This window comes from Streptomyces sp. B1I3 (genome assembly GCF_030816615.1).
In the GTDB taxonomy this organism is placed as follows: Bacteria; Actinomycetota; Actinomycetes; order Streptomycetales; family Streptomycetaceae; genus Streptomyces.
In genome coordinates, this window is the sequence record NZ_JAUSYD010000001.1 from 7,171,568 (window position 1) to 7,399,711 (window position 228,144).

A 228,144-nucleotide genomic window follows, 5' to 3' on the forward strand; every position below is an offset into this window, starting at 1 on the left:
CAACAGGGCTTCACGGGCTACCGCATCGGCTACGCCTCGGCCGTCTCCTACATCTTCTTCGCCCTGATCCTGACCGTCTCCCTGGTGCAGCCGCTGCTGTCCCGGCGCCGAGCTGAGGAGGCCGCGAAGTGAGCGGATCCGTCACCGTCACCCCCGCGCCCCGCCCCGAGCGCTCCGCCGGCACCGAGGGACGGCGCCGGCGCTGGACCCCCGGCAGGATCGTCCTGCTCGTCATCGCCCTGGTCCTCACGGCGGCCTGGCTCGTCCCCCTGCTCTGGGCCGTCGCCACCTCCCTGAAACCGGAGGGGGAGACGACGAAGACCCCCCTCGCATGGATCGGCTCCCGCCTCACGTTCGACGCGTACGCCAAGGTCTGGGAGTCCGGCGACCTGCTGCGCTGGCTCATGAACTCGGCGTACATCTCCCTCATGACGACCGTGCTGACCGTCGTGACGTGCGCCATGGCGGCGTACGGGTTCACCCGCACCGACTTCCGCGGCCGGCGGCTGCTGTACGGGCTGGTGCTCGCCGGCATCATGGTGCCCCCGCAGGTGCTCATCGCGCCGCTGTTCCACGAGATGGTCCAGCTGGGCCTCGTCGACACCTACTGGGGCGTGATCCTTCCGCAGGTGGCCGTGCCGGCCATGGTGTTCATCCTGGTGAAGTTCTTCGAGGGCGTGCCGAGGGAGCTGGAGGAGGCGGCCTTCGTGGACGGCGCAGGGCGCTGGCGGGTGTTCTGGACGATCGTGATCCCCCTCTCCAGGCCCGTCCTGGCGGCCGTGGCGATCTTCACCTTCATCTCCACCTGGAACAACTTCCTGTGGCCGTTCCTGGTGACCACCGACCCCAACGGCATGACCCTGCCCGTCGGACTCGTCAGCGTCCAGTCGTCCTTCGGTGTGCGCTACGCACAGATCATGGCCTCGCTGGTGATCGCGGGGCTGCCCCTCCTGGTCGTCTTCGCGCTCTTCCAGCGCCAGATCGTCCGCGGCATCGCGCACACCGGACTCGCAGGCCAGTAGCAGCCCGGGGCGCCTGGGTCACGGCCCGCTCCGGGCGGCCGTGACCCACGCCGCCCCGGGGGCCCGCTCCGAGATCCTGGGAGGCGGCGGTCGCCGCCCTGCGCCCCAGGAGATCACGCCGCCCCACCCGGAGCCGCGTCCCCTGATGACCCGGTCCTGGCCGGACCTGGCGTTCCTGCCCCGGCCGGTCGATCCCCGCGCCGTGGCGCCGCTTCTGCCCGCGGGGACGGTGCCGGACACCCTGGACGGCGTCACCCACGTCGGGCTCGTCGTTTCCGTATGCACCGGGTCGGCTGGTTCCGGCTCCCCGGCGTGCCCTATCTCGGCACCTTCCCCGAGACCGACGTCCGCCTGTACTCGCGTGACTCCCACGCCGCGGCGCGCCTGAGGCCCCCCGCGGCGGCCCGTACGGCCGGGACTCGACCCCGGAACATGGGCCGTACCGGCTCGCCCGCCCCTGAAGGAGGGTGTAGAAAGGGGGACATGGCCGGACGCTACGGCCGCCCGCGCTCGTTTCTCCGGATGAGAACCGTCGCTGGTCAGGTCTTTCTCCTGCAGGTGGCGATCGTGGTGCTGCTCGTCGCTGCCGCCATGGCCGCGCTCGTGTTCCAGTCCAGGACCGACAGCGAGCGGGAAGCCCGCAACCGCTCCGTGGCCGTGGCCGAGACCTTCGCCAACGCTCCGGGCATGGAAGCGGCACTGGGGAGCCCCGACCCCAGCGCGGTGCTCCAGCCGAAGGCCGAGGCCGCCCGCAAGGGCTCCGGCGTCGACTTCGTCGTCGTACTGAACCTGGACTCCATCCGCTACACGCACCCGCTGCCCGACCGGATCGGCAAGAAGTTCGTCGGCGACGTGACGCCCGCGCTGGAGGGCCGCGTCGTCACCGAGAAGATCACCGGGACGATCGGCCCCCTCGTCCAGGCGGTGGTGCCCGTCTTCGCCACGAACGGCAAGGTCATCGGCATGGTGTCCGCCGGGATCACCATCGAGAGCGTGAGCGGGGTCGTCGAGGACCAGTTCCCCCTCCTGTTCGGGTCCGCCGCCGGAATCCTGGTCGTCACCACGGCCGGGACGGCGCTCGTCAGCAGACGGCTGCGGCGCCAGACGCACGGCCTGGGGCCGGCCGAGATGACCCGGATGTACGAGCACCACGACGCCGTCCTGCACTCCGTACGCGAGGGCGTGCTCATCGTGGGCGGCGACCGGCGGCTGCTGCTCGTCAACGACGAGGCGCGACGCCTCCTGAACCTGCCTCCCGAGGTCGAGGGACGGGCCGTCACCGAGCTGGGCCTCGATCCCGTCACCACCGCGCTGCTGTCCTCGGGGCGCATCGCCACCGACGAGGTGCTCTCCGTGGGTGACCGGCTGCTGTCCGTCAGCCAGCGCTCCACCGACCGCGACGGCGGACCGCCGGGCACCGTGACGACACTGCGCGACACCACGGAACTGCAGGCCCTCACCGGCAAGGCCGATGTGGCGCGGGGCAGGCTGAAACTGCTCTACGACGCGGGCACCGAGATCGGCACCGTCCTCGACGTCGTACGGACGTGCGAGGAACTCGCCGGCTTCGCCACGGCCAGATTCGCCGACTACGCCACCGTGGACCTGGTCGAGACGGTGCTGCGCGGCGAGGAGCCGACAGCGTCCCGCTCGATCGCCGACATGCGGCGCACGGCCTTCAGCGGCGCCCGGACCGACACCGGGCTGTACCCGCTGGGCTCGGTGATCCGCTTCCTGCCGACCACCGCCATGGGCGACGGCCTGATCAGGGGCCGGGCCGTGCTCGATCCCGCGCTGGACCAGTTCTCCGGGTGGCAGCTGCAGCACCCGGAACGTGCCCGGCGGCTCGTCGAGTGCGGGTTCCACTCGATGATCGCCGTGCCGCTGCGCGCCCGCGGCGTCATCCTGGGCGTGGCCATGTTCTGGCGTGCGCAGACACGCGAACGCTTCGAGGACGAGGACCTCTCCGTGGCCGAGGAGCTCGTCGCCCGCGCCGCGGTGAGTATCGACAACGCCCGCCGCTACTCCCGCGAGCACACCGTGGCCGTCACACTGCAGCGAAGCCTCCTGCCGCGCGGCCTGCCCGAACAGAGCGCCATCGACGCCGCCTACCGCTACCTGCCCGCGCAGGCGGGAAGCGGCGGCCTGGGAGGTGTCGGCGGCGACTGGTTCGACATCATTCCGCTGCCCGGCGCCAGGGTCGCCCTGGTGGTCGGCGACGTCGTGGGGCACGGCCTCCACGCCGCCGCCACCATGGGGCGCCTGCGCACCGCGGTCCACAACTTCTCCACCCTGGACCTGCCGCCCGACGAACTGCTGTGGCACCTGGACGAACTGGTCGCCCGCATCGACCAGGACGAATCGGCCGAGGGCTCGGAAAGCGGCGTCACGGGGGCGACCTGCCTCTACGCGATCTACGACCCCGTGTCCGGGCGCTGCACCATGGCGCGGGCCGGCCACCTCCAGCCGGTGATCATCGGCCCCGGTGGCACCGCCGACTTCGCGGACGTGCCCGGCGGCCCTCCTCTGGGGCTCGGCGGCCTCCCCTTCGAGACCCTGGACGTGCAGCTGCCCGAGGACAGCCGGCTGGTGCTCTACACGGACGGGCTCGTCGAGGACCGGAACCGGGACATCGACGAGGGCCTGGAACTGCTGCGCGGCACCCTCGCCCAATACGCGGACGGGACACCGGAGGAGATCTGCGAGGCCGTTCTGCGCGTCCTCGTCCCGGCGCGCGCACGCGACGACATCGCGCTGCTCGTCGGCCGCACGCGCCTGCTCGCCGCCGAGGACGTGGCCGACTGGGACGTGCCGTCCGACCCCGCCGCGGTCTCCCGGGTGCGGGCCGATGTGTCCCGCAAGCTGGCCGAGTGGGACCTGTTCGAGGAGGCGTTCACGACCGAGTTGATCCTCAGCGAACTGGTCACCAACTCCATCCGCCACGCCACCGGTCCCATCCGCGTACGGCTGATCCGGGAGCGCACCCTGATCTGCGAGGTGTCCGACCGCAGCAGCACCTCGCCCCACCTGCGTCAGGCGGCCACCACCGACGAGGGCGGGCGGGGCCTCTTCCTCGTCGCCCAACTGGCGGAACGCTGGGGCACCCGCTACACCGACGACGGCGGCAAGGTCATCTGGACCGAGCAGCTGCTGCAGACGGGCACGGACCCGGAGCCGCCGGCGCCGCAGCTGTGAGAGCGCGCGCCGCAGAGCCGCAGGCCTGACGTGCCCCTGTGCGGGCCCGGCCGGGGGACGCCCCACGCCGATGGGTATCGGCCGGGCCGCGAGCCTGTTCCGGTGAGCGGCACATGCCTGTGACGGGCACTGGTGGCCACGTCGGCGGAGGCGTCAGGTGCCGGGCGGAACCGCAGGGCGAAGCCGACGGTCCCAGGCGCCCACGGTGCGTGGCGTGCGCCTGCCCGTACGCCACATCTCGATGAGCGGGTCGCGCCACAGCGCCGACGCGCCGAACAGCAGTGTCCCGTCCTCGCCGACGATGATCTGGCCACCGCCGAAGCCGAACTGCCACACATAGACGGCGCGCTCCTGCGCGAGCGCCTCCACCCCGAACTCCATGCCCTGCGTCAGCATGCCGAGGCACTGCCGGCCCTGCTCCGCCAGCTGTTCCTGGAGCGGGGTCAGCTCTCCGGGGCCGCTCATACGCCCGCCTCCCGGTCCTTGCGGCAGTGCAGGAACACATGCGGTTCCGGCACCGCCCCCGGGGCGGCCGGGGTGAACACGGTGTCCTCCCTCGACAGGAGGGAGAGCCCGGCACCGGCCGCGAGCGCCACGAAGGCATCGGGTGCGAAGCTGGTCACCCGGACCTCCTGCCCCATGAAGACGGCGCTCACGTCCTCCACGTCCAGCGGCACCGTCGCCAGGACCATGTGCCCCCCGTGTTTCAGCGCTCCCGCGAGCCGCCCGACGAGAGCGGCCTGCTCCGCCCGGGACATCTGCAGCAGGGAGAAGTAGACGCAGACCGCGTCGAAACCCTCGGTCTCGAGCGGAAGGTCCCGGATGTCGGCGCAGCGGAAGGAGGCCTCCGGAACCTGACGGGACGCCAGCTCCACCATGACGGGCGAGACGTCCACCCCCAGCACCTCGTGCCCCGCGTCGGCCAGCGTGCGGGCCGTCGGCCTGCCCGTACCGCTGCCGACGTCCAGGACCCGGCTGTGCGGCGCGAGCTGCTCCAGCAGCCGGGTCAGCGAAGCCCGGTGGGCCGCCGAGCCGGCGAAGGCCCGCTCGTACTCGGCGCCGATGGCGTCGAACGCCCCGGCTGCCGCGTGGTCGTGGTTCCCGGTCATCGTGGCGTCCCTTCCCTCGGCATCGGCACAGGCGTCACGCGGTCCGGGCCACCCCGACGTACAGGCCGCTCTCCTCCGGCCGGGGAGCGGCCGTCGCGCGGAACCACTCGGGCGCCGTGACGAGGCCCGGCTCGACGACCTCCATGCCCTCGAAGAACCGGGAGAACTCGGCACGGGAGCGCAGCGCCAGCCGGATGCCGCCCTTGCGGTATTCGTCCGCGCCCTGTTCGCCCCGCTCGGGGTTGACGTCCGACGCCCCCTGCGACAGCACCACATAGCTGCCCGGGTGCAGCGCCGCAGCCAGCGTACGCACGATGCCGTACGGGTCCTCGTCGTCCGGCAGGAAGTGCAGGAGGCCCAGGAGCGAGAGCGCGACGGGCCGGTCGAAGTCCAGCACCTTGCGGGCGGCCTCGATGATCGTGCCGGGCTCGCGCACGTCCGCGGGCACGTAGTCCGTCGCCCCTTCCGGCCGGCTGACCAGCAGGGCCTCCGCGTGCCGCAGGACGATCGGGTCGTTGTCGCAGTACACGACGCGCGACGCCGGGTTGATCTCCTGGGCGATCTGATGCAGGTTCGGCGCCGTCGGAATACCCGTGCCGATGTCCAGGAACTGGTCGACACCCTCACCGGCCAGCCACGCCGTCGCGCGGTTCATGAACGCGCGGTTCTGGACGGCCCCGGTCCTGGCCTCGGACGGCAACTGCTCGGCCACCGCCTGGTCCACGGGGTAATTGTCCTTGCCGCCCAGGAGCGCGTCGTAGACGCGGGCCGACTGGGGCCGGCTGGTGTCGATCGGGGGCTGAGGTATACCGGTCGTCATGACGAGCTCCGTTGCAAGGGGGTGCGATACGCGCAGGGGAGGGATGAGCGGCTCCGCCTGCGAAGTCTGCCACAGCAACTCGCTCGTGATCAGCATGTGTTGACACCACCCGACGGCCGGAGCGGACCCCCGGGGCGTCCCGGGAGCCCGCTCGGGCGGGAGGGGTCAGCCGGCGTCGACGAGACCGTGCGCGGGCACGGTCACCGTACGGGCGCCGGGCTTGCCGCCGAGGACGACCTTGCGCAGTGCGCTGTTGTTGCCGAGGTCGGTCTCCTTGAGCCGCTTCTCCGGGTTGGCCAGCACCTGGATGTAGTAGGTGCCGTTCGCCAGTCCGGTGATGTCGAAGGACTGGCCCGGGAGGTCCTGCGTGTAGGTGTCACCCGATCCGACGTCGAGCACCTCGCGTACGGAGATGGAGTTCTCCTGGCCGCAGGCGGTGGACAGATCGGTGTTGTCCGGGTGCCAGTTGGCGTTCTTCACGGTGTAGTCGACCGCGTCGGTGTTGGCGAGGCAGAAGGCCTCCTTGCCACTGCGCACGGTCTCCTTCTTGTCCGCCTTCAGCAGCCGGTAGCTCGCGAAATCGGTGAAGTGCCAGTGCTCGTGACCCGGCCGGGGGTCCCACTCCATCGTGCCGGTCGGGGTGTAGCCGACCTGCTTCCCGGAGGCGTCGTAGAAGTACTGGTAGGCGTCCATCAGTGCCTTGCCGGGGGAACGGAATCCGTCGACCACCAGCTGCGCGGGGCCGGCGTTCCACACGTTGGCGCTGAAGGCCAGGTAGTCCCTGCCCGGGGCCTTCGCGTCGCCGTCACCGATCGTGATCCCGTAGGCGGGCAGTGACCGCAGGTCGGGCTTGGGCACGTCCGGCACGACCGCCTTGCCGCTGGGACGCCTACCGGCGGGCTGGGCCGCGGGCGCCTGCCGGGAGCCGTCCGTCCGTCCGGGACCGTCACCGCCGGTGGCGGCGCGAAGGCCCTGACGCCTGACGGCCCACGGCACAGCGGCCGGTGCGGGGGTGAGGGGGCCGTGGCCCACGTTGTACGAGGGGCCGGCGCCACTGGTCGCGGACGCCGGTGCGGGGGTGCGCGCCGCGGCGTGACCCGCGTGGCCCGCGTGACCCGCGTGACCCGCGTGGCCCGCGTGCGCCGAGGTTGCGGAGGCGTGCCCGGCGGCGGTGTGCTCCGCGTGCCCGGCGGCCGAACGGGTGGCGGGCGACTCCTCCTCCCAGCTCCGTTCGCGCACGGTGACCTTGACCGTCTGCGGCTTGTCGGCGATCTTGAACAGGTCGCGGTAGCGCTTGGTCACCGAAACCTTGGCGGTGTACTTCCCGGCGGGGACGGCCACCGGCGCGGAGTAGTAACCCGCGTAGGTGTTGGACGCCCAGCCGTTCTCCACGCCCCACACCGACCCGAGGGTGAACGGGTTGACGGGGCAGCTCTCGGGATACTTGGACGTCGCGGGGGCGTCCGGGCGGATGCGGCCCGACGCGTTGTTCGGGCAGAACGACTCCGTACGGCTGAGCACCTTCTTGCCCGCCGCGTCCGTGAGCGTGACGGTGACGAAACCGGGCAGCCCCGTGAAGTCCTTCACCAGGCCCTTGGGCAGGGTCCTGGTCCGCGTCCTGCCCCCCTCACGGATGATCTGTGTGGCGACGACCGGATCCGTGTAGGACTTGCGGGTCACCTTCAGTTCGAGCGGGGACCTGTCCGCGGTGAGGTAGGTCCCCAGGTCCAGATAGACGCCCGGCTCCTCCTTCCACGAGTCGAGCGTGACCGAGGTGGAGGCCGCGATCAGGCTGAGCTGCGGCGTGGTCGATGCCGTGCTGCCCTCGGGAGTGGCGGCGGCGACGCCGGCGGTGACGGTGATCGCCGCGGCGGCGGCGACCGCCGGACGCCACAGCCGGGAGCGGGGGGTTCTGATGGCCATCGTTCCTCGATTTCCGAGTGCCCGGTGGGGCGGTGGAGTCGCTTTGCCTCTGAGAGATGAGGACGGCACCGGAGGTTGTCCGGGAGCCTTCGAGTCACGAATCGTTGGCCGAAAACGGTCTTTCGAGGGCGGAATGAGACGTTGTCATGTTGTTTCTCCCCGCGAACCGATGACGTTGTGCTATCGGCGCGTGCCGGGCAGCTGTGTGGTGACCGCCGACGGGCGCGATACGGGCGGCACAATGGGCGAAGCGGGCACCGTTCCTCGCGCTGCGACCCCGGGGGTGCGGGGTCACCAGTGCCGGTGTCTTGCCGAAACGGGCATGAACGGGCGGAGCGCGTTGCGTGAAGAAGCTGGTCGAACGGCCGCTTCTGCTTGTACAAACAGTGCGTGGGCCCGAACGGACGCCGGGCCCACGCACATATCCGCACCAAGGACAGGGATGGTGGCGTGGGCACCGAGGAACGCCGACGGGGAATACTCGAGACGGCCCGGCGGGACGGGGCGGTCGACGTCAACCGGCTGGCCGAACAGTTCCAGGTCGCCAAGGAGACCATCAGGCGCGATCTGCACACCCTGGAGGAACACGGGCTCGTCCGGCGGACGCACGGTGGTGCGTACCCGGTGGAGAGCGCCGGCTTCGAGACCACGCTCGCCATGCGGACCACCCACCACGTGCCGCAGAAGTCGCGGATCGCGGCAGCCGCCGCCGACCTGCTCGGTGACGCCGAGACGGTCTTCGTGGACGAGGGCTTCACCCCCCAGCTCATCGCCGAAGCCCTGCCCCGGGACCGGCCGCTGACCGTGGTCACCGCCTCCCTGGCCGTCGCGACGGTCCTCGCCGACTCGGAGAAGACCGCCGTGCTGCTGCTCGGGGGCCGTATGCGCGGCAGCACCATGGCGACCGTCGACCACTGGGCCACCAGAATGCTCGCCGACTTCGTCATCGACCTCGCCTACATCGGTGCGAACGGCATCTCCCGCCAGTACGGGCTGACCACGCCGGACCCGGCGGTGTGCGAGGTCAAGGCCCAAGCCATGCGCAGCGCCCGCCGCCGCGTCTTCACCGGCGTCCACACGAAGTTCGGGGCGGTGAGCTTCTGCCGCTTCGCCGGAGTCGGCGATTTCGAGGCAGTCGTCACCGACACCGGGCTGCCGTCCGCGGAAGCCCAGCGTTACTCCCTCCTCGGCCCGCACGTCATCCGCGTCTGACCTGCCCGCACCCCTGCCGCAGGGCCCCGCCCCCGCCCTCCCGGAGGCCGCAGGGCGGACCCGTCACGCCCGGAACCGGGGACCGTCCGGTTCCGGCACCCGAGCCGCTACGACCGATCAGGAGAACTCATGCCCCACCAGCAACGACGCCGTGGGATCCGCGCGCGTGCGGTCGCGGGCGCGGCGGCGACGGCGCTCCTCGCCGCCGGGTGCGCCGGAGCCGGCGGCACCTCCTTCGGAGGGGGTGACGCGCTGAACGTACTCATGGTGAACAACCCGCAGATGCTGGAGCTGCAGAAGCTCACGGCGGACCACTTCACCGAGGAGACCGGTATCAAGGTCAACTTCACCGTGCTGCCGGAGAACGACGTCCGCGACAAGATCAGCCAGGACTTCTCCAACCAGGCCGGCCAGTACGACGTCGGCACCATCAGCAACTTCGAGGTGCCGTTCTTCGCGGAGAACGACTGGCTGCACGCGCTCGACAGCTACGCCGCCCAGGACACGGCCTTCGACCAGGACGACATCCTGGAACCCCTGCGGGAATCCCTCACCGTCGACGGCAAGCTCTACGCCGAACCCTTCTACGGCGAATCGTCCTTCCTCATGTACCGCAAGGACGTCTTCGAGGCCGAAGGGCTGACGATGCCCGAGAACCCCACCTGGCAGCAGGTGGCCGGCCTCGCCGCGAAGGCGGACGGTGCCGGCGGCGGGATGAAGGGCATCTGTCTGCGCGGCCTGCCCGGCTGGGGTGAGCTCGTCGCCCCGCTGACCACGGTCGTCAACACCATGGGCGGCACATGGTTCACCGAGGACTGGGAAGCACGGCTCACGTCCCCCGAGTTCAGGAAGGCGACCCGCTTCTACGTCGATCTCGTACGCGAACACGGAGAGCGGGGCGCCTCCCAGGCCGGGTACGCCGAGTGCCTCAACAACATGACGCAGGGAAAGACCGCCATGTGGTACGACGCGACCGCGGGGGCCGGGTCACTGGAAGCGGCCGGCTCCCCGGTCAAGGGGAGGATCGGTTACGTACCCGCCCCCGTCGACCGGACCAGGAGCTCGGGGTGGCTCTACACCTGGGCCTGGGGCGTACAGAAGGCCTCCAAGAAGGCCGACGACGCCTGGAAGTTCGTCTCCTGGGCGTCGAGCAAGGAGTACGAGGAGCTCGTCGGCGAGACCAGCGGCTGGGCCGACGTGCCCGCCGGCAAGCGCGCCTCCACCTACGACAACCCCGACTACCGCGAAGCCGCAGGCGCCTTCGCGGACGTCACGGAGCGGGCCATAGCCGGCGCCGACCCCCTGAACCCGGGCACCCAGCCACGCCCCACGGCCGGCATCCAGTTCGTCGGCATCCCGGAGTTCACCGACCTGGGCACCCGGGTCGCGCAGGAGATCAGCGCCGCCATCGCCGGCCGCCAGTCCGTGGACGAGGCGCTGGACTCCTCCCAGAAGCTGGCCGAGCAGGTCGCCAAGGAGTACCGATGACCACGACAGTCTCCGCCTCACCCCTCTCCCCACCGGAACCACCCGCCACCGCCCGCCCGAGAACCGGCCCGCGGGCCTGGGCCACCAGGGCGCCCCTCCTGCCCGCGCTGATCTTCCTGATCGCCGTGACCCAACTGCCGTTCGTGGCGACGCTCGTCATCTCCCTGTTCGACTGGAACTCCCTCAGCCCCGACAAGCGCAGTTTCAACGGCCTCGACAACTACGCCTCCGTCTTCACCGACGCCGCGCTGCGCGAATCGGTCCTCACCACCGTGCTGCTCACCGCGAGCGTCGTCCTCGCCACGGTTGTCCTGGGACTGGCCCTCGCGCTGCTCCTCGACCGGACGTTCTTCGGCCGTGGCCTGGTCCGCACGCTGCTCATCACACCGTTCCTCATCGTGCCCGTCTCCGCCGCCCTGCTGTGGAAGCACGCCCTCTACAACCCGGAGTACGGGCTGTTCAACGGCGTGCTGGGCTGGATCGGCGACCTCTTCGGCGACACGTCACCGAGCCGGCCGGACTGGATCGCGGACATGCCGCTGCTCGCGGTCGTCGCCGCACTCGTGTGGCAGTGGACACCGTTCATGATGCTGATCCTGCTCGCCGGCCTCCAGAGCCGTCCCCCCGACGTGGTCGAGGCCGCGCGCCTCGACGGGGCGAGCGCCTGGCAGACCTTCCGCTACCTGACGCTGCCGCACCTGCGCCGGTACCTCGAACTCGGTGTGCTGCTCGGCGCCGTCTACATCGTGCAGAACTTCGACGCGGTGTTCACCATCACCGCCGGCGGACTCGGCACGGCCAACCTTCCGTACACGATCTACCAGACCTTCTACCAAGCCCACGAATACGGACTGGCGTCCGCCGCGGGAGTCGTCGTCGTGATCGGCACGATCATCATCGCCACCTTCGCGCTCCGGGTCGTCTCGTCACTCTTCGACGAGGAGGCGAACCGCGCATGACCACCACCACCGCCGTACCCGTACCCGCCCCGTCCGTGCCACCCCCGCCCGTGCCACGCGCGGTGCGCAGGGCCAGGCGCCGCTCGACCGCGCTGGGTCTGCTGGCCTGGATGGCGGGCCTCCTGTTCTGCCTTCCGGCGCTGTGGATGCTCCTCACCTCGCTGCACGCCGAGTCCGACGCCGCGACGAACCCGCCCTCCCTCCTTGCGCCGCTGACCCTCGACGGTTACCGCGCCTTCTTCGGCGCCGACACCGGAGTGACCCCCTGGCCGCCCCTGCTCAACTCCCTGGGGGCCTCGTTCTTCTCCACGCTCCTCGTGCTCCTGCTGGCACTGCCGGCGGCGTACGCGCTCTCCATCCGGCGCGTACGCAAGTGGACGGACGTCATGTTCTTCTTCCTCTCGACGAAGATGCTGCCCGTCGTCGCCGGCCTCCTGCCCGTCTACCTGTTCGCCAAGAACACCGGGATGCTCGACAACATCTGGCTCCTCGTCCTGCTCTACACCTCGATGAACCTGCCGATCGCCGTCTGGATGATGCAGTCCTTCCTCGCGGACGTGCCCGTGTCCGTCATCGAGGCGGCCCAGGTCGACGGCGCCCGGCTGCCGACCGTCCTGGCCCGTGTCGTCGCGCCGATGGCAGCCCCCGGGATCGCGGCCACCGCGCTGATCTGCTTCATCTTCAGCTGGAACGAACTGCTCTTCGCGAGGGTGCTCACCGGCGTCGTCGCGCAGACCGCGCCCGTCTTCCTCACCGGATTCGTCACCAGCCAGGGGTTGTTCCTTGCCCAGCTGTGTGCCGCCTCCGTCGTCGTGTCCCTGCCGGTGCTCGCCGCCGGCTACGCCGCCCAGGACAAACTCGTCCAGGGCCTCTCCCTTGGAGCAGTGAAATAATGCGGGCAGCGATCGTCGAAGCCCCCGGCAAGGTCTCCGTCGCCACCGTCCCCGATCCCACCCCCGGCCCGCGCGACGTCGTCGTGTCCGTGGCCTCGTGCGGTCTGTGCGGGACCGACCTGCACATCCTGCAGGGCGAGTTCGCGCCCACCCTGCCCCTCGTCCCGGGCCACGAGTTCGCGGGGGAGATCGTGGGCGTCGGACGTGACGTCACGGAGCTGGCGGTCGGCGACCGTGTCGCAGTCGACCCCTCCCTGCACTGCCACGAGTGCCGCTACTGCCGCAGCGGACGCGGCAACCTCTGCGAGCGGTGGGCCGCGATCGGAGTCACGGTCTCCGGCGGCGCCGCCGAGTACGCGGTGGCACCCGTCGCCAACTGTGTCAGGCTGCCCGAGCACATCGACGTGAAGGACGCGGCACTGATCGAGCCGCTGTCCTGCGCGGTCCGGGGCTACGACGTGCTGAGCAGCACGCTCGGCGCCGAGGTGCTGATCTACGGCTCGGGAACGATGGGCCTGATGATGCTCGAGCTCGCCAAGCGCACCGGCGCCGCGGGAGTGGACATCCTCGACGTCAACCCCGACCGCCTCGCCACGGCCGGGCTCCTCGGCTGCTCACGGTCCGCGGCCGGGGCCGACGAGCTGGACCGGCCCGGCGGCTGGGACATCGTCATCGACGCGACCGGCAACGCCGGTGCCATCCAGGACGGCCTGGGGCGCGTGGCCAAGGGCGGGACCTTCCTCCAGTTCGGGGTGGCCGACTACGCCACGACGGCGGTCATCGAGCCGTACCGCATCTACAACCAGGAGATCACCATCACCGGGTCGATGGCGGTCCTGCACAGCTACGAACGCGCCGCCGCACTTTTTGCCACCGGGGTGCTCGACCCGTCCGTCTTCATCAGCGACCGGTTGCCGCTCGAGCAGTACCCGCAGGCCATCGACCGCTTCAGGGCAGGACTGGGCCGCAAGATCGTCGTGGAGCCCTGAGGAACCGGCTCGGCCCCGCCGCCGGGTGGGCGCACCGTGTCCGTCATACGGACGGTGACGGGTGCGGGCTCCCCGGGCGACGCGCCCGTGAGGCATCCTCTGCTGGTTGAGTAGGACGGACCCGTGGCGGGGCGTGCGTGTCCGCCACGGTCCGTGACGGCGAAGGATGCGGAACCAGATGGCAGACAACACGGACCTGTTGGCTTTTGTGCGGGCGCGCCTGGCGGAGGAGGAGAGCATCGCGCAGGGAGCGGGCGGGGACGGATGGCGGTGCCCCGCCGAGGCGCCCGGCGAGGTGCACGACCGCACGAGCGGCATCGCGTTCGTCGTGCGCTCCCGCGGTTACGACCGGCACATCGCCTTCCAGGACCCGGCGCGCACCCTGCGCCGCATCGAGACCAACCGGGTGCTGCTGGACGAGTACGAGGAGATCGCCGCCCTGGACACGGACCGTCCGGCGCAGGACTTCGCCTCGGGCCGGGCCGTCGGGCTCGGATTCGTCGTCCGCCAGATGGCCGCCGAGCACGCCGGTCACGCCGACTACCGGGTGAAGTGGCTGCCGCGGTTCTCCCACTGGGGCCCGTCCAGCGCGCCCCGGGACCAGCTGTGACGAGCCGGGCGACCGGTCAGGCCACGCCTGTGAGGGTGCGCGGAGAGCGCCTTTCCCGGCGGGCCTCCGTCCTCGCGCCCGGACGAATGAGTACCGGGAAGCGGCGGGCCTGAGTACGCCGCCCGATTACGGGACTCCGTGCCGCTGGTCGAATGGAGCCATGCTCCCCGACGCGCAGCGGCGCCCCCGCATCCAGCACCTGACCACCGCCGGCACGGCGTTGGCCGTGACCCTGCTTCCGCTGGCCGTCGGTGTCCTGCTGGCCAGAACGATGGCTCTGGATCCGATGGCGCCCATGAACGCCTTCGTCGCAGGTGGAGGGCAGCGTGCCCGGATCGCACCTTCGCGATGGATGGTGACGGCTCGAACGCGCGAACTGCTTTCCCGGCGGTAATGGAACTGCAGTCCAGGAAAGCGCTTTCGCTTCTGTTACACGGCCGGTGCTCTCCGGACGGAGGTGCCGGGGGAGCAGGGGCAGGGCGTGCGGGGGGCGCCGTGACCAGGGGAACGGCCGCCCGAACGGGTCGGTGCAACGGTCAACGGTTGACAGGTATACGACCGTGGATATCGGTGCCAGGTGCAGTCGTGTGTGACAGGAATGTCCGTACTTTGTCACACGAACCAGGGCATCTTCCAGCCACGGTGAAAGCGGGACAAAGTTTGCGTTCCCGGCACGTCGCCGGGGCCGAACAACGCCCGGTACACCGTTCCGGGCCCGTTTGATGAGGGGTTTCCATGTCCCGTTCCGCACGACGGATCACCGCCACCGTTCTCGCCTCCGGTGCCCTGCTCGCCGCAGCCGCACTGCCGGCAACAGCCGATGGCTGGGGGGACCACCACCAGGGTCACAACCGCCCGGCCCAGCGCTCGGCGGTCGTCCTGGGCGAGATCCAGCACGAGGGCCCCGGCCGCGACAACGGCTCCAACCGCAGCCTCAACGCCGAGTGGGTCACCGTCACCAACACCGGCCGGCACGCCGTCGACCTCCGCGACTGGACGCTCACCGACGAGAGCCGCCGTACCTACACCTTCGACCTGCGTCTGGCGGGCCGGTCGTCGGTCCGCGTCCACACCGGCGTGGGCCGGGACACCCGGCACGACGTCTACCAGGACCGCCGCCACTACGTATGGGACGCCAGGGACACCGCGACGCTGCGCGACGACCGCGGGCACAAGGTCGACTCCGAGTCCTGGGGCCGGCACCGCGGCGGCCGGCGCTGACCCGGGGCCGGTGACCGCCGGACGGCACGGCTGAACGAGCCGCCCGGCGTGACCGGCGCAGCGAGCGGCCGATCGAGCGGTCGTACGAACGACCGGCCGATCGAGCGAGCTGAACGACCGGCCGATCGAGCGAGCTGAACGACCGGCCGATCGAGCGGCCTGAGCGACCGGCCGATCGAGTGGCTGAGCGGCCGGCCGCATGACCGGATTGCGGCAATCGCCTGCGCGACGCGGCGCACCGTGGCCTCACCGCCGTGGTGCGCCGCACTCGTGCGGCGGGGCGGGGAGGGCGGTGGGAGCCGCGCCGGGCGGGGGCTGTGCACGCACGGTCGGCCGGTGATGTCAGGATGGCCTCATGACCATCAAGGCGTATTTCGACATCACCATCGACGAGCAGCCCGCAGGGCGGATCGTGTTCAACCTCTTCGACGACGTGACCCCCAAGACCGCGGAGAACTTCCGCGCCCTGGCCACCGGCGAGCACGGCTACGGCTACGCCGGATCGCCGTTCCACCGGGTCATCCCGGACTTCATGCTGCAGGGCGGCGACTTCACCCGCGGCAACGGCACCGGCGGCAAGAGCATCTACGGCGAGAAGTTCGCCGACGAGAACTTCACCCTGAAGCACAACAAGCCGGGTCTGCTCTCGATGGCCAACGCGGGCCCGAACAGCAACGGTTCGCAGTTCTTCATCACCACCGTCGTCACCCCGTGGCTGGACGGCAAGCACGTCGTGTTCGGCGAGGTCGCCGACGAGTCCAGCATGGAGCTCGTCCGCAAGATCGAGTCGTACGGCTCCTCGACCGGCAAGACCAAGGCGGCCATCGCCGTCTCCGCGTCCGGCGTTCTCTGAGGCCCGCGGCGGGGCCCCGGCCGGCCTCTTCGGCCGGCCGGGGCCCCGCACGCGTCCCGCGCGGACCTCGCCGCCGTCGTGCCGGAGCCGCCACCTCCCGTGGAAGCGGAGTGCGACCTGCCAGGATGGAGGCGCTCGGTAAGCGGACGTGTGGCGGAAGGACCGTAGGGTGCGCATCGATCTCGCCGGCAGGACAGCGGTCGTCACCGGCTCCTCGCAGGGCATCGGACTCGCCATCGCCACCGGGCTGGCCGGGGCGGGAGCGGGCGTCGTCCTGACCGGACGGGGCAGGGAACGGCTCGAGACGGCGGCTGACGGCCTCCGCGCCACCGTGCCGGACGCGGCCGTCCGCACGCTCGCCTGCGACCTGGCCACGGAGGAGGGCGCGGCTGAGCTGCAGGAAGCCGTTCCCGCAGCGGACATCCTCGTGAACAACCTGGGCATCTTCGGCTCCCGGCCACCGCTGGAGATCACCGACGACGAGTGGCGCACCTACTTCGACACGAACGTCCTCAGCGCGGTCCGGCTGATCCGCCGCTACCTGCCCGGGATGACCGAGCGGGGGTGGGGCAGGGTGCAGAACATCGCGAGCGACTCCGCGATCGCGATCCCCGCGGAGATGATCCATTACGGCATGTCGAAGACGGCGCTGCTGGCCGTCTCCCGGGGCTTCGCCAAGGAGGCGGCGGGCACCGGAGTCACCGTGAACTCGGTGATCGCCGGACCCACGCACACCGGAGGCGTCGAGGATTTCGTCTACGAGCTCGTGGACCGTGATCTGCCGTGGGACGAGGCCCAGCGCGCTTTCATGCGCCTGCACCGGCCGCAGTCCCTGCTGCAGCGGCTGATCGAGCCGGAGGAGATCGCGAACCTCGTCGTCTATCTCAGCTCCCCCCAGGCCTCGGCCACCACGGGTGCCGCAGTGCGGGTGGACGGGGGTTACGTCGACTCGATCGTGCCCTGATCCCGGGTGCTGGCATGATCGGGGGCATGGACGAGCGCATCATCGCCGCGTGTGACGGGGCATCGAAGGGGAATCCGGGACCTGCTGCCTGGGCGTGGGTCATGGCCGATGCCCAGGGGCGCCCGCAGCGCTGGGAGGCCGGCCCGCTGGGGACCGCCACCAACAACGTCGCCGAGCTCACCGCCCTGCGGGAGCTGCTGGCGACCACGGACCCGGGTGTGCCGGTCGAGGTGCGCATGGATTCGCAGTACGCGATGAACGCGGTGACCAAGTGGCTGCCGGGCTGGAAGCGCAACGGCTGGAAGACGTCGGCGGGGAAGCCGGTCGCCAACCGGGAGCTGGTGGTCGCCATCGACGAGCTGCTGGCCGGGCGGGACGTGAGCTTCCGCTACGTACCGGCGCACCAGGTGAACGGTGATCCGCTCAACGCGCTCGCCGACCAGGCCGCGAGTGAGGCCGCCGTGGCGCAGCGGGCGGCGGGGACCAGACACGGCTCCGCGGAGCTGCCGGTCCCGGCTCCAGCCCGCTCGACCAAGAGCCGGGCTGCCGGCGGGGCGCCCACCGATCCCGGAACGGGCGCGGGCACGGGGAAGACGTCGCGGTCCGGCGGGACGATCCGCGCGAGATTCGCGGGCCGGTGCCACTGCGGCAAGCCCTATGCGGCGAAGGACATGATCGCGAAGAATCCGCAGGGCTGGGGTCATCCGGAGTGCCGGACGGCGCCCGCCGGAGTCTGAGCCGGGCCCGGGCCTTCAGATATCGGCCCAGACGAGCCGGCCGGAGAGGCTCGTGCGGGTGCCCCAGCGCACCGCGAGCGCGTCCACGAGTACGAGGCCACGGCCGTCCTCGGCGAGTGTCGCCAGGCCGAGGTCGTCGAAACCTTCGCCGTCGCCGATCTCTTCGCCGTCGCCCGGGCCTACGCGGTGATCAAGGCCGTCGAGGCCTGGCCGGCCGTCCGGGCCGTCCGCGGTGTCCGGGCCACCCAGGGGATCCGGCCCATCCGCGCCGAGGGCGCGGGGCGGCTCCATGGCGCCCGTGGCGTCGGCGCCGCCGGTTCGGTGCCCGCCGTGGGGGGCGGCGCCCTGTCCGGGGAGATGCGAGGGCTCCGGGCGGCGCGGCTGCGGGGCCCGCGGCCCGCGCGGACCCACGGCGGCGTCGGCCGGGCGTGGCGGGACGGGCACGCGCCCCCGGCCGCGGTTCCACACGCAGATGCGCACCCGGCCCGGGGTCCGCATGACACGGCACCGGATCCGTCGGCCCGCGGTGTGCTGCACCGCGTTCGTGACCAGTTCGGTGATCACCAGAGCCGCGGCCTCGACGCGGTCCGCGGGCTCTCCCCAGTCCCGCAGCGCTTGCTGCACCCGGTGCCGGGCTTCGGGGACGCCCTTGGGGAGACGGGGAATCCACCAGCTCTGTGCACTGCGCCCGCCGGAGTCCTCCTGGCTGGGTCGAGTGCAGGTGTCTATTTCCGACATGTATGTACTCTCGGTGCAAAGTGCATACTTTGCAAGCGACAGAATGTCCGGGCCGCTCTGCATCGGAGCACACGAGGAAGGTACGCGCATGAGGCCCCGATCCGGCCCCACGGTCGAGCACCGTGTCCTGGCGGCACGCCTGCGGATGCTGCGGGAACGCGCGGGCGTCAGTCTGCAGGCCGCAGCGGTGGCCCTGGGCGCGCACCCGGCCACCGTACGGCGCATCGAACGCGCGGAGACCGGCCTCGACGCCCGCCAGGTCCGCGTCCTGCTGGACCGCTACCAGGTGCCGGCCGCGGAGGCGGAGCCGATCATGGCCGGGCTCGGCGCCGCGAACCTGCCCGGATGGTGGCACCGCTGGCGGGACGTCATGGAGCCGTGGCAGCAGGAGGTCATCGGCATCGAGTCCTCGTCCGCGCTCGTGCGGACCTGGCACCCCGCACTGGTCCCCGAACTGCTGAGGACACCGGCCTACGAGGCGGCGCTTCGCCGGACCCTGCACCACGACGACGCACCGGGGCGCCTGGAGCGGCGCGTCGAGCTGCTGGTGGAGCGGCAGCGGCGGCTGAGCGAGCGCGGCACGACGCTCTGGGCCCTCTTCCCGGCCGCCGCCCTGCACACGCGGGTCGGCGGGCCCGAGGTGATGGCAGAGCAGCGGGCGGTGCTGTCCGAGACCGCGCACCGGCCGTTGATCACCGTGCAGGTCGTGCCCCTCGACTTCCCGCCGCACCCCCTGACCGGCGTACCGCCGCTGCACCTGCTGCGGGTTCCGGCTCGGGAGATCGGTGACCGGGCCGTCCTGGAGGTGCCGGGGGCCCGGGTGGACATCGTCGACGAGCCGGATGCGGTGATGAACCACCGCATCCGGCTGGACAGCGCCTGTGCGGCCGCCCCCCACCCGGGCACCCCCTTGCCGGATGTCCCGTAGGCGCCCGGAGCGCACCCGTACCGGAGGCCGGGGAGAAGGCCCTGTTCTCGTACAGCTGCCGCCAGGTGGCGTGGAGCGCTGAGTAACTACCTGGTTGAGCGGTCGCGCTGCTGGAGGGCGGCGAAGTCGGCGTGCGCCGTCTCGATGACCTCCGGGTACGCCTGGCTCTCATCGTGCTCGGCCGGCGCCCGGTAGATGCTGGAGAGGCTGGGGCTGTGTCCCTTGCGGCGGCCGGTGGGGATGGGTCGGCGGCGGAGGTTGGGAGGGCTTGAGCGGCGTGTTGAGTTCCGTTCTCACCGCGCCGGGACGGTCTCTGGTGTTGTGGTGCGGGCTGCGTGGGCGTAGCGGGCGGCGAGGTCCCCGAATGCGGTGGCCAGTTGGGGCGGGCCGATGACCTCGATATCGGTGTCGAAGCGACCGATGGCGGCGGCGAGGCCGGTCCATGACCAGGAGCCGAGGATGAGCCGGCAGTGGTGGGGGCTGAGTTCCACAACGATTCCGTCCTGGGCGAAGGGCGCGACATCGGCGGCCGGGAGGTGGAGGATGACTTCGCCTCGGCAGGGCCAGTCGGTGGTGGTGCCGTCGTTGCCGCGGAATCGGCTGGTGATGAAGGTGGAGACGTTGCCGCCGGGGAGGTCGCGCGGGGCGAAGCGAGGGCCGGTGGGTGTGCGGGGGCGGATGCGGTCGGCGCGGAAGGTACGCCAGTCCTCGCGATGGAGGTCCCAGGCCACCAGGTACCAGCGATGACACCAGCTGACCAGGTGGTGGGGTTGTACGCGGCGGGTGTCATCGGCCGAGGTGCTTGGGCCCGGGGCGTAGTCGAAGCGCAGTTCCTCGCGGGCGTGGATGGCGCGGCTCAGGTCCATCAGGACCTGAGCGTCGACCTGGGGGGTGCCGCCGGCCGCCGCGGGCGGTTGGACGGCGGTGATGTGCAACAGGTCGATGCGGTGGCGCAGGCGGGGCGGCATGACCTGGCGGAGGGTGGCCAGCGCGCGGGAAGCGTCTTCGGCGACGGTGGTGCCGACGGCCGCGGTCCGCAGCGCGACGGCCAGGGCGACGGCCTGCTCGTCGTCGAACAGCATGGGCGGCAGGTGAGTGCCCGCCTCCAGGCGGTAGCCGCCGGCCGGTCCTTTGACGGTTGTGATCGGGTAGTCGAGTTCGCGCAGGCGGTCGATGTCACGGCGCACGGTGCGCGAGGTGATGCCAAGACGCCTGGCGAGATCATCGCCGGACCAGTCCCGGGTCGTTTGAAGGAGCGAGAGCAGCGCGAGCAGCCGGGCGGACGTTTTATGCATGACACCCATCGTTCCTGGAGTAGCGGACACACCCTGTCCTCTACCTCCGCCATCGTGGCATACGAGCCGTTCGGGAGGCATGCCCCCTGGTCACGGCCGCCGCTCGGCATCGGCGGCCGACGGCTCATATGTGTCATATCGATGTCATATCGAGGCAAGGAGCAGGTCATGTCTGTCACGACCACCACTCACCTGAACTTCCGGGGCACCGCGCGTGAGGCGCTGGACTTCTACCAGTCCGTCTTCGGCGGACGTACTGTCGCGGTCACCTACAAGGACGCGGGCGCCGTGCGGAACGAGAGCGAGGCGGACTGGGTGATGTGGGGCGAGGTGGTCGGCGGCAACGGATTCCACGTCATGGCCTACGACGTGCCCTCGCAGCTGCCCTGGAACCAGGGCGACAACTCGTTCTTCGTCTCCGTGCGCGGAGACGACGCCGAGGAGATCAGCGCCCTGTGGGGCAAGCTCGCCGAGGGCTCGACCATCGTGAATCCGCTGGAGCCCGCGCAGTGGGCGCCGCTGTACGGCATGCTCACCGACCGCTTCGGCGTCACCTGGGTCCTGGACGTCACCGCTCCGTACAACGGCTGAACTGAGCGACCGACCTGACACGCCTGCGCCGTCCGGGCCGCCCCAGCCGCCCGGGCGGCCCGGACGGCGCGGGCACCGAACAAGTACAGCAGCGGAAGGGAAACGGGCCACCGTGAGAATGCGGAAGCTGGGGCGGACCGGCATCGAAGTCAGCGCCTACTGCCTGGGCACCATGGTGTTCGGCAAAGTGGGCAATCCGGATCACGACGACTGTGTGCGCATGATCCACCGGGCACTGGAAGAGGGCGTCAATTTCGTCGACACCGCCGACGTCTACGGCTACAGCGAGACCGAGGAGATCGTCGGAAAGGCCCTCAAGGGACGCCGCGACGAGGTCGTGCTGGCGACCAAGTTCAACGGACCGATGGGCGAGGGCCCCAATCGCGGCGGCAGCTCCCGGCGCTGGGTCGTCCAAGCGGTCGAGGGCTCGCTGAAGCGGCTGCGGACCGACTACATCGACGATCCCCATGTTCGTGCCCGGCTCGAACAGGACCAGCAGCAGCCGGCGCCGCAGCACGTCCTTCGACAGCATCTCCCTGGTGGCCACCGAGGTGAACTCCTCAATGAAGCCGGTGTCGAACTCGGCATACTTCAGGATGTCCAGCAGGTCGATGGTGCCCCAGCGCCGCTCGATCTCCCCCTTGATCGTCACCAGGGACGCCGGCTCTTCCTGCTTGCCGCGCGGGAGACACGGATCCACGGCTCGCCGTGCTTCTTGACGATCGCGACCCCGCCCGTCGTGCCCTCCGTCATGGTGCGTTCGAAGCGGTCCAGCGAGGTACGGAGCTTGCCTTGCAGGGAGGTGATGAACTCCCCGGCGTCCTGCGGGTGGCCCAGCGCGGCGTAGTGCACGTCCCGGTTGTCCTCGAAGTCCGCCGGCAGGTCGTCCTCAGGGTTGCGCCACCGGTTCGCCCCCACCACCCAGATCTCCCGGCGCCGCACCGCGTCCCGCAGAGCGACCAGCACACACAGCTCATACGGCATGCGCTCGACCCGGCCCTTGTCGTCCACCACCGCCGCCCGCCACTGCTCGGGCACCACCCCCGCCGGCGGCACGTTCTCCGCGGGTCGAAGAACACCCCCTCCTTCAGCGGCTGGTCCAAATAGCGCTGGAGCAGGTCGATCGCGTCCATCACCGGCCGGTACGAGGTGTTGTTGCACTTCAGCTCCAGCGCACCCAGCAGCGGCGAGAGCATCCGCCGCCAGTGCGCCGAGTACGACGACCGCAACACCGTACGCACTCGGGCCTTGTAGCGGGCCTCGTTCGCCGCGGCCTCCGCGGCGAGGGCCTTGAGCGTCTTCTCCCCGCCGACCACCGGGTAGATCACCCGCCGCACGGTGCCGGACGGCTCGGACAAGGCGTCCTCCGCGACCCGCAGGAGCATGCCCTCCTTGCCTCGAATCTTCTTCAGCTCGGCGTTGAGCTCCTTGTCGACCTTCCGCTCCGCACGGGGTGTGAAAACTGGAGCAACAACGCGAAACCCAACAGGGTCGCCCCAGACTTGTTCCGCACCCTTTTCATGTCGTCTTCAAGCAGCGTCCAGACCTCGATCAGGCCTTATGGCTCCCAGTCCTGCCGCATCCACCCCACCCTTCACCGTCACTCGTTCAGCTCAACGAGGCGGCCGGCCCAGGGGAAACGAGGACTATGGCGGTTACTCGGCGCTACACACCACCTGGCGGTAGCTGTACGAGAACAGGGCCGAGAAGCCCGGGCGCACCCGTACCGCGGGCCGGCAGATGGCTGTGTGCCGTTGCGAGCAGGCCCGTTGGGGTTTCGGACGCTCGATGCCGGTCACCCGCATGAGGACGGACCCAGCCGAACACCGGTATACGAAGGAGTGACAGACATGGACAACTGGCGCACGCACGCGGCCTGCCGCGACGCGGACCCCGACCTTTTCTTCCCCATCGGGAGCACCGGCCCGGCACTCGTGCAGGCCGGGGAGGCCAAGGCGGTCTGCGGGCAGTGCCCCGTGCGGGAGAAGTGCCTGGACTGGGCCTTGGAGAACGGGCAGGACTCCGGCGTCTGGGGAGGCCTGGACGAGAACGAACGGCGTGCCCTCAAGCGGCGCCGCGCCCGGACACAGGCCAGGAGCCACGGATGACACCTGCCGGCTCCGGCGCCCCGCCCGGGAGACGATGAGCCATGGACATCTCGGTCTGGCTGATCATCGGCGCGGTCGTCGCCCTGCTCGCGGCGGGCACCGCGGCCGTCCTCCTGGTGCGGGTGATCCGGGCGAGACGGCTCCTCGCCGACGCGGGGATCCCCTTGCACAACAAGGCGCTGGTATGGGCCGCGGTGATTTACACCGTGTCCCCCGTGGACCTGTTGCCGGATCCCGTCTACCTCGACGACATCGGGGTCCTGCTGCTCGCCCTGCGTTCCCTGCACTCCGCGGCGCACGCGGCGGGGGTTCGCAGGGCGGGAGGCCGGGAAGTCGCGGGAGCAGCCCCCGGGGCCGGGGCGCGGGAAACGGCGGGAAAGGCGGGAGACGGCGGCAACCTTTCGGTGCCCGGGAGCAACTGACGGGGTGTAATCCACCTCCGCCCCCACCCAGAAGGTGCCTCTCGTGGAACCTCTGCACCCCCACCCCCGCCCCGGGCCCCACCGCCGTCGCCGCTCCGGTCGCCGCGCACTGATCGGCTCGTTGACGGCCGGACTGCTCGCCGCCACCGGGCTCATGACCCTCGGACCGGCCTCGCAGGCCGCCACGGCCCGGCAGGCCGAGGCGCTCGACCGCGGCGTCGTCAGCGTGCACACCGACAGCGGGAACCTCGTCAGCTGGCGCTGGCTGGGAACCGACCCCGACGGCGTGTCGTTCAACGTCTACCGGGCCGGCACCAAGGTCAACGCCTCGCCCGTCACCGCCTCGACGAACTACTTCCACTCCGGGGCGCCCGCCACCGCCGACTACACGGTGCGCGCGGTGGTCAACGGTGTGGAGCAGAGCGACTCCGTGCACGCGATCCAGTTCCGTTCCGGGTACAAGGACGTGCCCATCAGCCCGCCCGCCGGTGGCACGACGCCCGACGGCGTCGCCTACACCTACGAGGCGAACGACGCCTCCGTCGGTGACCTGGACGGTGACGGAGCCCTCGACTTCGTACTCAAGTGGCAGCCCACGAACGCCAAGGACAACTCCCAGTCCGGCTACACGGGCAACACCGTCGTCGACGGCATCCGGCTCGACGGCACCCGGCTGTGGCGGATCGACCTCGGCCGCAACATCCGATCCGGTGCGCACTACACGCAGTTCCAGGTGTACGACTACGACGGCGACGGTCAGGCCGAGGTGGCCATGAAGACCGCCGACGGCACCGTCGACGGCACCGGCAGGGCCATCGGCAGCTCGTCCGCCGACCACCGCAACTCCTCCGGCTACATCCTGTCCGGCCCCGAGTACCTGACGATGTTCAACGGCCGTACGGGTACCGCGATGGGCACCGTCGACTACGTCCCTGCGCGCGGCACGGTCTCGTCCTGGGGCGACTCGTACGGCAACCGCGTCGACCGCTTCCTCGCCGGGACGGCCTACCTGGACGGAGCCAGACCCTCACTGATCATGGCACGCGGCTACTACACCCGCAGTGTCATCGCCGCATGGGACTGGCGGGGAGGTGCCTTCACCCGGCGGTGGACGTTCGACACCAGCAGCTCGAGCAACTCCGGCAAGGGGTACGACGGCCAGGGGAACCACCAGCTCTCCGTCGCCGACGTCGACTCCGACGGCAAGGACGAGATCGTGTACGGCGCCATGGCCGTGAACGACGACGGTGCGGGACTGTGGACGACGAAGAACGGGCACGGCGACGCCATGCACGTAGGGGACCTGGATCCCTCCCGGGCGGGCCTCGAGGAGTTCAAGGTCGACGAGGACGGTTCGAAACCCTCCTCGTGGATGGCGGACGCGAGGACCGGCGCGGTCCTGTGGTCCACCCCGGCGAGCGGCGACAACGGCCGCGGAGTGTCCGCGGACATCTGGCCGGGCAGCCCCGGCGCCGAGTCCTGGTCCTCCGCCGTCTCCGGAGTGCGAGGCCCGCAGGGTTCCGTCGTCACCAGCCGCAAGCCCTCCAGTTCCAACTTCCTGGCCTGGTGGGACGGCGACACGACCCGCGAACTCCTCGACGGCACCCACATCGACAAATACGGCACCTCCGGCGACACACGTCAGCTGACCGGCGCCTCGGTCCACTCCAACAACGGCACCAAGGCCACCCCCTCGCTCTCCGGTGACCTCTTCGGCGACTGGCGCGAGGAGGTCGTCTGGCCGACCACGAACAACACCGCGCTGCGGATCTACTCCACGCCGTACGAGACCGGCACGAAGATCACCACGCTGCTCCACGACACCATGTACCGGACGGCGCTGGCATGGCAGAACACCGCCTACAACCAGCCTCCGCATCCCGGGTTCGCCATCGGCAGCGGGATGGCCACCGCGCCCCGGCCGGTCATCACGACGCCGTAGCTGCGAGAACGCAGTCCCCCACACATGCAGATGGCGGCTGCAAGCACTCCATTGCAGCCGCCATCTCCATGACCGGAGGCGCCTGGGGAGAACTACTCGAAGTCGGGGATCTGCACGTCCGCACCGGTTTCGGCCGCCGCGCTCCCGGTGGTCGGCTCGCCGGCTCGCAGGATGCTCAGTCGATACAGAACTCGTTGCCCTCGATGTCCTGCATCGGGATGCACGAGTCGTTGCCGTCGTACAGCGTCTGAACGTGTACCGCCCCGAGCGGGACCAGCCGTGCGCACTCGGCCTCCAGCGCGGCGAGGCGTTCTTTCCCTACGAGTCCGGTGCCGACCCGCACGTCGAGATGCACCCGGTTCTTGGCGGCTTTCCCTTCGGGGACGCGCTGGAAGTACAGCCGAGGGCCGACGCCCGAGGGGTCGACGCAGGCGAACCACGCGTCCTGCTCCTCAGGAGGCTGCGCACCCTTGAACTCGTCCCAAGTGGCGAACCCCTTCGGCGGGGGCGGAACGACATAGCCCAGCACCTCGCACCAGAAGAGGGCCAGCCGCTCGGGTTCCGCGCAGTCGAAGGTGACTTGGAAGCGCTTGATCGATGACATCGGCGCACCCTACCAAGGGGTTCTGCTGCCCACCCCCCGACCTCACAGTCCGGGGCCGCTGTCGTGCGCGGCGTCCCTGAACGTCATCAGTTCGAATGCATCAGACGCACCTGCACCGGTCTCCATCCACGATCCCGATCCCCACGCATCCCTGGGACCAAGACCACCGAAGTGCCGCCGCGACCCGGCGTATCCCCGGCCGGCGCGCCGCCGCTCTTCGCGACCCCACCAGCCGCGCCGAAGGAGCGCATCACGCCGCTCCTCACCGGACTGCTCGGACTCACCGTCGGAGCCGGACTCGTCGGTGGCGCCCGGGCCGTCGCCGCCCGCGAACCGGCCGCACCCGACACCTTCACCCCCACCGGGACGTTCCCCCTCACCGGCGGGGCCCCCGCGCAGACGACAGCTGTCGGTGCACAGAGAGCCCCGGCCGTTCCCGGCCGGGGCTCCGTCACCTTGCTGTGCCCGTTCGTGCCCTTGCGACGCACCCGCACCACTTCGCCGATATCATCCCGATCCACGCACATCCTTGGGGGGACCATGAGCAACTAGTACCCGCAGCAGCCCTACGGCCAGCCGCAACCCGGGCAGTTCGGGGGCCCCGGCTACCAGCCGCCCCCGAAGAAGAAGATGGGCGCCGGGGCCGTCGTCGGCATAGTCCTCGGCAGCATTTTCGGCGTCTTCGCGCTACTGATCGTCCTCGGCCTGGCTGTCGGTGACGACACGAATCAGGCTGACGACGAGGCGTCGATCCTTGAAGTCACCGCGCCCGCAGCCACGGAGTCCGCGAAGCCGGCACCCGCCAAGCCGGCCGCCGAGAAGCCGGCACCTGCCAAGCCCGAGCCCAAGCCGAAGAGGGTCACCGAATACCCGTCAGGCGACTACCTCGTCGGCGAGGACATCCCCGCCGGAACCTACACATCCGCCGGGGCCGAGAAGGGTGTCTTCGAGTTCTGCTCCGTCACCACGGAGCCGACCGGCGACCTGACCATGCCAAAGATCAAGTCCGCCAACGCGGACGAGCGGATCATCATCACGCTCGCCAAGGAAGACGGCGTCGTCACCGTGAGCGGCTGCGAGCCCCTCAAGCCCCGCCGGTAGTCACCGCACGATGTGGCGGCCCTCGACCTCACGGTCGGGGGCCTTGTCGTGGGTACGGCCCGTGCGATCCACCGCGGCCCCGCCAACTGCGCCGGCTGCTGGACGGCAACCCGCCCACTACAGCACACAGCTCGGCAGGCCCCTGCTCACACTCCTGCCGTGTTTCACCTAGCACCGCAGCACCGCATGACACATCCTCACGCCAACAGTCGGACGCGGGGACCACCGAAAACTTCGCGGGCTTGTTCGCGGGTGACGGTGCGGCGCCGATTACCGAAAATCTGCTGCCGGAGCCGGTCGAGGGACACGACGAGCCACGTCTCCAGGGGTGCGGAGGCGGGGCAGGTCCAGCGAAGATCACCGCTGGTGGGACGGCGCCGGCATGGCAGAACACCGCCTGCAACCAGCCTCCGCATCCCGGCTTCGCCATCGGCAGCGGGATGGCCACCGAGCCTCGCCCGGCCATCACGACGCCTTGGCGGGCGGCGGCGGTGCCCCGGCCGTCGCGCCGGGGCACCACCCACCCGGCTACTCGCCCGTGACCGGGTCGCGTCCGGTCAGGCAGTAGAGGCCGCCGGCCGGATCCCGCATCACCGTCCATCCGTCGCCGCGGCGGACGAACGTGGCGCCGCACCGTTCGTGCCAGGCCTGTCCGGCATCGAGGTCGGAACACGCCACATCCGGATGCGCGGACGGCCGGGCGAGGCTCGTCCAGCCGCTGGATGAGCAGGTGGACAGGCAGGTCCTGGAGCGGACGCAGGACGTGGAACTCCGCGTGATCGGCCGGTCGTGAGTCCCAGCCGGTCAAAGCCGTCCAGAACGCGACCTCCGCCTCGAACGCGGCCGGGGCCACATCGACGCAGAGTTGGTCCAGCCGGCTGGTGACGCCCGCAGGACCGGTGAGGACCGGCGGCCGGGTCTGCCGGCCGCGCCAGGGCACGAGGCAGAACGGCTGGCCGCCGGGGGAGCGCAGCACGGTGAGTTCCGGTTTCCGGGTCTCGAGCACGGCGCCCAGCCCGCCCGCCCGCGCGGTGAAGGCCGCCATGTCCTCCACGGCCAGGTCCGGGTGGGCGCCGCCCGGCCCGCCCACGGCCTGGGTCGCCAGGCAGGCGTCGGCCCCGTCCGCGAGCAGCGTGGTGAACTCGCCGCGCTCGCCCCACGGGGCGGAGGCGTGTGTGCCCGTGACCTCCGCCCAGAAGGCTGTCGCGCGGGCGGCGACGGCGGCGGGCCGGTCGATGAAGGCGTACGTCCAGCGGATCACGTGTCTCCTCTTCGGATTGCCGGATTGCCGGATTGCCGGATGGCCGGGTCGCCGGGTTGCCGGATGGCGGGGTAGCAGTCTCCATGGTGTCAGCAGCGCCTCCCGGGGCGTCCGTTCACCACTCGTTCACCGTCGGCCTCCGTCCGCGGCATTCCCTCGCACGCTGCGGGGATCTACGCTCGGGCCCGCATCGATCGAAGCCCTTCGGCGCGGTCCGGAGGGATTGACAACGTTGTCCGACCTGTCGGAGGTACCCGAGACATGCCGTCCAAACCGTCCCGCGCGGCCCGGCGCCTCGCCGCGCGAGCCGCCGCGCTCGCGCTCACCGGCGCGCTCGCCGGCGCCGTCGTGTCGCCGGCCGCCCAGGCCGACGCGCCCGTCGCGCACCCCACCGCCTACGTCGATCCGCTGATCGGCACGGCGAGCGGTGGCAACACCTTCCCCGGTGCGACCCTCCCGTACGGCATGATCGCCTGGTCGCCGACCAGCACCACGGGCGACCAGACCAGCACCGGAGCGGCCAACGGCTACGAGTACGGGGTGACCCGGATGCGGGGACTGAGCCTCACCCACGTCAATGGCGCCGGGTGCAATCCGGGTGCCGCCGGTGATGTGCCGATCATGCCGTTCGTCGGCGACGTGACCTCCTCGCCGTCCGCCGACACCAAGGACGCCGTCTACGCGTCCGGCTTCTCGCACGCCGACGAACGCGCCGTACCGGGCCGTTACACCGTCGGGCTGGAATCCGGAGCCACCGCCGACCTGGCGGTCAGCGAGCGAGCCGGTGTGGCCGACTTCGGCTTCCCGGCCGGCAAGCCCGCCAATCTCCTCTTCCGGGTGTCCAACTCCCTCAACGGCAGCGAGGACGCCGACATCGAGATCGACGCCGCGCACCGCAAGGTGACGGGGTCGGTGCTCACCGGGGCGTTCTGCGGCCGGCGGGCCAACGGCGGCACCAACAACCGCAAGAGCTACTACCGGCTGCACTTCAGCGCGACCTTCGACCGTGACTTCGCCTCGACCGGCACCTGGCGCGACGGCGCCCTCGCCCCGGGTGCGACCTCGGGAAGCGGTGGCGAGGGATACGCCACCGGAGCCGACCGCGCCGGGAAGGGGTCCGGCGGGTGGGTCGGCTTCGACACCACCACGGACGCCGACGTCCACATGCGCATCGGGATCTCGTACGTGAGCCGGGCGGGGGCCGAGGCCAACCTCCGCGAGGAGATCGCACCCCGGGCGGGCGTGGACGACGTGGCCCGGGCCGGGTCCCGCGCCTGGGACCGGGAGCTCGGCTCCGTACGGATCGGCGGGGGCAGCGAGGACCGGCGGACCACCTTCTACACCGCGCTGTACCACTCACTGATGCAGCCGAACCTCATCAGCGACACCGACGGCCGTTACCCGGGCATGGACGGCGTGCCGCACCGCGTGACGCGCGACCAGGGGGCGCAGTACAGCAACTTCTCCGGCTGGGACCAGTACCGCGCCCAGATCCAGCTCCTCGCCCTGCTCAAGCCGAGGATCGCGGGGGACTTCGCCCAGTCGCTGTACAACTTCGCCCGGCAGAACGGCGGCGTGTGGGACCGGTGGGTGCACGTCAACGGCGCCACCCACGTGATGACGGGCGATCCCTCGGCGGCCACCCTCGCCACGTTCTACGCGATGGGCGTACGCAACTTCGACCACGAGGGCGCCTTCGGCTCCCTGGCCCGCCAGGCCACGGTGCCCCACCCGGACGGCCTCTCCGACGCGGGATGCCCCGGCCAGTGCGCCGGCCAGCGGCCCAACCTCGCCCAGTACCTCGAATCCCACTACGCGGCCCAGGACGTCTGCCACTGCTGGGGCGGCGCCGCCGAGACCCTGGAGGACGCGGTCGCCGACGACGCGCTCGGCCGCTGGGCCCGCCTGCTCGGGCGGGACGAGGAGGCCAAGGCCTTCGAGGAACGCGGCCGTTGGTGGCGCAACGTCTTCAACCCGGCGGCGGGCGACGGTGCGGGAACGACCGGCTACGCCCAGGCGCGCAACGTCGACGGCTCCTGGCTGACACCGTTCGCCCCCGGCAGCGACCGGGGTTTCGCCCAGGGCAGCAGTGCGACCTACACCTGGATGGTTCCGCAGGACGTACAGGGGCTCGCCGGGGCCATGGGCGGCCGTGACGTCGCGGCGAAGCGGCTCGACGCCTTCTTCCACAAGGCGGACGGCTCCTGGTCGGTCAAGGGCGGCGACGCGCTGCGCTACGACCCGACCAACGAACCGGGCATCCACGCCCCGTGGCTCTACAACGCGCTGGGACAGCCGTGGAAGACCCAGGAGACGGTACGTGAGATCGTCGACACGGTGTACGGAACCGGCCCGCGCGGCCTGCCGGGCAATGACGACCTCGGCACGATGTCGGCCTGGTACGTCTTCTCGGCCCTGGGGATCTACCCCCGGACGCCGGGCAGCGCCACCCTGCTGCTCGGGGCGCCGCTCTTCCCGTCCGCCGTGCTGGACCGGCCGCAGGGTACGGACATCACGATCAGCGCTCCGCAGGCTGATGCGACACATCCGTACATCGACGCGGTGAAGATCGACGGACGGACGAGCGACAGCTCCTGGACGCCTGCCCGGCTGGTCACCCGGGGAGGGTCGCTGACCTACCGCCTCGCGGACCGTCCGAACACGTCCTGGGCCACGGGGCCTGCGGCTATGCCGCAGTAGCCCATCGCCGGACCCCGGCCCGGCTCCCGGTGGGCGGCGCGACGCCGCTCGCCGGGCCAGGCGTGCCCGGCGTGGGGGACAGGGACGGTCTCAATTTTCTATCGTTGAAAATTCTGCGTGCACGACCGTTGTCAGGTGTTTGAGGCTGTGGCTCAATGTTCGACTATGTGCAGTGCTCCGCGGTCCGGGGCACTCCGGCTTCTTCGACGAGGACGACGCCTTGATACGACAACTTGCCCGCCCCCGCACGCTCTTCAGATCACTCGCCTGTACGGCGGCGCTGCTGCTCCCCCTGGGGGCCACTTTGGTCCCGGCCGCCGCCGCAGCCCCCGCCGCGGGCGCCGCCTCCGCATCGGCGTTCACGGCGGAGGACCCCTCCACCGAGCCGCACGGACTCAAGGGCGAGTACTTCGCCATGTCCGCCCCGGGCGCCCGTGACTTCGCGAAGCTCGGCGCCGTCGCACTCGACCCGGAGATCAACTTCCCCGGCCTGACCGGTGCCTTCGAGTCGGCCACCGGGAAGACCGAGCACACGACCGCCCGCTGGACGGGGCAGATCCAGGCCCCGGAGACCGGCGACTACACCTTCGCCGCGATCGGTGACAACGGCTTCCGGCTCTTCATCGACGACAAGGCCGTCATCGACCACTGGCAGCCGGACTGGGACAAGGAGCAGACCAGTGCGCCGGTCGCCCTGAAGGCCGGTGAACCGCACTCGTTCCGGTTGGAGATGTTCCAGGACACCGGCGGGGCGAACATGTTCCTGCGCTGGTCGAGCGCGAAGCTGGCCAAGCAGATCGTGCCCGAGTCGGCCTTCACCCCGCCGTCCGACTTCGAGGTCTACCCGGTCGGGCTGAGCGTCGCCGGGAACGGCCTCGAGGTGCAGGCGACCTTCGAGAACGAGCTCAGCGGCGTCGAGGACGTGAAGAACCACCTCGCCATCGAGGCGGACACCACGCCGATGCCCGTGAAGTCGGTGGTCAGGGCGTCCGGCAACCCCAAGGCGCTCGTCGTCACCCTGGGCGCAGCCGTCCAGAAGGGCCAGCAGGTCAGGTTCGCGTACGACGGTGAGGGCGGTCTGAAGAACGGCGACGAGACCGTCCCGGAGATCAGCCGCAGGGCGAAGAACCTCTCCACGCACCGGCTGACCACGCCGTGGGGCGACAAGGTCGACCGCAACAACCCGCTGCCGGAGTACCCCCGCCCGCAGCAGGTGCGCGACGACTGGAAGAACCTCAACGGACCCTGGGAGTTCGCGGGAGCCACCGCCGGTGAGCAGCCGGTCTTCGGCAAGGCGCTCGACGAGCGCATCACCGTGCCCTACCCCGTCGAGTCCCAGCTCTCCGGACTCGAGCGCCACGAAGACCACATGTTCTACCGCAAGCTCGTCACGGTGCCCAAGAGCTGGTCGGTCGGCAAGCGGGGCGGCGACGACCGCCTGAAGCTCAACTTCGGCGCCGTCGACTACCAGGCGCGGGTCTGGGTGAACGGCAAGCAGGTCGCCGAGCACACCGGCGGCTACACCGCCTTCAGCGCCGACGTCACCGACGCGCTCAAGGGCAGCGGCCCCCAGGAGATCGTGGTCGCGGTCACCGACACCACCGGAGCCGACCAGCCCACCGGCAAGCAGTCCGCGAACCCCAGCGGCATCTTCTACACCGCGTCCTCCGGTATCTGGCAGACCGTCTGGATGGAGCCCGTCGCCCCCGCGGCCGTCGACTCCCTGAAGACCACGCCCGACATCGGCAAGGGCCGGCTCGCCCTCACGGTCAACTCCGGGGACGCCTCGGAGTCGGCCCGGATCACCGCCGTCGCCCGTGACAGGAAGGGCAAGGTCGTAGGCAGGGTCACCGGCCCCGCCAACAGCGAACTGAGCCTTCCGGTCGCCAGGCAGCACCTGTGGACGCCGGACGACCCGTACCTGTACGACCTGGAGGTCACCCTCAAGGACGGCCGCTCCAAGGACACCGTCGACAGCTACTTCGGTATGCGCTCCTTCGGCGTCGCCGAGGTCGGCGGCTACCAGAAGCTGGTGCTCAACGGGAAGCCGTTCTTCTCGCTCGCCCAACTCGACCAGGGCTTCTACCCCGACGGCCTGAACACGGCGCCCAGTGACACGGCCCTGGTCTTCGACCTGAAGGCGCAGAAGGACCTCGGCTTCAACTCCGTCCGCAAGCACATCAAGGTCGAGCCGGCCCGTTGGTACTACCACGCCGACCAGCTGGGTCTCCTGGTGTGGCAGGACTTCGTCTCCGGCAACATCACCGGCGAGAAGGGCCAGAAGGCCTTCCTCGACCAGGGGGCCGAGATGATGGAGCAGCTGCACAACTACCCCTCGATCGGCGCCTGGATCGTCTTCAACGAGGGCTGGGGCGAGTGGGACCGCACCGAGACCGGCAAGATCACCGAAAGGGTCCAGGCCGCTGACCCCTCCCGGGTCGTCAACGCCCACAGCGGTGTCAACTGCTGCAACTCCAAGGGCGATTCCGGCAAGGGCGACATCATCGACCACCACGACTACAACAACACCGACCCGGCATTCCCCGACGACAGCCGCGCCGCCATGGACGGGGAGCACGGTGGCTTCACCCTGCGGATGCCCGGACACATGTGGCCCGGTGCACCCACCGCGATCTACAGCGGTGTCGCGGACAAGGACGCCCTGACCGCCAAGTACGTCGACAACACCCGCACGTACTACCTGGAGGCGGCGGGCGCCGAACTCTCCGGCTCCATCTACACCCAGGTGACCGACCTGGAGAACGAGCTCAACGGTCTCTGGACGTACGACCGCCGCGAGATCAAGGTCGACGCGGCCAAGGTGCGGAAGATCAACCAGGAAGTCATCGCCGCCGGTGCGGCCGCGGGCGAGCGGGACGCGATCAAGGGCGGTGGTGCCTGGGCCCTCGACGAGGACAAGGGAACCAAGGCCGCCGACAGCGGCCCGAACCACAAGGACCTCACCCTCTCCGAGGGAACGTCCTGGGCACCGGGCGTGCAGGGTTCGGCACTGAAGTTCGACGGTGCGGGCCAGTACGCCGAGACGGACGGCCCGGTCGTCGACACCACCGGTGACTACACCGTGTCGGCCTGGGCATCGCTCGACGCGCTCCCGGGCAACTACGCCACCGTCGTCAGCCAGGACGGCCGGCGCCAGGAGAACCCGTTCTACCTCCAGTACGGCCAGGGCGGGTTCGCCTTCTCCACCCCGGGCGCCCACCGGGCCCGACTGGAGCTGAACCCCGAGCTCGGCCAGTGGTACCACCTGGTCGGCGTGCGCAGCGGTGACGAGATCAAGCTGTACGTCGACGGCGAGCTCGCGGCCACCGCCGCGGCCGGGCCCGCCGACGTCAGCACCGGCGCGCTCTCGGTGGGACGCGCCAAGTGGTCGGGCGGCAACACCGACTTCTGGAACGGTTCCGTCGACCAGGTGAAGGTGTACGACAAGGCGCTCACCGACCAGGAGGTGACCGCGCTCCACGACGGCGAACAGCCGTAGGGGCACCCCCGCAGGACCGCTCCCGGCAGTGCGCGCACGCGCGCCGCACTGCCGGGAGCGCCGGCCTGTCCACGGCCTCGACCGCAAGGCGTGGACGACCGTCGGCCGCGCAGGAACCGGGACGCACCCACCTGACGCCGGCCCTGCCCAGGAGCCGGCTGGAGGACTGCCTCCACGCACTCCCTCGCCGGCACTGCGGCCCCGTCGCCGCCATGGCGGAGACGGACCGGTCCGAAGGCCGCTCGGAGGTCAGCCCCGACGCCACCGACGGTCCACTCCGGCTCCCCGGCCCGGCGTGGCCCCGGCCCGGCCGTCACACCGGGGAGACCGCGGTCCCGGTGCTCTCCCGGGCCACCACGCGGTGCGGGACCACGATCCGGCGGGCGGGCAGCGCCTGGAGCCGGCCGAAGACACGCTCGGTCAGACACTGCACCGCGCGTTCGGCGATCTGCTCCCGGTCCGGGGCGATCGTGGTGAGGGAGGGTGCGGCGAACCGGCCGTCCTCGATGTCGTCGAACCCCATCAGCGCCAGGTCCTCAGGCACCCGCACGGCCTGTTCGGCGGCCACGCGCAGGGCACCGAGGGCGAGTTCGTCACTGAAGCAGAAGACGGCGTCGACGGAACCGGGCATCCTCAGCAGTGCCCGCAGGGCCCGCGCCCCCTCCGCCCGGTGCAGATCGGCCACCTCCACCTCGGCCACCGGTGCCAAGCCGGCCTCCCGCAGCCCTTGGCGGAACCCCTCGGCCCGCAGTTCGGCCGTGCCGTGGCCCAGTCCGGACTGCAGGCCGATCGCCGCGATGCGCCGACGGCCCAGCGAGACCAGATGGCGGGCCGCGTCACGCGCGGCCTCCAGGTTGTCCACGGCCACGTGGTCGATGGACCCGTCCGGCTCCAGCTCACCGAGGACGACGAGTGGCAGGCCCCCCGCGAGCGAGGCCAGTTCGGACGGAGACGTCGACCACGGGCTGATGATCATCCCGTCGACCTGGTGGCCCTCGGAGCCGTCCAGAAGGCGCCGCTCCAGGTCCGCCCGCCCGCCGGTCCGCTCCAGGAGCACCGTCCATCCGCGCTCCTGCGCCGCGTCGATGAGGAGACCGGCCAGTGCGCCGAAATAGGGAGAGTGGATCTCGGGCACGGCCACCCCGATGAGTCCGGTGCGCCCCTGCCGGAGGTTGCGGGCGGCGAGGTTGGGGCGGTAGCCCAGTTCCTCGACCGCGGCCATGACCCGGGCGCGCGTTCCCGGTGCGACGGCCGCGGCGTTGCTCACGACGTTGGAGACGGTCCGGACGGACACTCCCGCGAGCGCGGCCACGTCCTTGAGTCTCGCTGCCACGATCGGTGAGCTCCTGTTCCTCCGTGCGGGGCGGCCTGTGGCCGCGCTCTCTGCGCTGAGCACCGTAACAGCCCATGCCCGCCACGATGCGCGCTCCCTATTGCTTCGTTGATTGCAACGTTGCAAAATGGGCGGGCCGGCAGGACGCGACGAGAGAACGCGACCTCGTCGCCTGCGTGCTGTCCCTGCTGCCCCCACCGATGAGAGGACCACTGTCATGACCGAGGCCGCGACCACCGCCGCTCACTCCTTGCACCTCGATGCGGCCGTCCAGGACCTGTACACGGCCGGCATCACCGCCCACCGGGGCGCGTTCGCTCCGGAGTGGGCCGACGTGATGCGGGAGGACATCGAGGAGGCCTTCGCCGAGGCACGCGGCCGGGAAGGCGGGGCGGTCGGCCGGGGGCCCCACCGGTACTACGTGGAAATCCACCCGGAGCAGCTCCGGGGCTTCGTGGACCTGGTCGACCATCCCTGGGTGCGTGCGCTGTCGGAGGCCGTCCTGGGACCCGACTACCGCATCGTCGAGCTGGGTTTCGACGTCCCGCTGGCCGGAGCGGTGAACCAGCCCTGGCACCGGGACTTCCCCATGCCGGACGCCACCCGGCACGGTCGCCGGCTGACGTCCCTCGCCTTCAACCTCACCGCTGTGGACACGCGCGACGACATGGGCCCGTTCGAGATCGCGCCGGGCACCCAGTGGGACGACGACCCGGGCTTCGGCCACGGGATGTTCCCGCCCCGCGACGCCTACCCGCGCTACGCCGCCCTCGCGGAGCGCAAGTACCCGCGGCGCGGGGACATCTCGGCCCGTTCCGCGCTGACGATCCACCGGGGGACGGCGAACCACTCGCCCGACGCCCGGCCGGTTCTGGTGCTGGGCGTCGACGCTCCCGGCGCGGGCAACGACGCCCAGCACGACATGGCGGTGACCCGCTCCTACTGGGCTTCCCTGCCCGGGCGGGTGAGGGCGCATCTGCACTGCCCCGTGGTGGAGGAACTGGCCCCCATCGTCCAGAAGCACACCATCGAAGGCCTGGTCATGGGCGACGCGTGAGGACACCGGGCCCGGCGGCCGGACGGGGCCGGCCGCCGGGCCCGGTGGCTCACCTCAGGGCGCCCAGGGCGCGTCCACCGCCCACGTCGTGTCCTCGGTGAAGGTGGCCGCGTTGTCCCACGCGTGACCGCCGCCCGGAGAGGCCAGCCACACCTCCGAGTCGATGTGGCGCAGATAGCTGCCGGGAAGATTGGCGCTCGACAGCCGTACCCCGCCCTGACCCGCGATCGCGCACCACGTGGCGTCGGCCTTGAAGAGGGCTGAGCCGTCGTCCGCGTCGCGGCGGACCCGGAAGTCCCTGTGGCGCAGGTACTCACCGGGGTAGTTGCGGGACTCCAGCGAATAGCAGTTGCCGTTCGCCAGGCCGGTGACGATCTTCCAGGTGGCGTCGTTCTTCAGCAGCGTGCTGCTGCCGCCGTCGACGACGGCCGTGTAGGCGAGCTCCTGGGAGTGGCGCAGGTACTTGTTCGTATGGCCGGGCGTGGTGACCCGGAGCGACTTGTACTGGCCGGTGGGCAGGGTGACCGGGGGTGCGGGGGTCCTGGAGGCCTGGATGAGGGCCTGGTTGGCGGCCTTCACCCGGGCGGTGTCCACCTTGACCACCTGCCGGTCGTAGGTGAGCAGGCCGTTCACCTCGTTCTCGACGTCGGTGATCTCCGTGTAGACCGAAGCCGAGAGCCCGGCGGGCAGCTGGCCGACGCGGATGCTGTCGAGGAGCCCGACGAAACGGTTGTTCAGCGCGGAGACGCTCGCCTGGTCCTCGTAGCTGAAGCCGCCGCCCGGATACCACTCGTGGCCCGGCACCTTGTAGCCCAGGCCGCCGAACTCACCGAGGACCGCGGCCCGGGTCGCGGTGGGTGCGGTGTTGCCGGGGCCGACGTAGACGTGGTTGTCGATCACGTCGCCGTTGCCGCCGTCCACGGAACCGCAGCAGTTGACCCCGCTCATGTTGTTCACCAGCCGCGAGGGGTCGTACGCCTTCACCTCGTTCGCGATCCTCGCCTGGTCGTACTGGCCCCAGCCCTCGTTCTGGTCGACCCACATGACCAGCGAGGGGGAGCTGCGGTGCTGGTCGATGACCGCGTGGTACTCGGCCTCCCACTGGGTGCGGGCGGCGCCGTCGGGGGATTTGCCGGTGTCCATCGCGGGCATGTCCTGCCAGACCAGGAGGCCCAGCTTGTCCGCCCAGTAGAACCAGCGCTGCGGTTCCACCTTGATGTGCTTGCGGACCATGTTGAAGCCCAGGTCCTTGTGCGCCTGCAGGTCCGACCTGAGGGCGGCGTCGGTCGGCGCCGTGTAGATGCCGTCCGGCCAGTAACCCTGGTCGAGCGTGCCGGTCTGGAAGACGAACTTCCCGTTGAGGACGGGACGCAGCACGTTGTCGACCTTGGCGACGGCGATCGACCGCATGCCCGCGTAACTGCCCACGGTGTCCACCACGGCGGCCTGGTCGAGCAGTTCGGCGCGTACGTCGTACAGGAACGGGTCGTCCGGGTTCCACAGCCGGGGGTTCGGCACCGGTACGGAGATCTCCGTACCGGGGGTTCCGGTCGCCGTGCCCACCACGGTGCCGCCGCTGGAGACGGTGACCCGGGCGGTCCGGCCCGCCGCGCCGGCCGTCTGCGCCTTCACCCGGAGGGTGCTGTCGCCGAGGTTCGGCGTCATGTCCAGCCGGGTGATGTGCGCGGCGGCCACGGGCTCCAGCCAGACGGTCTGCCAGATGCCGGAGGCCGCGGTGTAGAAGATGCCGCCGCCCGAGTGCGGGTTCACGTCGTTGATCCGCTGCTTGCCGACGGCCTGGCCGCCCGTCTGCGTAGGGTCGTAGACGGAGACCACGACGGTGTTCGTGCCGCCGTTCAGCTGGGGCGTGATGTCGTAGGAGAACGCGTCGAAGCCGCCCTTGTGGGCGCCGACCTGGGTGCCGTTGACCCAGACGGTGCTCTGCCAGTCGGAGGCACCGAAGTTGAGCACGACCCGCCGGCCGTTCCAGTCCGCCGGCACGGTGAAGGTGCGCTTGTACCAGAGCTTGTCGCTCTCGGTGATCTTGCGCTTGATGCCCGAGAGCGCGGATTCCGCGACGAAGGGGACCCGGATCTGCTCGGAGAAGGCGGCGGGCTGACCGGCGTCACGGCCGGTCACGGCGAAGTCCCAGATGCCGTTGAGGTTGGCCCAGTCCGGCCGGGTGAGCTGGGGCCGCGGGTACTCCGGAAGCGGCTTGTCGACCGGGACCTGGCTGGTCCACGGCGTGGTCATCGGGGAGGGCTTCGGCGCCCAGGCGGCGGCCGCGGCCTGGGAGGAGTGCGCGCCGACGCCCACCAGTGCGGTCGCGACGAGGGCCAGCAGCCCCGTGCCGGCGGTTAAGCGTCTCCACCAGGGACCGCGGCCTGGCTCGCGTACGGGATTCATCGTTCTCCTTCTCGTGGGGTGCGTCTCATCGGGAGGAGCGGGATCAGAGGAGCTGCCAGAGGTGGTCGGCGGTGCCGTTGTCGTCGTACTGGACGACGTGCGCGCTGTCGGCGGTGGACATGCCGTCCACACCGAGCACCTTGTCCGAATTGCGGTTACGGATGCGGTACCAGCCGCCGCCGTCCGGCACGAGCTGCCAGAGGTGGTCCGGGGTGTCGTTGTCGTCGTACTGGACGACGTGGGCGCTGTTCGCGGTGGACATGAGGTCGACGCCCAGCACCTTGCCCGAGTGCTGGTTGCGGATGCGGTACCAGCCGTCGCCCTCGGCCACGAGCCGCCACAGGTGATCGGCCGTCCCGGTGTCACCGAACTGGACGACGTGGGCGCTGTTCGCGGTCGACATGAGATCGACGCCCAGCACCTTGCCCGAGTGCCGGTTCCCGATCCGGTACCAGCGGTCCGCGAGCCACGGGGCCCCGTCAGGGGCGGCCGTCGGGAAGGACGTGATCCGCAGCCGCGCGGCACCCATCGGCACGAGCGTGACCTCCTCCACCGGCTCGGTGCTGCGCGCCGGGCTGTCCTGCAGCGGCGCCACCACGTGCTCGTCGTCCGCGCCCCACTCGGGGATGCGGCGGGCGCGGGCGGTCATGGTGAGCGGGGTGCCGCCGAGCGTGAACGGGTCGGCGCCCGGGGCCCGTCGCCGGGCGTGGTGGCGCAGGGAGGAGGCCGGCGCGCTCCCGTCCAGGACGAGCCCGTAGTTCCAGGCGCCGGTGGCGTGCACCTCGTACTCGGGGAACCGGTCGGTGCCGCCGATCCGCCGGTACTCCTCTCCGATGCGCAGCGAGTAGGTGAGCGGTCCGTGGTCGACGCTCACCGAACCGTGGTTGTCCGTCCACGTCCGCACGGTCGTGCGCTGGGGGAAGCTCAGGGTGACCCGGTCGCCGTCGGCCCAGGTCCGGTCGACACGCGTGAAGGCGGGGCCCGCGGGGGCGGCGACCGGGCGCCCGTTGACCTCGATCCGCGGTTCGCCGCACCAGGCGGGGATCCGCAGCACCAGGGGGAAGCGCAGGGGCTTCGGCGACTTCAGCGAGAGCGTGACCGTGTCCGTGAACGGGTAGTCGGTCTCCTCGGTGAAGGTGACCTCCGTGCCGTCGGCGACCTTGGCGGTGACCTCGCAGGCGGCGTACATCGCGGCGGCCAGACCGCCGTCCGGGGTGGCGAGCCAGAGTTCCTCGAGGAAGTACGGCCAGCCCATGCCGTAGTTGTGCGGGCAGCACCGGTACTGGTCGACACCGGGCAGGTACGCCTGCATCGCGAAGCCGTTCTGGAACTGCCGGTCCCGCTTGGGGGCGTTGTCCAGGTCGACGCTGTTCGCGCTGGTGATGTAGTGGATCGCCTTGCCCGACGGGTCCAGCGCGGCGGGCAGCGAGTTGAAGGCCAGCTCCTCGCAGCGGTCCGCCCACAGCGGGTCGCCGGTGATCCGGGTGAGGAGCTGGTGGCTCGCCATGAACTCGACGATGCCGCAGGTCTCGAAGCCCTGGCGGGGGTCACCGTGCCCGGGGCGGGCGTTCTCGTCCCCGGCGAAGCCGCCGCCGGGGAACTGCCCGTACGCGTCCATGGCTCTGCGGTAGGTCCCGTACGTGTCGCGGGTGTCCTGCGCCGAGCCACTGCGCAGGGCGTACTGGGCGGGTTCGCGGAAGCCCTGCGCGATGTTGACGTTGTGCGGGTTGACCAGGTTGTCGCCCCAGTCGGCGCCGTAGCGGTGGATCTTGTCGGCGAGGTCCAGCAGGAACGTGTCGCCGGTGCGGTTGAACAGCCAGAAGACGCTGTCGAGGCCGTCGCCCCAGCGCAGCGCGATCCAGCTGGTGTCGAACGCACCGGGGCCCTGGGCGTTCATGTAACGGAAGAACCGGCTGAGGAAGGGGATGATCCGGGCGTCGCCGGTGTACTCCTGCCAGGAACGCATCGCCTGGAGCAGAGGCAGGAACGGCCAGAAGTCGGGGCCGCCGCCGAGTGACGTCCGCAGGGACCTGGGACCGAAGAAGCCGTCGGTCTGCTGGGTCGCGAGGATCGCGTCGAGCCAGCGGCGGGTGGCCGCCAGCGCTGTCGCGTCACCGGTGACGATCGCCAGGTCGGTGTACCCGCGGAGCCAGTAGGGGACCTCCTCCCAGCCGCCCCGGTCGGGGTGCACCCAGCCGGACGCTTCGAACTCCAGGAAGTGGGAGCGCTCCGCGTACCGGCCGCACAGGCCGTCCAGCTGGAGCCGGAGCCGGCCGGCGAGCCAGCCGCGCGCCGTGATCCGCCCGGGCGGCAGTTTCAGGAACGCCGTCGGGTGCAGGGGAGCGGCGTTGGGGGAGTAGTGGCCGCCCCGTACGGCAGTCACCTTGTTCTGCGCCGCGGTCGCGGTGGAGGCCCAGCGGCCGGACATGGACGCCGCGGCGGCCGTGGCCATGGCGCCGGTCATGAGTTGCCTGCGGTTCAGGGACATCGCGAGGTGCTCCGCTTCTGTTCTGCCGGTGGGGGACACGACCGGGCCGGGCGGGTCCGGCGCATGGCGAAGGTGCGGCTGTCGCACACGGGTCCGGGGGCGACAACGTCTCTGCAACGTTGGAAAATTGACGTCGGCGGTATGACAGCACGCCGTCAAGCGGGTGTCCATAGGTGGCGCACGGGCTGGTTCCGAACCGGCCGCCGGTGGGTGCGCCGCGCGGCGCGTGCCGGGGTGACACGTTTTGGAAACGCAACGGCAACTCTCTTGCCGCACGCGCCGCCCCGCCTATATAACGTTGTAAACCGAGCCGCCGAGAGGCCGCACAGGCTCTCACGACCACAGTTTTCGCAGCTCGAAGCGGGTCGTGAGGGTGCAGTGCCATCTGCCGCCGAGCGGCCGATGCATCGTCCAGCCATGCCCGACCGCGCGCCGAACGGCGTGCCGTCATCCCGCCAAGGAGCGTCCCGCGCATGATGACCCAGCGTCGATCCCGTACCCTCGCCGCGGCCTGCCTGCTGGCCGCAACCGCCACGCTGGCCGCCTCCGGCTGCTCGAAGTCGGAGACCACGGACAACGCGGGTGGTGACAGCAGCCAGGGAGCGCAGGCGGCGAAGACCCCCGAGGCCACCTCCGGTGCCGGCTGCTCGCTGCAGACCTACGGAGCACCGAAGCTCGACCTGAAGAACGCGGTGGTCGGCTTCTCCCAGTCGGAGAAGGAGGCCAACCCGTTCCGTATCGCCGAGACCCAGTCCATCAAGGACGAGGCGAAGAAGACCGGCGTCAAGAAGCTGCTCACCACCAACGCGCAGTCGCAGCTGTCCAAGCAGATCAGCGACATCCAGGACATGCTCTCCCAGGGTGCGCAGTTCCTCATCGTCGCCCCGCTCAACTCCGACGGCCTGGAGCCCGCGCTCAAGGCCGCCGCCGCGAAGAAGGTGCCCGTCCTCACCATCGACCGCAAGGTCAACTCCACGGCGTGCCAGGACTACCTGGCCTTCCTCGGCTCCGACTTCGTCGAGCAGGGCAAGCGCGCCGCCGACGCGATGATCAAGGCCACCGACGGCAAGGGCAAGGTCGCCATCCTCCTCGGCGCCTCGGGCAACAACGTGACCACCGACCGCACCAAGGGCTTCGTCGACCGGATCAAGGCCGAGGCACCCGGGATCGAGATCGTCGCCCAGCAGACCGGCGAGTTCGCCCGTGACAAGGGCCAGCAGGTCATGGAGCAGCTCATCCAGTCCAAGCCGGACATCACCGCTGTCTACGCGGAGAACGACGAGATGGGCCTCGGCGCGGTGACCGCGCTGAAGGCCGCCGGCAAGAAGCCCGGCAAGGACGTCAAGATCGTCTCGGTCGACGGTACCCGCAACGCAGTCCAGGCCCTGGTCAACGGCGAGTACAACGCCGTGATCGAGTCCAACCCCCGCTTCGGTCCGCTGGCCTTCGCGACGGCCCAGAAGTTCTACGGCGGCGAGGAGATCCCCGAGAACGTCATCATCACCGACCGCGCGTACGACGAGACCAACGCCAAGGAATCGCTCGGCGGGGCGTACTGATCCGCTCAGGTCACCAACGGCCCCGGCCGCCGTGTCACAGACGACGCCACGGCGGCCTCCCGGCCCACACCCTTGGAACAGCGGAAGGCCAAGACCAGCCATGGCACCACCCGAAGCAGTACCTCAGGCACCGGGGACGGCCGCGCACGCCGCCACCGCCGTGCTCGAAGCCCGCTCGGTGAGCAAACGGTTCCCCGGCGTCGTCGCCCTCGACGACGTCTCCTTCTCCCTGCGCGCCGGGGAGACCCACGCGCTGGTGGGGGAGAACGGCGCGGGCAAGTCCACCCTCATCAAGGTGCTGACCGGTGTGTACCGGCCCGACGGCGGTGAACTGCGACTCGCGGGCGAGCCGGTCAGATTCGCCCGGCCGTTCGAGGCCCAGCAGTCCGGTATCTCCACGATCTACCAGGAAGTCAACCTCGTCCCGCTGATGAGCGTGGCGCGCAACATCTTCCTCGGCCGAGAACCCCGTAACCGCTTCGGCCTCATCGACTTCTCGCGCATGCACCGCGAGACGACGGAACTGCTCGACGGCTTCGGCGTACGCGTCGACCCCCGCCGGCCGTTGCACACCCTGGGGATCGGCACCCAGCAGATGGTCGCCCTGGCACGGGCGGTCTCGGTCAACGCCCAGGTCGTCATCATGGACGAACCCACCTCCTCACTCGAACCGCGTGAGGTGGAAACCCTCTTCCGCGTCATCGAGGACCTGCGCGGCCAGGGCATCGCCGTGCTCTACGTCAGCCACCGCATGGACGAGCTCTACCGGATCTGCGACCGAGTCACCGTGTTGCGCGACGGCCGCCACATCCACACCGGTGACCTCGCCGACCTCGACCGGATGCAACTCGTGTCGATGATGCTCGGCCGCGACCTGGCCGAGGTCCGCCGCGCCGGTGTCACCAACTTCGCCGCCGAAGGCCACGAGGCCGCCCGTACTCCCGTACTGACCGCCACGGGCCTCAACAGCCGCCTCCAGCTCCACGACATATCCCTGTCGCTCTACGGCGGCGAGGTGCTCGGCCTCGGCGGTCTCCTCGGCTCGGGCCGCAGCGAGACGGCGAAGGCACTGTCCGGCGCCCTGCCGCTGGACTCGGGTGAACTGACCGTCGACGGAACCGCGTTGAAGCGGCTCACCCCGGCCGCCGCCATCAGGGCGGGTATCAGCCTGCTGCCCGAGGACCGCAAGGCGGAGGGCATCGTCCCCGGCCTCTCGGTCCGCGAGAACATCGTGCTGGCGGCCATGCCGCGGCTGTCCCGGGCCGGTGTCGTCTCCCGCGCCAAGCAGGACCGGATCGTCGACATCTTCATGAAGCGCCTGCGGATCAAGGCGTCGAGCCCCGAGCAGAAGGTCGGTGAACTCTCCGGCGGCAACCAGCAGAAGGTCCTGCTGGCCCGCTGGCTCTGCCTGGAACCCAAGGTCCTGCTGCTCGACGAGCCCACCCGGGGCATCGACGTCGGAGCCAAGGCCGAGGTCCAGAGCCTCATCGACGACCTCGCCCGCGAGGGCCTCGCCGTCCTGCTCATCTCCTCCGACATCGAGGAACTCATCGAGGGCGCCGACCGGATCGTCGTCCTGCGCGGCGGGGCCGTCGCCGGCGAACTGGCGGGTGACGACGTGGCTGAGAGCAGGCTTCTCGAAGTGCTCGCCGACCACGCACCGGCACCGGGAGACGACACCCCGGCCGCTCAGGAGGACCCCCGATGACCCAGACCGCCGTCTCGCCACCCAGCAAGCCCGCACGGCCCGGCCGGGCCGTGTCCCCCCTGGCCCGGCTGCGTGACCCCGCCTGGTACCAGGAGTACGGCGTGTACGTCGCCGTGGCGGTGGTGCTGCTCTTCAACGCACTGTTCACCGACCACTTCATGACCGCCGACAACTTCCGTACCCAGCTCGTCCAGGTCGCCCCCATCGTCATCGTCGCCCTGGGCATGGCCCTGGTCATCGGCACCGAGGGTGTCGACCTGTCCGTCGGCTCGACCATGGCGCTCGCCGCCGCCTTCCTGCCGCTCTACCTCGGATACGGGCTGGTGCCCGCGCTCGTCGTCTCCCTCCTTGCGGGCGCGGTCGTCGGAGCCGTCAACGGCAGCCTGGTCTCCCTCATCGGGCTGCAGCCCATCGTGGCCACGCTCGCCCTCTTCGTCGGAGGCCGCGGACTCGCCCTGGTCATGGCCGACGGCCAGCTCAAGCAGATCGTCAACCCCGACCTGCTGTCGCTGGGAACCGGTTCCTTCCTCGGAATCCCGCTGGTCGTCCTGATCGCCGGGGTCCTCGCCGTCGCCGTGGCCTTCCTGGTCCAGCGCACCACCTTCGGCCGGCAGATCGTCGCCGTCGGCGGCAACCGTTCCGCCGCCGCCCTCGCGGGTCTTCCCGTCAAGCGGGTCCTCATCGGCGTGTACGTGCTCTGCGGTGTCCTCGCCGCCCTCGCCGGAATCCTCGCCACGGCCCGGCTCACCGCCAGCGACCCGTCCTCGCTCGGCACCCTCATGGAGCTCTCCGCCATCACGGCCGTCGTCGTCGGCGGCACGCCCCTGAACGGCGGGTCCGTCCGCGTGCTCGGCACCGTGGCGGGCGCCCTGCTGATGCAGCTCCTGCGCGCCACGCTCGTCAAGCACGACCTGCCCGACTCCACCGCACAGATCGCCCAGGCGGCCATCATCATCGCCGCCGTCTACGTCGCCCGGGAGCGTCGGTCCCGATGAACGAAACCACACCCGCACCCACCGTCCCGGCGCCCGCGCCGGCGCCGCGGAAGTCGGCCGCGCCCCGCCCCGTCGCGGGTTCCGGGCCGACGGGCCGGCAGCGAGCCGCCGAACTCCTCCAGAGGCAGGGCGTCCTCGCGGTCCTGCTGACCGTCGTGATCGCCGCCTCCTTCATCTATCCGACCTTCGCCTCCCTGGACAACGCCCGCGGGGTGACCATCCAGGCGTCGTTCCTCGCCGTGGTCGCCCTCGGCATGACGATGGTCATCATCACCGGCGGCATCGACCTGTCCGTCGGATCGGTCTTCGCCCTGGGCGGAGTCCTCGCCGCATGGGCCTCGCAGTACGGATTCCTCGCCGCGCTGCTCGTACCCCTCGCCGTCTGCGGCGTGATAGGCCTGCTCAACGGCTTGCTGATCGCCCGGGGGAACATGGCCCCCTTCATCGTCACGCTCGCCACCCTGCTGGCCGCCCGTGGCCTGCTGCTCGCCATCACGGACGAAGGCGCCACCACCTACCTGGTGCCCAAGGACTCCGCCTTCGGCGACCTGGGCCAGGGCGCCGTCTGGGGATTCGGCTACCCGATCCTGATCGCCCTCGTCCTCTTCGGCGCCGGCGGACTCGTCCTGCAGCGCACCTCGTTCGGGCAGACGCTCTTCGCCGTCGGCGGCAGCAGCGACGCAGCCACCCTGATGGGCCTCCCCGTCGCCCGTACCAAGATCCTCGTCTACACGCTGAGCGGTCTGCTGGCCGGACTGGCCGGCGCGCTCAACGCGGCGAGGCTGTCGTCCGGCGTCACCATCGTCGGTGTCGGCATGGAGCTCGACGCCATCTCCGCCGTCGTCATCGGCGGCACCCTGCTCATCGGTGGCGCGGGCTCGATCAGCGGCACGCTCTGGGGCGTCCTGCTGCTCGCCGTCATCCAGAACCTGATCAATCAGATCGGCTCGCTCAACTCCTCGTACCAGTCGGTGGTCAGCGGAGGTTTCCTTATCGTTGTCGTGGTGGCCCAGCGCTATCTGGCGCGCAGTCGCAGAAGCACCTGACCGCGAACCAGCTGTGCCGAGCAGAGCCACCGAGCCGAAGAGCCGAGTCGAGCCAAGGAGTGCCGTGGGCGTCAGCCTCAAGGACGTTGCGCAACGGGCGGGCGTGTCCATCAAGACCGTGTCGAACGTGGTGAACAACTATCAGCACGTCACACCCGCCATGCGCGCCAAGGTGCAACAGGCCATCGACGAGCTCGGGTACCGGCCGAACCTCACCGCACGCCACCTGCGCAAGGGCCGCACAGGCATCATCGCCCTAGCGGTCCCCGAATTCGGCAACCCCTACTTCGCGGAGCTCGCCGGGGCGGTCGTCGACGCGGCCGCCCGGCACGACTACACGGTGCTGGTCGACCACACCGCGGGCCTGCGGGAGAAGGAGCTCCTGGTCAGCCAGGGCTTCCGGTCGCACGTGATCGACGGGCTCATCCTCAGCCCCATCCACCTGGAGACCGAGGACCTCATGGCGCGCACCGAGACGGCGCCGCTGGTCCTGCTCGGCGAGCGCGAGTACGAGGCTCCGTACGACCACATCGCCATCGACAACGTGGCGGCGGCCCGCGATGCCGTGCGCCACCTCGTCGACCACGGGCACCGCAGGATCGCCTTCCTCGGTTCGCGCACCGGCCGCGAACGCCAGCCCGCGCACCTGCGGCTGCGAGGCTGGCGTGAGGAGCTCGCCGCCTCCGGGATCGTGCCGGACGAGAGTCTGGTCGTGGTCACCGACGGCTACGGCCGCGAGGACGGTGCCGCCGGCATGGCGGCCCTCCTGGACCGGGGGGAGCGGCCCGACGCCGTGTTCGCGTACAACGACCTGATCGCCATCGGCGCGATGCGGACCATCACGGCACGCGGCCTGCGCATCCCGGACGACATCGCCGTCGTCGGCTTCGACGACATCGAGGAGAGCAGTTACGGCACCACCACGCTGACCACCATCGCCCCGGACAAGGAGGCCATCGCCCGCCTGGCCGTCGACAGCCTCGTCGAACGGCTCTCCGGCAAGCCGGTGGCAGAACCACGCAGGCCACGCCCCGGCTACCGCCTCATCGTCCGGGAGTCCACCGCACCCGGGCCTGCCACCGCTCTTCCCAAGGACCTCTGATGCCGCGCCCCACCGTGCACAGCACCCCGTTCGGCTCCGCCCACGGCACCCCGACCCACCTGTGGACCCTCGACAGCGGTGCGGGAGTCCGGGCGGAGATACTGACCTACGGCGCCTCCGTGCACCGCCTCATCGTGCCCGACACCACGGGCGCCACCGCCTCGGTCGTCCGTTCACTGGCGACCGTCGACGACTACACGGCCAAGCACCCGTACTTCGGCGCCGTGGTCGGCCGGTACGCCAACCGCATCGCGCACGGGCGCTTCACCCTGGACGGTGTCACGCACCACATCCCCGCCAACGACCGCGGCCACGCCCTGCACGGTGGCCCCGAGGGCTTCCACACCAAGGTGTGGGACGCCACCGCGGACACCACCGGCGACACCGCGTGCCTACGGCTCACCCTGCACAGCCCCGACGGCGACATGGGCTTCCCCGGGGCGCTCGACTGCACCGTCACGTACACCCTCGACACGGCCGGCACCCTGGCCGTCGACTACGCGTCGGTCACCGATCGCCCCACGGTCGTCAACCTCACCAACCACGCCTACTTCGACCTGGCCGGCCACGGCGACATCCTCGGCCACCGCCTCGAGGTCGACGCCGACACCTATCTGCCGGTGGACGGCGACGGCATCCCCCAGGGCGCTCCGGCCGAGGTCCGGGGCACCCCCTTCGACCTGACCGTGCCCCGCGTCCTCGGGGAACGGCTCGGGCACGACCACGAACAGCTGCGTGACGCCGGCGGCTTCGACCACAGCTGGGTACTGCGCGGCAACGGCGCAGGCGTGCGCCGCGCGGCGCGGCTCACCGCACCGGACGCCCGCCGTGTCCTGGAGGTATGGACCACCGAGCCCGGCATCCAGGTCTACACCGCCAACCAGCTCGACGGGGCGTTCACCGACACCACCGGCCGCCGCCACGAACGCCACGGCGCGGTCTGCCTCGAGACCCAGCGCCTGCCCGACTCGCCCAACCGGCCGGACTTCCCCACTGCCGTCCTGCTTCCCGGCGACATCGCGCGCAGCCGCACCGAACTGCGCTTCCCGCACCTGACGCCGGGCCGAGCGGGGTGACCGGCGAGCCGGTGGGGCGGGCGCCCGTGGTGGGCGCCCGCCCCACCCGTGTCACTTGAGGTAGGCGCCCGCAGACCCGATCCTCCCCGGGGCCGCGTTCCTGCCGCCGAGGTCGAGGACGTACACCCGCAGGTTGCCCTTCCCCGGGGCCGGGACGGCGAGCGTGCCGCCCGTGACGACCTGGGCGGCCCCGGTGACGGCGTCCTTGTACGTGCCGTTGGGGATGCCCGTGTACGTGGCGCCGCCCGAGACGGTCACCAGGGCGAAACTGTCCGTACCGCTCGCCGCGTCGGTGTAGCGGCGCTTGTAGGCCATCGAGCCGGTGATGCCTTGTGTCGAGTACTGGCCCATCTGCAGGGCCGGCACCGCGCGGCGGATCTGGTTGAGCCGCTGGACGTGCTTGACGAGCGGCTTCGCCAGGGTGTCGGCGACCGCGCCGGAGGCGGAGGCGACCGTGCCGAAGTCCGACGCCTTGACGTCGCCGGCGAGGTGGGCACCGTAGTACGCCCGCCCGGTCGTGGCCAGCGGGCAGGTGGGCCCGCAGTCGATCTTCTTGCCGGCCTGGAACTCGATCTCGGAGCCGTAGTAGAGCGTGGGGATGCCCCGGAAGGTCCACATCAGCGACATGTTCTCGGCCCAGGCGTCAGTGCCGCCGGCGTACCGTTCGCTGCTCTTGTTGGGCCCGTAGTCGTGACTGTCGACGTAGACGACGTTGTAGGTGGCGTCGTTGTAACTGTCGTCGGAGTCCCTGCCGTTGTTGTAGGCGTTGCCGGCGTCACCGAAGTTCATGTGCATGCGCATGTCAATGACGTTCATCCCGGAGAACCTGCTGTGGTCCGGGCTGTGGTAGGCGTTGCCGTCCAGGAAGGCGTTGGTGGACGTCGGCTGCGAGCCGGTGCCCTGCTGCTGCTCGTAGTCGTACATCTCCAGGGCGGCCTTCTCGTCGTCCGCGCTGTACTCCTTGCGCTCCTTCCAGGTGTAGAACTGCGCCGAGTGGTTGACGGAGCCTCGGTTCCACTTGTCGTTGACGAAGGCGGCGACCTCACCGAAGACGAAGAAGTTCTTCGCCGCCTCGGCGCCGAACCGCTGGGTGACGCGCTCCTGGATGGCCGGCAGGAAGCGCCGGTTCCACGTGGTGCGGGGGACGTGCACGGCGGTGTCGACGCGGAAGCCGTCGACGCCCATGTCGATGTACTTGTCGTAGGCGCCGATCAGGTAGTTCTGCACGGGCGTGCTCTCGGTGTCGAAGTCGGCGAGATCCTCGTGCAGCCAGCAGCTGCGGGAGTCCTCACCCTCCCAGTTGCCGATCCAGCAGTTGTGGTAGTACGCCTTCGGGAACATTCCCGAGGTGGGGCTCGGCCACTGGCAGTTGTAGATCCGGTAGCCCTCCGGCGAGGTGGACCGCGTGGGGGTGCCCCAGTTGACGCAGGTGTTGCCCGAGGGCTCGGCCGTGGACCACAGATCGCCGTTGTAGTACGACTTCCCGGACTTGGGCTCGACGGTCAGGCCGTCGTACTCGAAGCCCTCGTTCTTCTCGTCGTAGTACCAGCTCCACTGCGCGTCGCGGACTCCGTACACCTTGTGGGTGAACAGGCCCTTGGCGCCCCAGCGGGAGGAGTGGTTGTAGACGACGTCCTGATAGATCTTCATGCCCTTGGCGTGGGCCGCGTCGATGAGGTCCTGGTACGAGGCGCCGGCGGACTCGAGCCGGGAGTCGACCTCATAGAAGTCGTAGCCGTGGTAGCCGTGGTAGTCGTAGTCGGACCGGTTGAGGACCACCGGGGTGATCCAGACAGCCGACATGCCGAGGCCCTTGATGTAGTCGAGCTTCTCGACCAGGCCCTTGAAGTCCCCCCGGAACATGGGGTCGTCGTCGGCCGCGTTGCCCGACTTCGTGTGCTGGCTGCCGCCCCGGTTGTTCGCACTGTCACCGTCGTTGAAGCGGGCGGTGAGCACGAAGTAGATCGGATCCTTGCGGGGGTCGGTGCCCAGTGGCTTGCCGGGGGCCGGAGCCGTGGGCTTCTCCCCGGTGGTGGCGCTCGCGGCGGCCGAGGCGGACGACACGTTCCCGGCGGCGTCCACGGCCCTGACGGTGTAGCTGTACGCCGTCCTCGCCTCCAGCCCCGTGTCCGAGTACACCGTGGAGCCGACATCGCTCACGGCGGTGCCCTTGGTGCCTCCCGTCCGTGTCACCTGGTACTTCGTCACTCCGCGGTCGTCGGTGGAGGGGTCCCACGTCAGGACGACGGACACGCCGTCGGCGCTCGCCGACACCTTGGACGGGGCGGTGGGCGCCTGGGTGTCCGGGGTCTCGGCCGCGCAGGGGTCCGTGGCCGCGGCGGTGACCTTGTTGTCCTTCACCGTGGTCAGACCGGCCGGCACCGTGTAGTCGGCGCCGTTGTTGTTGTCCCACACACCGTTGCCGTTGTTGAACGTGGCCAGCATCGTGGTGGCGGCGCCCAGGTCGACCGACTTCCTCACCCAGCCGGTGCAGGCGGCCTCCATGCCCACGCCGGGGACGGTGGTCCACGAGCCGCCCGCCGGCCGGTAGTGCAGGTTGGTGGTGCTCCAGCCGACCATGGCGGTCGAGTAGTAGACCGACGCCGTGTGCGGGTCGTCGGGCTGCGGGCTCGGCTCCGGGTCCGAGCCGCTGCCGTCGCACGGGTCGCTGTGGGCGACCACGCCGTCCTTGACGGTGATGTCACCGGTGCCCAGTGCGTAGTTCTTCCCGGCGTTGTTGTCCCACACGCCCGCGGTGTCGTTGAACGTCGCGGTCAGTCCCGACGCGCTGCCCAGGCTGACGGTCCGCTTCACCCAGTCCGTGCACGCGGCTTGCATCGCCACGCCGGGCACGGTGGTCCACGGGCCGCCGTCGGGGGCGTAATGCAGTGCGTAGGAGGACCAGTTCCTGGTCTTCGTGTAATAAAAGACGGTGGCGGTGGACTCCGAGGCGGCCGCGGGCACGGCCGGATCCGGCTCGGTCGTCCGGGGGGCGGAGGTGAGGAGCCCCAGCACCACGGTGGCCGCGCAGGTCGCCGCGAGTGGGCGTCCCAGCAGCCGGAAGAGGGTGCGTCTCATGAGTGTGTCTCGTCTCCAGGGGAGGGCCGCGGTCGGGTGGACCGCGGCTGCCGACAGCACATCCGCTCCGCGAGCGGTTGCGTAGTCCCGCCGGAGAACCCGGACGCGCCTCGGGGTTCGGGCGAGTGATGCGCTCCGACAGCAAACGCTGTCAGAACCTTGCTGCAACACCTTGCGGCAACAGGAAGTTACCCGTGCATGACAGACGAGTAAAGAGGCCGCACGCCGGTCCGGTCCTGGCCTGCCTTGTGACCTGCCTCCTGACCTGCGCCGAGGAATGGCGAGCCATCCCTCGCTGTTCGGACGTGCATGACCTATTCCGTCGACGTCACGGTGCGCGGCTACGAGCTCGACACCCAGGGCCATCTCAACCAGGCCGTCTATCTCCAGTACGCCGAACACGCCCGATGGGAGCTGTTGCGGGACGCCGGCGTCCCGCAGGAGAAGCTGCTGGCCGAGGGAGTGGGCCCGGTGCAGCTGGAAGTGACGGTGAAGTACCTGCGTGAACTGCGGGGCGGGGACCGGGTGCGGGTGAGCTGTGCGTTCGTCTACGGCCCGGGCAAGACCTTCGAGGTCCGGCAGCGGATCACCAAGGAGGACGGGACGGTCGCGGCGGAGATCGACGCTGTGGGAGGCGTGCTCGACCTGTCCGCCCGCCGGCTGATCGCGGACCCGGCCGGACGCCTGGCGTCACTGGCGGAGAAGCCCGAACTCCTGGGCATCGGGACGGACTGAACCCCGGAGGGCCTGAACTCCGGGCGGCGCGCACCCCGGAGGGGATGAACTCCGGGCGGCCCGGACCGCGGGACCAGCGGTCACCGGCACCGTCCGGCCGCCGGGGGCGGCTCAGGAGGGGCTCTCGCCGGACTCCAGCTTCGCCACGACCCGGGCGAGCCGCGCGGCCCGGAGTTCGGGTGTCCTGGCGCGTACGAGCTGGAGGATGACGAGGTATCGGTCCGTCCTGCCCAGCTGCTCGAAGCGCTGCGCCGCCCGGGAGCCGGCGGCCAGTGCGGCGGCGAGGTCACCGGGCACGGTGGCCTCCTTCTGCGAGGGGTACGCCGCCGCCCACCGCCCGTCCGCCTGCGCGGCCCGCACCTCGGCGAGGCCGGGCTCCCGCATCCGTCCGGCCGCCGTCAGTGCCTCCACCTTGCGTACGTTGACCTGGGACCACTGGCTCCCCCGGCGGCGGGGCGAGATCCTCTGCAGGTAGTACGCCTCGTCGAGGGACTTGCGCTGCCCGTCGATCCACCCGTGGCACAGGGCGATGTCGATGACCTCGGCGGCCGTGACCGACTCGATGCCCGAACCCTTCTTCGCGAGCTTCAGCCAGAGATCCGACCGCACCCCGTGATGGATGCCGAGCCAGGACTCGAGTTCCTCGGCACGCGCGAAGGCGCGAGGCTCCGCGCCGGTTTCGCCCGCGGGGCCGGATGCCGGTGTGCCGACCATGGTGGTACCGCCTTCTCGGAGTTCGAGTACGTACCTCACACGCTAGGCGCCTTGTAGGACAGGAACTGTCCTGGACGGCCCGCTGCCTGCGACGGAGGCGGCGGAGCGGCGAGTGTCCGAACCCGCGGCGCGGCGGCCTGCGGCGACGGTCCGACCGAATGGGCCTGCCCCCGGACGGATCGTTGCGCCGTCCGGCTGACACGGCTCAGGCCCGCCCCGCAGGTGGACGAAAGGTCAGGTGTTCGCACCTCGCGGACTCCCGGTCCGCGAGCCGCTCATCCACCTCGAGGGAGAACGCATGCGCCTGCGCGCCCGCTGGGCCCCAGCGGTCCTACTGCTGATCGCCCCTGTGATCGGCACCGGCCCGGCCATGGCCGACACCGGCGAGACACTCGTGCCCGTCCAGAAGTCCGACCGGGCCGTACCCGGGCAGTACATCGTCACCCTCTCGGCCGAGCAGACGCCGGATGCCATGGCTGAGCAGCTCGGTGTCAGCCCCCTGTTCACCTACAGCAAGGTCCTGCGTGGCTTCGCGGCCTCGCTCACCCCGGCCCAGCTGGAGCAGGTGCGCGGCGCGGCGGGCGTCCAGGCCGTCGAGGAGAACAGCGAGGCCTCCGTCTCGCCACCCGCGGCGAGGACGGTGACGAGGACGGCGAGGACGGTGACGGCGAGGACGCTGACGAGGACGGCGACGGCGAGGGCGGCGACGGCGAGGACGGCGACGCGGAACCGGGTGGCGGCCGGGAGCTGGGGCCAGGACCGCATCGACCAGCGGAACCTGCCGCTGGACGGTGCGTACGAGGTGGACGGCACGGGCCAGGGCGTGACCGCCTACATCCTCGACACCGGCATCGAATCCGCGCACAGCGAGTTCGGTGGCCGGGTGGAAGCCGGGTACGACGTGGTCGGCGACGGCCGCGACGGTGAGGACTGCAACGGCCACGGCACGCACGTGGCGGGGACCGTGGCCGGTGAGACGTACGGCGTCGCCTCCTCGGCCTCCCTCGTGCCGGTACGGGTCCTCAACTGCGAGGGCTCGGGTACGTGGGCCGGGATCATCGCCGGCCTCGACTGGATCGCGCGGAACGCCGAACAGCCGGCCGTGGTCAACGCCTCGCTCGGCGGGCCCGCCTCCTCGGCCGTCGACGACGCGTTCGACGCGCTCGCGGAGCAGGGCACCCTGCCCGTCGTCGCCGCGGGCAACGAGAACCAGGACGCCTGTGACGTCTCCCCGGCCCGGGCCGACCGCGTGGTCGCCGTGGGTGCCAGCGACTCGCAGGACCGGCAGACGGTGTTCAGCAACTGGGGCACGTGCGTGTGGACGTACGCCCCCGGCCTGGACATCGTCTCCGCCAAGCTCGGCGGCGGTTCCACGAAGCTGAGCGGCACGTCCATGGCCAGCCCGCACGTCGCGGGTGTCGCCGCTCTCTACAAGGAGCGGAACCCGGACGCCACGTCCCAGCAGGTCGCCGACTGGCTCGCCGCGCAGGCGACCCCGGACGTCCTGACGGGCCTGGGCACCGGCTCGCCCGACCGGCTCCTGTACACCGGCGGCCTCTGAGCCTCCGCAGTCGGCTTCACGAGAGCGGGGCCCGCGCTGCGGGCCCCGCTCCTTGCCGTGCCCGTCCACCGGTGGGCCGGCTTCGCCGCGTCGCTCCATTCCGCGCCGCACCGCGCCGCCTTCCCGGTGCACGCCCTCCGTGCCGTCCGGCCGACGCCGTGTACAGGCGCTTCCCACCGTCTTGCGGCACGCTGCAAAATACCAACGTCTTTTGCGGGGCCTTTTCATGGAGGTGCTTTCCTAGCTGCGCCCGTAAACACCTTTCGCCGCCCGCACCTCACGCGCGCGCCATGATGCGCAGTCATGTTCCTGTTTCTGCCGTAACCGTGGACGCTCTCGCAGTTCTCTGCAACTCTCTGACCCCGAAGCGCAAAACACAACTCTTCTCACGCAGAAACGTGTGACTCGGAGTTGTGCCACATGAGCCGCGCTCTCGGCGCATTCCGCGTCGAGGCCGAAGATCGGGGACTTATGAGAGCCCAACGCTGGAGATGGCGGACCCTGTCCGCCGTGGTCACCACCAGTCTTCTGATGATCGGATGGCCGTCGTTCACCGCCACGGCGGCCGACGGCCCCAACATCGCCGCAGGCCGGACCGCGACGGCGAGCAGTGCCGGGGCCGAGTACGTCGCCCGGAACGTGACGGACGGCAGCCAGTCGACGTACTGGGAGGGCTCCGGGGGCACGTTGCCGCAGTGGGTGCAGACCGACCTCGGTTCCGCCGCGAAGGTCGACGAGGTGACCCTCAGGCTTCCCGCGGGCTGGGAGAGCAGGCAGCAGACGCTCTCGCTCCAGGGCAGTGCCGACGGCACCAGCTTCTCCACCCTCAAGACCTCGGCCGCGTACACCTTCGGCCCCGCCACCTCCAACGCGGTGAAGATATCCTTCCCGGCCACGCAGACCCGCTTCGTACGGGTGAACGTCACGGCCAACACGGGGTGGCAGAACGCGCAGCTCTCCGAGCTGGAGGTCCGGGCGGCGGGGGAGTCGTCCGCGAACCTCGCCGCGGGCAGGACACTCAGGGCGAGCAGTCACACCGAGACGTATGTGGTTGCCAACGGCAACGACGGCAACAGGGCCAGCTACTGGGAGAGCGGGAACAACGACCTCCCGCAGTGGATCCAGGCGGACCTCGGCTCCTCGGTCCGGGTCGACCGGGTCGTGCTCCGGCTGCCCGACGGCTGGGAGCAGCGGACGCAGACTCTGCAGATCCAGGGCAGCGCCGACGGGTCCGAGTTCGGCGACCTGACGGCGTCCAAGGCGTACGCCTTCAGCCCCGCGGGCGGGCAGTCGGCGACGATCTCCTTCGACGCGACGACCACCCGCTACGTGCGGGTGCTCGTCACCGCCAACTCCGTCCAGCCGGCCGCCCAGCTCTCGGAGCTGGAGATCTACGGCCCAGGGACCGGTGACACGCAGGCACCCACCGCGCCCTCCGGCCTGGCCCTCACCGAGCCGTCCACCGGCCGGATCACGCTGACCTGGAAGCCGTCCTCGGACGACACCGGGGTCACCGGGTACGGCGTCTACGCCAACAACACCCTGCTGACCGGCGTGGCCGGTGACGTCACCACCTTCACCGACACCCGGCCCGCCGGCGAGAGCGTCTCCTACTACGTGCGCGCCAGGGACGCGGCGGGCAACGAGTCCGGCAACAGCAACACCGTCACCCGCACCGGCGACTCCGGTGACACACAGGCGCCCACCGCGCCCTCCGGCCTGGCCCTCACCGAGCCGACCACCGGCCAGGTCAGGCTGACCTGGCAGGCATCCTCGGACAACAAGGGCGTCGTCGGCTACGACGTCTACGCCAACAACGTGCTGCGCAGGACTGTGGCAGGCGACGTCACCACCTACACCGACACCCAGCCCGCCGCCGCCACCGTCAGCTACACCGTGCGGGCCAAGGACGCGGCGGGCAACATGTCCGGCGCGAGCAACACGGTGACGCGCAACGGGTCCACGGGCGCCGCGTCCAACCTCGCCGTCTCCAAGCCGATCACCGCCTCCTCCGTGGTCCACACGTTCGTGGCGGCCAACGCCAACGACAACTCGCTCACCACCTACTGGGAGGGCGCGGGCGGCAGCTACCCGAACACCCTCACCGTGAAGCTGGGGGCCGACGCCGACACCGAGAGCGTCGTCGTCAAGCTCAGTCCCGACAGCAGCTGGGGTGCGAGGACCCAGAACATCCAGGTGCTGGGACGGGGGCAGAACGCCACCTCCTTCACGAGCCTGGTCGCCGCCAGGGACTACGCGTTCAGCCCTGCGGCCGGCAACACGGTGACGATCCCGGTCACGGCGAGGGTCGCCGACGTCCAGCTGAAGTTCACCTCCAACACCGGATCCGGCGCCGGTCAGGTCGCCGAGTTCCAGGTGATGGGCGCACCGGCCCCCAACCCGGACCTGCAGGTCTCGGCGGTCGGCGCGTCCCCGGCCGCGCCGGTGGAGTCCGATGCCATCACCCTGTCGGCGACCGTGCGCAACGCGGGAGCCGTGGCCGCTCCCGCCGGCAAGCTCGACTTCGAACTGGGCGGCTCCAAGGTCGCCACCGCATCCGTGGGCGCCCTCGCCGCGGGCGCGTCCACACAGGTGAGCGCCGGCATCGGCGCGCGTGAGGCGGGCAGTTACCCGCTGGGCGCTGTCGTCGACCCGGCGAACGAGATCATCGAGCAGAACGAGACGGACAACCGCTACGCCAGCAGCACACCGCTGGTCGTGAAGCCCGTCTCCAGCTCCGACCTCGTCGCGAGCGCGGTCACCACCTCCCCGTCCGCACCCGCGAACGGCGACACCGTGGCCTTCTCCGTCGCCGTCAGGAACCAGGGCACCGTCGCCTCGGCGAGCGGCAGTCACGGCATCACCCTGCAGCTGATCGACGCCCGGGGCGTCACCGTGAAGACCCTCACCGGCGCGCACAGCGGCGCCGTAGCGGCGGGCTCGACGACGCCACCCGTCCCGCTGGGCACCTGGACGGCCGCCAACGGCTCGTACACGGTGAAGGTGGTGCTCGCCGACGACGCCAACGAACTGCCGGTCAAGCGCGAGAACAACACCCGCACCGAATCGCTCTTCGTCGGGCGCGGCGCCGACATGCCGTACGACATGTACGAGGCCGAGGACGGCGTGGCAGGTGGCGGTGCGAAGGTCGTCGGCCCCAACAGGACCGTCGGCGACATCGCGGGCGAGGCGTCCGGCCGTAAGGCGGTCACCCTCGACAACACCGGCAACTACGTGGAGTTCACCACCAGAGCGACCACCAACACCCTGGTCACCCGGTTCTCCGTCCCGGACTCCGCGGGGGGCGGCGGCATCGACACGAAGCTGAGCCTGTACGTCGACGGCACCTTCCTCAAGGCCATCGACCTCACCTCGAAATATGCCTGGCTGTACGGGAACGAGACCGCCCCCGGCAACTCTCCGGGCTCGGGCGCACCCCGGCACATCTACGACGAGGCCAACGTCATGCTGGGCAGGAGCGTCCCGGCGGGCAGCAGGATCCGGCTGCAGAAGGACGCGGCCGACACCAGCGCCTACGCGATCGACTTCGTCAGCCTGGAGCAGGTCTCGCAGGTGGCCAACCCGGACCCGGCCCGGTACACGGTGCCCGCCGGTTTCACCCACCAGGACGTCCAGAACGCCCTGGACAAGGTCAGGATGGATACCACGGGCACTCTCGTGGGCGTCTACCTGCCGCCCGGTGACTACTCCACCTCCAGCAAGTTCCAGGTCTACGGCAAGGCCGTGAAGGTCGCCGGCGCGGGACCCTGGTTCACCCGGTTCCGTGCGCCCTCCACCCAGGACAACACCGACATCGGGTTCCGGGCGGACGCCGGTGCGAAGGGCTCGTCGTTCTCGAACTTCGCGTACTTCGGGAACTACACGTCCCGGATCGACGGACCGGGCAAGGTGTTCGACTTCTCGAACGTCACGGACATCGTGATCGACAACATCTGGAACGAACACATGGTGTGCCTCTACTGGGGGGCCAACACCGACGGCGTCACCATCAAGAACTCCCGGATCCGCAACATGTTCGCCGACGGCATCAACATGACCAACGGATCCACCGACAACCACGTCACCAACAACGAGGCCCGGGCCACCGGTGACGACAGTTTCGCGCTCTTCTCGGCCATCGACGCCGGTGGCGCGGACATGAAGAACAACGTGTACGAGAACCTGACGTCGATCCTCACCTGGCGGGCAGCGGGCGTGGCCGTGTACGGCGGGTACGACAACACCTTCCGCAACATCCACATCGCCGACACCCTGGTCTACGCAGGGATCACGGTCAGTTCGCTGGACTTCGGCTACGCGATGAACGGTTTCGGTACCGGGCCCACCACGGTCGAGAACGTCTCGGTCGTACGGGCCGGGGGACATTTCTGGGGCACCCAGACGTTTCCGGGGATCTGGCTGTTCTCGGCGTCCAAGGTGTTCCAGGGCATCCGGATCTCGCACGTGGACATCGTCGACCCGACGTACAGCGGGATCATGTTCCAGACCAACTACGTCGGAGGGCAGCCCCAGTTCCCGATCAAGGACACCGTGCTCACCGACATCTCGATCTCCGGAGCGCGCAGGAGCGGCGACGCGTTCGACGCGAAGTCGGGTTTCGGACTCTGGGCCAACGAGATGCCAGAGGCGAATCAAGGTCCCCCGGTCGGTGAGGTCACGATCAACGGCCTCGAGCTGAGCGGCAACGCCCAGGACGTGAAGAACACCACCTCCACGTTCAAGATCAACATCAATCCGTAGCGGGCAGGCCGGCCGATGCGGCGCGAGGTGTCTCCCGGCAGCCGGGAGGCACCTCGTCCGTGTCCTCCGTCTTCGCCCGCTGCACCCGCCCGCCGTGCCCGGCGTGCCCTGCGTGCTCTTTGCGGGCAGAAGTCCGCCCCTTGCGGCGGATGTGCCACCGGGGGCGCTCCGTGCGCCTGAAGCCCACTGTGCGGCCCCGGTGGCTGCCGAGAGGGCGTGACCCCGCGGGGCTGGCCACTCAAGGCTCAACAGCGCTTCCATGCGACCACTCGTCACATGCGGAGCACTGTCAAGCATTTACGAAATCTGCGCGGGATATTGCGTTCAAGTGTCGTCGGTGATTGAGTGTGCCGCGCCCCGGCAGAGAGCAGGCCGAGGCCTTCCACGCTCTTGCCCGAAGGGGACCACCGATGAGAAGTGCTGGGTTCCGCCGTACTCGCCGCACCGGCCGCGCCACCGCGACCGCCGTTGCCGCCGCGCTCGCCCTGACCGTCCTTGCCGCCTGCGGCACGAGCAGCAGCGGCGACGGCGGCGACGACTCCGGCAGCGGCTCGTCCGATCCGTCGGCACCGCTGGATCCGAAAACCAGGGTGACGCTGACGATCGACTGCATGCCGCCGGCCGCGAAGGCCGCGGAGCTGCGCGAATGGAACGAGGACATCAAGGCGTTCAAGAAGAAGTACCCGAACGTCACCATCAACGGGAAGTCCACGCCCGGTCAGTGCCTGGAACCGCCGCGCTTCACCGCGATGCTCAAGGGCAAGTCCCAACCGGACGTCTTCTACGCCTACTTCACCGACCTGCAGCAGGTGCTGGACAACGACGGGGCCGAGGACATCTCCGCGTACGTCACCGGCACCTCCGTCCCGGCGCTGAAGGACATCCAGCCGCAGGTGCTCGACGTGGCGCGCAAGGACGGCAAGCTCTACGCCCTGCCGACCAGCAACTACACCATGGGCCTGATGATCAACCGGAAGCTGTTCACGCAGGCCGGTCTGGACCCCGACACCCCGCCGGCGACCTGGGACGGGGTCCGCGCGGCGAGCAAGAAGATCGCCGCCCTCGGCAAGGGCATCGCGGGCTTCGGCGAGTACAGCGCCGGCAACAACGGCGGCTGGCACTTCACCGCCACGCAGTACGGCCTCGGCGGCGACGTGGTGGACGCCAGTGGCAAGAAGGCCGCCTTCAACGACGACAAGGGCAAGCAGGTCCTCCAGCAACTGCACGACATGCGCTGGGAGGACGACAGCATGGGGCAGACCCAGCTGCTGAAGTGGGGCGACCTGCAGAAGCAGATCTCCACCGACAAGCTCGGTATGTTCCTCGCCGCCCCCGACGACATCGCGTACATGGTCCAGCAGCTCGGCGCGAAGTACGAGAACTTCGGACTCGGCCCGATCCCCGGGGCGCAGGGCACCCTCTTCGGCGGCAACAACTACATGATCAAGAAGGGCAGTTCGCCGGACAAGATCAAGGCAGCCGTCGCCTGGCTCAACTTCAAGAACCTCACCCCCGGCAAGGGCCAGTTCGACTGGGCGCGCACCAAGGCCGACCTGCTGCCCGTCGGCCTGCCGCAGCCGAACTTCTTCACGGGCGAGAGCAAGACGAAGGACGACGCCGCCCGCGCCGCCAACGCGACGATGCCGGTCGAGAACTTCAAGGCCTTCATGGACAACCCCGTCCAGGGCAAGCCCGAGCCGCCGAAGGCCCAGGAGATCTACAAGGTCCTCGACAACGCGATGTCCGCTGTCCTGACCAACGAGGACGCCGACATCGGCAAGCTGCTCGACACGGCCGAGCAGCAGGTCAACCAGGTCCTGGCGAACCAGTAGACGGATGCGCGGGCCGGGCCCGGAGGCCCGGCCCCGCCTCCGACCGACCGTCCGCCCGAGAGCGACCGCACCGGCACCGAGGAGACACCATGTCGGCCCCCACCCTGTCCACCGGGAAGGCGAGCGCACCGCCGCCCGGCCACCACCACAGCCCCGCCGGACCGGCTCGGGCCCGCGAGGAGTTCGTGCGCGCCGTGCGCCGCAACCTCTCGGCGCACGGCTTCCTGATCGGAGCGGTGCTCTGCTTCTCGTTCTTCTCCTGGTATCCCATGGTCAGGGAGTTCTTCCTGGCCTTCCAGAAGACCGAGGACGGGCGCACCACGTGGGCCGGGTGGTCCAACCTCACCTACGTGTTCAACGACCCGGCCTTCTGGCAGGCATGGCGCAACACCCTGCTCTTCACCGTCCTGGCGCTCCTGCTGGGCTTCGCGGTCCCCTTCGTCGTCGCCGTCGTACTCAACGAGTTCCGGCACGCCCAGGGCTATCTGCGGCTGCTGGTCTATCTGCCCGTCATGCTGCCGCCGGTCGCCTCCGTCCTGCTCTTCAAGTACTTCTACGATCCCGGCTACGGCCTGTTCAACCGCATCCTGGAATTCCTCCATCTGCCCGCCCAGCAGTGGCTCCAGGACCCCGGCACCTCCATGCTCTCCGTCGTCATCGCGTCCACCTGGATGAACATGGGCGGAGCCACCCTCATCTACCTCGCCGCCCTCCAGGGCATACCCGGAGAGCTGTACGAGGCGGCCGAACTCGACGGGGCCGGACTGCTGCGCAAGATCTGGCACGTCACCATTCCGCAGACCCGGCTCATCCTGTCGCTGCTGCTGCTCATGCAGATCATCGCGACGATGCAGGTCTTCACCGAGCCCTTCCTGCTCACCAACGGCGCCGGCCCCGAGGGTTCCACCACGACCGTCGTCTACCTCATCTACCAATACGCCTTCAACTTCAACAACTACGGCAGCGCGGCCGCCCTCGGGCTCGTCCTGCTCGTCGTGCTCGCGGGCTTCTCCGCGGTCTACGTACGGCTCAGCCGCAGCAGCGAAGACTAGACGGGAGTACGACGATGACCTCGAACACGCTTGTCTCCCGGCGCAGGACCGGCGGGCGCGCGGCCCGCCGCCGGGACACCGACCCGGGCCGCCAGCGGACCCTGATCTCGCCGGCCCAGCTCGGCCGCCCCCGGGGGCGTGCCGTCTACTGGATCGTCTTCGCCCTGGTGACGGCGGTCTTCACCCTCGCCTTCCTGGGCCCCCTGTACTGGATGGTCACCGGCGGCCTCAAGACCACCCAGGAAGTCGTACAGAGCCCGCCCACGGCCTTTCCCACCTCGATCCACACGGAGAACTACTCCCAGGCGTGGAAGGTGATGGACCTGGCGCGACTGCTGCTCAACACGCTGTACTACGCGTTCGGCGCGCTGGCCTTCCAACTGGTCCTCGACGTCGCCGCAGCCTATTCACTGTCCAAGCTGCGGCCCGTCCTGGGCAAGGTCATCCTCGGCATGATGCTCGCCACCCTCATGATCCCGGCGACCGTCCTCGTCGTCCCGCAGTACCTCACCGTGCTCGACGTGCCGATCTTCGAGCGCAATCTGCTCAACTCGCCCTGGGCGATCTGGCTGCCGTCCGTCACCAACGCCTTCAACATCTTCCTGCTCAAGCGCTTCTTCGACTCGATACCGCGCGAACTGCTCGACGCCGCCGCGATCGACGGTGCCTCACCCCTGCGCACCCTGCGCTCGGTCGTGCTGCCGATCTCCCGGCCGATCCTCGGCGTCGTCTCCATCTTCGCCGTCGTAGGGGTGTGGAAGGACTTCCTCTGGCCGATGCTCACCCTCCCGGACCCGAGCAAGCAGACCCTCAACGTCGGCATCTACTCCCTGGCGAGCGGCGTACCGGAGAACGTCCTCATCGCCGCCCTCACCATCGCGTCGATCCCGACACTGCTGATCTTCCTGATCTTCCAGCGCAACATCATGAGCGGGCTGACCGCCGGGGGCCTCAAGGGGTAGGGCCTCTCGTCCGGATCACGCCGGACCCGCCGCCCTGGCACCCCACCTCGCAGCGTCGTCGTCAGTTGCCAGGGCCGGGTCCGTGCGTCTCGCTCCGTCTGCACGACACGGCACGGGACCCCGCTCCCGCCCCCGGCCCGGTCCGGACGACAACCCCGGTCCTGCCGCCGAACAGCCCTCTCCCACCAGCACTCCGCCGGCCGGCCCCTCCCACCGCCCCGCCTCCGGGGCCGGCCGGCGGAGCTCCGCCTGCCCGAAAGGAACGTCACGTGGCAGCCATCCGTCCGACCGAGGCCACCGCACCCTGGTGGCGCGACGCCGCCATCTACCAGATCTACGTACGCAGCTTCGCCGACGGCGACGGAGACGGCACCGGCGATCTCGCGGGAGTACGGGCCAGGCTGCCCTACCTCGTCGACCTGGGCGTGGACGCCCTGTGGTTCACCCCCTGGTACCTCTCACCGCTCGCCGACGGCGGCTACGACGTGGCCGACTACCGGGCGATCGACCCCGCCTTCGGCCACCTCGCCGATGCGGAGAAGCTCATCGCCGAGGCCCGGGAGCTGGGCCTTCGCACCATCATCGATATCGTCCCCAACCACGTCTCCGACCGGCACAGCTGGTTCCGGGCCGCGCTGGCCGCCGCCCCCGGCAGCCCCGAGCGCGACCTCTTCCACTTCCGCGACGGCCGGGGCGAACACGGGGAGATCCCGCCCAACGACTGGGTGTCCGAATTCGGCGGCACCCCCTGGACCAGGCTCGACGACGGCCAGTGGTACCTCCACCTGTTCGCGCCCGAACAACCCGACCTCAACTGGGCGCACCCCGCGGTCCGCCGGGAGCACGAGGACGTCCTGCGCTTCTGGTTCGAGCGCGGCGTGGCGGGTGTGCGGATCGACTCGGCGGCCCTCCTCGCCAAGGACCCGGCCCTGCCGGACTTCACCGCGGGCGTCGACCCGCACCCCTACGTCGACCGCGACGAGCTCCACGAGATCTACCGCTCCTGGCGTGCCATCGCCGACGAGTACGACGCCGTCTTCGTCGGCGAGGTGTGGCTGCCGGACTCCGAGCGCTTCGCCCGCTACCTGCGCCCCGATGAACTGCACACCGCTTTCAACTTCACGTTCCTGGCCTGCCCCTGGGACGCCGGACGACTGCGCTCGGCCATCGACGACACGCTCACCGAGCACGCACCGGTCGGTGCCCCCGCCACCTGGGTGCTGTGCAACCACGACGTGACCCGCACGGTCACCCGCTACGGGCGTGAGGACACCGGTTTCGACTTCGCCGCCAAGGTCTTCGGCACGCCCACCGACCTGGAACTCGGCACCCGCCGGGCCCGTGCCGCCGCCCTGCTCTCGCTGGCGCTGCCGGGAGCCGTCTACCTCTACCAGGGGGAGGAACTGGGCCTGCCGGAGGCCGACATCCCCCGCGACCGGATCCAGGACCCGATGCACCCGCGCTCGGGCGGCATCGACCCCGGGCGCGACGGTTGCCGGGTGCCGCTGCCCTGGTCCGGGCAGGAGCCGTACGCGGGCTTCGGATCCACCGTCGAACCCTGGCTGCCGCAGCCCGGATCCTGGGCCTCGTACGCCGCCGACACACAGAGCGCCGACCCCGGGTCGATGCTCAGCCTGTACCGCGAGGCGCTGGGACTGCGCCGCGCCGAACCCGGATTCGGCGCGGACCCGGGGGAGACGGCGCAGGGACGGCTCGACTGGCTGCCCTCGGACCCCGGAGTCCTGGCCTTCGCCAGGAACCACGGACTGATCTGCGTGGTCAACCTGTCCGGCACCCCGACCCCGCTCCCCGCCCACACCGACGTCCTGCTCACCAGCGCCCCGCTCGACGGCGCGGGCCTCCTGCCGGCCGATACCGCCGCCTGGCTGCGCGCCTGACACCGCCCCGGGGACCGGCCGGCCGGTCCCCGGGGGACGCGCCCCGGCGCCGGTCCGGCGGCGGTGGGCCCGCCGGAGTGGTAGCGGGGGAGCGGGGGCTGCGGCACAGTGGTCGTATGAATGATCTCAACGCTCTCGCCGACGAGCACCTGGCCGCAGCCCGCGCCGACGCCCACGGTCGCAGCGCCCACCTGCTGCTGCGCCAGGAGCCGCTGCGGCAGACGGTGATCGCGCTCGCCGGGGGCTCGGCCCTCGACGAACACAACGCGCCGCCCGCCGCCTCGCTGCAGGTGCTGCGTGGTGCTGTCCGGATCACCGCCGCCTCCGGGAACGTGGAAATGACCGCGGGCGAACTCCGGCCCGTCCCCCAGGAGCGGCACGGGCTGCTGGCCCTCGAGGACGCCGTCGTGCTGCTGACCGCCGTGAACGACTGAGCCCACCGGGAGTACACCCGCCGGAACGAGGCATGAGAGGGAGGAAAGCCCGGACGCCGGACCATCCGGCGCCAGGACCGGGCCGCCGATCCTTCCTACGGCCTCCGGAGAGACAGTGCCCAGCAGGACCGATCCCGCGACGGAACGAACTCCGCACGCCATGGAACGAACACCGGACGCGACGGAACGAGAGCCGAACGCGGCGGCCCGCACCACGGGTGCGGCGCGCTGGCGCACGGCTCTTCGCCGTACCCCCGTCTCGCTCTGGAACGACGACCTCTCCGACTGGGCGGCAGCCCTCACGTACTACGCCATCCTCGCGCTGCTCCCCGCGCTCCTGGTGACCGTCTCCGTCATCGGCCTGACGAACCCTGACGCCACCATGGCCCTGATCGCTGACATCACGGCGTTCGCGCCCGCCGAGTCCGGAGCCGCACTGCGCCGGCCCCTGGAGGAGGCCACGCAGGAGCGGACCGCTGTCTGGCTGCTCGCCGCCACCGGTGGCGTGAGCGCCGTCTGGTCCGCCTGCAGCTATCTGGCCGTCTTCCGCCGGGCCCTGCACGCGATGCACCACGTGAAGGACACCCGCCCCGCCCTCCGCAAGGCGCACCTCATCGTGGCGTCCGCCGTCGGCCTGCTCGTCCTGCTCATGGCCAGCGCGTTCGCCCTCGTCCTCAGCGGGCCCCTGGCGCGCTGGTTCGGGCGCCGGGTGGGGCTGGCGCACGCCGGGGAGGCCATGTGGACGGGTGTCAAGTGGCCCGTGCTGCTCTGCCTGGCCTCCTGTCTGATCCTGGTCCTCTTCCGCACCGGCCCGAGCTCCGCGCGGGGTGTGCGGCGCGGGCTGCCTGGCGGAGTGCTCGCTGCGTTCCTCTGGCTGGTCGCCTCGGCCGGTTTCGCGCTGTACGCCACCCATGTCGGCAGCTACGGCCGCCTGTACGGCTCGCTGGCCGGCCTGGTGGTCTTCCTGATCTGGATCTGGTTCACCAACCTGGCACTCCTGACGGGCGCCCAGTTCAACGTCGAACTCGCGCGTACGGCCGAGGTGGACGAGCGGCACGAAGGGGACGGCCAGGTCTGAGGGGCGAAGGCCCGCGCGGCCCTTGTGGGAGCGCTCCCACAGGGGCAGAATGGGGCGATGACCACGGTTCCGCACGTACGCCCGTACCGATCGGCCGACCGGGAGGCACTTGCGGACATCTGCGTCCGCACGGCCGACAACGGTGGTGACTCCCGGCACCTGTACCCCGACCCGGGACTGATGCCCGCCCTGTTCGCCGAGCCCTACGCCCACCTCGAACCCGAGCTCACGTTCGTCCTCGACGACGGGTCCGGGCACGCGGTCGGCTACATCCTGGGCACCGCGGACACCCATGGGTTCGTGAAGTCCTTCCGTGAGACCTGGCTCCCCCTGGTGACGGATCGTTTCCCGGAGCCGGCCGGTACGCCGGGCACCCTCACCGAGGAGATGACCGCCCTCCTGTACCGCCCCGAGCGCATGATCCTTCCGCAGCTGGACGGGTACCCCGCCCACCTGCACATCGACCTGCTTCCGCCATGGCAGCGCCGGGGCTTCGGCAGCGAGCTGATGCGCACCTTCCTGAATGCGCTGCGGGAGAAGGGGGTCCCCGCCGTCCACCTCTCGATGCTGACGGCGAACACCCCGGCCAGGGCCTTCTACGACCGGCTCGGCTTCGGTGAACTCGCCGTACCCGATCCCGGGCCGCTCACCTATCTGGGGCGTTCCACCGAGGGATGCGGCGGCGACCGGATGGGCAGGTAGTCAGGCGCGGGGGACGGACGAGGGCCCGGACGCCGGGCGCGGAGGGGTGAGTGGCATGACGGAGCAGGGCGCGTGGACGTTCACGGACGACCGGGGGCAGCTGCTGGCGGCGGACCGGCGTCCGTCGAGGGTGCTCGCGTACGTCCAGGCGGGCGCCACGCTGTGGGACTTCGGGATACGTCCGGAAGGGATATTCGGCTCCGGTCATGACGGGGCCGCGCCCGACCGGGCGAAGACCGGTGCCCTTCCGCTCGACTCCGTGGACTACCGGGGTGCCGGCGGCGACCTGGACGTGGAGACGCTGTTACGCGGTGAGCCGGACCTGGTCGTGGCCGTCAGCTACGGCCACGGGCAGATCTACGGGCTGGATCCGGACACCGCCAAGCACCTGGAGGAGCGGGTCCCGGTCGTCGTGATCGACGTGGGTCAGGTGCGCACCCTCGACCGCACGGTCGCGCGCTTCGCCGAGCTGGCGCGCTCTCTCGGCGCCGCGCCCGCCCAGGCCGCGGCGCGGGAGCTGGACGCCGCCCGGGAGCGGCTCCGCGCCGTGGCGGGCGCCGTCCCGGAAGGGGTTCGCGTGATGGCCCTCTCGCCGGCAGGTGCGGAGCAGGCACACGTCGCCCGCCCCCGCATGTGGCCCGAGCTGCGGGTGCTGGCCCAGCTCGGGGTCGCGCTCGTGAGCCCGGAGGAAGGGCCCGGGGTCAACTGGTCCACGGTCGGCTGGGCGGCGGCCGCGGCGTTTCGTCCCCAGGTGGTCCTGACGGATGTCCGCTCGAACGCGGCTCCGCTCGGGGAGGCCGGGAGCCCCGAGTGGCAGGAGTCGGTGCGACGGGCGCGGATCGTGCCGTGGAACCCGGAGCCCTTGTGCAGCCCGCGGGCGCACGCCCGTTTCCTCCACCTCGTCGCGGACGCGCTGGAGGAGACGCGAGGCGAATGAGGGGCGCGGCCCGCGGCGAAGGGCGCCCGGCGGCTCTGCAAAAACTATTCTGCAAAAATACTTTGGTGAAGTTGGGATCCGCTCTACGCTGCTCGCATGGACAGCGACGAGTCACCCCGTGTACTCGATCCCGGCCGGGATCCGGCGGCCCTGAAGGCGCTCACCCACCCGCTGCGCCTGAGACTCCTCGGTCTGCTGCGGCAGTACGGTCCGGCCACCGCGAGCGAACTGGCGGTCAGGACGGGGGAGTCGTCGGCCTCCACCAGCTATCACCTGCGTGTGCTGGCCAAGTACGCGTTCGTGGCGGAGGCGGAACACCGTGACGGGCGCGAGCGCCGCTGGAAGTCCGTGCACTCCATCACCTCGTGGAGCAACACGGCGATGCTCGCCACGCCGGGGGGCCGTGCCGCCCTGGAGCTGAGCAGGCGCCGACAGGTCGAGCACCTGCAGCACACGGTGACCCGGCACGAGGCGGACATGGCGGAGGGCCGCCTCGGTGAGGAGTGGCAGGAACACGCGGGCATCGACGACATGATGCCGAGGCTGACCGCCGAGTCCCTGCGCGAGCTCTGGGAGACGTTCCGGGCCAAGGCCGCGGAGCTGACCGCGCGGGACGCCGACGACCCCCGTGCCGAGCAGGTCGTGCTGCTGCTGGCCGGCCGGTGTGCACCGGCGCGACCAATGAGGCCGGTATCCCAACCGTGTGGCGGTGCGGGCTTGGCGGTGGGCCGGACGGCGTTGGGGCTACGGCCTTCGTGCTGAGCACTGTGTGTTCCTTGGCAGGAACACATGCCCAACCGAAGGCCGGCCGCGCGTACGGCAGCTACCAGTCCGAGTGATCACGAACGAGAGATCGTTCGGACCCTGAGTCTGATCAATGCTCCGCTATTGGAGGCTCCATCGGTGTGGGTGCCCGGGCTCGGCGGGGCAGGCGAAGATGTTCAGCAGTCCATCTCGGCCGATCTCGAGTTTTGTGGGGCAACGGTCCCGCAGATGCCCTGGGACATCCCACTCCTCGATGGGCATCCAGCCGCCGTCGGCGCCGTCCCACTCGCGGCTGTCGACGGTCAGCAGCAGGGCCATCGGTGCGGCACAGGCTTCACAGCTCATCGGGTGGGGGTCGGTCGTGTGCCAGGAGGGGAACCCGCCCACGCGGCAACCCTGTGGAATCGACAGGTCGTGCTGGTAAGTGACCAGCTCGTCGTCCAGACCATGCTTCTCAGCCTTCCGTTCCTGGGCCGTCTCCCAGGCGTCGATCCTTTTCTCCAGCCTGGCCGGGAGCGATCCGGAGTATGGGTAGGTGACGACCTGCTCGGGATGCAGCACGCACGGCTCGGCGACCGAGCCCTCGAAGCCGACCAGGGACGGCTCCGGCGGAGCAGGCAGAGGCACTACCACCTGGTCGGAACGGCGCCAGCGTACGTGCAGCGCCAGGCCGTAACCGGTAGGGCCATGTGCCTCGAACGGGCACCAGAGCACCTGGAGCAGATCGCAGCCGTCCGGGCCCGGCGGTAGGCCGGGCACGTCCCGCCGGTACACCTGGACCAGACCGATCAGCGGGATCGGATCGGTGTAGGCCACGTCCTGGTCGCGATGCTTACGGCCGAGCTCCGTGAGCAGGTCCCGTTCGCGGTCGTTGGGACGGTCACGGGCCCAAGCGTCCGCGAGAATCTGTCGCCGGCGATGGATGTCCGCGATGCGGTAACCACGGCTCCGTTTGTGCGGCTCGGTACACAACGGCCACGGTTCCTCGGCCGGCCATAGCAGAGGACCGCCGATCGAGCTGACCGACACGTCCGGACTCCCAGGCCGCGGGTGCAGCCGGGTCGTCACACCCCGGAACGCGCCCAGCTTCGGAAAGAGCCCTTCGACCTGCACCGGGCGCGGCGGGGTAGTTCTGATCATGGTGCAGACCCTAAGCCACCACGCCAGCCCACCTCGGACGTGCCGGTGCTGTCCGAACTCCACATTGAGCCAGAGTTGCTACTGCTCGACAACTCAATCGCGGCGACGGGGAAGATCGGCGGCTCGTTGTCAGCGACACCAGGAGCAACCGACGCAGCGGCGGGCGCCGGGTGCCGGACGAGGGCGCTGGATTCCGCGCTGACCGCCTCAATCGCGATCGCATCATGAGACCGCAGCAGTTAAGGCGGGGCCGGTCGGTGTTCACCGCGTTCCCAACAGTCAGTTCTCGCCCCACGCCAATGCGGGCGCTCATAGCACCGTTGCAGCGGAAGAACGGCTGGACACTGGCCGAAGAAGCTGGCCACGCAGGCCCGGACCGCATCCACCGGCTGCCGAACCGGATCGAGTGGGATGCCGATGAGGTCCTGGACGAGGTGCGTGCCTACGCGGTCGAGCACCTCGGCGACCCTGGTGCGGTCCTGATCGTGGACGACACCGGCTTCCTGAAGAAGGGCACCGGTTCGGCCGGGGCGCAACGGCAGTACTCCGGCACTGCGGGACGCACGGAGAATTGCCAGGTCGGAGTCTTCCTGGCCTATGCGGCCGCGCTCGTACGCACGCTGATCGACCGCCGTCTGTATCTGCCCGCCTCCTGGACTGACGACCGTGAGCGGTGCCCGAACACCGCGGACACACCCCACCAGAAGTTAACCACCCGCCACGGCAAACACCCTTGCAGTGCTAGGACTTGTCGCGCGGGGTGATCCCTCCGGCGTACACGTTGCCCGGTGTGACGACGGACGTGACGGCGCGGGCGACGAGGGTCGACGGCTCCTGGCCGTCGACGAGGGAGTCGGTGTTCAGGATGAGGACCAGGGTGGCCTTCTGCGAGGGCAGGTACACGGTCACGGTCTCGTACCCGGGCAGGGAGCCGTTGTGCCCGATCCAGCCGTTGGTCCGCAGGATGCCGAGGCCGTAGTCGGTGCCGGGAAAGCCGGTCGGCAGCACCTTGAGACGCTGCGCCTGGGTCTCGACGCTGAGCAGCTTGCCGGTGGCGAGGACGGGGGCCCAGCGGCGCAGGTCCTGGAGGTCGGAGATCATGCCGCCTGCCGCCCAGGCCCAGCTGGGGTTCCAGTCGGTGGCGTCCGCGACGGAGCCGGTCAGCGTCTGGTCGGTGTATCCGTGCGCGTGGGGCTCGGGGAACTCGGCGCCCTTGGGGAGGAATGTGTGGCGCAGACCGGCCGGGCGGACCACCCTCTCGTGGATGACGTCGGCGAGCCGCTTTCCGGTGACCTTCTCGACGACCAGGCCGAGCAGCACGAGGTTGGAGTTGGAGTACTGGAACCTCGCGCCCGGCGCGAACGTGTTCGGGTGCCGGTAGCCGTAGGAGAGGACCTCCCACGGGTTGAACGGGCGTTTCGGCGCGCTCAGCAGGTCGTGCTCGAAGTCGGGGTCGGCGGTGTACGGGAACAGGCCGCTGCGCATCTCGGCGAGGTGGCGCAGCGTGATCTTCTCGCCGTTCGGGACCCCTCGGATGTAGTCGTCGATCGGGTCGTCGAGCCTGACCTTGCCCTCGTCGACGAGCTGGAGGAGCGCGGTGACGGTGAAGGTCTTGGTCTCGCTGCCGATGCGGACGTAGGTGTCGGCGAACATCGGCCGGCCGGTGTTCTTGTCTGCGACGCCGGTCGCGCGGACGTAGCATCCCTTGCCCGGCATCCACAGGCCGACGACGAGTCCGGGGACACGGGCCTGCTTGCGGACGTCCTCGACGGTCTTGTCGAGCCGGGCGGTCAGCGCGGGGCCGAAGCCGTCGGCGGGGCAGTCGTCGCCGCCGTGCGGACCGGTGGCCGCGGCGGGGGCGTGTGGGGCCGGGACGGCCGTGGCGGGAACGGTGGCCAGCGGGGCCAGGGCCAGCACGGACGTCGCGAGCAGCGTCGCGGCGAGCAGTCGGCGGGGGGAGGTTCGTCTCATGGTCGGGGGCGCCTCTTCCAGGTCATGGACGCGGACGGCGACAGATCAGCACCAGATACGGCGCGAACGGCAGACCGCCCGACCGGGCCGCGGCGAGTCCACTCGTTCGGCGCCCCGCTCCCGAGCCGGCTCCGCGCCGCCGTCCTCTGCCGCTCAGCGTGCCACGGCCGCCGGGTCCTCACCCCGCAGGGCCGGGTCGGCGGTCAGGGCCGCGTGGACGGCTTCCAGGACGGCGAGTTCCGCCGTGGAGGCGGCGGTCGCCAGGGCCATGTCCTCAGCGGCCAAGGCGACGGGAAGTGGACGCCGGTCGCGGTGGCGCGGCCGACGGCGCCCGCGAGGGGGCCCGCGCCGAGGGTGCGCAGGGCCAGATCGCGGGGCAGGCCGAGGGAGTCCGCGAGGTTGAGCGCCTCGCCGATCAGGGCGACGCCTCCGATGACGGCGTTGATGAGGACGAGCTTGAGGGCGGCGCCGCTGCCGGGGCCGCCGCAGGCGGTGGCGGTGCCGAGCCGGTCAAGGACGCCGGCGACGGGGGTGGTGCCGCCGCCCGCGAGGACGAGCAGGTCGCCGGTGGTGGCCCGGTCGACGCTGCCCATGACGGGCGCGTCGACGAGGGTGACGCCCTCGGGGAGCCGACGGGCGAGCTCGCGCACGGTGTCGGGGCCGACGGTCGAGCTGTCGATCCAGTGGGCGCCGGGGCGCAGCGCCGGGATCGTGGTGTCGGCGACGGCGACGGCGAGGGCAGCGGCCGGGTCGGCCGGCATGGTGAAAACGAGGTCGACGTCGGCGTCGGCGACGGCCTCGGCGGGCGTGGAGGCGCGCACATCGCCGGCCGCGACGAGGCCGTCGGCCTTGCCGGGCGTGCGGTTCCGGACAGGCCCGCGTCTTCGCCCAGATCGAGAAAACTCCGCCGCCGACGACGACCGGGGGCCGGTGGGCAACATCTTCCTCGCGCCCGACGTCCCGCCGTCTCTGCTGGGCCGGTGCGTACAACTCCAAGCCTTTGCCCGCGCCGCATACCGGCCTGCTGAGCCGACCGGGTGATTGCCGGGACTCGTCCGCACAAAGCCGCCTCGACGCGGAATCAGGTAGAGACGGACGACGTCGGTTGTGCGCTGTGCAAAGAAGGATGTGCGGTGAACGTTGACACAAGAGCTTCCGGCGATCCGGGACAGGCGCGCCCGAGAGGAACGGGGACACGGTTAAGGCGGTGGGCAGCTCGTCTTTTCCGACGGATCAGCCTCCGTCGGACGGCTGAGGACGGATGGGTCAGCCTCCGTACCTGGCGGATCCGCAAGACGGGGTGGTACGTGCCCGCCCTCACCGTGACGCTTCTCGGCGCGGCCGTCCTGCTCTTCCTGGCCACGCTGGCCGTCGTCACTCTGACGAGCTCCCCCAGCGACGGCTTATGGTCGCTCCTTTCCCGGGCGGAGACGCGTTGCAGCAGACACAGCCTCTCGTGCGGCATCCTCCAGACGATCCTCATGCCGTTGCTCACGCTGTCCCTTGCCACCGTCGCCTACCTCTTCTTCCGGTTCAGCCGCGTTCGCAGGGTGTACCAGAGGAAGGCCAGGCAGGCACCGCACGAACTCGTGGAAACGGCGGGCAGCATCTTCGGCATGGTCGTGGGCCGTGATCAGCTGTGCGCCGTCCTCGTCGAAGAACTCCGGGACTGCCGTACCCGTCGCACTCACGTCGTGGTCGGTGGGGTGGGAACGGGTAAGACGGCTCTGGTCGTGCTGCTGACGGCAGCCCTCGCCGAACAGAAGGCCGTACCCGTGCCGCTGCGTCTGCGTCACGCGGGCAAGGACCTGGACTTCCGGCGACTCGCCTTCGAACGGTTCTCCCAGGAGGTGCAGGGCAGTCTGCGCTCCGACGCCGAAGCGGAGAAGGTATGGCGGCGACTGGTCAAACAGGGACGGATCGTCGTGCTGGCGGACGGCCTCGAGGAGGCTCTGACCGATGAGGATCTGGCGGAGGAACGCGACACCGTCATCGGACTGGCCATTTGACGGGCCAACGAGCAAGGGCTGCCCCTGATCATCACCTCACGACCGCAGGACTCGCTGAGGGGAATGGAGGTCGCCCTCACTGATCTCGAACCGCTGAGCGAGGAGGCCGCGCTCACGTACATCTCGTCCGGCAGCCCCCGGGAGGACCGCCAGAGGCTGGACTGGATCGTGGAGATGGCCGGTATCACCGAGGCGCCTACGTACTTGCAGATCGCCGCAGAACTCCACGGGGCGGCGCTGCTGGAGCGGGCCATGACCGGACACTCCGACGAGGATGCTGTGGAGACACGAGGCGGGGACCGGGCGGCACTGCGCTTCCACCTGCTCGACACCTGGATCAACGCGCTCGTCAGCGGACGTTTCCGTCCCGAGGTGCCGCTGAGCCAGGAGGAGCGGCGGGCGACGGTCGACCACCTCTGCGCCATGGCCTGTGTGGGGCTGGCGACGGATTCCGCCGAAGTGCGGTTCGCCGACCTCGTTGACGAACAGGACCCGTCGCGGCCACGCTACCCGGAACTCGTGCGCGAACTGGCCCGGCGGGTGGAGGGGAGCCGGCTCGACATCCGACTGGCCGCGTACTGGGGAGCACGCCTGGGACTCATCGAGATCTGTGGTGACCGCGTCCGCTTCCAGCACAGCGTGGTCCAGGCTCACCTCGGGGCGCGCTTCATGAATGCCGTGATCCACCCCGACATCCCCGAGGAGCCGACGGACGGTTCCTTCTTCCCGGCAGCTCTGCGCAACCCGGGAAGAGAGCTGCTCATCGCCATGGTGCTCCATTCCCGCACGCCCGGCGGATCATGCCTCCACGAGGACCCAGCCGGTGAGCGAGTCGCCTGGTGCCCGGTCTCCACCGCGCGCGATCTGCTGCTCAATGCCGCCTGCCGGGCGGAGATGGACCGGGAGAGCCGGTCGCGCGTACCCGGTACGCCGGCACACGCCGGCCACCTCCTCCTGGGCCGCAGCCTGCACACCAAGGCCCTGGAGTTGTACGCGGCCGCTCTGGAGATCGACAGCGTGGACGAGGAACCGCAGCAGCACCTGATCGCGATGCAGCTGTGCACGTCCTGGTCGGATCTGCGGGCACGGGACCCGCTGACCATGCGTGCGGCGAAGATGCAACTGGTGTCGCGTTTCGGGGACGCGATGCGCGGTGTGGCCCGCAGGCACACCGTTGAGCCTGCCTACCTCGAGCTTTTCGAGATCGCACGCCTGGAACCGTCGTACGCGGTCCGGGTCGCGATCGCACAAGAGATCGGCGCGGGCGGCGACATCGCTTTCGAAGAGCTGCACCCCCGTCTCCGCGTGCCGAGGGCGGTGCGGGACCGGCTGATGGAGCGCGAACCCAACTGGCGGGAACAGCTGTGGGGCGGTCAACAGCCGGAGGACGTCGGAGAGCACGAGGGCAGGCGCCGTCGGCACGAGAAGGGGCCTGTCGCCCGCCTGCAGAGGGAGCACGAGGAGCGGGAGGAGCGTCGACGGGGGGAGCGCCGCCGGGAGAAGCAAGAGCGGGAGACCGCGGAACAGGAGTGGCGGGACGGTGTTCTCTGCGCGTGGCTGATTCCCCTCCTCGTGGGCTCGGTCACCACCCAGCGCCACCAGGACACCCCGTACGCATACCTGGAAGGGTGGGTACGCCGAGTGGGCCCGCAGGAGCAGACCGATGCACCGCCCCTGGACCTCGCACTGGAAGTGGCACTGGCACAGGGGTTCAAGTACGCGGCCAATCGCAGGCGCCGCCATCCGCACGCCCGCCCGGAAGCCCGTGAGTACCTCAGCGAGCAAGCCTGGTACATGCTTCAGCGCACGCGGTTCTGGTTCTCCCGGCTCACGCTGCTGCACGCGCTGACACTGTGGGCCCTGCCGGACGACGTCCACTCGGCCCACCCCGAGCAAGGGCATGGGTCGGACCCGGCGGAGCAGGTCCGGCAGTGGCTGGTCCTGCCGGGCGGCGGGCAGGAGCACCCCTTCGTGAAGGCGGCCGCGGAGCTGTCGGTGCGGGCTCTGGAGTCGCGGCAGCCCGAACGGTTCCTATGGATCGACGAATCGGGTGTCGCCGCCCACGTCGGTTCGCAAACGGCGCCGCAGGACGAGTCACGCAAGCACAACCTGTGGATTGCGCCCTCGACCGGGTGGAGCGCTCTGCACACGCCCACCAATCAACTCCTCGCGGATGTGCTCCTGCTGCTCAATCTCGCTGAGCGGGGCGATTGGCCCAAGGACCGCCTGCGTCGCCTCCAGCACACCGACCGGCCTGACCTGCCTCCCTGCCTGACGCGGGACCGAAGTCCTCTCGACCCCAGCCGGACCGTCGTACGGACGGCGGCCTCCCAGGCCGGCTCCAACTGCCGGGACGACTGCGCCTTCGAGCTGTGCCCTTACCCGCCGAAGGGCGTGGACGGGCACCGGGTGGAACTGAGCGAGGCCTTCTGCAGAGCGCAGTCCGCACTACTCTCACCGTCGCTGTCCGGGCGCCGCCGGAAAGCCGCCTGGCAGAAACGGACGGCGCACAGCGAACTGCGGCAGTTCTGGGAAGAGATGGGGCGACGGGCACAGGGCGACTCGCGCCGGTGACGAACCGGAGGGGCCCGTGTCGTTGCCGGTTGTCGACCGACAGGCGCGGTGTCCTCCACTCCAGCACTCAACCCTCTGACCGGATGCGACCGTGCCCGAAGACCTCGGGAGTGAATGAAGCTGGACCGGTTGGTAGGGCGTGGGGTGTTCGGGGCAGACGTGTGCGCGTGAGCGATGAACAGAACGTGAGCGATGAACAGCACAGCACCCCGGACGCCGCGCACCTGCGTCCCGAGGGCATGAGCGACAAGACGGTGGAAGCGCTGGGTGCGTTGTCGAAGGCGCTGGAGACGACCGAGCGGGCCCGCGGCGCGTTGTATGAGTTCCACCAGCTGACCGGCACCGCCGACTTCCAGATCGGTGACGCCGTACACCTACTGCGCGAGGCCGGCCATGACGACGAGGCCGACCTGGTCGAGCGGGAGATCCTCGGGCGCAACGTCATCCCCGGCCACTGGACCTTCCAGATCATCGAGGCCTACAACCAGACCTACCACCGCCCTTTCACCGACCTCGAGCAGCGCCTGGTCCACGACCTCGCCCAAGGCCGTGACCACCTCTACGAAGCCGAACTCAAACAAGCCCGCCGTCCCACAGGCGGCACCCCCCAGGACACCCACCACCACGCCGCCTCGTAGTGCTGAGCCCGGCCACCACGCCACTGCACCCACGAGGAGCCGTCGAGCAGCTGCTCCGCGTCGGGCACCGGACGGCGGGTACGTCGTGAGAATAACGACCTTGGGAGCGATATCAACTCCCGGCCTGCCTGGCGGCCTGGGCCCCTGCGCGATCAGCACGCCGCTGGGAGGGGTGACGCCGGTCGAGTGCATCGCGAACGCCCCGGTCCTGATCGGCGCGTCCTGGTCAGGGAGCGGACCTCAGCGGCGGTGCCTGCCACGTCACGGGCGGCTGGAGTAGGGGCGAGGGCTCCGGTCCGGGGTCATCGGTGTTGACGACGCCGGCGGCCGCGTGGTCGAAGTCGGCGGGCCAGCGGGTGTGCTCGCTGGCCAGGGCGCCGGTCAGGCGTGCTTCGACAAGGTCGGCGGTGCTCATGTCGGTGCCGCGCAAGTCGGCCATGCGGAGGTCGGCGCGGTGGAAGACCGCGCCGTGGGCGTCGGCCTTGCGCAGGTTCGCCTCGCGCAGGTCGGTCTCGGTGAAGTCGGCGTCACGCAGGTCGGTTTCGACCAGCTTTGCGGCCCGTAGGTCGCCCAGAATGCAGCGAGCCCGGCGGAGAATCGCGGTCGTGAGGTCGGCGTGCCGCAGGTTGACCGAGACCAGGGACGCCTGGGTCAGATTGGCGTGGTACAGGCTCGCCGCCTCCATGCAAGCGCGGTCGAAGTTGACCTCGGGGAACCACAGTCCGTCGCAGTCGGCCCGGCGCAGGTCGGTGAGGCTGAGATTGACCCAGGACTGCTCCCGGCGCTGGCACAGCACGCCGAGCGCGGTCAGCGCCACCTGGGTGTCGGCGGCGCGGGTCTCCAGGGGCGAGATGTCGTTGATGGGAGCGTCCACCGCCGGTGGTCCCGGCTCGACGGGTGGCCAGGGCAGGTGGGTACGCAGGTACGCGGCCTGGATGGAGATGATGGCTTCCCGGTCGCGGGCGGACTGCTCCGCGATCCGCCACAGCGCGTGCAACCCGCCGATGCGCACATCCAGCTTATCGCTGCCGAGCTGGTCGACGGCCCGGCTGAATCGGTCGGTGACGTAGCCCTCCTGAGTGGCGCGCAAACCGTCCTGACTGACCCGCAGCTGCCGCCAGGTGGCATACGCGCCGAAGAGCACGATCAGGCCGCCGACCACCTGCAGAAGCGTCGTACGGACATCGTTCACCGCCTTCAGCCGATCCTGCGCGGCGACGCTCGCCCCGGCGAGATCGTGGTTGACCACCACGCCCGGCAGTACGACGAACAGCGCGCCCAGAACGACCAGCACTGCTCCGACCAGTAGGCCTGCGGCTACACGACGCCTGACCGCACCGTCGTGCCATGCCCGCCGCCCGCGGTCTGGTTCCCCCATGTCCATGGGCATGGGAGCCTAGACACCACCCACAAGTCGATCAAGAGTGCTGTGCCACTGGCCCGTGACACGAGAACGGCCATACGAGTTGAGCGAGTTGTGACGCAAGCCTGGGCCCGTGCGGCCTGCTCCCATCCTGCCCTGTCCGGCATCTCTCGCGCGCACTTCGGCGAGTTGCTCGAAGAACTCGCGTCCCGGTGGCAGGCGGCGCGGGAGTCGGCTGCACGAGCGGCGTGGCGGAGCCCGTAGACGGGCCGCCGGCGCCGGACCCAAGCAGCGGCTCGCTTTCACCGATCGGCTCCTGATCACCCTCGTCCATCTACGGCTCGGGCTACCGCACGTCGCGCTGGCCGAACTGTACGGGTTGGACCGCTCCACGCTCTCCGGGGCGATCCGTCAGGTGCGGCCGCTGCTGGCGACTCGTGGCTTCGCCGTCCCCGACCACGGTTCGGTCCGGCCCACACACCAGCGAGTCGGACCGCAGCGACTGCGGCGCTTCGCTCGGCTCATCGTGCGGACCGGATAAGGATGCCCGCGATGTGGAGTCCAGCGAGAAAGAAAGATGGCTGCAGTTTTGTCAGTATCATCCGACGATGATCCACCAGTCAAGATCATTTGAAGACACCGCCCAGCTCCGCGATGAGCGCCGCTCCGCCCAGGAGTATCCCTTCGGCGGGAACGGTTGCGGTTCGCACGAGAGCCGTACGCTTTGTCGGCTGGGACTCCGTCCGGTCGGGCCCGAGGCCGGCCCGGGACGAGCGATCCGGGTGATGTAGAAGGCGGTCGACGGCGACGGCATTCTCACAGAGTGCGTAGGCCCCGGTCGGCGAACGCGATCAGCCACTCGAAGCTCTCGTCGATGTCGGCGCTCCACTGGAAACCGTTGGCCGCCTGCAATGTGGCGAAGCCGTGGCAGAGGCTGCGGAGCATGCGCAGGGCGTGGTCCACATCGGACTCTGCGATCTCGTAGCCGCGCAGGACCGTCATGAACGCGCCGAGCAGCTGCTGACCCGCGGTGGCCAGCGGATCCTCCGGGCCGGACGGTTCCACGCCAATTGTCGCGGCGTACTGGCCGGGGTGCTCCAGCACGAAGGCGCGGAAGGCGCGGGCCGCGGCCGCCAGGGCGTCGCGGCCCGCGTACCCCTGGACCGCGCCGCCGACGGCGTCGGCGGCCTCGCGCAACGCCAGGGCCGCGATGCGGCGGTTGAGGTCTTCCTGGCCGGCCACGTGCTTGTACAGGGACGGGGTACGCACGCCCACCCGTTCGGCCAGCAAGCCCATCGTCAGGTTGCCCAGGCCCACCTCGTCGGCGAGGGCGGCACCGGCCGCGACCACGGCCGCCGGGTCCAGGCCGGCCCTAGGCACGAGCGGCGTCCGATCGAAGGAAGGAGAGCATGAGCGAAACCACCTGGTCGGGGAACTGGTCGTGCGGGTAGTGCCCGGCGCCCTCGATCATCTCAAGGCGACCGAGGCCCGACGGCAGGGCGTCAACGATCGCCGAACCTTCGGCGTGCGGGTCGGCCCAGTCGGGGTCGAGCGTGCCCATGATGACCAGGACCGGGCAACGGACGTTGCCGAGCTGCGTGCCGGCGTCGGTCGGGGCGCTGCGCCCCATGCCCTGCATGGCCTTCATCCGGCCCGGCTCGCGCAGCAGGGCCTCGACGCGGCCGAGTCGTGTGGCCCAGTCGGCCGGCTTCACGCCGGGGTAGGCCACGTCGAGATACGAGCGCCACAGCGGCACACTGCCGAAGACGCCCGAGCCGAGCAGCCGCAGTATGCCCTGCCGGAAACGCTTGACCCGCAGGTCGCCGAGGCGGATCGACTGCTTGCGGGTGAACGGCGCCAACTCGACAACCGCAGTGATCAGCGAGGGCTCCTGCGCCGCGGCAATGGTGGCGGCGCCGCCGGAGGCCGAGTGGCCGACGAGCAAGGCGGGGCCGCCCAGGTGGCGGATCGCGGCAAGCAGGTCGCCGGCGATGGCGGTGCGGCTCCAGGCCGGCCAGCCGACGCTGGACTCGCCGCAGCCGCGCAGATCGACCGCGGCGACTCGGTAGCCCGCCGCCACCAGCGGCGGGATCACGGCACGGTACGCGGCGCGGCTGTCGCCCATGCCATGCGCCAGAACGATCAGCGGGCCGGCCCCCGCCACCTCGTAAGCGATCGTGCCGCCGTCGACGGCAAGGTATTCAGTCACGAGATCCTCCAAGGTGGCTAACTTGATTAGCTAGCAGCTAATCTCAATAGCTCACCTTGTCAACACGGTTATCGTTACGGCTCCCGTACCGCCTCCCGGTCAGTGACCATCGGCAATGCTCCGATGATCAAGTCCCTGACCACCTTGGCGGTCGACGTACGGTGCCTCGCGGCGACCATGATCGACCTCACCGGCCCGCGTAACTCGACTACTCACGCCCGGGCCGGCGTCCAATGAACCTTGACTTCCCGGGGCCTGTCGGCGGCGCGGACAAGGCCGGGACGCCGCCCCGCAGTCCCGGCCGACAAGACCACTACCGTGCGCGCCGCGTACCTGGAGGGCCGGTCCTGGAGGGCCAGTCCATAGCCTTGCCGGTAAGAGACCCAGAGGGATAGGGGTCGGGTCCGGGGGTAGCCGCAGTTGGGTACGACGCACGCGCTATCGCGGGAGGTATCCCTATGAGCAAGCTCGGAGACATGGCGAACAAGGCCAAGGAGATGGCGAAGGGCCACCCCGACCAGGCCGACAAGGGTGTAGCGAGCGCCGAGCGGATGGTCGACGAGCGCACGGGCAACAAGTACGACGCCCAGACCGACAAGGTCGCCGATGCGACACGTCGCTCCTACGGAGGCCACGGGGCCACGGAGCGCTGATCACACCCACACGCCAAAGCCCTGGGCCCCTGGCACTCCGCGTGCCAGGGGCCTAGGGCTTCCAGGCGTGCGCCTCCCGGCTGCGCCGCTCGTTCAGTTCGGTGCGTAGCGCGGCTCCATCCAGGTCCTCGAGGAAGTCGCGCTGGTCATTCTTGGCCAGGATGACGGGGGAGCCCGCCTGATCGCGTGCGTGCGTGCGTGCAGTCGTCAGTCGGTGGCGCGCAGGTCGTGTGCCGGGATCAGCCGTTTCCGCTGCGGGTCCGGTACCGCTTTGGGCAGGTCGACGACCTCGTGACGGCGGCAGATTGCCGCACGGCTGACGCTGCGCGCGGTGGCGGACTGCTGTGGGGTCAGCGTCGGACGCGAGTTCATAGCTTCGCCGGCCACAGCAGTCCGGCAGTGGCTATGTGGGGCGGAGGGGGCAACAGGGGCAGCAGGGGTGGGTCAAGGCAGCGGCGCCGCAGACGACGGGGGTTGCTCCGGTTCATCTCCCCGGTCACCTCGGTGCTGTGCACCCTCAGGCTGGAAGGGGTCTCGTGCAGTCTGGTGAGCGTTTGCTGAGCGATGTCCGTGAGCACGCTGGGGGACATGGTGGCAAGGGCGCTGATCGTGACTACTGAACGTGCGAGCGGCTGGCCGCGGAGCGCGGACTGGGGCAGCTGGACGCCGGAATGAACCTGGCCCGCCAGGATTCCTACCGGCGGATGATCGACCGCGGGTTTCCGTACCTGGCTGCAGGGCGTGGCCATGCACAGACCCAACGAGCCCGGCTACAGCCACCCGGACGCCACGTGATCGACGACTGACGTTGAGACCACCGCTTTACTCGGGTCCGGGGAAGACCCCACTCGAGCCAGAACGCCTGAACAGACACCACTTGTCGACGAGTTGCAGCAGCACTTGCTGCTCAGTGGATGGAGAAATGTCGGCGAGAACTGACACCGGTCGGCGGTCGAGGAATCAAGCTGCCTCTATTCGCTGATGCTGGGGTTGCTCGCCAGGATGTCCTCGGTGGTTTGCCAGAGGCGGGGCAGGAAGCGGGTGACATCTTCGGTGCGGCGGAGGATGTCCCCAGTGAAGCTGATGCCGAGGTCGGTGACGGCTGCCCGGAACGCCGGGGTGAAGGTGCGGTGAAGCTCGGGGGCGTCCGCAGCCAGGATGGTGTGACAGCGGGCGAAGGTTGCGATGATCCAGAAGACGGCTTCATGGTGGTCGCCACGGTCGATGAGGTCCTGGCTGCCGTCGATCGCGATCGGCCGTGCGGCCGGAGTGATGTCGCTGCTGAAGAAGAACGGGGTCCTGGCGACCTCGGCGGTGGCGTCGAAAGTCTTGGTGAGTTCGCGCAGATGGTGCTGGATGCGTCGGGCGGACAGGTTCCGGCAGCCGAGGAGATCCAGCAGTTCGGGGTAAAGGCCGGGGTGTCCGTAGTCGGCGAGGACCTCGCGTGCGGCCAGGTAGCGCAGGCGTACGGTCGGATTGCGCAGGGCGGCGACCAGAAGCACGTGGGTGGTCACGCCCGTGGGGAACAGCCAGGACAGCACCTGTTCGTGGAATGGTGCTGAGGGGTCGATGGCCGCAAGCCGGGATTCGATCCGGTGGCGGGCGTCCTGGCATCTGCGGCGGACCCACGGCCGGGCGGCGAAGCTGCCCGAGACCTGTGCCTGCAGTTCGCGCAGGTGGCCGGTGGGGTCATCGATGATCGTGTCGGTGCGGAAGCTGCCGGCCAGGTGATAGGAGGCGAGGACGTCTTCGGTAGACACGAGCTGTGACCAGGGCAGGTAGCTGATCTCCAGCAGGGTGTCGCCGTAGCGGAGTTTGCCCGGTTTGGCAGGCGGGTCGTCCTGGGCGGTGACGACGACGATGTCGACGTCCGAGGAGGTCGGCAGCTCGGCGTTGTCCGGGAGCCCGACCGTTGAGCCGCTGAAGTACGCCCCCCGGAACCCCGCATCTGACCGGGCATGCCGGGCGACCCATGTGGCCGCAGTAGAACGTCCCAGCCCCACGTTCACAACGCATCCTCCCCTGGTGACGAGTGCAAGATCTTCATTGTTCCAGTGTGCTGCGGCAGGCAGTTGCAATGAGGGGCGCGGCGGGCCGCCAGGAGCGGGAGGAAGCCAGTAACTACTTCACCACCGCGCGCATCATCAGCAGGGACCAACGCTGCGGCCGTCCGCCTCCTCGTCCGCGACGAGCGCATCCAGGCCGCCGACCGGGCCGCCGGCCTGCTCCTGCTGCTGTTCGCCCAACCTGTGCCGCTCCTACCGGCGGGCGCTTGGGCTTGACCTTCGAGTCGGGTGGAAGGTTTACCGTCGATGCCAGGAGGACCATGCGGATCTCCCAGCTTGCCGTAATGCTGATGCAGGGAAAAGGCGCAATGTCAGTGCCGTGCTGTTCACTTGGCCGCGTGGACGCCTCTGCTCTGCGCGCTCGTCTGAACGACGCCTGGCGCGCGCCCGAATTGCACTGCCCGCTGCCCATTCATGGGGCAGGACATTTCTGTGTGCCCAGTGACGCGGAGGATCTGGCCGAGCTGGAGCGCGTCGCTGCGGACGTGGTCGACGGGGCGGGTCTGCCGGTACGTGCGTGGGTCGTCGGGGGTAAGGCGGCAGGAGTGCCCGACGGTCCGCCAGTGGGCAGGGAGGGTGGGCTCCCCATCGGTGGGGAGGGCGGGCTGCTCGAGCTGCGCGGGTGGGTGCTGGCCGAGCACTGGTTCGGATACGGCGTGACGGCCACCGCCGATGGCCCGCGCCGCGTCGTGGTCCTCGCCCGGCGCGCGTTCACCCGCCCGCCCGGGGTCGGGTGGGTGGCGTTGCTGCGGGAGGCCACCGGGTGGACGGAGCCCGATCGGTGCGGCGTCGACTGGGCCGCGACGGAGGCAGCGCTGTGCACCGCGCTGCCCGGTGACTACAAGGACATCGTCGACGCCTTCGGCGCGGGCAGCTTCGACGAGTACCTGGACCTGCTGGTGCCAGGTGCGCTGGGCACGGATCTCGTCTCCTGGGGCCGGGACATGGCGCGGTACCCCGACCTGTACAGGCCATACCCGGTCCACCCCGCGCCCGGCCGCGTGCTCATATGGGGGACCTCCGAGCAGGAACTCACCTTCCACTGGCTGACTGGACCGGCCGATCCCGACGACTGGGCGGTCCTGGTGCAGCACCTGGACGGTGAGTGGCAGCGCTTCGACTGCGGCACCGGCGAGTTCGTGCTGCGCATGCTCACCGACCGCACCCCGCCGTTCGCCTTCCCGCCCTCCGCCGGACCGTTCCCCCACTGGTTCGCTTCATGGGAGCTGCCGGAGCGCTGAGCCCATGCTAACCCGGCTGTCAGCGCCGCTGACCGTGCTCGGCGAAGCGTCTGGGCCGCCGGGACCGACTGCGGGTCTGCTGGTCATGACCCTTGCCAGTTCCGATAGGCAGGCCATCGCCGACGGGATACGGCTTACCTTGCCGGCCGGCCGAGCCGGATCTGTCGCCGAACTCGCAGCCACCGAGCAGCAGTGCTGCCCGTTCTTCGACTTCCGCATCCACCTTGATGGCCGCCGGCTGTACTTGGAGGTCCGCGCACCCGCTGAAGGTGCGCCCCTCCTCGACGACTTGTTCGGCACGTCCCCCTGACCGCGCCCCAACCTCGTTCGCCACCCGCTTGTCAGCGAGATCTTGAGAGTGTGGGCGCCCATTCTCATTCGCTTCGATGAAGCCAGGTTCAGAGTCGAAGGTGGTGTCACCTGCCACCTGGTAGCCACGGCACTTCCCTCGCACGGATCGCAGCTACCACGCTCAGTCCTCCGGGCAGCTGAAGCCATCCGTCGACGGCGTGACCCCAGCCAGTTGCGCCTCCACCGCCTGACCTGCACGATGTCACAACTTCCGGTCGCCGAAGCACTGTTGTGCAGCGCCTGCTCGTCTGGGGCGCACTCGCGATCACCGAGAGGAGACAGCGGAGTGGATCCGGTTGTGGCAGGGGCGGTAGCCACCGTTCTTGTCAGCATCGTGAGCGGTGCAGTGAAGATCGCTCGCCATAGGCTCAGTGCAGAGGTGGAACTGGCCCGCATTGCGGACGCCGGTCTCACTGAGCGGGTCCGTCACACGGTCCCGTGGGGCACGCTTCAGGAACACGCGAAAGACAGGCACGTACAGGCGGCTCCCCGTCGCAGGGGAGGGGGCCACGATGGAGGACACCGCCGGCACTGAACTCGCGACAGCGCCACCACGGGACTCCTCCGCCTCGTTACCCGGACGCCAACTGGCCGAAGCGTTGCATCAGGAGCAGTACCCCGCCCTGGTTCGCTTTCTCCTCCTCAACGGTGCCACGTGGACAGCCGCCCAGGACGCGGCCCAGGACGCGTTCACCCAGATGTGCGCTCCCGGTCTTTCCATCGCCTATCCCAAAGCCTGGCTGCGCAAAGTCGCTTGGCGATCGTGGGTAAAGCAGAAGGTCACGCCCGAGGAACTTTGCTCGGACCCTCCCGAACCGCACGAACTGACGATGCGCTGGCAGACCCCCGCACAAGCGGCCGAACTCGATGAAGAGATCAAGACCGTCATTGCCCGTCTGCTCCAGCTCCCCGCCAAGCAACGCGCCGCTATGGCCTGGACCCTTGACGGATTCACCACAGAGGAAAGCGCGCGTGCCATGGGCACCACACCAGCAGCTGTCCGGCAGAACCTCGCTCGGGCCCGGACAGCCCTGAAAGCCGGCCTCGGGCCGAGTGGCGACGGGCGAAGTACGAAGGAGGAAGGACGATGAGCAGCGACCCGGCACGCACAGCACACGGGCAGTGCTCCGACGAGACTCTGGACGCCCTTCTGAAGACCGCGCACAAAAGGCTTGTCATCGCCGTTCACGATCGTCTGTCCGCGCAGGGCGGCGTCCCCGATCTCCATGACCCCGACCTCGCCCTCAGCAGAACTCTTTCCGCAGTACACCGCGCGCTGGGAACCTGCGTCTCCCAACGATTGGCCCACCAGGCGGCACCGGATGGTGAAGAAGTGTTCACCGAACATCTGGAAGGTTCCCTGCAGCCCGGCCATCCCCTTGCGGACAGGCTCGCGCCCGTACGCATCAAGTACCGAGGCCATGCACTGCAAACCGCACAGTCTTACGGACTGAAGGACCTCATGCCCGCTCTGGCAGGCGCCCGCAGAATTGCCGAGAACGTCATCAGTCTGCTGGAGTTCGAGGATGCCCTCACGCAGGTCTGCGTCTCCGTACAGCAGCTGGAGCGGCTGCTCGAACAGGCTGGACACCTCACAGAACGCCGGCCCGCGTCCACCGCTCCTCCCACCCCGGACTACCTGCGTGCAGTGGAGGAGTCCCTGCAGGTCCACGCCCAGCCCCTGCTGCGCGCCGTTCACAACGCCCAGCACCTCCTTCAGGAAGAGCTGGTGCCCATGCTTGCCGACCCTGACAGCGTCATGAACTCGGAGATGGTCACTCAGGACCTCGCAGATGATCTCGAGCAGGCGTGGGTAAAGGCGCACGACCTGTCGCGCGCCGTAGCGGTCGTGCACGCGGTAAGCAACGACTTCGTCGGGGAGGACCTGCGACAGGCCAAGCTGGAGGGAACCCTTCTTGCAGGTGTTCGCTGGAACGCGTCGACCGTCTGGCCCGAGGAATGGGAACCACTCATCCGGCGCGCATCCATGCCGGCGGAGAAGGAACCGGGAATCCTTGTCATCGCGGCAGAACCGTGCGACACCATGGTGTCGGCGGAGACATGATCGCTTCCCTCGTCGCCAACCACGCAGGATCGGAAGTAGTGAAGAGGAGCCCTCACAGCCCCTAGTGCCCGGCTGTTGAGCAATGCTCAGGACCTGTGGATCAACCTCGGGAGCGCGCGAAGGGCGTACCTTCCCAGGTGATTGATCGAGAAGTCACCGAGTAGACGCGCGTTGCAGCGCGGGCGGCAAGGCACGCCCATGCTGACCGTAGTCACCGCCGAGTGGTCCGCGGGGGCTTTTCCGGTCGCCGCGGCGACGGTGGCCGCGGCCCCCTGGCGAGTACGGCCAGGCCGAGTTACATCGATCTGCCGGGCCAAGTCGGGCGGGAGCGAGGCGATCCCGGCCTTGTTCGCGTCGACGCGGTAGACCGCGGTCTGGGTGAGGGCGAGACGGCCGTTACCGAAACTGGTCAGGAACGAGGTGCGGCAGAGCCGCTTCGAGTGCCCTTGTAACGCGCGGGGGTGGTACCCACGTGGCGTGTGAAGTGGCGACTCAGGTGGGCTTGGTCATGTAATCCCACAGTTGTAGCGACGTCGGCGGGTCGGTGGCCGCTGAGGAGAAGGCGACGTGCCTGGTCGATGCGCTTGCCGGTGAGGTAGGCGTGTGGCGGTAGGCCGTGGGTCTGCTTGAAACAGCGGATCAGGTGTGTGGGGTGGGCGTGCAGGATGGCGGCCGCCTCGCGCAGGGATATGCCGGCGTGTATCCGTGAGTCCAGTAGTTCCCGTAGCTCGGCGGCGAGCCGGTTTGCCTCACGGCCCGGTGTGCGGGGCTGGAGCGCGTCGAGTCGGGAATGGAGGCGTTCCCGGATGAACGAGAGGCGGGACTCGGCTTCGAACCCGTCTTCGGCATGGACGAGCGCGGCGTGCAGTTGATGGATCCGATGGCGCAGTAGCCCGTCGTTGATGACCGGAGACTGCACAGCACGGCCGGTCAAACGCTGCGGGAGTACGGAGTCGTCCAGGTAGAGGTTGCGCTTGCGGAGGCCTGACGCCGTGACGGTCCGACCGTCGTGGGGGACGCCGGGCGGCAGCAGGATCCCCGTTCCGGCGGGATCGGCGGGACCGTGCCCAGGACTCGCCCGGGAGTGATCCGGTACCGGGTCGGGAGCGTCAGGTCGGAGGCTGGGGCATGACCACACCGGTCGGTGCATGCACCCGCCATGCGCCCAACCGCGCATTCCATCCATCGGAGGAGCACGTTGATCAGCGATGTTCTTCACCGTGGAGATGTCCTGACGAAATACGAGGACCGGCTTCGGCGGGCCCTCAGCCAGGTCGGACGTAGCTCCCGGTCCAGCTCCGAGTTCACCCCTCCCTTCGAACTTCCGGCCCCCTCGTCCTCTTTGAGTGAGTTCTTCGCCGTCGCCGGTCCCCACTTCGCGGAGCTGGGCACGGTCGGCCGGACCAGGCTCGTCCTGCTCGACCTGATGGGCAACCCGGCCACCCGTACGGTCAAGACCCTCGCCTCGCTGGTGATCGTGGCCCGCGCGGTGCTGCACACCGAACGCACCGGCGAGCCGGTGATGATCGTGACGCCCTCCTCGGCGAACAAGGCGACGGCTCTGCGGGACGCGGTGCTTCGCGCGTACCGGACCGGCCTCAGCGACCCGGACGGACTGCGGATCGTCACCGTCGTCCCGGAGGCCGCCCGGCCGAAGCTCTGGTCCTCCGCCCTGAGCGAGGACCCCGCCCTGGCCGCGCGCAACCCCATGTGCGTGCTCGCGCCGGGTGAGCTCGGGGTCAAGCCCCTCACCAAGCAGCTGGTCGACAACGCCGCACAGGAACTGGCCGCCCGTACCGGGTTCCGGCTCTGGCACACCCTGGACCTGGTCAACTACCAGTGTTCCGACGCCGTTCGCGCCTTCGCCGAGCACGCCGAACTGCCGCAGGCGCCCGGCGTCACCCGGACGCACGCCCACGCGGTGTCGAGCGCCTTCGGCCTGCTGGGCCACCACTTCGGGACGACCCTGCTGCCCGGGTCGCCGGCTGCGCCGCAGTACTTCCTGGTGCAGCACATGGCGACACCCGACATGGTGCTCAGCCTGTACGGCGCGACGCCACCGGAGTACCGCTTCGACCCTGCGACCGGGCTCTACCACCAGCACAAAGACCCGCGCTACCCCGCCACGACCTTCGACCCGGCCGAGAACCTCGAACCGACCTTCTACACCCGCCGGCCCGCGACCTCACCCGCGATGAACCAGCTGATCCGCACGCACGGCGGGGGCGGCGTAGTCGTCTCGCTGTACGAGTGCCTCTCCCGGTACGCCGAGATCCGGGCGCTGCTCGCGGGCACGGCCGTCGATCTGCCGGCCGACCCTCGTGAGCTGCGAGAGTGGTCGCTGGTGATGGCCCTGACCGGCGCCCTCACCGGCATGGAGCGCGGCCTGCTCGACACTGACGAAGTCGTCGTGCACGGGTCCGGCTCGTACGGCGTCCAGGACTTCACGCCCATCCCGGACGGCCGGCTCCGTGGGATCGCCGATGCCGAGCAACTGCGGCAGGTCGTCTTCGCCGCGGCGAACGCGCGGACCCCTTGATGACCGCCGTACCGCTCACGGTCTGGGCGAGGTACCGGTGGACCACCGGCACCGGGGGCTGGGCGCGGGTCCGGGAGCGCTGGGCGGACCTTCCCGGACGCCGCTTCACGCACCAGGTCCTCAGCTCGGCCGAGGGCCGGCTCTCGCTGGCGTACCAGGGCTGTCCTGAGGGGATGACCTACCTCCTGCCCTACCTGCGAAACCAGATGGCGGCCCAGGTGGGCGCGGTCTCCGTCTCGGACCGACAGTCGCCCACGTGGCGGCAGATGCTCCGCGCGGCGCACCGGCCCACGGCCGACCTGCTGGTGATCGGCTGCTCGCGCGAGCGGGTCCGCCGACTGCCGGCCACCCGGTCGGCGGTGCTGCCCTTCCGGATCAACATGGCACTGGACGTCGACGCCGAAGCCGTCCACAGCAGCGTCTCCGGCAACGAACGTCGCCAGTTCGTGGTGCTCGACCAGCAGCAGCATGTGGTGGTCGGCCGAGAGCCGGAAGAGCACCCAGCGGAACAGCGGCAGTCGCCCGACGTCGAAGGGACGTGCCACGATCGTCTGCATCCGGTCGAGCGCCAGGATCTCCCGGATTTCCTCCGGCTCGCCGCTCAGGTCCTCGACCTGGACGCTCACCGGGTAGGCAGGGTGGATGATCTGCTCCGGTATCCCGTCGGCGCCTTCGACGAAGGTGGTCCGCAGCAGTTCGTGCCGGCGGACGATCTCGCCGAGGGACTCCTCCAGCACCGCGACCGACACCGGCCCGCGCAGGTCGAGGTACGCCTGCGTGGCGTACGCGATGCTGTCCGGCACCAGCTTGCCCAGGAACCACACCTGCTCCTGCGGGAGCGAGAGCGGGATCGGCCCGGTCCGGTCGGCCCGGGGCGGGCCCTGCACCTTCGTGGCGGCGTCGGCGTTGACCCGCAGCCATCCCACCAGACCGGCGACGGTCGGGTGTTCGAACACGACCGAGACCGGGACGTCCGTCTGGAACTCTGCCCGCACCCGCGTGATGATCTTCGTCGCGAGCAGGGAGTGCGCGCCGAGCTCGAAGAAGTTGTCGTCGACGCCGATGTCGTCCAGGCCCAGGATCTGCGCCACCGTGGTGGCGACCTTCTGCTCGTCCCGGTCGCCCGGCGCGACGTAGGGCACCGAGAGCTCGGGCCGGGTCGAGGGCGGGGCGGGGAGGGCGCGGTGGTCCACCTTGCCGCTGACCCCGAGCGGCAGTTCGTCCAGGACGACATAGCCGTTGGGCCGCAGGTGTTCGGGCAGGACCTCGCCGACACGCTTCCGGAGGGCGGGGACCAGGAGGGACTGGTCGGCGGACGCGGTGACGTAGGCGATCAACAGGACGTCGTTGCCGCTGCCCCGGGTGACGACCGCCGCGTTCTGCACGGCTGGATCGGTGCAGAGCGCGTCTTCGATCTCCCCGGGCTCCACCCGGAACCCGCGGACGGCCAGCTGCCGGTCGGCCCGGCCGTGGAACTCCAGCGCCCCGTCGGCACGCAGGCGGCCGAGGTCACCGGTGCGGTAGAGGCGCGCGCCGTCCGGCCCGGTGACGAAGCGTTCCGCGGTCAGCTCCGGCCGCCCGTGGTAGCCGGCCGTGACACCGGCGCCGCCGATGTGGATCTCGCCGATCTCCCCCGGCACGACCGGTGCGAGCCGCTCGTCCAGGACGTGCACGGACGTTCCGGCGATCGGGAATCCGATCGGTACGGGCCCGGCCGCGGTGTCCGTCGTGCAGGACCAGACGGTGGTGATGACGGTCGCTTCGGTGGGCCCGTACTGGTTCTGCAGTTCGCACCACGGCGCGAGGGTCAGGAACCGGTGGGCCAGACCGGGCGGCAGGACGTCCGCCCCGGAGATGGCCAGGCGCAGCGACGCGCAGTCGGCGGCGAAGTCCGGCAGGTCGACGACTTGGGCCAGCATGGCCGGGACCATGTCCCAGATCGTCACGCCGTGCCGCTTGACCGCGGCCACGAGTTTCGCCGCGTCCCGCCGCTCGTCGGCGGCCGCGACGACGAGCTTCGCGCCGAAGGCGAGCGGGGCGAAGATCTCCAGCACCGATGCGTCGAAGGTGAAGGAGTGCGTGAAGATGGTGACGTCGCCCTCGGAGAGCTTGTAGCCCTCGCCCACGGCGTTCAGCAGGTTCACGACGTTGGCCTCGGTGACCCGCACGCCCTTGGGACGGCCGGTCGACCCGGACGTGTAGATGACGTAGACGAGGTCGTCCGGGCCCCGGCGTACCGTCTCGAAGGCCGGCGCGGACCCCGCCCCGGCCGAGTTCGGGACACCGATGACGGGCAGCCCCCGGCCGGACAGGCGCGGCGCCAGGTGCTCTTCGGCGAGCACCGCCGACATCCCCGAGTCCTGCACCAGGTAGTCGAGCCGCTGCTCGGGGTACTCGGGGTCGAGGGGCACATAGGCGGCGCCCGCCTTGAGCACGCCCAGGATGGCGGCGATCATCGCCGGTCCGGGCTCGGCGCACACGCCGACCAGCGCCCCGGGCCGCACCTCCCTGTCGGTCAGTTCGCGCGCCTGGCGGCGGGCCAGGGCGTCGAGTTCGTGGTAGCTGAGCGCGCCCGTCGTGGACACGATGGCCGTGGCGTCCGGTGTGGCCGCCACGTGTGCTTCGAAGAAGTCGATGAACGACTCGGTCACTGTTCGGCTCCTCGTTCGGTTTCGTATGGCACTGCCGTTCAGACGGCGAAGACTGTCTCGACCACGCGTCCACTGCCGCGCCGGTCGGCGGCCGAGGGCACCGGGTCGCTCACCAGACACACCCTCTGCAGCCAGCGATCACGGCCGTCGAACCGCGCGGAGAACTCCGAACGGGCGTGGACGGCACGCCGGTTGTTGACGATCAGCAGATCGCCCGGCTCCAGGCGGACCCAGCGCTGCACCTTGTTGACAGCGCTCCGGAGCGCTTCGAGCGCCTGCTGCGCGTGCGGCGTCTCGCCGACCATCAGGTCGAGGTCGAAGGTCATGTACGGGTCGTACGGATTGCCGTACAGCACGGGCAGCGTGGGCCCGTTGCCCTGCACTCCGTTGGCGCTGCCGAAGGAGTAGTCGACGCCTGTCCGGAACTGCGGGAGGAACAGCTCGCAGCGGTCCGCCAGGCTCACGTGGGGCAGCGCCATCCGGACGCTCGCCATGATGGTCTTCGCGATGCCGTCGTGGTCGCTCCGCAGGCAGTGCAGCATGAGGAAGTCCGGCATGTGCGGGTGGAATGCCGTCTCGGTGTGGAAGTCCAGCAGGATCGCGGAACTCTCCGAGGAGAGGTTGGCCGCGTTGTGCGGAGTGGGTGCCACGTTCTGGAAGAGCAGACCGTGCTTCTCCTGGTGGTAGGCGAGGGGAAAACCCAGTGCGGACGCGAATCCGGCCAGCCAGAGTTCGCTCAGCCACGTCGACTTGTCCAACCGCCGCGCCGGATCGGCGGGGGTGCCGGGCAGTTCCGCGTCCACGGGCAGCCCGCGTACCAGCAACCCCTCGTAGTCGTTGGACCGGTGCCGGAAGGTGGTCACCGCCTCACGGATCACCCGCGGCATCTCGTCGAAGCGCAGCTCCGCCTCGAGCAGGAAGGCTGCCTGCTCCTGGTAAGGATCCGGCAGGATGCCTCCGCCGATCCGTTCCAGCAGGGACCGGTACGGCCGGGCATCGACGACGTGCGAGCCTTCGACCTTCGCCAGATCCTCCTCGGGATGGAACGAGCGGACGGTGAAGCAGCGCTCGTGCGTAACCGCCTTCGCCAGTTCGGAGCCGGCCGGAGCGTACTGGCCGGTGAGCAGCCAGCTGAGTGTGTTGAGCAGGAACCTGGCGTTGTCCGCGCGCCCGAGGAAGGGCAGGGCGGACAGTTCACCGCCGCCCACGACGACGAGCCGTCCGGCGCCCACCTCGGCCGCGGCGGCGAGGACGCGCCCGTCTCGGGCGGCGATCGCCGTGGCTGCGGAGCCGGTGACTGTCAGCCCCCTGGCCCGGTGGAAGTACAACTGCTCGACGCCTTCGGTCACCGGATGTCCCGGCAGCACGTCGGCGGAGACCGAATAGGTCAGGAGGTGGCTGGTCGGCGGTTCCTGGCGGACGGATACGAGGTCGGGTTCCAGAACCAGCCCCCGGCACCAGGTGGGACAGCGGGCAGGGCGCGGTGTCGGTCACGGAACCGCCGAGGACCAGCAGGTTCCTGCCCGAGGTGAGATGGCCGCGCAGCAATGCCAGGTCCCCGGCCGTCAGCGGCGGTTCGTCCGCCGTGGGCAGCGTGAGTATGAGGAGGTCCGCTCCGTCCAGCGTGTCCTTCCCCCAACCGGCGTCGATCGATCTGATCGCCACGTCACCGAGGTGCTCGCTGAGCACCTCGGCAAGGTCCGCGAGGTGTCCCAGGTACTTCTCCTCCGGGGCGGCAGAGGTCTCTCCGCGAATCGGCGCAATGTGCCACGCATCGGAGTGGAATCGATCCAGAACGATTTCTGGCATGTCAGCTCCCTCTCTGAACTCCCGAACTCCCGAACTCGCGCTCGACAAGGCAGGCGGTTGTGGCCCCCCGAGAGGAGCCACTCACTGCAAAGCCCGTCGCTGACGTCGGGAAACTTCAGGCGCGACGTATCAAAGTCCCCCGTGCGCCTGCTTGTGGTGCCTCGACCATCATGGGAGGACGGCTTCCCGTCCCATTCCCGCGAGGTTCCCGGTGCCGGGCCGACCGTTCGCGGCAGCCGCAGGTCAGCCCTTGGCCATGGTCACGGGAGTCGGGAACCCGCATCGGCTCCCGCCGTCGCCCGCCTGTACTGGCAGGCACCCGCGTCAGCTGAGGCCTGCTCTCGGGCCACCCCGCAACGCGCGGTTCGCCCGGGGGCCATCTCGCTGTCCGCTCGGACAGCCACCGCACCGTCCTGGTCAACTCCGGCCCCTCCCGGGGCCGCTACAGGCGTACGCGACCCGCGCGACGCTCACCGCAGCGCCCGCATACAGCCGGCTCGGGCCCGTGCGGCAGCGACCAGGAGGAACCACTCACGGGACGCGAACTCTCACCGCTCCGGCGCCGCATCCTGCTCCTCGTCCCCGCCATCCGGCAGACCGGCCGAAGTACGACCGCCGGCACCCCGGACGTCTACCGGGCCCTGAGTCGCCTGGCGTCGCGCGGTCTCCTCGCCCGGGACGTGGCCGCCGGAGCGGGCGCCAGGGCCCGGCTCATGGAAGCCGGCCACCGCACCGCCAACGACCGTGCCGCCAACGGCCGCGCGCCGCCAACCACCGCACCGCCAACGACCTAATGCCGTGATCAGCGAGCGAACAGACGCCGTCGCCTCCGAGGTTGCGTCGCGAACGCCGTTTGTGGGGCTCCCAGCGCACCAAGCCGTGACGTGAGTTGAGCCTCTTGCTGTGATGTGACAGCGATCCACAGGGCTGTGCCCGTGTCGCTAGCGCTGAAGATCTGCCGACCCTGTCGCCACGCCTCTGCATGAATCGTGAAGGGAGCCAAGGCCAGAAGCACGTCGAACTGCGTGTCGTCGCGGACAGCGATGTCAATACCCATACCGACATCGTCCTTCGCGGACCGGACACCGGCGGCCGCCTGGTTCTCGGCCATGGACAACGCCTGCTCGTACGCGGCTACCACTTCCCGTGGCCATGGGGCATCGCTGTAAGCATCGACGTGAGCGGTCTCGATGCTGTCCCGCAGGACACGAAGCGCCTCCCGGTGAGCGCTGTCCACGTATACAGCCTCCAGATCATCTCGGAGGAACAGCTCCCGACGTGGTTCATTGGCTTCGCTGATCATGCTGCTCAGCATTTCACCCGTCCGGTGTAGGGGGGAACGTGCTTCCCGGCGCGCAACGACACGCACCGGGTCCCACCTGAAAGACGACGAGAGTGCATAAGCGTGAGTACCTGTTTCCAACCCTCGAGCTCTTGACTTTCCCGCCGGGAAAGTGGGACGCTCACTTTCCCGATAGGAAAGTGAGGCTTCGTCATGAACGACATCACTCCGGAGCAGGCCGGCGACGCCCTGGACGCGGTCGACCGTGTCCGACGCCAGGTGGCCGAGGAAGTGGGCTTGCCCCGCGGCTACTGGTGGGCGATGGCGGCCGGCTGGCTCCTGCTGGGTGGGCTCGGCGGGCTGGCGTCGCCGTGGCCGGCCTGGATCGCGACCCTAGGTTTCGGTATGGGCCACGCAGTTCTCGCGTCGCGCCTGCTCGGCGGACGTCGACGCACGGATCAGCTGCAAATCAGTATGGCGGTCGCCGGTCGCCGCGTGCCGCTGGTCGTGGTCGGCATGCTGCTCGGACTCGTCACGGTCACCATCCTTGCGGCCCTCGCGCTCGACGCCGACGGCGCCGAGCATGCCGGCCTCTGGGCGGCGCTGCTGGTCGCGGCTGTCATCGGGTTCGGCGGGCCGGAAATCCTGCGTGTACTGCGTCGGTGGGTGCGGGCATGACGAAAGCGCGTTTCGACGAGCTGATCCATCCCAGTACCCGGCTGTCGCTGGTGGCGACACTGGCAGCGGTCGACTGGGTGGAGTTCGCCTTCCTCAAGGACCGACTCGAGCTGTCCGACTCGGCGCTGTCCAAACAGCTCACGACACTTGAAGAAGCCGGGTACGTCACCACGGAACGCCGCCTCAGCGGCAGCCGCCACAGACGCTATGCCCAGCTCACCGGCACCGGCCGAGATGCCTTCAACGGCCACATCGCGGCCTTGCGGACCATTCTCGCCGAAGCGACACTCCCCGAAGGCGGAGCTGGGCAGCCGCCTGTGTGAGGGCGACGACCCGTTGCTCGGCGTCTCCCCGGACTCGTCGGCCGTGTTCGAGGAGGACCCGCGATCGACGGCAAGCATGCCTGCTCGCCGGTATGCATGGAAGACGTCTTTGGCCCGCAGTGGTCGGGTCGGTACCGGGGCTGGTTGAACGTTCATCTGCGTATGGGTGCAGAGAGGTCTGAGTCCCCGGGCCTCACCTGTCGCCTATGGGGAATGTCGTTCGGCTGAACCCCCGTGGGGCCCACCGCCGGGAAGCGACCGCCCTTCGCACCCACATCCCTTTTGCCGCCCCGGCTGTCCCCGACCGGCCGGGGCTTTCCCGTGCTCGGGCACGCGGCGCCCGCGGACGCGGATCCTGTCGTCAGGTTCCGGCCGTGTGACCGAAAGTGATCTTCTGGTGACGTGTTGTCAGTGGCGGCTGCTTTGATGGTCAGGCTGCGCGAGGGGCGTAGCCGGGTGGGGGAGGGGTGTTCGTCATGCCGTGGGTGCGGGAGTACATGCGCAGGGACGGAACGAGGGTGCGGGGTCATTCCCGGTGGGCTGCGGGTGGGCGCCGGGAGATGTCGATCGTGGTGGGGATCGGGTTGGCGGTGGTCGTGCTCGGTAACTCCTCGAGTTCGGCCGACGGCCCTGGGGACACACCGCGGCCGGCATCGACCGCGGTCTACCCGATCAAGTTCCCGAAGGCGGGGCAGGCACCGTCGAAGCCGAGGTCCCGGCCCACGGTGTCCTATCCGATCCGGTTTCCGGCGATGAAGAAGGCGCCGGTCCGGCCACAGCCGCGCTCGACGGTGACGTACCCGATCCCGTGGGACCGGAGCGGGCGATGACCGCCCGCCGCCCCGCCCCACGACGCCGCCGCAGCCCGGCCCGGTCACGCAAGCGCAAGCAGGCCTACACCGGCGCCGAAATCCTTGCCGGCATCTTCGTCATCGGATGGCTTCTCTCCCTGCTCATGCACTGGCTCGCCGCCCACCCCTGGGTCCCCCTGCTTTTCCTGCTCATAACGGGTGCCGGGGCGTTCCTATGGTTCCGTACCCACGTGCAGCAGCAGCTCCAGCGGCAGACGCAGATGCAAACCCTGCGATACCGGATGGACCTACTGGACCGGCTGCACCACCGCCAGTTCGAGCACGCGATACGCGATCTCATGCTCCGCGACGGCTGCCAGAATGCTGTCCAGGTCGGGGGCGCGGGCGACAACGGGGCGGACGTGAAGGCCACCGATCCCTTCGGCCGCCGCTGGGTCATCCAGTGCAAGCACCGCCGAGCGGGCCTTGCCGGAGCAGCCGTCGGAACCCCCGACCTGCACGTTCTCAACGGCACCGGACGCCCTGTCCACAAGGGTGACGTCATAGTCCTGGTCACGAACGGCCGCTTCACCAAACCCGCGACCGACTTCGCCCAGTCCCAGCGTCTGCACCTCGTCGACCGCCACACCCTCGCCACCTGGGCCGGAGGACAACGCCCCCTGTGGGAGCTTTTGAACGCGATCCCACCTCCACGCAGACCTACACCACTGTCCTGAACGGCCGCGCCTGCCGTGCGGAGTCGCCTGGTTGGGCTTGGAGCCGAGCTGGGCCACGGCTGCACCTGGGCACACAGGGGGTAGGGGGGCGTGCTCAGCTGTTGCGGGTCGTCATGCATTCAGCCAGAGAAGGGCTTCCTGCCGCCAACCACTGGCAACTGAGTGCGGGAGGGCACAGGGGCGGGTTACACCAGAAAGCTGAAGACGAGGTGTGCCGGCGAGTGGGGGAGTGGCCGTGGTGCTGACAATCAACGTGGCGGTGCTGCTCGCCTTCATCGTGGTCATGCGGCTGCGCCGGCGCACTCAGGCCCGCAGCCGGATGGACGAGAAGTTCACCGTCGTCATCGTCCTGGCCCTCGGAGTGCTGATCGCCCCGACGGATCTCGGGCAGGGGATTCTCAACGTCCTGACTCAGCTCGTGCAGGGCATTTCCGACGCTCACTGATGGGTCTGGGAGTTGTGGGCGCCTGGGGTGGGGTCTGGAGGTGGCTGGGGGTGGCTGGCTTCCGTGCTCGGTCTGGGTGTGGTGTGGTCGAGGACCGTGCGGCGGCGGTCGCGGCCGGCTCCGGCGAGTAGCCCCGACACCGGAACCGGCCGATGACGCGCTGTCAGTCGGGCTACTGGCCCGATGGGCCACATCCACCCAGGAACCGATCGCCGCCTTGCGAGCCGCAGGTCCCGCGGTGGGTTGCTGGACCTGGTGGGGCGACTCCGACGTGCCGATGACACGACACCGACACCGACCAGACATCCGCCTCGTCGGACGACAAGGTGGCGGAATGCACGGACAACGGAACTCCGGTGACGAGAGCTCTTGGCGGACGTCTCTGAAGGACCCCGAAGGCGTACGTCCCCGGATCTTCTTTCAGTCGGTTCCGCAGGGCAAGACCGCCAAGAACCGCCTGCACCTGGACGTACACACCGCATCGGCCCGCACGGCGACGAGCGGACGGCCGCCCTCGAAGCGGAGTGCGATCGCCTCGGCGGTCCCGGCGCCACCCGCTTGCGCCGCGACGAGCCGGCGCCCCTACCGGCGCAGGCTACATCGTGACGGCCGATCCGGAGGGAAGCGAGTCCCACGTCGAACTTCTGGTCGATCTCTTTCTAGAGGCGCAGGCAGTCACCTACAGTCGCTGCCCGCATCGCTGAGCTCCCAGCCATCGGGAAAGAGGCTGTGTTTCACATGGGCCCGCAGGTGCTCGACCGCGTTCAGCCGCGGCGCCGCGTGAGAGCCTCACGCCCGTGGCTACCGAGACCGAGGTGGGAGAGCTGCTGCGCCGGCGCGGCTGGCGAACGGCTTTCACGGGCGCTGAAAGGGTGAACGCGTGGGCCGCCCTCGTGGGCGCCGTCGAGCGCGGCTTCGGCGACGACATCTACGAGTACACCAACGACCTCTACTGCCGAAACTGGCTGCATGAGGCGTGGCTGCTGCTGGACGAGCACATCGTCCAGCTCTGGACGCAGATCAGAGCTCTGGACGACCGGTACAAGGCCGCGACCGTTGCGACGACGGCCAAGCGCTCACCCAGTTCCACAGTTTGCCCGGCCCCGACCTGTGGCGGTGGCGACGATATCCCCGCATCCTCACTGGTGACCTCGGGCGTTCGCTTCGCTCGGCCGGTGCTGTCGGCACCGACACAGCATGACCCAGGGGCTCGTGAAGTTACGGGACCACTCTTACGACCCGCCCCGCGATTAGCCTGGCCAAGCGGTCTGATCAGTGAGTGGGTTCGAGAGTTCTGCTACCGCGCTGCCCACACCTTCCCCTTGCCGGGGCAGCGTTCACCAGCCGACCAGATCCATGGACCTTCGAGAGAGCCAGTCCGTGAACGACACGGACTCACCGCCCAGGTTCAGAGGAAGGATTTGGTCGCAGGTGGCCCGGCCGTCGAACCACAGTGAGCCTCGGTACGGGCCGGTGACAACGAGCAGGGTCGAGAAACCACAGCCGTTGTCCTGGATGAATACAGCGCCGGACGTCTTGCGCTCCTGGAACACCTCGTATTCGGCACACCACTGCGCACATGCTGCCTGGTAGGCGTTGTGGTCCGGGAAGTCCTCCGCCAGCGGCTCGCGCGCGTTCAGCTCGTCCTCGTAAGCACGGTAGGAGTCGGGATGCGGGAAAGCGGTGGTGAGCAGGTCGTAGTTGGTGTCCGAGTCCCCATGCCAGCCCCAGCCTGCCGAGGATCGGCATAGGCGGTTGACCGCGCCGCCGGCCGTCCTGCGGAGCAAGTACTCGCGGTACTGGTCCGGGAAGGCGATGCCCAGCTCCGCCTCCGCTTCGCAGATCTCCGCTTCGGACAGCGGCGCCGCCGGCCAGGCCCTCTGCCGCGAAGGGGGCGAGCCGAACTCGTCGAAGCGCCTACCCCGGGCTATGCGTTGTGCCTCCGCTATCCAGTCGGTCGTCATACAAGTGAGGTTAGCCCGAGCGATCCGTCGCGCTCTGCCGGGACATTGGAGCGCCCCGCCAGGTTGTCGAGGCGTAAAGAAAACAGGCTCGTGCATGTCGCACCGTGCGTTCTGCGGCATCTCGGCTGAGTATCTTGGAGAGTCGCTGGGATGCGCGGTGCGAGTCAGACCGATACGAGCGGCGACGCGGGGCATGGAAGCGGAAGCGCGGCGCCGGACCGAAATACGAGCTCCGGTCTGGATTCCGGACGACGCCCCAGGCTCTCCTGCGCCGGCCAAGGGCTGACGTGGGCAAGATCAGCGCCGTATCGAGTCCGGGAGTCAGAGTGAGAAGCCCTACAACTAGGGCGAAGGACCACAGGGCGGAGCTTATTGCCATGGAATGCCGGCCTACCCGGCCCCGCCAGATCGCCTGCTCTGCTAGGAGGTCCGGCGGATCTGAGATGGGCAGCTTCTACTCCGAAGAGGCAGGCCCTTAAAGGTTGTTGTCCTTCCGGGTTTGAGGACTGCGTTCTCGCTGGTCAGGCATAGGGTCGGCGGTCTCGTGGCAGTGGTGTCGTGTCGTTGCTTCGGTGGAGGTCGAGGATGCCGTCGGTCGTGGGACTGCTGGAACAGCGTGAGCTCACCGCTCACCGCTCACCGCTCACCGCTCGCCGTCGTGTCGACGATCTGCGAGAGGAGGTCGACCGCCTCCAGGTGGAGCTGGCCGTGGCTGAGCGGGAGTGGAACGAGTGGGTCATCGCCCGCTCGCGCGTTGGCGAGGCACTGGCCCCGGACAACGACGCCGTCGTCGGCCCCGCTGCCTCCGAGGGTCTGCCGGCTCCCGGTGTGCAACCGGCGCGGCCCGAACCGGCGGAGGCGGCGAAGCCGAAAACAGTTGTGCCGGTGTGGCGCGCGGGGCTGGCCTGGTCGGCGCTGTCGGTGGACTACCAGCGCATCCTGAAGGCCCTCAGCGACCGTAACCGGCTCGGTGAAGCAGCGTTGACATGCCAGAAGATGGCCGCCTGCTTCGGCTTGGACCCCGTACCGGGAAAGGTGGAGGCACTGCGATCGAAGGCCAAGCGGCTGACGGCGCGCGGCTGGCTGATCGAGCCGGCACCTGGTCGATTCACGCTCGCGAAGGACGTGGCCGGGCAACGCGGCGGGTCATGAGCATCGTCATCGACCAGTAGACCATCGCCTCCGCGCTGGCGATGGAACGCTCGAAGTCGCGCACGAGACGGCGACTTCGCATCAAGTGGGCGAAGAACCGCTCGACGATCCACCGCTTGGGCAGCACGACGAAGCCGCGCATGTCGTCGCTGCGTTTGACGATGGCGAGGACCAGGGCGAGGGCCGCGAGGCAGTACTCGACGAGGCTGCCGGTGTATCCGCCGTCGGCCCGGACCAGGGCCAGCAGGTGGTGCGCGGCGGGTGAGCAGGACCTGGGCCGTGCGGTCGCCCACATCCGCTGCGGTGACCATCACCGCGAGCAGCAGGCCAAGGGTGTCGACCACGGCGTGCCGCTTGCGCCCGTTGATCAGCTTGCCGCCGTCGAAGCCGCGGCTGTCAGAGCCGACGACCGCGTCCGCTTTGACCGACTGCGAGTCGATCACGCCCGTGCCCGGCTCCGAGTCCCGCCCGGCCCGCTCGCGGACCAGGCGGCGGAGCCGGTCGTGGAACTCGCGGACCAGATCGTGGTTGCGCCAGCGCAGGAAGGACGCGTAGACCCGGTCCCACGGTGGGAAGTCGGCAGGCATGGCCCGCCACTTCGTGCCGTTGTCGACCAGGTAGCGGATCGCGTCCAGCATCGCGCGGTGGCAACAAGCCTCCGGTTGCCCGCCCCGGCCCCGCAGCCAGCCCGGCACCGGTAGCAGTGGCCGGACCACCGCCCACTCGGCGTCCGACATGTCGGTGGGATACCGACGCTCGCGCGCCCCGTGGTCTCTGGCGTTCCCGACCCTGTGAGCCAGACAGCCACACGCGAGAGTGGCCGAAGCGGACCCCACTCCCGCGTTGCCGTAGAAATACGACACCAGGGCCTCCTGGACCGCACGTTGGCTTCGACACCCTTCGAGCTGCCAAGAGGCCCTGCTCTCATGCACGGCAGCCGCCGCAGTCACCCGATCGACTGACTTCTCGACGAGATCGGGACGACGGCAGTCGCGTCACTTCTCGTGATCGCTGGGACGGACAAATGCGCACTGCCCTCCAGATAGGCGGTCGGCTTGGTGACGCCCCGAGGCCGCCTCGCGGGTTTGAGCCCGGTGTCGCGACTGACGAACCTGGCGAAGAGTCGTGTCCTACCGGCTCGAGGCGCGGCCAACCGCCCCCGCTACGTGCTACTTCTCCTCCGGCTCCCAGGCGCGGAGCAGGTCGAGCAGCCCTGCGTCTCCGTCAACGTGCAAGGAGTCGGCCTGGATCCGGTCGTACAGGTAGAGGACCAGCTCACTGGCCGTGCCGTGGACGGAGGCGCCGGCTGCGTCCGAGTCCTCGCCGGTCGCGGCGGTGGGCGCGGGGATGCGGGTGGTACGTGCGCCGTCGCCGTCGACGGTGAGGCGCCAGGAGCGGCACTCGGCGGCGTGGAAGTCGAAGGCCGTGGGCTTGTGCGGCCAGGCACTCGGCGTTGCGCAGACGGTGAACAGGAACTCCTCCACACCGTCGAGTGCCAGCTCGACCGGCAGCGGCTGCGGGGCGCCCCCGGCGAGTTGGGCGTCGTAGGTGTGCACCGCGGTCTCCTGGACCCGGTGCCGGGCGGTGCCGCCGGCGGTCTGCGGTGACTGCGACGCGGGCCACCACGTCCAGCAACCGTTCTCCGGTCCCGCCGCGCGCAGGGCGCCCAGCAGAAGCTGCGTCGACGCGTCCAGCCAGGCCAGCAGGGCCTTACGCTCCTGCGGCACTTCCAGCGCGGCGCGCGCGGCGACGGCCTCGGCCGGGGGCGCGTCGGCGGGCCCCGCGCCGACGATGGCGGCCCAGAAGCGGTCTCCCCCGCCCAGGTGCTTCACCAGATCGAACAGCGTCCACCCAGGGCAGGTCGGCACCTGTGCGTCGAGACCGGGCGCGGCGGCGACCACGGCGCGGAAGGCGGTCGACCGTTCATCGATCAGTCGCAACAGGTCGGGGAACTCAAGATTCTTTTCCACGCCGGATGTCTATCACCGTGCTCCGGTGATCGGACAGCGATTTTCACAGTCGCCGCCGGTTGGCCATTGCGGACGTCCTCGCCTCCCACCGCTCGGGTGACAAGCTGCGTACTGCTGCGAGGACGCTGGTGGTGGCGGTACGCCAGGCGTCTTTCCTGTGGACGCTCTGGCCTCGCCGCGCGGCCTGTCACCTCGGCGACGTGACGTCCACCCGGTGCGCGCGGTCATGCTGCCGCTCGATGTGATGGACGCGGAGGTCACGGCGGCGGGGGAGGACCGGTCGGGTTGGGAGTTCATGTGACTCCTGTTCGACCAGCCCTCCTCAAGACCGGAACAGCAACAGCCACCCGCCGCGGCCACCATGGGCTCTGCAGCGGGCTCGGCCAGGGCCGGATCGATGCCGCGTGGCTGGAGCAGGCTCTGGCCGCGGTGCGAATGCGGCGGGTAGCGGATTGGATCCTGTCAGCTTCGTGGTGGCCGCCGAGGAAGGGAACGGGCTCATTCCAGCCGCACCCGGGTGCCACCGGTTCGCTCCGTCTCCAGCACCCACACCTCGTTATCCCCGGGACGGAGTACGGGGCCGGGAACGTACAGGGCAGACTGAGGGCCCGCAGACCAGTACCGCCCGAGGCAGAAGCCGTTGATCCAGACGAAGCCCCGTCCCCAGTCGGGGAGTTCCAGCATCGCGTCCCCGGGGCCCGATACGTCGACGCTGCCCCGGTAGAGGCCCGGCTCACCCCCCTCCGGCAGGCGGGACGGCAGCCCGGCGACCGCCTTCCCGTCGTCGAACGCGTCCAGCCGCAGGCCGCGTGCGCTCACACCGTGCACGTACTGCCGCTCGTGCAGGATCCCGCCAGTCAGTCCCTTGGGCTCGCCCAGGCGGGGCCCGTAGTTGACGCGCCCCAGGGACTCCACCCATAGTTCCAACTCGGCAGGGCCGGCGACCGCCGTGCCGACCGGGGTGTCGACGCCGTCGACGGAGAGCCGGACCAGGTCCCGCACGCCGGGCAGGGACAGCGGCAGTGGCGGCCGCGGCCCGGGAACGCGGACCCGGTAGCGCACCAGGCCCCGGTCGACATCGAGCTCCTCGAAAGTCGGCGCCATGCCAAAGACACCCTCCGTTCCGCCGAGCGTGTCCATCACCTCGTCCAGCGGCGTCCACGCATCGAGCACGGCTGTGGCCGGTGCCGTGAGGATCGGCCAGGCGGCCGGCACCGGAGGCGGAGGGGTGTCAGCGAAGTCGGCCAGCACCTCCCGGAAGCGCCGGAACAGCTCCGTGGGCCTGCCCCGTTCATCGACGGGGGCACCGTAGTCGTAGGAGGTCACCGTCGGCTGCAAGGCGCCGTCGTGCAGGTCGCCCGCGCGGTTGGCGCCCGCCCAGCCGCCGAAGCTCGTCCCGCCGTGTGCCATGTAGATGTTCACCGACGCCCCGCACTCCAGGATCTCGCGCAGTACCGCCGCCGCGTCCCGGGCTTCGCGCGGCTCGGGCTCACCGGCGCCCCAGTGGGCGAACCAGCCGCACCAGAACTCCATGCACATCAGCGGCCCGGTGGGCCGGTGCCGGCGCAGCGTGCGGAAAGCCCCGGCTGCGTCCGAGCCGAAGTTCACGGTGGCCAGGACACCGGGCAGCGAACCGCCGGTGAGCATGTGGTCCTCGGACCCGTCGGAGGTGAACAGTGGCACCGTCACCCCGCCGTCCCGCAGGACCGTGGCCAGCTCTCGCAGGTACTCCTGGTCGGAGCCGTAACTGCCGTACTCGTTCTCGACCTGCACCATGACCACCGGCCCGCCGTGGTGGACCTGGCGCTCCACGACCTGGGGCAGCAGGCGGCCGAACCAGCGGCGCACCGGCTCCATGTACGCCCGGTTCCTGGTGCGGACCTGCCCTGCCACGGTGCCGGTGAGCCACTGTGGCAGCCCGCCGTTCTCCCATTCGGCGCAGATGTAGGGACCGGGCCGGACGACGGCCCACAGGCCCGCCGCGTGTACTGCGTCCAGAAACCTGCCCAGCGCCTCCGCGTCCCGGTACTGTCCGGGAAACGGCTCGTGCAGGTTCCACGGCACATACGTTTCGACGCAGTTGAGCCCCATCGCTCGCAGCATTTCCAGCCGGTGCGCCCACTGGTCCTCGTGCACCCGGAAGTAGTGCAGGGCGCCCGACAACAGCCGTACCGGCCGACCGTCCAGGGAGAATCCGCTGTCGGTCACGCTGAAAACGCCGTCCGCCGGTCGTTCGGTCATCGACGGTCACCTTTGTCTCTCTCGTTGTGCACGGCAGGTCAGCCGACGTCCGCGTAGGTGGTGCCGACGCGCAGCCGGTCCAGTCGGTTCACGACGTCGCTCTGCGGGGTGTCCCGGTCGTAGACGCCCCACTTGGGTTCGTTGGCGCTGTCCCAGGTGCGTGCCGCGTAGCGGGAGCCTCCGCTGGAGAAGGTCTGCCGGGTCCCGTTGAAGGACAGCTCTACCCAGCCCGACTCGGCCGAGGCGGAGGTGTGGATACCGAGAGCGAACCGGTTCCATGCCCCGGCTGAGACGGGCGCCGACCAGATCAGGTGCCACGTGGCGTCCGTACTGACGTGGAAGAGGCGCACTGAACCGTCCTTGACGGTCATGATCAGGGGGTAGTTCTGTGCCGCGTTGGGATACGACTTCCACTGCCACACCACGAAGTCCCCGCTGACGGTGGACAGCTGGGACTCCCAGCCCAGCCAGTAGGTGGAGCCGAGCGCGAAGGCGTACCGGGCGCCGCCCACCGAAAGGCCCCGGGATTCGCAGCGGATGAGACCGCCGGGCTTGGTGAACCGGAAGATGGTCCCGTGACCGTCCTGGTTGGCGGCGGTGACCAGGCTGCCGGGCTCGGCGCACTCCACGCTGCCGAAAACGCCGGTGCCCCCTGCCGCGTCACCGTCCCAGACGGTTTCCGCGCGCGCCGAGGTGGCGGAGACCAAGAGGCAGGCCAGCGCCGCCGCCACGGCGGTGGAACGTCGTACCGTCGCCCTCATGCTGTCCTCACCGTGATCTTCTGGGTGGCGCCTGCCTCGGCGGTGAGATCTCCAAACGTGAGGGTCAGCTTCCGTCCGGGTACGGCCTGTTCGACCGTGGCGGGATGGGAGACGACTGCGGTGATCCGGTGCCGCCACGTCAGGGTGAGCGTGGTGAGGGTGCGGGTCGGGTCGGAGACACAGACGACCGCGGTGCCGTCGTTCCGATGCCGGATCAGCACCGCGCAGGGGCCGCTCACGGTGAGATCGCCCACCGTCCCCGCCGCCCAGAAGTTGACAGCGGTGACGCCGAGGGAGGGGACGTGGACGCCCTGGGCCCGGGGTGTGTTGACGAGTGTTCTGAGCAGTCCTCGCGCGCCCGCGGCGTGGGCCGCGGTGCGGGCCGCACTGGCTCCGGGCAGCAGGACGTAGGCGTAGGCGCCGTCGACCGGGTCGATGCCGTGGTCGACATACAGGGTGAGGTAGCGGTCGGTGAGGGGGGCCGTGGACGAACCGGTCCTGATGTCGCTCCACCGGCCGGTACGCTCCTCCCGCAGCGCCGTGATGCGGCCGCCCGCTGGAAAGACGTAGCCTCCATGGCCGGTGATATGCGCCCAGCCCGGGTCGCTCAGCGTCTCGGTCCAGCCCGGAGTGCCGGGCTTGAGGTGGCGGTCCACGGTCAGGGCGTGGGTGCCGGTGGGGCCGAGGCGGCGGTTGTCGATGACGGTGTCGACCGCCTCGCCGTCCGTGGCGGTGACCCCCGCGCCCAGACAGACGATGCCCTCGTCCAGGAAGAACCAGGATTTGTGTGCCTCCAGCGTCGAGGCCAGCCCCTTGAGATGCTGGCCCACCGCGGCGTACGTGCCGTCGGTCGTGCCTCCGACCCATGCCACCGCCGGGCGTTCGGCGCCCCACTGGCCGCCCTGGCCGTCGGCGAGCTTCTTCCTGGAAGCGGTGATGCCGGGCAGCCGATTGGGGTCCACGGTGGCCCAGAAGGTCTGCGAGTACTGCTCGTTGGCGAAGTCGTCCCCCCACCAGGACAGCCAGCCGGCCCCGGTGTGGTAGCCGCGCAGGTTCTCCCCGTTGCCCCACTCGTAGTGCGCGATTCGGTCGGAGGCCATGGACAGGCAGGCAGCCCACTCCCGGCGGCGGTGTACCGCCCGGTCCTGGGCCGGGAAGAGCCGGTGTGCGACCGGCTCGGGCAAGGGCTTGACCGAGGTGTCGTCCACGACGCTCTGGAGCTGGGCGAGCTTGTAGATGCCGAGCATGGGGTTGGTGTGCGGAGGGCTGAAGTGCGCCCGCTGGATCCATCCCTTGGCCAGGGCGCGCCAGCGCGCGTTCTGCTCGGGGCTCGCGGCGCGTCCCAGGGCGACGATCGAGGCGATGATCGAGTGGCCGCGCAGATGGTCGTCGTTGGCGCCGCCGGGATCGCCGGGCGCCAGGCCCCGTGAGACGGCGCGTCCGGAGACGGCGTCCATGCACAGGCCGTTGTAGATGAAGGGGGCCCAGGCCCGTTCGACGGCGTCGAAGTAGTTCTCCCGGGCCGGATCGGTGATCTCCCACGGGGAGCCGGCGAGCAGCGCGCACAGCAGGCTGAGGCCGGTGAACAGATCCGCGCCGTACGACCCGGCGTAGGGCACCCACGTGTGCTGGACGAAGGAGCCATCACGGTAGAGGCCATCCCCAGACGTCACGTAGGGGAAGACCGGCGACAGCGCCCCGGACGCGAGGGCGAGCCGGTCCGCGTCCTCGCCGACCAGGCCGCTGAGCGCGATCGTCCGGCACAGGTCGACGCGGTTGGCGCCGGTGGAGGTGCCCGTGTACGAGGCCACCGCACTGTCGGGCACGAACGCGCGGACGGCTTCCGTGATCGTGGCGATCAGTTCGGCGTCCAGGTGGTCGTACAGGAGGGTCGCCGCGTCCAGCAGCGCGTGGGGCCCGCCGATCTGCCAGTTGTACCAGTTGCCATAGCGGGCCCGGCCCGCGTGGTAGACGTCGGTGACCACGTGCCGGATGCCGGTCACGACATCTCGAGCGAAGGCCTCGTCTTCGGTCAGACCCGTGCCGGGCTGGGCATACGCCTCTGCCATGGAACGCAGCCGCTGGAAGGTGAGCTGGATCTGCGCGGAGTAGGTGTACGACGCGGTGTCCGTGTCGGGATCCGGGTCCAGCCACACCATGCCCGGCCACAGGGAGCCCGGCGCGGGCAGCATGGTGGTCCGCCAGGCGGCGGCGTCGGTGCCCAGCCGGGCGAGCTTGGAGGCGAACGGCTCCGCGGTCGGGCTGAAACCGGAGCCGAGTATCAGGCCGCGCCAGGTGGCTCTGAGCCTTTCGAACTCGGCGGACGCGGCCGAAGGGGCTTGGGCGGGCTCGGAGGTGGTCAGGACCGTCGCCGAGGCGGTTGCGGGGAGACCCAGTGCGGCGGCGGCACCTCCCGTCGCCTTGACGAATCCGCGGCGGGACCAAGGTGTGGGCATGGCGTCTCCTGGGACAGGACGGAGGGAGGAAGACGGAGGAGGAACGCGAGAAAGGAGGAGGGCGAGTGCGGTGGTGGGTTTCTAGCACGGTACGCACAAGATGCTCAATACGTAAGACTCATAAGAATCGATCACTAGAGTACGGTGGAACTTGCACCAATCGGGGGATCATCAGGAGGACGACAGATGCGGTCGCATGTCAATCAGCGCCACGAACGGGTGCTGGAGATCGTGCGCAGGCGAGGCGAACTGCGGGTAACGGATCTGGCGGAGGAGCTGGGAGTCTCGGCCGTCACCGTGCGGCGCGATGTCGAGACGCTGGCCGAACAGGGGCGGCTGATGCGGCTGCACGGCTCGGTCACGTGCCCCGAGCCGCCCGGCTCCGGCCCGGCCGACGCCGGCGTGGACGCCCCCGTGCGATCAGCGCCCACCGGAGTGGTCCTGGGCATGGTCGTGCCCAGCATGGAGCACTACTTCGCGGAGCTGGTCAAGGGCGCTCAGGACGCCGTCGCGGCGCGCGGCGGCCGGCTGGTGCTCGGCATTGCCCACTGGCGGTCCGAGGAGGACACCGCGCAGATCGGACGGATGCTCGACGGCGGCGTCGACGGCCTGCTGATCCAGCCCAGTTGGGAACGCGGGGTACCCAGCCTCGAGCAGGAGCAACAGCTGCTGGCGCTCCGAATCCCGGCCGTTCTGGTGGACCGACGCATCCCTCTCGGGGGCCGGCTGGCCGGACTGGACAGCGCACGCTCCGACCATGCACTCGGGGCCGCCGCCGCCGTCCACCACCTCGCCGGGCTGGGGCACGAGCGGATCTCCCTCCTCGCCCAGGACAACCCGACGTCACCGCAGGTCCGGGAGGGGTACGAGGCCGCCATGGCGGCGCGTGGACTTTCGGTGCCGCCGCTCGTGGACGTCGACCCGGAGGACCCGGCCGGCCTGGAGGCGGCGGCCCGGACGCTGTACCGGTCGGTGGCGGAGGGCGGGGTCACCGCCGCGATCGTCCACAACGATCAGACCGCGATCGGGGTGGTGCAACGGCTACGCGAACGAGGCCTCTCCCTCCCTGGCGACGTGTCGCTGGTGGCGTACGAGGACGAAATGGCGGCGCTGGCCGATGTGCCGCTGACCGCCGTGGCTCCGCCGCGGCAGGCAGTGGGGGAGAGCGCCGTCGAGATGATGTTCGCCCGGCTCGAAGCGGGGCCCGGTGCGGCGGCGCCGAGTCGACACGTCTCTTTGGTACCCCGGCTCATGGTGCGGGCGTCCTGCGCTCCACCCCGGTGATCTCGGATACCCAATAGTTGATTGTTTTGATCGAGTTGGTCATTTGCTCTTGACGGACGATCGTTCTGCGCAAAAGATGAACGGAATCGCCTCCGGTCGCTGAGGCGCCTTGCTCATCGAGGAGCCAGTGCAGATGAAGCCCGCCCACCGCATGCCCCGCCTCGCTCTCACAGCCTCCCTGGGCTGTCTGGCCCTCCTCGCCACCGCCTGCGGCGGGGGCGGCGGTACGTCCGGGGCCACGGACGGCAAGCCGGTCACCCTCACCATGTGGTCCTGGATGGTCGGCACCAAAGAGGTCGTCGAAGAGTTCAACGCCACCCACGAGGACATCAAGGTCGAGTACACCGAAATCACCGCCGGCGCGGACGGCTACTCCAAGATCGACAGTGCGATCAAGGGCGGCAACGCACCTGACGTCGTGGGCATGGAGTACGCGATGCTCCCTGAGTTCGCCAGCCAGGGGAACCTGGAGGACCTGACCGGACACTCCGGGAAACTGGTCAAGTCGTTCCCCGAGAGCCTCCAGTCGCTGGTCACCCCCGGCGGCCGTACGTGGGGCGTCCCCTTCGACGTCACCCCGCAACTCCTCTACTACCGCACCGACCTGTTCGAGAAGGCAGGCGTCGAAGTGCCGGTCACCTGGGCCGAGTTCGAGAAGGCGGCGAAGAAGATCAAGGCCGCCGACAAGGGGGTCCGCATCCTCAACATCCCCAAGGGCGGCGACATCCCATTCATCAACGGACTGGCCTGGCAGGCTGGTTCGCAGGGCTTCGGCGTCGAGGGCGACGCCTGGACGGTGCACATCGACGACGAGCCCGCCCTGAAGGTCGCCGGGTTCTGGGACGGCCTGGTGCGCGACGGCCTGGTGCTCAACCACCCCGCCTGGAGCGAGGAGGAGAGCACCGCCAAGAAGAAGAATCAAGTCGCCGCGTTCATCGGCGCCCCCTGGAGCGGAGCCGGCCTGATATCCCAGACACCGGAACAGAGGAAAAAGTGGGCCGTGGCTCCGCTGCCCACATGGGACGGCACACCGGCCACCGGAACCTGGGGCGGCACCTCCTTCGCCGTGCCCAAGGGCAGCGACCACATCGATGGCGCGGCGGAGTTCATCGAGTGGCTCACCACCGATCCGGCCGCGATGAAGGCCCGGCTCGCGGACGCCGAGGCGCCAAGCAGCGTTCTGCCCGCCGACCCCGGCCTGCAGAAGGTCGCGGCAACGGAGTTCACCCGAGCCGCGGGCGGCTACTTCGTCAACGACCTTTACCAGGTCGCTGCCGACCAGGTGGACACCATCGGTGACGGCTGGAGCTGGGGCCCGGTGCAGGGTTCGGTGAACGAGGCGTTCGAGAGCACCGTGGCCAAGGGCGGCTGGGAGGCCGGGTTCGAGGCGGCCCAGCGGGCGGCGCTGAAGGCGCTCGACGACCGCGGACTGAAGACCGTCGGCTGACCCCGTGCCCGGCGGACCCGCGACATACCGGCCGCGCCCCGGCCCGACCTGGTGCGGCGGCCACTGGCAGCGGATGGGTGCCGCAGAAGTGCCTGACCTGGTGGCGGCCCGGGTGGCGCGAGCGCCGCGGAAGCCCCCCTCGCCGCACGTCGACACGCCACGAAAGCCGCCACCCCCGCCATCTCAGGCACGTCGAGCCCGCGGCACACCACCTCGGCCTGCCCTATCCGGCCGTCTCGCCCCCTGATCCACCACTGTTCCGGCCCCGCTGCCCCGGGTGCCGAGGTCAGGAGAACTTCATGACAGTTCCGGCCCCAGCCCCTGTTCGCCCCTCGGCCGGACGCGCCCGACAGCGTGCCGCCGCGGCCTACCTCGTGCCTTTCTTCGTCCTCTTCACGCTCGTCATGGTCGCTCCCATCGGCTACGCGCTCTGGACCAGCCTGTTCAAGGAAGAGTCCTCCGGTCTCGGCTTCGGCGGCACCGAGAGCGTCTTCGTCGGCCTCGGCAACTACGCCGACGCACTCGGCGACACGGCCCTGCGCGCCTCGTTCCTGAACGTCGCCGCCTACGTGGCGATCTACATCCCGCTCATGACCTGCACGGCACTGTTGCTCGCCCTACTGCTGGACTCGACCGTCGCACGGGCCAAGCGGCTGTTCCAGCTCGCCCTCTTCCTGCCCTACACGGTGCCTACCGTCATCGCGGCGATCATCTGGGTCTACCTGTACTCCCCCAGCCTCAGCCCGGTCATGGACTGGCTCGGCTCCGCAGGCGTCAGCGTGGACTTCTTCTCCGCGCCGCTGGCCGTCCCCTCGGTCGTCAACATCGTGACCTGGCATTATGTCGGATATAACATGGTGATCCTCTACGCGGCGCTCCAGGCGATCCCTCGGGAGACACTCGAAGCGGCCACGATGGACGGCGCTGGGGCGGTTCGTACCGCGCTACGGATCAAGGTTCCCCACATTCGTTCCGCCCTGGTCCTCAGCCTCCTGTTCACCTGCGTCGGCGCCATCCAGCTCTTCAACGAGCCCTACATGCTCACGACCCAGTCAGAGGCCATCAACCGCGACTGGTCACCCGTGATGTACGTGCACAAGACGGCGTTCGTCGATCACCAGCCCGGCCTCGCCTCCGCGGCGGCGGTCCTGATCGCTCTCCTGGCCGGCCTCCTGTCCTACGCAGTCACCAAGCTCGGCAACCGCTGGAAGGCAGCATGACCACGCACACCGTCACCGGGCAGCCCTCCCCCCGCACGGCCGGCGAGGGGAGCGGACCCAAGATACGAACCCGGCCGCCCGGCCCACGCCCAGGCGGCCGGGGCCATGCCCGCCCGAGCCGCTCGTGGACCGCCAAGGCCGTCGTCAACGGCCTCCTCGCCCTCTTCGCCTGTTACACCCTGGTGCCCCTGACCTGGCTGTTCGTCGCCAGCACGAAGGACCACGGTGATCTCGTCGGCACCGGCGGATTCACCTTCGCCGCCTTCAATCTCTTCGCCAACCTCGGTGACCTGTTCACCTACGGCGACGGAATCTACGGGCGTTGGCTGCTCAACAGCATCCTGTACTTCGGCCTGGGCTGCCTGGCCTCCACCCTCGTCAGCACGGCCGTCGGCTACGCCTTCGACAAGTACGACTTCCCGCACAAGGAGAAGCTATTCGGCATAGTGCTGCTAGGCGTCCTCGTGCCGAGTGCCGTCCTCGTGCTGCCCCAGTACCTGCTGGCCAGCAAGGCGGGCCTGGACAACACCTACTGGGCCGTCCTGGTCCCCCTGCTGGTCAACCCATTCGGCGTCTACCTCGCCCGGGTCTTCTCCGAGGGGTACATCCCCGACGAGGTGATCGAGGCCGCCCGGATGGATGGCGCGGGAGAGTGGCGCGTCTTCCGCTCGGTCGGCCTGCCGATGATCGCGCCCGGCTTCGTCACCCTGTTCCTCTTCACCTTCACCTCGAGCTGGAACAACTTCGTCCTGCCGCTGTACATGCTGAGCAACGACAAGCTCTACCCCGTCACCCTCGGCCTGGCGATCTGGAGCAAGTCCTCCCAGCAGAACCCGGAGTTCTACATGCTGACGATCGTGGGGGCGCTGGTCTCGGTCCTTCCCCTGATCATCGCCTTCGTCTGTCTCCAGCGCTTCTGGCGCTCCGGGCTCACCGCAGGCGCGGTGAAGTGACGATGACCGCACGGCACACGACGGCGCCGGCCGCCAAGGTCCTTCCCCCGCTCGCGCCCAGCCCCCGTCCGCGGCGTCCCCGCACCGCCCTCGCGATGTCGCGGGAGACCCGCGACGCCCTGCGCGACGAGGGCGCCATCGACCTGCTTCGCGAGGTGGCCGACCTCGATCCGGACCTGCTGGTCACCAACTTCGCGGACCCCTCCGCCGCCACTACCCTTGGCCGGACAGAAGTGCTGCTCACCCACTGGGGATGTCCGCCGCTGACGGAGCAAGCGCTCGCGGCAATGCCCCAACTACGGGCCGTCGTCCACGCCGCAGGGTCCGTCAAGCACCATGTGACCGACGCCGTGTGGGAGCGCGGCATCACCGTGTCCAGCGCCGCATCGGCCAACGCGCTGCCGGTCGCCGAGTACACGTTGGCCGCGATCCTCCTCACCGGCAAACGGATCCTGGAGAGCGCGGGTGCCTACCGTGATCGGCGCGCCCCGTACCCGCTGCTGCCCTACTTCGCCGGTCACGGCAACTACCGGCGGGTCGTTGGCATCGTCGGCGCCTCGCGCACCGGCCGGCGCGTGATCGAACTGCTGCGGCCGTTCGACTTCACCATCCTGGTCCACGACCCCTATCTGGACGACGCCGGTGCCGCCCGTCTCGGGGCGCGGCCCGTCGGCCTCGACGAACTGACCCGGCTCAGTCAGGTCATCTCCATCCACGCCCCCCAACTACCCGAAACGCACCACATGTTCGACGCCAGGCGGCTGGCCCTGCTGTCCGACGGGGCCACACTGATCAACACCGCACGCGGCTCCCTGGTCGACACGGACGCGCTCCTCACCCACCTGACGTCCGGACGCATCCAGGCAGTCCTCGACGTCACCGACCCCGAGACACTGCCCGCCGAATCACCGCTGTTCCGGCTGCCGAACGTGCTCCTGACCCCGCACATCGCTGGCTCGCTGGGCAGCGAGCTAGGCCGCATGGCCGACTACGCATCCGCCGAGATCACCCGCTACGCCCGGGGCATGCCCTTCGCCCATGGTGTGGAGCCCCAGGACCTGGCTCGGACAGCGTGACGGTGGCGATCGTGCAGAGCGTGGGCTGCGTCGGCCCGGACGGCTCGTTCACCCGCACCCAGGCCGAGGCCAAGGGCGCGCCGTGGCCGAGGCCGCGGGCTGCAAGGAGCTGGTCAGAGAGATGGCGAGCGGAGTTCCGTGCCGGTCGACGATCAGGTGGTGCTTGCTTCCGGGCCGGGCACTGTCGACCGGCGAAGGTCCGGTGTGAGCCCCCTTTGAGGGCCCTGACGTGTGAACCGTCGATCGCGGCGTCGTCCATCTCCAGCAGCCCCTCTTTGCGCAGTTCCGCCAGGAGGACCTCGTGCCGACGGGGCCACACTCCGGCCTCGGTCCACTCCCGCAGACGCCGCCAGGCGTCACCCCGCTGCAGCCCACCAGCGCAGCGGGGACGTCTCGCCAGCTCACACTCTCGCGCAGCACGTAAACGATGCCGCGCAGCGCGGCACGGTCATCGGCCGGCAGCCGCCCGGGATGCCGGCGCCGTCGAGGCGGACGAACCGGCAGCAGCGGGCTATCCGTCCCACCGGTCATCAGGCACAAGATCAGCAGACACTCATCAGATCCTGCCGACTCAACACCCAACTGCCAAGCCACCACACCGATCTCATTCTGAAACGATCAGTTGGGCGACCCGCGGGCGGTCTAGCCTGCTCGGTCGAACGTGACTTCGGTGTCGATCGGAGCGGACCGCCACATCGCGCTGAGGAGCGGGTCCTGACCGATGAAACGGCGTGTTTCTGCGAGCGCCTCCGCTCTGGGCCCGCCAATGGTGGCGTGATCGAAGCCGCTGTCTCCGCCACCGCTGATGTGTAGGTCCGCCCAGGCGGGGCCCTCGGCGAAGCATGCTTGGAACTCCACCTTCCAGTACTGGGGCTGCCAGTACGGATCATCCCGGTCGCCGTCCTCGTTGATGGCCAGCAGTCGCCCAAGAGCCGGCGCAGGCCGATTCCCGGTCCAGTCCCAGACGCCCCACTCAACGATGAAGCCGTCACCGTCGTCCTCGGGACCCTCGATCCCCTCGACCGGTACTTGGACGAACTCCTCAAAGGCAGTCCACGCCGCCTCCAGGGTGCAGGCACCAGCGGCGACACCATGTCGGCCGAGAATCCGCTCGAACGCTGCGGCGCTGTACCGCCATGGGATGGACATGCCGTCAGGCTAGCCACTTCGATCGGCCTCGCCGGACTCAGGGCGGAGATCCAGGCCCTGACAATCCCTGCTTCTTGAAGTGCTCCAGGTCCCTGCCGCGTCGTTGCCGACTCCGTACATCAGGGCGTCTCCGGTCAGGATGTACACATGGCCGTCGTTTCCGATCGTGGTCGCGACCACCTGGTTGTGGCCGTTTCCGGTGCCGGGGACTGAGGCCCAGGAGTTCCACGAGCCCGTGTTGTAGTTGCCGCTGACGTTGTGCGCCCGAGCAACGGCACCCCGTCGTCCAGCGTGCGGCTGAGCCGGAACCCGCCCCCGGCGACCGCCTCAGCCGTGCCGGAATGCCCGGCCGCCCAGCGGCGCGGGGCCACCGCTGGATCCTCAGCCGAGCGGGCTCAGGAAGGTGAGGAGAGACTCCTTCTCCTGAATCAGCGGCTGGAGCGTCGCGTTGAACGGCGGGCCGTAGGGTGCCGCCAAGTGGGCCTGGAAGGCGGCCTCGTCCGCGTACACCTCAAATATCCAGTACGCCAAGTGGTCGAGTTCCTTGGTGTACACCTCGAACACCACGTTTCCTGGCTCTTCACGGACGCGCACAGCGTAATCCCGGACGAGCTCAGCGACGCGTTCCTCGCTTCCAGGGAGCACGGTGAACTCTGCCAGCAGTGTCTTCTTCATGTCCTGTCTCCTGTCTCTTTCGCCGGGGCGCCGGCGTGGCGGGACGGTGCGGAGGCGGGCCGTCGGTGGCCGGTAGCCTGCCCCCGCACCGTCGACCTGCGTGGGTGGTCAGCCGCGGTACGACCGCACCTGCCAGACCTTGGCGCTCTCCAGGCGGGCGGAGCCGCCTTCGGCGAAGAGCCGGACGCCGTCGCTGTCCGGACCGGGGAATACCTGGTCCGTGATCACGGCCTCGCCGTCGCCGCCGAACACCTCGACCGAGGACCAGTCGACGAGGATCCGGAGCTCGACCTTGCCGCCCTGGGCTGCCAGCGGTGCGCGGTGGATGCCGGGGAAGTCGCTGTGGAAGTCCACCGCTCCGGAGCGTGTCCGGTCGACGTACAGCTCCTGGGTCTCCTCGTCGTAACCGATGACGGTCTCCTGGCCCTGTCCGGTGCGCACCTTGAACCCGAAACGCTTGGCGTTTCCGAGGGTGAACGTGGCGCGGATGTCGAGGGCCTTGCCGTCGGCCCGGCCCGCTGCCAGCGGTATGGAGCCTTCCGTGATCCTGATGTCGTGGACCCCGACCGAGGGGCCGTGGAGCGACTCCACGGTGGAAACGGGTCGCTGCGTCAGCCGGATCCGGTCGCCCACGGTGCGCAGCGCCATCTCGCGCGGGATGCTCTGCGCGCTGCGCCAGGGGGAGGTCGGGATGTTGTTGCCGTATTGCCAGTTGTTCATCCAGCCGATCATGTGGCGCCGGCTGTCCGGGGCGCCCTCCCAGGAGACGGCGGCGTAGTAGTCCTTGCCGTAGTCGACCCAGTCAGCCCGCCGCAGGTTCGAGAGGGCGGGCTGGTCGGCGGCGACGAAGTGGTCGGCTATGACGTGTCCCCAGCCGGCCTTGTTCATGTCGACGATCTGGATGGTGGCCTGCTTGCCCTGGTGGGCGCGCAGGTCGAAGGAGGCCCAGTCCAGGCTGCCGCTGTCCGCGCCGGTCCTGCTCTGGACGACCTTGCCGTCGATGAGGAGGTCGACCGCCGTTTCGGTCGAGCGGGGGCGCGCGGGGGTGTCGGACTGCATCACCTGGTCGAGCAGGATGTGGCCCCAGCCGCCGGTGTTCTCGTCGACGACCTCGATGTGCGCGGTCCGGCCGGCGAGGTCGCCGACGTCCCAGGACGTCCAGTTGAGCTCTTCCGAGTCGGAGCCGGTGGCGCTGCGCACGGTCTTGTTGTCGACGACGAGCCGGACGGCGGTGGGCGTGTCGGATCCGGAGGGGTGGTTGCCGCCGCCGACGAGGAAGTTGATGTGCTTCGCGGTGAGGGTGAACTCGGGCGAGGTGAGGGTGCCCGTGGTCGCGTCGCCGTCGAGGAAGCTGTTCACCAGACTGTTGCCGTTGTGGCCGGTCACCGTGTTCTGCCCGGGGAGGGTGCCGCGTGCGGGGCCGTTGCCGAAGGCGGTGCCCGGGGTGGTCCAGGAGCCGTAGCCGTCCTGCTCGAAGTCGGCGAGGAGCTTTCCCGCCGGCGCGGGGGAGGCGCCTGTCACTGAGCCGGGGACGTGTGGGTGGCGGCCGCCGGCCACCTTGAAGTTGAGGTACGGGCTGGTGACGGTGAAGGGGGGTGAGGTGAGGGTGCCCGTTTCGTGGTCGCCGTTGTGGAGACTGTCGACGAGTCCCTTGCCCTCGAAGCCGCTCGTGTCCGAGGTCCCCGGCGCGGGCGCGGGGGCAGGCCCGTCACCGAAGGCGGTGCCGGTCGTCTGCCATACGCCGTAGTCGGGTCCCTCGAAGTCCTGCACCACCAGGCCGGCCGGGGGTGTGTAGGAGCCGTCGTCGTCGGCGGTGAACCGCTTGCCGTCGAAGTCGCCTACGAAGTACTGGGCGGCCGAGCCTCCGGCGATGCCGCCGGGGTTGATGTTGACGACGAGCACCCACTTGATGCGCTTGGGGTCACCGTCGACGGGCAGCGGGAACAGGTCCGGGCACTCCCAGACGCCGCCCACGGCGTTCCGCGGGCCGAAGTCGCTCAGATGCGTCCAGCTCTTGAGGTCCTTGGAGGAGTAGAACCGGACTTTGTGCTCCGTGGACAGTGAAACCGTCATCAGCCAGCTCTTGGTGGGTGCGTACCACTGGACCTTGGGGTCGCGGAATTCCTTGGAACCGATGTCGAGCACGGGGTTTCCGGAGTACTTGGTCCAGGTGCGGCCGCGGTCGGTGCTGTACGCGAGGGACTGGGCCTGCTCGCCGTCGTCCTTGTAGTGGCTGGTGTAGACGGCCACCATCGCGGGGTTCTCCTTGGTCCCGAACCCCGTGGTGTTGTCGTGGTCGACGACGGCGCTGCCGGAGAAGACCATCTCCTCGTCGTCGTGCGTAAGGGCAAGGGGGAGTTCCTGCCAGTGCACCAGATCGTTGCTGACGGCGTGGCCCCAGGACATGTTGCCCCAGGTGTTCCCGCTCGGGTTGTACTGGTAAAAGAGGTGGTACTCGCCCTTGAACCAGACGAGCCCGTTGGGGTCGTTCATCCAGTTCTTCGCGGGGCTGAAGTGGAACTGGGGTCGGTAGGTCTCGGTGTACGGCGGGCTGTCCTCCGCCGCCGCCTGCGGGGCGACGGAGGTGACGGTCAGCGCGCAGGTCGCGACTGCGGCGGCGACGAGGCGCAGGGGGACACGACGGCGTGCGGGGACTCGGCTCATGGTTTCTCCTGCACTGGGGGCGGCGGCGTCGGCTCCGCGTCCGCTGCGGTGGTACGACGCCGGTGGATGCGCAGTGCCGGGCGGTGGGGGCGACCCGGGAAACGGGATGTCATCGATGACATGTGACAGCGACGACATCCGCTGGGGAGTGATGATGTGTGGGCACCGGTCGGCGCGTCAATGGCCTGGGCCGAGTTCGTCTGGGTAGCCGTCAGCCGGCCGTGCGTCCGACCGCGGGCTCCGGCAGCCGCAACTGGCCGGCCCACGGCGGATTCGGCCCGACGACACCACAGGTCAGCGCCGCCACCCGGGCCGCGAACGTGCAGGCGTCGACAACGTCGTCGACCCGCAGATCCGTCAGTCGACCGCCGAGGAGACCCTTGGCGGCGAGATGGTGCAGCAGCCCTGCGGTGAACGAGTCGCCCGCGCCGACGGTGTCGACCACGTTGGTCGGGGGCGACGGTACGAAGGCCCGCTCGCTGTTCAGTGAGGCGACCGCGCCGCGCTCCCCGCGGGTGATCACCACGAGTGGGACGCCCGCCGCGTGCCAGGCGTCGCAGGCGCGCTCGATCGTGTACTCGGGCAGCAGCAGTTCCAGGTCGTCCTCGCTCAGGCGGAGGATGTCCGCAGTCGCGCACCAACGCGGCAGGCGTTCGCGGTAGACCTCCGGTCCCACGAGCAGCGGCCGGACGTTCGGGTCGATGGAGATCGTGGCCGTCGCGGAGGCGCGGGTGAGGAAGTCTTCCACGACCGCGCCGCCGGGCTCGCGTACCAGCGCCAGGGAACCCGCATGCAGGCAGGCCGTGGAGGTCAGGTCCGCTGCGGCCAGTTCGTCCGCCGTCCACTGCCAGTCCGCAGTGCCCTGGGCGTGGAAGAAGTACGCGGCCCGGCCCTGGGCGTCGAGCTCGGCGACCGCCAACGTGCTGGGCTCAGGGGCGTGTACCGCGGCCGTGAGGTCCACGCCCGAGGCTTCCAGGTGCCTGCGGAACAGGCGCCCGAAAACATCGTCGGACAGCCGCGCGAGGAAGCGTGCGGGCGTGCCCAGGCGGGCGAGCGCCACGGCTGTGTTCGCCGGACCGCCGCCCGGCAGAACCCTCAGGGAGAGCTCGCCCGGCACGGACTCGGGGACGGTGAAGGCGTCCGCGACGCATTCTCCAAGGACGGTGACCAGAGGCAGGCGCATGGCTCGTTCTCTCCAGGTGGGCAGCGCAGAAAGGCTGCGTTTTCAAGGGGCCTTGAGGAAGCGCACGGGAAGCGGCGCTCTCGGTGTGAGGCGGTGCAGGCGGGCGGCGTTGCCGATTTGTGACGGCGCCAAGGCATTGACGTTTCCGGGTGACAGAGTTCATCATCCTCCGCAAGCAGTGTCAACGATGACATCAGTCGGCGCCGGCACCGCTTCCCACGCATCCGGCAGCAGTAACCCCCCTGTGCGCCGCGTCCCTTCGACGCGCGGCCGTTCCGCCTTCGCCCAGCAGGAGACCAGTCATGCTTCGCAGAAACCGCACCCTCCGTGCCTCCATCGGATTCACCGCTCTCGCCGCTGTCTCGGCGCTGACCCTGACAGCCTGCGGCTCCGGTGCCCAGGGAGGGTCCGGGGGCGGTGGCACCAAGGTCGGCTTGATCACCAAGACCGACACCAACCCGTTCTTCGTGAAGATGAAGGAGGGCGCCGAGCAGGCCGCGAAGGACAACGGCGTCGAACTCGTCAGCGCTGCCGGAAAGTTCGACGGCGACAACGCAGGCCAGGTCACCGCCATCGAGAACATGGTCAACTCCGGTGTGAAGGGCATCCTCATCACGCCCAACGACTCCAAGGCGATCGTCCCCGCCCTCGAAAAGGCACGCGCCAAGGGCATCCTGGTGATCGCGCTCGACAGCCCGACCGATCCCCAGGACGCCACCGATGCCCTCTTCGCCACCGACAACGTCAAGGCGGGCGAGCTCATCGGCCAGTACGCCAAGGCTGCCATGGCCGGCAAGCAGGCGAAGATCGCCACCCTGGACCTCGCGCCCGGCGTCGCAGTGGGCGTGCAGCGCCACCAGGGCTTCCTCAAGGGCTTCGGCGTCACCGAAGACGACCCGTCGATCGTGTGCATGCAGGACACCGGCGGCGATCAGGCCAAGGGCCAGACCGCGATGGAAAACTGCCTCCAGAAGTCTCCGGACATCAACGTCGTCTACACGATCAACGAGCCGGCCGCGCTGGGCGCCTACACCGCGCTCAAGGCGAAGGGTCTCGAGAAGAAGGTGCTGGTCGTTTCCGTCGACGGCGGCTGCACCGGCACGAAGGCCGTCAAGGAAGGCAAGATCGCGGCGACCTCGCAGCAGTACCCGCTCCAGATGGCGTCCCAGGGCGTCAAGGCGGTCGCCGCATTCGCCAAGGACGGCAAGAAGACGCCCGGCTACACCGACACCGGCGTCACGCTCATCACCGACGCGGCCAAGCCGGGCGTCGATGCCAAGGACACCGCCTACGGTCTCGAGAAGTGCTGGGGCTGAGCCCGGCCATCGAGGTGCGCCGCGAAAGTCCTCTCCCGGCCGGCCGCTCCGGTAGCCGAGCGGTGACCTGAACCCCGCCTCCCCGGCCGGCCGCTCCCGTGGCCGAGCGGTGACCTGAACCCCGCCTCGCCGGCCGGCCGCTCCCGTAGCCGAACGGTGACCCGAACCCCGCCTCCCCGCCCCTGAGGCCATTCCGCCCGCGCTCTTCGGGGAATCTCCTCACGGCACTCCTCGGACTCTCCGGCGAACGCCTCCCGCGGTGAACAGCCTCTCGGCATGCACTCCCTGACGATCTCTCTGCTTCGCCGACAACCGACCACCGGCAAGGACCACCATGACTGCCACAACCCTGCCCTACGACCAGCTGAAAGGACCGACCACGGTCCGCCGGCTGCTCACCACACCGACCACGGGCCCTCTCGTCGCCCTGCTGCTGGCCTGTGTCTTCTTCTCCCTGACGACCGAGCAGTTCCTCTCCGGCGGGAACTTCTCACTGATCGTCCAGCAGGTCATGGTCGTGGGCACACTGGCCATCGGCCAAACCCTGATCATCCTCACCGCCGGCATCGACCTCTCGTGCGGTGCCGTCATGGCGTTCGGCAGCATCGTCATCGCGAAGACGGCTGTCGAGGGCGGTCTGCCACCACTCGCCGCGATCGCTCTCGGTCTGGTCGTCTGCGCCGGCTTCGGTCTGGTCAACGGCCTGCTGGTGCAGATGATCCCGCTCCCGCCGTTCATCGTCACCCTCGGCATGCTGAACGTGGCGTTCGCACTGACCCACATCTACTCGGCCGAGCAGACGATCACCAACCTGCCGGCGCCGTTGACCGCCCTCGGCGAAACGTTCCCTCTGGGCAACACCGACATCACCTACGGCTCGCTGGTGACGATCGCCCTGTTCCTGCTCTTCGCCTACGCGCTCAGCGGCACCTCCTGGGGCCGGCACGTGTACGCGCTCGGCAACAGCCCCGAGGCCGCCCGCCTCAACGGCATCCGCACCTCCCGGCTGACGATCGGCCTCTACACCCTGGCCGGAGCCGTCTACGGAATCGCCGCGCTGCTCCTGATCTCCCGCACCGGCGTCGGTGACCCGCAGGCTGGACAGACCGACAACCTGGACAGCATCACCGCCGTCGTCCTCGGTGGTACCAGCCTCTTCGGCGGCCGGGGCGCCGTCCTCGGTACCTTCATCGGCGTCCTCATCGTCGGTGTGTTCCGCAACGGCCTCCAGTTGATGGGCGTCGCCTCCATCTACCAGACCCTGATCACCGGTGCGCTGGTCATCCTGGCCGTGACCGTCGACCAGATCTCCCGGAGGAAGACCCGATGAGCACCGCCGATATCACGCCCGTACTCCAGGCCCGTGGCCTGGTCAAGCGGTACGGCCACGTCACCGCCATCGACGGCGCCGACTTCGACCTGCTGCCCGGCGAGGTCCTCGCAGTGATCGGCGACAACGGCGCCGGTAAGACGAGCCTGATCAAAGCCCTCACCGGCGCGCTCACCCCCGACGAGGGCGAGATCCGGCTGAACGGCGAACCCATCAGGTTCACCGGCCCGCAGAGCGCCCGGCAGCACGGCATCGAAACCGTCTACCAGGACCTGGCCGTCGCCGCCTCCATGGACATAGCCTCCAACATGTTCCTCGGGCGCGAACTGCGCCGGCCGGGCTTCCTCGGCAGCGCGCTGCGCATGCTTGACAAGAAGCGCATGCGCCAGGAGGCGGCCGCCCACATGGCTGATCTCAAGATCGGCCTGAGGTCGCTCACCCAGCCGGTGGAGACGCTGTCCGGAGGCCAGCGCCAGGCCGTTGCCGTCGCGCGGTCCGTCGCCTGGGCCAAGAGCGTCGTCGTGATGGACGAGCCCACCGCCGCGCTGGGCGTCAAGGAGTCGGGACAGGTCCTCGACCTGATCCGCCGCGTCCGCGACAAGGGCATGCCCGTGGTCCTGATCAGCCACAACATGCCGCACGTCTTCGAGATCGCCGACCGCATCCACATCCACCGGCTCGGCCGGCGCGAGGCGCTGATCAAGCCGTCCGACCATTCCATGGCCGAGGTCGTCGCCATCATGACGGGGGCGCTCAGGGTGGACGACAATGGCGGTACGGTCGTTGCCGACGCGGATGCCGCCGAGGCGGCAGGCGTGTCTGCTCACTGAGTTGCCGCAGGGGTAACGCGCAGACCGTAGGGTCGCCGCACAGTCAGGACAGCGGGCCCGGCCCTGGGCAGGGGCCGGGCCCAGCGAATGCACAGGAACGGTGGTACATGGCCGCGAACCGTCGCCCCACACTGGCCGATGTCGCCAGGGAAGTGGGCGTCAGTGCCAAGACGGTGTCCCGGGTGCTCAACGAGGACGGGCCGAGTTCCCCGCAGACCCGCGAGCGCGTGCTCGCCGCAGTGGCGAAGCTCGGCTTCCAGCCGAACCTGATGGCCCGCAACATCCGCGTCGGAGGCCCCGACACCACCGTCGGCCTGGTCGTGCCCGACCTCGGCAATCCCTTCTTCGGAACCGTCGCCGGCGGCATAGAGGACGTCGTGCGCGGCCGGGGGCTCACCCTGCTCATGGGCTCGTCGGCCGAAGACCCGGACCGCGAAAAGGCGTTGATCCAGACGTTCCTCGCCCGGCGTGTCAGCATGCTGATGGTCGTCCCCGCGTTCGGAGCCGACCACAGCCATCTCAAGGCACCACGCACGGCCGGGCTACCGGTGGTGTTCCTCGACCGTCCGGGAGCCGGACTCTCCGCCGACTGTGTGGTCAGCTCCAACCAGACCGGCGTCCGCGAGGGCGTCTCCCACCTCATCGCCCGCGGCCATCACCGGATCGGTTTCATCGGAGACCTCCCCACCAAGCTCTACACCCGGCGCGAACGGCTCGCCGGTTACCGCTCGGCGCTCGCCGAAGCCGGCCTGCCCTACGACCGGACCCTGGTGACCGGCGGGCACGGCCAGGACGGGGCCGCCGCCGAGACCACCGCACTGCTGGCGCTGCCGCATCCCCCCACCGCCCTGTTCGCGGCGAACAACATCATGGCTCTCGGGGTCATCGCCCAGCTCACCCGCGCGGGACGCAAGGACATCGCTCTGGTCGCCTTCGACGACCTCCCGCTCGCCGAGGTCCTCGAACCGGCCCTGACCGTCGTGTCCCAGGACCCGGCGACCATCGGTGAGACGGCAGCCAGGACCGCCCTCGCCCGTCTGGACGGCGACCGCACACGCGCCCGGACCATCATGGTCCCCACCCGCCTGGTGGTCCGCGGCTCCAGCGAACCATCTCCGTGACCCGCGGAGCCGGCACCGGCCGAGAGCTGAACAGCATCCTCGCGGCTGAGGTCTACCCCAGTTTGCTGGCATCTCTGCATCACACCGCTCCCGGGCCGTTCGATCGATGTACTTCGTTGCTCTGACTTCGGGCTCCGGCAATCAACTGCTCGATGCCATCGATACGGTGCCGGCCTTCAGGGCGGGGACGGGATCGACGACCGGCGCTCACTGAGCTTGTTCTTCAGGGTCTGAACTGGTCAGTGCAGCAGGGTGTCTGTGAACGTCTCGCGGTGGGTAACCAGACAGGCTTGTATACGGTCCCAGCGTTCCCAGCCGCCGCGCTCGGTCAGCGCCTTGACGTGAATCGGGTCACCGTCGGCCACGCGGTCGGCGACGCAGTCCCGGCAGGTCTGGGTGGCCTGTTCGATGACGCCCGGTAGTTCGGCGCGTTCCTGCGGGGAGAGGCCGTAGCTGTCGGCGAGGATCCGCAGTCGTGCGGGTACGTCCAAGCCTGCGGGGTAGAGGGCATCGGCAGATGCAGGATCGAGCATGGGGGCCCAGTAGCGGGCGGTCATGGCGACGTCCCAGAGGGGGCGTCCCGGAGCCGCCAGGTCGAAATCGATCAGGGCGAACGCATGGCCGTCGCGGAAGACGACGTTGTCCGGGCAGACGTCGTTGTGGCACAGCATCGTTCCTCCGGTCGTGCGGTGAGTGTGCTGAGATTTCGGGGGTAGGCAGGTTGCACATTTTTTTGTGGCGTTTCGGGCAGTGGGGGCGGATGTATGGATCTGGCTGGGCAGGACGAGGGCCGGCATCCGCTGGCGGAGGGTGCGTTGTCGGTCTCTGCCACGTTCGAGGGCAGCGAGCAGATTGCCGTTGCTCGGGATATGGCCTGCGTGTTCCTGATGTCGGTGCAGGCTGATCATGGGCTGCCGGTGTCGCAGCGGGCGATGGGCTCGGTCCAGCTGGTGGTGAGTGAGCTGGTGACCAACGCCCGCAAATATGCCCAAGGGCCGTGTGAGCTGACGCTGGAGGTGCGCGAGGGCGCGGTGGAGGTGACGGTGTGGGACAGCGGCACGGCACTCCCATCGATCCTGGCGCCGGATCCGACCCGGATCGGTCAGCACGGGCTGGAGATCGTCATGGCGATGTGCCGCAGCTTCGAGGTGCACCGCGAGCGGATCGGCAAACGCGTCAAGGCGACCGTCGTCCTGGCCGACGACCCGGACGGTGGCGCAGCCGGCCACCAGGTGATGTGAACACACGGCCGGGTTCAGGGCAGCAGCTCACTCCGGCCGAGATCACGGGCGCTCGTGCTCTCGTCCTCAGGGGAGCGGGCTCGTCCTGGCCGCTCCGTCCCCGGCGAGAGCCTGAGGGCGGGGGCGGGACGATGACACCGACACCGGTGGCGACGCTGGGGCGCCCGCCGACCCGGCCACGGGCGCGAGCAGCGGCCAGGCCCGCGCGGGTGCCCTGGACGATAAGTGCGAGGATCAAGTCGGCGAGCGAGGACGAGGCGGCCGCCGGGGGTCGTGCTGTCGATGTTGGGCCTTGACCCTTGATGTTGAACACTCGAGACACTGGATCCTGCTGATCTGAGGACGGACATCTCGTGGTCATGAAGAACTACCCGCCGGAGTTCAAGGCGGACGCGGTCGCGCTGTACGAGTCGCGGCCCGCGGCGATCAGGTCGGTCGCCGCCGATCTGGGGATCAACCCGGAGACCCTGCGGAACTGGGTCCGGGCAGCCGGAGTGAGCCGTCCCCGGGGACGGCGGACGCAGGAACCGGCCCAGCCGCCGGCCCCGCTGGAGGCTGAGAACGCGGCCTTGCGGAAGAAGGTTCGCGAGCTCGAGGAGGAACGCGAGATCCTGCGGAAGGCCGCCACGTATTTCGCCCGGGGAGACGCGCTGGTGAACCGCTTCCAGTGTGTCGCCGACCTTCAGCGCCGTTACGGCGTGAAGCGGCTGTGCACCATCCTCGGCGTCAGCCGCTCGAGCTTCTACTACTGGCGTCGGACTGCCACGGACCGGGCCGCCAGACAGGTAGCCGACGCCCGCCTGGCCGCCCGGATACGGGGTCAAGGCCCAATCGATCACGGCGCCCGCCTGGGCATTGATGTCGACGTCGTCCGCCGCGGCCCTGATCAGAAGGGTTTCGCAATCATCCCCAGGCGCCGTGGCATGGAGAGGGCATTCGGCTGGCTCATGCATCATCGCCGGCTCGCCCGTGACTACGAGACTCACCCCCACCGCTCAGAGGCCATGATTCGCGTTGCGATGATCGACCTCATGAGCCGCAGGCTGACCCGACAGTCCACCCCGAACTGGAAAAACGCATGCGGACCCAGCGAGAGCAGCCCCAACCCGGCGGCCAAGCCCAGCCAGCGATGCGAGAGGATGCACCATCCGACCATCACGAGAGAGGGGGCGACGGTGACAGAACCGGACGCAGTGGACCTGATCCACCTGGAAGATGCAGACGGCAACCGCTGCATCATCCGAGTGACCGGCCGCTACCAGCCGGGAGTGCTGACCGGCCATGACGTCCTGCGGGCCGATGTCCTCGCCTCCGCCGACTTCCTTGACGCCCGGCTCGAACTCTTCCTGTTCCAGCAGGACCTCGACGCCTGGCAGCGCGACCTGGCCCAGCTCGCGCCGGGCGCGGATGCGAGCATCGGTGGCGACCGCGGACTGAGCCTCGTCTTTCACATGCATGAGGACCGCTCCTTGTCCGTGACTGTCGACGACCCCGACCGCCTCACCGCAGCGCTCTCGCTACGGCCGCAGGAGACCTGGATCCCAGAGCATCAACAGCGGCTTAAGCACATTCGCGAAATCTGGCCGACTGAAGTCGTAGAGACGGCTCCCATGGCCTACGAGTGGAGTCCTAGCCGCAGGCCTTGAATTGCGTCGGTCCGCGAAAATCTCGACTTCTCAGACATGCCTGGCGGAACAAAACGCTCTTTGAATAATCTGGTTTCGGGTCGGACCTTTCCCCTGCGGCGACCAGTTCGGTTGAGACGCTGGAGTGCCGAAAATATCGGGCTATGTGATCTCGGACGGGGCACCGGATGTCGTCTCAGCCGATCTGGTCCGGCTCTGCTGTTCCGAACCGGTACCACGCCGATGGTGTCGGTGCGCAGGCGGCGCAGGGAGGCGTCGGCGAACTTCCGGATCTGCTCCGGGCGACTGTCGACGCCGGAGATCGCGCCGTCCTTGATGTGCTCGATGACGACCTGGTCCCGTACGGGGGCCAGCTCCTCGCCCACCAGTTCCTCATTGACGTACGGCCCGTAGACCTCGGCGGTGTCAAAGAATGTGACGCTCCGGTCGACGGCGGCGCACAGCACGCCGATCATGTCGTCGTGGCTTCCGGGGTTGGGTGCCATGAAACCCTCGCCCCATGAACCGTGATAATCCATTGCTCAAGATCCACTTTCGATACACGTAGGCCATTTCGTTTGGATCACCGCGCGGACCAGAGGAAGATGCCCGCGATGTGACGTCCGGCCAGGTAGATGGTTGCGGTCTTCTCGTAGCGGGTGGCGATGCCTCGCCACTGTTTCAAGCGGTTGATGCAGCGTTCGACGGTGTTGCGCTGTTTGTATGCCTCGCGGTCGAAGGCGGGTGGTCTGCCGCCCCGGCTTCCGCGCCGCAGACGGTGGCCGCGCTGGTCGGCCGGGACGGGGATGACCGCTCGGATCCCGCGTTTGCGCAGGTGCTCGCGGATCGCGCGGGAAGAGTACGCCTTGCCGGCCAGGACCACGTCCGGCCTGGTGCGGGGCCGTCCTCGCCGTCGAGGGACGCGAAGGCGGGCCATGACGTGAGCGAAGGCGGGTGCGTCACCGGCCTGTCCGGCGGTGAGCACGAAGGCCAGTGGTCGGCGTTGGGCATCGGAGGCCAGGTGGATCTTTGTGCTCAGTCCGCTGCGGGACCGGCCAATGGCATGGTCTGCCGGCTCGCCTGCCGGGGTCTTTCTGCGGGGCCCAGCCGCGTGCTGGTGTGCGCGCACGATGATGGAGTCCACCGAGACGGCCCAGTTGAGGTCGTCGTCGGCGTCGGCCTGCGCGACCAGCGCGGTGGACACCCGCTCCCAGGTGCCGTCGATGGCCCACACCCGCAGCCGGTTGTGGACGCCCCGCCAGTTGCCGACTTCTCAGGGAGGTGGATCCACTGCGACCTCGTCTGGAACTTCCAGGCGATCGCGTCGATCACCTCTCGGTCGTCCCGCCACCGGCCACCCCGTGCGGCGTCCGGTCTGGGAGTAACGGCTCGATTCGCGCCCATTGCGTCAGTCAACGGCACACACGAATAACGACCGGCGGGGCTGGTTGGAACGGCGCCGCCGTCAGTCAGTCGGCCCAGTGCGGAGCCGCTGTACGTCCCGCACGAGCGTATACGAGGCGCTGAGGAAGATCACGGCTCCAGCCACGAGCCAGAGGATCGACGCCCCAGAGCGGTATTCACGAAAGCCCGCAACGACCAGCATCACGCTGGCAAGGACGCCGAAGGCCGAGATCAGAGCGCTGATGCGGTGAGTCACACGGGCATTATCAACAACAACCTCGGCCAGCGGAAGTGATCTAAACGAAACGGCCTGGTGCCGCATCAGGCAACGTTCGCCCCGTCCCCGTCCTCCGGTGCCGGAGTGGTTGCGATCAGTCGGTTCGTGATCTCCTCGGCAGTCAGCACGAGTGCGAAGCCCTTGCGCAGCACGGCGAGTTCTGGTTCCTGGCGGGACTCGTCGTCGGTGGCCGTGGTGTCGGATCCGAAGACGACCTTGTAGCCGCGTTCGTATGCCTGCCGGGCCGTGGTGCCGCAACAGTAGTTGGTGAGGGTGCCCGTGACGATGACCGTATCGCGGCCGAGGTTGCGCAGCATCGTGTCGAGCGGGGTGTCGTAGAACGCGCCGTAGGAGGGCTTGCGGATCAGGGCCTCGTCGTGGCGGCGGCCCATCGGAGCCCACACCTCGGCGGGGCCCGGGCGGCGCCAGTCGGTGTCGGCATGCGGGAGGAAGGGCAGGGCCTGCGGTCGGTCCAGTCCGAGGTGGGTGTCGTCGAAGATGCTCCAGATCACCGGGATCGAGGCGGCCCGGCAGTCCTCGACCAACTGCCGCAGCCGGGGCGCCATCCGGGTGGCCGCGGGCACCCAGTAGGGGCTCCAACCGGGGCGGACGAATTCGTCCTGCATGTCGATGACCAGCAGCGCCGTGCGCTCGGGACGCACGTCGAACGATGCCCGGCCCTGCTCGTAGGCGTCGCGCGCTCGCGCGGTCACCCATTCCTCGGTATACGCCATCCCCGCCCCTTACATCGATTCGAGGTACCTCGCTTCGATGTGCGAGAGTAGCAGCATGCTGGAACTCGCGATCCTGGGATTCCTGGCCGAGGGGCCACTGCACGGCTACCAACTGCGCCGCCGGATAGCGCACTTGTCCGGCCATGCCCGTCCGGTCAGCGACGGCAGCCTCTATCCGGCTATCAACCGCCTGGTCAAGGCCGGGCTACTCGACCGCAGAGCCGAGCCAGGCGCCTCGGCCGTCCAGCGGCACACCCTGAGTCTGACGGCAGCCGGCCGCACCGAGCTGCTGCGCCGGCTGCGGGAAGCCGACGGCCTGGACATCAGCGACAGCACCCGGTACTTCACGGTCCTGGCCTTTCTCTCCCAGCTTCCCGACCCCGCCCACCAGCACGCGGTACTGCGCCGGCGACTGGACTTCCTGGAACAGCCCGCCAGTTTCTTCCGCGATGGCGACCGCCTCCTGCGCGCCGAGGACACCGAGGACCCCTACCGCCGCGGCATGCTCACCATCGCCCGCGCCACCAGCCGCGCAGAACGTTCGTGGCTACGGGAACTACTGGCCTGACGCCGACACGGCGGGCCCCTGGCCTGCACCCGGATGGTCCCTCTGCCGCGAGACCGAGACCCGCACCACCCCGTTCACCGCCGCCATTGTTCTCCACCGCACGCGGCACTGGTCATCACCCGGGCCGGATCTGGACCTGCTCATCCGCACCGGCGGTGAACAGCGCACCTCCAACTTTCTGCCCTGGCAGTCGACCTACGCCGAACTCCTCTTCCGCGACACCCTGTGGCCGGACACCGACCGCACCCATCTGTGGCAGGCCATCGACACCTACACCCGCCGCGACCGCCGCTTCGGCGCCGCTCGGTCCCCACTCACCAACCCCGACGAACACTCATTCGCCGGGTGCTCTTGTGTGATCCGTACCGGCCACCCGGAGTTCTCGGACCGAGCATCGCTCTGCACCCGGCCCGCCGCTCACTCCTTTCCCCTCTCACACTTCGGCGCGGCGCAGGCGGTTTCCGCTTGCAGCCGGCCGGCCGCGCAGCTCCGCTACTTCTTCCACCCCCACTCTGCGTTTCGGGCGTCTCCCGGTCAGGCACACACCGGGGTGCGGGCCCGCGAAGGCAGCGCTGGACAGCCGGTGGCGGGGGCCGCGGGATGGCCGCCGGCAGCAGGCGTGCCGACGAGACACGGCCCGTGGCGAAGGGGCAAATCCAGGAAGTTTCGGTGAGCGGGACGGGGCTCACGTCATCTCTGGTCCTCGGCTGGCGAGTGCGGCCCAGATGGTGTCCGGGCGCAGCGGCAGGGTGGTGAAGCGGATGCCGGTGGCGTCGTGCAGGGCGTTGGCCAGGGCGGGGGCCACCGGACTGATGGTGAACTCGGCGAGAGGCTTGGCTGCCGCCGGACTGTGCCCGTCGGAGCGGAAGACGAAAGCGATGCGTGTGCGGGGGACGTCGGCCAGCTGGGGAATGGGGTAGTCGCGCAGGGTGGTCACCACGGGACGCGCGTCGGCATCGAGAGGCAGATCCTCGAGGAGGGTGGTGCCGATGCCCTGGGCGAGGCCGCCTTCGATCTGGCCGCGACTTTGCGCGGCGTTGAGGACGGTGCCGGCGTCGGCGGCATGGGCGCTGTCGAGGATGCGCGTCTCGCCGGTGCGGGGGTCGACGGCGAGACGGAAGTACTGGGCGTTGAAAGCGGCCGGCCCGGAGGAGCCGTTGGCCTCGCCGCTCGCGTTCAGTTCACGGCCGGCCGAGCAGGCTTCGGCGGCCAGTTCGTGCAGCGGCAGCTGCCGGTTGCCCGGGGCCAGAACGGCGTGAGCCGTCAGACGGCAGTCCGTGGCGGCTACGCCGGTACGGTCGCCGGCCGCGGCAAGGATCGCGCTCCGCAGGGCGTGGGCGGCGCGGCGTACGGCGTGGGCAGCGACTGTGGTGGCGGTGGAGGCGAAGACGCCGGTGTCGTGGTCGACCAGGTCGGTGTCGGCCTGGCGTACCCGCACGGCGGTCGGCTCGGTGTGCAGGACTTCGGCGACGATCTGGCGGTGCACGGTGGTGGCGCCGCTGCCGAACTCCGGGCCCCCGATGTCCAATTCGTAGTGGCCGTCAACGCTCAGGCGCAGCCGGGCCTGGGCCAGATGGCTGCCCGTGGGCACAGTGGGTTGCATGGCGACGGCCATGCCCTCACCCGTCAGCCAGCCCTCCGGCGGGCGTACGGCCGGCCGGTCGGGGTGGTGCCGCAGCGTATCCAGCAGGTCCAGGCAGGCGGTGAGGCCGCCGTCGGCGCGGGCGAGGACGGTGCCGTTCAGCGCGGTGATGTCCTCACCTGCGGGGACGGCGTTCTGCCGGCGCAAGGCCGGCGGGGCGATACCGAGCCGGCGGGCGAGTTCATCAAGGGCCGATTCCATGGCGAAGGTGACCTGCGCGCGTCCGTAGCCGCGAAAAGCCCCCGACGGCACGGTGTGGGTGTAGACGGCGTACCCGTCAACGGCCACCGCACCCCACCGGTACATCCCCGTCACGTCCTGGCAGGCGCGTTCCAGGACAGTGGGGGAGTGGTTGCCGTACGCCCCGGCGTCGCAGACGATCCGCAGCTTCAGGCCGCTCAGGGTGCCGTCCCGGCTGGCCGCGGCCTGAAGGTGGATGTCGAAGGGGTGGCGGGTGGTGGCGGCGAACTCCTCACTGCGGGTGTATTCCAGTCGCACCGGGCGGCGCAGTTGCCAGGCGGCCAGCGCGACGATGTCCTCGCACAGCAGTTCCTGCTTGCCACCGAAGCCACCTCCTACCCGCCCGGCCACCACCCGCACCTGCCGCAGCGGCAGGTTCAGCACACGGCACAACGCCCTGCGCACCAGGTGCGGAGTCTGGGTGGCGGTGCGCACCGTCAGCCGGCCCGCCTCGTCGAGCCATGCCAGGGCCGCATGGGTCTCCAGTGCGGCATGCTGCACCCGCTGAGTGCGGAACGTCCCTTCGTAGACGCAGTCCGCCCGCGCGAACGCCCCGTTCACGTCGCCGCTCAACCGGTGGACCTCGTGCACGACGTTGCCGTCCGGATGGACGCGCGACGCCTTCTCGGTCAACGCGGCATGTGGATCCGTGACCGCGGGCAGCACCTCGTAATCGACGCGCAACCGCCGGCAGCCCTCCTCGGCAGCCGCCTCCGTCTCGGCGACGACGGCGGCGACGCGCTGACCGGCGTAGCGGACCACGTCATCGAGGACGCGGGTGTCGAAGGGTTCGTCGTCGGCCTGTTCGTGCATGCCGGTGGAGAACCGCACGCCAGGCACATCGTGATGCGTGAGCACCAGGCACACACCGGGAACGTCCAAGGCGCCGGTGGTGTCGATGGCGGTAATGCGGGCGTGAGCGTGCGGGGAGCGCAACAGCTTCAAATGGAGCACACCCGGCAGGTCGGCGTCGAGGGTGTAGCGGGCCGCACCGGTGACCACCGCCGGCCCGGCCGGGTCCTGTTCGCTGTGGCCGAACACCGCCTCACCGCACGGCTCCCCCGTGACGGGGCTTGTGCTACCGCTGCTGTCGGCTGGGGCGCGGATGGCGTCGACGATGGCGCGGTAGCCAGTGCAGCGGCACAGGTTCCCCCGCAACGCTTCCGGCAGGTCCTGGCTCTGCTCGGGTGTCAGGGCGGCCGCGGTCATCACCATGCCCGGCGTGCAGAACCCGCACTGGAACCCGCAGGCGTCGAGGAAGGCCTGCTGCACCGGATGCAGTTCCTCACCGGTGGCCAGCCCTTCGATGGTGGTGACCTCCCGGCCGTAGGCGCGCAAGGCCGGATACAGACAGGAATGGACCGGCTGGCCGTCGACGTGCACGGTGCACGCCCCGCAGTCCCCGGCGTCGCAGCCCTTTTTCACCCCGTACCAACCGCCCGCCCGCAGGTAGGTCCGCAGGCACTGGCCAGCGGCCGGCCGGCGGGTCTGAACGCGGCCGTTGACGGTGATCTCGTACGTCATACCCGCTCCTCGTCGGCGAGCTCGGTGCGCAGTTCCTCGGCGAGCAGCAAAGTCATATGGCGCCGCCAGGCCGGATGACCGTGCACATCGTCCACCCAGCCGACTGGGTCGACAGCCTGCTCCAGGGCCTCCCGCAAGGCCTGCGCGGCCGGCGGCCGGTCGAACGACACCACCACCGGCCGCGTGGTCGAACCAGTGACCGTCACCCGCCATGTCCCGTCCCCGGGATCGACGGTGGCGACCAGCAGAGCGGCCGACCGGCCCTGGGGGCGCAGCGACGCCCGCCGCACCGCCGCCCGTCGGCGCAGCGCCCGGGCGGGTAGCAGCACCGACCGCAGCAGCTCTCCCTCCGCCAGCGCGGTACGCCCGGCGCCGGTGACGAATCGTGCCACGGGCATCCGCCGTACACCGCCGTCCTGCGCCAGCAGCACGCACTCGCCCTCCAGCGCCGCGGTGAGAGCGATCAGAGGAGCGGCCGGCAGCGCCAGGCAGATGTTGCCGCCCAGGGTGGCGGTGTTCCAGACCTTGAAGGAGGAGGAGAACGCACGGCAGCACGGCCCGAACAGCGCCACAGCCGCCGGCCACGCCATCCGCCCGGGCGGGACGAAGGCGTGCAGCTGAGTGACAGTGCAGGTCGCGGCAATCTCCAGCCCACCGGACGTGACCCGCAGCGCTTCCCAGCCCATACGTTCGAGGTCCAGCAGCCTACGGAGCAGGGGCTGCGGTTCGGAGAACAGGTACGTCCCTCCGGCCAGCCAGGCGTCCCCCGCCTGCCACCGCGGCGAGCGCCGCGCGTCGCACACCTCCCGCACAGTCGTCAGGTCCACCGCGTCACACTCCCCGGATCGGCGCGGACCCGCCCGTCGTGCACGGGCCGGGCCGGTTGTGCTCTGCCCGGCCTCAACGAGCGGATGCCGCAAATGTCACCGAAGCCGCTCGTTCGGGGAGGCCGCGGAAGGTGATGCCGACCGGCCGAGTGCTGCCGAGAGCGCTGGAGGATGGTCTGCCAGGGGTTCGCGAACGCCCGGCAAACTGGACGACTGCGGGCTGCCCAGGCCTCAAGAGGCGGCCCGGTCACCGGAGTACCGATATGGGCCGGGCCGCATGGCGGCGACGCTAGCCAACAGGGAGGCAGCCCGCTGGGCGAGATCGCGAGCCGGGGGAGCTCGGCGGCGGCTCAGGATGCAGCCGCTCCGCCTGCAAGGGACTGTCGAGTGCGCGGTCGTGCCAGCTCGGACGCCGCGCCAAGGTCAGCAAAGGCGCGCTGGTCGGGCTGGAGAAGGCCCAGGGCAACCCGAACTCCGCCACACTGGTCCGGTTCGCCGACACCCTCGGCGACTCGGTTTCCGCTCTGACGGAAGGACGGCCCCAGGAGCGCGTCAGGGTCGTGTCCGCCGACACCGTCATGCCGCTGTGGAAGGGTGAGCTCGGCAGCGAGTCCCGGCTTATGCTGACGACCGCGGGCCCGGCGCCCACCGAGGTCTGGCGTTGGCACCTGGAACCCGGCGAGGAGTACCCCGGCCATCCTCGCCAGGGCAGAGTCGTCGAAACCCTCAGCGTCACCGCAGGCCAGATGGTCCTGATGGCCACCTTTGACGGCGATGCCCCTCACACCTACCGGGGCGCCGGTGACGGTACCTGCCACCTGATCAGGACCCTCCACCTGCCGCCCGCTCCCGCGGCCTGACCCGCGTACGGGGCGAAGCCGGCACGGACTACCCGGTGACCATGATCGGTGACCGCCGGAGGCGGGGAACTCAGGCAACCGACGTCCTGAAAGGATCGGTGGGGATGATCTGTGCCTCGTCGAAGAGCTGCTCCAACGCCTCGTGCCCGTGACGCCTGCGGAACTCGATCTCGGCTGTCGTCACGGGCAGGGTCCACAGGATGCGGGCGTGGCCCCCGGGAACAGGACAGTGTTCAAGGTCTGGTCCGTGGAGATAGGGCAGGCTGACCAGCAGGTGATCGCAGGTCGACCCCGGCACCCACGGTTCACCGATGGCATGCTGTGTTCCAGGTCGAGCTGATGTCCTCCGCAGTGGTAGTAGGCGATCATCGCCATGAGCTCGATGAACCGCTGGTCGCTGACGTGGGCGGTCATGACGAACTCAAGGCCGTGACCGTCCTTCTCCATCGCAGCCCAGCACCCGGCGGTCACATAGGCCCAGCTGTCGCTGCGGGGACCGGGCCCCACAACGAGAACTCGCAGATCGGGCGCCACCTCTCGCCGTTCCGGCCCGAGGTCGTAGCCGACCGCCTCCACGGAGTGCCCTTCGAAGAACGCCCGGACATGTGACTCAACGGCCTCCGTGGCCAACACCCTCGCATCACTCACCGCCCGATCATCCCACCGCGAGCGACCGCCCCTGACGGCTCGCCCGCCGTCATGGGCTGCCGACGTCAGCTACGAATACGCGACACCTCAACATGCGAACTCACCAGTCCCGGGACCGGTCTTACGGTTCGCCGCTATTGGCCCGAGCATTGCCGAGGCCTGCGATCACCAGCTGTGCTCGTCCGGTTCGACTTGACCTACGATGACGCGGTGAAGTTCGTGATGGTGCCGGGTGGCTGGCAAGGTGGATGGGTGTTCGACTCGGTGGCTGCTGAGCTGCACCGAGACGGTCACCACGTCGAGGCGGTGACCCTGTCCGGGTTGGAGTCGGACGGCCCAGCAGATGTGGACCGTCCACCGAACCTGGACACCCATATTGACCAGGTATCCGAGATCATTTGACCGTGGTGACGGAACGCCTGTCGCGCTGTGTGGGCACAGCTACGGCGGGATGGTGATCGCCGGTGTCGCGGATCGGCTCAGCGACCGCCTCGATCAGCTCGTCTTCATCGACGCCTACGTCCCGGACGACGGGGATTCGTGTTGGTCTTTGACCAGCGACAGCTACCGGGAGCTGTTCATAGCTGGTGCCCGCACCGACGGTCGATGGGTCGCAGTCCCCGAAGGACTCGACCCTCGCGCGCGACCGCACCCACTGGCGAGCTTCGTCCAGTCGATCAGGCTCGGAGGCACCCTCAGCCGCGCGCTCGGCCGGACGTTCATCAGTCGTGGCGCATGGCCGGGTAGCCCGTTCGTGACCCTGACCGAACGGTTGCGCAACGACTCAGGCTGGCGGGTTCACGAGATCCCCGTCGGCCACAACATCGCCCGCCGCGACCCGTAGCCTTCTTCGCCGCGTCCATCGCCGCGTCCATCACCTACGTCGGGGACACTGTCCCTGCGGCGGTCCGGCAACGACCGCTGAGTGAGCTGATGACCGCGTTCGCCCTGGGCACCGCTGTCGCCACCGTGGTCGCCGGAGTCCTGGCCCACTATGCGAACTGGCGCCTGGTGTTCGCCCTCCCCGGTCTGCTGGCCGTGTATCTGGTCGTCGCCCTGCGCAGGCTGCCGGAGCCCCCCGCCCGGCGGCAGGTTCACTGCTCGCCCCGATCCGCGTGGTCCTGCGTTCACGGTGGCAGTGGTACGTGATGGCCGTCGCGAGGCTGGAGGGCGCCGTCCGTTGACTTCTGGGAACTCTTCGCCGAGGCCGCTCACCAGATGATGCTCGACCGCAGCCGGCGTTGGTGCGTGTGGCGGGGCTGGGAAGTTCGACACGGCACCGTCCGGGCGACCTGAACCTTGTGGGTGCTGAGGAAGGCCGACGCCGGACTGCCTTTGCCGCAGACGGGCGGCTCCGGCCGATGTGGGACATTGGCAACCGCACCGCTGGCGGGGAGCGAGAAGTGAACATCGCCCGGTTGTGGGTGCAGTATGCGCAGGAGCTCGGTCCGGGAGAGACCGCCGATGTTCGGCTGGTCCCTCTGAGCCCCGAGCAGTGGAGGCACCTGAAGTGCGGCGATGTGATCACCATGTACGAAGCCCGACCTGTTTCCGGAACGGCCACCGTGATCGAGGTCCTGCCGCCGCGCCTGAGCTCATCTCGCGTCAGGCGGGCTCCGGCTGCGACCAGGTGGTCCTCGAAAACTGTCCGAGCTCAGATGGCGGGACCAGTTCGCATCGTTGCGATGTCGGTTGCTGCGGAGCCAGCTACGTCTGGACTCGGCGGCATAGGCAACGGCACACACGCACCCCCGGCCCCAGCATTGGCCACGACAAACCAACCCCAGCCCCACCGGATGCAGCAACACATCCCTCGTGTGGGTGAACCCGCCGACGTGCCGCCACAGTAGGGAAGTGCTCTGGGCTGACTATGGAAGTCACCAACCCGAGGAGCGTTCATGGGACTGCCCATCATTGGCGGTGTGGTCGACAGCGTGATCGGCATTCTAAATGGCACCGTGGCAGGCATCGCGCCTCAGCTCCTGGCCCTCGCGCGCGGCCTGGGCGTGCCGGTGTGAGTGACGTAGGGCCTACCGTGACGGCTCGACTCATTGAGCGGACAGAGGGCCGACTCACCTGCGGCACTTTGCCCGCCGGATGAATGCCGAAGTCTTCACCCCTCCGCAAGACCCGATAACGACTGCGGCCCCTGCCGGATCCGGCAGGGGCCGCAGTCGTTTGCTGCTGTGGTCAGGGCTGCAACACGCCTGTGTTGCAGCCCGATGTTGCATCACCGATATTAGTGCGCTGCCCCGTGAGCTGTCCTTAGTTTCGTGGCGTGTCCTCGGACGTGACTCGAAGCCGGAGGGCGATTCGGGCTCTGGCGCCTGGGAGGCCCGCAACGCCAAATCGGGCTCCGGTGAGGACGTCGAGGCCACAGCCGACGCCGCGACCGGTGTGACGAAGACCGGTGGCAAGGTTCCGTTCCGTAAGACGGAGGACCTGGCCATCGACGCCAGGGACGCCGCGCCTGACGAGCAATCCGGCAGGATCGACATCACCATGATCAACCGGGTCTCGGCCACTTGCTCGGCGACAGGCTTCGCGGGCGTCGACAGGCTTCGCGGGCGTCGACATCAAGGACGCCGACAACACCTCGAGTCCCATCGAGCGCGGCCCCGCACAGCCGCGTACCGGCAGTGGATCGGCACTGCGTCCTATAGTGCCGATCCACCGCACGAAAGGAGGCCGGAGCGAAATCGTGAGCCGGGGTCACCGGGTGGCGAGAACTCCACCGTCGACAGGGATTACGGCTCCGGTGATGTAGCTGCTGGCCGGGCTCATGAGGAATACAGCGATGCCTGCCATGTCTTCCGGGCGGCCGATACGCCGCAGGGGGATCTGTTCCGCGATGGCATCGGCGCCGAAGCTGAGGATGCCAGCGGTCATCTTCGACTCGAACAGGCCGGGAGCGATGGCATTGACGAGGACATCGGGAGCGAGGGTTCCCGCGAGCTGCTGGGTGAGTATGTGGACAGCGGCTTTGCTGGCGCTGTACGAGAAGTTGTTATAGCCGGGGGCGGGGGCACGCAGGCCGTCGACGCTACCGGTGTTGATCACACGGGCGGGATCGTCCGGCGTTGATGCTGCCTTCAGTAGCGGCAGCAGGGCCTGGGTGAGGGCGAAGACCCCCTTGACGTTGACAGACAGGACCTTGTCCCAGGCCGAGTCGGGGAACTGCTCCAGCGGGGCGCCCCAATTGGCGCCGGCGTTGTTGAACAGCGCGTGCACGCGGGTCTCGCGTTCACCCACGTATGAGGCCAGGCTTTCGACACCGGGGGCGGTGCCGAGGTCGGCGGGCACGGCGTGGATCTCGCCGAGCGGGCTCAGCTCATCGACGGCCGCCGTGAGGTCGGCTTCCTTGCGGCTGGAGATGTAGACCTTGGCTTCGGCTTCGAGGAGTCCTCGGGTGATCATTTTGCCGATACCGCGGCCGCCTCCGGTGACAACGGCGACCTTGCCCGTAAGGGAGGGAGTGTGCGTACTCATGTGAGGCTCCGGGGGGAGGTAGGGCTCCGACGTGGCCCGGCAGGGGATGGTGTCCCTGCCCGACCTGGCGCGGAGCTGTATGAGGGGAGCACTGCGCACAGGGCAGCGTGATGGCGCCTACTGGATGCGGCGGCCGGAGAGTGCGCGGCCAATGGCCAGGCGCTGGATCTCGCTGGTGCCTTCGTAGATGGTGAAGATCTTGGCGTCGCGGGCCCAGCGTTCGACGGGGTAGTCGCGGGTATAGCCGTTGCCGCCGAGGATCTGCAGCGCGCGCTCGGTCGAGCGCACGGCGACCTCGCTGGCCTTCAGCTTGGCCATACTGCCCTCAGCGCGCGTGAAGGGCTTGCCACGCCTCATCATGTGGCTGGCACGCCAGACGAGGAGGCGGGCGGCGTCGATCTCCGTCGCCATGTCGGCCAGGGTGAAGGCGATCGCCTGGTTGTCGATGATCGGCCGCCCGAACTGCTCACGAATGCCGGCGTACTCCAGGGCGCACTCGTAAGCGGCGCGGGCCACACCGACGGCCATCGCGCCGATGCCGGGCCGGGTGATCTCGAAGGTGGCCATAGCCGCAGGAACGCGGACCCGGGACCCTTCGCGGGCTGCCGCCAGACGCTGGTCGAGCGCGTCCTTGCCGCCGAGAACCAGGTCCGCGGGGATGCGTACGTCGTCGAGGACGACCTCGGCGGTATGGGAGGCGCGCAGGCCGTGCTTGGAGAACTTCTGGCCCTGGCTGAGACCGCGGGTGCCGGGTGGAATGAGGAACAAGGCGTGCCCGCGGGCGCCAAGGGCGGCGTCAGTGACGGCGTTGACGACGTGGATGCTCGCGATGCCGCCGTTGGTAGCCCAGGTCTTGGTGCCGTTGAGCACCCATTCCCTGGTGGCTTCGTCGTAGCGGGCGTGGGTGCGGATGGCAGCGGCGTCGCTGCCGGCGTTCGGCTCGCTGGCGCACAGGGCCGCGACTGCCAGATCGCCGGGGGTGCCGAAGAAGCTGGGCAGCCAGGTGTCGATCTGCTCCTCGGTGGCGGCGCCGAACAGGGCCGCGGCGGGCAGGAAGGTGCCCAGCAAGGCCTGGCCCATTCCGCCATCGCCCCAGAAGATCTCCTCAGCGACCACGGGCTGCAACAGCCCGGTGGGGTCGGCTAGCAACTGAAGAGCGAACTCGGGCGTGTACAGGCCGATTTTGGCGGCTTCCTCGATCATGGCCCACGGCATCTCCTCGCGCTCGTCATACTCGGCGGCGACCGGCCGCACGTACTTCTCCGCGAAGCCGTGGGCCCACTCACGGGCATCGGCGATGTCGGACGGAAGATCGAACAGGTTTGCGGTGGTCACAGCAAGTCTCCTGAGGATGTCGTTCGGGCTGGTCAGCGGCCGGTGAAGGCGGCGTCGCGGCGCTCGATGAAGGATTGGATGCCTTCGGCGCCATCAGCGGTGGCGAAGAGGCGGGCGATGTCGGGGCGCAGCCGCTCAATCGCGGCCCTCTCACCGGATTCGCGCGCCAGGTGGGCGGAACTGAAGACGGTCCTGACTCCCAGTGGAGCCGATTTTTCGGCGATGACCCGGGCGATCCGGGTGGCGCGCTCGAGCGAGGCCGGTCCGTCGTCGGCAAGTTCTTGCACCAGACCGATGCGGTGGGCCTCAGCGGCGTCGAACTCCTCGCCGGTGAGGATCCAGCGCATGGCGTTACCCCAGCCGGCCTGCTGGGGGAAGCGGAAGGTGGCGCCTCCGAAGGGGTAGATGCCGCGGCGGATCTCGTACTGGGCGAACCGTGCGTCCCGGGCGGCCACTCGGATGTCGGCGGCGAGCAGCAGCTCGATCCCGAGGGTCATCACCCAGCCCTGTGCGGCAGCGACGACCGGCTTGGTCCAGGGTCCGTCCAGTCGCCAGGGGTCACGGCTGCCCTCTGGGGCGTCGAACTTCCCCGAGGCCAGTTCCGTGCCGACATCGAGCATGTCCAGGCCGCCGGTGAAGTGGTCGCCGTGCGCGAACAGCACTCCGCACCGCAGGTCGTCGTCGGACTCCAGCAGGCCGTAGGCGGCCGCCAATTTGGTGAGCATGTGCCGGGTGAACGCATTGCGTTTGGCGGGGCGGTTCAGGCCCATCAGCAGGACGTGCCCGTCCCGCTCGACGGTGACTTCGGCAGCGTCCTCAGATGTGGACATCATCAGCCCTCCTCGTTAGTTGCATGATGAGACTTACTGGACGGTAGCTTTCTGCGGCGGTCGACACAAGTGCATCTCAAGATGAGACTGATAAGGTGGAAGGTATGAGACGAACCTCGTTCGATGGCTGGCCCTGCTCCATCGCCCGCACCGTGGACATCCTCGGCGACGGCTGGACGCTGCTCGTGCTGCGCGAGGTCTTCTACGGCGAGTCCCGCTTTGACGGATTCATCGACTCACTCGGCATCGCCCGCAACACCCTCTCCGACCGCCTGCGACGCCTGGAAGGGATGGAAATGCTCCAGCGCCGCGCCTACCAGACAGAACCCGTCCGCCACGAGTACCTACTCACGGACAAGGGACGTGACTTCTTCGGCGTGCTGGCTGCGATGAACGCCTGGGGTGACCGCTGGCAGACCGGCGAGGAGGGCATTCCGGTGATCATGCACCACACGGCCTGCGGCCATGACACCCAGGCCACGGTGGTCTGCTCCTCCTGCAGCGCGCCCCTGCATCACTACGACGTGGCCGTGCGCACCGGGCCCGGCTACCCGGACCGGCTGCTCGACAACCCCGCAGTGCGCGCGCGCTTCAACGCCGACACGAACACGGGCGTTTCCCCTTGATCGTGGACACCCACTTCGTATCGTGCTCGCCCTTCGGTGTCCCGGTCGCCCGACTGGAGGCCGGATGCGCCGCCCTCCGCTCCGTTCGGGGTGAGGAGGGCAGCTGAGTACGGCTGCGATGCGGTGTCGCCGAATCCTGCCTAGCGTGGCCTGGTGGCTGTTGCCCCACAACCAGGCCATCGCTCCCTCGGGGCGATGCAGGAGCCGCATGTGCCGCCGTTGAAGCAGGAAGGTGACCGTCATGGTTGAGCAGTCGCAGAAGGACCCCAACGAACCCGGGGTCGACGACGCAGTGGGCGATATCGGCAGACGTGTCGCCGCGCGCCGTGAGCACCTCGGACTGACCAGAGCGGAGCTCGCGCTCCGCACCGGCTCAGCGCCCGGATACATCGAATATGTGGAGACCAAGCCTGGTGTTCATGGGATGAGCTTCATGCTGCGCTTGGCCAACGCGCTCGAGACGACGGTGGACGAAATCACGGGTGGCACAGTCGACCTGCCTCCTGGTGTCGGCCGAGCGGCCTATCACCCCGAGTTGGTGGAAATCGGTCAGGAGGAATGCTGGAAGCTGCTCGGCAGTCACGGAGTGGGCCGGGTAGTCGTCAGCGACGCGCAGCGGGGACCAGCCGTTTTTCCGGTCAACTACATCTCCACCGAGGGCCAGATCGCCTACAGGACCTCGGTGGACTCCGGTCCGGTGGACGCGGCCGGGCACGAGACCGCCTTCGAGGTGGATCACATCGACGACGCCTTCAGCCGGGGATGGAGCGTGCTGGTCGTGGGGCAAGCGCGCACTGTCACCGAGCCCGAGGTGGTCCAGCGGCTTGTTGCCCCGCACAGCTCTACTCTGCCCTGGGCCGGCGGGCGGCGGGATCTGTGGGTCGTGGTGACACCCAGCAGGGTGACCGGACGCCGCATCGTTGTTCGCGATAGATGACACCGTTCACCCACGTCCGCCCGGCTGCCACTGCCTCGGTGGGGCGAGGGGCCCTCGACGACGTACCAGGAACTCGCATCGCCCTCCCACCGGATGCCGCAGCGGCCAGTGGGCTGCCTACCCAGCAACTGAGAAGACCCCTCTCCTTCGGTGCCGGCTCAGGGCCTGTCGGGGCCGTGTTCATGTGGCGGGGCGGAGGCTGCGGATCCAGATGGCGCCGTAGTCGGCCAGGCTGGTCAACTGGGTGCTCAGCCCACGAGTCAGTGGAACCAGGCGACAAGGCGTACGTTCTCGGCTCCGTGGACTTCGCTGAGGGTGCGCATGACGCTCCGGACCCTGCCCCAGCCGGTGTCGGTCCCTGCGGCTGAGGCACGGGTCCGTGTACCTGAGGCGTCGGTCTCGTGCCAGTCCGTGGTGTCCAGCTCGGTCCAGGTCAGCCAGGTGGTCCCGTGCACATGGTGGGGGCCGCCGTAGCCGGCGAACTCACCTCGCAGCCGACACGAGGCGTCCTCCGGGAAGCCTCGATCTTCCACCAGGGGACGGAATCCGAAGGAGTTCCGGATTCCGAACAGGCAGGCCAACCCGTCGTAGGCGTTGCCCCTGTTGAGGAGGAAGAGATCGATGCCGGCCTCCCGCACAGAGTCCTCGTCATCGGATCCCCGTAGGCGGGCCCCGGCCGGCACTCGATCATTCCGCTGACGTCGGTCGACACAAAGAGATCCTGCCTGCGCGGGCCAGGTGCCGGCATCTCGTTTTCTCGTGCGTGCGTGGCCAACTACAACGCTCAGTCACAGCTGGTGTGACTGAGCATCCGAACTGGCGGATGAGCGCCGGACCTGGCGAGGCAAGCATCAGAGTCGGCGTGCAGTGGCTGCCGACGAGGCCGCGACCCCCGATTGAACCCCTAGCGCGGGACGTCGACGGGAGGGTCGATCAAAGCCCTGGCTTCGGCCGCGTCAACACCGGCGCCGGCTTCTTGGCCTTCCGGATGACGTGCCGGGGCCCATTCTGGGCAGGCGGGACAGCGAGGTACTGCGGACCGGGCCCCGGAGTGGAAAGAGGCGTTTTCGTGTTCGAGGAGTTCGCTACCAGGACGGTGCGCACCGGTGAAGCGTCCGTCTTCGTTCGGTACGGGGGCGAGGGCCCGCCTCTCCTGTTGCTGCACGGCCACCCGCGCACGTCGGCGACCTGGCATCGGGTCGCGCCCGTCCTAGTGCGGCGCGGCTTCACCGTCGTCTGCCCCGACCTGCGCGGTTACGGGCGCTCCCGCGGCCCGGCGCCCGCTTCTGATCATGTCCCGCACTCCAAGCGTGCCGTGGCCGAGGACATGGTCGAGGTCATGCAGGCGTTCGGGCACCAGCGCTTCGGGCTCGTCGGCCACGACCGCGGGGTCGCCGTGGCGCTCCGGCTGGTGCTGGACCACCCCTCCGCGGTGACCCGGGTGGCGTTCCTGGACGGCTTGCCTCTGAGCGAGCACCTGGCCCGCGCCGACGCCCGGTTCGCCACCGCGTGGTGGCACTGGTTCTTCTTCGCCCAGCCGGAGATCCCCGAACGCGTCATCAACGCCGACCCCGACGCCTGGTACTGCGGCGACCCCGAGGCCATGGGGCAGGAAAATCACGACGAGTGGCGGGCCGCCACCAGGAATCCGGACGTCGTCCGCGCCATGCTGGAGGACTACCGTGCCGGGCTCACCGTGGACCGCCAACACGAGGAGGCGGACCGAGCCCGGGGCGCACGGATCGACTGCCCCATCCTGGTTCTGTGGTCGCTGAGGGACGACCTGGAGGACCTGTACGGCGACCCGCGCACCATCTGGCGCGACTGGGCCGACGACGTCCGGGGCCACGGCATCGACGCCGGCCATCACGTGGCCGAGGAAGCCCCCGGCCCGCTCTCCGCCGCCCTGGGCGACTTCTTCACCCACTGACCACCTCGGGCCGCCGCCGAAACGGCACGCATCCCTCACAGCCGAGGAACTGTCCGAGGAGCTTCATGGTCGACGGTTGCCTCTGAGCACCGTAGATGACCGGTGAGCGTTCTAGTTGGCCGGGTGGGGATCGAGGAGCGGGCCGGGCCGTAGGGCAGAATCATTCCGTGACGTCCATGGGGGTTCTGGCCGAGCTGGAAGCCGGCATGGCAGAGCTGTCCACGCCGATGCGGGTGTACGTGGCGGCCGGGCGGTTCACCGAGCCGGAACCCGACCTGCCAGAGCTGGCAGTCCGGATCTGCGCGCTGCTGGCCGCGGTCGCGGCGGACGATGCCTGGCGGCGCTTCCTGCCCGGGTACACCCCGCCGTCCGTCCCGGAGATCTGCGCTCGCTCTGCCGCCGGGTTGAGGCGGTCCGGGCCATCGGGGCGAAGTACCAGTTCGACGTCGTCGGCGGCCGACTTCGGCACCGCAGCGGCGACGAGGACCTGGCCCTGCGGGTCCGGGCGGGCGTCGGCTCAGTGCCGGTACCCGGCGGCTCCTGCCACGAGATGAACAACGTCCGGGCTGCCGGGCACGGCTGCCCGGTCTGCTACGCAGATCCGGCTGGGGCTTCCGGTGGGCGGCGTCTACCCGAAGGTGCCGGACGGCCGGATCGCCGTCGTCAGCCGATATGCCTTGCAATCCAGCGCTGATGTACGGCAGTTGGGATAGGCATGCACCGTCTGATGGTGCGAAGTCGGATGCTGCTGCTCGATGGCCCGTTGTGACGGCGGCCGCGATGTCGTACCTGGCAGGTAGCGTCACCCGCCGTATCAAGGGCCAGAAGTGATTCACCGATGGCATGGCAGGACCGCATCGATCCCGATGCGACCGCGAAGTATCCGCGCCCAGGCACTTGACGCGAGCCGAGGGGGAGGTCTACCTCCGGCAACCGGGCGGGCCGCTTCGCGCTCCCGGCTCCCGCAGCACCGTCTCCACTCCGCCGCCGCGATTCGAGTCCAGCGCAAGGGGCCGCCCCGCGTCGGCCCGGCACCCCGGCACCCCGGTCCCCGGGGCGTGGGGGAGTCGGTGACCGCGGCTCGTTCGGCACCGACTCTCGATTGCGGGCCTTGTCGGCCGCCGTCTCACAGTGCGCTCACCGACCCGGGGGAACGGTGACGATCAGCCCTGTCCCGGTCCGCTCCATGAGGAATTCATGACCCCGCCGTCGGTGGCGGGCACGAACCCCGCGGGTGGGGCACTCGGCTCCACCGTCCGGATTCCGGACTTGGCAGAAACTTTCCATGAGGGCCGCTGCGATTCTCGTACCCGTCGATTCCGTTGACTGCAGGGCTGATAGTGCGGAAAACCGAAGGAAGGAAGTCGCTGGGCAACGAATTCCGAAGATGTATAGCTCTTGACCTGTGCAAGACATAGGGATTGCATGGCGCCGCCGGGAGCGATGGAACTACGCACTACCCGCTCGTCTGGAGGCGATACCGCTCCCGCGCTCAGACTCCGCACCTGTTGATCGGAACCCGCAGAATGACCGACACGCTCAGCGCCCCCCAGGCGCTCGCGCCCGCGACCGGACCCACGCCGCAGAAGCTCAAGCGTTCCATCGGCGTCGTGGGCGGTACCCTGCTCACGCTCTCCTGCGTCACGCCCGCCTCGACCCTCTTCGTGGTCGTACCGGATCTGTTCTCCACCCTCGGCACCTTCACCGCCCTCACCATCGCCATCGGCTCCCTCCTCTGTGTCGGAGTCGCCTTCTGCTACTCGGAGTTGGGCACCCTCATTCCGAGCGCGGGCGGTGAGTACGCCATGGTGTCGACGATGGCCGGACGGCTGGCCGGGTGGCTCGTCTTCGTCCTGTCGTTGCTCGTCGTCATGATCGTGCCTCCGGTCATCGCCATGGGAACCGCGGACTATCTCGCCCCCCTCGTTGACGTGCCCGCCCCTCTCGCGGGCGCCGGAGTCATGCTGCTCGCCACCCTCGCGGGCCTCCTCGATCTGCGCGCCAACGCGTGGATCACCGGCATCTTCCTCGTGCTCGAAGTGATCGCGGCCGGCGTGGTCGCCGTCCTCGGGTTCGCCCATGCGGAGCGCGGCCCCTCCGTGCTCGTACACGGCTCGGTCGTCCCGGAATCCGGGACGACCTCCACGGTCACGGCCATGATGGTGGTCTCCGGGCTCGCGATCGCGCTCTTCATCACCCAGGGCTTCTCGACGGCGGTCTATCTCTCCGAGGAGCTGGAGAACCCTCGCCGCAACGTGGCCCGCACCGTGCTCGCCACGCTCGCCATCTCGACGGCCGTCATTCTCGTCCCGGTCATCGCCATCACGATGGGCGCCCCCGACCTCGCTGCCCTGACATCGGGCGACCTGAACAGCATGGTCGCCGCGTGGTCCAATTCGGCCGTCGGCACCTTCGTCAGCCTCTGTGTCGCCCTCGCGATCGTCAACGCGGGCATCGTCATGGTCATCCAGAACTCACGGGTCCTGTTCGCGTCGGCCCGGGACAAGGCGTGGCCGGAGCCGGTCAACAGGGCCCTGTCCCGCCTCGGCGGCTACGGCTCGCCCTGGGTGGCGACCCTGGTCGTCGGCGTACCCGGCGCGGCACTGTGCTTCGTCAACCTCGACACTCTGTACGGCGTCACCGGTGTCTCGGTCACCGGGATGTACCTGCTCGTCGCCGTCGCCGCGCTCCTTTGCCGACGCGGCTCGCACAAGGGGACGCCGGCCTGGCGGATGCCGCTGTGGCCCGCGATCCCCGTGCTGCTCATCGCGGTGCTCGCTTACATCCTCGTCCAGCAGGAGACCGAGTACCTGCTGTGGACCGGCGGGATCACGGCGGTCGCCACCCTCTATTGGGCACTGTACCTGCGGCCTCGCAGGGAGACCCGCTGGCTGGTCAGCATTCCTGAAGACGCTCAGCTCTGAGCGATACGTTCCGCTGCGGCCGCACCGACGCCCCGGGCGGGGGTTCGGCCGCACCCCGCCCGGGGCAGTCCCGCGGCTCCCGCGGACGACCGGTAGCGCGAGGCGAGTCCGGTCGTTGTCAGCGGGAGAGCTGGGCGTGGATGGTTTTGCCGCCGGAGCTGGGGGCGATGGTCAGATGGTTGGTGAGGCGGCGGATCATGTGCCAGCCGAAGCCGCCGCTGTCGCCGCCCAGGTCGGGTTTGCGCTCGTGGGGGTGCGCCGGGTTCGAGTCGCTGACCGCGGCCGTGACCGTGTCAGGGCCGGCGGACAGTTCCAGGGTGTAGTGGCAGTGGCCGCCGCCGTGGCGTAGGGGTTGGTGACGAGTTCGGAGACCACCGGGACGAGGCTGTCCGCCATGTCCGGGCGGGGTGCCGGGGTGAGGCGGTCGGTGAAAGCGCGGGCGGCCCGGCGGGCCTGGCTGATGCCGGCCGAACTGTCGCCCCGATCCACGTTCGGTGCGGGAGGTGTCGGGGTGCTGGTGATCATCGTGCTGTTCATACGCGTACACCCCGCCTGTGATCAGTTGTGCCGCTTGTGCCGTGACGCCCCGCCTGCCCGATCCGGCGGCCCCTCACACCTCCCGATGGAGGTGCTCCGAGGCGGTTTCCCAACGATGTGGACCGCAGGACTTCGCTGTCAGTCCTCACAGGAAATCTGGCGTGGAGGAAGTAGACATGCGGGCGTTGCTGGGGTTAGTGTTTTCCCCGTAGCCAAGAGGTCGAGCAGGCCCGGCAGAGATGAACTGACGGGAAGCAGTACATGTAAGTGCAGGTCGGTGCGGTGGTGGAGTTCCGAAGCCAGGGTTTCGCAAGATGGTGACGGGACTGGCGACCGGACCGGGCGGCCCGCAGTGATCAGGGGCCGCCGTGAGCAGCGCCGCAGTGCACAAGTGCGGTCGGCAATACCAGTGGTCCCTCGGTAAAGGCGTCCGGTTGCGGCGCGCGTACCGGGAGGTTCGGCAGTGGGGTTCTAAGCCAGAGCAGATGCAGGACGGGCGACGGGGCTGGCTGCCGAAGAGTGACGCTTGACGCTTCATCAGGTCACTAGCAGGTCGGTGCGGTGGTGGAGTTCCGAAGCCAGAGTGGTTGCAGGAAGGCGACGGGACTGGCCCCGGACCGGGTGGCCCGCAGTCATCAGGGGCCGCCGTGAGCAGTGCACGCGGCAGCAGTATGTGAGAGCAGTACCTCGGTAAAAGGCGTCCGGCCGCGGCGCGCGTACCGGGAGGTTCGGCAGTGGGGTTCTAAGCCAGAGCAGATGCAGGACGGGCGACGGGGCTGGCTGCCGAAGAGTGACGCTTGACGCTTCATCAGGTCACTAGCAGGTCGGTGCGGTGGTGGAGTTCCGAAGCCAGAGTGGTTGCAGGAAGGCGACGGGACTGGCCCCGGACCGGGTGGCCCGCAGTCATCAGGGGCCGCCGTGAGCAGTGCACGCGGCAGCAGTATGTGAGAGCAGTACCTCGGTAAAAGGCGTCCGGCCGCGGCGCGCGTACCGGGAGGTTCGGCAGTGGGGTTCCAAGCCAGAGCAGATGCAGGACGGGCGACGGGGCTGGCTGCCGAAGAGTGGCGCTGTCGCAGGCCACCAGCAGTACCGCAGGACAAGTGATCGATGCAGAGGGAAAGAACGGAGGAGTTGAGCGCCATCAGGATCGCCCGGGTGAACGATATGGGCCCGGGTACCGCAGGACATCGTGAGTGAGGTGGTCTCCGGTCAAGCAACCGCGATCCCCGCAACCCCCGGACCTCTTCCCGGCAGGTATGCGGAAACACAGAGCCGGCGTAGCCGATGAAGGCCGGCTGATGGTGTAGCAGTTCCTTCGGGGCCCGGGTGCCAAGTGGCACCCGGGCCCCTCCAACGCGTGTTCCACAGGAAGGTACAGATGACAGCAGACGACTCGTTCGGCCGCCTCGACGACGACGACTACCCCGCCTACACCATGGGCCGAGCCGCCGACATGCTCAACACCACCCAAGGCTTCCTCCGCGCCATCGGCGAACACCGGCTCATCACCCCGCTCCGCTCCCCAGGCGGCCACCGACGCTACTCCCGCTACCAGCTGCGTATCGCCGCCCGCGCCCGCGAACTCGTCGACGCCGGCACCCCGATCGAGGCCGCCTGCCGCATCGTCATCCTCGAAGACCAGCTCGAGGAAGCCCAGCGCATCAACGCCGAATCCCACCGAAGCAACAAACCGGCCAGCACACCCCCCGCGGCCTGAAGCCCGGCGCGCGCAGGGACCCCGGCCGCCCGCACGCCCACCGGCCGGTGATCAAGAGCCAGCGCTCGCGCTCGCACTGCTGATGAGGGCATCCGCCGCCCGCCGGCCGCAGACGAACCGCCGTCGGCGAACTGGGAAATGCACCGCAGCCTGACGGCAGCGCTCCCCGCTGCTGGCCCTGCCAAGGACGCAATCGTCCGAGCAGATGTCCGACCGGGAGCGCCTGGCCGCGGGGATGGCGGTGTCATCACGACCACTGGTTTTGTTCACTTGCAGCGGTTCTGGCTCAGGTTCTGTGGTGCGTGCACGCTGAGTGACAGGTGAGGTTGTCTGGGCACCTTGGGAAGTTGCCTGAAAACGGCCAGTGGCTGGTGCGGTGCGGCTGACAGTTCGGGTCCGTGAAAGAACTCGTGCTCCGGTTGAAGGAACTGTTGCTGCCGTCCGTCGGCGATGTCGTGGTGCTGTCGGTGGACGTGAACATCGAGACAGTGCGTGTTGACGTGTGTTGCACTGCGGCGGGCGCCAGGTGCCCGGCGTGCGGGACATGGTCGAGTCGTGTTCACGGCCAGCGTGGCCACGAGCGGTTCGACGGACACCAGCCGATGCCGGACACCGGCTCCTGGCTCACGCTTCATGGCCCTGCCGCGAGCTTCGTGACGACGCCCCTCGACCACGGCCTGCCTCGGGCTGGCCAACTCCTCAACCAGGGACGCGAGATGCCCCAGGAGGCCCCTGTGAACACCGGATGCGCGAGAACCGTCCGACTGACCATGAGCGCCACATCCGGATCATGCCACCCACCAGCAAGAACACCTCACCCGCAATCCCGCAATCACGCACCACCTCGTTGACCAACTGAGATGTCTCGACCACGTCTGTTGCGTGCGACATACCGTCCTCTTTGGCGGGGGATCATTGTCCGTCCCGGCACACAGCGCAACGGCCGGGGAAAGTTGCTGCCGCCCGGGGAGCTGCTTGACAGCTTCGCACCCGGTCATGGGCTGTGCCGACCACGGCAGGGTCTTGGTGTGGGCCTCGTACTCCGTGTGCCCCTGTTTCCGGCCGATCTGCGTGGCACGAGGGCGACTACGACGGTCGCGGCTGTCAGCGGCGGTGTGTCGTCATGATTCTGGGCGGTGGTCTTGATACCTCGCTCACCTGTGTGCCTGGGGTGTGCATTGCGTATGCCTCTCGTGCGCTTGGTGAGGAGGACCGGGCAGGGAGAGCGACAGGGTGTTACCGAGGCCGGGAAGACTCAGAGGGGTGAGTAGGCTGCTTGAGGCGTCAGCTGTCTGGCAGTCGCTTTTCCGGGGGGGAAAATGAGACGAGGCCTATGTCCGATCAAGCCAGTGAGCCTGTTATAACACCGAGCGGGCCTTCGCCTGCGGTGTCGGCGGAGGCGGCGCGGATGGCGGCGGTGCGCCGCTATGACATTCTCGACACCCCACCCGACGGCGCCTACGACCGGGTCGCGGCGCTGGCCGCGCGTCTGTTCGACATGCCGGTGGCGACCGTGACGATCGTGGACGAGGACCGGATCTGGTTCAAGGCCGCGCACGGTCTGGACGGTGTCACCCAGATCGGCCGGGACCCCGGTCTGTGCGGTTCGGCGGTGCTCCGGGATGACACCACGGTCATCCCCGACACCCTGGCCGATCCGGTCGCCCGCTCCAACCCCCTGGTCGCCGGTCCGATGGGGGTGCGGTTTTATGCCGCTGCCCCGATCATCACCGCCGACGGGCATCGCCTGGGCACGGTCAATGTCCTGGACACCCGCCCCCGCGAGCTGGACGAGGCGGATGCCGACACCCTGGCGGATCTGGCGGCGATGGTGCGTGACCAGCTGGAGCTGCGACTGTCCGCACTGAATGCGGTGCGCGCCGAGCAGGAACGGCGCCAGGTGGAGGCGGAGGCGCGCCGGCGCGCTGAGCGGGACAAGGCGGCGATCACGGAGTTCGCTTCCACTTTGCAGCGGACTCTGGTGCCTCCTGCGCTGCCGGCGGTGCCCGGGCTGGAGCTGGCGTGTCACTACAAGACCGCTTCCCCTCAGGAAGTGGGCGGGGATTTCTACGATGTCTTTCCCGTCGGCGGAGGCCGGTGGGCGTTCTTCCTGGGTGATGTGTGCGGCAAGGGTGCCGAAGCCGCCTCGATCACCTCGCTGACCCGCTACACGCTGCGGGCCGCGGCCTTGGTCGACGCCGACCCGACGGCTGCTTTGCAGGCGCTGAACACCGCACTGCTGCTGGACGCCGCAGTCGGCACCCGTTTCTGCACCGCCGTCATCGGTATGATCGAACCGTCCGCGGACGGCAGCTTCACCGTCAAGGTCGCCACCGGCGGCCACCCTCCCGCCTACCACCTCAGCCCCATCGAGGGTGCCGGTGTGCGGGTCGAGGAGGTCCGTGCCAAGGGAGGCATGTTGGTCGGCGCGTTCGCCGAAGCCACCTTCGCCTCACGCACCCTCCATCTCGAGCCCGGACAAGGACTGCTGCTGTATACCGACGGGCTGACCGAGGCCCGCACCGCAGCCGGCGAGATGCTCACCGAAGACGGACTGGCGGCCTTCCTGGCCAAACGCCCCCGGCCCATCAGCGCCGTCGCCCTCATCGAGGACACCGTGGCACTGCTGGACACCCTGCCCGACACCGAACGCGACGACGTTGCCGTGCTGGCCCTGTCCGTTCCCACCGCCGACGCCGCACCCATGGGCATCACCGCCACCGCCCATAGCGCCGCCGCCCCCGCCGGCAACTTCGTCGGACAGGAGAACCGACGCTCATGACCGCCGCATTCCACCTCGACGTCACGCACACGCACGGCACCCGAGCAGTCATTGCCCTGACCGGTGAATTCGATGTCGCCACAGCCCCCCTCGTACGCGCCCGCGCGCTGGAGCTAATCGCAAGCGACCACCCCGACCTGATCACCGACCTGACAGGTGTCACCTTCTGCGACTCTTCCGGCCTCGGGGCTCTGGTCGGTATCTGGCGCTGCGCCAAAGACGCCGGCGGCTCGCTGATCCTGGCCGCTGTCCCCGATCGCCTGGGACGTCTGCTGCACACCACCGGAATGGACAGTCTGCTGCCCACCTACCCCAGCGTCGGTGCCGCCTTGAGCACGCACCACAACGACCGCACCACCGCCTGACCCAAGCAGAGCAGCCCTGCCCCCTTTACCGCCCAGCTAGAGCGCTGATGCTGTTGACGCATCCGGGGGCGCGTGACGTCGTTCTCCAGAACCCGGTCGGGTCCTGGAGAACGACGTTGTCGCATGGGTGCGGGCACCGCTTCGCCGCGCTGGACGGCCCGGCCGGGTGCTGGGCTGGGTCGCCGCGTCGAAGGTGTCCGACCGGTGCGCGTGTACGGGCATGGTCGAGTGCTCCGTCTACGTCCGTCCCGACGCCCGCGGCTGGAACGTCGCCTCTGCCCGAGCTGGTCGTCCCGACGGAGGCGGCGGGGATCTGGACGATCCGGTCCGGGATCTTCCCCGAGAACGCCGCCAGCCTCGTCGTCCAGGCGCGGGCCGGGTTCAGGGGGATCGGCACCCATGAGTGGATCGGTCGGCACCGAGGTGTATGGCGGAACGTGGTGTTCGTCGAGCACCGCAGCACGACTGTGGTGTAACCGGTCTGCTCCCGGGGCCAGACGAGGGGGCGGTCTCGGTCCTGGGTGACGGCCGAGCTGTCCTCGGCGGTGTGGTTCCACAGCGCGCGGGAGATCCGCAGGTCTTCCTCGGGCAGCTCCAAGTCGCCGTGGACGTGGACGGTGCTGGTGTCCCAGGGGCGACGCCCGTCGCGGCGGAAGGTGAGCATGATGCCGAGCGCGGAGGATTCCTCGGCCCTGCTGGTTCGTGAGGTCACCTCGTGGTGGCCAGTGCTGGGCGGCCGTGCGGTCCTCTGTGGCCGGCACGGGCTGGAGGGGAGGGCCGATATCGGAGAGCAGGCCCAGAGGAGCTCCCGGCGCTGGGTGTACGGGAGCCCGCGGGTGTCCCCGATCTCCCCGATCGAGGGTCGGGATGATGCAGGACGTCCCAACAGGGGGTGCTGGGAGGTCAGGGTCCGGGCCCGGGGTTGGTGATGATGCTGCTTGGACTGCACGGCGCCGAAGTCGAGGCAGGCGCCACGCCATACGACGGCTTCGCCGTCCAGGACGGTGGCCGGGCCGAGCTCCATCCTGCCAGGGCCAGGTCCATCCAGTTCGAGGTGACGACCCTCCCGGACCGCGCGTACGGAATCACCGAGTCGTTCGTCCGGCGCATGATCACCTGTGACCGTCGTTCTCCAGACTTTGCCGTGGCTCATGAGACACGGGCCCGTCGAAACGGCCGTGGGCGTCTCATCTCTGGCTGTCGGGCGTGGGATACGGCCAAACAGACCCGCGGCCAGCTTCTCACCTTCCGTTGTCACTTACCGTTACCGGCCACAAGTTGACGCTCGCCGTGGAGGTCCCCATGCTGATGGGAGGGGCCGTGTAAGGGGCCGTAGTCGTGAGTGGTGGGCAGAGTGAGCTTCCCCGGCTGCTGACGGCAGCGGAGTCGGCGGCGCCGGTGGAAGCCGTCGACGTGATCGCGGAGGACCTGCGGCGGCGGTTCGGGGCCAGGCGGGTCTCTTTCCTCATTGTGGACCTGACGGGGAAAGCGGTGGCCCGGCTGTATACCGCCGGTGCCGCGGAGGGCGGGCGGGAGGCGGAGCGGATCCCTTTGTCGGGAAGCGTCTACGAGGAAGTGGTCCGTACCCAGCGGCTGTATCAGGAAGCGGTGGGCCAGGGACAGCGTGTGATCGTGCCGGTCACCAACCGGGGGGACGCGATCGGGCTGCTGGAACTGCTCCTGCCGGCCGTCCCCGGTGAGGACGTCCTTGACGCGGTCGGGGAAGTGGCGCACATCCTGGCCTACATCGTGATCGCCAACGGCCGCTTCACCGACCTCTACACCTGGGGCAAACGCTCCGTCCCCCCTACCTTGGCGGCAGAGATCCAGTACCAGCTGCTGCCCCCGTCGCTGTCGTGCGAGGCCGCACAGTTCACTCTGTGCGGGAATCTGGAGCCCTCCGAAAACCTCAGCGGCGACACCTTCGACTACACCCTGGACCGCGACACCCTGCACCTGTCGGTGACCGACCCCATGGGCCACGACATCGACGCCGCCCTGGCCGCCACGGTCTTGGTGGGCGCCCTGCGCGGCGCCCGCCGCGCAGGGGCCGGCCTGGCCGAGCAGGCCCAACGGGCCGATCAGGCACTGGCCGCCCACGGACGCGGACACGCCACCGGCCAGCTGCTACGTATCAACCTCCACAGCGGGCGGGCCCAGCTCGTCAACGCCGGACACCCCTGGCCACTACGCATGCGCGAGGGGACTGCGGAGACGATCACCTGTGAGGTGGACCATCCCTTCGGGCTGGCCGTATCCACCACCTCCCACCCCTACCGCATTCAAGACATCGATCTGCGCCCCGGTGACCGTCTGCTCATGCTCACCGACGGCATGCTCGAACGTCATGGGGAAAAAGTCGACCTGCCCGCCCTGCTGAAGCGCACCCGGGGTCTGCATCCGCGGGAGGCCGCGCTGACGCTGACGTCCGCAGTCCGGGACGTCGCCGGCGGTCGGCTCGAGGACGACGCCACCGTGATGTGCCTGGACTGGCACGGCCCCCAGGAGACCCATCGGCACGTCAGCTCCGGGGCGGACACTCAGCAAGCATCAGACGGTCGCATGAGGCATTAGCCGTCCCCAGGCGCTCTTCTGAACGGTGTCAGACGGCCAGTGAGTAGCTCTCGCGCCTTGCTTTGCCCCTGGATACGTGGGTCCTCACACTTCCCCGGTCCCGACGGGCGAATCTGAGAATTGTCCGAATGAGACATCGCGACGTGTTCGGAGAACCGTCGAACTTGGGCTCGAACCAGTGCCTCGGCCCGGTGGGCAGCGCGGGGACGGCCTTGGCCAGCGCGATATCGAAGGGCTCCACACCTCCGACACTGCGCCGTCCACGGGTCGCAGGCACCCTGGGGCCGCCATCCGGACGGCGGCCCCAGGGTGCTGACTCTCGTTTCACTGTGCTGGGCATTCTCACGCGGCGCCCGCCGTCGTCTCCCCACGTGCTGAGGAAGCACTGCTCAGATCCCCGGACGCCAGAGCGAGAACGTGCTCAGGCGATGAAGCGGAAGCCAGCACCCGGGAGCGGCCGGGCTCTCGTACGGTGGGGCCATGGGCAGCCCTCCGTCGTCGGACCTCCCGTCACCCGATGCGGCGCCACGCGTCGACGTGGCCCTCCCGGACGGGCAGCAGTTCTCTGGGGAGGATAGTTGTGGCGCGAGGCGAGTTAGAAGTCATCTCAACTGGTTGGGTAGGCTGCTGGCCATGGTGGGGATTGTTGAACGGCTGGTGCCGGATGGCAAGCGTGATGAACGGGCGGTGCATGTGCCTACCGTGACCGAGGAGAGGGCCTTGCGCCCTGTGGCGCGCGGTATGTCACTCGTGCGAGTAGGCGGCGCGCATTTCGCCCAGGGGCGAGCATCCGTCCGCCGGCCTTCAGGCCAGAACCACCAGGTGTACCCAGACGGTGGGGCAGATTGCTCGCCGTACCGATTGCGGACACTCAGACGCCCAGCAATCTAGCGAATTGCGTGCCTGCAATGCAGCCCACACATTTCATCAATGAGCTTCTTCAGCGTTGCCCCTCCAGCGTAAGGATGCCTTGGCGATTGACGTCATGCCGTTGGGGCTGCATCGGGACCTGCGGAAGATTCGCCAGGACTGCAGCCTCGCGACGCCGCGTTCAACGGGCGCTCGGGCTGCGGCCAGTGCCTGAGTGCGAGACTTTTCGGTGGGGGTGAGTTCCTGCAGGGGTCTGCGTTTGATGCCGGTGGTCAGCCATGGGCCGGCGCCCTGGTAAGCGAGGTCGGCCAGGATGGGAACGCCTTGGCGCTCGCAGATGCGGATGATCCGGTGGGTGCGGGCGGCGGTCAGGTCGTGGGTGCGGCCCGGCAGGGCGGTGAGAGCCACAGCAACTGGCTGCCGGGTCGGTGACGACCTGCACGTTCACGCCGTGGCGCCGGTGTTTGTGGGAGTAGTTGGCCCGGCCGTCGCCGACCCTGTCGCACTCGGCGAGGGTGCCGTCGAGTAGGACGAACTCGGGTTCGTGCTCGCGCAGCGTCTTCAGCAGGCCCGGTGCACGCTCTGCGAGCAGGTCGACGACCGAGCTGGTGTAGGCGTGGGCGGTCGACTCGCTGATCCCGAACCCGGCTGCGATCTTCGCGGACGATGAGCATGGTGACCCACTCCACGAGCGCAACGACCTGCAGCTGACCGGCATGCCCCGCAAGAATCTCAGCGACCTCACCGACACATCCCCGCGCTTGAACAGCACCGCGAACAGGTCCGCCAAGCCGCCCGTGGCGGCCCACGCCGCGTCGCCCCGGCCGCCGGCCGCAAACCCGCACTCATCCCCGCCCTCAAGATGCTGGTCACCATCCTCTACCTGCGGAAACACTCGCTTCAGGAGTTTCTCGGCCAGCTGTTCAACACTACTGCCATGACCATCAGCCGTGCAGTGAAAGACGTCCGCCCGCTCCTGGAAGCTAACGGTGTCTGTCTCCCGCCTCAACAGCCCGGTTCCGCACGCCAGACGATGTCGCCCGGTTCCTCAACCCTGACGAAACCACCAACGTGATGATTCCCGGCAACGGTATTCAATGCTTGCGACCGGCCGGATCGCCTTCGCTGAAGCGTCGGCGGGCAAGCCGATCCGGGACTAGGCACTGTTTCTTGGATCATGATTCACCATCTGGCACCCGACCCCCTTTGGATCATGAGGGATCCGTGCAGCACAAGGTTCCTGTGCCGAAACGTTAGCTCTGGCGGATTTTCGCCAACTTGTGCGCCCTGACCTGACTTTCAATAATGGCGCGCAGACCCTCGACATTGTCTGCTTCCATACTCAAGGAGGTAATCCATGCCTTCTCGCCGACCCAGTCCGGGGGAAGCCTGTGCTTAGGCCACTTCTTCACCAGGTCTTGAGCAAGTTGCAACCCTTCCTCTGCCAGCTCCCTATCCCCACTCGCCGACGGGATGAGGATGCTGTCTTCAACCTCCTCTACTGCGGGGGGCCAGCCCATACCGTGCTGGGCTATCGCGGAAGCGCGCAGTTCAGTGACGACCTCTCCGACGGTAGGCGGAGCATCGACACTCAATCGCGCCTGGCCGGCGAGGCGCCGGGCGGCGTCCAGATATGCCTCCGCATGGTCGGTAAACCTGATGGATTCCTGCATCTTCGAGCTTGACGCCAAGCGTTGACCAAGGGCCAGAGAGATGACTGGGAACGGCCGCGTCAATGCGTGAATGTGCACGGTCGGGAAATAGGCATCACCCGAAGTGGAACGATCAAGAGTGATTCCCTGAACCAAGGGCCCAACCCTGCGCAACAGCCGCAAAGGGCGCCAGATGTCGAAGCCGTCGAAGGCGCGGGCCCAATCCGCCGTTACTTGCTTGGCTGTCGCCGCATCCGTTTTCATCGTCGCCCTACCTCTACGGTGATCACCCTGTGGTGCAGAAATCTACCTCCGTTGCATGCACAGGCCGGAGCAGGCCGTGGTTCTCGGCTCATGCTCGAAGCCAGACCATGAGTGCCGCGAAGGTGACGGTGCCGAGGTAGATGTAAGCGCGTTTCTCATAGCGGGTGGCGACGGCGCGGTACCCCTTGAGGCGGTTGATGGTGCGTTCGACGGTGTTGCGCTTCTTGTAGCGCTCGCTGTCGAAACCGGTGGGTCGACCGCCTCCGGAACCTCGATTCTTGCGGTGTCTTTGCTGGTCTCGGCGTTCGGGGATGGTGTGCGGGATGCCGCGTCGTCGCAGGTAGCGACGGTTTCTGCGGGACGTGTAGGCCTTGTCCGCCAGGACATGGTCGGGGCGGGTGCGAGGCCGGCCGACTCCTGTTCGGGGCACTGATATCTGCTCCAGGACCCGCTCGAGCTGGGGCCCGTCACCGTAGTGTCCGGGTGTCAGGACGAGGCCGAGGGGCCGGCATCGCCCGTCGGCGACGAGGTGAATCTTGGTGGTGAATCCGCCGCGGGAACGTCCCAGGCATTCGCCGAGCTGACCACCTCCTCCAGACGGGCGGCCAGTTTCAGTAGTACCGGATCGACCTGGTTCGTCCCCCGCACGGCCCCCTTTTGAGGAATGGCAGCCGGAGGCACCTTTCTCGCACCGGCGGCGTGCTGGTGGGCCCGCGCGGATGTGGAGTCCACCGATACCTCCCAGTCGATCCCTCCTGCCGCGTCCTCGGATGCCTGGATACGGGACAGCAGCATCTGCCAAGTTCCATCGGCTGACCAGCGACGATGTCGCTTATAGACCGTCTCCCACGGTCCGAACCGCGTTGGCAGATCCCGCCACTGCACACCGGTCCGCACTCGATGAGAATCCCGTTGATTACCCGACGATGGTCACTCCACCGACCACCACGCGCACCACCAGGAGGTAAGAACGGTTCCAGACGATCCCACTCTGCATTCGTCAGATCCCCACGACCCATCCAGCCAGCCTGGCGCCAACAGCCCACCCACGTCAGGAGATCCGAGAAACAGTGCCTAGGTCAATCGATGCCGGAAGAAGTCGACTGTCCTCTCCAGTGCTTGCTGCGCGGCCCGAGGCGACCCGAGCCACATGTGGTCGGCGTCCTCATAGACCTGCAGCTCGACGTCGGCACCTGTTTCACGCAGAGCGCTGTGAAGACGCTCGCTCTGCTTGAGCGGGACGAACCGGACGGCGGCGTCGTGCACCAACAGGAACGGCGGTGCGGTCGCGGAGACGTGTGCGGCTGGGCTGGCCTGCTCTGCCACGGCCGGAACCGTACATGGCGGGGCTCGTCGGCGCTGAGCAGCACGGTGACGAGCGTGTCGTACAGCTGGGAGCGCTCGCCCTCGCCGTCCTTGAGAAAGTAGGGCTCGGGAGCTCCGGGGAGAACTCCGCTCCAGCTCGGCTTCTGCCCGGGCCGCAAAAGTCCGAACGTCATTGTCTGCTCCTCACTGGACTATTGCATGAACCAGCCGGCGAGAAAGGCGTGAACGTTAAAAGGGGCGGCGGCATGGCCGCAGAAGGCCCTCAAGGGAATCCCTTCCACCCCGGCCGGTTTCGGCGAGCATAGGACCACTTCACGGAGGCCAAAATGTCGTCTTCTTCACGCTCGTTAACCGTTACTACATGGACCGGTGCGCGGCCCGCCGTGTACGGCCTTCAGGTTCAGGGAAGCGAGATGTGGTCAGCCGCAGCGTGCGCCTTCACCGTCTCGATCGCCAGTTCCTCGAAGGCCTTCATCGCGGCGGTCGGGGGGGTTGCGCGTCGTACCAGGCAGCACGTCAGGTCATAGGTGTCGACGATCGGAATGAACCGGACATCTGGTCTCGGGTACGTTACGACTGCACTCGCCCCCACGATGTGAACGGCGAGTCCTGCTGCGCAGAGGTCCAGAACCTCCTCCATCGAGGAGGCCCTCGGCCCATACCGGGGCACAAAATCGTCGGCGTGCGGGATCCCGCTCCACAGCGCCTGATCGGTGGCGGAGCCGACCGCTACGAAGCATTCGGCGCTGATTTCCTCCAGTTTCAGTTCCGTGCGCTCGGCAAAAGGATGGCTGCTGCTGACCAGCAGCACTCGGCTCTCCCTCCACAGCGGCACGGACTCGAACCCGGATAGAGAGAGCTCGCCGATGATCGGCGCCAGTGCCGCATCGATCCGGCCCCCTCGCAGAGCTTTTAGCTCTTCACCGAAGGGGAACCGTTCGACCTGGACCTGAAGGTCAGTCAACTGCCGTACGGCCGCGGCGAGGATCCGTGAACCCGTCAGGGTGAGGATTGGCGCTCCGATGCGGAAAGTCGCGCGGCCGGTCCCGTAATCGGCTCTCCAAGCCTCGATGTCCTCCAGCGCGAGCACGGCCCTGCGGGCCATGGGAAGGAGCTGGGCACCGGCCGGAGTCAGGTCCACCTGCCGCGAGGTCCGCAGAAACAGGTCGATCCTCAGCCGGCGCTCAAGCGAGGAGATCTGCTGGCTGAGGGCCGAGGGGGTGATGACCAACCGCTCGGCCGCACGGGTGAAATGACGTTCCTCGGCGACCGCCAGGAAGTAACGGAGCTGCTGAATGGTGAGGTCCACGTCGACCTTCCCTTGATGCATTCCCGCGGTGATCCATCATGCTCACGGGCTGGAATGTTAAGCGTACCTTAACGAGAGTAAGCCAGATCCTGATGGACTGGCTGGTTGTCAAGCGCTGACACTGTGTCCGTCATCATCTTCTCTCACCCCGGGAGTGCAACATGTATCCGTTCAAGGCACAGCTGTCTACGACTCTGGTGCGCAATGAGTGGTATGTCGTCGCAACCGGCTCCGAGCTTGGCGAGAAGCCGGTCGCACGGACCATTCTCGGCCGTCCCGTCGTGATCTTCCGCGATGGGGAGGGCAAGGCCGTGATGCTGCATGGCCTGTGTCCTCACCGGAACTATCCTCTGGGCGACGGCGAAAGCCAGGTCGTGGACGGCCAGATCCAGTGCGGCTACCACGGGATCCGCTTCGACGGCACGGGCACCTGCACCTTCGTCCCGGGGTCACCCAAGCCCTCCCGGTTCCTCAGCGTCACCGCCTACCCCGTCGTGGAACAAGCCGGGTGGGTGTGGGCCTGGACCGGTGACCCCGAGCTGGCGGACCCGTCGAAGCTCCCGGCCCTGGACCGGCCCGAACTCTACGACCCCTCCTGGGACCACCGACTGGACTGCTACTACGAGGTCATCCAGGGGCGCTACATGCTGCTGTTGGAGAACCTGATGGACCTCTCACACCTGAGCTACCTGCACGGTGACGTCGTGCAGGATGTCAGCATCGCCGATCGTCGCCTCGACGTCGAGGAGGACGAACATTCCCTGCGCGCCATCCGCCGCATGGACAATGCGCCGATCGGGTTCATGGAGGCGACCCTCTACAAAGCGGAGCCCGGCAGCGGAACCTATTACTACGACAACCAGTCCGAGTACTTCAGCCCTTCCCTCATCGTGACCGGCAACCGACTGCCCGAAGGGTCGCCCGAAGGGTTCGGCAGCAACTTCTTCATCCACGCCGTGACGCCGGAGACGGAGAACACGACGCACTACTGGGTACAGGAGTCACGCGACTTCCGGGTCGGGGACCGGGAGCTGGACGAGTTCTTCATAGGGGCGAACCAGATCATCCCGGTCCAGGACAAGGCCGCGCTGGAGTTCATCGAGTCGACGCCCGAGAGTGCCAAGTGGGCGGAGCGGGCACAGCAGTTCGACCGGGCCGCCCTGCGTATGCGCGCCAAGATCGAGGAGCGGCTGGTCGAGGAGCAGGCGGTCTCTGCGACAGCCGCCGACCAGGCCCCCGCGACAGTCTGACGCCCGTGAGGGTCCATTGACGCGCACCTCTTCACCGCAGGATGAGGAGGGACGCAGGAGTAGAGGAGGTCTCCTTGCGAGACGAAGCGACCGAGACCGAGTTGACCGTGCGCGTGGCCGACCGGACGATCGAGGCGGACGACGTCGTCGTCCTCGAACTGGAGGACCCTCAGGGCGGACCGCTGCCCCAGTGGGAGCCGGGAGCCCACATCGACCTGCGATTGCCCGGTGGTCTGATACGGCAGTACTCGCTGTGTGGCGATCCTGAAGCTCCCACCTGGAGAATCGCCGTCCTGCGCGTACCCGAAGGCCGGGGCGGGTCCGCTCGCGTCCACGACGAGTTGCAAGCAGGCGCTCTGATCCAGGTGCGCGGCCCGCGCAATCGGTTCCCGCTGGTTCCCGCCGAACGGTATGTGTTCATCGCTGGAGGGATCGGCGTCACTCCGATCCTCCCCATGGTCGCCGCAGCGGAGCGGGCCGGCGCGAAATGGGAACTGCACTACGGCGGCCGCTCCAGGACGTCGATGGCATTCCTGTCCGATCTCGAAGCGTTCGGCGATCTCGTGACCGCCTATCCCGAGGACGAGGTCGGGCTCATCGACCTCGATCACGTTCTCGATGTAGCCGGTGCCGGCGTGAGCGTGTACTCCTGCGGACCGGCGCCCCTGCTCGAGGCGCTGGGGACACGTTGTGCCGAACGCAAGGACGTCACGCTGCGCACCGAGCGGTTCACTGCCCGCCAACTCGGCGATACACCGTCGGCGCAGTCATTCGAGGTCGAACTGGTTGTCAGTGGGATGACGGTGACGGTACCGCCAGACCGCTCCATCCTCGAGGTGGTGGAAGACGCCGGCGTCGAGGTGCTCTACTCCTGCCAGGAGGGCACGTGCGGTACCTGCGAGACGGCGGTCATCCAGGGAGAAATCGACCACCGTGACTCTCTGCTCACTCCCGAGGAACGGGCGAGTAACGAGACCATGCTTATCTGTGTCTCACGCGCGGCCTGCCCGCGTCTCGTACTTGAACTCTGAAGAGCCCTCCCCGCACAGGACGAGACAGTGTCGATCTCGATCCCTGACGTTCAGCCTCTCATCGCGCACCGGAGGAACATCTAAAAGGTGTTGCAAAAGGCCGTGAACTGGGCATCTCCGTTGTTTGGCTGGGGTGTTGAGGGCCGATCGGGTGTGGGTGGAGACGTTCACGGGGTTGCGGGTCGATCAGTTAGGCCGGCTGCTGCGGGCGGTCCGGGAACGTGGTGGCGAGGGCTGCGGATGGGGGCGGCCGCTCCCTGCGAGTGATCGCCAGGGGAGAGCCTGGCCGGTCGACGGTCGACGGTCGACGGTCCGGCGCGCCCGGGGCGCCCGGGGCGCCGGCGTCTTCGCGTTCAGCGGAGACCGCGCTTCGCGCGTTCCGCGTCGATCAGCTCCTCCATGAGCTTCCCCGCATCCACCTTGCACGCGGTGTCATCGAGGGCGTCGTAGTCATGGGTGCTCAGCGGCAGGCCGAACTCGGCTATTTCGGTGACCAGTTGCGAGAACGCGGTGCGTTCGTCGGGCTCATCCTGGTAGCTTGCCCGCTCGGCCGCGACCCCCTCGGCCAGAGTCACACCTACCAGGCTCCAGAAGGTGAACTCCGTGTCCAGCTCTATGAGACGCCAGGCGCGATCCGCCGCTTCGTCGGGATGCAGCCAGTAGCCGATCCACCCCTTTCCGCCCTTCGCCACGAGCTTGACGTACGTGGCCATCTCCGCGGCTGCGGCGTTCACGGCCTGCATTTCCGGGTCCGCGCGTTCCTCTTCACTCAGATAGCTGGTGTCCAGGAGCGGGTGCACTTCTCCCGCCTCGAAGAACTCGAGGTCGAGAAGGTGGGTGAAGTGGGTGTGCCCCTGCCACTGCGCCACCAACAGCACGCGCAGATCGTCGGGTATCGGGCGACCGCCCAGCCGCTCGCGAGAGAACTCGGCGAGCCGTTCGTCGTACATGGGCACTCTCCGAAGGTCGAAACAAGATCCACGTCAACGTTACAGCGGTGCCGGCAAGAGGCTGGTATGCGGCGGCTGTCGCCGCATCCTCCTGATCCGTGTGCCAGGACGGGCTCCAGGTCGCGTCCGCGGGAGTCCGTCGATCGCGAGGTCACGAAGAGGGTGACGGGGGCTCTGGAAAGGTGAGGCACCGGGCCGGTTCCGGGGCGGATCCATCACAGAGACCTATACCGGCCTGTGCCCGGCCAGACCGCCGCGATGTCGGTCCGGCTGCTCCTCACGATCGCCGCCGCCGTCCGCCGCACCGCCCAGAAACACCACCACGGCCGCGAACAGGACCTGGGGGAGGAGGCCGGGAAGCTCGCCGAGTAGGTCCGCGACGTCGTGCCCGCCCCCGTCCGAACCTGAACGCATCCCGACAAGGCGGCCGCTGGCGGGCGGTACCGGCCTGCCGGACCACGTCCGACAATGCTGGCCGTACGCGCACCGAGGCACCGACCGTGGGCGGGCCTGCTGCGCACCACGGTTCCCGAGGGGTTGGTCCGGGAACCGACGCGTTAGTGGCGCGGGTGGACTACTCGACGGGCAACCTGATGCTCGCGGGGACCGACTTCGACATCGCCGGGGTCGGACAGAGCCTCCAGCTCGCGCGCACCTACAACTCCTTGGACGCCCCGGCCGGGGCGGGTGCCCGGCAGAGGGCGTATCCGGGCACCACCGCGATCGTTGAAAGGATCATGACGAACTCAGGACGCGCACTCGCCATGGTGTCCTTGGTCGCGGCCCTCTTCGTGTTCACGATCCCAGCCCAGGCCGCCACGCCCTCCGACGCGGAGCTGCTTCAGCCTCTTGGCGAGAATGCCGAGGGTCTCAGCCGGATCGCGTTCTTGGACGGCAACACTGCGGTCATGCCCGGCAAGGTCGTCGGGGTGGACTACAAGTAGGGCTGCGGCTGCGGGGTTCTCGGGCCATGTCCGCCGTTGCAGTCTCTGGTTCGACGGTGGGGGCTGCCTGGTGAGGCCTTCACGCCGCACGTCCACACCCGCAGTGATGCGGACGTGCGGGTTTAGGGCCGTCTCTGTAGGCGTCAGCCGGCGACCGTGCCGAAGAGGTGGTTGGCAGGTGCGTTTGGGTCGTTGCCGTAGAAGAACTCGGTGAGTGCCTGGTGGAATTCGGTGCGGTTCAGCGCTCCGGAGCCGTCCCGGTCCAGAGCGGTGAAGACGGCGGCGCAGTCCTCGCTGGGAACGGCGGCGACGGAGTCGAACATCTGCTGGAACTCGGCCTGGTCGATCGTGCCGTCCGCGTTGAGGTCGACGAGGTCGAAGAAGCAGTTGGTCACCGGCTCGATCTGCTGCGGGTAGAGGGCGGGGTCGGTCAGGGCCCGCTTGAACCCTTCGGTCATCTCCCGCAGATCGATCTTCCCGTCGCCGTCCTGGTCCATCGGGGCGATCACGTTGGTCCAGAACCCGTCGAGCCCTTCGGTGAGCTGGCGGGCGGTCGCGGAGTCCGGCGCAGTGTTACGGGCGGCGATGTACCGCTCGCTCATCATGCGGACGTCCCGCTGGGTGATGAATCCGTCGCCGTCGACGTCGGCGCCCCTGAACCACTGGGCGTACTTGAGGTCTTGAAGTGCAGTCATGAATGCGCACCGTAATCATGTCATTACACAAGCGCAAACAGCAGGCGATCGCCTCTCGGCGGCCCGGGCCGGTCTGCTACGCGCTTGACGAGGGCGGATGTGGAAACGTGCCCGAGAAGGCAGGGGGTCTTCGTGTCAGTGTTCGAGGTGTGGTGATGTGAAAGCGAGCACGTCAGGAAGGGCCTCGCCGTACAGCTCGACGTCGACCAGGGCGCTGAGGGCACTGGGGCCCTGGGACAGGTGTGAGCACGCCCGGTCGGCTGTGAGGGCGTTCGGATTGCCGTGGCGGTCCAGGGTTCCGCTCATGCCCGGCTGGACCGGGTCCCACCACGCTCCTGTGGACAGTTGCACGACGCCTGGCATGACGTCGTCCGACAGGACTGCGCCTGCCAGGCAGCTTCCCCGGTCGTTGTGGACGCGGACGATCATGCCGTTCTCGATGCCGCGCGACGCGGCGTCAAGCGGGTTGAGCGTCACGGGCTCACGGCCACGGATCTTTGAGCTGAGGCTGTGGCCGCCGTTGTCGTACTGGCTGTGCAGGCGTGAGGCGGGCTGGTTCGAGATCAGGTGCAGCGGGAACCGGTCCGCCAGACCGGCACCGAGCCACTCGGCTGGTTCCAACCACGTCGGATGCCCCGGACAGTCGTCATAACCATACGAGTCGATCTCTTGGGAGAAGATCTCGATTCGACCCGAGGGCGTCGGCAGGGGGAAGCTCTGCGGATCTGCGCGGAGCGCCTCGAAGCTCCCGGGAAACGGTCCGGTCAGCGCCGGCAGCTGGGCGGTGGAGCTGCGCCAGAAGTTGTCGAAGCCCGGCAGGGCGGCGTCGTCGCCGAGTTCGGCCCTCGTCTGCTCGTAGAGGTGTCGGACCCATTCGATCTCGGAGCGCGACTGAGTGAACTCCTGCTCGTATCCGAGCCGGGAGGCCAGGGCGGCGAAGATCTGGTGGTCGGTGCGCGACTCGCCCTCCGGTTCGCGGACCTTCGGCATCGCGACGAGGTGGGGGTCGGAGAATCCGGCGGCGAAGTCGTCGCGCTCCAAGGTGGTGGCGACGGGAAGGACGATGTCTGCGAACTTGGCTGTGGTGTTCCACCAGGCTTCGTGGACCACCACCGTGTCAGGGGTCTGCCATGCGCGGGTCAACCGGTGCAGGTCCTGGTGGTGGTGGAACGGGTTGCCTCCGCACCAGTAGACCAGGCGGAGTTCGGGCAGCGTGAGGCGACGGCCGTCGTAGTCGATGGTCTTGCCCGGGTGCAGCAGGGTGTCGGCGATCCTCGCGACCGGTATGAAGTCCGGAACGGGATTGCGGACCTTGGGTACTGCGGCCACGGAGGGGCGGCCTGGAGCCACGCCGGTCGCGTCCATCGTCGCGTAACCCGCGCCCCAGCCGCCGCCGGGCTGGCCCATCGAGCCCGCCATGGCGGCCAGCACGACGGACATCCAGATCGGTTGTTCGCCGTGGTCTGCCCGTTGCACCGCGTAGTTGACCATGATGAGGGAACGCTGCGTGGTCAGGCGGCGGGCGAGGTCGGTGATCGTGTCGCGGCCGATGCCCGTGATCTCCGCTGCCCAGGCGGCGTCCTTGGGGACGCCGTCGAGCTCGCCGGTCAGGTAGGAGGCGAAGCGGTCGAACCCGATGCAGCACCGGCGCAGGAACTCCTCGTCGTGCCACCCGTTGACCAGCATCGTGTGGGCGATGCCGAGCATCGCGGCGGTGTCGGTGTTGGGGATGACGGGCAGCCACTGGGCGTCGAGGAAGCCGGCGGTGTCGCTGCGGATGGGGCTGACGTTCACGAACCGCACCCCGGCCTCACGGCACCGGCGCTGCAGGTCCTGCGTCTGGTGCCTGGCCAGCCCACCCGGGTTGATCTGGCTGTTCTTCAGGGCCAGCCCGCCGAACGCCACCACGAACTCGCAGTTCTCAGCGATCTCGTCCCACATCGGCATCCGGGACTGGTAGCTCCACGGATGCCCGCCGATCACATGAGGGAGGATGACCTCCAGAGCCGCAGTGCTGTACGTGTTGCGCGAGTCGGTGTATCCCCCGCCCAACGCCAGGAACCGGTGCAGCTGACTCTGTGCGTTGTGGAACGCGCCCGCACTCGCCCACCCGTAGGATCCGCCGAACACGGCGCTGTCTCCGTGCTGTGAACGCACTCGACGCAGTTCATCGCTGACCAGCGTGATCGCGTCGTCCCAGCTCACCTCCACGAAGGCGTCGACGCCTCTGGCCGTGTCGTGGGCGCGCGGCAGGCCGTTCAGCCAGCCCTTGCGCACCGCGGGGCGCAACACGCGAGCGCTGTCGTCGGCCGCTCTCACCATTCCGGGGCCGATAAGCGACGGCGCGGGATCGTCACCCCTCGGCTCAATGCGCACCAACCGACCGGAATCGACCACCGCGACAAAACTGCCCCAGTGCGTCGCAACCGACATGCGTCGTTCCACCACGCATCAACCCCATCCCTGAAGGTTCCACTGCTCTCGACAGCGGCTGTCTACGTCAAGGGCCCGCACCCCAGTCGACGGTCCGAGGGACGGAGACTTCCCCTGCGGGCTGCCACCCAACCGCGTCGGTGCGCGCGATCTGTCATGGCTGATGCTCCGGCCCATGGGGAGGTGCGCGGCGCGGGTGGTCGGTCGCTGGCGTCTGCGGGGAACCCGAGGGATGACGACGTGAGGGCGATGAAGGCCTACCCGATGGGCTCAGGGCAGGCCTTCTCGATCCGGCTTCGGTTTCACTTCTAGGGCGTGTATCGAAAGCGCTGATTGCGAGCACGAGAGCGGCTGTTAGCGTTTCGCCACGTGAGTGACAGCGTGTACGTGGGTAACGCGGGCAAGGATGCGGCACTGGACCGAGGATGGCTCCTCGGGCACTTCAGGGACGTAGACGACCCGCGCCACAGCGAGGCCGTAGAGATCAAATGGGGTGTCCACCCCCGTGCCGATGAGCGATCGCAGTGGGTGAGGGGCGAGGAACGCACGGCTCTCCTGGTTCTCATCAGCGGCCGCTTCCGCGTCGAACTGCCCGGCCGCAGCGTCCTTCTGGAGGAGCAGGGTGATTACGTTGTGTGGGGGCGGGGAGTCGATCACTCGTGGTTCGCGGAGGAAGAGTCGGTGGTACTGACTGTCCGATGGCCGTCCGTGCCCGGCTATGTAGCGACTGGGAAGGACCAGGCGCAACTGGGGACCTGACACGAATGGGCGATGGTCACAGCCACTCTTTGATGGCAGCAACGAGGACGGTCGCCTCGTAGCGGACCGCGAGTTTGTCGTATCGCGTGGCGACGGCGCGGTGCCTCTTGAGGCGGTTGATCCCGCATTCGACCGCGTGACGCTCATGGTAGTCGACCGGGTCGAAGTGTGGCGGTCGGCCACCGCGGGAGCCGAGCTTCCGGCGATTACGCCCCTGGTCGACCTTGTTTGGGATGGTGCAGCGGATCCCCCGACGACGCAGGTACGCGCGGTTCTTGCGGGAGGCGTACGCCTTGTCCGCACGCACCCGATCGGGACGGACGCGTGGCCGGCCCGCCCCGATGCGGGGCACGCGGACTTTCTCGAGCACCGGTTCGAACTGAGTGGACGTGGATCCCATTGAAGTCCGTGGGGCCCATACAGTTCGGTCAGAGCAAGGAGGAAGTCTCAGCCGCTCTGGGCGAGCCGATTGATGCGTGGGATGTCAAGAAGTACGCGCGTTGGTATCCCTTCTATGGAGTCGGCATCGACACCTATTACGACCAGGAGACCCAGACCTCGGCTGCAGTAGCTGTGGACGCCTGCCGGGGCCCACAGGTCAGCATCGACGGCACTCCTTTGGTTGGCCGGCTGCCCTCGGAACTCGAACCCTGGCTCGAGGAGACGGCGTCAACACTTGAGGGCCCGTCTCTGCCCGAGTATGTCGATGGCCTGCGCTTCGGGCCCCGCGGGGAGCCGTATCTCCTCAGTTTGGGATTGGTCCTGCGCTGCCAGCAGAACGGTGACCATGCCCGCTGTCGCCCAGTGTTCCTTGCGCCCCGGTGGGCTATGCGAGGCCAGGAATTGATCGAGAACTTGATCCCCGACACGGAGTGGCTGACGTACTGAGCGATGCCCAACCTCATGATGCGTGGTGGAGGACGAGGACGGCCTTCACGACGTCAGTGATTCGGTTGGTGCTGCAGCGGAGCTTGCGTAGGAGGCGCCAGCCCTTGAGGGTGGCCATGGCCTGCTCGCCGAGACAGCGGATCTTGGCGTGGGTGGTGTTGTGGCGATGCTTCCACCGCTTGAGGTGCCGCCCCCGAAACGGTACGCGGACGGGTCCGCCGGCGCCTTGATACGCCTTGTCCGCCCAGCACCGGAGTCCTGCTTCAGTAAGGGCTGCGATGATCCCGTGGTGTCGCGCGGCGGTCAGGTCGTGAGTCGAGCCGGGCAGAGCCGGCGAGACCCAGAGAAGCCGTCCGAACGGATCGGTGAGGACCTGCACGTTCATGCCGTGGCGCTTGTGCTTCCCGGAGTAGTAGGGGGTGTCAGCGGCGATGCGGTCGATCGGCAGCAGGGTGCCGTCCAGGATGACGAACGCCTTCTGCCGGATCGTCCGCATCGCCTCGGCCAGGGAGGGGGCGAGGACGGCCAGGGCCTCGACGGCTTCACGTATGTAGCGGTAGACAGTCGCGATTCCGATGCCGAACCCGGAGGCCAGCTGGGCATAGGTGTCACCGCACCGCAGGTGGGCCAGGGCGAGTAGTGCTTGTCGCGCGGCGGGAAGGCGTCGCCACCGCGTTCCGATGTCCTGCCGTCTGGCAGCCAGTCGTCCGGTCAGGAACCGCAAGGTGCGGCCGGACAGATCAATCGAGGATGGGTAAACAAGCACGCGCAGCTCCTGGCAGACAAGGGTGATCATGATCGAGAACCCGTCTACCAGCAGCTTCGTCGTTGTGCAGGACCGTCCAACGCGCGGACACCACCACCAGATTGGAAAAGGCTCAATGATGCGTCGGCAGGCGCGGTCTTCCAGGCAGGGCACGGGGCGTAGAGAACTCCATGATCTTGGAAGCCCGTGCCTGTCCTCTCGCCGAGCCGTCAACCCGGCAGAGCGAAGACCCTGGTCGACCGTCGGTTTCTGCAGAGGACTACTGAGATTCGCCGCGTGATGTCGCTCGCTACAGCCCATGGCGCTGGGGCGATGTCCGTTCTACGGGCGACTCCACTCGGAGATCACGGTGGCGGACGGAGAGGGTTGCTGTGGTTGCGGTACTCCGCTGCTGTACGCCAACGTCGGGGAGGCGCGATAGCTCACGAGTCGGGATGCTTAGATTGGAGAGCCCATGGATCTGCGAGAGTCCCTCGGCGAGGCCGTGGTCGCCCTAAAAACTCCGCTGGGAAGCGCTGATCGCGAGCAGGGTTGGACAGACGAGCTGCGTCGGGAGATCCAGGAAGAGATCTCGGTCAGCCGCTCAATGTTGAGGCGCCCCGGGCCGTGGGCGGTCAGATACCTCCATCCCCGCCTCGATGAGTGGATGGCACGCGAAGGTGTTCAGCCGGGACGCCTCCGTGATGTGGTCATGGAGGCGCAGACTCTCATCATTGGGGCGCGCGATGCGGCCCGCTCACGGTGACAATCTTGAGAACCATCGTGGCAGCGATGTCACCGTGAGTTCGAATCCCACACCCACCGCCAGGTGAACGGCCCCCGACCAGTCGTTCCCGTGGGGCCAACAGACTCGCTCGAAGCCATGTGGCAAATCCGCGTGAACCGGACAGCACGCGACTACGCCGAAGCCTTGTGTGTCATATGGCCAGTCTGGCGCGACGTGGGCCCATCAGTGCGGAATCGGCGCGACCGCGCCGCGTAGAGCCTTGGCAGCCGCAACTCCTCGCGGAACTGCTGTTGTTCGGCGGTCAGCCCGCCACCTTGTGGATACCGCGTGACTCCGGTGATACCGCAGCTACCGGCCTGCCGACACCCCCAACGACACACCACGAGTTCAGCCTCAGTCTCCAGGGTCACAGCATCGATCTGTCCGGTATCTCGTCCTGTTCCTGCTTCAGGTTTTTGCTGCTGGTGCCGGCGGGTCGGCCCTGTTCCCGGTATTTTTGAGGTAACTGTGTCTGGGATCTATGAGGAGTATGCTTTCCCGTCAAAGATGGGGGCCGCATATGCCGGGATCTCCGTGTATTCGGCCACTTCAGTGCGCGCCAGGGGAAGGCGTGCCGTCGAGGAAATGTGCCGTCTCGCCTCGTCTTACCTGCCCCGGCCTCTGCGCGACGCGCCTTGAACAGGTCCTGAGTGGCGGAGGATCCCGAGTGCCCTTCGATTGCGGGTGTCCATAACCCGCAGTGCAGAGCCTACAGGAGCTAGAAATTTCAAAAATGGCGAGTTCGCGCCAATATTGGCCGGTCCCATTGGCGAGTATGGGCTAAACATAATTGCGAGGGGATTTCTTCTCCTGTGGATGGCGTACTGTCCTGTCGGGTGATTGTTGACGGAAATCGCGCGCCTTGTTCCATTACGAATATCTGGATATGCGTGTCGTATGGAAGCGGCACGTAATTCTCGGACTGTCGCACAGCATGCGGCGCGGAAAAATGTTCGAGGGAAATTACTATTTTCAGGTGCCGTACCAACCTGATTTCGCGCCCCGGATCGACCCTTGCTTCACCTGAGCCAGAGGAACACTGTGAACAGGAACCAGACCACCGCTCTCCTCGCCCTCCCGACCCTCTTCGCCGGCGCGGCGCTCTTCTTCGGCACCCCTGCCGGGGCCTCTGCCCTGGCCTGTACCGCGGGCACTGCGGGCGTTGCGGGTGCCAACGGCACCGCCGCCCACCCCGCGGGCTTCCCCGGCAGCGCGGGTGGTGCTGCGACTGGAACGGGCAACTGTGCGGGCGGTGCTGGCGGCCCCGGCGGCAACGGCTTCGCCAACGGGGTCGGCGGTGCGGGCGGCAACGGCGGGATCGGCGTGGGCAGCGGATCCGGCGGTGCGGGTGCCACCGGTGGCACCGGTGCCACCGGTGGCGCGGCGGGCGGTAACGGTGGCACCGGTGCCACCGGCGGACTCAACGGCGCGGGTGGCGCGGGCGGTGCAGGTGGTGCGGGCACCAACGCCAGTGCGGGCGGCATCGGAGGTGCCGGTGGGAACTCCGGTGCCAGCGCCGGAGCCGGCGGCCAGGGCGGCCTGGGTGGCGTCGGTGGATCGACCGGTGGTGCGGGCGGCAACGCCGGCGACGGCGGCATCGGCCACGGCGGCGGCACGGGCGGCAACGGCGGCGCCGGCGGCACCAACGCCTCCGGCAACGGAGGTAAGGGCGGTAACGCCGGAAAGGGCGGCAATGGCAGCTCCGGCGGGGCTTACCCCGGTGGTGCCGCGGGCATCGGTGGGGCCGGTGGTGCGAGTTCTGGAGGGATGACCAACTCGGGTGGCAACGGCGGCACCGGCGGCAACGGTGGTGTGAAGTCGGGTGCCAGCGTTGATGGCACCTGCGGGATCGGCGGCGCCGGCGGCAACGCCACGGGGGGCACGCTCTTCCACGGTGGGACCGGGGGAACGGGCGGAACGTTCGGCGCGGGCAGTCCCTGCGCGAGCGGCGCCAACGGAACACCGTGACCTTGCCCCACCAGGTATCCCGCCCCATCACGCCGCCAGACCACATGGCGCGGTCTCGGGACGTGATGGGCGCACCCTGACCCCCGCCACTGAAGGTTGATGGGGGCCAGGTCGGAAAGGGCGCTCTCCGCGCGAGCGGAGGTGAGCCGCTCACCACCAACGCGAAGAACGACGAGGAGGCATGCTGTCCGCGGCAGTGGGGGCCGGCGGGCGGGCCGTCGCCACGCCCGTGGGTGCCCACGGGCGCTCGCGCCCCACCCCGCGGTCCTCCGATCCCTGTCCCGCAGGCGCGCCCGGCAAGGGGCTTGTCCAGGTTGTGTCCAGAAGAGATGTCCGTAGAGGAGGAGATCATCGGGTCCGGGAGCCGGGTGCCCTCTGCGGCCGAGCGCGGCCGGCGCTCGGCAGGTGGCCGCGCGCGCCAGACGACGGGGAAGGAGCGCAGCTGATGGCGGGGAAGCGTGAGGAGAACCCGGCGAGGTCGTCGAACAACCTGCGCGGTGACGTGCTGCGCATGCTCGGAGTACTGAAGGTTGCGACGGTCGAACAGATCCAGCAGATCTCAGCCCCGCACCTGAGTTACCGGCACACCGACAAGCCGACCCCATCGAAGCGGAAGCAGGCCCCCACCGCCTCGCACACCGGGGCGCTGTCCGACCTGCGCAAGCACGGCCTGTTCGAGACCGGCGGATCCACCGAGACGGGAGAGTCGCTGCGGCACCTGACCCTCAAGGGTCTGGAGGCTGCGTCGTACCCAAGCAGAGGTCCGCACGCCTTGAACACCCCGACGTCGGACCTCGCCATGGTGGACACGGTGCAGGCGCGTCGGTGGCACGGTCTGCACGGCGGCGGACCGCGCGAAGGCGGCCTCGGCGGCCGAAACCAATCCTGCCCAGCCTGGCCAAATGCGTGTCACGAGCCGCCCTGACCTGGTTCGTCTCCAGCGCCGTCGACCTGTGTCGCGTGGCCGAGGAAGCCGGATTCAGCCGTATGGAGGTCTTCAGTGTTCTCGTCATGAGGGCGGCGGGGCGTGCGACCGGTCCCGTACGCCCTTCGCCACCACCTCGGGCAAACCTGGTACCAGCTGGTCATCGCCGCGACGGGAGACAGGAAGCCGGTGCGAAACCTGCATCAGTTCCCGACGCCTCAAGGATCTTCTGATACACGGGCGAACAGATGAAATCGAACTCCGGGCATTCGTTTGTGGATGGTCTCGAACAAGCTGAGCTCGTTGGTCGGGCCGGCGGAACGTCGGTGACCGATGGTCGTTAGTGGGGCATGACAGGAATTGGCCGCACGCCGTCAGGCTCTGCGCCACTTACACGGTCCATGACGCCCGCGCCTCACCGCATCGTTCCCCGGCCCGCGGCCGCGCTCCCCGAGGCTTACGACCTCAGGGGGGTTCGGCGGGCGGTCGACGAGGTTCTCGAACGCTTCCTCGACGCCAAGGAGCGTGGCCCGTACGGTGCACATCTCACCGATCCGCTGGAGGTCTTGCGTGACTTCCTCGGTGCCGGCGGCAAACGTGTGCGCCCGCTCTACCTGTGTACCGGCTGGTATGCCGTGCGCGGTGCGCCGCTGACGGCCGGGGTGTTGAGGGCCGCTGCCGGTGTGGAGTTGTTCCATACCTTCGCGCTCCTGCACGACGACGTGATCGACCGATCGGAAGTGCGGCATCACCGTCCCACAGCGCAGCTGCAGTTCGGTGCGATCGGCTCTCGGCGTCGTGAGCCGTGGTTCGGGGAGAGTGCGGCGGTCCTGCTCGGTGATCTGTGCGAGGCGTGGTCGGCCGAGCTGCTGGGCGATGCTTCGGCGATCGGGCCGGCCCGTGTGGCGCTTGACGCGATGCGCAGTGAGCTGGTGGTGGGGCAGTACCTGGACCTGTGCGCGAGCGGCGAGGGTTTCGGCTCGGTGGCCGAGGCCATGCAGGTGATCCATTTCAAGACCACGAAGTACACCGTGGAGCGTCCGATGCAGCTCGGCGCTGCTCTGGCGGGTGCCGACAGCGCCGCGCTGGAGGCGTGTTCGGCCTACGCGCGACCGCTGGGTGAGGCGTTTCAGCTTCTGGACGACCTGGAGGATGTGCTGGAGCTGGCGGACGGGGGCACGGAAAGCGGAACGGATGTCCGCGAGGGCAAGCACACCGTCGTCCTGGCGCTGGCCGCTGCCCGTTGTGACAGGGCTTCGGCGGCACGGCTGCGGCGGCTGGTGGGAGACCGAGGTCTGGACGCGGAGCAGCTCGCCGAGGCACGCGCGATCATCGCCGCTACCGGGGCGATACGGGACGTCAAGGAGATGATTTTGGACCGTCGCAGGCAGGCGATGAACATCCTCGAGCACGCGCCGTTCCATTCGGATGCGAAGAGCATCCTGGCCCGGCTGACCGATCTGGCCATTCCACAGGTCGCCTCCTGGGACGGCGCATGAGCATCGTGGGCTGCGCCGACACCGTAGCGACCTCTTCCTCAAAAGGATGATCTGCATGACTTCCCTCGCCGACACCGCTTTCGCCCCCTTGCCGCAGCAGCGCCCCGTGCTGCGTCATGTCGCCCTGGTCCCGGACGGCAACCGTCGCTGGGCCCGTGAGCGCGGTGCGCCGGTGTTCGAGGGGCACCGTCGCGGGGGCGAACGTTGTATCGAGTTCCTTGAGTGGTGCGGCCAGCACCCCGGGATCGAGGTGGTCAGTATCGGGCTGTCGTCGGCCGAGAACCTCGCCCGCCGGCCTGCGGGAGAAGTGGAAGGGGTCGATCGCGTCACTGCCGCCGTGATCGGTCAGGCCGCCGCTACCGGGCGATGGCGGCTGAACCTGCTGGGCGACGTGGACCTGCTCACCCCTTCCCTGGCCGAGACACTGCGAGCTTTCGTGGCCTCCACGGCGGACGTGGCAGGCCCGGTCGTCAACTTCGCCGTCGGCTACAGCGGACGCGCCGAACTTATGCGGGCGGTCGACGCCCTGCGCGTTTCCGCAGCCAGCGCGGGGCCCGTGAGCGCCCAGGACATCGAGCGGCATCTCGACACCGCGGGACAGCCTGACTGTGACCTGATGATCCGCACCGCCGGTCAGACCCGCCTGTGCGGCTTCATGCCCTGGCAGAGCATCTACAGCCACCTGTACGTCGCCGACCCGCGCTGGCCTGACTTCGCCAAGAGCGACTTCACCCGCGCGCTGGACTCCTTCCACGGCAGTGAGCGACGTATGGGCAGCTGACCGGGTCCCGGGAGCTGTGAGCCGCTGTCTTCCGCCATGCAGTCCCCGTCGGCGTGCCCAGCCCAGGCTCGGTGGGTGGCCCGTCGAGAACGGCGACCTCCGGGTATGCACCGTTCGCTGAAGTCTGGGCGAGTGACGGTTCTTGCTTGCCGTGCGTGGGTTGCGACCTGCGAGTACCTCTTACATGTGAGTGGGGAAACTGTGCGATCTTGGCGGCGTTGTCTGGACGAGGCAGGAGTCGTCGGGCACCGGCTGCGGGCCGACTACGGTCACGTGACGCGGTTCCTGATGCGTACGGATCTGACGGCTTACGGAGCCGTGCGGGTCCTGTCACCGGCGGAGTTTCAGCCGCATCTGCTCGCCGGTTTCGCGTTCGCCTCCTTCACCGATGACGTGTGCGACCAGGGCGGTTCGGCGCAGGAGCGGTCACGACGGTTCGATCTCTGGACGACTCAGGTGCGAGCCGGTTTGGAAACCGGCCGTGCGGAGCATCCGTTGCTGCGCGCATTTCTGCACACCTCCGGGGTGTGCAGCCTGCCGCGGCGGTGGATTGACTCCTACCTGACGGGCACCCGCATCGACCTGGACTTTCCGGGTTTCACCAACGAGGCCGACTACCAGTCGTACATCGATCAGCTCACCTGGCCGTTCGTTATGCTCACCACCGGTCTGGTGCAACCCGACGGTGAGAAGGAGAGGTTCGCCGAGTCGTGCCGGCTGTTCGCCGACGGGTGCCAGCGCACCGACTTCCTTGCCGATCTTGCGGAGGATCTGCGGGGCGGGCGCCTTTACCTGCCGGTCGACGACCTTCGTCGGCACGGTGTGACGCGGTGCGACCTCGAGCACGGCCGGGACACCCCAGAGGTGAGGGCGTTGATCGCGGAAACGGCTGAGGCCGCGCACGCCACTCTTCGTGAGGCCGGTCGGATCGTCGATGAGATCGCGGACAGTCATCGGCCCTTGATGCGGTGCGTGCTACGTCTGCACCATCACCGTCTTGACACCATCACAGCCTTGGGAACCGTCGTCACGCGCCGCCCGCCACGAGTCGATCCGATGGCCTGCCTGCGAGTGCTGGCCCAAGAGCGGCCCGCGAATGTCAGCGCCCCGAGAGCCAGCAGGTAGGCACCCACATCACGAGCCGCCAGTGACCGGACACGACCGCCGCGCTGCCTCTACGGCGTCGGGGAAGCTGGGACGACAGAGGAATCGGTCTTCTTGTACAGCGTTTCCGTGCCCCGCGTGCGCTGGGCGCGGGTGCGCACCACAAAGGTGGTCATGCCCACCGCTGCCATGCCCAGAGCCCAGCCTGCGCCGAGGAGCAGAGAACTCCAAGGAACCGTGTGAAGACTGCCGGCCGCCACGGAGGTCTGCACGGCTCCGTGGGCCGGCAGGTAGCGGATGATGGGGCTGTCGGCATCCGGGTTGATCATCGGGTTCTGCAGCAGCAGATCGGTGGAACTGGTCATGATGGCCAAGAACATGCCGGCGAGCTCGCTGCGCAGCACGGCCGCCAGCACGATGCCGAAACCGCCGTAGACCAGCGCGCCAGCGAACATTCCCGCGGCGAACACCACAGGCTGTTCTGGGTGCCACAGCAGGTGGGTCCAAGCCGTGGCGTAGAGGGCGACCACTGCCGCCACCAGAACCAGTGCCACGCACTTCGCCGCCATCAGGCTCGATGGCGGATATCCGGCCTGCACGAGTCTGCGGTCGAAGGGCGCGGAGCGGGCCGTGGCGATGAACATCATGAAGGCGACGACCAGGGACAGCGCCTGCAGTGCCCCGGTGACCTGCGTCAGAATGTTGGCGTCCATGACCAGCCAGCGGCCCGCCGACCGCACATGAAAGCGCAACGGGATCCGGGCGACCACCTCGAAGGCCAGCGTCGTCCACAGCGGGACGAACAGCAGCACGATGAGCAGCGCCAGCCGGTTGCGAGCCTGCTCGATGAGCGCGAACAGCAACGCCGTGCGGAAGCAATTCCCGCGCCGGTTCATGACGCCCACCCTTCGGCGCCGGGCTGGTCCACCCTGCACAGCTCACCTGCGTCCAGTCGGTACAGGGCATCCAGGCGAGAAGCGTCGTAGGCGAGGTGGGAGACGATGAGCAGCGCGCACCTGCGGCTGCTCAACTCTCGGGCCAGGTCCCAGAACCGCAGATACGTCTCCCAGTCGAAGCCTTGGTACGGCTCGTCCAGGAGCAGCACCTGCGGATCGTGCATCAGGGCCAGCACAAGATTGAGCTTTTGCCGGGTGCCGCCGCTGAGCGTCTCCAGACGCTGGTTCCGGTAGCCATTGCAGTTCAGCTGCTCGAGCAGCTCGAAGGCGCGGTCCACATGGTCCAGGCCGTAGGCCCTCTGGAAGAACTGCAGATGCTGCTCGACTGTGAAAGCCCCGTGCAGTACCGCGTCCTGCGGACAGCTTCCCACCAGTCCTTGGCACTCCACCACGCCGCGATCGGCGAGCAGGTCGCCGGTCAGGATCCGCAGCAGAGTGCTCTTGCCCGCACCGTTCTCGCCCACCACACCCACCATCTGGCCCGGGTACAGGTCCAGCGACACCCCGCGCAGGACGGGACGCTCCCGGTAGCTCTTGTGGATGCCGCGCATACGGAGGATGGGGCGGCGGTTCGATGGCGTGGTCGAGCCGTGCTTCGGCAACGTGCCGGCCCGGTGATCGGTCGCGTGCACCATTTGTGTCCCCACCGCTCAGTCGCAGTTCATGTCCCCTTGCGGCGCGCAGAGCGGCCGACGTGATGACCAACGACACCGGGCGGTCCAGGTGACGTGCCCGGCGGTGGTGACTTGCCGGTATTCCCGTGTAGTGGGCCTGCTGGGGCAGGTGATGCCTCTGCAGGGGGCAGGGCGTGGCCCAGCCTGGGGCTGCAGAGCCGAGGGAAGATACCCGCAGCCCAGAACCTACATTCTGAGGCTGGGGCCCCAGGACCGCCTCGCCCGCGGCGCAGGCTCTCACTCACAGTCCCCTGCGCTGCTGGCGCCCCCGGTAGTCCTCGATCGCTTCCTCCCAGGCAGATACGTCGAAGTCGGGCCACAGAAGGGGGGTGAAGTAGAGCTCCGAATGGAGAGTCTGCCAGGGCATGAATCCTGACATTCGGGTCTCCCCCGACGTGCGGATCACCAGGTCCGGGTCGGGTTGGCCGGCTGTGTCGAGATGGCAGGCCAAGTCGGCGGCTTCGACCGGTCTCCGGCCCGCCGGGCCACTACCGTCGGCTTCGCGCGCGTCCAGCAGGCTACGCACCGCACGGGTGATCTCGTCCTGCCCGCCATAAGCGATTGCGAAGTTCACCATGGGCCCCTGCACCGCTCTGCTGCGGTGGACACAGTCCCGAAGCCGCGCAGCGATGTCTCCCGGCACCAGCTCCAGGTTGCCGAGCAGACCGATCCGCCACTGCGCCAGGGCTGCGATATGTTCCACGAAGGCCGCGATCACGGCCAGCCCTGCGGCTACCTCCTCAGGAGGCCGGTGAAGGTTCTCGATGGACGTCGTCCAGAAGGTGACAATCTCGATGTCCGTGTCCGTACGGCAATGGTCGAGCAACTCCAACGTTCGCTCGCAACCCCTTCGATGGCCTGCCGGACTCGGCAGCCCTCTCAGTTTGGCCCAGCGCCGATTCCCGTCGGGAATTACCGCCAGGTGGCGAAGCGGCGGACCGGCGATCGCGAGTACATCGACCGGACTCGGCCTGACGGCGAGCACCTCGACGCCTGCGCTACCAGCCGCGGAGGCGGCTCGAGCCCCGTGGTCTTGAGGACATGCGCTCGTCATGGATCGGCTCCTCGTCATTGGCCGGCCTCCGGCCTGCCTTGCGGCGCCTGTGCCGCCCGGTACTCCCTGTCAACGACCGTACACGCGCTGCGATACGTCCGGTGAATCACCAGGTGGGTGATGTCGTTCGAGACGCCGTTCGAGCCCAGAATGCCGGCGCGCACAGGCACTCCCGCCAACCTTGTGATCGTCCCGGGGCGATCACAAGCGTCGGCGGAATTCTGGATGCATCATGTCGATGGCGGCCTGAGAACCACCCGGGTAAGTTAGCGATCTTCGGATGGCAGAAGCTCCCGGAGTCCCTGAATGCGGACGCCATGATGAACCCCGACCGGCCCCCCGCACGACTTCGCCTCTCTACCGCGCTTGACGGCCTGGCCGTTGCCTTCGGCGGGATGACGGCCCACCCCGACGAGCACAACTGCGAGTGCCACTGGGGCAGCGCCGAAGAACTCGCGCAGCTCAAGGTTCCGGATACGGAGCTGGACCTTGACCTCCTACGCCGCACCTGGCAGGCCCCCGACTGGAGCGACCACGCATCTGTACTACGCCGGGTCCTGCCCCAGTTCGCCACGGCCCTCGTCAAAGGCTCCGTCGAGCCGCTCTTCGCCTTGGAGGAAGCCGGCCGCTCGTTTGCTCGCGGTCATTGGCAGCAGTGGCCCACGGTGCAAGCCGAAGCAGTCAGGGACTTCCTACACGCCTGGTGGGCCGACACGCTCGCCGATTCCGATCCCGTAGTACCCGCGTACGAGGTCCTGACATTGATCGCCGAGGCATCTGCCACGCTTACCCCGTGGCTCACCACATGGGAAAATGTGACTGACCGCCCGGCCGACGACCACTTGGCCGAGGCGGCAGCAAAGTGGGAGTACGACCTGCTCGGAGGCCAACTCCCCTGGCACTCTTGGGAGAACGAGGAAGGGACACGCACCGAGCTGACCGCCTGGCTGGTCCGCAATGCCCCTGCCCGGCTCCGGGCCCACGGCGTATCAGGGGAACTGCTCCACCGAATACGGTTGCTCGGCCTCACCGGCGACGATCGTTGGGAGGACCCTCACTGGCCCGGCCACCGCTACTGATCCACCGAACCGTGCGGTGCTCCCTGCCCTCATATTGATTTCTTCATGAGCGTGTCGGCACCGGAAGATAAAGAACAAGCTAAGTGAAAGAGCGTTTTATCCCGTCTGGGGTGTTTGGTAAGTCGCCCAATGTCGGCGTACACGTGAACGTCCCCAGCCTCGTACGAATGAAAAGGGACAGTTGCTGATGCGGTGAGACTTGGAGCTCGGCACTCTGCTGCTTGGTCGATTCGGGCGGTGGAAGGGGCTGGCAGTGGTCTTGGATCCGCAGCGTTGGCTGGAGCTCCGGCGCTTTCGTGGCCTGCTGGAGTCCGGGGCGATGAGCCTGTCGGAGATCTCCCGGGAGACCGGCTTGGACTGCAAGACGGTCCGCAAGTACCTCTCGGCGCCGGGGTCGGCGGCGCCTCCTAGGCGGTCGCGTCGAGCATCCGGTTCCAGTCGTCGAGCGCGAGGTCCTTCCAGTACGAGAAGAGCATTAGGCCGGCGTTGTTGACGAGGACGTCGATACGCCCGTAGGTGTCGATGGCGAAGTCGGCCAGTGCCTGCATGTCGGCGGCGTCGGTGACGTCGGTGAGCCGGGCAGCTGCGGTGCCGCCGGTCTTCTCGATGTCGGTGACCAGTTGGTCGAGGTCTTCCTGGCCGCGGGCGGCGGCGACGATCTTGGCGCCGCGGGCGGCGAGGGCCTTGGCGCTGACGGCGCCGATGCCGGAGGAGGCGCCGGTGATGATGACGACCTTGTCCTTCAGGTGGTTCGTGGGGATCTCCCGGTGCGGTGGTTCAGCGCGCCTTCCGTGGTGAGGACAGCGCGCAGAGGCTTTAGAAGTCATCTCATTTGGTGAGCCTTCGGTAGCAGATGAGGGTGCAGGCGATGCTGGTGAAGGCGAGGAAGTGGTCGGCCTTGCGTTCGTAGCGTCGGTGGAGGCGGCGGCAGCCGGCGAGCCAGGCCATGGTGCGTTCCACGGTCCAGCGGTGGCGGCCCAGCCGTTGCGAGGACTCGACTCCCTTGCGGGCGATGCGGTGGGCGATGCCGCGTTCGCGTAACCATCGCCGCAGGTGGGGGTAGTCGTAGCCCTTGTCGGCGTGGAGTTTGCCGGGCTTGCGCCGTCGTCGGCCGCGGCGCGAGCGGATTGGCGGGATGCCCTTCACGAGCGGGATCAGGGCCTGGCTGTCGTGCAGGTTCGCCCCGGAAATGCCGACGGATATGGGCAGACCCGACCGTTCCGTGATCAGGTGGATCTTCGAGCCGTACTTGCCCCGGTCGACAGGATTCGGACCTGTCAGGTCCCCCTTTTCAGGGCCCGCATGTTCACCGAGTCGATCGCGCACCGCGACCAGTCCAGCTCGCCGCGGGCACCGAGTTCGTCGAGGACCAGGCGGTGGAGCTTGGCCCACACCCTGGCCTTCGACCACTCCGAGAAGCGCCGGTGGGCGGTCGCTCCGGACGGGCCGAACGACGCTGAAGGCAGCTGCTGCCAGGTACAACCCGACGTGGCCACGAAGACGATCGCGGCCAGCACTTCCCGGTCGCCGTGCCGACGCCGACCACCGCCCTGCGGCCGCGACGGCGCCTCAGGCACCACCCGCTGGAACAACTCCCACAACTCGTCCGGCACCAGCCGCTCAACGATCCCCACCATGGCGCACAGAATACCGAGTCGTCCAAATGAGATGGCTTCTTAGCTGTACGGGGTGGGGAGGTCAGCGCTTGCGGCGCTTGACGACGTAGGCGTACTGGTCGGGCCAGGTCGGCTCGGCGCCGAGCGCGAGCGCGGCGTGCTGGGCCCAGTAGGGGTTGCGGAGCAGTTCGCGGCCGAGGAAGACGGCGTCGGCCTGCCCGCCTGTGATGATGTCCTCGGCCTGCTGCGGCTCGGTGATGATGCCGACGGCTGCGGTGGGGATGCCGGCCTGGTTGCGGGCCTGGTCCGCGAAGGGCACCTGGTAGTTCGGCCCGGCGACGATCTTCGCGTCGCGGACCATGCCGCCGGTGGACACGTCCAGCAGGTCGCCGCCGTGGGCGTGGAGTTCCTTGGCGAGGCGGACGGTGTCCTCCCCGGTCCAGCCCTCGCGCTTGTCCTCGGGGTTCTCGGTCAGCCAGTCGGTGGCCGAGGTGCGGAAGAACACCGGCAGGTCCTCGGGCCACACCGCGCGGACCGCGTCGACGACCTCCAGGGCGAAGCGGATGCGGTTCTCGAAACTGCCGCCGTAGGCGTCGGTGCGGTGGTTGGAGGCCGGGGAGAGGAAGGAGTTGATCAGGTAGCCGTGGGCTCCGTGCACCTCGGCCACCTGGAAGCCGGCGGCCAGCGCGCGCCGCGCGGAGTCCGCGAAGTCGCGTACGAGCTGCTGGATCTCGTCCACGGTCAGCTCGTGAGGGACAGCGAGTCCGTCGTAGGCGATGGCGCTGGGGGCGACGGGCTGCCAGCCGCCCTCGGACTCGCTCAGGTGGCGGTCCGACAGCCAGGGCTTGTCGACGGACGCCTTGCGGCCGGCGTGGGCGAGCTGGATGGCCGGGACAGCACCGTGCGCCTTGATAGCCGAGGTGATGCGGGTGAACGCCTCCTGCTGGCGGTCGTTCCACAGGCCCAGGTCCCAGGGGCTGATGCGCCCGTCGGGCCGGACGCCGGTGGCCTCGGCCATCACCAGGCCCGTGCCACCGGCGGCACGGGAGGCCAGGTGGGTGAGGTGGAAGTCGGTGGGCGCACCGGTGTCCGGACCCTCGGGGGCGGCGGAGTACATGCACATCGGTGACATCCACACCCGGTTGGGTATCGACAGGGAACGCAGGGTGAGGGGGGTGAACAGGGAACTCATGTGGGGGGGTGCTTCTTCCGTGATCGGTGATCGGTGATCGGTGATCGATGGCATCGGGACGGGTCGGCTGCCGTCCGGTGTCAGGCGAGGATCGTGTGGAGGCCCGCGAGGGCGGGGGCGTAGGCCGCTTCCAGGACCGCGGTGGCTTCCTGGGCGGTGGTGCCCTCGGCCGGGTCGAAGGTGGCGTGCCAGCTGAGGAAGGGGCCGCCGGTGTCGGCGACGGGCTGGACGTGCAGCGTCGAGCGGTAGCCGCGCACCGGCAGCGGTGCCTCGACGATTTCGTAGGTCAGCTTCCGGTCGACCTCGTCCAAGCCCGCGAGCCGTTCCTGGTAGGTGCTGCCGTCCATCCCGGCGAGGAGGCGGACCGCACCGGGGGTGAGTCCGTTGCCGCCCCCGATGATCTCGCTCGCCCGGATGGCCGGGTGCCAGTCGGGCAGGCCGTTGAACCGCCGGACGACCGCCCAGGTCTCGTCTGCGGAGCTGGTGAAGACGGAACTCCAGTACGCGGTGGCCATCAGGCGGGCAGACGGGTGTCGAGGATGAAGTTGGTCTCGATGAGCTGGCCGGGGAAGAACAGGTGAGCTACGCCGATGGTGCTGCTGGTGGGGCGGTGGTCGCCGAAGTAGGCCAGGTTGGCGGCCGCCATCGCGTTGTTGTACTTCGGCAGGTCGACGATGTACTGGGTCTCGGAGACGACCTGGTTGCGGGTGGCGCCGTAGTGGGCGAGGACCTTCTCGAAGTTGGCGAAGACCTGCGCGCTCTGGGCCTCGAAGTTGCCCGGGTGGAGGAAGTTGCCCTCGTCGTCGTGGGAGAGCTGGCCCGAGACATAAATCGTGTGCTCGACCTTGATGGCCTGGGCGAAGCCGAACTCGCGCTCGCCCGAGACGCCGTGGCTGTAGGAATCGATCGCAGTCATGGTGGTGGTCCTTCGCTGGTGGGGGGTGGGGGCGCCGGGATCAGGCGGCGAGGCGGGCGACCGCGTCCGTGACGGGGGTGTCGCCGGAGGTCAGCTCGACGATGACGCGGCTCAGGCGCGGCTCGTGCAGGGCGGCGTCGATGAACGCGGCGACATCGTCGCGGTGCACGTCGCCGTACTCGACGGCGGCCGCGGCGGTGACCCGGCCGCTGCCGGGAGTGTCCAGCAGGGTGCCGGGGCGGACGATCAGCCAGTCGAGATCGGTGCGCGCCAGGTACACGTCGGCGCTCTTCTTGACCTTGATGTAGTGCTCGAAGCCCTCACCGGCCTCGCCGCCGCGCAGCGCGTCGGGGAAGACCGAAACCAGGACGAACCGTGTCACCCCGGCGGCGGCAGCTGCGTCGGCTGCCTTCTGAAGGCCTTTGCCGTCGATGAGGGTGGTCTTGTCCATGCCGGTTCCGTGGGCGCCGGCCGAGAACACCACCGCGTCGTGCCCGGCGAGCTTGCCCGCGAGCTCTTCCACGGAGTCGGCGATCAGGTCGCCGGTGACCGGCGTCGCCCCGGTCGCGCGGATCGTGTCGGCCTGGTCCGGGCTGCGGTGCATGCCGGTCACCTCGTCGCCGCGCTCGGACAGCAGGCCGGCGAGCCTCCTGCCGACACTTCCGGCGGCACCGATCTGGAACACCTTCATGGGAAGTCCCCTCTTTCCTGGCCGGATGACCGGCCCTCCAGTTGTCCTAATGTTGACATTGCAACAACACGGGAATGTTAACATTACGACATGGAGAAGACGCAACTCATAGACGCGGTGGCCCCCGCCCGCCGTCGCGGACTGGCCGACGAGGTCGCCGACCGGATCCGGGAGGCGATCTTCAGCGGCGCCTACGCCCCCGGGGCACCGCTGCGCGAGGTCGAACTCTCAGGCGTCCTGCAGGTCAGCAGGGGCCCGGTGCGTGAGGCTCTGCGCGTACTGGAGCGCGAGGGGCTCGTGCACTGCGCCTGGCACCGCGGCACCGTCGTCACCACGCTGTCCGCCGAGGATGTCGCCGAGCTCGACAGTCTGCGCGGCGCGCTGGAGGACCTCGCCGTCCAGCAGGTCATCGCCCACGCCTTGGAGGAGGACCTTGCCGCCATCGAGAAGGCGGCCGACGTGATGGAGCACACGACGGACCCGCACGACATGGTCCGCCTGGACATCGCCTTCCACGACGCCGTCTTCGCCGCCACCGGCCACCAGCGTCTCGCCGCGGCCTGGGAGTCCATCCGCTGTCAGGTCCACCTGTTCCTGCTGACCCGCATCGGCTTCAGCACCGAGGGCTACCTCGGCTGCATCCCCCAGGAGCACCATGCACTGGCCGCCGCCCTGCGCGCCCGCGACTCCCAGGCCGCCCTCCCCCTCTTCGCCGCCCACCGCCGCCACGCCGTGGACGTCGTCACAGGTACGTCGAGCCCAGCCTGAGGACTGGTCCGCCGGCATCTGGGCGCCGCCCAGCGTTGATGCATTCTGTGCGTCTTCGTCATCGCCCGCCCCGGCAACCATGGACATGTGCGACGACAGCCGGTCACAGGTAGCCACGGCATACGGCCGGCACCGCTCGACCGGTCCGCCGCTTCGTCAGGCCGCGCCGCCGACGAAGCGATCCCGCGCCGCGCAGGACCGCGTCAGGCCAGGCGCACGCCGGACCGGTCAGCGGCGTCCGCCGGTGTGCGTGGCCCTGGTACGTCAGCGACAGGCCCCAGGCCGAGGCGCTTGGCCATGTCCAGTCGGAAGGTGCCGTACGGGTTGATGTTGGACCAGAACAGCGCGGTCAGGCCGCGCCGGTCCTCGTCGCTCAGCTTCTTGGCCCAGGCCGGTTCGGCCAGGACCTGCTGCACCAGCAGGGTGTTGACATGCACGAGTGCGGACTGGAGCAGGTGCAGCATGCCCTGGGGCCTCGCTGCCGCGATCCATTTCCAGGTCAACCAGCGAGCAGCGGGAAACGGCTCTTTGATGCGGGCGTCGACCTCCGCGGTCCACTTCGCGCCTGCCGGCCAAGAAGCTGCCATGGACGCGGCCCGCCGCATCGCTGGCCCCACCCACGGTGACCGCGCGGCCTGGGAAGGCACCCGCGATCTTCCACGAACTCATCCGTGTCACGTTCGAGGACACCGACCCCCTTACCGCGCTCCCGGACATCCTGGCTCTTGTCCATCCCAACCACCGTGGCCGCTACGCCGCAGTCCTCGCGCCCGACTGGCACCCCGATCAGGCGACCGAGTTCAACGGTGCCGTCTGGCCGTGCCTGGGCTCCGCCGTCTGGTCCCTGCGCACCACCACCAGCTTCGAAGACGCGATACGCGCGGCGATCGACCTAGGCGGTGACACGGACACCGTCGCCGCGGTGACCGGAGGCCTCGCGGGGGCGTACTACGGTCTGGACCAGCACACCCCGGCAAACCGCCATGGGACGGGCTGGTCTCCGTACCGAACCGACGGAGCGGCGCCTTGCCCTGGCGGCCCGGAGGGGCTGAGGTAGCTCGTCTGTTCCGTAAAGTTAGATCGCTCCATCTCTGGGCGGAGCGAGTGCGTCCAGAGATGTCCGCAGCAGGCCCGGGAGATCCGTCGGGCCCTGGCAACGCGGGATCGAACACGGTGGCCGACCACATCACCGCCGCGCGCCTGACTCTGGCCCAGCTGCCGAAGAAGTACCGGCGCGGGCGCCGGACCCTGATCCGCACCGACTCCGCCGGCGGCACTGCTTACCTGCACATCCAGGACTGGGCCACGCGCCTGACCAACCTCGGCGGAAGCCCGATGGCCGCCGCGTCCCGGGGCCGCGCAGTCTCCGCTGTCCGCAGCTTCTACGCCCACTGCGAGCAGGACCTCGGCTCCGCCCGATGGAACCTCCCTCCCCGCCGGGCGCTCGCCGGACCCACGAACGCGACCAGCTCACCGCCCACCAGACCGACGCGCTGCGCACCGCCGCCGACCGCTACCGCGGCCCGCACCCCGAACGCGCACGGCTCGCCCTCTACATGACCCTCGCAGGCCTGTGCCCCGGCCAGTCCATCACCCTCGTCCTCCAGCACATCCAGCGCCACGACGCCTCCGGCCCCACGTGGCGCCTCCCGGCGAAGAACCACAGCGCCTCCGCCGTCCCCCCCCCGTTATGTTTTTCGCGGTCCTGCAACGGGGCCGCTGGCCTCCGGGCCCGGCATGACTGTGTCCCCCTGTCGAAAACATGACCTGGGGGGTGGTGTCACCCGGGTTCGGGGGTGTTCGTCGGAGACGCTGATCAGAGGTCCGGCCACCGTCCGGTCCGGCGCAATGCCGGACGGTTCGCGGGCGGCAGGCCTGCATTACGTGGATGCGCGAGCACGACACCCGAGCCGAGGCCAACACCGTCAACACCCCTGGAGGGGTGCGATGTTCGAGATCCAAGTCGTGGGCGTGTTCCTCGGCCTGGACGTCGGCAAGTTCCGCCCACCACGGGCACGGGCTGACTCCGGCCGGGAAGAAGGTCTTCGACAAGCCGCTGCCCAACAGCGAGCCGAAGCTGCGGGCCGTGTTCGACAAACTGTCCGCGAAGTTCGGCACCGTGCTGGTGATCGTAGACCAGTCCGCCTCCATCGGTGCCCTGCCCATGGCCGTCGCCCGCGACGCCGGCTGCCGCGTCGCCTACCTGCCCGGCCTGGCGATGCGCCGGATCGCCGACCTCTACCCCGGCGAGGCCAAGACCGACGCAAAGGACGCGGCCGTCATCGCCGACGCCGCGCGAACCATGCCGCACACCCTGCGCTCGCTCGAACTGACCGACGAGATCACCGCCGAACTGACCGTGCTGACCGGCTTCGACCAGGACCTCGCCGCCGAGGCCACCCGCACCGGCAACCGGACACGCGGCCTGCTCACCCAGTTCCACCCCAGCCTGGAGCGCGTCCTGGGCCCCCGCCTGGACCACCAGGCCGTCACCTGGCTCCTGGAACGCCACGGCTCCCCGGCCGCCCTGCGCAAAGCCGGCCGCCGCCGACTCGTCGAGCTGATCCGGCCCAAGGCCCCCCGCATGGCCGCACGGCTGATCGACGACGTCTTCGACGCCCTGGACGAGCAGACCGTGATCGTTCCTGGCACCGGCACCCTCGACACCGCAGCCGTAGCCGGTCGGCCGCCGACAGCAAAAGAAACTGATCCGCTCGTCAGGTGCTCTCGGGGGCCAGCGCGCCGGCGAGGTCGGCGCCGATGCCATACCCGGGGCTGTCGTCGAGCCGCCCCTTGCGCTTGTTGTAGCGCTGGGTGGTACGTGAATCCTTGTGGTCGGCCCAGAACTGGACCTTGTCCGGGCGGGCGTCCTTCTTGGCCAAGGCGTGGGTCACCGCGTCGCCCTTGACTCCGTGTGGGCCGCGTAGGGGGAGCCCGGCGCGCTTGGCGAGCGCCTGGAGGAGCCGCCAGACAGCGGGTTCGTCGAGCTGGCCGCCGCTGGCCGTGCAGAACAGCCAGCCTGTCTGGCGGCCGTCGAGGTAGTCCTGCAACGCATGCCAGGCGACCGGCGGGATGGGCTTCTTCTTCCGGCCGCCGCCCTTCATTTTCTCCAGCAGTAGCACCCGGTGGCCCTGGTCTTCGCTCAAATCCTCAACCTTTGCGCTGAGCAGGGAGTCGATGCGCAGGCAGCAGGTGTAGAGCATGAGCAGCAGCGCGTACGACCGCTTCCGATACGCGGCCACGCGGTGGTGGTCCCGGGCCGTGACTACGAGCCGTGTCCACTCCTCCTCGGTGTAACCGGGGGTGGGGGAGTAGTCCGGGTCGAGGTAGGGGCGCTGCACCGCGCCGAAGGGGTTTTTCACTCCGTCGTCGCTGACCTTGTCCAGGAACGCGAAGAACGAGGAGGCCGCCGACAGGGCGTTGGCCTGGGACGCGTCGCTGTACGGCTTGCCGGTGCGGGTCATCTCACCGCGCCGGCCGCCCTTGACCCGCACCCAGGTGGCGGCCTGCTCCAGGTGGAGTCGGAAGGTGTCGGCCAGGGGGAACTTCACCGCCATCGGGTGGGCGCCGTACTCCCGGGCGAATTCCTCGAAGATGCGGAAGCCGCGTGTGTACGCCTTCTGTGTATTCACGGACCGCTGGTGGGCGATCCAGGAGGCCGCGAGAGTGGGCAGCAGGTCGTCCTCGCCGTACAGGGTGGCCAGGTGGTCGTGCAGCTTCCGCGCGTGCTCGGGCCACAGGTCGCGCGGGTCGCGCCGGAAGGTGGCGAGGGTGGCCCGTGGTCCGCGGGCCGGGATAGTCGTCATGCAGTTCCTCACGCTGGTGGGGGAGGGATACCCGGGTTGCCTACATCCAGGAGCACTCGTCCTCTTCTTGGCGGATGCGCCTGTCGCAGTTGGCGCACACGAGTTCTCGCCCGGCTTCGGTGTCGTCGATGGGCCAGTAGCACCCGCACGCCGCGCAGTTGCCGAGTTCGGCGGGGGCGTATCGACTGGCGCAGTTGGTGCAGTACAGGGTGGCCTTGCCGTCGGCGAACTCAGCATCGTCAGTGAGGGTCGGCGCGTAACACCCCGGGCACTCGTCGAGCGGACTGCCCGGGTGCCTCCCGGCCCGCAAGTAATCGGCGAGGTCGTATGCGGGCCAGTTCCTGCCGCAGAAGAGGCAGCTGCAGGGAGTGGCCTTGGTGAGTACGGCGAGCTGCTGGCAGTCCGGACAGCGCAGAGTGCGCCCTTCGGCGTCCTTCAGTTCGTTGCCGCGCAGGCGGTTCATCCGCTCGGTGGCGAACGACTGGATCAGCTTGAGGGCGGCACGGACGGTGCCCATCTGCTGGGCTAGTGACTCGGATTCGGAGAGCTCGGGTGCCAGGTGCTCCTCAATAAAGCGCACGAGGAAGTCCAGGACGGTGGCCGCACGCGATTCGACGGCTTTCGCGTTGTGCGTCAGGCCATAGTGCTGGAGCGCGTTGCGGTCCTTGGCGAGATCCTTGAGGGCGGTGGCCTCCTTCTGGCTGATCTGGATGCCTGCGATGTTGCGCAGACGCACCACCGCCTCGTCGGTGGTGCAGCTGTCGAAATCGGCGTCGGCGTACTTGGTGGAAGTGGCCTTGCCCGGGTCCTTGAAGACGAGGCTCCAGTGAACGCGGGAAAGTCGTGCCTTGAGGAGCACTTCGGCGGCGGCCTGGAGGTGAAGCACGGCGTACTTGATGCGCGGCGGTTTGCCGGCGAGGTCCGGCAGCAGGTCCGTGACGACGGTGAGCAGGTAGTCGATGCCGTTGGGGACCGGCGGGAAGTCGAGCACGGCCTGCGGCCCTGCGCCGTGGTGCCGGTCGCTCCCAGGCCTGCGGTGCGGCGCGAGCGGCTCGGCAGGCTGGTTGGCCATCTCCTCTCCCGGCGTTTCGGGTGATTCACCTGATTGCAGGGCATTTTGATAGGGCGTCAGCATGCCAACAGGATAACTGTAATTATCCTGTGGATTCATGGGACGACCCCGAGTGTCACCCGTTGTCTGACATCGGCATTATGTCAGTCCTAGCTTGACGAACCGACTGCGTCAGACGCAACCAACGATGGGAACTGGTCAGTTCTGGCCTGACTTATACCAATCGTCATATAGAGGCTGACAAAGATGCCCCGTCAGTCATAAGGTGACAACATGACCGAGACGATTCCGCAGGCCGACACGACGGCCGATCTACCGCACCCGTACACCCCTGCCGCCCTCGCGCGCCTGATGCTCTCCGACGCCCACCGCGAGGTCGCCGAGACCGCGCTTGCCCGCATCGGCACCGGAGACGACTCCTCCAGCACGGTCACTCCGGGCGACTTCGTGCGTGAGGCCGCCGACCTGATCCGCCTCGCCGAGGAAGCCCAGCGCCGGGCCGTCATCTATGAACGCGAGCGCGGCACCAGCTGGGAAGAGATCGGCGAGGCGCTGGGCATCACCCGGCAGTCCGCCCACACCAAGTTCGCCCAACGCGTCAAGACGTGGCGCGAGCCGCTCGCCAACCCCGAGCGGCGACACCATGACTGCACCCCCGACGACAGGCGTATCCCCTACGGTGCCCGCTACGCGCCGGGCAGCGCCGTCCCGGCGAACGGCAGCGCAGAGAAGACCGCCCACGAACTGGACCGGTGGCTGCGCCGCCACGACGGCGCAGCCGACCAGGAGGATCCGGTCAGCGGCAGCCTGCCCCGGTACTCCACCATCCAGATGGTGACGCTCGTGCACGAAGCCGCCCACCGCATGCGGATGGATCACTTGGTACCTGACCCGCAGGAGGAGGCCGATATGTGGGACTTCTCTGCCGACCTGCAAGAGCGGATGATCCGCGAGAGCGAGCGCAGCGGCGACCCTCTCCCCAAGGACCTCCACAAGTTCCTCGACAGGGACCGGGCCCGCGCCAAAGCCCTGCGCGCTACGGCCAACCGCAGCATCGCCGCCGACGGAGACGCGCAAGAGGGGCCATGAGCCGCACTCGACAAGCCGCCCGCCTCGCCGTCCACCTCACGGACATCACCGGCGTCCGTGTTTAGTTGATCTACGACACCGGCGTTGTTTGGCACTTTGAAGATCACCACCCACCGGGGATTCTCCGGGCGGGCGTGGGCCGCGCGTAACGAGAATGCAAAGCCCGGATGGAATGAGGGGATGGCGTATCGACTATGACCCCAAGGACCTCGAGAAGGCGTTCCACATCAACTGGTGGGTTAGGGATGGCGAAAAGCGGTCGGCAGGCGGTTGGAGATCTGGGGCTAATGTGATCACCGATGGCACCGAAGATGACTACCTGGCGCCGCTCAGTCATTTCCCGCATACATAGTCGAATAAATGGAACGCGGTGAGAACTGAGGCCCCGCACATCCAGGAATGGATGGGCGCACACGAATCCTTGCTGGTAGACCGCACGGTCTCGACGGAGTTTGAGCGCTACCTTGAGAATCGAGCCTGGACTCCGAGCCGACTCGACTGGAGCCTCGTTGAACACGTAGAGTTCGAAATGACTGAGGGTTGGGAGGGTTACGTTGTGGATTTTTCCAAAGCGACGCCACTTGGTCGGCATTCTCACCTGATGTTCATGTATAGCGGATCTGAATCGTCTCTCGTTACTCTGGTAAGTGACGGGCTACGAGATATCGATTTGATCTATTCGGCCAGCGCAGGGGCGCGATACTTCTGTGGAGTCGACATGGTGTCGGAAGTTCCCGTGCCTGTCTTCGAGGATTTCGCGGAGTTTGATGGATTTGCCACAGTGTCTTTCAGAATCTGAAAGTGGACGCACCTGGCAAGTGCCTCAATGGAGCCCCACCAGAGCTGGTCTCTGGTGGGGCTCCTGTGGTGTTTGACGGCAACGCTGACGCCAACGTCAGCGGATGACGGCTGCGATGGGCGGGTCGTCCGGGGTGTCGGTTGAGCCGAGGATGCTGCCGAGGGTGTCGATGGCCTGGCGCTGGAGGCGGAGTCGGACGTGGGCGTAGACGCCGGCGGTGACGCCGATGTGGGCGTGGCCGACGCACAAGTCATTCACGCGCCGCGCCCCGGTCGAAGCGGGACCATCCCCGCGGGTGCGGGGAGCACTCTTCTTGTTCTCTGGGCCGCCGAGGTGAGGACGTTCTACCGCATCTCGGCGTTCGGGTGGGGCTGGGTCTGGAGTCGTTCGCGTAGCTCGATCTCCTCGGCGGTGAGCGGCTCTCCGGGCTGGCGGATGCGGACGGGCTTGGGCCGCATCGGGAGGCTGTCGTCCACCGCGGCGGTCTCGGCTTCCCCGAGGGCCCGGTACAGCGAGGCGACCGAGGGAGACCTGCCCGCGTTCTTGCCGACCTTGATGGTGAGCTTCTTCGCGATCTCGGGGACGGGGACGCCCTTGTCCTTCAGAGCGGCGGCGAAGGTGAGCATGTCGTCGTCGATGACCTTCGGGCGTCCGCCGTGGTTGCCCTTGGACGCGGCGATGACCTGGCCCTCCAGGGTCTTCTCCCGGATGTAGTTGCGCTCGATCTGCCCGGCGACGGCGAGCACGGCGAAGAACATCGCGCCCATGCCGTTGGGGTCGTAGATCCCGGTGAGCGGGCCGGTGAGAAGTTCGAGCTGGATGTCGCCGGCCTGGAGCTCGGCGGACAGCGTCATCAGCTCGGCCGCGTTCCTGGCGAGGCGCTTGAGCTCGTGCACCGTGAGGATGACGGGCGTCTCGGGGGCGGCCTCCTTGTGGGCCAGGGCGAGCGCCTTCTCCAGCTCGGGCCGCACCTTCACCCGGGTGCTGATCTGCTCCTTGAAGACCTTGTGGCACTCGGCCCGGTGAAGGGCTTCGAGTTGGCTTGCCAGCTCCTGGCGGGCTGTCGACGTCGTCGCGTATCCGATCCGTACCGGTCGTTCGGTGCGGGGCGCGGGCACGATCGCGAGCGGCGGTTGCTGCTTCCACGCGCGGCCGGGGTGCCGGTCGGCGGGGACGGGGATCTCCAGTTCCTCGCGGAGCACGGGGACGAGGACGAAGCGGGGAGTGTGGTACTTGGCCCTTGGGGAGGATCGGAACGGCCGGTAGCACCGGTGAAGTACGGGGCCCCATGCCAGAGCCGCATGCATAGGTCACGGCCGTCGTAGACAGCGACGCCACCGAGCTTGCACGGACGGAGACGCTCCGGGGAGGCAAGCACGCAGGCGTGGCCCGGCGACTCGGAAGGGCCACCGGCGGAGGGGCAGCGGAGTGGCGTCCGGGGCGGCAGGGACGCAGGGGTCATGGATGACGAAGAGGAGCAGCGCCAAAATGTCACCTGTCGACCATCGCGTGACCGCTCTCCGCCGGGCGATTTGTCGGATCCCGGGGAAGGGTGGGAGGGCGCTACGGCGAGCAATCAGCCGCCGACGCACCCTCCCACATCACCCGAACCGCGCCGGAAGGACATGTCATGGCCGCCACCACACCCAAGGCTCCGACTGCACCAGGGGTACGGTCCTGGTGGGGGATCCCGTATGCCACCGCCGAGCGGTACCGCCGCCCCGTGGTCGCGGATTTCGATCCGGACCTCCCCTATGACCGCAAGGGCGTCGTCTCCGTCCAGCCCGACAGCGGTGACTGGCTCGAAGCGGACAGCGGGATGGGCGAGGACTGCCTGAACCTGAACGTGTGGGCTCCCGAGGAGCCGGCCGGGGAGGCGCTGCCGGTGGCCGTCTACATCCACGGCGGCGGATTCGAGTACGGCGCGAACACGCAGATCACCTCGAACGCCGCTGGCCTCGCCGCGACGGGGCGCGTGGTGGGCGTGTCGATCAACTACCGGCTCGGCGCCCTGGGCGCGCTCTCACTCTCGCAGTACGGCGGGCGGCTCGCCGAGGCCAGCAACCTCTTCCTGCAGGACGCCATCGCCGCGCTCACCTGGATCCAACGGAACATCGCCCACTTCGGCGGCGATCCCGACCAGGTCACCGTCTACGGCCACAGCGGCGGCGCCTATACCACCTTCGGGCTGCTCAGTGCCTCCTCCGCCAACGGCCTGTACCGGCGCCTGGCCGGGTTCTCCGGCGGGCCAGCCCGCTCCATCCCGGCCTGGTGGGCCGCGGAGCTCGCGCACCGGTTCGTCACGGAACTCGGTGTCGCAGACAACCCCGACAAGCTGATCGACCTCGACACGGCCTCCCTGGTGGCCGCCCTGAAGAAGGTCGCCCCGACGGATCTCGGAGTCCGCGGCGGGATGGACAACCAGGCCACCGGCGTCGTCCTGGACATTGGACAGCCCGGCGCGCTGGTGCATGCCCACCCCATGGACGTCCTGGCCTCGGGCGCGCACCGCGGTGTCGCCGTGCTGCTGAGCTTGGCCAGCGACGACATGCGCTGGTGGGTGGCGAACGACCTCGACCGGTTCGACCCGCACACGCTCGACCGCGTCACCGACGAGGTCGCGGGGTGGCGCATTTCCCGCTCCCGCGCCAGGAAGATCGTCCATGCCTACGACCAGGGCGGCCGTACCCCGGCCGAGGTTCGTGCCGCGCTCATGGCGGACTACCTCTTCGCGCTTCCCGCCGCCCGCGGTGCCCTGGCCCACGCCGCCGCGGGCGGCAACGCCCATCTCCTGGTGATCGGACCCGCCGAGGGCGCGCCCGCCGAGGGCGCGCCCGCCGTGCACGGCACCGAGATGTACGCCCTGGTCGGCCAGGAACAGCCGGGCCACAGTGCCGAGCAGGCCGAGCGTGACACGCGTATCCGCGACATCCTGCTCGACTTCGTCACCGGCGAGCAGTCCCGGCTGTGGCCCGCCGTCACGGACCGTCCGACCTCGGAAAGGGTCGGCAACCCTCCCTTCGAGGCGAGCGCCCACTATCAGGCGGCCCTCGACCTGTGGGAGGGCATCGACCGTCCCTGACGGCCATCGGGGAATACGGGCATGCGGAACAGCACAGAGCTACCAGGGGACGAACACGGTAAAGGAGCTGGGTATGAGCCAAGGGACAGCAGCCGGCGATTCCGCACCGGCGACGATGCGGGCCGTTGTCGTCACCCGGCCGGGCGGCTTGGACGCACTGGAGATCAAGGATGTGCTGGTGCCCGTCCGTAAGCCCGGCTGGGTGCGGATCAGGGTGAAGGCGTTCGGCGTGAACGAGTCCGAGGTCACCACCCGAAAGGGCGAGTCGGATGCGGAGGTCACCTACCCGCGCGTTCCCGGCATCGAGGGCGTCGGTGTGGTCGAGGAGGCCGACGGGGCCAGCGGACTGCAGCCGGGACAGCAGGTGGCGACCATGATGGGCAACATGGGCCGCTCGTTCGACGGCGCGTACGCCCAGTACGTGACCGTCCCGGCGGCGCAGGTCATCCCGTTCGAGACCAGTCTGCCGTGGGAGGTCGTCGGTGCGCTGCCGGAGATGTTCCAGACCGCCTACGGATCGCTGACCACCGGCCTGGGCCTACGGGAGGGGCAGACGCTGTTGATCCGCGGCGGCACCTCCACGGTCGGGCTGAGCGCGGCCACGAGCGCGAAGGACCTCGGAGCCACCGTGCTGTCCACCACCCGCAGCCCCGGCCGGGCCGGGGAACTCACGGCCGTGGGCGTTGACCATCCCCTTGTCGACGACGGCACCCTCGCCGACCAGGTGCGCGCGCTGCTGCCTGACGGCGTAGACGCCGCACTGGAACTGGTGGGCTGCTCGGTCCTCGCCGACACCCTCCGCACCGTCCGCCGCCACGGCACGGTCTGCTTCACCGGAGCCCTGGCGGGGCAGTGGACGATCCCCGACTTCACCCCGTTCATGATCCCCAGCGGGGTGCGGCTGACCAGCTACGCGGGCGAGGCCGCCGACCTGCCGGCCGACGTCTTCGCCCGCCAGCTCCAGGCCATCGCCGAAGGGCGCCTCAAGGTCCCGGTCGCGAAGGTCTACCACGGCCTGGAACAGGTCCGTGACGCCCAGGCCGACCTCGAGTCCGGCACCACGCCGGGCAAGCACGTCGTGGTCCTGGACGACTGAGCCCGGATCCCTCGACTTGAGCGGCAAGAGCGGTCGGCGCCGTCACGGATCGTTCGCGCAGGGCGGCCGCCAGCCCGGGGACCTCAGCGCGCTCGGGGGAAAAGCTGCTCGACTGCTGTCACCACCGCGGCGCGGCGGGCGGTGGTGGTGGGGTCCACGGCGTGTGCGGCGGCGGCCTTGCTGAGTTCGGGTTGTGCCGCCCAGGTCGTGGCGATCTGGTTGACCAGGGCGAGGACGTCGGCCGGGTCCCAGGCGGGGTCGAGCTGTCCGGCCTGTTGCGCCTGGCGGAGCTGGCCGACTTTGCGGGCGATCGCTGCCTGGGTGGGATCGTCGGCAGCGGCTGTGGTGTCCGGCAGTTCGAGGCGGCCCCAGGTGATCAGGCGGTGGTGGTCCGGACGGGCGACGAAGTAGTCGAACAGCCGGCCCGCGTAGCCAGGGAGGTCGGACGGGTCCAGCTGGGTGGCCTCGGCGATGACGACGTACTCCCGTGCGGCGACGTCGGCATAGAGCGCGTCTTTGCCGCGGAAGTAGGCGTAGACGCGCTCTTTGCTGGTCCTGGCGAGCTTGGCGATGCGGTCCACGCGGGCGCCGGCGATGCCGTGGCGGGCGAACTCCTCCATGGCAGCGGTAAGGATGCGCTCGCGCGTGGTGTCGCCGCCGGAGGCGGGCGCTGCGGTCTGGCCTGAGTCGCGGGACTGGGACATAACCCGAGGATAAGGCACCGAACCGTTCGGTTTGGCATCCGGGCGACCGGCACGTAGAGTCAAACAGAACAGTTCGGTTTGGCCTCCGTGGGTGAAGCCGGCGAAACACTGAGGGAGTGAACTCAATGCAGCACCGCAATCTGGGCTCTCAGGGTCTGCGCGTCTCGGCGCTCGGCCTGGGGATCATGGGCATGTCCATGGGCTACGGCGCCTCGAACGACGACGAGGGCATCGCGACCATCCACCGTGCCCACGAAGTCGGGATCGACTTCTTCGACACCGCCGAGCTGTACGGCGCCGGTACCGGCAGGAACGAGATCCTCCTGGGCAAGGCGGTCAAGGACTTTCGCGACGAGGTGGTCCTCGCCACCAAGTTCGGCTTCGACATGACCGCCCCGCTGCACAGCCCCGGCTTCGACAGCCGCCCGGAAAACATCCGCAAGGTCGCCGAGAACAGCCTGCGCTACCTGCAGAGCGACCACATCGATCTCTTCTACCAGCACATCTCCGACCCCGCCGTTCCGGTCGAGGAGGTCGCCGGTGTGGTCGGCGAACTGATCGCCGAGGGCAAGGTGAAGTACTTCGGTCTGAGCAACGTCGGCCCCCAGTACATCCGCCGGGCCCACGCCGTCACCCCTGTCTCCGTGCTCCAGTACGAGTACTCGCTCTTCGAGCGGGAGGTGGAGGAGAAGATCCTTCCCGTGCTGCGGGAACTCGGCATCGGTCTGGTGCCCTACTCTCCGCTCGGCCGCGGCTTCCTCGCCGGTCAGGTCAAGCCCGCGAGCGAATACCCCGCGGACGACATGCGCAGCTGGGACGAGCGCTGGCAGGGCGAGAACTACACGTACAACGTGCGCGCCATCGAACAGCTCAAGAATCTGGCCGCCACCAAGGGCATTACTACCGCTCAACTCGCGCTGGCCTGGCTGCTCGCCCAGGGCGAGGACATCGCGCCCATCCCCGGCACCCGCAGCACCAAGCGCCTGGAGGAGAACGCCGGCGCCGCCGACGTCCAGCTCTCCGCCGCCGAGCTGGCCCGCATCGCTGAGATTCTTCCCCACGGCTCGGCAGGCAGCCGCTACCCCGCTGCGCTGCTGTCCAGTTTCACCACGGACTGACCGCGCCGGGAGTCATCGCCTCCTGATCGGCAAGGGGCCTGCGCTGCGTTTCCGTCACGCGTTTCGGTCCTCACTGCGCGGGCCGCGAAGGCGGCCGGGGTGAGGCCGGTGCGGTCGCGGAAGAAGCGGCCGAAGTTCGCGGGGTCGGTGAAGCCGAGGTGGTCGGCCACGGACCGGGCATCCCATCGGGCGCTGCCCAGCAGGCGCCGGGCTTCGAGCAGGCGCCGCTCGTCGATGAGCTCACGCACTCCCTTGCCGGTTGTTTCCCGGGCTGCGCGGCTGAGGGTGCGGACCGAGCAGCCGAGCAACTCGGCGTAATCCGCGGCCCGGTGCAGTTCGCGGAAGTGCAGCTCCAGGGCGTCCGTGAACCGTCCGTAGACGTCACTGCGGCTTCTGCCGGCACTCGTGTCGGCTGGGGTGATCCCGGGGGCGTTGGCCAGGCGCAGCAGCAGCGATTCGAGCAGGCTGCGCCGCAGGGCGTGGTGGACGTCGAGGGGGCGACACCCGAGTGCGCGGTGTTCGTCCAGAAGCTGGAGTGCCGTCTGCTGGAGCCAGGCGGCGTCGCCGGGGTGCGGGCTCAGCACGGCAGGAGCCTCGTGTGCGGTGAGAGGGGCCAGCAGGCGGGCGATGTCGGGCCGCAGCACGTCCGGTTCGAACAGGATGAACGGGCCGCGGGCCGCGCCCGGCGGATGCCAGCACTGCACGTGCCCCGGGCGCACCCACAGCCACTGGCCGGGGGCGACGGCCCGCGTGAGGTGGTCGACGTCGTGCCGCAACTCGCCCTCGGTGACGGCGATGAGGTAGTGGAAGGTGGCGCGGCCCGGACGAGGCGGGTTCCACGGCCAGTCGTCGTGCTGGGCGAAGAATTCCTCGACGGTGCTCACCTCAAGGCCGTACGGGGTGCCGACCGGGGGCTGGAAACCGTACAGCGGAACCGCGGCCGACGTGGCCTGTCCGCTCGGGCTGGGGTGTCGCTTGTCGACCATCACGTGTCCGCAGCCTACTGCCCTATTTGTCAGCTTCAAAGGAAGAATGGGGTGTGCCGCCGCGACCACCCCGTGAGGAAGGCAACGCCCCATGAACGGAACGACTCTGCACAAGACCGCCGCCGACTGCGCCGAGGAGCTTCCCGGAGCCCAGCTGGAACATCCCTTCGGCGACGACTGGGAGGTCTTCAAGGTGCGCGGCAAGGTGTTCATGCTGATGACCGAGGTCCCGGGGCGCCCCGTCGTGATCCTCAAGGCGGACCCCGGCGAGGCCCACGCCCTGCGGGAGCAGTACAGCCACATCACCCCCGGCTACCACATGAACAAGAAGCACTGGATCACCCTGGAGGGCGGGGACGGCGTCGACAAGGAACTCGTCAAAGAGCTCGTCACCGACTCCTACCGACTCGTCGTCGCCCACCTGCCCAAGACCGAGCAGCCCGTCGACCCGCACACCTACGGCACCAGCACGCGGGCGGCCCGGTGAGCGCGGCCGGCGACCGCCTCCAGGACACCGCCCGGGAAGCGGCCCTCGCGCTGCCCGGGACGGACCACGGCTACCCGTTCACCCAACACCTGGACGTGTACAAGATCGCGGGCAAGGTGTTCCTGATCGTCACCGACGACCCGGACGAGCAGATCATCACGGTCAAGTGCGAACCCGAACACGCCCGCGCGCAAGTACGTGGCTACGTCTCGATCGCACCGGGCCGCTACCTCGACAAATGGCACTGGATCTCGCTCGGCCCGGGCCCCGGCATCACCAAGCGGCTGGTCACCAACGCGGTCGAGGACTCCTACGACCTGGCCGTCGAGCGGCTGCCCAGGCGCGACCGCCCCCGTAGCCGATGAGCACCGCAAGCGCGCCCACGAGCCGCTGAGCCCACGTCTGTCAGTGCCCCGTGCAAGGCTCGCCACGCCCGCACACCTTTGCCTGCGATCGAAGAGACCGATGGAACCGACCGAAGCGACCCTGCCGCTCTTCGACGAGGAGCCCGCCCGGCCACTCGCCGACCGCCTGCGCCCCACCCAGTTGGATGAGGTCGTCGGGCAGGACCACCTCCTGGCCCCGGACGCCCCGCTGGGTCGCATGGTCGCGTCGCAGCGCCTCGGCTCCGCCATCCTGTGGGGTCCGCCCGGCGTGGGGAAGACGACCATCGCCCGCCTGCTCGCGGACGGCAGCAACCTGGCCTTCGAACCGGTGTCGGCCACCTTCTCCGGCGTGGCCGACCTGCGCAAGGTCTTCGCCGCCGCCCGCAGCCGGCGCACCATCGGGCAGGGCACCCTGCTGTTCGTCGACGAGATCCACCGCTTCAACCGCGCCCAGCAGGACAGCTTTTTGCCCTACGTCGAGGACGGCACGATCACCCTGGTCGGCGCCACCACGGAGAACCCGAGCTTCGAACTCAACGGCGCCCTCCTCTCCCGCACCCAGGTCCTCGTCCTCAAACGCCTCGACGAAGCCGCCCTGTCCACACTCCTCGACCGTGCCGAGGACCTCACCGGCCACCGGCTGCCCCTGGACGACGACGCCCGCCGCGCCCTGATCGCCATGGCCGACGGCGACGGCCGCTACCTCCTCAACATGGCCGAACAGTTCCAGGCCCTCCCGGACCCCGGTACCCCCCTGGACACCGCCGCGCTCGCCCACCACATCCAGCAGCGCGCCCCGCTGTACGACAAGGCGCAGGAGGGCCACTACAACCTGATCTCCGCGCTCCACAAGTCGATGCGCGGCTCCGACCCGGACGCGGCCCTGTACTGGCTCGCCCGCATGCTCGACGGCGGCGAGGACCCCCTGTTCGTGGCCCGCCGCTTGGTCCGCTTCGCGAACGAAGACATCGGCATCGCCGACCCGCACGCCATCCAGCAGGCCCTCGCCGCCTGGGACGTGTACGAGCGACTTGGCTCCCCCGAGGGCGAGTTGGCGATCGCCCAAGCGGTCGTCTACCTCGCCACGGCCCCCAAGTCCATCGCCGTCTACCGCGCCCTCGCCACGGCCCACCGATCCGCCCGCCGCACCGGCTCACTCATGCCGCCCGCCCACATCCTCAACGCCCCGACCCGGCTGATGAAGGACCTCGGCTACGGCAAGGATTACCAGTACGACCCCGACACCACCGACGGCTTCTCCGGCGCCGACTACTTCCCCGACGACATGGACCGCGAGACCTACTACCAGCCCACACGCAACGGCCACGAAGCCCAGATCAGCGAACGGCTACGCCACTGGGCCGCCCTCCGCGCTCGCCGACGCAGCGGCTGACGCGGACGCGTGGGCAGCGCACAGAGTGTGCACACGGCAGATGTCGCGCACAATCCGCATCCAGCGTCCCCCTCCGACACGATGTTGCACGCTATCGCCCGCCGTGTTGACATCCAATCCAGTCGACGCAGGTCAGCGCGCTGCGCACGACTAACTTCGCTGTCGAAGGACATTCGCTCAGCGCACGACGCGGTGAGAATCCGACAGCACGAACGAGAAGCCGTGAGAATCCGACAACCTCACTGCGACAGGACAGTGGAGAAGGCCCTGTTCTCCCGAAGCTGCCACGAAGTGACAAGTAACTCAGGGTGTCGTTAGGGCCTTGGTTTCCGTACGGGGTTCTAGAACTTCGGGGCCGGTGAGAGTAGCGAAGTCTGCGTGAGCCTGCTCGACGGCTTCTGGGTACGCCTCGCGCTTGGCGTGCTCGGCGAGCGCCCGGTAGATGCTGGCCACCGAGGGGCTCTGCCCCTTGCGCTTGCCGGTGGGGATGATCAGATCGGGCTGGATCTGCTCAACGGACTCGCCGGCCCGCGCGGCGCCGCAGCACGGTGTGAAGCATGTCGTCGGTGATGACCGGTGGCCGGCCGCCGTGCTTGACGGCATGCGCCGTTCCGACCCCGGACCGGTACGCCGACCTTGGGTGCACCACCGGCAGTTCAGCAGGCGGTCGTGATGACCGACGATATCCAGGCCGACGTCGCCGCCGAGACCCTCGGATCCCTCAGCATCCTCGTGTTTCACCCGAACTCACGGAGGCATCGGCCTGACGCACACCGGCAGGCCCGTGGGTTCGCGCTGAAGGACCTCCGGTTTTCCTGAACCCACGGGGGCCGTGGGGTGCCGGTAAGAACGCTGTCACCAGCCGCAAATGCCGAGGATGTTCCGAGCCGCCCCTGCTATACCCGAGTGGCATCAACGTGACTGGCAGGTAACGATGAAGGCGTCACCGACTGGTAGCCGCTTCATCGGATACTCCCGGTGGGCGGTCTTAGTGAGCGGGAGTCGATCATGGCCAACGTGACCGCAGGCCCCGAGAAGGACGTCGAGTTCTTCAGAGACCTTCAAGATGTGTTCGAAAAGTACCCTGGCGCCGCCAAGCAGTACTACGTTCAGTTCGCGGTGGCTGAGTTGGCACTTGGGATCGATCTTGAGAAGCAGGTGAAGGTCAATCGCGTCCAGAACGGTGAGGTCATCAGCAAGTTCGTGGACCGCGAATCTAGGGGAGCTTCCAACCTGGGCAACACCAGCTCCGAAGAACACTGCTGCGCGTGGAGGTGGGAAAGCCAGACCTGGCGTTGTGTGACGATGTGTGGTCCGCACCGCCCAGAGCAGTAGGAAATCCCCGCCCCGGCAGTGGCTGGCGGCTCGTCACCCTCGACGTCGGTCACCAGGTGCAGCGGATGTTCACCTTGTAAGGCGCTCGGCGACCACCCGTTCAGCCAGCTCTCCCAAAGTTCGGAGGCGTGGCAGGTCGGGAGACAGATCGGACAGCTGACCGTTCAAGCGTTCGATCTTAGGTCTACGAGTGCGTGCCCGAACTGAAGGGCAGTCGGCGGGTCGCGCTCGCCGAGGCGATGGCCGCAGCCGAACTGCCCCCGGCCTGCGACGTTCGCGGAGTAGTTCGGTGGCCTGCGGCTGGTGACAGCGTTCTTACCGGCACCCCAACGGTCGTGGCTGCGCCCCAGCCCCCTGAGCCCCGTGCGCATTTATATTCGGTGGACTGACGAGCCCTGTCGTAGTGCGTGGTGCCCGGCGACCCCCGTGACCCGCCGGGCATTTGTCGCAGTAAAGCCGACTGTCACCTAGTCGGTGGAGTCGTCCAATTCCGCATCCTCGTGCGGGGGAGTGGTGTTCTTCGGCAGGTTTCGAGGATCGTAGGTACCCGACTTGAAGCCGAGATACACGTTTTTCCAGAAGGCCTTGCAGATGCTGGAGGCCCCTTCGCTCCAGTTGGCGTCCCTTCGGGCGAGCGAGAAACAGAACAACAGGTAACTGATCCAACACAGGAATATCGAGATCGCGCCGATCACGCTGATAGTGACGAATGCAGTGGCCACGGCGTTTCCATCTGCGCCGCACCTGCCCCGGCGTACAGGCGCAGCGCGAAGCGGACTTCGTGCCGGCGCCCGGAGGCCAAATCGAGACGTCCCCTCCGAAGGCATGCCGCGACCTCTGCGTGGCCGGATGATGGCGAACAACGCCGGGTGTTGAACGCCGTGTCCTTCGTCGGTTCGTCCTCTCGCGTTCCTGGCCCCTCCGCGTGGGTCTCCTGGGCCACGGTGACATCAGGAAGGCTAAGTGTGCGTGCATCAAGAGTAGCCAAGCATCCTGAAAGCGGAATGGGAGATTCCTCCAATCCTGGCCCTCTAATGCTCCTAGTAGGGGTGCCGTTAACGAGCGGGCGAACTAGGTGACAAGTAACCCGCCGGTAGCTTTCAGGGCTTCGCCGCAGTGGTCTTCTTCGGCTGGCGGGGCACGGTCTTGGTCTTGTCGAGGTGTCCGTGGAACGGGGCACGTTGAACATGTCGGCGATCTGCTGGACGGTCTTCTCCCGGGCGTCGACCAGAATGTCAAGCACGGTGCCGTCGGCGTCCACTGCCCGCCACAGTACTTCCGCTCACCGCTGATCTTGAGGAAGACCTCGTCCAGATGCCATTTGTCACCGGGCCGTGGCCAGCGGCGGCGCAGTCCGTTCGCGTAGGCCTGCCCGAACGTGGCACACCAGCGGCGGACGGTCTCATAGGAGACGATCACACCGCGCTCGAGCATCAGCTCCTCCACCGCGGAAGCTGAGCGGGAAGCGGAAGTACAGCCACACACAGTGCGCGATGATCTCGGCCGGGTACCGGTACCCCTTGTACAACGGCGACGTGCTCCCGCGGACAATCCCTCTCAGCATGATCAACCCGAAGATCATCCAGGCGGTCAGCCAACGTGACAACGCCCCGGAAGGTGCTGCCTTCCGCGGACGTGGGCTCTCGCACCTCCCAACTTGGCACGGGCAGCCGGGTGGTGCATCTGGACTTCACGCTGTTCGGCGCAGAGGCGATTGCTGTCCGGGTCACCGTGAAGAGCGCGTGACGGGCTTGTGGGATCCTTGCCTTCTGTCCCTCTCCGTCGGCTGAAGCCCAGCGACAGAGAATGGGGTGCCGCCCGCCTGGTGGCCCTCTGTGAACACCTCGTCCGCCCCGGCTGGTTGGAGCTGCGACCTGCCGCAGGGAGTCCTACGCTGGAAAGTACGCGGGGGAGCCGAATGGCGGTCGGAAGTGCTTGATCACGACCACGGCAGGGCCATCCTCGGTCGCCTGAAACATCACAGCTCGAGGGCCTGCACGGTGCTGGCCACAAGTAGCGGATGCGCGACGCGCGCCGCTGCCGATCGCCGCGCACCGGATGTCCGGGGAACAGGGCGCTACGGCGGCCGGAACCGGTCGGCCGGACGGAGAAGCCGATGGAGAGCATCAGGTTCGATGGAACCACCGAACTGGAGGAGTGTCTGGCCGGCAGCCGCGTACTGCTCCTTCAACAGCCCAACGAGAGGGGCTATTTCGTCAGCCTGGTGCAGCAGGCGCTTGCCGATCTGGGGGTCTCCGTCGAGGTCGACGGATTCTACGGTTCCCTCACCGCGGAGGCCGTGGAAGTCTTCCAGCGGAACACACCGGGGCTCGGTGTGGACGGCAAGGTCGGCATGCACACCATGGGGGCTCTGGACGAGGCGTTCGCCACCGAGCCGGAGGGCGTCGCCGGCTGCGTCGGGCCCGAAGGACCCGCAATCTCCTTGAACGGCGTCACCCATGAAGACGTGAACCTGCTGCTGTCCGCAGTCGGGCTGAACGCTCTCCTAGAAGTGAGCGAGGGAGGGACGGTCACTGCCCACACGCCCGCGCAGTTGCTCGGCGTGGACGCCCCCGTCACGGCGGAGGCCGCGCGCGATGCCCTGGCCGCCCCGGACCAGGCATTCACGGGACCCACCGCTCCGGCCGTACGCCTAGGGGGTCAGCTGAGCTCCCTGCTGGCCCAGCCAGTGCTCGCCGACTGGCCGGCTGCTCTGGCCTCGGTCGACACGGGCAGCCAGTGGCTAGCCCAGCAGGCGGCAGCCGCTCTCGTGGGGCAGCCCCTGTCCCTGGCCACGCTCCCGTTCGGTCCGCCACCTCCTCCCGTCCGCGCGCTCACACTCGACATGGCCTACCGCGAAGTGGCCGGCTACCATGTGTCGGGGACGGTCGCAATGTCGCCAGCACCGGCCCTCTCACCGGCGGGCGGAGTGATCGTGCCCACGCCGATACCTCGTGTGACGCTGCATCATGTCATCGCGGGTATCACCTTCCGCTTCACGCCTGACCCGTCGGCACGGAGAGTAACCTTCGGCTCTGCGACTCCCGTCCTAGCGGCCTTGGACGTCCGGCATGCGGCCGGTCTGGTGCGGCTGGCACAGTTCCTCTCGTCGGACTGGAACGTCAGCGAAGTGCACCACGCCGGCATCAGCGGAAGCGCCGTACGGACCGACTGCCACACGGACGGGCGGGCGATCGACCTCGTCGGCGTCCGTCTCACGGCCGCGGGCGTGGTCCGGGACGTCCACGTCTTCGACCACTGGGCGAGCAAGCCCGTCCCCGCCCCGGGCAGGCCCAGCGGGATCCTTCCGCAGTGGCCCTCCGGCAGCGTGCCTCGCCTGGCCTACCGCCTGGCCGCCGTCGACGACCTCGGCATCCTCCCCGCCGACACCACGGTCACGTCCTTTTTCTTCGACCTGTACGTGTGGTTCGCCACGCAGTACCAGGACCGCACGAAGACGCCCTTCGACCCGGGGCCGTTCACGACCCCGGGCGAGGCTAGCTGTGTCATGTCGCCTGACCACCCCACATCGGATGTCGGTGGCCCACACGGCCGTGAGGCGCACGCCACACACCTCCACGCCCAGATCGGCCCGACCTGACGCACGCGCCACGCGAAGGCCGGGCACTGCGGCCGGCGGCGGCGAGCGACTGCTTCTCGGCCTCGGGGAGCACCTTCCTGTTCTTCATGGGCATCGGTAAGACGTGGGACCATCCCCGCGGGCGCGGGGAGCACAGACGCCGACACCTACCCCGACAGTGGTTCAGGGGAGAGCCGTTCTGCATGACTTTCACCGAATCCGACAAAACACGCCTTTCGGTCCTTGGGGTCCCAACAGAGCCTTCCATTGCCTCATGAACAGCGCCCCGGCGCCGGAGCCAGCAGTGCTACGCCGCCTTGAGTGCGGCCACTTGGCGGGCGCGGTCTTCCAGCTCCTGCACTCCTGGGACGCTGCGGTAAGCCGGAAGCGCTTTGAGCATCGTCTTCAGGTGCTCGTCTCCTCGGGCGGACGAGATGGTCACGTGTTCGTCGAGGAAGATCCCCCAGGTCTGGCAGGCGGCTTCGATATGGCGCATCCGGAACTGCCGCTCGGCGATCACCCCCGTGCAGTGGAGGCGCCCCTGCCGCTCCAGCGGGGAGCGCGCAGCGTTCGAGCGGCGCAGGGAGGCGATCGAGCCGTCGTGGTCGCCCAGGTGCCAGCGCACGTGTGCCTCGTGGAAGAAGTAGGCGGCCTGGTCGTATCCGCCCACGGCGTCGCGCCGGTCGTCGGCGCGTGACAGTGCGTTCTCCGCCTCCTTGAGCCAGCCCATGGCGGTGTGGCGGGCGTCGGTCATCGCTGCGGCGGCGGCTTGCTGGCCGCGCAGGAAGGCCACCAGGCGCGGGCCGGCGGAAGGGGCGGCCTCGGCAGCGGCTTCGGCGAGTTCCAATCCCTTTTTGCCGTGGCCCAGGTGTGTTGCCTGCAGGCTCATGCCGCGCAGGGTGCGGCAGTAGGTGAGGTGGTCCTCGGCGGCACCGGCGAGTTCGAGGGCGCGGAGGTAGTACTTCTGGCCCAGGCCCTGCTGGTCCTCGTACATGGCCATCCAGCCCGTGAGGTACACGAAGTCCGCGACGGCGGCCCGCATGTCGCGGGTGACCTTGTCCGTTCCACCGGCCCGGAGGTAGGGCCCGGCTGTGTTGACGAGGAAGGCCGCGGCCATCGGGCGGGCGTGCCCGGCCCCGACCTGGTCCAGGATGTCGGCAATCTTGTCGGTCATGGTGCGGACGGTCTCCACGTCGGACCGGCCCACGTGCACCGTGCGCCCGGCCGATGCCGCCTCCAACCGCCCTGTCAGGTCCTCGTACCGCGGTACGGCCAGGACTGCGGCGTACATCCCGGTCTTCAGCACCCCCCGACGTGTGGGGTCCATGTCTGCCCTGCTCAGGTCGATCACTCCTGCCACCATGTCGTGCTTCGCGACCGGCTTCTCCTCGCTCGGCCAGCCGATCTCCGCGCACGTTACGGGCCGTCCGAGCAGCCGCGAGAGCGCTTCGATCAGGGCAGGGCGTGCTTCGGGCTTCGGCACGGATCCGGCGAGCCAGTGCGACACGCTGGTCTTGTCGTAGTGCAGGCGGACGCCGAGTTCGCGGCCTGCGGCGTTCACCCGGCGTGCCAGCTGCGCGTTTCCGATTCCCCCCGACTGCATCAGCGTCGCAAGGGCTGTATTCGGTGTTCGTGCGCGACGTGCCATCGATGACCCCCTGGTGCGTTCAACCAGTTCAACCGTGCCTCCACACTGCTCCCTTACCCATTGGCGCGTCGGGGAGTTGAGTGATTACCGGCCGTTCGGTGGACAGCTCACGGGCGGCCTCGACGGCCCGGTTCGTCCCGTCGACCCCGTGCGGGGCGAACCGGTGACCGGACGACGAAGCGCGACGACGAAGCGCATGCGACGCCGCCTTACGATCTGCGGAAGGACTGGGTATGACCGCGACCGCGACCAGCAGTGCGGCCACAGCGCAGCAGGGCCACTGCAGCACACCCCCTGCTCGACGGCTCGACCCTGCCGACCGGGACATGGACCTCGGCATCCTCCGCTCCCCTCGCCCAGGCCTCGGCAGCGGCGGCGAGATGTCCGAGCAGGACAAGCTCTGGCCGGGGCGCGTCCGCCGTATCGGTCGGGAACGGCTCCGCAGATGGAAGCTGGACGTCCTGTGTGAGCCCGTCGAGCTGTGCCTGAGCGAGCTGGTCACCAACGCCATGCGGTACGGCCGCGGGCCTGTCGTAGGCGTACGGCTGTACCGGACTACCTCACACCTCCTCATCGAGGTGAGCGACGGATCTCCCGACAGGCCCGTCCTCGGCGATGCCGGCTCCGACGAGGAGGGTGGCCGAGGCCTGGCCCTGGTCGACGCCGTCGCGGAGTCGTGGGGCGTCTCCGAGGACGGCACATGCACCTGGTGCCGTCTGAGCGTCCCGAAGGGGCAGCCGTGATCGCAGACGCTCAGGCCGTCCCGCACGCCCGATCCCGGCTGTCCCAAGGGCCCCTCCCCGACGGGGAGACGGAGCAAGCGTGGTTTCCGCCGTTGGATGCCACGCAGTTACGACACGTCCTGCAGAAGATGCGCGTATGGGAACCGTTCGACGCGGGCGCCTTGCTCGACGACGTCGCGACGGCGCTCGATGACGTGCCACCTGCGGCCGAGTACCAGGAAGAACTCGCGGCACGCCTCCGTGGCCGCCTCGTTCGGCTCGTCGACATCGCGATCGGTGGCGATGCCGACGTCGAGGACGCGACCGCGCTCACCCTGATCGAGCACGCCCGTGACATTCGCTCCACGGACATGCCAGGAGATCCGCGGAGAGCCGTCGGTCACCTGCGCCGCATGGCCTGGACCGGCAACGAACTCCTTGAGCGACTGCTGGTGACCCGGCAGCTCACGAATGTGGAAGCAGCATGAGTTCACACGCTGAACGCCTCGCCTGGAAGCAGATGAGAGAAGCGAACCGACCTGTGCGCCCCACCACTCGCCCGGGCCGTCATCCTCTACGTCACGCAGCGAGTGGGAGAGGAAGCAGCACCGGACAACCTGGTCCTGCGACCCTCGCGGGGCAGTCGCGGCCGCGGGCGCTACCGCCTGTTCTACGCGGACGAGGAACCTCAGGACCGCGACCTCCGGCAGGTCCTCTGGGGCCGGGTGTCGTTCAACCCGTACGACCGGCGCCGGTACCCCACGGGGACCCCGGACTGGAAACTCATGCACCCCTTCCGGCAGCGGATGACGATGGAATCCCTGCGGTGTCAGATCTGCACGGCTCCCGCGACGACGCCCCTGGGGACCGTCTTCCTCGCGGGCGCCCACGACTACGCGCGCAAGGAGCCGCCGCTCCTCACGAACCAGCCCCCCGTGTGCCCGAAGCACGTCAGGACCGCTACCGCGCTCTGCCCACATCTGCAGGAGGAACCCGTCGTGTTCCTCGCCTCGAGCGCACCCATGTACGGGGTCCTCGGCACGATCTACGGCCTCGTCGACGGCGCGGTCCAGGTCGTGGCCCAGCCGCCGGAGCCCCTCCCCTACGGACATCCGAACCTGCCCACGTTCCTCGCGTCGCAACTCGTCCGCCGGCTGGCCCGGTACCGCGTCCTCACCGTGAACGAATTGACGCGGGAGCTGGCCGAGCTGCCCACCGAGAGCGCTGCACGACGGCCTCACAGCTCCGGAAGGGCCGACAGACAGCACCAGTACCCGGCACGAGGGACCACCTGAACCTGTCCTCGCGGCCTTGCGGAATCCCGCGCCGGACTCTCCCCGTCCGCATGTTTTGAAGGGCATCCATGTCCCGACGCGTGTGCCAAGTGGCAGTGTTCCTGACTGCCATTGTTCTGATTGTCGCTGCCGCCGGGTGGTGACGCACACAGCTCAACCGCACATCCGAGGAGCACGCATGACCGTCCTGACAACCGATCACCCCGCTTGGACCGAGAGCGCATCCGGTGATCGCGCGCGGGCCGTACGCACGGCCTCCGGCCTCTGGGTCCTGTCGTGGGACCGGGACGGTCTGCACATGCGCTGCGTGGAGGGCACCGAGGACGTGAAGCCGGTCTCCGTCACCACCAATCCCGACTGTCTGCCCAGCAGCGTCCCCAGCGGGCTCAGGGTGGGAGTCGAACGTCTCGGCGCCTCGCAACGCCTCGCCAACCCGTGGCTGTGGGACGCGATCACCACGGCGATCCTGCGGCAGGTCGTACGAGCCGGGCAGGCCCGCAAGCTCTACCGGGAGTGGTGCAAGGCGTACGGGACCACAGTCGACAGCCCTTTTGGTGAGCTCGCCACCGCCCCCACGGCACAACAGGTCCTCGCCCTGGCGGACGAGCAGTTCGACGAGGTGGGAGCCAAGTTCCACCGGAGCGTCCTGCGGGCGGCCGCCGAACACTACGAGCTGCACGCCGCCGGCTGGAGCGGCATGAAAGCGCCCGACCTCGCAGCCGCCCTCACCACCGTCCCCCGGATCGGCCCCTGGGCCGCCGCGGCGGCCGCGACCGACTTCACCGGGGACTTCAGCGTCTACCCGCACGACGACCTCGCCGTACGCACCTGGGCCGGACAGATCGCGCCGCACTATCCCTGGCCGGACAAGAAGGACAAGGCGTTCGGCCCCCTCTGGACCGGCTGGGCCGGTCCGGACCGTACGGCGCTGCACACCCTGACCCTTTCCACGCTCACCTGGGGCTCCCATGCCCGCTGAACTGGAGGACCGATGCAGGAGTTACCGCTCATCTCGGGTGCCGACCCCATGCGCGCCCTCGACGCGCTGTTCGTGAACGCGCCGCTACGCGACTACGGCCGGCGTCCCCGCACCAACGACTACACCCTGCCGGTACTGGGCATGGCGTACATCGCCACGTACGCCCAGCTGGCCGGCTTCAACGTAGGCGTGCTCGACGCCGAGGCACACGGGCTGGGCATCGTCGAGACCGCCGAACTGGTCAACGCGGCCCGGCCCCGGTGGGCCGCGATGAACCTCCTCGCCCCCACCTACGAGATGTCCGCAAACATCGCGGCCCACCTCGACCCCGATATCGCCCTGATGGTCGGTGGGCACCACGCCAAGGCGATGCCCGACCGGATCCTGGCCGACCCCCGTATGGCCAACCTGCCGGCCCTCGTCCTCGGAGAGGGAGAGCTGCGCGTCGCCGCGCTGCTGGAGGACGAGCAGCGCAGCGACGGGTCACGTCGAGTTGCTGCTCCTGGACGCGGAGCAGGAAGCGCAGCTTTCGAGCCTCGACGATTATTCGGACACACGTTCGAGTGTAATGCTGAGCTGGCAGCCCACTCCAGCCGCACCCCACTGAGCTGCGATGGACAACCTGAACGTAGTCGAGGGCACTCCGAACTTGCGCGCCTTGAGCCGTTGAGCCGGACCAGGGGCATTCGGGGCCAGCCTGCGGGCGTGCTACTTGGCCAGGCAGCGGCGGGAGATTCCTGCTTCCGCAGCGACGTGTGCGATCGGATGTCCGGCATCGACCCGCAGGCACAAGCGCAGACGTCCTTCGGGGGTCAGCGGTGCGTTCCGAAGTCCCCTGCTGGTGGCGCTCCTGGACTCGGCGGCCGCGTTCACCGGGAGCCCTGGGATCTCCGGGCTCCCGCGTGAGCGGCTGCGAGTCGCGTCAGCGTGCGAACTTTTCGATGGCCTCCGGGGTGACGGGGGTGAAGAAATTGACGAGGTTGCCGTCGGGGTCGCGGAACAACAGCGACCGGTTGCCCCAGGGCATCGTGGTGGGCTCGTTGACGAAGTCGGTGACGAAGCCGGCCAGGTCCTGGTGAACGCGGTCCACGTCGTCGACGAGGAACTCGGTGATCACGCTGTGGTTGTCCGCCGGGCGGGCAGAGCCCGGGGCGAACAGCGGGACGGTGCGGGTGCCGGCGATCGCGAGGGTTGCGCCCGCGGTCTTGAGTTCAGCGAAGTCCTTGGTGGCCCATATCGCCTGCACCCCCGTAGCTCGCTCGTAGAACTCAACGAGGCGTGCGACGTCGCTGGTGATGATGCGAATCGAGACGAAGTCCATGTGAATCTCCTTGGCTGTGCTGGAGGTGGCGTGCACGTTGCAGGCTAGGAGAAATAGTGGACAGAATCGGTCCTGTATTCGCGTTAGGCTGCGAACATGCCACGACCCACCGGCCGCGTGCTGACACTCCTGGAGCTGCTGCAGTCGGGCGGCACCCGGACTGTGGCCGAGCTCGCCGACCGTCTCGGCGTCGAAGGGCGCACTGTGCGGCGGTATGTGGGCCAGCTGATCGACCTGGACGTGCCCGTGGAGTCGGTGCGCGGCCGCTACGGCGGGTACCGGCTGGCTCCCGGGTACCGCTTGCCTCCGCTCATGCTCAGCGACGACGAGGCGCTGGCCGTGCTGCTCGGCCTGGTCGCCGGCCGCCGGACAGAGCTGACGACGACGGAGCGCACGGCAAACGAGACGGCGTCAGCGAAGATCCGGCGGGTGCTGCCCAAGCACATCGCCAGCCGGCTCGACACACTCCTGGAAGCTCTCGCCTTCACGGACCAACCCGGCGAGTTGGGCCACCCGGACGCCGGGCTGCTGCTCACCATCGCCGATGCGGTGCGCCACCGCCGACCGGTCTCGATCCGCTACACCGACCGCGACGGACGGCGCAGCGAACGCACACTGCACGCATACGGAATCGTCGCCCATGCGGGCCGGTGGTACGTGACGGGCAAGGACGCCCAGGCCGGCGAGGACCGAACCTTCCGGCTCGATCGCATCGCAGCCGCGAGGGCCCTGCCCGGCTCATTCGAAGCGCCTGTGGGTCCTGGTCCGGCACAGCGCGTGTTGTCAGGATTCGCCACGGCCGAGTACCGGCATGAGGTGACCTTGCGGATCCACGGGACAGTTGAGCAGATCCGCGCGCACCTCCCCGCCGGCGTCGCGAGCCTGGAGGATCACGAGCCCGCGGCCGGTCAGGACCCGGCGGCCGAGCACTGGCTGCGCGTCGAGCTACGGGCACAGCAGCTCGACTGGTTGCCTCGGATACTCGCCTCACTCGACCGGCCGTTCGTCATCGAGCGCCCCGATGAACTACGCGACCTCGTCATCGCGCTCGCCGATCGCCTCACGTCCTATGCCCGCCAAGCCTGACAGCAAGGAACCAATGTCATGAGACGGCACATGTAACCCGTCGATCCGAGGGTGCCACCCCCACGGGCGCGGGGAGCACACGGCGCCGCCTTCCCTTCCGGCCGCGTCTTCGGGACCATCCCCGCGGGCGCGGGGAGCACTCTTCCTGAACTGCGTGTTTGCCATTCGAAGTAGCCACTCCGCACAACTTTCGCCGATTCCGGCGAAACGCTTTTTCGTGCCCATATCATGACAGCTCTCAACGGCCAGTGGGCTATCGAGAAAGGGCGCGCAGGGATACATGGGCAGCAGCCACGAACTGGGCTCATGTCGGCAACCCTGCGCCCTCGGTCTGGCGCAGCATTTCGGCTGCCGCCGGATGGGCCGCAGGGCCGTTCATGGCCTCTGAGAAGTCCAGGTACTGTAACGGAGGTGCAGCGACCTTCAGCTACGTCGGCACGCTGTACTACAGCAAGGCCGCCGGCGCTCCCGAATGTGCCGTTGCTCTGCATATCGAGAAGGGGTTCAACACCCCAGGGCAGACCCAGCCGCCAAGCTCCACCAAGAAGCTGCCTGGCCAGAATACCGATGCGCCGCTAACTCGCCTGTACGCCGATACCACTCGGCGGGACAGAAATCGCTCCATCGCCGTCAGCAACTGCGTGAAGTACTTCGGAGCCAACTACGCAGACGGCGGAAAACAGTGCGACGAGTACCCCTTCGCCGCAACCTACCAAGGCGCCGCAGGCTCTGAATACGATCCGTACCAGCTCCCCAACAACTTCAGCGTCATGGCCTTGAACGGTACGGAGAACGGGAACGCCGGCAATCTCCTCGGCCAGTTCTACTGCAAGTACCGCCTGCTCGACGGGCCTGACGACGGTTACCTCGTCAAGATCACCAGCTGATCGAAGCACGGGGCGGGCCACCGCACCGCAAGCCCGCCCCGGGCATCAGGCCGGCCAGAACTGAGCCAGATACTGCTCGAGGCCATGAGGAACACCCACGAGGCACTCCCGCGCCGCAGCCTCACGGCCCCGGCACTGGACGCGCACATTCCATGTGCCCGGTGCGCGCGACAGAGCAATGGCGTGTGGGGCGGGCCCGCCTGCGACAGCCCACAGCCGCAGCTCCCCGGAACGACACTCGATACGGGCGGTTGCGGACTCGTCCCACACCCCTTCCGGCGTCGGAGCCGGACCATCCCATACCTGTACATCGAAGGACGCGGTCTGAGTATGGCCAGCACTTGTGAAGTCGATGCGCCCGCGCTGTTCTGAGAGGAAGGGTCCCTGGGCGAACCCATCGGGGAACATCGATGGCAACCAACTGTCGTCGGCATCCTGCAAACTGAGACCGTAGTAGTCGACGTGGGCATCGACGTGCTGAGCATCCAGGAGTTTCACGCAGCCGACCATAGCGTTCCTTGGCCTACCAGGCGCAACTCGCTCAGCACCAGGTCCGAGCCCTTGGTGACTTGTGAGGAGCGGCATCTGACCTGCTGTCACTACCTTCCGCGGCCCAGAGCCTGGGGTCCGCAGCGGCCAGAATCAAATCCTCGGGCTGGTGCTTTCGAGCGCTGCGCCCTTGGGTCTGTCAAACGAACGGCTCTGTTCCGTAGTCGGTGGTGACGTCCGTTGTCAGGGCAGGAGGATGCGATGGCGGAGGAGGTCGAATCCTGCTCGGCCATGCATCTGCCTCATGATCCGTTTGGTGCGGGTGTTGACGCCTTCGGTGCGGCCGTTGTGGTAGCGCAGGGTGAGGCTGGCGTTGACTGCGGCGCGGTCGAGTTCCAGGCCGTGGGGCAGGGCAGGTCGGCTGCACGGACGGCGGCGATCCATTCGGTGAGGCGGGTCTCGTTGCCCTTCGCCGGGGTCAGTAGCTGGGCGAATGTGCCGACGAATCGGGCGAGTTCGGCTGTCTCGGGGCATGCGGTGGTGAGGGTTGCCAGGAGGGCGGTGTACTTGGCCCACAAGTGTTCGGGGTCTGTGAGCAGGAGCCGGGTCGCGTGGCGCGGGGTGATCACCGGCCGGTTGCCCTCGGCTCGTCCCTGGGTGAGGTAGCGGACCAGGAGGCTATGGCTGCCGGTATAGCCCGGGCTTTGATCTCGCGGAACAGCTGGGTGACGGCCACTGCGGGCTCGGCCGCACGTCGAAACCGTAGGTGCTCGCGGTAGGGGTCGACCAAGGTGGTCCGGTAGCGGGGCGCGATGCGGTCGGCCGAGGGTTCGGGGATGCGGGAGTAGCGCTTGACGGTGTTCAGGGTCAGGTCGAGACGGCGGGCGCATTCCAACAGTCCGACGCCCCGTCCGAGGAGGTCGTGGACCTGGTGCCAGCGCTCGCGGATCGTCTGTTCGTGGACCCCGCCGGGGCGGGCCGGGTTGACCATGGCCCAGCACGAGGCATGGGCCCGTACTTCGGCCAGGACCTTGCCGCACAGATTCCGCCACAGGTGCCATCGGTCGCTGACCTGCACCGCGTCGGGCAGGGCCCGGCGGATCGCTTCGGCGTAGGTGGCCGAGCCGTCCCGGCACACGGTGTCGATGCCGGGGTGCTCGAGCAGCCAGGCTTCCAGACCGGCGGCCTCGCGGCCGGGCAGCACGTCGATGCGCTCGCCTGCCCGGCGTCGATGATGATCGTGGCGTACCGGTGCCGGCGGCGCAGGGCGAAGTCGTCGACTCCGACCACTCGCGGGGTTTGCACCGGGGGTATGGGGATGCGCCGCAGCAGGCGCAGGGCGGTGGCGAACGACATGGGCACGGCCAGTGAGTGGGTGAGCCGGGCAGCCGCCCGGCCGCATAACTCCTTCACCACCACACTAACCTGACTGGTCAGGCGGGTGGTGCGGCGTTGCAGGCGTTCCATCAGCCCGGGGACCTGCTCGCGGAAGGTCTGGCGCCGGCATTCCAGGACCGGGCAGACCAGGGCCGCACCTGGACGTGGACCACGACCTTGCGGCCGTCGACCGGCACATCCGCCATGGTCCGGCTGTGGTATCCGTGGACTTTTCCGGTCAGCACCCTGCACACCGGGCAAGGCGAGGGAACATCCCGGGTCCGGGCCGCGACCCGGATCACCTCACCGGCATCGACCACCTCCTCGATGACCAACGCAGAGAGCCCCGAAAACACGGTTGCCACAAGGCAGTTGAGATCTCGCATGTGATGTCAACGAGACCCCTCACGTGCCGTCACCGCCGACTACGGAACAGAGCCGAACGTTTTACAGTCCCTCCCCAGCGCGGTGATCACGCCGGATCGCCGCGTACAGCTCGACTTGGACATCTGCGGCATGACCAGGACCTTTCACCAGGAACACCTCGATGCTGGCCTGGCAAGTACCGAAGTGCTGTCAAAACTCGGGTTCTGGCGCAGGTTCTGTGAGGTCGTCGCGCTGAGTGACCAGTCCTCTGGGATGAATTTCAGCGCTGGGTGTGGGTGGCTCGTATGATCGTGGGCGGGATGGGGCTCGTAGCGCAGTGGCTGTCGCGCCTTCACCGCATGTGGGAGGACGCCGGTTCGAATCCGGCCAGCCCCATCCCACCCTGGCTCATGCTGTGGGGTGATCAGGTAGGCGCCGGCGGTGCGTTCGTCGGCGGTGAGGCCGGTGACGTCCAGCAGCTGACCGTCAAGCGGTCCGCCGGTCAGCTCGATGCACTCCGCTCAGGCTGCCAGTCGTGACGGAGAGGCCGCACACGGACGCCACCACCATGAGTGAACTGCACCCGCCACCCGTGACGGCGGGGGTGATCAGGCACGTTGAGCCGCCCATGCAACGAATGATCATTTCTGCTGCCCTGGCCGCTGTCCTCGTTCCCTTGGCCGCCGCTCCTGCGGTCTCCACTCCCACGGCGGCTCGGGCCTACGTGAACAAGCGGGTCAACGCGTGTGGGGAAGGGCCCTGGCTGCCGACCGGGGGCCGTGGCCCACTACTGGTACAAGCGCGGCTCCTCGGCCCGTGGGGTTGGCTGGGTGTATGCCTCGCGGGAGGGTGTGCGCTCCGGCACCGCCCGCTGGCTGGTCAAGAAGCCCGGCGGCACCTGGAAGACCGGCGGCGGCTGGTAGCGCGCGGCCCGGGTGGGTGGCACGTTCGTGGAGACGTCTTGGGGTCGGGACGGGCACACGGGCCCGGTGTACCCGCGCGGTACCCGGATCTGCGTGCAGTTCAAGGGCCTGTCCACGAAGGCGTGCGTCTCGCTGAAGTGACCCGGCCGCCGCGCCTGAGTGGCGCCGCAATGGCACCGGCCATGGCCGTGGCCAGACCGCTGTGCCGCAGCGGCCGCTCAGAGGGGCCGCTCAGAGATGGCCGTCCAGGAACTTCCGTACCTCGGCGGTGGTCATAGGCCCCGTGCCGTGCGCCACCGCCTCTCTCTCCTTCAACAGGACGCAGGACGGGGCTCCGGTGATCCCGTATCGCTCGGTTGCGGCGGGACAACGTTTGATGTCGGCGCGGACAGCCGTCAGGCGGCCCGTGTAGTCGTCGGCGATGCCACCCATGACGAGGTCCATCACCCGGCAGGGCTCGATTGCCTTGGGCCATGCCCCGGTGAAGTATGCGAGGACCGGAACTCTGCTCATCCCGAGGATGAAACTGAACTCCGCGTCCTCACGAGGTCGGTGAACCCGCGTCGTCATGGATGCTCCTTACCTCACGTCCGTTATTGCATCCCCATCATCCCTCGCGCGGTGGCCGCCGACCTTGCAGTAGACATGACGAAGCCCCGACCGTTCGGCGGCCGGGGCTTCTCTGCTCAGTGCTGCGGCGTCTCCGGCTCTGCCGGGACGAGGAAGCCGGGTGGCTGCCCGGCCTCCCACACTGCGACCAGTTCGGCGTACCGCGGGTCGATTCATTCCTGCGCCATGGGGCACCTCCTCCCGCCGGGCTAGCAGCCGGTCAGCCGCCAGGCTTCGGCTTCGGGGTGATGACGATGGTGCACGAGGGGGCATGCTGACATTTCGCGGCAACCGAGACGAGAGTTTCGTCCGACGGCGGCCCCCACAGCTCCTCGTCTGCTGGGTAGCCGAGGGCCGCGATCGTCTCGAGTAGTCGACCCGGTCGACGACACCTACCGCCGGCAGACGAACCGGCAGCTCACCGTCCAGGGGGCCGGTCACAAGCTCGCCCGGGACATCTGCCACGGCAATCGCGGGCAGAGATCATACAGGCGTAAAGGACGGGTAGGAGGGCCAGCTCGGCGCGCTCGGCCTGGTCCTCAATGCCGCCGTGCCCGGACGACCCGCTACCTCAACGCCGCTGCCGGACACCTGAGGGCCTGGCGCCCGAGGAGCGGGACACGACGTCCTGGACGAAGACGTGTCCCGCGTCTCCCCGCTCAAGCACGCCAACCTCAACCGCCTGGGCGGCTACGGCTTCGCTGCACACCCACCGCGCGAGGGCCTGCGGCCCCTGCGCGACCCGGCAACCGTCCACCTTGACGAGGACGACGGTGCCGAGGATTGACGCGCAAGCCGCGAGAAGCCGTAGTTCAAGCGGGCGGCTGCGCGCCGGCGATTCGACACGTCAGGGGATCTGTGCCTCGATGTGGGCGAGTTGGGCGGCGAGGATCTCTTCGAATGCGGCGCGGCGGTCTGCCCCGACGGGGCGGATGTCGCGGGCGAAGTGGGACAGGGCGGGGAAGCGCTCGGGATCGGCACCGAGCACCGCGACGCGGAACTGCTCCATGCCCTGTTCGTACTCCTTGGGGGTGAGGGTGCCGATCCCGGCCTCGGAGGCGATCAGCGCGGCGATGAGGATCACGATGCGGTGGTAGCGCGCCGGGACCTCCTCGTCGGGCAGGCCGGACCCGCGTAGGGCCTGCAGCAGCTCCTCCATGACCAAACGGGATCCGATGCCGCCGGAGCCGAAGCGCGCCCACACCCCGGCGAGCTGCAGCTGTTCACCGAAGACCTCGCGCAGGCGCAGCGCCACGGCGGTGATGCGCTGCTTCCAGTCGCCCTGGGGGCGGTAGCCGTCCATGGCGGCCAGCAGGGTCCGGTCGGCAACTGCGCGCAGCAGCTCAGTCTTGTTGCGGAAGTGCCGGTAGAGGCTAGAGGAGTCGGTCCCGAGCGCTGCGGCGAGTTTGCGCACGCTGAACGATTCGGTGTCGCTCGTACGCAGCAGTTCCGCCGCGGTGTCCAGGATTTCCTCGGTCGACCATCGCTTGCGGCCAGTCATCTCGCCCCTCTCATCCAGCCTGAGTTTAACGCATGCACTTGCTGATGCACGCACCGCGTGCATACTGAGGGCAACGCACTTCCAGCCACGAGGACACACCCGGCGCTTGAAGCCGGGAGGGGAGAAGGACACATGAGCGAGACCACTGCCGCGCCACGGCCGCCGGAGCCGGACTTCTCGGCGATCACGACCGAGGAACTGTTCGCCTACCGCGATGCGGAGAACCGCTTCCGGGCCTCCAGCGCGGCGCGGGCGATCCTCGGAGAGCCGGACCCCGGCACCGCGATCGACTGGCAGCAGATCGCGCTGCCCGGCCGCGACCTACCGGTCCGGGTCTACCGGTCGGCACGGACGGGAGACAACGAAGCCGCAGCCCGAACCGACCTGCCACTCGTGGTCCATGTCCACGGAGGCGGCTTCGTGGGCACGGCAGCGCAGTGCGACTGGACTAACAGCCACCTCGCCGCCCGACTGCCCGCCCTCGTCGTCTCGGTCGAGCACCGCCTCCTCGCACCCGGCACCCCGCTCGCAAACGCTGCCGACGACGGCTGGGACGTGCTCGACCACGTGGTGCGGCACGCCGCGCAGTGGGGCGTCGACCCGGCGCGCACGGCCGTGTTCGGCGAGAGCTGCGGCGCGCTGATCAGCGCCTTGACGGCCATCCGGGCCCGGGAGGCCGGCCAGGAACTCAGGGCGCAGGTACTGGTCAACCCCGCGGTCGACGTGACCAAGACGATGTTCGACTACGCCTCGATCGCGGAGTACGCGTACACCCCGACCCGGGCCCTGCCTCAACTGCGGCTCTTCCAGCAGCTCGCCGTCCCGCCGGGGACCGACGCCGACGCGGTTTCGCCCCTGTTCGCGGACGACCTGAGCGGGCTCGCCCCGGCGCTCGTGGTGGTGCCCACCCAGGACGCGGTCGCCGACCACGGCCGCCGCTACACCGAGCGACTGCGCGCGGCAGGGACGCCCGTGCAGCTTTCCGAATACCCGGGCGCGAAGCACGCGTTCCTCACCTTGCCCGGCGTCGAACCACAAGCCGAGGCCGCCCAGGCGCAGATCCTCCAGTTCCTTTGCAGAGCCCTGGCAAAGTGACGGAGGAGCAACGCACCCCACCCCTTGGGCCCGACGGCCCAGCGGTGTCCCGAGGCCTCGGCTGCTCGAGCATGACCGGCAGCTCCCGCTGCCCCCGCCTGCGCGACAACCTGGCCGCCCTCTACCTGCACCTGACCGCCCCGATCGACCGATGAGGAAGGAAGCACTCTGATGACGAAGCCATCCCGTGCACGAGGGGCACTCGCAGCGGTGCACGCGGCGCTCGCGCTGACCGCCTCACGACGGGCTGGACTGTTAGGGCAGGCAAGCGGTGGGTCCGCCCCGCCGCCACCGTGATGCTCGTGATCGGCACCAGCGTCGCACTGACCGGGCTGCGCACCAAGGACACCTCCGGCGCGACCGGACTGCCGCCGACGCTGGGCTGGGCCGGAATGATTCCCTGCAGCAGGCGTCGTCGCGGTCGCACTGCTGTGGAGACGACCGCAGCTGACATGACGCCGGCTCCATACGACGTTGCGCATGGGGACCGACGGCAACCACCGCGACCGCACGGACCCGCACCAACACAGGTCACGACCACCGCAAACCACGGAGGAAGACACATGCAGCGCATCGGCATCATCGGAGTGGGCGAGATCGGCCGGGCCGTCGTCGAGGGCCTGCGCCACGAGGGTGGTGCCTCGCCGGAGGTCTTCCTCTCTCCGCGGGGAGCCCGCACCGGCGCCGTACTGTCCGAGCGCTTCGAAGGCGTCCAGGTGTGCGTAGACAACCAGGAGGTAGTGGACCGCTCTGAGCTGGTGATCATCGCCGTGCGCCGCCAGGACCACCACGAAGCCCTCGCCGGGCTGAAGGTGGATGACGACAAGACAGTGGTCAACCTGATAGCCGGCATCGCCACCGACGACCTGCGCCGGACCCTGGCCACCGACGCCCCGATCGTCCGGGCCATCCCGCTGCCCGCAGTGCGCGAGCGCCGCTCCGTCACCGTGACCTGCCCCGCGCACCCGGCGGTGGACTCCTTCTTCGAACAACTGGGCGGAGCGCTCCCCGTCGCGGACGAGGGTGCCTTCAACGTCTTTTCCGCACTGACCGGGACGCTCACTGCCCACTACAGCTACCTCGCCACGCTCACCTCGTGGGCTGCCGGCCACGGCATCTCCTCCGACGCCGCCGAGCGGTATGTGCGCGGCCTCTTCCAGAACGTCGGCCGTTCCCTGGACGACGAGACCCGCCCTCTGCGCCAACTCACCGCCGACCACGAGACGCCCAAAGGGAACAACGAGCACATCCGCACCACCTGGTTCGATGCGGCCAACGCAGCAGCCCTCCAAAGGGCCCTGGATGGCCTCCTCACCGATCTGAAGTAGGAGCGTCCGCCGGGACATGCCTCCGAGGCCGGGAGCGGCGACTCCACTGCGCGTCTCTCGCAAACGGTCCTTTACCCGAGCAAGATCAATAGAGCCGTATGGAGAGCGCTGAGAGCCGGACGGGCTCGGAGAAGCCGTTCTCACTCAAGAGGGGTGGAAGGGCGGTTCTGCGACTTGCGTTGAGCGAAAAATCGGGGCTCATGACGGCCCCTCAAGAGCCTTCCCCGTCCGCCGCATCGGAAGCCGATCGCGTCGAACACCATCCGTGCCCGAAGTGCAAGGCGGTCCCCGGCTCGCCGTGCCGCTCACGCTCCGGCGTGGTCGCCAGCGCGTACCGCACCGGCCGCTTCACCAAGGTGCCAAGGTGCCAAAGCTCGCGAAGGAACTGCGGGTGCAGACGCCCGCCGACTGCGGCCCCGGCCAGCCGTGGCAGCCTGGCGGTCCCCGCCGCGATCGACCCCAGCCTGCCGAGCGCGGACATCCGCGTCCGCTACGCGCGCTGCTCGATGCTGGGGCAGGAACTCGGCTCACAGCTGGACGCGCTTGCCAAGCACTGCATCCCCCGGGAGAAGATCTTCAGCGAGAAGATCAGCACTCGGGTCAAGGTCCGCCCCCAGTTCTAGGAGGCGCTGAAGACCGCCCGGGAGATCAAGGCGCACGTCAGAGCGCGATTTCCGTGCTGTGGAACGGTTACTACAGCGCGATGGTCTCGTCGATCCGCGCGTACAGGGACAGGCGGGCCTGCTCGTAGCGGCGGTTGGACGCCAGCGGCAGCCGGGCGAGCCCTGGGGCGACCATGCGCAGGAAGGCGCCGACTGGTCGGTTCGTGTGCCACCGCCGTGTTCAGGCCGGGTACGCAGGAGCGTGGTTCAGGTGCTGACCTGCGGGTGTGCGGGGCTGAGGTAGTGGACGGTGCTTCCAGCGGCATGCTCGGTGAGCAGGTCCTGCAGTTCGCCGGTGGCGGTCTTGAGGAGGTGTCCGTCGCGGGCGTTATGAAGGGTTTCCAGGACGAAGGCGACGTGGGTGGAGTCTTCGGTGACGCGGGTGCGGTGGGCGTCGCGGTGGTTCCAGTGGCGGGTGAGCACGTCGGTGGTGTCGGCGTAGATGATCTCGCCGGGCTTGGGGTTCTCGACGGTGTGGGGCTCGCCGAGTGGGGTGAAGGTCTCGGTGCCGTCGGCGTAGCGGATCTCGACGTCGCCGGTGACGTGGTCGAGATCGAAGGCGCCGGCGGGCAGGCCGTGGCGGACGGAGACGGCGTTGTAGGAGTCGACGGCCGGGTTGATCCGCGGCAGGGCGCCCTTCTTGGCCATGCGGCGGCCCAGCGCGTCGACGCTGGGGCGGATGCGGCGGGGGTTGGTACCGAAGGAGCGGTAGGCGGTGTGCCACGCCTCGATACGCGGATCGGCCTCGTCAGCGGGGGCCCAGGTGCCGTCCGCGAACTGCCGCTCCAGATCTTCCAGGGCAGTCGCGGTGGCCGGCCAGGGTTCGTGGCCACGCAGACCGGTGGCGGTGACGACGGCGATGAGAGTGTCGGCGAAGGCGTCGGCGACGGCGGGGCTGATGCGGAAGGTGGTCACAGGGGGGTCCGTTCCGGGAGTGCGGGGCGGGGCGGAGTCAGGCTTTCCAGGGGCCGATGCGGTCCAGGCGGCGTGTCTGCTGGTGGGCGGTGGGCACGTCCAGACCCTGGCCGCGCTCGGTGAGCCGCCGGGCGGTGTCGACGCGCTGCTCGACGGGTTTGTGATCGTCGTACTTGAACTTCGCACGGACCTCGGTGACGTCCAGGCGCAGGCCGCGGATGCCGGGCAGCATTCGCCCGTAAGGCTGCTGGGCGGGGTCGATGGGGGCGTGGTCGCCGTCGGGCTGGAAGTGCGCCATCTGCTGGCGCAGCAGTTCGGCCTTGGCCGCCGGGTCGTCGACGATGGTGGCCTGGCAGGTGAACTGGACGGCGGCGTAGTAGCTGGTGGGGACGCCGTCGGTGGGCGGGATGTCCGGCTTGGCGCGCCAAGGGCCGGGGATGAAGGCGTAGTCGCCGG

General features: G+C 68.9%; 191 protein-coding genes, 1 tRNA gene and 23 pseudogenes (2 of these 215 only partly in view). 126 read left to right on the top strand and 89 right to left on the bottom strand.

Annotated features, from left to right (window positions below; genetic code table 11):
* The 4 genes and pseudogenes from QFZ58_RS32595 to QFZ58_RS32610 form a co-directional block, all read left to right on the top strand.
* A protein-coding gene (locus QFZ58_RS32595) for a carbohydrate ABC transporter permease (protein WP_307128463.1) crosses the window boundary here: on the top strand, window positions 1-132 show its end. It extends 828 nt beyond the left edge of the window; 132 of the gene's 960 nt are visible here — the last part of the coding sequence; its start codon lies beyond the left edge, outside the window; its stop codon occupies window positions 130-132.
* Complete coding sequence (locus tag QFZ58_RS32600) at window positions 129-1,022, top strand: carbohydrate ABC transporter permease (RefSeq protein ID WP_307128464.1); 894 nt, start codon at window positions 129-131, stop codon at window positions 1,020-1,022. The genes QFZ58_RS32595 and QFZ58_RS32600 overlap by 4 nt, the downstream gene beginning before the upstream one ends.
* 145 nt (window positions 1,023-1,167) lie before the next feature.
* A pseudogene (locus tag QFZ58_RS32605) lies at window positions 1,168-1,448 on the top strand (DUF2071 domain-containing protein); the annotation flags it as partial.
* 57 nt (window positions 1,449-1,505) lie between these two features.
* Window positions 1,506-4,217, top strand: coding sequence for a SpoIIE family protein phosphatase/ATP-binding protein (locus QFZ58_RS32610; RefSeq protein WP_307129071.1), 2,712 nt, complete (start codon window positions 1,506-1,508; stop codon window positions 4,215-4,217).
* Window positions 4,218-4,370: 153 nt separating this feature from the next.
* On the opposite strand, the gene QFZ58_RS32615 is transcribed toward QFZ58_RS32610, so the two are convergent.
* From QFZ58_RS32615 to QFZ58_RS32630, 4 genes are all read right to left on the bottom strand, one after another.
* Window positions 4,371-4,682 carry a hypothetical protein gene (locus tag QFZ58_RS32615; RefSeq protein ID WP_307128465.1) on the bottom strand — a complete coding sequence of 104 codons (312 nt, stop codon included), beginning with the start codon at window positions 4,680-4,682 and terminating at the stop codon, window positions 4,371-4,373.
* Window positions 4,679-5,326 (bottom strand): bifunctional 2-polyprenyl-6-hydroxyphenol methylase/3-demethylubiquinol 3-O-methyltransferase UbiG, encoded by a 648-nt coding sequence (locus tag QFZ58_RS32620; RefSeq protein ID WP_307128466.1) that lies wholly within the window; start codon window positions 5,324-5,326, stop codon window positions 4,679-4,681. Before QFZ58_RS32620 ends, QFZ58_RS32615 begins: the two co-directional genes overlap by 4 nt.
* Before the next feature lie 34 nt (window positions 5,327-5,360).
* Entirely contained in the window at window positions 5,361-6,146 is a 786-nt protein-coding gene (locus QFZ58_RS32625) for an SAM-dependent methyltransferase (protein ID WP_307128467.1), read from the bottom strand.
* A 165-nt stretch (window positions 6,147-6,311) separates the two neighbouring features.
* Window positions 6,312-8,069, bottom strand: a complete 1,758-nt coding sequence (locus tag QFZ58_RS32630; protein ID WP_307128468.1) for a lysyl oxidase family protein — start codon at window positions 8,067-8,069, stop codon at window positions 6,312-6,314.
* A gap of 450 nt (window positions 8,070-8,519) precedes the next feature.
* Between QFZ58_RS32630 and QFZ58_RS32635 the strand changes: the two genes are divergently transcribed.
* From QFZ58_RS32635 to QFZ58_RS32685, 11 genes are all read left to right on the top strand, one after another.
* Complete coding sequence (locus tag QFZ58_RS32635) at window positions 8,520-9,281, top strand: DeoR/GlpR family DNA-binding transcription regulator (protein ID WP_307128469.1); 762 nt, start codon at window positions 8,520-8,522, stop codon at window positions 9,279-9,281.
* A 129-nt stretch (window positions 9,282-9,410) separates the two neighbouring features.
* Entirely contained in the window at window positions 9,411-10,769 is a 1,359-nt protein-coding gene (locus QFZ58_RS32640; protein WP_307128470.1) for a sugar ABC transporter substrate-binding protein, read from the top strand.
* Window positions 10,766-11,728, top strand: a complete 963-nt coding sequence (locus QFZ58_RS32645; RefSeq protein ID WP_307128471.1) for a carbohydrate ABC transporter permease — start codon at window positions 10,766-10,768, stop codon at window positions 11,726-11,728. Before QFZ58_RS32640 ends, QFZ58_RS32645 begins: the two co-directional genes overlap by 4 nt.
* The gene (locus QFZ58_RS32650) at window positions 11,725-12,621 is read left to right on the top strand and encodes a carbohydrate ABC transporter permease (RefSeq protein WP_307128472.1); all 897 of its coding nucleotides are present in this window, start codon (window positions 11,725-11,727) and stop codon (window positions 12,619-12,621) included. The genes QFZ58_RS32645 and QFZ58_RS32650 overlap by 4 nt, the downstream gene beginning before the upstream one ends.
* Window positions 12,621-13,610, top strand: coding sequence for a zinc-dependent alcohol dehydrogenase family protein (locus QFZ58_RS32655; RefSeq protein ID WP_307128473.1), 990 nt, complete (start codon window positions 12,621-12,623; stop codon window positions 13,608-13,610). Before QFZ58_RS32650 ends, QFZ58_RS32655 begins: the two co-directional genes overlap by 1 nt.
* A gap of 178 nt (window positions 13,611-13,788) precedes the next feature.
* On the top strand, window positions 13,789-14,220 hold the full coding sequence (locus tag QFZ58_RS32660) for a DUF6221 family protein (RefSeq protein WP_307128474.1): 432 nt from the start codon (window positions 13,789-13,791) through the stop codon (window positions 14,218-14,220).
* 160 nt (window positions 14,221-14,380) lie between these two features.
* Window positions 14,381-14,614: a hypothetical protein gene (locus QFZ58_RS32665; protein ID WP_307128475.1), complete on the top strand. Its 234-nt coding sequence runs from the start codon at window positions 14,381-14,383 to the stop codon at window positions 14,612-14,614.
* 341 nt (window positions 14,615-14,955) lie between these two features.
* On the top strand, window positions 14,956-15,441 hold the full coding sequence (locus QFZ58_RS32670) for a lamin tail domain-containing protein (RefSeq protein WP_307128476.1): 486 nt from the start codon (window positions 14,956-14,958) through the stop codon (window positions 15,439-15,441).
* Between the two features lie 355 nt (window positions 15,442-15,796).
* Window positions 15,797-16,294, top strand: a complete 498-nt coding sequence (locus QFZ58_RS32675; protein ID WP_307128477.1) for a peptidylprolyl isomerase — start codon at window positions 15,797-15,799, stop codon at window positions 16,292-16,294.
* A 169-nt stretch (window positions 16,295-16,463) separates the two neighbouring features.
* The gene (locus QFZ58_RS32680) at window positions 16,464-17,258 is read left to right on the top strand and encodes an SDR family NAD(P)-dependent oxidoreductase (RefSeq protein ID WP_307128478.1); all 795 of its coding nucleotides are present in this window, start codon (window positions 16,464-16,466) and stop codon (window positions 17,256-17,258) included.
* A gap of 26 nt (window positions 17,259-17,284) precedes the next feature.
* Window positions 17,285-17,995, top strand: a complete 711-nt coding sequence (locus QFZ58_RS32685; RefSeq protein ID WP_307128479.1) for a ribonuclease H — start codon at window positions 17,285-17,287, stop codon at window positions 17,993-17,995.
* 15 nt (window positions 17,996-18,010) lie between these two features.
* On the opposite strand, the gene QFZ58_RS32690 is transcribed toward QFZ58_RS32685, so the two are convergent.
* Complete coding sequence (locus QFZ58_RS32690; protein ID WP_373428625.1) at window positions 18,011-18,733, bottom strand: ATP-binding protein; 723 nt, start codon at window positions 18,731-18,733, stop codon at window positions 18,011-18,013.
* 88 nt (window positions 18,734-18,821) lie between these two features.
* Here QFZ58_RS32690 and QFZ58_RS32695 point away from each other — a divergent pair, with 88 nt between their 5' ends.
* Window positions 18,822-19,661 (top strand): helix-turn-helix transcriptional regulator, encoded by an 840-nt coding sequence (locus QFZ58_RS32695; protein WP_307128480.1) that lies wholly within the window; start codon window positions 18,822-18,824, stop codon window positions 19,659-19,661.
* Window positions 19,662-19,954: 293 nt separating this feature from the next.
* Here the strand turns inward: QFZ58_RS32695 and QFZ58_RS32700 are convergent, their stop codons facing one another.
* Entirely contained in the window at window positions 19,955-20,956 is a 1,002-nt protein-coding gene (locus tag QFZ58_RS32700) for a YafY family protein (RefSeq protein WP_307128481.1), read from the bottom strand.
* A 168-nt stretch (window positions 20,957-21,124) separates the two neighbouring features.
* Here QFZ58_RS32700 and QFZ58_RS32705 point away from each other — a divergent pair, with 168 nt between their 5' ends.
* Together QFZ58_RS32705 and QFZ58_RS32710 are read left to right on the top strand one after the other, a co-directional pair.
* On the top strand, window positions 21,125-21,547 hold the full coding sequence (locus QFZ58_RS32705; RefSeq protein ID WP_307128482.1) for a VOC family protein: 423 nt from the start codon (window positions 21,125-21,127) through the stop codon (window positions 21,545-21,547).
* Window positions 21,548-21,659: 112 nt separating this feature from the next.
* Window positions 21,660-22,007 (top strand): annotated as a pseudogene (locus tag QFZ58_RS32710) (aldo/keto reductase); the annotation flags it as partial.
* A 188-nt stretch (window positions 22,008-22,195) separates the two neighbouring features.
* Here QFZ58_RS32710 and QFZ58_RS32715 read toward each other — a convergent pair.
* Entirely contained in the window at window positions 22,196-22,603 is a 408-nt protein-coding gene (locus QFZ58_RS32715) for a hypothetical protein (protein ID WP_307129105.1), read from the bottom strand.
* A 794-nt stretch (window positions 22,604-23,397) separates the two neighbouring features.
* Between QFZ58_RS32715 and QFZ58_RS32720 the strand changes: the two genes are divergently transcribed.
* From QFZ58_RS32720 to QFZ58_RS32730, 3 genes are read left to right on the top strand one after another with little or no spacing between them, the layout of a single operon-like run.
* The gene (locus tag QFZ58_RS32720; protein ID WP_307128483.1) at window positions 23,398-23,655 is read left to right on the top strand and encodes a WhiB family transcriptional regulator; all 258 of its coding nucleotides are present in this window, start codon (window positions 23,398-23,400) and stop codon (window positions 23,653-23,655) included.
* 41 nt (window positions 23,656-23,696) lie between these two features.
* Window positions 23,697-24,077, top strand: coding sequence for a YkvA family protein (locus QFZ58_RS32725; RefSeq protein ID WP_307128484.1), 381 nt, complete (start codon window positions 23,697-23,699; stop codon window positions 24,075-24,077).
* A gap of 43 nt (window positions 24,078-24,120) precedes the next feature.
* A complete protein-coding gene (locus QFZ58_RS32730) occupies window positions 24,121-26,019 on the top strand; it encodes a rhamnogalacturonan lyase (RefSeq protein ID WP_307128485.1) in 1,899 nt (632 codons plus the stop codon).
* Between the two features lie 175 nt (window positions 26,020-26,194).
* Here the strand turns inward: QFZ58_RS32730 and QFZ58_RS32735 are convergent, their stop codons facing one another.
* A complete protein-coding gene (locus QFZ58_RS32735) occupies window positions 26,195-26,623 on the bottom strand; it encodes a VOC family protein (RefSeq protein ID WP_307128486.1) in 429 nt (142 codons plus the stop codon).
* Between the two features lie 630 nt (window positions 26,624-27,253).
* Between QFZ58_RS32735 and QFZ58_RS32740 the strand changes: the two genes are divergently transcribed.
* Complete coding sequence (locus tag QFZ58_RS32740; RefSeq protein WP_307128487.1) at window positions 27,254-27,724, top strand: hypothetical protein; 471 nt, start codon at window positions 27,254-27,256, stop codon at window positions 27,722-27,724.
* Window positions 27,725-28,252: 528 nt separating this feature from the next.
* On the opposite strand, the pseudogene QFZ58_RS32745 reads toward QFZ58_RS32740, so the two are convergent.
* A pseudogene (locus QFZ58_RS32745) lies at window positions 28,253-28,985 on the bottom strand (VOC family protein).
* 261 nt (window positions 28,986-29,246) lie between these two features.
* Here QFZ58_RS32745 and QFZ58_RS32750 point away from each other — a divergent pair.
* Window positions 29,247-31,685: a GH92 family glycosyl hydrolase gene (locus tag QFZ58_RS32750; protein WP_307128488.1), complete on the top strand. Its 2,439-nt coding sequence runs from the start codon at window positions 29,247-29,249 to the stop codon at window positions 31,683-31,685.
* 172 nt (window positions 31,686-31,857) lie between these two features.
* Window positions 31,858-35,184, top strand: a complete 3,327-nt coding sequence (locus QFZ58_RS32755) for a LamG-like jellyroll fold domain-containing protein (protein WP_307128489.1) — start codon at window positions 31,858-31,860, stop codon at window positions 35,182-35,184.
* 313 nt (window positions 35,185-35,497) lie between these two features.
* Here QFZ58_RS32755 and QFZ58_RS32760 read toward each other — a convergent pair whose 3' ends face one another.
* The gene (locus tag QFZ58_RS32760) at window positions 35,498-36,517 is read right to left on the bottom strand and encodes a LacI family DNA-binding transcriptional regulator (protein WP_307128490.1); all 1,020 of its coding nucleotides are present in this window, start codon (window positions 36,515-36,517) and stop codon (window positions 35,498-35,500) included.
* Between the two features lie 217 nt (window positions 36,518-36,734).
* Between QFZ58_RS32760 and QFZ58_RS32765 the strand changes: the two genes are divergently transcribed.
* On the top strand, window positions 36,735-37,574 hold the full coding sequence (locus QFZ58_RS32765) for a phytanoyl-CoA dioxygenase family protein (protein ID WP_307128491.1): 840 nt from the start codon (window positions 36,735-36,737) through the stop codon (window positions 37,572-37,574).
* A 54-nt stretch (window positions 37,575-37,628) separates the two neighbouring features.
* Here the strand turns inward: QFZ58_RS32765 and QFZ58_RS32770 are convergent, their stop codons facing one another.
* Together QFZ58_RS32770 and QFZ58_RS32775 are read right to left on the bottom strand one after the other, a co-directional pair.
* On the bottom strand, window positions 37,629-39,980 hold the full coding sequence (locus QFZ58_RS32770; protein ID WP_307128492.1) for an AbfB domain-containing protein: 2,352 nt from the start codon (window positions 39,978-39,980) through the stop codon (window positions 37,629-37,631).
* Between the two features lie 43 nt (window positions 39,981-40,023).
* Entirely contained in the window at window positions 40,024-42,468 is a 2,445-nt protein-coding gene (locus tag QFZ58_RS32775; RefSeq protein ID WP_307128493.1) for an RICIN domain-containing protein, read from the bottom strand.
* 473 nt (window positions 42,469-42,941) lie between these two features.
* Between QFZ58_RS32775 and QFZ58_RS32780 the strand changes: the two genes are divergently transcribed.
* The 6 genes from QFZ58_RS32780 to QFZ58_RS32805 all read left to right on the top strand — a co-directional run bounded on the left by QFZ58_RS32780 (window position 42,942) and on the right by QFZ58_RS32805 (window position 49,954).
* Entirely contained in the window at window positions 42,942-44,027 is a 1,086-nt protein-coding gene (locus tag QFZ58_RS32780; RefSeq protein WP_307128494.1) for an ABC transporter substrate-binding protein, read from the top strand.
* Window positions 44,028-44,127: 100 nt separating this feature from the next.
* A complete protein-coding gene (locus QFZ58_RS32785; RefSeq protein ID WP_307128495.1) occupies window positions 44,128-45,735 on the top strand; it encodes a sugar ABC transporter ATP-binding protein in 1,608 nt (535 codons plus the stop codon).
* Window positions 45,732-46,730, top strand: coding sequence for an ABC transporter permease (locus tag QFZ58_RS32790; protein WP_307128496.1), 999 nt, complete (start codon window positions 45,732-45,734; stop codon window positions 46,728-46,730). The genes QFZ58_RS32785 and QFZ58_RS32790 overlap by 4 nt, the downstream gene beginning before the upstream one ends.
* A complete protein-coding gene (locus QFZ58_RS32795; RefSeq protein ID WP_307128497.1) occupies window positions 46,727-47,776 on the top strand; it encodes an ABC transporter permease in 1,050 nt (349 codons plus the stop codon). The genes QFZ58_RS32790 and QFZ58_RS32795 overlap by 4 nt, the downstream gene beginning before the upstream one ends.
* A gap of 64 nt (window positions 47,777-47,840) precedes the next feature.
* Window positions 47,841-48,878: a LacI family DNA-binding transcriptional regulator gene (locus QFZ58_RS32800; RefSeq protein WP_307128498.1), complete on the top strand. Its 1,038-nt coding sequence runs from the start codon at window positions 47,841-47,843 to the stop codon at window positions 48,876-48,878.
* Window positions 48,878-49,954 carry an aldose epimerase family protein gene (locus QFZ58_RS32805; RefSeq protein WP_307128499.1) on the top strand — a complete coding sequence of 359 codons (1,077 nt, stop codon included), beginning with the start codon at window positions 48,878-48,880 and terminating at the stop codon, window positions 49,952-49,954. Before QFZ58_RS32800 ends, QFZ58_RS32805 begins: the two co-directional genes overlap by 1 nt.
* 51 nt (window positions 49,955-50,005) lie before the next feature.
* Here the strand turns inward: QFZ58_RS32805 and QFZ58_RS32810 are convergent, their stop codons facing one another.
* Entirely contained in the window at window positions 50,006-53,032 is a 3,027-nt protein-coding gene (locus QFZ58_RS32810; protein WP_307128500.1) for a carbohydrate binding domain-containing protein, read from the bottom strand.
* A gap of 309 nt (window positions 53,033-53,341) precedes the next feature.
* Here QFZ58_RS32810 and QFZ58_RS32815 point away from each other — a divergent pair, with 309 nt between their 5' ends.
* Window positions 53,342-53,767, top strand: a complete 426-nt coding sequence (locus tag QFZ58_RS32815) for a thioesterase family protein (protein WP_307128501.1) — start codon at window positions 53,342-53,344, stop codon at window positions 53,765-53,767.
* A 111-nt stretch (window positions 53,768-53,878) separates the two neighbouring features.
* Here the strand turns inward: QFZ58_RS32815 and QFZ58_RS32820 are convergent, their stop codons facing one another.
* Window positions 53,879-54,481 (bottom strand): YdeI family protein, encoded by a 603-nt coding sequence (locus QFZ58_RS32820; protein WP_307128502.1) that lies wholly within the window; start codon window positions 54,479-54,481, stop codon window positions 53,879-53,881.
* A 298-nt stretch (window positions 54,482-54,779) separates the two neighbouring features.
* Between QFZ58_RS32820 and QFZ58_RS32825 the strand changes: the two genes are divergently transcribed.
* The 11 genes from QFZ58_RS32825 to QFZ58_RS32875 all read left to right on the top strand — a co-directional run bounded on the left by QFZ58_RS32825 (window position 54,780) and on the right by QFZ58_RS32875 (window position 70,460).
* Window positions 54,780-56,042, top strand: coding sequence for a S8 family peptidase (locus QFZ58_RS32825; RefSeq protein WP_307128503.1), 1,263 nt, complete (start codon window positions 54,780-54,782; stop codon window positions 56,040-56,042).
* A gap of 471 nt (window positions 56,043-56,513) precedes the next feature.
* Entirely contained in the window at window positions 56,514-60,803 is a 4,290-nt protein-coding gene (locus QFZ58_RS32830) for a discoidin domain-containing protein (RefSeq protein WP_307128504.1), read from the top strand.
* 410 nt (window positions 60,804-61,213) lie between these two features.
* On the top strand, window positions 61,214-62,635 hold the full coding sequence (locus tag QFZ58_RS32835; RefSeq protein WP_307128505.1) for an extracellular solute-binding protein: 1,422 nt from the start codon (window positions 61,214-61,216) through the stop codon (window positions 62,633-62,635).
* A gap of 89 nt (window positions 62,636-62,724) precedes the next feature.
* A complete protein-coding gene (locus QFZ58_RS32840) occupies window positions 62,725-63,687 on the top strand; it encodes a carbohydrate ABC transporter permease (RefSeq protein ID WP_307128506.1) in 963 nt (320 codons plus the stop codon).
* Between the two features lie 14 nt (window positions 63,688-63,701).
* A complete protein-coding gene (locus QFZ58_RS32845; protein ID WP_307128507.1) occupies window positions 63,702-64,649 on the top strand; it encodes a carbohydrate ABC transporter permease in 948 nt (315 codons plus the stop codon).
* A 269-nt stretch (window positions 64,650-64,918) separates the two neighbouring features.
* Complete coding sequence (locus QFZ58_RS32850) at window positions 64,919-66,547, top strand: glycoside hydrolase family 13 protein (RefSeq protein WP_307128508.1); 1,629 nt, start codon at window positions 64,919-64,921, stop codon at window positions 66,545-66,547.
* Between the two features lie 116 nt (window positions 66,548-66,663).
* Window positions 66,664-66,981, top strand: a complete 318-nt coding sequence (locus QFZ58_RS32855; protein ID WP_307128509.1) for a cupin — start codon at window positions 66,664-66,666, stop codon at window positions 66,979-66,981.
* Between the two features lie 160 nt (window positions 66,982-67,141).
* Complete coding sequence (locus QFZ58_RS32860) at window positions 67,142-68,059, top strand: YihY/virulence factor BrkB family protein (RefSeq protein ID WP_307128510.1); 918 nt, start codon at window positions 67,142-67,144, stop codon at window positions 68,057-68,059.
* Between the two features lie 57 nt (window positions 68,060-68,116).
* Complete coding sequence (locus tag QFZ58_RS32865) at window positions 68,117-68,761, top strand: GNAT family N-acetyltransferase (protein WP_307128511.1); 645 nt, start codon at window positions 68,117-68,119, stop codon at window positions 68,759-68,761.
* Between the two features lie 55 nt (window positions 68,762-68,816).
* Complete coding sequence (locus QFZ58_RS32870; RefSeq protein ID WP_307128512.1) at window positions 68,817-69,698, top strand: ABC transporter substrate-binding protein; 882 nt, start codon at window positions 68,817-68,819, stop codon at window positions 69,696-69,698.
* Window positions 69,699-69,794: 96 nt separating this feature from the next.
* Window positions 69,795-70,460, top strand: coding sequence for a helix-turn-helix domain-containing protein (locus QFZ58_RS32875; protein ID WP_307128513.1), 666 nt, complete (start codon window positions 69,795-69,797; stop codon window positions 70,458-70,460).
* Window positions 70,461-70,583: 123 nt separating this feature from the next.
* On the opposite strand, the gene QFZ58_RS32880 is transcribed toward QFZ58_RS32875, so the two are convergent.
* Window positions 70,584-71,603 (bottom strand): hypothetical protein, encoded by a 1,020-nt coding sequence (locus tag QFZ58_RS32880; protein ID WP_307128514.1) that lies wholly within the window; start codon window positions 71,601-71,603, stop codon window positions 70,584-70,586.
* A gap of 299 nt (window positions 71,604-71,902) precedes the next feature.
* Between QFZ58_RS32880 and QFZ58_RS32885 the strand changes: the two are divergent.
* Window positions 71,903-72,310: pseudogene (locus QFZ58_RS32885) on the top strand (transposase); the annotation flags it as partial.
* 34 nt (window positions 72,311-72,344) lie between these two features.
* Here the strand turns inward: QFZ58_RS32885 and QFZ58_RS32890 are convergent.
* Window positions 72,345-73,574 (bottom strand): serine hydrolase, encoded by a 1,230-nt coding sequence (locus QFZ58_RS32890; RefSeq protein ID WP_307128515.1) that lies wholly within the window; start codon window positions 73,572-73,574, stop codon window positions 72,345-72,347.
* Window positions 73,575-73,777: 203 nt separating this feature from the next.
* Window positions 73,778-74,395, bottom strand: a complete 618-nt coding sequence (locus QFZ58_RS32895; RefSeq protein WP_307128516.1) for an NAD(P)-binding domain-containing protein — start codon at window positions 74,393-74,395, stop codon at window positions 73,778-73,780.
* 486 nt (window positions 74,396-74,881) lie between these two features.
* On the opposite strand from QFZ58_RS32895, the gene QFZ58_RS32900 reads away from it, so the two are divergent.
* The 3 genes from QFZ58_RS32900 to QFZ58_RS32910 all read left to right on the top strand — a co-directional run bounded on the left by QFZ58_RS32900 (window position 74,882) and on the right by QFZ58_RS32910 (window position 78,795).
* Window positions 74,882-75,583, top strand: a complete 702-nt coding sequence (locus tag QFZ58_RS32900; protein WP_307128517.1) for a hypothetical protein — start codon at window positions 74,882-74,884, stop codon at window positions 75,581-75,583.
* A gap of 63 nt (window positions 75,584-75,646) precedes the next feature.
* Window positions 75,647-78,157, top strand: coding sequence for a hypothetical protein (locus QFZ58_RS32905; protein ID WP_307128518.1), 2,511 nt, complete (start codon window positions 75,647-75,649; stop codon window positions 78,155-78,157).
* A 239-nt stretch (window positions 78,158-78,396) separates the two neighbouring features.
* Window positions 78,397-78,795: a hypothetical protein gene (locus tag QFZ58_RS32910; protein WP_307129073.1), complete on the top strand. Its 399-nt coding sequence runs from the start codon at window positions 78,397-78,399 to the stop codon at window positions 78,793-78,795.
* A gap of 226 nt (window positions 78,796-79,021) precedes the next feature.
* On the opposite strand, the gene QFZ58_RS32915 is transcribed toward QFZ58_RS32910, so the two are convergent.
* Window positions 79,022-80,086 (bottom strand): pentapeptide repeat-containing protein, encoded by a 1,065-nt coding sequence (locus QFZ58_RS32915; RefSeq protein WP_307129074.1) that lies wholly within the window; start codon window positions 80,084-80,086, stop codon window positions 79,022-79,024.
* 205 nt (window positions 80,087-80,291) lie between these two features.
* Between QFZ58_RS32915 and QFZ58_RS34600 the strand changes: the two genes are divergently transcribed.
* The gene (locus QFZ58_RS34600) at window positions 80,292-80,699 is read left to right on the top strand and encodes a transposase family protein (protein ID WP_373428626.1); all 408 of its coding nucleotides are present in this window, start codon (window positions 80,292-80,294) and stop codon (window positions 80,697-80,699) included.
* Window positions 80,700-80,974: 275 nt separating this feature from the next.
* Here the strand turns inward: QFZ58_RS34600 and QFZ58_RS32920 are convergent, their stop codons facing one another.
* Both QFZ58_RS32920 and QFZ58_RS32925 read right to left on the bottom strand, forming a co-directional pair.
* On the bottom strand, window positions 80,975-81,508 hold the full coding sequence (locus QFZ58_RS32920; protein WP_307129075.1) for a TetR/AcrR family transcriptional regulator: 534 nt from the start codon (window positions 81,506-81,508) through the stop codon (window positions 80,975-80,977).
* Window positions 81,509-81,530: 22 nt separating this feature from the next.
* Window positions 81,531-82,367, bottom strand: a complete 837-nt coding sequence (locus QFZ58_RS32925; protein ID WP_307128519.1) for an alpha/beta fold hydrolase — start codon at window positions 82,365-82,367, stop codon at window positions 81,531-81,533.
* Window positions 82,368-82,825: 458 nt separating this feature from the next.
* Between QFZ58_RS32925 and QFZ58_RS32930 the strand changes: the two genes are divergently transcribed.
* Window positions 82,826-83,020: an antitoxin gene (locus QFZ58_RS32930; protein ID WP_307128520.1), complete on the top strand. Its 195-nt coding sequence runs from the start codon at window positions 82,826-82,828 to the stop codon at window positions 83,018-83,020.
* A 207-nt stretch (window positions 83,021-83,227) separates the two neighbouring features.
* Here the strand turns inward: QFZ58_RS32930 and QFZ58_RS32935 are convergent, their stop codons facing one another.
* Window positions 83,228-83,392: a hypothetical protein gene (locus QFZ58_RS32935; protein ID WP_307128521.1), complete on the bottom strand. Its 165-nt coding sequence runs from the start codon at window positions 83,390-83,392 to the stop codon at window positions 83,228-83,230.
* A 599-nt stretch (window positions 83,393-83,991) separates the two neighbouring features.
* Window positions 83,992-85,029 (bottom strand): hypothetical protein, encoded by a 1,038-nt coding sequence (locus QFZ58_RS32940; RefSeq protein ID WP_373428627.1) that lies wholly within the window; start codon window positions 85,027-85,029, stop codon window positions 83,992-83,994.
* 491 nt (window positions 85,030-85,520) lie between these two features.
* Between QFZ58_RS32940 and QFZ58_RS32945 the strand changes: the two genes are divergently transcribed.
* Window positions 85,521-86,327 (top strand): hypothetical protein, encoded by an 807-nt coding sequence (locus QFZ58_RS32945; RefSeq protein ID WP_307128523.1) that lies wholly within the window; start codon window positions 85,521-85,523, stop codon window positions 86,325-86,327.
* 19 nt (window positions 86,328-86,346) lie between these two features.
* On the opposite strand, the gene QFZ58_RS32950 is transcribed toward QFZ58_RS32945, so the two are convergent.
* Window positions 86,347-86,754, bottom strand: a complete 408-nt coding sequence (locus tag QFZ58_RS32950) for a hypothetical protein (RefSeq protein WP_307128524.1) — start codon at window positions 86,752-86,754, stop codon at window positions 86,347-86,349.
* 436 nt (window positions 86,755-87,190) lie between these two features.
* Here QFZ58_RS32950 and QFZ58_RS32955 point away from each other — a divergent pair, with 436 nt between their 5' ends.
* Both QFZ58_RS32955 and QFZ58_RS32960 read left to right on the top strand, forming a co-directional pair.
* Window positions 87,191-87,769: an RNA polymerase sigma factor gene (locus QFZ58_RS32955; protein ID WP_307128525.1), complete on the top strand. Its 579-nt coding sequence runs from the start codon at window positions 87,191-87,193 to the stop codon at window positions 87,767-87,769.
* Window positions 87,766-88,743: a hypothetical protein gene (locus QFZ58_RS32960; protein ID WP_307128526.1), complete on the top strand. Its 978-nt coding sequence runs from the start codon at window positions 87,766-87,768 to the stop codon at window positions 88,741-88,743. Before QFZ58_RS32955 ends, QFZ58_RS32960 begins: the two co-directional genes overlap by 4 nt.
* 409 nt (window positions 88,744-89,152) lie before the next feature.
* Here QFZ58_RS32960 and QFZ58_RS32965 read toward each other — a convergent pair whose 3' ends face one another.
* The gene (locus QFZ58_RS32965) at window positions 89,153-89,929 is read right to left on the bottom strand and encodes an AraC family transcriptional regulator (protein ID WP_307129076.1); all 777 of its coding nucleotides are present in this window, start codon (window positions 89,927-89,929) and stop codon (window positions 89,153-89,155) included.
* Here QFZ58_RS32965 and QFZ58_RS32970 point away from each other — a divergent pair.
* On the top strand, window positions 89,903-91,282 hold the full coding sequence (locus QFZ58_RS32970; RefSeq protein ID WP_307128527.1) for a DUF6002 family protein: 1,380 nt from the start codon (window positions 89,903-89,905) through the stop codon (window positions 91,280-91,282). The genes QFZ58_RS32965 and QFZ58_RS32970 overlap by 27 nt on opposite strands.
* A 458-nt stretch (window positions 91,283-91,740) precedes the next feature.
* On the opposite strand, the pseudogene QFZ58_RS32975 reads toward QFZ58_RS32970, so the two are convergent.
* The 3 genes and pseudogenes from QFZ58_RS32975 to QFZ58_RS32985 all read right to left on the bottom strand — a co-directional run.
* Window positions 91,741-94,053: pseudogene (locus tag QFZ58_RS32975) on the bottom strand (amino acid adenylation domain-containing protein); the annotation flags it as partial.
* Window positions 93,972-95,282, bottom strand: coding sequence for a TauD/TfdA family dioxygenase (locus QFZ58_RS32980; protein ID WP_307128528.1), 1,311 nt, complete (start codon window positions 95,280-95,282; stop codon window positions 93,972-93,974). The gene QFZ58_RS32980 and the pseudogene QFZ58_RS32975, both read right to left, overlap by 82 nt.
* Window positions 95,283-96,544: 1,262 nt before the next feature.
* The gene (locus QFZ58_RS32985; RefSeq protein WP_307128529.1) at window positions 96,545-97,045 is read right to left on the bottom strand and encodes a hypothetical protein; all 501 of its coding nucleotides are present in this window, start codon (window positions 97,043-97,045) and stop codon (window positions 96,545-96,547) included.
* 192 nt (window positions 97,046-97,237) lie between these two features.
* Between QFZ58_RS32985 and QFZ58_RS32990 the strand changes: the two genes are divergently transcribed.
* The 4 genes from QFZ58_RS32990 (at window position 97,238) to QFZ58_RS33005 (ending at window position 99,998) form a co-directional block, all read left to right on the top strand.
* Window positions 97,238-97,702 carry a hypothetical protein gene (locus QFZ58_RS32990; protein WP_307128530.1) on the top strand — a complete coding sequence of 155 codons (465 nt, stop codon included), beginning with the start codon at window positions 97,238-97,240 and terminating at the stop codon, window positions 97,700-97,702.
* On the top strand, window positions 97,699-98,025 hold the full coding sequence (locus QFZ58_RS32995; RefSeq protein ID WP_307128531.1) for a transcriptional regulator: 327 nt from the start codon (window positions 97,699-97,701) through the stop codon (window positions 98,023-98,025). Before QFZ58_RS32990 ends, QFZ58_RS32995 begins: the two co-directional genes overlap by 4 nt.
* Window positions 98,026-98,851: 826 nt before the next feature.
* Entirely contained in the window at window positions 98,852-99,553 is a 702-nt protein-coding gene (locus QFZ58_RS33000) for a restriction endonuclease (RefSeq protein ID WP_307128532.1), read from the top strand.
* Between the two features lie 238 nt (window positions 99,554-99,791).
* Window positions 99,792-99,998, top strand: a complete 207-nt coding sequence (locus QFZ58_RS33005) for a hypothetical protein (RefSeq protein ID WP_307129077.1) — start codon at window positions 99,792-99,794, stop codon at window positions 99,996-99,998.
* Between the two features lie 1,337 nt (window positions 99,999-101,335).
* Here the strand turns inward: QFZ58_RS33005 and QFZ58_RS33010 are convergent.
* The gene (locus tag QFZ58_RS33010) at window positions 101,336-101,962 is read right to left on the bottom strand and encodes an SMI1/KNR4 family protein (protein WP_307128533.1); all 627 of its coding nucleotides are present in this window, start codon (window positions 101,960-101,962) and stop codon (window positions 101,336-101,338) included.
* Window positions 101,963-102,547: 585 nt separating this feature from the next.
* On the opposite strand from QFZ58_RS33010, the gene QFZ58_RS33015 reads away from it, so the two are divergent.
* Window positions 102,548-103,114: a hypothetical protein gene (locus tag QFZ58_RS33015; protein ID WP_307128534.1), complete on the top strand. Its 567-nt coding sequence runs from the start codon at window positions 102,548-102,550 to the stop codon at window positions 103,112-103,114.
* On the opposite strand, the pseudogene QFZ58_RS34605 reads toward QFZ58_RS33015, so the two are convergent.
* Both QFZ58_RS34605 and QFZ58_RS33030 read right to left on the bottom strand, forming a co-directional pair.
* Window positions 103,071-103,851: pseudogene (locus QFZ58_RS34605) on the bottom strand (IS5 family transposase). The gene QFZ58_RS33015 and the pseudogene QFZ58_RS34605 overlap by 44 nt on opposite strands.
* 432 nt (window positions 103,852-104,283) lie before the next feature.
* Window positions 104,284-105,084, bottom strand: coding sequence for a maleylpyruvate isomerase family mycothiol-dependent enzyme (locus QFZ58_RS33030; protein ID WP_307128535.1), 801 nt, complete (start codon window positions 105,082-105,084; stop codon window positions 104,284-104,286).
* Window positions 105,085-105,241: 157 nt separating this feature from the next.
* Between QFZ58_RS33030 and QFZ58_RS33035 the strand changes: the two genes are divergently transcribed.
* Complete coding sequence (locus QFZ58_RS33035) at window positions 105,242-105,385, top strand: hypothetical protein (RefSeq protein ID WP_307128536.1); 144 nt, start codon at window positions 105,242-105,244, stop codon at window positions 105,383-105,385.
* A 197-nt stretch (window positions 105,386-105,582) separates the two neighbouring features.
* Here the strand turns inward: QFZ58_RS33035 and QFZ58_RS33040 are convergent, their stop codons facing one another.
* Genes QFZ58_RS33040 through QFZ58_RS33050 form a run of 3 tightly spaced genes read right to left on the bottom strand, consistent with a single transcriptional unit; the run spans window position 105,583 to window position 110,542 of the window.
* Window positions 105,583-107,325 carry a beta-galactosidase family protein gene (locus tag QFZ58_RS33040; protein ID WP_307128537.1) on the bottom strand — a complete coding sequence of 581 codons (1,743 nt, stop codon included), beginning with the start codon at window positions 107,323-107,325 and terminating at the stop codon, window positions 105,583-105,585.
* A gap of 38 nt (window positions 107,326-107,363) precedes the next feature.
* Entirely contained in the window at window positions 107,364-108,086 is a 723-nt protein-coding gene (locus tag QFZ58_RS33045; RefSeq protein ID WP_307128538.1) for a heparin lyase I family protein, read from the bottom strand.
* On the bottom strand, window positions 108,083-110,542 hold the full coding sequence (locus QFZ58_RS33050) for a polysaccharide lyase 8 family protein (protein ID WP_307128539.1): 2,460 nt from the start codon (window positions 110,540-110,542) through the stop codon (window positions 108,083-108,085). Before QFZ58_RS33050 ends, QFZ58_RS33045 begins: the two co-directional genes overlap by 4 nt.
* Before the next feature lie 186 nt (window positions 110,543-110,728).
* Between QFZ58_RS33050 and QFZ58_RS33055 the strand changes: the two genes are divergently transcribed.
* From QFZ58_RS33055 to QFZ58_RS33075, 5 genes are all read left to right on the top strand, one after another.
* Complete coding sequence (locus QFZ58_RS33055) at window positions 110,729-111,826, top strand: substrate-binding domain-containing protein (protein ID WP_307128540.1); 1,098 nt, start codon at window positions 110,729-110,731, stop codon at window positions 111,824-111,826.
* 133 nt (window positions 111,827-111,959) lie between these two features.
* Entirely contained in the window at window positions 111,960-113,273 is a 1,314-nt protein-coding gene (locus tag QFZ58_RS33060; protein ID WP_307128542.1) for a sugar ABC transporter substrate-binding protein, read from the top strand.
* 299 nt (window positions 113,274-113,572) lie between these two features.
* Entirely contained in the window at window positions 113,573-114,493 is a 921-nt protein-coding gene (locus QFZ58_RS33065) for a carbohydrate ABC transporter permease (protein WP_307128543.1), read from the top strand.
* Window positions 114,490-115,446 (top strand): carbohydrate ABC transporter permease, encoded by a 957-nt coding sequence (locus tag QFZ58_RS33070; protein WP_307128544.1) that lies wholly within the window; start codon window positions 114,490-114,492, stop codon window positions 115,444-115,446. The genes QFZ58_RS33065 and QFZ58_RS33070 overlap by 4 nt, the downstream gene beginning before the upstream one ends.
* A 2-nt stretch (window positions 115,447-115,448) precedes the next feature.
* Window positions 115,449-116,522, top strand: a complete 1,074-nt coding sequence (locus QFZ58_RS33075) for a hydroxyacid dehydrogenase (RefSeq protein ID WP_307128545.1) — start codon at window positions 115,449-115,451, stop codon at window positions 116,520-116,522.
* A 111-nt stretch (window positions 116,523-116,633) separates the two neighbouring features.
* On the opposite strand, the pseudogene QFZ58_RS33080 reads toward QFZ58_RS33075, so the two are convergent.
* The 5 genes and pseudogenes from QFZ58_RS33080 to QFZ58_RS33100 all read right to left on the bottom strand — a co-directional run.
* Window positions 116,634-117,075, bottom strand: a pseudogene (locus tag QFZ58_RS33080) (transposase); the annotation flags it as partial.
* 89 nt (window positions 117,076-117,164) lie between these two features.
* Complete coding sequence (locus QFZ58_RS33085) at window positions 117,165-117,671, bottom strand: hypothetical protein (protein WP_307128546.1); 507 nt, start codon at window positions 117,669-117,671, stop codon at window positions 117,165-117,167.
* 381 nt (window positions 117,672-118,052) lie between these two features.
* Complete coding sequence (locus QFZ58_RS33090) at window positions 118,053-118,346, bottom strand: putative quinol monooxygenase (RefSeq protein ID WP_307128547.1); 294 nt, start codon at window positions 118,344-118,346, stop codon at window positions 118,053-118,055.
* Between the two features lie 108 nt (window positions 118,347-118,454).
* Window positions 118,455-121,010: a GH32 C-terminal domain-containing protein gene (locus QFZ58_RS33095; RefSeq protein ID WP_307128548.1), complete on the bottom strand. Its 2,556-nt coding sequence runs from the start codon at window positions 121,008-121,010 to the stop codon at window positions 118,455-118,457.
* Window positions 121,011-121,221: 211 nt separating this feature from the next.
* Entirely contained in the window at window positions 121,222-122,193 is a 972-nt protein-coding gene (locus QFZ58_RS33100) for a carbohydrate kinase (protein WP_307128549.1), read from the bottom strand.
* Between the two features lie 302 nt (window positions 122,194-122,495).
* Here QFZ58_RS33100 and QFZ58_RS33105 point away from each other — a divergent pair, with 302 nt between their 5' ends.
* The 4 genes from QFZ58_RS33105 to QFZ58_RS33120 all read left to right on the top strand — a co-directional run bounded on the left by QFZ58_RS33105 (window position 122,496) and on the right by QFZ58_RS33120 (window position 126,790).
* Window positions 122,496-123,509 carry a sugar ABC transporter substrate-binding protein gene (locus QFZ58_RS33105; protein WP_307128550.1) on the top strand — a complete coding sequence of 338 codons (1,014 nt, stop codon included), beginning with the start codon at window positions 122,496-122,498 and terminating at the stop codon, window positions 123,507-123,509.
* A 334-nt stretch (window positions 123,510-123,843) separates the two neighbouring features.
* Complete coding sequence (locus QFZ58_RS33110) at window positions 123,844-124,839, top strand: ABC transporter permease (protein WP_307128551.1); 996 nt, start codon at window positions 123,844-123,846, stop codon at window positions 124,837-124,839.
* On the top strand, window positions 124,836-125,669 hold the full coding sequence (locus QFZ58_RS33115; RefSeq protein ID WP_307128552.1) for an ATP-binding cassette domain-containing protein: 834 nt from the start codon (window positions 124,836-124,838) through the stop codon (window positions 125,667-125,669). The genes QFZ58_RS33110 and QFZ58_RS33115 overlap by 4 nt, the downstream gene beginning before the upstream one ends.
* A 107-nt stretch (window positions 125,670-125,776) precedes the next feature.
* On the top strand, window positions 125,777-126,790 hold the full coding sequence (locus QFZ58_RS33120) for a LacI family DNA-binding transcriptional regulator (protein WP_307128553.1): 1,014 nt from the start codon (window positions 125,777-125,779) through the stop codon (window positions 126,788-126,790).
* Between the two features lie 239 nt (window positions 126,791-127,029).
* Here the strand turns inward: QFZ58_RS33120 and QFZ58_RS33125 are convergent, their stop codons facing one another.
* The gene (locus QFZ58_RS33125) at window positions 127,030-127,776 is read right to left on the bottom strand and encodes a phosphotransferase (RefSeq protein ID WP_307129078.1); all 747 of its coding nucleotides are present in this window, start codon (window positions 127,774-127,776) and stop codon (window positions 127,030-127,032) included.
* Between QFZ58_RS33125 and QFZ58_RS33130 the strand changes: the two genes are divergently transcribed.
* The 4 genes and pseudogenes from QFZ58_RS33130 to QFZ58_RS33145 all read left to right on the top strand — a co-directional run.
* Window positions 127,660-128,031 carry an ATP-binding protein gene (locus tag QFZ58_RS33130; RefSeq protein ID WP_307128554.1) on the top strand — a complete coding sequence of 124 codons (372 nt, stop codon included), beginning with the start codon at window positions 127,660-127,662 and terminating at the stop codon, window positions 128,029-128,031. The two genes, QFZ58_RS33125 and QFZ58_RS33130, sit on opposite strands and share 117 nt — an antisense overlap.
* A 359-nt stretch (window positions 128,032-128,390) precedes the next feature.
* Window positions 128,391-128,603: pseudogene (locus QFZ58_RS33135) on the top strand (transposase); the annotation flags it as partial.
* A gap of 258 nt (window positions 128,604-128,861) precedes the next feature.
* A pseudogene (locus tag QFZ58_RS33140) lies at window positions 128,862-129,110 on the top strand (IS5/IS1182 family transposase); the annotation flags it as partial.
* A gap of 126 nt (window positions 129,111-129,236) precedes the next feature.
* Window positions 129,237-129,677 (top strand): annotated as a pseudogene (locus QFZ58_RS33145) (DUF5959 family protein); the annotation flags it as partial.
* Here the strand turns inward: QFZ58_RS33145 and QFZ58_RS33150 are convergent.
* The 4 genes and pseudogenes from QFZ58_RS33150 to QFZ58_RS33165 all read right to left on the bottom strand — a co-directional run bounded on the left by QFZ58_RS33150 (window position 129,647) and on the right by QFZ58_RS33165 (window position 132,071).
* The gene (locus QFZ58_RS33150) at window positions 129,647-130,195 is read right to left on the bottom strand and encodes an aldo/keto reductase (protein ID WP_307128555.1); all 549 of its coding nucleotides are present in this window, start codon (window positions 130,193-130,195) and stop codon (window positions 129,647-129,649) included. The pseudogene QFZ58_RS33145 and the gene QFZ58_RS33150 sit on opposite strands and share 31 nt — an antisense overlap.
* Window positions 130,196-130,239: 44 nt before the next feature.
* A pseudogene (locus QFZ58_RS33155) lies at window positions 130,240-131,068 on the bottom strand (IS5 family transposase).
* Window positions 131,069-131,121: 53 nt separating this feature from the next.
* The gene (locus QFZ58_RS33160) at window positions 131,122-131,316 is read right to left on the bottom strand and encodes a hypothetical protein (RefSeq protein ID WP_307128556.1); all 195 of its coding nucleotides are present in this window, start codon (window positions 131,314-131,316) and stop codon (window positions 131,122-131,124) included.
* A 65-nt stretch (window positions 131,317-131,381) separates the two neighbouring features.
* Window positions 131,382-132,071 carry a cysteine hydrolase family protein gene (locus tag QFZ58_RS33165; RefSeq protein WP_307128557.1) on the bottom strand — a complete coding sequence of 230 codons (690 nt, stop codon included), beginning with the start codon at window positions 132,069-132,071 and terminating at the stop codon, window positions 131,382-131,384.
* A gap of 55 nt (window positions 132,072-132,126) precedes the next feature.
* Here QFZ58_RS33165 and QFZ58_RS33170 point away from each other — a divergent pair, with 55 nt between their 5' ends.
* Together QFZ58_RS33170 and QFZ58_RS34610 are read left to right on the top strand one after the other, a co-directional pair.
* Window positions 132,127-132,639: a PadR family transcriptional regulator gene (locus QFZ58_RS33170; RefSeq protein ID WP_307128558.1), complete on the top strand. Its 513-nt coding sequence runs from the start codon at window positions 132,127-132,129 to the stop codon at window positions 132,637-132,639.
* A complete protein-coding gene (locus QFZ58_RS34610; protein WP_373428630.1) occupies window positions 132,521-133,312 on the top strand; it encodes an undecaprenyl diphosphate synthase family protein in 792 nt (263 codons plus the stop codon). Before QFZ58_RS33170 ends, QFZ58_RS34610 begins: the two co-directional genes overlap by 119 nt.
* A 12-nt stretch (window positions 133,313-133,324) precedes the next feature.
* Here QFZ58_RS34610 and QFZ58_RS33180 read toward each other — a convergent pair whose 3' ends face one another.
* Window positions 133,325-136,045 carry a molybdopterin-dependent oxidoreductase gene (locus QFZ58_RS33180; protein WP_307128559.1) on the bottom strand — a complete coding sequence of 907 codons (2,721 nt, stop codon included), beginning with the start codon at window positions 136,043-136,045 and terminating at the stop codon, window positions 133,325-133,327.
* Window positions 136,042-136,872: an FAD binding domain-containing protein gene (locus tag QFZ58_RS33185; protein WP_307128560.1), complete on the bottom strand. Its 831-nt coding sequence runs from the start codon at window positions 136,870-136,872 to the stop codon at window positions 136,042-136,044. Before QFZ58_RS33185 ends, QFZ58_RS33180 begins: the two co-directional genes overlap by 4 nt.
* A 401-nt stretch (window positions 136,873-137,273) precedes the next feature.
* Between QFZ58_RS33185 and QFZ58_RS33190 the strand changes: the two are divergent.
* Window positions 137,274-137,732, top strand: a pseudogene (locus tag QFZ58_RS33190) (XRE family transcriptional regulator); the annotation flags it as partial.
* A 70-nt stretch (window positions 137,733-137,802) separates the two neighbouring features.
* Here the strand turns inward: QFZ58_RS33190 and QFZ58_RS33195 are convergent.
* Both QFZ58_RS33195 and QFZ58_RS33200 read right to left on the bottom strand, forming a co-directional pair.
* Entirely contained in the window at window positions 137,803-138,006 is a 204-nt protein-coding gene (locus tag QFZ58_RS33195) for a suppressor of fused domain protein (RefSeq protein WP_307129080.1), read from the bottom strand.
* A complete protein-coding gene (locus QFZ58_RS33200; RefSeq protein WP_307129107.1) occupies window positions 137,913-138,380 on the bottom strand; it encodes a hypothetical protein in 468 nt (155 codons plus the stop codon). The genes QFZ58_RS33195 and QFZ58_RS33200 overlap by 94 nt, the downstream gene beginning before the upstream one ends.
* A 210-nt stretch (window positions 138,381-138,590) precedes the next feature.
* Between QFZ58_RS33200 and QFZ58_RS33205 the strand changes: the two genes are divergently transcribed.
* The 3 genes from QFZ58_RS33205 to QFZ58_RS33215 are packed head-to-tail and all read left to right on the top strand — an operon-like array spanning window position 138,591 to window position 139,529.
* Entirely contained in the window at window positions 138,591-138,782 is a 192-nt protein-coding gene (locus QFZ58_RS33205) for a hypothetical protein (RefSeq protein WP_307128561.1), read from the top strand.
* Window positions 138,724-139,224, top strand: a complete 501-nt coding sequence (locus QFZ58_RS33210) for an alpha/beta fold hydrolase (RefSeq protein ID WP_373428632.1) — start codon at window positions 138,724-138,726, stop codon at window positions 139,222-139,224. The genes QFZ58_RS33205 and QFZ58_RS33210 overlap by 59 nt, the downstream gene beginning before the upstream one ends.
* Before the next feature lie 29 nt (window positions 139,225-139,253).
* Window positions 139,254-139,529 (top strand): MFS transporter, encoded by a 276-nt coding sequence (locus tag QFZ58_RS33215; RefSeq protein WP_307129081.1) that lies wholly within the window; start codon window positions 139,254-139,256, stop codon window positions 139,527-139,529.
* 1,563 nt (window positions 139,530-141,092) lie between these two features.
* Here QFZ58_RS33215 and QFZ58_RS33220 read toward each other — a convergent pair.
* The 3 genes from QFZ58_RS33220 to QFZ58_RS33230 all read right to left on the bottom strand — a co-directional run bounded on the left by QFZ58_RS33220 (window position 141,093) and on the right by QFZ58_RS33230 (window position 144,037).
* Window positions 141,093-141,869: an SDR family oxidoreductase gene (locus QFZ58_RS33220; protein WP_307128563.1), complete on the bottom strand. Its 777-nt coding sequence runs from the start codon at window positions 141,867-141,869 to the stop codon at window positions 141,093-141,095.
* Between the two features lie 117 nt (window positions 141,870-141,986).
* Window positions 141,987-143,204 (bottom strand): acyl-CoA dehydrogenase family protein, encoded by a 1,218-nt coding sequence (locus tag QFZ58_RS33225; RefSeq protein WP_373428633.1) that lies wholly within the window; start codon window positions 143,202-143,204, stop codon window positions 141,987-141,989.
* 32 nt (window positions 143,205-143,236) lie between these two features.
* On the bottom strand, window positions 143,237-144,037 hold the full coding sequence (locus tag QFZ58_RS33230) for a crotonase/enoyl-CoA hydratase family protein (protein ID WP_307128564.1): 801 nt from the start codon (window positions 144,035-144,037) through the stop codon (window positions 143,237-143,239).
* A gap of 101 nt (window positions 144,038-144,138) precedes the next feature.
* On the opposite strand from QFZ58_RS33230, the gene QFZ58_RS33235 reads away from it, so the two are divergent.
* Window positions 144,139-144,660: a helix-turn-helix domain-containing protein gene (locus QFZ58_RS33235; RefSeq protein ID WP_307128565.1), complete on the top strand. Its 522-nt coding sequence runs from the start codon at window positions 144,139-144,141 to the stop codon at window positions 144,658-144,660.
* A gap of 241 nt (window positions 144,661-144,901) precedes the next feature.
* Window positions 144,902-145,597 carry a pyridoxamine 5'-phosphate oxidase family protein gene (locus QFZ58_RS33240; protein WP_307128566.1) on the top strand — a complete coding sequence of 232 codons (696 nt, stop codon included), beginning with the start codon at window positions 144,902-144,904 and terminating at the stop codon, window positions 145,595-145,597.
* 260 nt (window positions 145,598-145,857) lie between these two features.
* Here the strand turns inward: QFZ58_RS33240 and QFZ58_RS33245 are convergent, their stop codons facing one another.
* On the bottom strand, window positions 145,858-146,235 hold the full coding sequence (locus tag QFZ58_RS33245) for a hypothetical protein (protein ID WP_307128567.1): 378 nt from the start codon (window positions 146,233-146,235) through the stop codon (window positions 145,858-145,860).
* Between the two features lie 431 nt (window positions 146,236-146,666).
* Between QFZ58_RS33245 and QFZ58_RS33250 the strand changes: the two genes are divergently transcribed.
* The 3 genes from QFZ58_RS33250 (at window position 146,667) to QFZ58_RS33260 (ending at window position 150,451) form a co-directional block, all read left to right on the top strand.
* Window positions 146,667-147,527, top strand: coding sequence for an alpha/beta fold hydrolase (locus QFZ58_RS33250; protein ID WP_307128568.1), 861 nt, complete (start codon window positions 146,667-146,669; stop codon window positions 147,525-147,527).
* A 176-nt stretch (window positions 147,528-147,703) separates the two neighbouring features.
* Entirely contained in the window at window positions 147,704-148,081 is a 378-nt protein-coding gene (locus QFZ58_RS33255) for a hypothetical protein (protein ID WP_307129083.1), read from the top strand.
* Between the two features lie 972 nt (window positions 148,082-149,053).
* Complete coding sequence (locus QFZ58_RS33260; RefSeq protein ID WP_307128569.1) at window positions 149,054-150,451, top strand: APC family permease; 1,398 nt, start codon at window positions 149,054-149,056, stop codon at window positions 150,449-150,451.
* Window positions 150,452-150,569: 118 nt separating this feature from the next.
* On the opposite strand, the gene QFZ58_RS34615 is transcribed toward QFZ58_RS33260, so the two are convergent.
* Complete coding sequence (locus QFZ58_RS34615) at window positions 150,570-150,998, bottom strand: ATP-binding protein (protein WP_373428634.1); 429 nt, start codon at window positions 150,996-150,998, stop codon at window positions 150,570-150,572.
* A gap of 1,368 nt (window positions 150,999-152,366) precedes the next feature.
* Between QFZ58_RS34615 and QFZ58_RS33265 the strand changes: the two genes are divergently transcribed.
* From QFZ58_RS33265 to QFZ58_RS33290, 5 genes and pseudogenes are all read left to right on the top strand, one after another.
* Window positions 152,367-152,705, top strand: a complete 339-nt coding sequence (locus QFZ58_RS33265; protein ID WP_307128570.1) for a MerR family transcriptional regulator — start codon at window positions 152,367-152,369, stop codon at window positions 152,703-152,705.
* A 1,333-nt stretch (window positions 152,706-154,038) separates the two neighbouring features.
* Entirely contained in the window at window positions 154,039-155,487 is a 1,449-nt protein-coding gene (locus QFZ58_RS33275) for a PP2C family protein-serine/threonine phosphatase (RefSeq protein WP_307128571.1), read from the top strand.
* A complete protein-coding gene (locus QFZ58_RS33280; protein ID WP_307128573.1) occupies window positions 155,484-155,852 on the top strand; it encodes an STAS domain-containing protein in 369 nt (122 codons plus the stop codon). The genes QFZ58_RS33275 and QFZ58_RS33280 overlap by 4 nt, the downstream gene beginning before the upstream one ends.
* A 134-nt stretch (window positions 155,853-155,986) precedes the next feature.
* Window positions 155,987-156,328: pseudogene (locus tag QFZ58_RS33285) on the top strand (N-acetyltransferase family protein); the annotation flags it as partial.
* An 862-nt stretch (window positions 156,329-157,190) separates the two neighbouring features.
* Window positions 157,191-158,426 (top strand): PP2C family protein-serine/threonine phosphatase, encoded by a 1,236-nt coding sequence (locus QFZ58_RS33290; protein ID WP_307128574.1) that lies wholly within the window; start codon window positions 157,191-157,193, stop codon window positions 158,424-158,426.
* 940 nt (window positions 158,427-159,366) lie between these two features.
* On the opposite strand, the pseudogene QFZ58_RS33295 reads toward QFZ58_RS33290, so the two are convergent.
* The 5 genes and pseudogenes from QFZ58_RS33295 to QFZ58_RS33315 form a co-directional block, all read right to left on the bottom strand.
* A pseudogene (locus tag QFZ58_RS33295) lies at window positions 159,367-159,957 on the bottom strand (transposase family protein); the annotation flags it as partial.
* Between the two features lie 592 nt (window positions 159,958-160,549).
* Complete coding sequence (locus tag QFZ58_RS33300; RefSeq protein WP_307128575.1) at window positions 160,550-161,212, bottom strand: hypothetical protein; 663 nt, start codon at window positions 161,210-161,212, stop codon at window positions 160,550-160,552.
* Window positions 161,213-161,300: 88 nt separating this feature from the next.
* Window positions 161,301-162,231, bottom strand: a pseudogene (locus QFZ58_RS33305) (IS5 family transposase).
* 55 nt (window positions 162,232-162,286) lie between these two features.
* Window positions 162,287-162,673 (bottom strand): S9 family peptidase, encoded by a 387-nt coding sequence (locus QFZ58_RS33310; protein ID WP_307129084.1) that lies wholly within the window; start codon window positions 162,671-162,673, stop codon window positions 162,287-162,289.
* A gap of 265 nt (window positions 162,674-162,938) precedes the next feature.
* Window positions 162,939-163,847, bottom strand: a complete 909-nt coding sequence (locus QFZ58_RS33315; RefSeq protein ID WP_307128576.1) for a LysR family transcriptional regulator — start codon at window positions 163,845-163,847, stop codon at window positions 162,939-162,941.
* 161 nt (window positions 163,848-164,008) lie between these two features.
* Here QFZ58_RS33315 and QFZ58_RS33320 point away from each other — a divergent pair, with 161 nt between their 5' ends.
* The 3 genes and pseudogenes from QFZ58_RS33320 to QFZ58_RS33330 form a co-directional block, all read left to right on the top strand.
* Window positions 164,009-165,097 (top strand): aromatic ring-hydroxylating dioxygenase subunit alpha, encoded by a 1,089-nt coding sequence (locus QFZ58_RS33320; protein ID WP_307128577.1) that lies wholly within the window; start codon window positions 164,009-164,011, stop codon window positions 165,095-165,097.
* 41 nt (window positions 165,098-165,138) lie between these two features.
* Complete coding sequence (locus QFZ58_RS33325; RefSeq protein WP_373428635.1) at window positions 165,139-166,128, top strand: 2Fe-2S iron-sulfur cluster-binding protein; 990 nt, start codon at window positions 165,139-165,141, stop codon at window positions 166,126-166,128.
* A gap of 124 nt (window positions 166,129-166,252) precedes the next feature.
* A pseudogene (locus tag QFZ58_RS33330) lies at window positions 166,253-166,399 on the top strand (IS5/IS1182 family transposase); the annotation flags it as partial.
* Window positions 166,400-166,481: 82 nt separating this feature from the next.
* Here the strand turns inward: QFZ58_RS33330 and QFZ58_RS33335 are convergent.
* Window positions 166,482-167,078 carry a hypothetical protein gene (locus QFZ58_RS33335; protein ID WP_307128579.1) on the bottom strand — a complete coding sequence of 199 codons (597 nt, stop codon included), beginning with the start codon at window positions 167,076-167,078 and terminating at the stop codon, window positions 166,482-166,484.
* A gap of 237 nt (window positions 167,079-167,315) precedes the next feature.
* On the opposite strand from QFZ58_RS33335, the gene QFZ58_RS33340 reads away from it, so the two are divergent.
* Together QFZ58_RS33340 and QFZ58_RS33345 are read left to right on the top strand one after the other, a co-directional pair.
* Window positions 167,316-167,450, top strand: a complete 135-nt coding sequence (locus QFZ58_RS33340; RefSeq protein WP_307128580.1) for a hypothetical protein — start codon at window positions 167,316-167,318, stop codon at window positions 167,448-167,450.
* 128 nt (window positions 167,451-167,578) lie between these two features.
* Window positions 167,579-167,761, top strand: a pseudogene (locus QFZ58_RS33345) (DUF6531 domain-containing protein); the annotation flags it as partial.
* Between the two features lie 404 nt (window positions 167,762-168,165).
* Here QFZ58_RS33345 and QFZ58_RS33350 read toward each other — a convergent pair.
* Window positions 168,166-168,717 carry an EF-hand domain-containing protein gene (locus tag QFZ58_RS33350; protein WP_307128581.1) on the bottom strand — a complete coding sequence of 184 codons (552 nt, stop codon included), beginning with the start codon at window positions 168,715-168,717 and terminating at the stop codon, window positions 168,166-168,168.
* 135 nt (window positions 168,718-168,852) lie between these two features.
* Window positions 168,853-171,150: a molybdopterin-dependent oxidoreductase gene (locus QFZ58_RS33355; RefSeq protein WP_307128582.1), complete on the bottom strand. Its 2,298-nt coding sequence runs from the start codon at window positions 171,148-171,150 to the stop codon at window positions 168,853-168,855.
* 369 nt (window positions 171,151-171,519) lie between these two features.
* Here QFZ58_RS33355 and QFZ58_RS33360 point away from each other — a divergent pair, with 369 nt between their 5' ends.
* Entirely contained in the window at window positions 171,520-171,909 is a 390-nt protein-coding gene (locus QFZ58_RS33360) for a signal peptidase I (RefSeq protein ID WP_307128583.1), read from the top strand.
* A gap of 16 nt (window positions 171,910-171,925) precedes the next feature.
* On the opposite strand, the gene QFZ58_RS33365 is transcribed toward QFZ58_RS33360, so the two are convergent.
* Window positions 171,926-172,309 carry a transposase gene (locus tag QFZ58_RS33365; RefSeq protein ID WP_373428636.1) on the bottom strand — a complete coding sequence of 128 codons (384 nt, stop codon included), beginning with the start codon at window positions 172,307-172,309 and terminating at the stop codon, window positions 171,926-171,928.
* Between the two features lie 8 nt (window positions 172,310-172,317).
* Here QFZ58_RS33365 and QFZ58_RS33370 point away from each other — a divergent pair, with 8 nt between their 5' ends.
* Window positions 172,318-172,797 carry a hypothetical protein gene (locus QFZ58_RS33370; RefSeq protein ID WP_307128584.1) on the top strand — a complete coding sequence of 160 codons (480 nt, stop codon included), beginning with the start codon at window positions 172,318-172,320 and terminating at the stop codon, window positions 172,795-172,797.
* Between the two features lie 13 nt (window positions 172,798-172,810).
* Here QFZ58_RS33370 and QFZ58_RS33375 read toward each other — a convergent pair whose 3' ends face one another.
* Window positions 172,811-173,563 carry a transposase family protein gene (locus QFZ58_RS33375; RefSeq protein ID WP_307128585.1) on the bottom strand — a complete coding sequence of 251 codons (753 nt, stop codon included), beginning with the start codon at window positions 173,561-173,563 and terminating at the stop codon, window positions 172,811-172,813.
* 1,807 nt (window positions 173,564-175,370) lie between these two features.
* Between QFZ58_RS33375 and QFZ58_RS33380 the strand changes: the two genes are divergently transcribed.
* The 5 genes from QFZ58_RS33380 to QFZ58_RS33400 all read left to right on the top strand — a co-directional run bounded on the left by QFZ58_RS33380 (window position 175,371) and on the right by QFZ58_RS33400 (window position 180,627).
* Window positions 175,371-176,297, top strand: a complete 927-nt coding sequence (locus tag QFZ58_RS33380; RefSeq protein WP_307128586.1) for a hypothetical protein — start codon at window positions 175,371-175,373, stop codon at window positions 176,295-176,297.
* Window positions 176,298-176,742: 445 nt separating this feature from the next.
* Window positions 176,743-177,222, top strand: a complete 480-nt coding sequence (locus QFZ58_RS33385) for a hypothetical protein (RefSeq protein ID WP_307128587.1) — start codon at window positions 176,743-176,745, stop codon at window positions 177,220-177,222.
* A 401-nt stretch (window positions 177,223-177,623) separates the two neighbouring features.
* Entirely contained in the window at window positions 177,624-178,721 is a 1,098-nt protein-coding gene (locus QFZ58_RS33390) for a polyprenyl synthetase family protein (RefSeq protein WP_307128588.1), read from the top strand.
* A 55-nt stretch (window positions 178,722-178,776) separates the two neighbouring features.
* Window positions 178,777-179,502: a polyprenyl diphosphate synthase gene (gene uppS / locus QFZ58_RS33395; RefSeq protein WP_307128589.1), complete on the top strand. Its 726-nt coding sequence runs from the start codon at window positions 178,777-178,779 to the stop codon at window positions 179,500-179,502.
* Between the two features lie 273 nt (window positions 179,503-179,775).
* Window positions 179,776-180,627: a squalene/phytoene synthase family protein gene (locus tag QFZ58_RS33400; RefSeq protein ID WP_307128590.1), complete on the top strand. Its 852-nt coding sequence runs from the start codon at window positions 179,776-179,778 to the stop codon at window positions 180,625-180,627.
* Between the two features lie 50 nt (window positions 180,628-180,677).
* On the opposite strand, the gene QFZ58_RS33405 is transcribed toward QFZ58_RS33400, so the two are convergent.
* The 3 genes from QFZ58_RS33405 to uppS (QFZ58_RS33415) all read right to left on the bottom strand — a co-directional run bounded on the left by QFZ58_RS33405 (window position 180,678) and on the right by uppS (QFZ58_RS33415) (window position 183,308).
* Entirely contained in the window at window positions 180,678-181,502 is an 825-nt protein-coding gene (locus QFZ58_RS33405; RefSeq protein WP_307128591.1) for an ABC transporter permease, read from the bottom strand.
* Window positions 181,499-182,113 (bottom strand): ABC transporter ATP-binding protein, encoded by a 615-nt coding sequence (locus QFZ58_RS33410; protein ID WP_307128592.1) that lies wholly within the window; start codon window positions 182,111-182,113, stop codon window positions 181,499-181,501. Before QFZ58_RS33410 ends, QFZ58_RS33405 begins: the two co-directional genes overlap by 4 nt.
* A 364-nt stretch (window positions 182,114-182,477) precedes the next feature.
* Window positions 182,478-183,308, bottom strand: coding sequence for a polyprenyl diphosphate synthase (uppS, locus tag QFZ58_RS33415; RefSeq protein WP_307128593.1), 831 nt, complete (start codon window positions 183,306-183,308; stop codon window positions 182,478-182,480).
* Between the two features lie 377 nt (window positions 183,309-183,685).
* On the opposite strand from uppS (QFZ58_RS33415), the gene QFZ58_RS33420 reads away from it, so the two are divergent.
* A complete protein-coding gene (locus QFZ58_RS33420; RefSeq protein ID WP_373428637.1) occupies window positions 183,686-184,369 on the top strand; it encodes a hypothetical protein in 684 nt (227 codons plus the stop codon).
* A 253-nt stretch (window positions 184,370-184,622) separates the two neighbouring features.
* A pseudogene (locus tag QFZ58_RS33425) lies at window positions 184,623-184,811 on the top strand (IS21 family transposase); the annotation flags it as partial.
* Here QFZ58_RS33425 and QFZ58_RS33430 read toward each other — a convergent pair.
* From QFZ58_RS33430 to QFZ58_RS33455, 6 genes are all read right to left on the bottom strand, one after another.
* The gene (locus tag QFZ58_RS33430; RefSeq protein WP_307128595.1) at window positions 184,777-185,196 is read right to left on the bottom strand and encodes an SDR family oxidoreductase; all 420 of its coding nucleotides are present in this window, start codon (window positions 185,194-185,196) and stop codon (window positions 184,777-184,779) included. The pseudogene QFZ58_RS33425 and the gene QFZ58_RS33430 overlap by 35 nt on opposite strands.
* A gap of 1 nt (window position 185,197) precedes the next feature.
* Window positions 185,198-186,006 (bottom strand): IS5 family transposase gene (locus QFZ58_RS33435; protein WP_373428638.1). Its coding sequence is split into 2 segments (ribosomal slippage): window positions 185,198-185,658 and window positions 185,658-186,006, totalling 810 coding nucleotides; the frame shifts between segments, so codons are not numbered across the junction.
* A gap of 61 nt (window positions 186,007-186,067) precedes the next feature.
* A complete protein-coding gene (locus QFZ58_RS33440; protein WP_307128597.1) occupies window positions 186,068-187,177 on the bottom strand; it encodes an NADH:flavin oxidoreductase/NADH oxidase in 1,110 nt (369 codons plus the stop codon).
* Window positions 187,178-187,257: 80 nt separating this feature from the next.
* Window positions 187,258-187,692: an SRPBCC family protein gene (locus tag QFZ58_RS33445; protein ID WP_307128598.1), complete on the bottom strand. Its 435-nt coding sequence runs from the start codon at window positions 187,690-187,692 to the stop codon at window positions 187,258-187,260.
* Entirely contained in the window at window positions 187,692-188,093 is a 402-nt protein-coding gene (locus tag QFZ58_RS33450; RefSeq protein ID WP_307128599.1) for a RidA family protein, read from the bottom strand. The genes QFZ58_RS33445 and QFZ58_RS33450 overlap by 1 nt, the downstream gene beginning before the upstream one ends.
* 40 nt (window positions 188,094-188,133) lie before the next feature.
* Window positions 188,134-188,784, bottom strand: a complete 651-nt coding sequence (locus QFZ58_RS33455) for an NAD(P)H-binding protein (protein ID WP_307128600.1) — start codon at window positions 188,782-188,784, stop codon at window positions 188,134-188,136.
* Window positions 188,785-188,901: 117 nt separating this feature from the next.
* Between QFZ58_RS33455 and QFZ58_RS33460 the strand changes: the two genes are divergently transcribed.
* Complete coding sequence (locus tag QFZ58_RS33460) at window positions 188,902-189,552, top strand: GntR family transcriptional regulator (protein WP_373428688.1); 651 nt, start codon at window positions 188,902-188,904, stop codon at window positions 189,550-189,552.
* Window positions 189,553-189,755: 203 nt separating this feature from the next.
* On the opposite strand, the gene QFZ58_RS33465 is transcribed toward QFZ58_RS33460, so the two are convergent.
* On the bottom strand, window positions 189,756-190,016 hold the full coding sequence (locus QFZ58_RS33465) for a Tn3 family transposase (protein WP_307128602.1): 261 nt from the start codon (window positions 190,014-190,016) through the stop codon (window positions 189,756-189,758).
* Here QFZ58_RS33465 and QFZ58_RS33470 point away from each other — a divergent pair.
* The 3 genes and pseudogenes from QFZ58_RS33470 to QFZ58_RS33480 form a co-directional block, all read left to right on the top strand.
* Window positions 190,015-190,609: pseudogene (locus QFZ58_RS33470) on the top strand (ADP-ribosylglycohydrolase family protein); the annotation flags it as partial. The gene QFZ58_RS33465 and the pseudogene QFZ58_RS33470 overlap by 2 nt on opposite strands.
* A 116-nt stretch (window positions 190,610-190,725) precedes the next feature.
* On the top strand, window positions 190,726-191,112 hold the full coding sequence (locus QFZ58_RS33475) for a hypothetical protein (RefSeq protein ID WP_307129108.1): 387 nt from the start codon (window positions 190,726-190,728) through the stop codon (window positions 191,110-191,112).
* Window positions 191,113-191,499: 387 nt separating this feature from the next.
* A pseudogene (locus QFZ58_RS33480) lies at window positions 191,500-192,217 on the top strand (IS110 family transposase); the annotation flags it as partial.
* A 52-nt stretch (window positions 192,218-192,269) separates the two neighbouring features.
* Here QFZ58_RS33480 and QFZ58_RS33485 read toward each other — a convergent pair.
* Both QFZ58_RS33485 and QFZ58_RS33490 read right to left on the bottom strand, forming a co-directional pair.
* Window positions 192,270-193,358, bottom strand: a complete 1,089-nt coding sequence (locus QFZ58_RS33485; RefSeq protein WP_307128603.1) for a tyrosine-type recombinase/integrase — start codon at window positions 193,356-193,358, stop codon at window positions 192,270-192,272.
* A gap of 40 nt (window positions 193,359-193,398) precedes the next feature.
* Window positions 193,399-194,430, bottom strand: a complete 1,032-nt coding sequence (locus QFZ58_RS33490) for a hypothetical protein (protein WP_307128604.1) — start codon at window positions 194,428-194,430, stop codon at window positions 193,399-193,401.
* A gap of 273 nt (window positions 194,431-194,703) precedes the next feature.
* Between QFZ58_RS33490 and QFZ58_RS33495 the strand changes: the two genes are divergently transcribed.
* Window positions 194,704-195,519, top strand: coding sequence for a hypothetical protein (locus QFZ58_RS33495; RefSeq protein WP_307128605.1), 816 nt, complete (start codon window positions 194,704-194,706; stop codon window positions 195,517-195,519).
* A gap of 895 nt (window positions 195,520-196,414) precedes the next feature.
* Here the strand turns inward: QFZ58_RS33495 and QFZ58_RS33500 are convergent.
* Window positions 196,415-196,576 (bottom strand): integrase, encoded by a 162-nt coding sequence (locus QFZ58_RS33500; RefSeq protein ID WP_307128606.1) that lies wholly within the window; start codon window positions 196,574-196,576, stop codon window positions 196,415-196,417.
* A gap of 86 nt (window positions 196,577-196,662) precedes the next feature.
* Window positions 196,663-197,520 (bottom strand): recombinase family protein, encoded by an 858-nt coding sequence (locus tag QFZ58_RS33505; protein ID WP_307128607.1) that lies wholly within the window; start codon window positions 197,518-197,520, stop codon window positions 196,663-196,665.
* A 428-nt stretch (window positions 197,521-197,948) separates the two neighbouring features.
* Between QFZ58_RS33505 and QFZ58_RS33510 the strand changes: the two genes are divergently transcribed.
* Complete coding sequence (locus QFZ58_RS33510) at window positions 197,949-199,400, top strand: carboxylesterase family protein (protein ID WP_307128608.1); 1,452 nt, start codon at window positions 197,949-197,951, stop codon at window positions 199,398-199,400.
* Window positions 199,401-199,473: 73 nt separating this feature from the next.
* Complete coding sequence (locus QFZ58_RS33515) at window positions 199,474-200,496, top strand: alcohol dehydrogenase catalytic domain-containing protein (protein ID WP_307128609.1); 1,023 nt, start codon at window positions 199,474-199,476, stop codon at window positions 200,494-200,496.
* Window positions 200,497-200,579: 83 nt separating this feature from the next.
* Here the strand turns inward: QFZ58_RS33515 and QFZ58_RS33520 are convergent, their stop codons facing one another.
* Window positions 200,580-201,200 (bottom strand): TetR family transcriptional regulator, encoded by a 621-nt coding sequence (locus tag QFZ58_RS33520; protein ID WP_307128610.1) that lies wholly within the window; start codon window positions 201,198-201,200, stop codon window positions 200,580-200,582.
* A 125-nt stretch (window positions 201,201-201,325) separates the two neighbouring features.
* Between QFZ58_RS33520 and QFZ58_RS33525 the strand changes: the two genes are divergently transcribed.
* Complete coding sequence (locus QFZ58_RS33525) at window positions 201,326-202,318, top strand: aldo/keto reductase (protein WP_307129085.1); 993 nt, start codon at window positions 201,326-201,328, stop codon at window positions 202,316-202,318.
* Here QFZ58_RS33525 and QFZ58_RS33530 read toward each other — a convergent pair.
* Window positions 202,279-203,307, bottom strand: a complete 1,029-nt coding sequence (locus QFZ58_RS33530; RefSeq protein ID WP_307128611.1) for an AraC family transcriptional regulator — start codon at window positions 203,305-203,307, stop codon at window positions 202,279-202,281. The genes QFZ58_RS33525 and QFZ58_RS33530 overlap by 40 nt on opposite strands.
* Window positions 203,308-203,395: 88 nt before the next feature.
* Here QFZ58_RS33530 and QFZ58_RS33535 point away from each other — a divergent pair, with 88 nt between their 5' ends.
* The 3 genes from QFZ58_RS33535 to QFZ58_RS33545 all read left to right on the top strand — a co-directional run bounded on the left by QFZ58_RS33535 (window position 203,396) and on the right by QFZ58_RS33545 (window position 205,570).
* Complete coding sequence (locus QFZ58_RS33535; RefSeq protein ID WP_307128612.1) at window positions 203,396-203,791, top strand: MmcQ/YjbR family DNA-binding protein; 396 nt, start codon at window positions 203,396-203,398, stop codon at window positions 203,789-203,791.
* Window positions 203,788-204,156, top strand: a complete 369-nt coding sequence (locus tag QFZ58_RS33540; RefSeq protein ID WP_307128613.1) for an MmcQ/YjbR family DNA-binding protein — start codon at window positions 203,788-203,790, stop codon at window positions 204,154-204,156. The genes QFZ58_RS33535 and QFZ58_RS33540 overlap by 4 nt, the downstream gene beginning before the upstream one ends.
* Before the next feature lie 100 nt (window positions 204,157-204,256).
* Complete coding sequence (locus QFZ58_RS33545) at window positions 204,257-205,570, top strand: replication-associated recombination protein A (protein WP_307128614.1); 1,314 nt, start codon at window positions 204,257-204,259, stop codon at window positions 205,568-205,570.
* A 303-nt stretch (window positions 205,571-205,873) separates the two neighbouring features.
* Here the strand turns inward: QFZ58_RS33545 and QFZ58_RS33550 are convergent, their stop codons facing one another.
* On the bottom strand, window positions 205,874-206,311 hold the full coding sequence (locus QFZ58_RS33550) for a hypothetical protein (RefSeq protein ID WP_307128615.1): 438 nt from the start codon (window positions 206,309-206,311) through the stop codon (window positions 205,874-205,876).
* 267 nt (window positions 206,312-206,578) lie between these two features.
* On the opposite strand from QFZ58_RS33550, the gene QFZ58_RS33555 reads away from it, so the two are divergent.
* Window positions 206,579-206,905 carry a hypothetical protein gene (locus QFZ58_RS33555; RefSeq protein ID WP_307128616.1) on the top strand — a complete coding sequence of 109 codons (327 nt, stop codon included), beginning with the start codon at window positions 206,579-206,581 and terminating at the stop codon, window positions 206,903-206,905.
* A gap of 467 nt (window positions 206,906-207,372) precedes the next feature.
* Here QFZ58_RS33555 and QFZ58_RS33560 read toward each other — a convergent pair whose 3' ends face one another.
* On the bottom strand, window positions 207,373-207,627 hold the full coding sequence (locus tag QFZ58_RS33560; protein WP_307128617.1) for a hypothetical protein: 255 nt from the start codon (window positions 207,625-207,627) through the stop codon (window positions 207,373-207,375).
* Window positions 207,628-208,112: 485 nt separating this feature from the next.
* Window positions 208,113-208,469 (bottom strand): annotated as a pseudogene (locus QFZ58_RS33565) (IS6 family transposase); the annotation flags it as partial.
* Between the two features lie 552 nt (window positions 208,470-209,021).
* Here QFZ58_RS33565 and QFZ58_RS33570 point away from each other — a divergent pair.
* Window positions 209,022-210,506 carry a peptidoglycan-binding protein gene (locus QFZ58_RS33570; RefSeq protein ID WP_307128618.1) on the top strand — a complete coding sequence of 495 codons (1,485 nt, stop codon included), beginning with the start codon at window positions 209,022-209,024 and terminating at the stop codon, window positions 210,504-210,506.
* Between the two features lie 286 nt (window positions 210,507-210,792).
* On the opposite strand, the gene QFZ58_RS33575 is transcribed toward QFZ58_RS33570, so the two are convergent.
* The gene (locus tag QFZ58_RS33575) at window positions 210,793-212,133 is read right to left on the bottom strand and encodes a hypothetical protein (protein ID WP_307128619.1); all 1,341 of its coding nucleotides are present in this window, start codon (window positions 212,131-212,133) and stop codon (window positions 210,793-210,795) included.
* Window positions 212,134-212,366: 233 nt separating this feature from the next.
* Between QFZ58_RS33575 and QFZ58_RS33580 the strand changes: the two genes are divergently transcribed.
* The 5 genes and pseudogenes from QFZ58_RS33580 to QFZ58_RS33600 all read left to right on the top strand — a co-directional run.
* A complete protein-coding gene (locus QFZ58_RS33580; protein WP_307128620.1) occupies window positions 212,367-212,876 on the top strand; it encodes an ATP-binding protein in 510 nt (169 codons plus the stop codon).
* A gap of 92 nt (window positions 212,877-212,968) precedes the next feature.
* Window positions 212,969-213,343: a DUF6415 family natural product biosynthesis protein gene (locus QFZ58_RS33585; RefSeq protein ID WP_307128622.1), complete on the top strand. Its 375-nt coding sequence runs from the start codon at window positions 212,969-212,971 to the stop codon at window positions 213,341-213,343.
* 102 nt (window positions 213,344-213,445) lie between these two features.
* Complete coding sequence (locus QFZ58_RS33590; RefSeq protein WP_307128623.1) at window positions 213,446-214,150, top strand: hypothetical protein; 705 nt, start codon at window positions 213,446-213,448, stop codon at window positions 214,148-214,150.
* 178 nt (window positions 214,151-214,328) lie between these two features.
* Window positions 214,329-215,129 carry a hypothetical protein gene (locus QFZ58_RS33595; RefSeq protein WP_307128624.1) on the top strand — a complete coding sequence of 267 codons (801 nt, stop codon included), beginning with the start codon at window positions 214,329-214,331 and terminating at the stop codon, window positions 215,127-215,129.
* Between the two features lie 48 nt (window positions 215,130-215,177).
* A pseudogene (locus QFZ58_RS33600) lies at window positions 215,178-215,573 on the top strand (cobalamin-dependent protein); the annotation flags it as partial.
* Window positions 215,574-216,051: 478 nt separating this feature from the next.
* Here the strand turns inward: QFZ58_RS33600 and QFZ58_RS33605 are convergent.
* Window positions 216,052-216,450, bottom strand: a complete 399-nt coding sequence (locus QFZ58_RS33605; RefSeq protein WP_307128625.1) for a VOC family protein — start codon at window positions 216,448-216,450, stop codon at window positions 216,052-216,054.
* Window positions 216,451-216,546: 96 nt separating this feature from the next.
* Between QFZ58_RS33605 and QFZ58_RS33610 the strand changes: the two genes are divergently transcribed.
* Window positions 216,547-217,536, top strand: a complete 990-nt coding sequence (locus tag QFZ58_RS33610; RefSeq protein ID WP_307128626.1) for a YafY family protein — start codon at window positions 216,547-216,549, stop codon at window positions 217,534-217,536.
* A gap of 377 nt (window positions 217,537-217,913) precedes the next feature.
* Window positions 217,914-218,423, top strand: a complete 510-nt coding sequence (locus QFZ58_RS33615; protein ID WP_307128627.1) for a hypothetical protein — start codon at window positions 217,914-217,916, stop codon at window positions 218,421-218,423.
* A gap of 45 nt (window positions 218,424-218,468) precedes the next feature.
* On the opposite strand, the gene QFZ58_RS33620 is transcribed toward QFZ58_RS33615, so the two are convergent.
* A complete protein-coding gene (locus QFZ58_RS33620) occupies window positions 218,469-218,921 on the bottom strand; it encodes a hypothetical protein (protein ID WP_307128628.1) in 453 nt (150 codons plus the stop codon).
* A gap of 234 nt (window positions 218,922-219,155) precedes the next feature.
* A pseudogene (locus tag QFZ58_RS33625) lies at window positions 219,156-220,645 on the bottom strand (ISL3 family transposase).
* Window positions 220,646-220,977: 332 nt separating this feature from the next.
* On the opposite strand from QFZ58_RS33625, the gene QFZ58_RS33630 reads away from it, so the two are divergent.
* Window positions 220,978-221,051 (top strand) — tRNA-Ala (locus tag QFZ58_RS33630).
* 758 nt (window positions 221,052-221,809) lie between these two features.
* Here the strand turns inward: QFZ58_RS33630 and QFZ58_RS33635 are convergent.
* Window positions 221,810-222,148: a co-chaperone YbbN gene (locus QFZ58_RS33635; protein ID WP_307128629.1), complete on the bottom strand. Its 339-nt coding sequence runs from the start codon at window positions 222,146-222,148 to the stop codon at window positions 221,810-221,812.
* Window positions 222,149-222,827: 679 nt separating this feature from the next.
* Here QFZ58_RS33635 and QFZ58_RS33640 point away from each other — a divergent pair.
* On the top strand, window positions 222,828-222,974 hold the full coding sequence (locus QFZ58_RS33640) for a hypothetical protein (protein WP_307128630.1): 147 nt from the start codon (window positions 222,828-222,830) through the stop codon (window positions 222,972-222,974).
* 60 nt (window positions 222,975-223,034) lie between these two features.
* Here QFZ58_RS33640 and QFZ58_RS33645 read toward each other — a convergent pair whose 3' ends face one another.
* Window positions 223,035-223,688 carry a TetR/AcrR family transcriptional regulator gene (locus QFZ58_RS33645; protein WP_307128631.1) on the bottom strand — a complete coding sequence of 218 codons (654 nt, stop codon included), beginning with the start codon at window positions 223,686-223,688 and terminating at the stop codon, window positions 223,035-223,037.
* A 132-nt stretch (window positions 223,689-223,820) separates the two neighbouring features.
* Here QFZ58_RS33645 and QFZ58_RS33650 point away from each other — a divergent pair, with 132 nt between their 5' ends.
* Window positions 223,821-224,783, top strand: coding sequence for an alpha/beta hydrolase (locus tag QFZ58_RS33650; RefSeq protein WP_307128632.1), 963 nt, complete (start codon window positions 223,821-223,823; stop codon window positions 224,781-224,783).
* 563 nt (window positions 224,784-225,346) lie between these two features.
* Window positions 225,347-226,111, top strand: a complete 765-nt coding sequence (locus QFZ58_RS33655) for an NAD(P)-binding domain-containing protein (protein WP_307128633.1) — start codon at window positions 225,347-225,349, stop codon at window positions 226,109-226,111.
* 869 nt (window positions 226,112-226,980) lie between these two features.
* Here QFZ58_RS33655 and QFZ58_RS33660 read toward each other — a convergent pair.
* Entirely contained in the window at window positions 226,981-227,688 is a 708-nt protein-coding gene (locus QFZ58_RS33660) for a B3/4 domain-containing protein (RefSeq protein ID WP_307128634.1), read from the bottom strand.
* Window positions 227,689-227,725: 37 nt separating this feature from the next.
* Window positions 227,726-228,144: the 3' portion of an FMN-binding negative transcriptional regulator gene (locus QFZ58_RS33665; protein ID WP_307128635.1), read on the bottom strand. The gene runs 229 nt beyond the window's last position; 419 of the gene's 648 nt are visible here — the last part of the coding sequence; its start codon lies off the right edge, out of view; the stop codon is at window positions 227,726-227,728.

Bases quoted from the DNA above. Each gene is read 5' to 3' on its own strand.
- QFZ58_RS32610 (WP_307129071.1), top strand. From the start codon at position 1,506: ATGGCCGGACGCTACGGCCGCCCGCGCTCGTTTCTCCGGATGAGAACC.
- QFZ58_RS32615 (WP_307128465.1), bottom strand. From the start codon at position 4,682: ATGAGCGGCCCCGGAGAGCTGACCCCGCTCCAGGAACAGCTGGCGGAG.
- QFZ58_RS32620 (WP_307128466.1), bottom strand. From the start codon at position 5,326: ATGACCGGGAACCACGACCACGCGGCAGCCGGGGCGTTCGACGCCATC.
- QFZ58_RS32625 (WP_307128467.1), bottom strand. From the start codon at position 6,146: ATGACGACCGGTATACCTCAGCCCCCGATCGACACCAGCCGGCCCCAG.
- QFZ58_RS32630 (WP_307128468.1), bottom strand. From the start codon at position 8,069: ATGGCCATCAGAACCCCCCGCTCCCGGCTGTGGCGTCCGGCGGTCGCC.
- QFZ58_RS32640 (WP_307128470.1), top strand. From the start codon at position 9,411: ATGCCCCACCAGCAACGACGCCGTGGGATCCGCGCGCGTGCGGTCGCG.
- QFZ58_RS32645 (WP_307128471.1), top strand. From the start codon at position 10,766: ATGACCACGACAGTCTCCGCCTCACCCCTCTCCCCACCGGAACCACCC.
- QFZ58_RS32650 (WP_307128472.1), top strand. From the start codon at position 11,725: ATGACCACCACCACCGCCGTACCCGTACCCGCCCCGTCCGTGCCACCC.
- QFZ58_RS32655 (WP_307128473.1), top strand. From the start codon at position 12,621: ATGCGGGCAGCGATCGTCGAAGCCCCCGGCAAGGTCTCCGTCGCCACC.
- QFZ58_RS32660 (WP_307128474.1), top strand. From the start codon at position 13,789: ATGGCAGACAACACGGACCTGTTGGCTTTTGTGCGGGCGCGCCTGGCG.
- QFZ58_RS32665 (WP_307128475.1), top strand. From the start codon at position 14,381: ATGCTCCCCGACGCGCAGCGGCGCCCCCGCATCCAGCACCTGACCACC.
- QFZ58_RS32670 (WP_307128476.1), top strand. From the start codon at position 14,956: ATGTCCCGTTCCGCACGACGGATCACCGCCACCGTTCTCGCCTCCGGT.
- QFZ58_RS32675 (WP_307128477.1), top strand. From the start codon at position 15,797: ATGACCATCAAGGCGTATTTCGACATCACCATCGACGAGCAGCCCGCA.
- QFZ58_RS32685 (WP_307128479.1), top strand. From the start codon at position 17,285: ATGGACGAGCGCATCATCGCCGCGTGTGACGGGGCATCGAAGGGGAAT.
- QFZ58_RS32690 (WP_373428625.1), bottom strand. From the start codon at position 18,733: ATGTCGGAAATAGACACCTGCACTCGACCCAGCCAGGAGGACTCCGGC.
- QFZ58_RS32695 (WP_307128480.1), top strand. From the start codon at position 18,822: ATGAGGCCCCGATCCGGCCCCACGGTCGAGCACCGTGTCCTGGCGGCA.
- QFZ58_RS32700 (WP_307128481.1), bottom strand. From the start codon at position 20,956: ATGCATAAAACGTCCGCCCGGCTGCTCGCGCTGCTCTCGCTCCTTCAA.
- QFZ58_RS32705 (WP_307128482.1), top strand. From the start codon at position 21,125: ATGTCTGTCACGACCACCACTCACCTGAACTTCCGGGGCACCGCGCGT.
- QFZ58_RS32720 (WP_307128483.1), top strand. From the start codon at position 23,398: ATGGACAACTGGCGCACGCACGCGGCCTGCCGCGACGCGGACCCCGAC.
- QFZ58_RS32725 (WP_307128484.1), top strand. From the start codon at position 23,697: ATGGACATCTCGGTCTGGCTGATCATCGGCGCGGTCGTCGCCCTGCTC.
- QFZ58_RS32735 (WP_307128486.1), bottom strand. From the start codon at position 26,623: ATGTCATCGATCAAGCGCTTCCAAGTCACCTTCGACTGCGCGGAACCC.
- QFZ58_RS32740 (WP_307128487.1), top strand. From the start codon at position 27,254: ATGGGCGCCGGGGCCGTCGTCGGCATAGTCCTCGGCAGCATTTTCGGC.
- QFZ58_RS32750 (WP_307128488.1), top strand. From the start codon at position 29,247: ATGCCGTCCAAACCGTCCCGCGCGGCCCGGCGCCTCGCCGCGCGAGCC.
- QFZ58_RS32765 (WP_307128491.1), top strand. From the start codon at position 36,735: ATGACCGAGGCCGCGACCACCGCCGCTCACTCCTTGCACCTCGATGCG.
- QFZ58_RS32770 (WP_307128492.1), bottom strand. From the start codon at position 39,980: ATGAATCCCGTACGCGAGCCAGGCCGCGGTCCCTGGTGGAGACGCTTA.
- QFZ58_RS32775 (WP_307128493.1), bottom strand. From the start codon at position 42,468: ATGTCCCTGAACCGCAGGCAACTCATGACCGGCGCCATGGCCACGGCC.
- QFZ58_RS32780 (WP_307128494.1), top strand. From the start codon at position 42,942: ATGATGACCCAGCGTCGATCCCGTACCCTCGCCGCGGCCTGCCTGCTG.
- QFZ58_RS32785 (WP_307128495.1), top strand. From the start codon at position 44,128: ATGGCACCACCCGAAGCAGTACCTCAGGCACCGGGGACGGCCGCGCAC.
- QFZ58_RS32790 (WP_307128496.1), top strand. From the start codon at position 45,732: ATGACCCAGACCGCCGTCTCGCCACCCAGCAAGCCCGCACGGCCCGGC.
- QFZ58_RS32795 (WP_307128497.1), top strand. From the start codon at position 46,727: ATGAACGAAACCACACCCGCACCCACCGTCCCGGCGCCCGCGCCGGCG.
- QFZ58_RS32805 (WP_307128499.1), top strand. From the start codon at position 48,878: ATGCCGCGCCCCACCGTGCACAGCACCCCGTTCGGCTCCGCCCACGGC.
- QFZ58_RS32810 (WP_307128500.1), bottom strand. From the start codon at position 53,032: ATGAGACGCACCCTCTTCCGGCTGCTGGGACGCCCACTCGCGGCGACC.
- QFZ58_RS32815 (WP_307128501.1), top strand. From the start codon at position 53,342: ATGACCTATTCCGTCGACGTCACGGTGCGCGGCTACGAGCTCGACACC.
- QFZ58_RS32820 (WP_307128502.1), bottom strand. From the start codon at position 54,481: ATGGTCGGCACACCGGCATCCGGCCCCGCGGGCGAAACCGGCGCGGAG.
- QFZ58_RS32825 (WP_307128503.1), top strand. From the start codon at position 54,780: ATGCGCCTGCGCGCCCGCTGGGCCCCAGCGGTCCTACTGCTGATCGCC.
- QFZ58_RS32830 (WP_307128504.1), top strand. From the start codon at position 56,514: ATGAGAGCCCAACGCTGGAGATGGCGGACCCTGTCCGCCGTGGTCACC.
- QFZ58_RS32835 (WP_307128505.1), top strand. From the start codon at position 61,214: ATGAGAAGTGCTGGGTTCCGCCGTACTCGCCGCACCGGCCGCGCCACC.
- QFZ58_RS32840 (WP_307128506.1), top strand. From the start codon at position 62,725: ATGTCGGCCCCCACCCTGTCCACCGGGAAGGCGAGCGCACCGCCGCCC.
- QFZ58_RS32845 (WP_307128507.1), top strand. From the start codon at position 63,702: ATGACCTCGAACACGCTTGTCTCCCGGCGCAGGACCGGCGGGCGCGCG.
- QFZ58_RS32855 (WP_307128509.1), top strand. From the start codon at position 66,664: ATGAATGATCTCAACGCTCTCGCCGACGAGCACCTGGCCGCAGCCCGC.
- QFZ58_RS32860 (WP_307128510.1), top strand. From the start codon at position 67,142: ATGGAACGAACACCGGACGCGACGGAACGAGAGCCGAACGCGGCGGCC.
- QFZ58_RS32865 (WP_307128511.1), top strand. From the start codon at position 68,117: ATGACCACGGTTCCGCACGTACGCCCGTACCGATCGGCCGACCGGGAG.
- QFZ58_RS32870 (WP_307128512.1), top strand. From the start codon at position 68,817: ATGACGGAGCAGGGCGCGTGGACGTTCACGGACGACCGGGGGCAGCTG.
- QFZ58_RS32875 (WP_307128513.1), top strand. From the start codon at position 69,795: ATGGACAGCGACGAGTCACCCCGTGTACTCGATCCCGGCCGGGATCCG.
- QFZ58_RS32880 (WP_307128514.1), bottom strand. From the start codon at position 71,603: ATGATCAGAACTACCCCGCCGCGCCCGGTGCAGGTCGAAGGGCTCTTT.
- QFZ58_RS32890 (WP_307128515.1), bottom strand. From the start codon at position 73,574: ATGAGACGAACCTCCCCCCGCCGACTGCTCGCCGCGACGCTGCTCGCG.
- QFZ58_RS32905 (WP_307128518.1), top strand. From the start codon at position 75,647: ATGGAGGTCGCCCTCACTGATCTCGAACCGCTGAGCGAGGAGGCCGCG.
- QFZ58_RS32910 (WP_307129073.1), top strand. From the start codon at position 78,397: ATGAGCGACAAGACGGTGGAAGCGCTGGGTGCGTTGTCGAAGGCGCTG.
- QFZ58_RS32930 (WP_307128520.1), top strand. From the start codon at position 82,826: ATGAGCAAGCTCGGAGACATGGCGAACAAGGCCAAGGAGATGGCGAAG.
- QFZ58_RS32935 (WP_307128521.1), bottom strand. From the start codon at position 83,392: ATGAACTCGCGTCCGACGCTGACCCCACAGCAGTCCGCCACCGCGCGC.
- QFZ58_RS32955 (WP_307128525.1), top strand. From the start codon at position 87,191: ATGGAGGACACCGCCGGCACTGAACTCGCGACAGCGCCACCACGGGAC.
- QFZ58_RS32960 (WP_307128526.1), top strand. From the start codon at position 87,766: ATGAGCAGCGACCCGGCACGCACAGCACACGGGCAGTGCTCCGACGAG.
- QFZ58_RS32970 (WP_307128527.1), top strand. From the start codon at position 89,903: ATGCGCCCAACCGCGCATTCCATCCATCGGAGGAGCACGTTGATCAGC.
- QFZ58_RS32965 (WP_307129076.1), bottom strand. From the start codon at position 89,929: ATGGATGGAATGCGCGGTTGGGCGCATGGCGGGTGCATGCACCGACCG.
- QFZ58_RS32985 (WP_307128529.1), bottom strand. From the start codon at position 97,045: ATGATCAGCGAAGCCAATGAACCACGTCGGGAGCTGTTCCTCCGAGAT.
- QFZ58_RS32990 (WP_307128530.1), top strand. From the start codon at position 97,238: ATGAACGACATCACTCCGGAGCAGGCCGGCGACGCCCTGGACGCGGTC.
- QFZ58_RS32995 (WP_307128531.1), top strand. From the start codon at position 97,699: ATGACGAAAGCGCGTTTCGACGAGCTGATCCATCCCAGTACCCGGCTG.
- QFZ58_RS33000 (WP_307128532.1), top strand. From the start codon at position 98,852: ATGACCGCCCGCCGCCCCGCCCCACGACGCCGCCGCAGCCCGGCCCGG.
- QFZ58_RS33010 (WP_307128533.1), bottom strand. From the start codon at position 101,962: ATGACGACCGACTGGATAGCGGAGGCACAACGCATAGCCCGGGGTAGG.
- QFZ58_RS33015 (WP_307128534.1), top strand. From the start codon at position 102,548: ATGCCGTCGGTCGTGGGACTGCTGGAACAGCGTGAGCTCACCGCTCAC.
- QFZ58_RS33040 (WP_307128537.1), bottom strand. From the start codon at position 107,325: ATGACCGAACGACCGGCGGACGGCGTTTTCAGCGTGACCGACAGCGGA.
- QFZ58_RS33045 (WP_307128538.1), bottom strand. From the start codon at position 108,086: ATGAGGGCGACGGTACGACGTTCCACCGCCGTGGCGGCGGCGCTGGCC.
- QFZ58_RS33050 (WP_307128539.1), bottom strand. From the start codon at position 110,542: ATGCCCACACCTTGGTCCCGCCGCGGATTCGTCAAGGCGACGGGAGGT.
- QFZ58_RS33055 (WP_307128540.1), top strand. From the start codon at position 110,729: ATGCGGTCGCATGTCAATCAGCGCCACGAACGGGTGCTGGAGATCGTG.
- QFZ58_RS33060 (WP_307128542.1), top strand. From the start codon at position 111,960: ATGAAGCCCGCCCACCGCATGCCCCGCCTCGCTCTCACAGCCTCCCTG.
- QFZ58_RS33065 (WP_307128543.1), top strand. From the start codon at position 113,573: ATGACAGTTCCGGCCCCAGCCCCTGTTCGCCCCTCGGCCGGACGCGCC.
- QFZ58_RS33070 (WP_307128544.1), top strand. From the start codon at position 114,490: ATGACCACGCACACCGTCACCGGGCAGCCCTCCCCCCGCACGGCCGGC.
- QFZ58_RS33075 (WP_307128545.1), top strand. From the start codon at position 115,449: ATGACCGCACGGCACACGACGGCGCCGGCCGCCAAGGTCCTTCCCCCG.
- QFZ58_RS33085 (WP_307128546.1), bottom strand. From the start codon at position 117,671: ATGTCCATCCCATGGCGGTACAGCGCCGCAGCGTTCGAGCGGATTCTC.
- QFZ58_RS33090 (WP_307128547.1), bottom strand. From the start codon at position 118,346: ATGAAGAAGACACTGCTGGCAGAGTTCACCGTGCTCCCTGGAAGCGAG.
- QFZ58_RS33095 (WP_307128548.1), bottom strand. From the start codon at position 121,010: ATGAGCCGAGTCCCCGCACGCCGTCGTGTCCCCCTGCGCCTCGTCGCC.
- QFZ58_RS33100 (WP_307128549.1), bottom strand. From the start codon at position 122,193: ATGCGCCTGCCTCTGGTCACCGTCCTTGGAGAATGCGTCGCGGACGCC.
- QFZ58_RS33105 (WP_307128550.1), top strand. From the start codon at position 122,496: ATGCTTCGCAGAAACCGCACCCTCCGTGCCTCCATCGGATTCACCGCT.
- QFZ58_RS33110 (WP_307128551.1), top strand. From the start codon at position 123,844: ATGACTGCCACAACCCTGCCCTACGACCAGCTGAAAGGACCGACCACG.
- QFZ58_RS33115 (WP_307128552.1), top strand. From the start codon at position 124,836: ATGAGCACCGCCGATATCACGCCCGTACTCCAGGCCCGTGGCCTGGTC.
- QFZ58_RS33120 (WP_307128553.1), top strand. From the start codon at position 125,777: ATGGCCGCGAACCGTCGCCCCACACTGGCCGATGTCGCCAGGGAAGTG.
- QFZ58_RS33130 (WP_307128554.1), top strand. From the start codon at position 127,660: ATGGCCTGCGTGTTCCTGATGTCGGTGCAGGCTGATCATGGGCTGCCG.
- QFZ58_RS33150 (WP_307128555.1), bottom strand. From the start codon at position 130,195: ATGGATTATCACGGTTCATGGGGCGAGGGTTTCATGGCACCCAACCCC.
- QFZ58_RS33165 (WP_307128557.1), bottom strand. From the start codon at position 132,071: ATGGCGTATACCGAGGAATGGGTGACCGCGCGAGCGCGCGACGCCTAC.
- QFZ58_RS33170 (WP_307128558.1), top strand. From the start codon at position 132,127: ATGCTGGAACTCGCGATCCTGGGATTCCTGGCCGAGGGGCCACTGCAC.
- QFZ58_RS34610 (WP_373428630.1), top strand. From the start codon at position 132,521: ATGGCGACCGCCTCCTGCGCGCCGAGGACACCGAGGACCCCTACCGCC.
- QFZ58_RS33180 (WP_307128559.1), bottom strand. From the start codon at position 136,045: ATGACGTACGAGATCACCGTCAACGGCCGCGTTCAGACCCGCCGGCCG.
- QFZ58_RS33210 (WP_373428632.1), top strand. From the start codon at position 138,724: ATGTGGACCGTCCACCGAACCTGGACACCCATATTGACCAGGTATCCG.
- QFZ58_RS33220 (WP_307128563.1), bottom strand. From the start codon at position 141,869: ATGAGTACGCACACTCCCTCCCTTACGGGCAAGGTCGCCGTTGTCACC.
- QFZ58_RS33230 (WP_307128564.1), bottom strand. From the start codon at position 144,037: ATGATGTCCACATCTGAGGACGCTGCCGAAGTCACCGTCGAGCGGGAC.
- QFZ58_RS33235 (WP_307128565.1), top strand. From the start codon at position 144,139: ATGAGACGAACCTCGTTCGATGGCTGGCCCTGCTCCATCGCCCGCACC.
- QFZ58_RS33240 (WP_307128566.1), top strand. From the start codon at position 144,902: ATGGTTGAGCAGTCGCAGAAGGACCCCAACGAACCCGGGGTCGACGAC.
- QFZ58_RS33255 (WP_307129083.1), top strand. From the start codon at position 147,704: ATGGGGGTTCTGGCCGAGCTGGAAGCCGGCATGGCAGAGCTGTCCACG.
- QFZ58_RS33260 (WP_307128569.1), top strand. From the start codon at position 149,054: ATGACCGACACGCTCAGCGCCCCCCAGGCGCTCGCGCCCGCGACCGGA.
- QFZ58_RS33265 (WP_307128570.1), top strand. From the start codon at position 152,367: ATGACAGCAGACGACTCGTTCGGCCGCCTCGACGACGACGACTACCCC.
- QFZ58_RS33275 (WP_307128571.1), top strand. From the start codon at position 154,039: ATGTCCGATCAAGCCAGTGAGCCTGTTATAACACCGAGCGGGCCTTCG.
- QFZ58_RS33280 (WP_307128573.1), top strand. From the start codon at position 155,484: ATGACCGCCGCATTCCACCTCGACGTCACGCACACGCACGGCACCCGA.
- QFZ58_RS33300 (WP_307128575.1), bottom strand. From the start codon at position 161,212: ATGAAAACGGATGCGGCGACAGCCAAGCAAGTAACGGCGGATTGGGCC.
- QFZ58_RS33320 (WP_307128577.1), top strand. From the start codon at position 164,009: ATGTATCCGTTCAAGGCACAGCTGTCTACGACTCTGGTGCGCAATGAG.
- QFZ58_RS33325 (WP_373428635.1), top strand. From the start codon at position 165,139: ATGAGGAGGGACGCAGGAGTAGAGGAGGTCTCCTTGCGAGACGAAGCG.
- QFZ58_RS33335 (WP_307128579.1), bottom strand. From the start codon at position 167,078: ATGTACGACGAACGGCTCGCCGAGTTCTCTCGCGAGCGGCTGGGCGGT.
- QFZ58_RS33350 (WP_307128581.1), bottom strand. From the start codon at position 168,717: ATGACTGCACTTCAAGACCTCAAGTACGCCCAGTGGTTCAGGGGCGCC.
- QFZ58_RS33355 (WP_307128582.1), bottom strand. From the start codon at position 171,150: ATGTCGGTTGCGACGCACTGGGGCAGTTTTGTCGCGGTGGTCGATTCC.
- QFZ58_RS33365 (WP_373428636.1), bottom strand. From the start codon at position 172,309: ATGGGATCCACGTCCACTCAGTTCGAACCGGTGCTCGAGAAAGTCCGC.
- QFZ58_RS33385 (WP_307128587.1), top strand. From the start codon at position 176,743: ATGGCGGGGAAGCGTGAGGAGAACCCGGCGAGGTCGTCGAACAACCTG.
- QFZ58_RS33390 (WP_307128588.1), top strand. From the start codon at position 177,624: ATGACGCCCGCGCCTCACCGCATCGTTCCCCGGCCCGCGGCCGCGCTC.
- uppS (WP_307128589.1), top strand. From the start codon at position 178,777: ATGACTTCCCTCGCCGACACCGCTTTCGCCCCCTTGCCGCAGCAGCGC.
- QFZ58_RS33405 (WP_307128591.1), bottom strand. From the start codon at position 181,502: ATGAACCGGCGCGGGAATTGCTTCCGCACGGCGTTGCTGTTCGCGCTC.
- QFZ58_RS33410 (WP_307128592.1), bottom strand. From the start codon at position 182,113: ATGCGCGGCATCCACAAGAGCTACCGGGAGCGTCCCGTCCTGCGCGGG.
- uppS (WP_307128593.1), bottom strand. From the start codon at position 183,308: ATGACGAGGAGCCGATCCATGACGAGCGCATGTCCTCAAGACCACGGG.
- QFZ58_RS33420 (WP_373428637.1), top strand. From the start codon at position 183,686: ATGACGGCCCACCCCGACGAGCACAACTGCGAGTGCCACTGGGGCAGC.
- QFZ58_RS33430 (WP_307128595.1), bottom strand. From the start codon at position 185,196: ATGACTTCTAAAGCCTCTGCGCGCTGTCCTCACCACGGAAGGCGCGCT.
- QFZ58_RS33440 (WP_307128597.1), bottom strand. From the start codon at position 187,177: ATGAGTTCCCTGTTCACCCCCCTCACCCTGCGTTCCCTGTCGATACCC.
- QFZ58_RS33445 (WP_307128598.1), bottom strand. From the start codon at position 187,692: ATGGCCACCGCGTACTGGAGTTCCGTCTTCACCAGCTCCGCAGACGAG.
- QFZ58_RS33450 (WP_307128599.1), bottom strand. From the start codon at position 188,093: ATGACTGCGATCGATTCCTACAGCCACGGCGTCTCGGGCGAGCGCGAG.
- QFZ58_RS33455 (WP_307128600.1), bottom strand. From the start codon at position 188,784: ATGAAGGTGTTCCAGATCGGTGCCGCCGGAAGTGTCGGCAGGAGGCTC.
- QFZ58_RS33465 (WP_307128602.1), bottom strand. From the start codon at position 190,016: ATGCTGCACCTGCTCCAGTCCGCACTCGTGCATGTCAACACCCTGCTG.
- QFZ58_RS33485 (WP_307128603.1), bottom strand. From the start codon at position 193,358: ATGACGACTATCCCGGCCCGCGGACCACGGGCCACCCTCGCCACCTTC.
- QFZ58_RS33490 (WP_307128604.1), bottom strand. From the start codon at position 194,430: ATGGCCAACCAGCCTGCCGAGCCGCTCGCGCCGCACCGCAGGCCTGGG.
- QFZ58_RS33495 (WP_307128605.1), top strand. From the start codon at position 194,704: ATGACCGAGACGATTCCGCAGGCCGACACGACGGCCGATCTACCGCAC.
- QFZ58_RS33510 (WP_307128608.1), top strand. From the start codon at position 197,949: ATGGCCGCCACCACACCCAAGGCTCCGACTGCACCAGGGGTACGGTCC.
- QFZ58_RS33515 (WP_307128609.1), top strand. From the start codon at position 199,474: ATGAGCCAAGGGACAGCAGCCGGCGATTCCGCACCGGCGACGATGCGG.
- QFZ58_RS33520 (WP_307128610.1), bottom strand. From the start codon at position 201,200: ATGTCCCAGTCCCGCGACTCAGGCCAGACCGCAGCGCCCGCCTCCGGC.
- QFZ58_RS33525 (WP_307129085.1), top strand. From the start codon at position 201,326: ATGCAGCACCGCAATCTGGGCTCTCAGGGTCTGCGCGTCTCGGCGCTC.
- QFZ58_RS33535 (WP_307128612.1), top strand. From the start codon at position 203,396: ATGAACGGAACGACTCTGCACAAGACCGCCGCCGACTGCGCCGAGGAG.
- QFZ58_RS33545 (WP_307128614.1), top strand. From the start codon at position 204,257: ATGGAACCGACCGAAGCGACCCTGCCGCTCTTCGACGAGGAGCCCGCC.
- QFZ58_RS33555 (WP_307128616.1), top strand. From the start codon at position 206,579: ATGGCCAACGTGACCGCAGGCCCCGAGAAGGACGTCGAGTTCTTCAGA.
- QFZ58_RS33570 (WP_307128618.1), top strand. From the start codon at position 209,022: ATGGAGAGCATCAGGTTCGATGGAACCACCGAACTGGAGGAGTGTCTG.
- QFZ58_RS33575 (WP_307128619.1), bottom strand. From the start codon at position 212,133: ATGGCACGTCGCGCACGAACACCGAATACAGCCCTTGCGACGCTGATG.
- QFZ58_RS33580 (WP_307128620.1), top strand. From the start codon at position 212,367: ATGACCGCGACCGCGACCAGCAGTGCGGCCACAGCGCAGCAGGGCCAC.
- QFZ58_RS33595 (WP_307128624.1), top strand. From the start codon at position 214,329: ATGACCGTCCTGACAACCGATCACCCCGCTTGGACCGAGAGCGCATCC.
- QFZ58_RS33605 (WP_307128625.1), bottom strand. From the start codon at position 216,450: ATGGACTTCGTCTCGATTCGCATCATCACCAGCGACGTCGCACGCCTC.
- QFZ58_RS33610 (WP_307128626.1), top strand. From the start codon at position 216,547: ATGCCACGACCCACCGGCCGCGTGCTGACACTCCTGGAGCTGCTGCAG.
- QFZ58_RS33615 (WP_307128627.1), top strand. From the start codon at position 217,914: ATGGCCTCTGAGAAGTCCAGGTACTGTAACGGAGGTGCAGCGACCTTC.
- QFZ58_RS33635 (WP_307128629.1), bottom strand. From the start codon at position 222,148: ATGACGACGCGGGTTCACCGACCTCGTGAGGACGCGGAGTTCAGTTTC.
- QFZ58_RS33645 (WP_307128631.1), bottom strand. From the start codon at position 223,688: ATGACTGGCCGCAAGCGATGGTCGACCGAGGAAATCCTGGACACCGCG.
- QFZ58_RS33650 (WP_307128632.1), top strand. From the start codon at position 223,821: ATGAGCGAGACCACTGCCGCGCCACGGCCGCCGGAGCCGGACTTCTCG.
- QFZ58_RS33655 (WP_307128633.1), top strand. From the start codon at position 225,347: ATGCAGCGCATCGGCATCATCGGAGTGGGCGAGATCGGCCGGGCCGTC.